General features: G+C 71.6%; 188 protein-coding genes and 6 pseudogenes (1 of these 194 cut by a window edge). 89 read left to right on the plus strand and 105 right to left on the minus strand.

Translation table 11 applies throughout. The features are described from left to right. The 6 genes and pseudogenes from IF28_RS0114245 to IF28_RS0114270 form a co-directional block, all read right to left on the minus strand. Window positions 1-190 (minus strand): annotated as a pseudogene (locus IF28_RS0114245) (ABC transporter permease); the annotation flags it as partial. Window positions 191-288: 98 nt separating this feature from the next. Further along, window positions 289-1161 carry a glycosyltransferase family 2 protein gene (locus IF28_RS0114250; protein ID WP_030219012.1) on the minus strand — a complete coding sequence of 291 codons (873 nt, stop codon included), beginning with the start codon at window positions 1159-1161 and terminating at the stop codon, window positions 289-291. Window positions 1162-1169: 8 nt separating this feature from the next. Continuing rightward, on the minus strand, window positions 1170-1949 hold the full coding sequence (locus IF28_RS0114255; RefSeq protein ID WP_078621149.1) for a CDP-alcohol phosphatidyltransferase family protein: 780 nt from the start codon (window positions 1947-1949) through the stop codon (window positions 1170-1172). Further along, entirely contained in the window at window positions 1927-2988 is a 1062-nt protein-coding gene (locus IF28_RS0114260) for an iron-containing alcohol dehydrogenase family protein (RefSeq protein ID WP_030219014.1), read from the minus strand. Before IF28_RS0114260 ends, IF28_RS0114255 begins: the two co-directional genes overlap by 23 nt. Beyond that, window positions 2976-3499: pseudogene (locus IF28_RS36355) on the minus strand (sugar phosphate nucleotidyltransferase). The gene IF28_RS0114260 and the pseudogene IF28_RS36355 overlap by 13 nt, the downstream one beginning before the upstream one ends. Then, complete coding sequence (locus IF28_RS0114270; protein ID WP_030219015.1) at window positions 3496-5307, minus strand: DUF5941 domain-containing protein; 1812 nt, start codon at window positions 5305-5307, stop codon at window positions 3496-3498. The pseudogene IF28_RS36355 and the gene IF28_RS0114270 overlap by 4 nt, the downstream one beginning before the upstream one ends. A gap of 287 nt (window positions 5308-5594) precedes the next feature. Between IF28_RS0114270 and galE the strand changes: the two genes are divergently transcribed. From galE to idi, 3 genes are all read left to right on the plus strand, one after another. After that, entirely contained in the window at window positions 5595-6584 is a 990-nt protein-coding gene (galE, locus tag IF28_RS0114275; protein WP_030219016.1) for a UDP-glucose 4-epimerase GalE, read from the plus strand. Between the two features lie 120 nt (window positions 6585-6704). Continuing rightward, the gene (locus IF28_RS0114280) at window positions 6705-7643 is read left to right on the plus strand and encodes a cation diffusion facilitator family transporter (RefSeq protein WP_030219017.1); all 939 of its coding nucleotides are present in this window, start codon (window positions 6705-6707) and stop codon (window positions 7641-7643) included. A gap of 172 nt (window positions 7644-7815) precedes the next feature. Continuing rightward, window positions 7816-8409, plus strand: coding sequence for an isopentenyl-diphosphate Delta-isomerase (gene idi, locus IF28_RS0114285; RefSeq protein WP_030219018.1), 594 nt, complete (start codon window positions 7816-7818; stop codon window positions 8407-8409). Window positions 8410-8412: 3 nt separating this feature from the next. On the opposite strand, the gene IF28_RS0114290 is transcribed toward idi, so the two are convergent. Further along, window positions 8413-8874 carry an ATP-binding protein gene (locus tag IF28_RS0114290; protein WP_037893254.1) on the minus strand — a complete coding sequence of 154 codons (462 nt, stop codon included), beginning with the start codon at window positions 8872-8874 and terminating at the stop codon, window positions 8413-8415. Between the two features lie 138 nt (window positions 8875-9012). Next, window positions 9013-9660 carry an HdeD family acid-resistance protein gene (locus IF28_RS0114295; protein WP_030219020.1) on the minus strand — a complete coding sequence of 216 codons (648 nt, stop codon included), beginning with the start codon at window positions 9658-9660 and terminating at the stop codon, window positions 9013-9015. 131 nt (window positions 9661-9791) lie between these two features. Here IF28_RS0114295 and IF28_RS0114300 point away from each other — a divergent pair, with 131 nt between their 5' ends. Then, complete coding sequence (locus tag IF28_RS0114300; RefSeq protein ID WP_030219021.1) at window positions 9792-10541, plus strand: enoyl-CoA hydratase/isomerase family protein; 750 nt, start codon at window positions 9792-9794, stop codon at window positions 10539-10541. Here IF28_RS0114300 and IF28_RS0114305 read toward each other — a convergent pair. Then, complete coding sequence (locus tag IF28_RS0114305; RefSeq protein ID WP_030219022.1) at window positions 10519-11163, minus strand: DJ-1/PfpI family protein; 645 nt, start codon at window positions 11161-11163, stop codon at window positions 10519-10521. The genes IF28_RS0114300 and IF28_RS0114305 overlap by 23 nt on opposite strands. Before the next feature lie 10 nt (window positions 11164-11173). Further along, a complete protein-coding gene (locus IF28_RS0114310; protein ID WP_030219023.1) occupies window positions 11174-12142 on the minus strand; it encodes a GlxA family transcriptional regulator in 969 nt (322 codons plus the stop codon). Window positions 12143-12292: 150 nt separating this feature from the next. Here IF28_RS0114310 and IF28_RS40185 point away from each other — a divergent pair, with 150 nt between their 5' ends. Together IF28_RS40185 and IF28_RS0114320 are read left to right on the plus strand one after the other, a co-directional pair. Beyond that, entirely contained in the window at window positions 12293-12424 is a 132-nt protein-coding gene (locus IF28_RS40185; protein ID WP_267883060.1) for an LPFR motif small protein, read from the plus strand. 105 nt (window positions 12425-12529) lie between these two features. Then, window positions 12530-14881, plus strand: coding sequence for a Tex family protein (locus IF28_RS0114320; RefSeq protein ID WP_030219024.1), 2352 nt, complete (start codon window positions 12530-12532; stop codon window positions 14879-14881). Window positions 14882-14995: 114 nt separating this feature from the next. Here IF28_RS0114320 and IF28_RS0114325 read toward each other — a convergent pair whose 3' ends face one another. The 3 genes from IF28_RS0114325 to IF28_RS0114335 all read right to left on the minus strand — a co-directional run bounded on the left by IF28_RS0114325 (window position 14996) and on the right by IF28_RS0114335 (window position 19206). Then, the gene (locus IF28_RS0114325) at window positions 14996-16642 is read right to left on the minus strand and encodes an ABC-F family ATP-binding cassette domain-containing protein (RefSeq protein WP_030219025.1); all 1647 of its coding nucleotides are present in this window, start codon (window positions 16640-16642) and stop codon (window positions 14996-14998) included. Between the two features lie 212 nt (window positions 16643-16854). After that, a complete protein-coding gene (locus IF28_RS0114330; RefSeq protein ID WP_030219027.1) occupies window positions 16855-18576 on the minus strand; it encodes a BCCT family transporter in 1722 nt (573 codons plus the stop codon). Window positions 18577-18726: 150 nt separating this feature from the next. Beyond that, window positions 18727-19206, minus strand: a complete 480-nt coding sequence (locus IF28_RS0114335) for a macro domain-containing protein (RefSeq protein ID WP_030219029.1) — start codon at window positions 19204-19206, stop codon at window positions 18727-18729. A gap of 157 nt (window positions 19207-19363) precedes the next feature. On the opposite strand from IF28_RS0114335, the gene IF28_RS0114340 reads away from it, so the two are divergent. Further along, window positions 19364-20059 carry a MerR family transcriptional regulator gene (locus tag IF28_RS0114340; protein WP_030219031.1) on the plus strand — a complete coding sequence of 232 codons (696 nt, stop codon included), beginning with the start codon at window positions 19364-19366 and terminating at the stop codon, window positions 20057-20059. A gap of 37 nt (window positions 20060-20096) precedes the next feature. Here the strand turns inward: IF28_RS0114340 and IF28_RS0114345 are convergent, their stop codons facing one another. The 4 genes from IF28_RS0114345 to IF28_RS0114360 all read right to left on the minus strand — a co-directional run bounded on the left by IF28_RS0114345 (window position 20097) and on the right by IF28_RS0114360 (window position 25112). Then, window positions 20097-22274, minus strand: coding sequence for a 3-hydroxyacyl-CoA dehydrogenase NAD-binding domain-containing protein (locus tag IF28_RS0114345; RefSeq protein ID WP_030219034.1), 2178 nt, complete (start codon window positions 22272-22274; stop codon window positions 20097-20099). A 38-nt stretch (window positions 22275-22312) separates the two neighbouring features. Next, the gene (locus tag IF28_RS0114350) at window positions 22313-23527 is read right to left on the minus strand and encodes an acetyl-CoA C-acetyltransferase (RefSeq protein WP_030219037.1); all 1215 of its coding nucleotides are present in this window, start codon (window positions 23525-23527) and stop codon (window positions 22313-22315) included. 11 nt (window positions 23528-23538) lie between these two features. Continuing rightward, window positions 23539-24684 (minus strand): CaiB/BaiF CoA transferase family protein, encoded by a 1146-nt coding sequence (locus IF28_RS0114355; RefSeq protein WP_030219039.1) that lies wholly within the window; start codon window positions 24682-24684, stop codon window positions 23539-23541. A 98-nt stretch (window positions 24685-24782) separates the two neighbouring features. Continuing rightward, window positions 24783-25112, minus strand: coding sequence for an MmcQ/YjbR family DNA-binding protein (locus IF28_RS0114360; protein WP_234325168.1), 330 nt, complete (start codon window positions 25110-25112; stop codon window positions 24783-24785). 91 nt (window positions 25113-25203) lie between these two features. Here IF28_RS0114360 and IF28_RS0114365 point away from each other — a divergent pair, with 91 nt between their 5' ends. Then, entirely contained in the window at window positions 25204-26418 is a 1215-nt protein-coding gene (locus IF28_RS0114365) for a saccharopine dehydrogenase family protein (RefSeq protein ID WP_051713750.1), read from the plus strand. Here IF28_RS0114365 and mmpA read toward each other — a convergent pair. The 4 genes from mmpA to IF28_RS0114385 all read right to left on the minus strand — a co-directional run bounded on the left by mmpA (window position 26391) and on the right by IF28_RS0114385 (window position 28462). Then, on the minus strand, window positions 26391-26537 hold the full coding sequence (gene mmpA / locus IF28_RS39430; protein WP_199808992.1) for a morphogenic membrane protein MmpA: 147 nt from the start codon (window positions 26535-26537) through the stop codon (window positions 26391-26393). The genes IF28_RS0114365 and mmpA overlap by 28 nt on opposite strands. Before the next feature lie 74 nt (window positions 26538-26611). Then, on the minus strand, window positions 26612-27337 hold the full coding sequence (locus tag IF28_RS0114375) for a DsbA family protein (RefSeq protein WP_234325171.1): 726 nt from the start codon (window positions 27335-27337) through the stop codon (window positions 26612-26614). A 48-nt stretch (window positions 27338-27385) separates the two neighbouring features. Further along, the gene (locus tag IF28_RS0114380) at window positions 27386-28078 is read right to left on the minus strand and encodes an endonuclease V (protein WP_030219054.1); all 693 of its coding nucleotides are present in this window, start codon (window positions 28076-28078) and stop codon (window positions 27386-27388) included. 60 nt (window positions 28079-28138) lie between these two features. Further along, window positions 28139-28462: a hypothetical protein gene (locus IF28_RS0114385; protein WP_030219057.1), complete on the minus strand. Its 324-nt coding sequence runs from the start codon at window positions 28460-28462 to the stop codon at window positions 28139-28141. Between the two features lie 263 nt (window positions 28463-28725). Between IF28_RS0114385 and IF28_RS0114390 the strand changes: the two genes are divergently transcribed. Continuing rightward, on the plus strand, window positions 28726-29139 hold the full coding sequence (locus tag IF28_RS0114390; protein WP_030219062.1) for an SsgA family sporulation/cell division regulator: 414 nt from the start codon (window positions 28726-28728) through the stop codon (window positions 29137-29139). 210 nt (window positions 29140-29349) lie between these two features. Here the strand turns inward: IF28_RS0114390 and IF28_RS0114395 are convergent, their stop codons facing one another. Further along, window positions 29350-29961: a GOLPH3/VPS74 family protein gene (locus tag IF28_RS0114395; RefSeq protein ID WP_030219065.1), complete on the minus strand. Its 612-nt coding sequence runs from the start codon at window positions 29959-29961 to the stop codon at window positions 29350-29352. A 320-nt stretch (window positions 29962-30281) separates the two neighbouring features. Between IF28_RS0114395 and IF28_RS0114405 the strand changes: the two genes are divergently transcribed. The 3 genes from IF28_RS0114405 to IF28_RS0114415 all read left to right on the plus strand — a co-directional run bounded on the left by IF28_RS0114405 (window position 30282) and on the right by IF28_RS0114415 (window position 34004). After that, window positions 30282-31898: an ABC-F family ATP-binding cassette domain-containing protein gene (locus IF28_RS0114405; protein ID WP_030219072.1), complete on the plus strand. Its 1617-nt coding sequence runs from the start codon at window positions 30282-30284 to the stop codon at window positions 31896-31898. Between the two features lie 150 nt (window positions 31899-32048). Beyond that, window positions 32049-32825: a dimethylargininase gene (ddaH, locus tag IF28_RS0114410; protein ID WP_030219075.1), complete on the plus strand. Its 777-nt coding sequence runs from the start codon at window positions 32049-32051 to the stop codon at window positions 32823-32825. A gap of 201 nt (window positions 32826-33026) precedes the next feature. After that, on the plus strand, window positions 33027-34004 hold the full coding sequence (locus IF28_RS0114415; RefSeq protein ID WP_030219094.1) for an acyl-ACP desaturase: 978 nt from the start codon (window positions 33027-33029) through the stop codon (window positions 34002-34004). On the opposite strand, the gene IF28_RS0114420 is transcribed toward IF28_RS0114415, so the two are convergent. From IF28_RS0114420 to IF28_RS0114435, 4 genes are all read right to left on the minus strand, one after another. Next, window positions 34005-34250, minus strand: a complete 246-nt coding sequence (locus IF28_RS0114420; protein ID WP_030219100.1) for a WhiB family transcriptional regulator — start codon at window positions 34248-34250, stop codon at window positions 34005-34007. Window positions 34251-34371: 121 nt separating this feature from the next. Next, complete coding sequence (locus IF28_RS0114425; protein WP_030219102.1) at window positions 34372-35166, minus strand: VOC family protein; 795 nt, start codon at window positions 35164-35166, stop codon at window positions 34372-34374. 155 nt (window positions 35167-35321) lie between these two features. Continuing rightward, the gene (locus IF28_RS0114430) at window positions 35322-36329 is read right to left on the minus strand and encodes a LacI family DNA-binding transcriptional regulator (RefSeq protein ID WP_030219105.1); all 1008 of its coding nucleotides are present in this window, start codon (window positions 36327-36329) and stop codon (window positions 35322-35324) included. Between the two features lie 86 nt (window positions 36330-36415). Beyond that, window positions 36416-37402: a multicopper oxidase domain-containing protein gene (locus IF28_RS0114435; protein WP_030219108.1), complete on the minus strand. Its 987-nt coding sequence runs from the start codon at window positions 37400-37402 to the stop codon at window positions 36416-36418. 282 nt (window positions 37403-37684) lie between these two features. Here IF28_RS0114435 and IF28_RS0114440 point away from each other — a divergent pair, with 282 nt between their 5' ends. Both IF28_RS0114440 and IF28_RS0114445 read left to right on the plus strand, forming a co-directional pair. Continuing rightward, window positions 37685-40114, plus strand: a complete 2430-nt coding sequence (locus IF28_RS0114440) for a ThuA domain-containing protein (protein WP_030219111.1) — start codon at window positions 37685-37687, stop codon at window positions 40112-40114. A 23-nt stretch (window positions 40115-40137) separates the two neighbouring features. Beyond that, the gene (locus IF28_RS0114445) at window positions 40138-42330 is read left to right on the plus strand and encodes an OmpL47-type beta-barrel domain-containing protein (RefSeq protein ID WP_030219114.1); all 2193 of its coding nucleotides are present in this window, start codon (window positions 40138-40140) and stop codon (window positions 42328-42330) included. A 14-nt stretch (window positions 42331-42344) separates the two neighbouring features. On the opposite strand, the gene ligD is transcribed toward IF28_RS0114445, so the two are convergent. Next, window positions 42345-43370, minus strand: coding sequence for a non-homologous end-joining DNA ligase (gene ligD / locus IF28_RS0114450; RefSeq protein WP_030219116.1), 1026 nt, complete (start codon window positions 43368-43370; stop codon window positions 42345-42347). A gap of 74 nt (window positions 43371-43444) precedes the next feature. Here ligD and IF28_RS0114455 point away from each other — a divergent pair, with 74 nt between their 5' ends. Next, window positions 43445-44512, plus strand: coding sequence for an ATP-dependent DNA ligase (locus IF28_RS0114455; RefSeq protein WP_030219119.1), 1068 nt, complete (start codon window positions 43445-43447; stop codon window positions 44510-44512). Window position 44513: 1 nt separating this feature from the next. Here the strand turns inward: IF28_RS0114455 and IF28_RS0114460 are convergent, their stop codons facing one another. Then, window positions 44514-45704, minus strand: coding sequence for a zinc-dependent alcohol dehydrogenase (locus IF28_RS0114460; protein WP_030219122.1), 1191 nt, complete (start codon window positions 45702-45704; stop codon window positions 44514-44516). 199 nt (window positions 45705-45903) lie between these two features. On the opposite strand from IF28_RS0114460, the gene IF28_RS0114465 reads away from it, so the two are divergent. Next, entirely contained in the window at window positions 45904-46923 is a 1020-nt protein-coding gene (locus tag IF28_RS0114465; RefSeq protein ID WP_030219125.1) for a DUF3048 domain-containing protein, read from the plus strand. 10 nt (window positions 46924-46933) lie between these two features. Here IF28_RS0114465 and IF28_RS0114470 read toward each other — a convergent pair whose 3' ends face one another. Beyond that, window positions 46934-47398, minus strand: a complete 465-nt coding sequence (locus IF28_RS0114470; protein WP_030219129.1) for a MarR family winged helix-turn-helix transcriptional regulator — start codon at window positions 47396-47398, stop codon at window positions 46934-46936. Window positions 47399-47532: 134 nt separating this feature from the next. On the opposite strand from IF28_RS0114470, the gene IF28_RS0114475 reads away from it, so the two are divergent. Genes IF28_RS0114475 through pcaD form a run of 6 tightly spaced genes read left to right on the plus strand, consistent with a single transcriptional unit; the run spans window position 47533 to window position 52752 of the window. Next, window positions 47533-48288 carry a CoA transferase subunit A gene (locus IF28_RS0114475; protein ID WP_030219132.1) on the plus strand — a complete coding sequence of 252 codons (756 nt, stop codon included), beginning with the start codon at window positions 47533-47535 and terminating at the stop codon, window positions 48286-48288. Then, entirely contained in the window at window positions 48288-48932 is a 645-nt protein-coding gene (locus tag IF28_RS0114480) for a CoA transferase subunit B (RefSeq protein ID WP_030219135.1), read from the plus strand. The genes IF28_RS0114475 and IF28_RS0114480 overlap by 1 nt, the downstream gene beginning before the upstream one ends. Next, window positions 48929-49708: a protocatechuate 3,4-dioxygenase subunit beta gene (gene pcaH, locus IF28_RS0114485; RefSeq protein WP_030219138.1), complete on the plus strand. Its 780-nt coding sequence runs from the start codon at window positions 48929-48931 to the stop codon at window positions 49706-49708. Before IF28_RS0114480 ends, pcaH begins: the two co-directional genes overlap by 4 nt. Window positions 49709-49712: 4 nt before the next feature. Further along, a complete protein-coding gene (pcaG, locus tag IF28_RS0114490) occupies window positions 49713-50309 on the plus strand; it encodes a protocatechuate 3,4-dioxygenase subunit alpha (RefSeq protein WP_030219142.1) in 597 nt (198 codons plus the stop codon). Beyond that, a complete protein-coding gene (gene pcaB / locus IF28_RS0114495; protein ID WP_030219146.1) occupies window positions 50306-51637 on the plus strand; it encodes a 3-carboxy-cis,cis-muconate cycloisomerase in 1332 nt (443 codons plus the stop codon). The genes pcaG and pcaB overlap by 4 nt, the downstream gene beginning before the upstream one ends. After that, window positions 51634-52752, plus strand: coding sequence for a 3-oxoadipate enol-lactonase (gene pcaD / locus IF28_RS0114500; protein WP_030219150.1), 1119 nt, complete (start codon window positions 51634-51636; stop codon window positions 52750-52752). The genes pcaB and pcaD overlap by 4 nt, the downstream gene beginning before the upstream one ends. An 11-nt stretch (window positions 52753-52763) precedes the next feature. Here pcaD and IF28_RS36360 read toward each other — a convergent pair. Next, window positions 52764-55450, minus strand: a pseudogene (locus tag IF28_RS36360) (ATP-binding protein). Window positions 55451-55713: 263 nt separating this feature from the next. On the opposite strand from IF28_RS36360, the gene IF28_RS0114510 reads away from it, so the two are divergent. Beyond that, a complete protein-coding gene (locus IF28_RS0114510; protein WP_030219152.1) occupies window positions 55714-56703 on the plus strand; it encodes a DUF2510 domain-containing protein in 990 nt (329 codons plus the stop codon). A gap of 141 nt (window positions 56704-56844) precedes the next feature. Here IF28_RS0114510 and IF28_RS0114515 read toward each other — a convergent pair whose 3' ends face one another. Beyond that, complete coding sequence (locus IF28_RS0114515) at window positions 56845-57459, minus strand: TetR/AcrR family transcriptional regulator (RefSeq protein WP_030219154.1); 615 nt, start codon at window positions 57457-57459, stop codon at window positions 56845-56847. A gap of 135 nt (window positions 57460-57594) precedes the next feature. Between IF28_RS0114515 and IF28_RS0114520 the strand changes: the two genes are divergently transcribed. Together IF28_RS0114520 and IF28_RS0114525 are read left to right on the plus strand one after the other, a co-directional pair. Beyond that, window positions 57595-58395 (plus strand): phosphatase PAP2 family protein, encoded by an 801-nt coding sequence (locus tag IF28_RS0114520; RefSeq protein ID WP_030219159.1) that lies wholly within the window; start codon window positions 57595-57597, stop codon window positions 58393-58395. Then, the gene (locus IF28_RS0114525) at window positions 58392-59423 is read left to right on the plus strand and encodes a DMT family transporter (protein ID WP_078621151.1); all 1032 of its coding nucleotides are present in this window, start codon (window positions 58392-58394) and stop codon (window positions 59421-59423) included. The genes IF28_RS0114520 and IF28_RS0114525 overlap by 4 nt, the downstream gene beginning before the upstream one ends. Here the strand turns inward: IF28_RS0114525 and IF28_RS0114530 are convergent. From IF28_RS0114530 to IF28_RS0114555, 8 genes are all read right to left on the minus strand, one after another. Further along, window positions 59348-61402: a phosphocholine-specific phospholipase C gene (locus IF28_RS0114530; RefSeq protein ID WP_030219164.1), complete on the minus strand. Its 2055-nt coding sequence runs from the start codon at window positions 61400-61402 to the stop codon at window positions 59348-59350. The two genes, IF28_RS0114525 and IF28_RS0114530, sit on opposite strands and share 76 nt — an antisense overlap. Window positions 61403-61554: 152 nt before the next feature. After that, complete coding sequence (locus IF28_RS0114535) at window positions 61555-62460, minus strand: UTP--glucose-1-phosphate uridylyltransferase (protein WP_030219167.1); 906 nt, start codon at window positions 62458-62460, stop codon at window positions 61555-61557. A gap of 228 nt (window positions 62461-62688) precedes the next feature. Then, window positions 62689-63246: an NADPH-dependent FMN reductase gene (ssuE, locus tag IF28_RS0114540; RefSeq protein ID WP_030219169.1), complete on the minus strand. Its 558-nt coding sequence runs from the start codon at window positions 63244-63246 to the stop codon at window positions 62689-62691. A 200-nt stretch (window positions 63247-63446) separates the two neighbouring features. Continuing rightward, the gene (locus IF28_RS40370; RefSeq protein WP_369016194.1) at window positions 63447-63527 is read right to left on the minus strand and encodes a putative leader peptide; all 81 of its coding nucleotides are present in this window, start codon (window positions 63525-63527) and stop codon (window positions 63447-63449) included. A gap of 174 nt (window positions 63528-63701) precedes the next feature. Beyond that, on the minus strand, window positions 63702-64565 hold the full coding sequence (locus IF28_RS0114545) for a glutathione S-transferase C-terminal domain-containing protein (RefSeq protein WP_030219171.1): 864 nt from the start codon (window positions 64563-64565) through the stop codon (window positions 63702-63704). Between the two features lie 143 nt (window positions 64566-64708). Then, on the minus strand, window positions 64709-64819 hold the full coding sequence (locus IF28_RS40265; protein WP_311645175.1) for a putative leader peptide: 111 nt from the start codon (window positions 64817-64819) through the stop codon (window positions 64709-64711). A gap of 120 nt (window positions 64820-64939) precedes the next feature. Then, window positions 64940-65545 carry a dihydrofolate reductase family protein gene (locus IF28_RS0114550; protein ID WP_030219173.1) on the minus strand — a complete coding sequence of 202 codons (606 nt, stop codon included), beginning with the start codon at window positions 65543-65545 and terminating at the stop codon, window positions 64940-64942. 249 nt (window positions 65546-65794) lie between these two features. Beyond that, the gene (locus IF28_RS0114555; protein WP_030219175.1) at window positions 65795-67207 is read right to left on the minus strand and encodes a DEAD/DEAH box helicase; all 1413 of its coding nucleotides are present in this window, start codon (window positions 67205-67207) and stop codon (window positions 65795-65797) included. Window positions 67208-67488: 281 nt separating this feature from the next. On the opposite strand from IF28_RS0114555, the gene IF28_RS0114560 reads away from it, so the two are divergent. From IF28_RS0114560 to IF28_RS0114570, 3 genes are read left to right on the plus strand one after another with little or no spacing between them, the layout of a single operon-like run. Further along, entirely contained in the window at window positions 67489-68559 is a 1071-nt protein-coding gene (locus IF28_RS0114560) for an aromatic ring-hydroxylating dioxygenase subunit alpha (protein ID WP_030219178.1), read from the plus strand. Then, complete coding sequence (locus IF28_RS38630; protein ID WP_106982049.1) at window positions 68556-68726, plus strand: hypothetical protein; 171 nt, start codon at window positions 68556-68558, stop codon at window positions 68724-68726. The genes IF28_RS0114560 and IF28_RS38630 overlap by 4 nt, the downstream gene beginning before the upstream one ends. Next, window positions 68723-69661: a PDR/VanB family oxidoreductase gene (locus IF28_RS0114570; protein ID WP_030219181.1), complete on the plus strand. Its 939-nt coding sequence runs from the start codon at window positions 68723-68725 to the stop codon at window positions 69659-69661. Before IF28_RS38630 ends, IF28_RS0114570 begins: the two co-directional genes overlap by 4 nt. On the opposite strand, the gene IF28_RS0114575 is transcribed toward IF28_RS0114570, so the two are convergent. Beyond that, entirely contained in the window at window positions 69612-70427 is an 816-nt protein-coding gene (locus tag IF28_RS0114575) for an IclR family transcriptional regulator domain-containing protein (protein WP_030219185.1), read from the minus strand. The two genes, IF28_RS0114570 and IF28_RS0114575, sit on opposite strands and share 50 nt — an antisense overlap. Window positions 70428-70668: 241 nt before the next feature. Here IF28_RS0114575 and IF28_RS0114580 point away from each other — a divergent pair, with 241 nt between their 5' ends. The 4 genes from IF28_RS0114580 to IF28_RS0114595 are packed head-to-tail and all read left to right on the plus strand — an operon-like array spanning window position 70669 to window position 74007. After that, on the plus strand, window positions 70669-71637 hold the full coding sequence (locus IF28_RS0114580; protein ID WP_030219188.1) for an ABC transporter substrate-binding protein: 969 nt from the start codon (window positions 70669-70671) through the stop codon (window positions 71635-71637). Further along, window positions 71634-72407 (plus strand): ABC transporter permease, encoded by a 774-nt coding sequence (locus IF28_RS0114585; RefSeq protein WP_030219192.1) that lies wholly within the window; start codon window positions 71634-71636, stop codon window positions 72405-72407. The genes IF28_RS0114580 and IF28_RS0114585 overlap by 4 nt, the downstream gene beginning before the upstream one ends. Then, the gene (locus IF28_RS0114590) at window positions 72404-73183 is read left to right on the plus strand and encodes an ABC transporter permease (protein WP_030219195.1); all 780 of its coding nucleotides are present in this window, start codon (window positions 72404-72406) and stop codon (window positions 73181-73183) included. The genes IF28_RS0114585 and IF28_RS0114590 overlap by 4 nt, the downstream gene beginning before the upstream one ends. A gap of 20 nt (window positions 73184-73203) precedes the next feature. Then, window positions 73204-74007 carry an ABC transporter ATP-binding protein gene (locus IF28_RS0114595; protein ID WP_030219197.1) on the plus strand — a complete coding sequence of 268 codons (804 nt, stop codon included), beginning with the start codon at window positions 73204-73206 and terminating at the stop codon, window positions 74005-74007. Here IF28_RS0114595 and IF28_RS0114600 read toward each other — a convergent pair. The 13 genes and pseudogenes from IF28_RS0114600 to IF28_RS0114660 form a co-directional block, all read right to left on the minus strand. Further along, a complete protein-coding gene (locus IF28_RS0114600; protein WP_030219199.1) occupies window positions 73973-76138 on the minus strand; it encodes a discoidin domain-containing protein in 2166 nt (721 codons plus the stop codon). The two genes, IF28_RS0114595 and IF28_RS0114600, sit on opposite strands and share 35 nt — an antisense overlap. A gap of 50 nt (window positions 76139-76188) precedes the next feature. Beyond that, window positions 76189-77766, minus strand: coding sequence for a glycoside hydrolase family 13 protein (locus tag IF28_RS0114605; RefSeq protein ID WP_030219202.1), 1578 nt, complete (start codon window positions 77764-77766; stop codon window positions 76189-76191). A 37-nt stretch (window positions 77767-77803) separates the two neighbouring features. Continuing rightward, a complete protein-coding gene (locus IF28_RS0114610; RefSeq protein ID WP_030219206.1) occupies window positions 77804-78667 on the minus strand; it encodes a carbohydrate ABC transporter permease in 864 nt (287 codons plus the stop codon). After that, the gene (locus IF28_RS0114615; RefSeq protein ID WP_030219209.1) at window positions 78664-79620 is read right to left on the minus strand and encodes a carbohydrate ABC transporter permease; all 957 of its coding nucleotides are present in this window, start codon (window positions 79618-79620) and stop codon (window positions 78664-78666) included. The genes IF28_RS0114610 and IF28_RS0114615 overlap by 4 nt, the downstream gene beginning before the upstream one ends. A gap of 3 nt (window positions 79621-79623) precedes the next feature. Further along, window positions 79624-80967, minus strand: coding sequence for an ABC transporter substrate-binding protein (locus IF28_RS0114620; protein ID WP_030219211.1), 1344 nt, complete (start codon window positions 80965-80967; stop codon window positions 79624-79626). Between the two features lie 135 nt (window positions 80968-81102). Further along, the gene (locus IF28_RS0114625) at window positions 81103-82101 is read right to left on the minus strand and encodes a LacI family DNA-binding transcriptional regulator (RefSeq protein ID WP_030219213.1); all 999 of its coding nucleotides are present in this window, start codon (window positions 82099-82101) and stop codon (window positions 81103-81105) included. Between the two features lie 57 nt (window positions 82102-82158). After that, complete coding sequence (locus IF28_RS0114630) at window positions 82159-82818, minus strand: GntR family transcriptional regulator (RefSeq protein WP_030219215.1); 660 nt, start codon at window positions 82816-82818, stop codon at window positions 82159-82161. Beyond that, window positions 82815-83816 carry a proline racemase family protein gene (locus IF28_RS0114635; protein ID WP_030219218.1) on the minus strand — a complete coding sequence of 334 codons (1002 nt, stop codon included), beginning with the start codon at window positions 83814-83816 and terminating at the stop codon, window positions 82815-82817. Before IF28_RS0114635 ends, IF28_RS0114630 begins: the two co-directional genes overlap by 4 nt. A 15-nt stretch (window positions 83817-83831) precedes the next feature. Further along, on the minus strand, window positions 83832-84722 hold the full coding sequence (locus IF28_RS0114640) for a dihydrodipicolinate synthase family protein (protein WP_030219220.1): 891 nt from the start codon (window positions 84720-84722) through the stop codon (window positions 83832-83834). 260 nt (window positions 84723-84982) lie between these two features. Beyond that, a pseudogene (locus IF28_RS39835) lies at window positions 84983-86341 on the minus strand (FAD-dependent oxidoreductase); the annotation flags it as partial. Next, window positions 86331-86630, minus strand: coding sequence for a (2Fe-2S)-binding protein (locus IF28_RS0114650; protein ID WP_030219226.1), 300 nt, complete (start codon window positions 86628-86630; stop codon window positions 86331-86333). The gene IF28_RS0114650 and the pseudogene IF28_RS39835, both read right to left, overlap by 11 nt. After that, complete coding sequence (locus IF28_RS0114655; RefSeq protein WP_030219228.1) at window positions 86627-87790, minus strand: NAD(P)/FAD-dependent oxidoreductase; 1164 nt, start codon at window positions 87788-87790, stop codon at window positions 86627-86629. The genes IF28_RS0114650 and IF28_RS0114655 overlap by 4 nt, the downstream gene beginning before the upstream one ends. Window positions 87791-87855: 65 nt before the next feature. Further along, window positions 87856-88515 (minus strand): hypothetical protein, encoded by a 660-nt coding sequence (locus IF28_RS0114660; protein WP_030219231.1) that lies wholly within the window; start codon window positions 88513-88515, stop codon window positions 87856-87858. Between the two features lie 223 nt (window positions 88516-88738). On the opposite strand from IF28_RS0114660, the gene IF28_RS0114665 reads away from it, so the two are divergent. Together IF28_RS0114665 and IF28_RS0114670 are read left to right on the plus strand one after the other, a co-directional pair. Next, window positions 88739-89395, plus strand: coding sequence for a helix-turn-helix domain-containing protein (locus IF28_RS0114665; protein WP_030219234.1), 657 nt, complete (start codon window positions 88739-88741; stop codon window positions 89393-89395). A 102-nt stretch (window positions 89396-89497) separates the two neighbouring features. Further along, window positions 89498-89734, plus strand: a complete 237-nt coding sequence (locus IF28_RS0114670; protein ID WP_030219239.1) for a hypothetical protein — start codon at window positions 89498-89500, stop codon at window positions 89732-89734. A 29-nt stretch (window positions 89735-89763) separates the two neighbouring features. Here IF28_RS0114670 and IF28_RS0114675 read toward each other — a convergent pair whose 3' ends face one another. After that, entirely contained in the window at window positions 89764-90441 is a 678-nt protein-coding gene (locus tag IF28_RS0114675; protein WP_030219242.1) for a 4'-phosphopantetheinyl transferase family protein, read from the minus strand. Next, on the minus strand, window positions 90438-91295 hold the full coding sequence (locus tag IF28_RS0114680) for a metallophosphoesterase family protein (protein ID WP_030219244.1): 858 nt from the start codon (window positions 91293-91295) through the stop codon (window positions 90438-90440). The genes IF28_RS0114675 and IF28_RS0114680 overlap by 4 nt, the downstream gene beginning before the upstream one ends. A gap of 233 nt (window positions 91296-91528) precedes the next feature. On the opposite strand from IF28_RS0114680, the gene IF28_RS0114685 reads away from it, so the two are divergent. Then, window positions 91529-92665: an ATP-grasp domain-containing protein gene (locus IF28_RS0114685; protein ID WP_030219247.1), complete on the plus strand. Its 1137-nt coding sequence runs from the start codon at window positions 91529-91531 to the stop codon at window positions 92663-92665. A gap of 166 nt (window positions 92666-92831) precedes the next feature. Here the strand turns inward: IF28_RS0114685 and IF28_RS0114690 are convergent, their stop codons facing one another. Next, window positions 92832-94169, minus strand: coding sequence for a 6-phospho-beta-glucosidase (locus tag IF28_RS0114690; protein ID WP_030219250.1), 1338 nt, complete (start codon window positions 94167-94169; stop codon window positions 92832-92834). Between the two features lie 102 nt (window positions 94170-94271). Here IF28_RS0114690 and IF28_RS0114695 point away from each other — a divergent pair, with 102 nt between their 5' ends. The 5 genes from IF28_RS0114695 (at window position 94272) to IF28_RS0114715 (ending at window position 100950) form a co-directional block, all read left to right on the plus strand. After that, on the plus strand, window positions 94272-95063 hold the full coding sequence (locus tag IF28_RS0114695; protein WP_030219253.1) for an IclR family transcriptional regulator: 792 nt from the start codon (window positions 94272-94274) through the stop codon (window positions 95061-95063). Between the two features lie 33 nt (window positions 95064-95096). Then, a complete protein-coding gene (locus IF28_RS0114700; protein ID WP_030219256.1) occupies window positions 95097-96302 on the plus strand; it encodes a sensor histidine kinase in 1206 nt (401 codons plus the stop codon). Next, window positions 96299-96970: a response regulator gene (locus IF28_RS0114705; protein ID WP_030219261.1), complete on the plus strand. Its 672-nt coding sequence runs from the start codon at window positions 96299-96301 to the stop codon at window positions 96968-96970. The genes IF28_RS0114700 and IF28_RS0114705 overlap by 4 nt, the downstream gene beginning before the upstream one ends. 130 nt (window positions 96971-97100) lie before the next feature. Beyond that, a complete protein-coding gene (locus tag IF28_RS0114710; protein WP_030219264.1) occupies window positions 97101-99209 on the plus strand; it encodes an MMPL family transporter in 2109 nt (702 codons plus the stop codon). 334 nt (window positions 99210-99543) lie between these two features. After that, a complete protein-coding gene (locus tag IF28_RS0114715; protein ID WP_030219267.1) occupies window positions 99544-100950 on the plus strand; it encodes a glycoside hydrolase family 16 protein in 1407 nt (468 codons plus the stop codon). A 76-nt stretch (window positions 100951-101026) separates the two neighbouring features. Here the strand turns inward: IF28_RS0114715 and IF28_RS0114720 are convergent, their stop codons facing one another. Then, on the minus strand, window positions 101027-101938 hold the full coding sequence (locus tag IF28_RS0114720) for a helix-turn-helix domain-containing protein (protein ID WP_030219270.1): 912 nt from the start codon (window positions 101936-101938) through the stop codon (window positions 101027-101029). Between the two features lie 211 nt (window positions 101939-102149). On the opposite strand from IF28_RS0114720, the gene tal reads away from it, so the two are divergent. The 6 genes and pseudogenes from tal to IF28_RS0114750 all read left to right on the plus strand — a co-directional run bounded on the left by tal (window position 102150) and on the right by IF28_RS0114750 (window position 108829). Next, window positions 102150-103298, plus strand: coding sequence for a transaldolase (tal, locus tag IF28_RS0114725; protein WP_030219272.1), 1149 nt, complete (start codon window positions 102150-102152; stop codon window positions 103296-103298). Next, window positions 103295-104780 (plus strand): annotated as a pseudogene (gene zwf / locus IF28_RS36365) (glucose-6-phosphate dehydrogenase). The gene tal and the pseudogene zwf overlap by 4 nt, the downstream one beginning before the upstream one ends. Next, the gene (gene opcA / locus IF28_RS0114735) at window positions 104777-105712 is read left to right on the plus strand and encodes a glucose-6-phosphate dehydrogenase assembly protein OpcA (protein ID WP_030219273.1); all 936 of its coding nucleotides are present in this window, start codon (window positions 104777-104779) and stop codon (window positions 105710-105712) included. Before zwf ends, opcA begins: the two are co-directional and overlap by 4 nt. After that, window positions 105705-107348, plus strand: coding sequence for a glucose-6-phosphate isomerase (gene pgi / locus IF28_RS0114740; RefSeq protein WP_030219274.1), 1644 nt, complete (start codon window positions 105705-105707; stop codon window positions 107346-107348). The genes opcA and pgi overlap by 8 nt, the downstream gene beginning before the upstream one ends. 6 nt (window positions 107349-107354) lie before the next feature. Further along, window positions 107355-108239: a phosphogluconate dehydrogenase (NAD(+)-dependent, decarboxylating) gene (gene gnd, locus IF28_RS0114745; protein WP_030219275.1), complete on the plus strand. Its 885-nt coding sequence runs from the start codon at window positions 107355-107357 to the stop codon at window positions 108237-108239. 5 nt (window positions 108240-108244) lie between these two features. After that, the gene (locus IF28_RS0114750; RefSeq protein ID WP_030219278.1) at window positions 108245-108829 is read left to right on the plus strand and encodes a histidine phosphatase family protein; all 585 of its coding nucleotides are present in this window, start codon (window positions 108245-108247) and stop codon (window positions 108827-108829) included. Here the strand turns inward: IF28_RS0114750 and IF28_RS0114755 are convergent. Then, window positions 108801-110600, minus strand: coding sequence for a sugar phosphate isomerase/epimerase and 4-hydroxyphenylpyruvate domain-containing protein (locus IF28_RS0114755; RefSeq protein ID WP_030219280.1), 1800 nt, complete (start codon window positions 110598-110600; stop codon window positions 108801-108803). The two genes, IF28_RS0114750 and IF28_RS0114755, sit on opposite strands and share 29 nt — an antisense overlap. 29 nt (window positions 110601-110629) lie before the next feature. Beyond that, complete coding sequence (locus IF28_RS0114760; protein WP_030219281.1) at window positions 110630-111517, minus strand: shikimate dehydrogenase; 888 nt, start codon at window positions 111515-111517, stop codon at window positions 110630-110632. 144 nt (window positions 111518-111661) lie between these two features. On the opposite strand from IF28_RS0114760, the gene IF28_RS0114765 reads away from it, so the two are divergent. From IF28_RS0114765 to IF28_RS0114775, 3 genes are all read left to right on the plus strand, one after another. Beyond that, the gene (locus IF28_RS0114765) at window positions 111662-112327 is read left to right on the plus strand and encodes a TetR/AcrR family transcriptional regulator (protein ID WP_030219283.1); all 666 of its coding nucleotides are present in this window, start codon (window positions 111662-111664) and stop codon (window positions 112325-112327) included. Between the two features lie 170 nt (window positions 112328-112497). Then, window positions 112498-113856 carry an MFS transporter gene (locus IF28_RS0114770; protein WP_030219285.1) on the plus strand — a complete coding sequence of 453 codons (1359 nt, stop codon included), beginning with the start codon at window positions 112498-112500 and terminating at the stop codon, window positions 113854-113856. 131 nt (window positions 113857-113987) lie between these two features. Continuing rightward, entirely contained in the window at window positions 113988-116381 is a 2394-nt protein-coding gene (locus tag IF28_RS0114775) for an ATP-binding cassette domain-containing protein (protein ID WP_030219286.1), read from the plus strand. A gap of 31 nt (window positions 116382-116412) precedes the next feature. Here IF28_RS0114775 and IF28_RS0114780 read toward each other — a convergent pair whose 3' ends face one another. Beyond that, complete coding sequence (locus IF28_RS0114780) at window positions 116413-116859, minus strand: PPOX class F420-dependent oxidoreductase (RefSeq protein WP_030219287.1); 447 nt, start codon at window positions 116857-116859, stop codon at window positions 116413-116415. 47 nt (window positions 116860-116906) lie between these two features. Between IF28_RS0114780 and IF28_RS0114785 the strand changes: the two genes are divergently transcribed. After that, window positions 116907-118136 (plus strand): serine hydrolase domain-containing protein, encoded by a 1230-nt coding sequence (locus tag IF28_RS0114785; protein ID WP_030219289.1) that lies wholly within the window; start codon window positions 116907-116909, stop codon window positions 118134-118136. 1 nt (window position 118137) lies between these two features. Here IF28_RS0114785 and ribA read toward each other — a convergent pair whose 3' ends face one another. After that, complete coding sequence (gene ribA / locus IF28_RS0114790; protein WP_030219291.1) at window positions 118138-118797, minus strand: GTP cyclohydrolase II; 660 nt, start codon at window positions 118795-118797, stop codon at window positions 118138-118140. Window positions 118798-118838: 41 nt separating this feature from the next. On the opposite strand from ribA, the gene IF28_RS37770 reads away from it, so the two are divergent. Beyond that, window positions 118839-119621 (plus strand): creatininase family protein, encoded by a 783-nt coding sequence (locus IF28_RS37770; protein WP_078621153.1) that lies wholly within the window; start codon window positions 118839-118841, stop codon window positions 119619-119621. 245 nt (window positions 119622-119866) lie between these two features. On the opposite strand, the pseudogene IF28_RS0114800 reads toward IF28_RS37770, so the two are convergent. The 5 genes and pseudogenes from IF28_RS0114800 to IF28_RS0114820 form a co-directional block, all read right to left on the minus strand. Beyond that, window positions 119867-120730 (minus strand): annotated as a pseudogene (locus IF28_RS0114800) (lysylphosphatidylglycerol synthase transmembrane domain-containing protein); the annotation flags it as partial. Beyond that, window positions 120727-121704 (minus strand): class I SAM-dependent methyltransferase, encoded by a 978-nt coding sequence (locus tag IF28_RS0114805; RefSeq protein ID WP_030219296.1) that lies wholly within the window; start codon window positions 121702-121704, stop codon window positions 120727-120729. The pseudogene IF28_RS0114800 and the gene IF28_RS0114805, both read right to left, overlap by 4 nt. Next, complete coding sequence (locus IF28_RS0114810; protein WP_324616050.1) at window positions 121701-122804, minus strand: glycosyltransferase family 4 protein; 1104 nt, start codon at window positions 122802-122804, stop codon at window positions 121701-121703. Before IF28_RS0114810 ends, IF28_RS0114805 begins: the two co-directional genes overlap by 4 nt. 110 nt (window positions 122805-122914) lie before the next feature. Then, entirely contained in the window at window positions 122915-123313 is a 399-nt protein-coding gene (locus tag IF28_RS0114815; RefSeq protein WP_030219300.1) for a 6-pyruvoyl trahydropterin synthase family protein, read from the minus strand. A gap of 132 nt (window positions 123314-123445) precedes the next feature. Beyond that, window positions 123446-124423, minus strand: coding sequence for a zinc-dependent alcohol dehydrogenase (locus IF28_RS0114820; protein ID WP_030219303.1), 978 nt, complete (start codon window positions 124421-124423; stop codon window positions 123446-123448). Window positions 124424-124531: 108 nt separating this feature from the next. Here IF28_RS0114820 and IF28_RS0114825 point away from each other — a divergent pair, with 108 nt between their 5' ends. After that, window positions 124532-125293, plus strand: a complete 762-nt coding sequence (locus tag IF28_RS0114825) for a CDP-alcohol phosphatidyltransferase family protein (protein ID WP_030219307.1) — start codon at window positions 124532-124534, stop codon at window positions 125291-125293. A gap of 103 nt (window positions 125294-125396) precedes the next feature. Here the strand turns inward: IF28_RS0114825 and IF28_RS0114830 are convergent, their stop codons facing one another. Next, window positions 125397-125936, minus strand: coding sequence for a hypothetical protein (locus IF28_RS0114830; RefSeq protein ID WP_030219309.1), 540 nt, complete (start codon window positions 125934-125936; stop codon window positions 125397-125399). Window positions 125937-126271: 335 nt separating this feature from the next. Here IF28_RS0114830 and IF28_RS0114835 point away from each other — a divergent pair, with 335 nt between their 5' ends. The 5 genes from IF28_RS0114835 (at window position 126272) to IF28_RS0114855 (ending at window position 133632) form a co-directional block, all read left to right on the plus strand. Next, window positions 126272-129118: an ABC transporter substrate-binding protein gene (locus IF28_RS0114835; RefSeq protein ID WP_030219311.1), complete on the plus strand. Its 2847-nt coding sequence runs from the start codon at window positions 126272-126274 to the stop codon at window positions 129116-129118. Next, window positions 129115-129702, plus strand: coding sequence for an HD domain-containing protein (locus tag IF28_RS0114840; protein ID WP_030219312.1), 588 nt, complete (start codon window positions 129115-129117; stop codon window positions 129700-129702). The genes IF28_RS0114835 and IF28_RS0114840 overlap by 4 nt, the downstream gene beginning before the upstream one ends. 326 nt (window positions 129703-130028) lie before the next feature. After that, window positions 130029-130943, plus strand: a complete 915-nt coding sequence (locus IF28_RS0114845) for a YceI family protein (RefSeq protein ID WP_030219314.1) — start codon at window positions 130029-130031, stop codon at window positions 130941-130943. A gap of 105 nt (window positions 130944-131048) precedes the next feature. Beyond that, complete coding sequence (locus IF28_RS0114850; RefSeq protein ID WP_030219316.1) at window positions 131049-131879, plus strand: SAM-dependent methyltransferase; 831 nt, start codon at window positions 131049-131051, stop codon at window positions 131877-131879. Between the two features lie 211 nt (window positions 131880-132090). Continuing rightward, window positions 132091-133632: a hypothetical protein gene (locus IF28_RS0114855; RefSeq protein ID WP_030219323.1), complete on the plus strand. Its 1542-nt coding sequence runs from the start codon at window positions 132091-132093 to the stop codon at window positions 133630-133632. A gap of 8 nt (window positions 133633-133640) precedes the next feature. Here IF28_RS0114855 and IF28_RS0114860 read toward each other — a convergent pair whose 3' ends face one another. The 4 genes from IF28_RS0114860 to IF28_RS0114875 are packed head-to-tail and all read right to left on the minus strand — an operon-like array spanning window position 133641 to window position 139171. Then, entirely contained in the window at window positions 133641-134597 is a 957-nt protein-coding gene (locus IF28_RS0114860) for a serine/threonine-protein kinase (RefSeq protein ID WP_078621155.1), read from the minus strand. 56 nt (window positions 134598-134653) lie between these two features. Further along, on the minus strand, window positions 134654-136756 hold the full coding sequence (locus IF28_RS0114865) for an Hsp70 family protein (protein ID WP_030219325.1): 2103 nt from the start codon (window positions 136754-136756) through the stop codon (window positions 134654-134656). Then, on the minus strand, window positions 136753-137415 hold the full coding sequence (locus tag IF28_RS39840) for a hypothetical protein (RefSeq protein ID WP_234325174.1): 663 nt from the start codon (window positions 137413-137415) through the stop codon (window positions 136753-136755). The genes IF28_RS0114865 and IF28_RS39840 overlap by 4 nt, the downstream gene beginning before the upstream one ends. A gap of 49 nt (window positions 137416-137464) precedes the next feature. Then, a complete protein-coding gene (locus IF28_RS0114875) occupies window positions 137465-139171 on the minus strand; it encodes a hypothetical protein (protein ID WP_030219328.1) in 1707 nt (568 codons plus the stop codon). 200 nt (window positions 139172-139371) lie between these two features. Between IF28_RS0114875 and IF28_RS0114880 the strand changes: the two genes are divergently transcribed. The 4 genes from IF28_RS0114880 (at window position 139372) to IF28_RS0114895 (ending at window position 148146) form a co-directional block, all read left to right on the plus strand. Continuing rightward, window positions 139372-141537: an N-6 DNA methylase gene (locus IF28_RS0114880; protein ID WP_199808993.1), complete on the plus strand. Its 2166-nt coding sequence runs from the start codon at window positions 139372-139374 to the stop codon at window positions 141535-141537. 104 nt (window positions 141538-141641) lie between these two features. Beyond that, the gene (locus tag IF28_RS0114885; protein WP_030219339.1) at window positions 141642-143633 is read left to right on the plus strand and encodes a type I restriction-modification system subunit M; all 1992 of its coding nucleotides are present in this window, start codon (window positions 141642-141644) and stop codon (window positions 143631-143633) included. Further along, window positions 143630-144967, plus strand: coding sequence for a restriction endonuclease subunit S (locus IF28_RS36370; protein WP_078621157.1), 1338 nt, complete (start codon window positions 143630-143632; stop codon window positions 144965-144967). The genes IF28_RS0114885 and IF28_RS36370 overlap by 4 nt, the downstream gene beginning before the upstream one ends. Further along, window positions 144964-148146, plus strand: coding sequence for a type I restriction endonuclease subunit R (locus IF28_RS0114895; protein ID WP_030219344.1), 3183 nt, complete (start codon window positions 144964-144966; stop codon window positions 148144-148146). The genes IF28_RS36370 and IF28_RS0114895 overlap by 4 nt, the downstream gene beginning before the upstream one ends. A gap of 45 nt (window positions 148147-148191) precedes the next feature. Here IF28_RS0114895 and IF28_RS0114900 read toward each other — a convergent pair whose 3' ends face one another. Next, the gene (locus IF28_RS0114900; protein WP_030219347.1) at window positions 148192-148398 is read right to left on the minus strand and encodes a DUF397 domain-containing protein; all 207 of its coding nucleotides are present in this window, start codon (window positions 148396-148398) and stop codon (window positions 148192-148194) included. After that, a complete protein-coding gene (locus IF28_RS0114905) occupies window positions 148395-149255 on the minus strand; it encodes a helix-turn-helix domain-containing protein (protein WP_030219349.1) in 861 nt (286 codons plus the stop codon). Before IF28_RS0114905 ends, IF28_RS0114900 begins: the two co-directional genes overlap by 4 nt. A gap of 121 nt (window positions 149256-149376) precedes the next feature. Here IF28_RS0114905 and IF28_RS0114910 point away from each other — a divergent pair, with 121 nt between their 5' ends. The 4 genes from IF28_RS0114910 (at window position 149377) to IF28_RS0114925 (ending at window position 154036) form a co-directional block, all read left to right on the plus strand. After that, window positions 149377-149820 (plus strand): ATP-binding protein, encoded by a 444-nt coding sequence (locus tag IF28_RS0114910; RefSeq protein ID WP_030219352.1) that lies wholly within the window; start codon window positions 149377-149379, stop codon window positions 149818-149820. A gap of 184 nt (window positions 149821-150004) precedes the next feature. Then, complete coding sequence (locus IF28_RS0114915; protein WP_234325192.1) at window positions 150005-151546, plus strand: serine/threonine-protein kinase; 1542 nt, start codon at window positions 150005-150007, stop codon at window positions 151544-151546. A gap of 48 nt (window positions 151547-151594) precedes the next feature. Continuing rightward, window positions 151595-153754, plus strand: coding sequence for a DEAD/DEAH box helicase (locus tag IF28_RS0114920; protein ID WP_030219359.1), 2160 nt, complete (start codon window positions 151595-151597; stop codon window positions 153752-153754). Between the two features lie 21 nt (window positions 153755-153775). Beyond that, window positions 153776-154036 (plus strand): hypothetical protein, encoded by a 261-nt coding sequence (locus tag IF28_RS0114925; protein ID WP_030219362.1) that lies wholly within the window; start codon window positions 153776-153778, stop codon window positions 154034-154036. Between the two features lie 61 nt (window positions 154037-154097). Here IF28_RS0114925 and IF28_RS0114930 read toward each other — a convergent pair whose 3' ends face one another. From IF28_RS0114930 to IF28_RS0114945, 4 genes are all read right to left on the minus strand, one after another. Next, entirely contained in the window at window positions 154098-154970 is an 873-nt protein-coding gene (locus IF28_RS0114930; protein WP_030219365.1) for an NlpC/P60 family protein, read from the minus strand. A gap of 156 nt (window positions 154971-155126) precedes the next feature. Then, the gene (locus tag IF28_RS0114935; protein WP_030219368.1) at window positions 155127-159050 is read right to left on the minus strand and encodes a helix-turn-helix domain-containing protein; all 3924 of its coding nucleotides are present in this window, start codon (window positions 159048-159050) and stop codon (window positions 155127-155129) included. Window positions 159051-159206: 156 nt separating this feature from the next. Beyond that, window positions 159207-159653 (minus strand): peptidase inhibitor family I36 protein, encoded by a 447-nt coding sequence (locus IF28_RS0114940; RefSeq protein WP_030219371.1) that lies wholly within the window; start codon window positions 159651-159653, stop codon window positions 159207-159209. 119 nt (window positions 159654-159772) lie between these two features. Next, the gene (locus IF28_RS0114945; RefSeq protein WP_030219372.1) at window positions 159773-160693 is read right to left on the minus strand and encodes a hypothetical protein; all 921 of its coding nucleotides are present in this window, start codon (window positions 160691-160693) and stop codon (window positions 159773-159775) included. A gap of 234 nt (window positions 160694-160927) precedes the next feature. On the opposite strand from IF28_RS0114945, the gene IF28_RS0114950 reads away from it, so the two are divergent. After that, entirely contained in the window at window positions 160928-163711 is a 2784-nt protein-coding gene (locus IF28_RS0114950) for a glycosyl hydrolase (protein WP_030219374.1), read from the plus strand. 65 nt (window positions 163712-163776) lie between these two features. On the opposite strand, the gene IF28_RS0114955 is transcribed toward IF28_RS0114950, so the two are convergent. Then, window positions 163777-165048, minus strand: a complete 1272-nt coding sequence (locus IF28_RS0114955; RefSeq protein WP_234325176.1) for a PQQ-binding-like beta-propeller repeat protein — start codon at window positions 165046-165048, stop codon at window positions 163777-163779. A 144-nt stretch (window positions 165049-165192) separates the two neighbouring features. Beyond that, window positions 165193-166203, minus strand: a complete 1011-nt coding sequence (locus IF28_RS0114960) for a helix-turn-helix domain-containing protein (protein WP_030219377.1) — start codon at window positions 166201-166203, stop codon at window positions 165193-165195. A 237-nt stretch (window positions 166204-166440) separates the two neighbouring features. Between IF28_RS0114960 and IF28_RS37070 the strand changes: the two genes are divergently transcribed. From IF28_RS37070 to IF28_RS37080, 3 genes are all read left to right on the plus strand, one after another. Then, window positions 166441-166932: a hypothetical protein gene (locus IF28_RS37070; RefSeq protein WP_158713680.1), complete on the plus strand. Its 492-nt coding sequence runs from the start codon at window positions 166441-166443 to the stop codon at window positions 166930-166932. Window positions 166933-167295: 363 nt separating this feature from the next. Then, on the plus strand, window positions 167296-169554 hold the full coding sequence (locus tag IF28_RS37075) for a competence protein CoiA family protein (RefSeq protein ID WP_106982050.1): 2259 nt from the start codon (window positions 167296-167298) through the stop codon (window positions 169552-169554). 36 nt (window positions 169555-169590) lie between these two features. Beyond that, entirely contained in the window at window positions 169591-171432 is a 1842-nt protein-coding gene (locus IF28_RS37080) for a serine/threonine-protein kinase (protein ID WP_051713753.1), read from the plus strand. A gap of 62 nt (window positions 171433-171494) precedes the next feature. On the opposite strand, the gene IF28_RS0114985 is transcribed toward IF28_RS37080, so the two are convergent. From IF28_RS0114985 to IF28_RS0114995, 3 genes are all read right to left on the minus strand, one after another. After that, entirely contained in the window at window positions 171495-172403 is a 909-nt protein-coding gene (locus IF28_RS0114985) for an NAD-dependent epimerase/dehydratase family protein (protein ID WP_030219390.1), read from the minus strand. Window positions 172404-172437: 34 nt separating this feature from the next. After that, window positions 172438-172932, minus strand: a complete 495-nt coding sequence (locus IF28_RS0114990; RefSeq protein WP_158713681.1) for a hypothetical protein — start codon at window positions 172930-172932, stop codon at window positions 172438-172440. Between the two features lie 205 nt (window positions 172933-173137). Then, window positions 173138-173887, minus strand: a complete 750-nt coding sequence (locus IF28_RS0114995; RefSeq protein WP_030219396.1) for an SDR family NAD(P)-dependent oxidoreductase — start codon at window positions 173885-173887, stop codon at window positions 173138-173140. A gap of 130 nt (window positions 173888-174017) precedes the next feature. Between IF28_RS0114995 and IF28_RS0115000 the strand changes: the two genes are divergently transcribed. Then, window positions 174018-174452 (plus strand): Rrf2 family transcriptional regulator, encoded by a 435-nt coding sequence (locus tag IF28_RS0115000; protein WP_030219399.1) that lies wholly within the window; start codon window positions 174018-174020, stop codon window positions 174450-174452. 481 nt (window positions 174453-174933) lie between these two features. Here the strand turns inward: IF28_RS0115000 and IF28_RS0115005 are convergent, their stop codons facing one another. Beyond that, on the minus strand, window positions 174934-175923 hold the full coding sequence (locus tag IF28_RS0115005; RefSeq protein ID WP_030219401.1) for a S66 peptidase family protein: 990 nt from the start codon (window positions 175921-175923) through the stop codon (window positions 174934-174936). A 142-nt stretch (window positions 175924-176065) separates the two neighbouring features. On the opposite strand from IF28_RS0115005, the gene IF28_RS39180 reads away from it, so the two are divergent. The 4 genes from IF28_RS39180 (at window position 176066) to IF28_RS39185 (ending at window position 181206) form a co-directional block, all read left to right on the plus strand. After that, window positions 176066-176209 carry a hypothetical protein gene (locus tag IF28_RS39180; protein ID WP_199808997.1) on the plus strand — a complete coding sequence of 48 codons (144 nt, stop codon included), beginning with the start codon at window positions 176066-176068 and terminating at the stop codon, window positions 176207-176209. A gap of 1 nt (window position 176210) precedes the next feature. Then, window positions 176211-176402, plus strand: a complete 192-nt coding sequence (locus tag IF28_RS0115015; RefSeq protein WP_030219404.1) for a hypothetical protein — start codon at window positions 176211-176213, stop codon at window positions 176400-176402. A 633-nt stretch (window positions 176403-177035) separates the two neighbouring features. Beyond that, window positions 177036-179483: a GTPase gene (locus IF28_RS0115020; protein ID WP_158713683.1), complete on the plus strand. Its 2448-nt coding sequence runs from the start codon at window positions 177036-177038 to the stop codon at window positions 179481-179483. After that, complete coding sequence (locus tag IF28_RS39185) at window positions 179476-181206, plus strand: GTPase (RefSeq protein WP_158713684.1); 1731 nt, start codon at window positions 179476-179478, stop codon at window positions 181204-181206. Before IF28_RS0115020 ends, IF28_RS39185 begins: the two co-directional genes overlap by 8 nt. Window positions 181207-181270: 64 nt before the next feature. Here IF28_RS39185 and IF28_RS0115030 read toward each other — a convergent pair whose 3' ends face one another. Together IF28_RS0115030 and IF28_RS0115035 are read right to left on the minus strand one after the other, a co-directional pair. Continuing rightward, window positions 181271-181831: an RICIN domain-containing protein gene (locus IF28_RS0115030; RefSeq protein WP_158713685.1), complete on the minus strand. Its 561-nt coding sequence runs from the start codon at window positions 181829-181831 to the stop codon at window positions 181271-181273. Between the two features lie 108 nt (window positions 181832-181939). Beyond that, window positions 181940-182899 (minus strand): helix-turn-helix domain-containing protein, encoded by a 960-nt coding sequence (locus tag IF28_RS0115035; RefSeq protein ID WP_030219421.1) that lies wholly within the window; start codon window positions 182897-182899, stop codon window positions 181940-181942. Window positions 182900-183346: 447 nt separating this feature from the next. Between IF28_RS0115035 and IF28_RS0115040 the strand changes: the two genes are divergently transcribed. After that, on the plus strand, window positions 183347-184414 hold the full coding sequence (locus IF28_RS0115040) for a hypothetical protein (RefSeq protein WP_030219423.1): 1068 nt from the start codon (window positions 183347-183349) through the stop codon (window positions 184412-184414). 37 nt (window positions 184415-184451) lie between these two features. Here IF28_RS0115040 and IF28_RS0115045 read toward each other — a convergent pair whose 3' ends face one another. Next, window positions 184452-184862: a hypothetical protein gene (locus IF28_RS0115045; RefSeq protein WP_030219425.1), complete on the minus strand. Its 411-nt coding sequence runs from the start codon at window positions 184860-184862 to the stop codon at window positions 184452-184454. Window positions 184863-185093: 231 nt separating this feature from the next. Between IF28_RS0115045 and IF28_RS0115050 the strand changes: the two genes are divergently transcribed. Continuing rightward, entirely contained in the window at window positions 185094-186149 is a 1056-nt protein-coding gene (locus tag IF28_RS0115050) for a hypothetical protein (protein ID WP_030219426.1), read from the plus strand. Between the two features lie 10 nt (window positions 186150-186159). On the opposite strand, the gene IF28_RS0115055 is transcribed toward IF28_RS0115050, so the two are convergent. From IF28_RS0115055 to IF28_RS0115070, 4 genes are all read right to left on the minus strand, one after another. After that, the gene (locus tag IF28_RS0115055; protein ID WP_030219427.1) at window positions 186160-186558 is read right to left on the minus strand and encodes a hypothetical protein; all 399 of its coding nucleotides are present in this window, start codon (window positions 186556-186558) and stop codon (window positions 186160-186162) included. A gap of 110 nt (window positions 186559-186668) precedes the next feature. Continuing rightward, window positions 186669-188327, minus strand: coding sequence for an N-6 DNA methylase (locus tag IF28_RS0115060; protein ID WP_030219430.1), 1659 nt, complete (start codon window positions 188325-188327; stop codon window positions 186669-186671). 67 nt (window positions 188328-188394) lie between these two features. Continuing rightward, on the minus strand, window positions 188395-192801 hold the full coding sequence (locus tag IF28_RS0115065) for a caspase, EACC1-associated type (protein ID WP_030219433.1): 4407 nt from the start codon (window positions 192799-192801) through the stop codon (window positions 188395-188397). Further along, window positions 192798-193187 carry an effector-associated constant component EACC1 gene (locus IF28_RS0115070; RefSeq protein ID WP_030219435.1) on the minus strand — a complete coding sequence of 130 codons (390 nt, stop codon included), beginning with the start codon at window positions 193185-193187 and terminating at the stop codon, window positions 192798-192800. The genes IF28_RS0115065 and IF28_RS0115070 overlap by 4 nt, the downstream gene beginning before the upstream one ends. 194 nt (window positions 193188-193381) lie before the next feature. Between IF28_RS0115070 and IF28_RS0115075 the strand changes: the two genes are divergently transcribed. The 5 genes from IF28_RS0115075 to IF28_RS0115095 are packed head-to-tail and all read left to right on the plus strand — an operon-like array spanning window position 193382 to window position 200776. Continuing rightward, entirely contained in the window at window positions 193382-193906 is a 525-nt protein-coding gene (locus IF28_RS0115075; RefSeq protein ID WP_051713754.1) for a hypothetical protein, read from the plus strand. Continuing rightward, window positions 193876-195288, plus strand: coding sequence for a hypothetical protein (locus tag IF28_RS0115080; RefSeq protein WP_234325177.1), 1413 nt, complete (start codon window positions 193876-193878; stop codon window positions 195286-195288). Before IF28_RS0115075 ends, IF28_RS0115080 begins: the two co-directional genes overlap by 31 nt. Next, complete coding sequence (locus tag IF28_RS0115085) at window positions 195285-196715, plus strand: vWA domain-containing protein (protein WP_030219441.1); 1431 nt, start codon at window positions 195285-195287, stop codon at window positions 196713-196715. The genes IF28_RS0115080 and IF28_RS0115085 overlap by 4 nt, the downstream gene beginning before the upstream one ends. A 51-nt stretch (window positions 196716-196766) precedes the next feature. Beyond that, complete coding sequence (locus IF28_RS0115090; RefSeq protein WP_030219444.1) at window positions 196767-197891, plus strand: ATP-binding protein; 1125 nt, start codon at window positions 196767-196769, stop codon at window positions 197889-197891. Further along, window positions 197888-200776: a DUF5682 family protein gene (locus tag IF28_RS0115095; RefSeq protein ID WP_030219448.1), complete on the plus strand. Its 2889-nt coding sequence runs from the start codon at window positions 197888-197890 to the stop codon at window positions 200774-200776. The genes IF28_RS0115090 and IF28_RS0115095 overlap by 4 nt, the downstream gene beginning before the upstream one ends. A gap of 56 nt (window positions 200777-200832) precedes the next feature. Here the strand turns inward: IF28_RS0115095 and IF28_RS0115100 are convergent, their stop codons facing one another. Further along, window positions 200833-201342 (minus strand): hypothetical protein, encoded by a 510-nt coding sequence (locus tag IF28_RS0115100; RefSeq protein ID WP_030219452.1) that lies wholly within the window; start codon window positions 201340-201342, stop codon window positions 200833-200835. A 319-nt stretch (window positions 201343-201661) separates the two neighbouring features. On the opposite strand from IF28_RS0115100, the gene IF28_RS0115105 reads away from it, so the two are divergent. The 4 genes from IF28_RS0115105 to IF28_RS0115120 are packed head-to-tail and all read left to right on the plus strand — an operon-like array spanning window position 201662 to window position 205270. Beyond that, on the plus strand, window positions 201662-204079 hold the full coding sequence (locus IF28_RS0115105; protein WP_030219459.1) for a type IV secretory system conjugative DNA transfer family protein: 2418 nt from the start codon (window positions 201662-201664) through the stop codon (window positions 204077-204079). Next, window positions 204076-204399, plus strand: a complete 324-nt coding sequence (locus tag IF28_RS0115110) for a hypothetical protein (protein ID WP_030219465.1) — start codon at window positions 204076-204078, stop codon at window positions 204397-204399. The genes IF28_RS0115105 and IF28_RS0115110 overlap by 4 nt, the downstream gene beginning before the upstream one ends. Further along, window positions 204396-204728 (plus strand): AbrB/MazE/SpoVT family DNA-binding domain-containing protein, encoded by a 333-nt coding sequence (locus tag IF28_RS0115115; protein WP_030219468.1) that lies wholly within the window; start codon window positions 204396-204398, stop codon window positions 204726-204728. The genes IF28_RS0115110 and IF28_RS0115115 overlap by 4 nt, the downstream gene beginning before the upstream one ends. Then, window positions 204728-205270: a hypothetical protein gene (locus tag IF28_RS0115120; protein ID WP_030219471.1), complete on the plus strand. Its 543-nt coding sequence runs from the start codon at window positions 204728-204730 to the stop codon at window positions 205268-205270. Before IF28_RS0115115 ends, IF28_RS0115120 begins: the two co-directional genes overlap by 1 nt. A gap of 297 nt (window positions 205271-205567) precedes the next feature. Here IF28_RS0115120 and IF28_RS39190 read toward each other — a convergent pair whose 3' ends face one another. From IF28_RS39190 to IF28_RS0115145, 4 genes are all read right to left on the minus strand, one after another. Next, window positions 205568-205732 carry a hypothetical protein gene (locus IF28_RS39190; protein WP_158713686.1) on the minus strand — a complete coding sequence of 55 codons (165 nt, stop codon included), beginning with the start codon at window positions 205730-205732 and terminating at the stop codon, window positions 205568-205570. 52 nt (window positions 205733-205784) lie between these two features. Further along, entirely contained in the window at window positions 205785-207044 is a 1260-nt protein-coding gene (locus tag IF28_RS0115135; RefSeq protein ID WP_234325178.1) for a PQQ-binding-like beta-propeller repeat protein, read from the minus strand. A gap of 197 nt (window positions 207045-207241) precedes the next feature. Continuing rightward, the gene (locus IF28_RS0115140; RefSeq protein WP_030219482.1) at window positions 207242-208237 is read right to left on the minus strand and encodes an alpha/beta hydrolase; all 996 of its coding nucleotides are present in this window, start codon (window positions 208235-208237) and stop codon (window positions 207242-207244) included. A 93-nt stretch (window positions 208238-208330) separates the two neighbouring features. Next, complete coding sequence (locus IF28_RS0115145; RefSeq protein ID WP_030219486.1) at window positions 208331-209143, minus strand: SAM-dependent methyltransferase; 813 nt, start codon at window positions 209141-209143, stop codon at window positions 208331-208333. Window positions 209144-209365: 222 nt separating this feature from the next. Here IF28_RS0115145 and IF28_RS0115150 point away from each other — a divergent pair, with 222 nt between their 5' ends. Beyond that, the gene (locus IF28_RS0115150; RefSeq protein WP_030219488.1) at window positions 209366-210175 is read left to right on the plus strand and encodes an SAM-dependent methyltransferase; all 810 of its coding nucleotides are present in this window, start codon (window positions 209366-209368) and stop codon (window positions 210173-210175) included. An 11-nt stretch (window positions 210176-210186) separates the two neighbouring features. On the opposite strand, the gene IF28_RS0115155 is transcribed toward IF28_RS0115150, so the two are convergent. From IF28_RS0115155 to IF28_RS0115175, 5 genes are all read right to left on the minus strand, one after another. After that, complete coding sequence (locus IF28_RS0115155) at window positions 210187-212064, minus strand: discoidin domain-containing protein (RefSeq protein ID WP_030219491.1); 1878 nt, start codon at window positions 212062-212064, stop codon at window positions 210187-210189. Window positions 212065-212212: 148 nt separating this feature from the next. Continuing rightward, on the minus strand, window positions 212213-213574 hold the full coding sequence (locus IF28_RS0115160) for a GH1 family beta-glucosidase (protein ID WP_030219494.1): 1362 nt from the start codon (window positions 213572-213574) through the stop codon (window positions 212213-212215). 47 nt (window positions 213575-213621) lie between these two features. Beyond that, window positions 213622-214461: a carbohydrate ABC transporter permease gene (locus tag IF28_RS0115165; RefSeq protein ID WP_030219497.1), complete on the minus strand. Its 840-nt coding sequence runs from the start codon at window positions 214459-214461 to the stop codon at window positions 213622-213624. A gap of 49 nt (window positions 214462-214510) precedes the next feature. Then, on the minus strand, window positions 214511-215515 hold the full coding sequence (locus tag IF28_RS0115170; protein ID WP_030219500.1) for a carbohydrate ABC transporter permease: 1005 nt from the start codon (window positions 215513-215515) through the stop codon (window positions 214511-214513). A gap of 37 nt (window positions 215516-215552) precedes the next feature. Next, window positions 215553-216869, minus strand: coding sequence for an ABC transporter substrate-binding protein (locus IF28_RS0115175; RefSeq protein ID WP_030219503.1), 1317 nt, complete (start codon window positions 216867-216869; stop codon window positions 215553-215555). A 183-nt stretch (window positions 216870-217052) separates the two neighbouring features. Between IF28_RS0115175 and IF28_RS0115180 the strand changes: the two genes are divergently transcribed. Further along, window positions 217053-218363, plus strand: a complete 1311-nt coding sequence (locus IF28_RS0115180; RefSeq protein WP_037893270.1) for an ROK family protein — start codon at window positions 217053-217055, stop codon at window positions 218361-218363. 372 nt (window positions 218364-218735) lie between these two features. On the opposite strand, the gene IF28_RS0115185 is transcribed toward IF28_RS0115180, so the two are convergent. The 4 genes from IF28_RS0115185 to IF28_RS0115200 all read right to left on the minus strand — a co-directional run bounded on the left by IF28_RS0115185 (window position 218736) and on the right by IF28_RS0115200 (window position 225440). Then, entirely contained in the window at window positions 218736-219776 is a 1041-nt protein-coding gene (locus IF28_RS0115185; protein WP_030219507.1) for a LacI family DNA-binding transcriptional regulator, read from the minus strand. Window positions 219777-220038: 262 nt separating this feature from the next. Beyond that, complete coding sequence (locus IF28_RS0115190) at window positions 220039-222474, minus strand: glycoside hydrolase family 3 C-terminal domain-containing protein (protein WP_030219509.1); 2436 nt, start codon at window positions 222472-222474, stop codon at window positions 220039-220041. 32 nt (window positions 222475-222506) lie between these two features. Continuing rightward, window positions 222507-224252 (minus strand): discoidin domain-containing protein, encoded by a 1746-nt coding sequence (locus tag IF28_RS0115195; RefSeq protein WP_030219513.1) that lies wholly within the window; start codon window positions 224250-224252, stop codon window positions 222507-222509. Window positions 224253-224369: 117 nt separating this feature from the next. Beyond that, the gene (locus IF28_RS0115200; RefSeq protein WP_030219514.1) at window positions 224370-225440 is read right to left on the minus strand and encodes a DUF1996 domain-containing protein; all 1071 of its coding nucleotides are present in this window, start codon (window positions 225438-225440) and stop codon (window positions 224370-224372) included. 280 nt (window positions 225441-225720) lie between these two features. Between IF28_RS0115200 and IF28_RS0115205 the strand changes: the two genes are divergently transcribed. After that, complete coding sequence (locus tag IF28_RS0115205; protein WP_030219517.1) at window positions 225721-227523, plus strand: hypothetical protein; 1803 nt, start codon at window positions 225721-225723, stop codon at window positions 227521-227523. A 111-nt stretch (window positions 227524-227634) separates the two neighbouring features. Here IF28_RS0115205 and fusA read toward each other — a convergent pair whose 3' ends face one another. Then, complete coding sequence (fusA, locus tag IF28_RS0115210; RefSeq protein ID WP_030219520.1) at window positions 227635-229671, minus strand: elongation factor G; 2037 nt, start codon at window positions 229669-229671, stop codon at window positions 227635-227637. 475 nt (window positions 229672-230146) lie between these two features. Here fusA and IF28_RS0115215 point away from each other — a divergent pair, with 475 nt between their 5' ends. After that, on the plus strand, window positions 230147-230686 hold the 5' portion of the coding sequence (locus tag IF28_RS0115215) for a helix-turn-helix transcriptional regulator (RefSeq protein WP_106982059.1). 456 nt of this gene lie beyond the right edge of the window; 540 of the gene's 996 nt are visible here — the first part of the coding sequence; its start codon is at window positions 230147-230149; its stop codon lies beyond the right edge, outside the window.

Here is a 230686-nt window from a genome sequence, read left to right on the forward strand (position 1 = left end):
GCTTCGCCCGGGAGAAGGCGAGGATGAAGTGCCGCCGGTCCCAGAGCTGACGGACGTACTCCCGGAGGGTGGGCCGGGCGCCGCTGACCGTGAGGCCGTACTTGGCGGCGAGCCGCTCCGCCGTCAGGCCCTCGTCGGGCGGCACGGGCGCGCCGACCGCGACCGTGCCGTCGTGCGTGGTCTCACTCACTGGTGGAAAACTTTCGTCCTCGAGATGCCGGGCCCGGGGCGGGCCCGGCATGCGCCGGGGAGCCTGGGTAGGGCCCCGATGTTCCGGACACGAGCTTGTCAGATGACGGGAGGCCGGCCCAGTCGGGTCAGCCGCCACACCGTACGCCACTTCATGGGCCGGCGGGGACCGCAGGGGGTGGCCCAGCCCTCCCTGAATCCGCCGAACCACGCCTTCAGCGCGGGGCGCGAGGGCCGGCGCAGCAGGGTGAGGAGCAGCCAGACGCCCAGATAGACGGGGACGAGGAGCGCGGGGAGATTGCGGCGGGCCAGCCAGACCCGGTTACGGGCGACCATGCGGTGGTAGACCGCGTGCCGTGAGGGGGCCGTGGTCGGGTGGAACAGCACCATGTCGGACCGGTAGTCGATCATCCAGCCGGCGTCGAGGGCCCGCCAGGCCAGATCGGTCTCCTCGTGGGCGTAGAAGAACTCGTCGGGCAGCCCGCCGACCTCGGCGATGACCTTGGTGCGTACGGCGTTGGCGCCGCCGAGGAACGTCGTGACGCGGGAGGAGCGCATCGGGTCGGAGGCGCGCAGCCGGGGGACGTGGCGGCGCTGGGTGACCCCGGTCTCCGGGTCGGCGATACGGAAGCTGATGATGCCGAGCGCCGGGTCCGCCGTGAAGGCCTCGCGGCACAGCTCGGCGGTGTCGTGGCCGGCGAGCAGTCCGTCGTCGTCGAGGAAGAGCAGGACGTCGACGTCGGTGCCGCCGGGGCCGAAGGCCTCGATGCCGACGTTGCGGCCGCCGGGGATGCCGAGGTTCTCCGGCAGTTCGACGGTGCGCACGCCCTCGGGGACCTCGGGGACGGGCGAGCCGTTGCCGACGACGACCACCTGGACCGGGTCGCCGTCCTGCTTGGCGACCGAGTCCAGCAGGGCGCGCAGCTCCTCGGGGCGGTTGCCCATGGTGATGATCACCGCGCCGACCTTCATGCCGGTGCTCACTTCAGCCTGCTGGAGGCGAGGACGGACACCAGGTGCAGCAGGGTCTGCAGCAGGGCGATGCCTGCCAGGACGGCGGTGCCCAGGCGGGTGAAGAAGAGGTCGTCCCGGACCGCGTCCACGATCGCGAGGGCCAGGATCAGCAGGGACGCCTCGATGCCGAGGATGAGGCGGTGGAACTTGAACGCGGCGGCGGCCCGGCGGGCCAGCGCCATGCCGGAGGAGCGCATCTCGGCGGCGGCCTCCTTCACCGGCGGCAGCCCGTTCTGGTGCCGGGCGACGCCGACGAGGTCGGTCTCCGCCTTGATCAGGATGGCGCCGAGGGCGGCCAGCGTGCCGAGGAAGGCCCAGAGCCAGTCGATCCGTCCGCTGCCGAACGGGTCGGCGGCGCGCAGGCCGAGGCCGACCAGGACGGCGGCGTCGGTGAGGTAGGCACCGACCCGGTCCAGGTAGACCCCGCCGAGCGAGTACTGCTTGCGCCAGCGCGCTATCTCGCCGTCGACGCAGTCCAGCAGCAGGTACAGCTGCACGGCGACGACGCCGAGGACGGCCCCCGTGATCCCCGGCACCAGCAGTGCCGGGGCCGCGAGGACTCCGCAGACGGTCATCAGGTACGTGAGCTGGTTGGGCGTGACCCTGGTGTTCACCAGGTAGCGGTCCACCCGCAGGGACACCTCACGCATGTAGAGGCGCCCCATCCAGTGCTCACCGCTGCGCCGGTCCTTGACCCCCGGGGGGTGGACGACCGGACGGAGTTCAGCTACCGATGGCCTTGACATAGTCGGCGTAGACGTCCTTGATCTGCTCGGTCTTCAGGTCGAGATGTTCGAGAATGGTGAAGCGGCCGGGGCGGGTCTCCGGGGCGAACTCGACGACCCGGACGAACTCGTCCACGGTGAATCCGATCTCCTCCGGCAGCACCGGAAGTCCGTGCCTGCGCAGCACCTCGGCCATGGCGGCCGATTCGTCGTGGGCACCGCGCAGATACATCGCGAAGGCCGCGCCCAGTCCGCACTGCTCACCGTGGGCGGCGGCCCGCTGGGGGTGGAGCAGGTCGAAGGCGTGGTTGATCTCGTGGCAGGCGCCGGATCCGGGACGGGAGTCGCCGGAGACGGACATGGCGATCCCGGTGAGCACCAGCGACTCGGCCAGTACCTGGAGGAAGCCGTCGTCGCCGACGCCGCCCGGGTGCCGCAGCACCGCCTCGCCGGCCTGCCGGGCCATGGCGGCGGCCAGGCCGTCGACCTTCTCGCCGTTGACCCGGTGGGACAGCTCCCAGTCGGCGACGGCGGAGATGTTGGACACGGCGTCCCCGATGCCGGACCGGACGAAACGGACCGGGGCCTCGCGGATGACGTTGAGGTCGATGACGACCGCGATCGGGTTCGGCACGCCGTACGAGCCGCGGCCCGCGTCGTTGTCGAGGGTGGCGACCGGGGAGCAGAGGCCGTCGTGCGCGAGGTTGGTGGCGACGGCGACCAGGGGCAGGCCGACGCGCGCCGCCGCGAACTTGGCGCAGTCGATGATCTTCCCGCCGCCGAGACCGACGACCGCGTCGTAGCGGCCGGCCTTCATGGCGCCCGCCAGCCGGACCGCGTCGTCGATGGTGCCGCCGCCGACCTCGAACCAGTCGGCGCCGGGCAGCGAGGGCGCGACCCGCTCGCGCAGCCGGGCGCCCGAACCGCCGCTGACGGCGATGGCGAGCCGGCCCGACTGCGAGATGCGCTCGTCGGCGAGGACACAGGCCAGGTCGTCGAGGGCGCCCGGGCGGATGTCGACGACGACCGGCGAGGGGATGAGCCGGGTCAGTACTGGCACGCGATCTCCCGTCCACGGGCGAGGTCGTCGTGGTTGTCGATCTCGACCCACTGGACGTCGCCGATCGGCGCCACGTCGATCCGGAAGCCGCGGTTCACCAGTTCCTGGTAGCCGTGCTCGTAGAACTGCTGCGGGTCCGTCTCCCAGACGGTCTTCAGCGCGTCGGCGAGCCCGGCGGCGGCGGCGCCCTCGATGAGGGTGACGCCGATGTACTCGCCCGTCGCCTCGGCGGGGTCCATCAGCTTGGTGATCCTCGTCATCCCCTTCTCGGCTTGACGCCGTACTTGGCCTCGAGGGCGGCCTTGCGCTCGTAGACGGCCTCCTTGCGGTAGCCGACGATGACGCCGACCTCGGTCAGGCCGATCTCGGCGAAGTTGCCGAGGGTGAGGTCCAGGACCGTCGGTTCGCCCTCCGCACCCGCGGGCCCGACCGGCACCAGCGCCTTGGGGAGGCTGTCGGTGTAGGGGCGCAGACGCCGTCCGGCGCCTGCCGCCAGCACGAGGCCGATCATGCGGGTTCTCCTTCGTCGTGTACGGCGGGCGCCCCGGAGGAGGCCCAGAAGCGGATGCTCTCGACGAGCACCAGCAGCGCCACGGCCACGGCGAGGACCGTGAGCGCGACGGTGAACTGTGCAGCGGTGAGCACCGCCGCCAGGACGGCGACCGCGAGCGTGCGGCCCTCGTGTCCCCCGATCGCCCGCACCAGCCAGCGCGGGGAAGCGCCCGCGTTGCCGCGGATGCGGTAGACCGTGTCGTAGTGATGGTAGGCGACCGCGGCCACCAGTCCGTAGGCCGCCGGAAGGGCTCCGTTCACGTTCGCGTCGGCCGCGAGTGCGAGGACGGTGCCGTACTCGGCGGCACGGAGGAACGGCGGGACCAGCCAGTCGAGGGCGCCCTTGAGGGGGCGGGTGACGGCGAGGGCGGAGGTCAGGACGTAGCCGCAGGCGGCGATGACCGTCCAGGGGCCGCCGAAGCCGGTGAGTACGGCGGTGGCGGTGACGGCCAGGCCGCCGGTCAGGGCGAGCGCCGGGACGGCGAAGCCGGGCAGCCGACGGGCGGTCCGGTCCAGCCGGCCGGCGAGGGCCTGGGCGAGCGGCCCGGAGTCGGCGAGGTCCGCCAGTGCCCGCGCCGCCCGGTCGGTGCGCTTCGCCTTGCGGGTCACCGAGCGCAGGACCCGGCCCGCCGTGGTGTACGTCGCGGCGAAGGCGCAGCCGATGAGCAGGGCGTAGAAGGTGATCCGGGGGGTGGTGACGGCCGTGAGGACGGCGATCATCGCCCAGCGTTCGCCGATCGGCAGGACGATCATGCGGCGCAGCCAGACCGTCCAGCCGACGCTGTCGAGCTTGTCGGAGAGGGCGGCGGTGGGGCTCGTGTTGGCGGAGGCGTCGTGGTTGGCCTCGTTGAAGGAGAAGTCCACGACGTGCCGGCAGGTCTGCAGGATCATCGCGCCGAGTGCGAGGGCCCATACATCGTCATGGCCGCCGCCCCGGGCGGCGCCGAGGGCGAGGCCGGCGTAGTAGGCGTACTCCTTGGCGCGGTCGAAGGTGGCGTCGAGCCAGGCGCCGAGGGTGGAGTACTGCAGGGAGTAGCGGGCGAGCTGGCCGTCGGTGCAGTCCAGCACGAACGAGGCGATGAGCAGCGCGCCGGCGGCGACGAAACCGCCGCGGGTACCGGTGGCGGCGCAGGCGGCGGCTATCAGCGCGGTGAGCAGCGAGGCGGTGGTGACCTGGTTCGGGGTCAGTCCGCGGCGGGCGCACCAGCGGGCGATGTAGCGGGAGTACGGGCTGATGAAGTGGGTGGTGAAGAAGCCGTCGCGGGCCTTGACGGCCGACTTCAGGCGTACGGCCTCGTCGTCGACGGCGGCGACGGCCTGCCGGGCCTCGTTACGGGTCTGGGGGTCGCCGGGGACCGTGGCGACGAGGCTGCCCAGCTCGGGGCGGTGCACGTCGGCGCCGTCGGTCTCGAGGGCGCCGGCGATCCGGTCGGCGAGGCTGTCGACGAGGGTGGTGCCGCCGGCCGCGGCGTTCTCGCGGGCCAGCGCGCGGGTCAGGGCCTGCCGGCCGGCGGGCTGGGCGGTGACAGCGCCGGCGATCGCGGAGAGCGGGAAGCGGGGGTCGGTGAGACCGAGGCGCAGGGCGTGCGCATGGCCCACGAAGCGGGCGTCGACGACGGCGACCCGCTGTCCGGCGGGTACCGCCGTGAGCAGCGTCTCGGCCTCGGCGATGCCGGTCGCGATCCGTACGTCGAAGCCGAGGGAGCGCAGGTCGCCCTCGAGTGACGAGCCGGGGACCGGCGGACCGGTGAGGATGGCGGTCGACAACCGAATCTCACTCCCTGGGTGCCGACGCGTCGACGCCGGTCATGTACACGATGAGCTGCCCGTGCGGGTCCCCCGGGCGGCATGTCGGCAGAGGTTATCGGATGCCCACCAGGCCGTGTTCACCGCCCGTTCGACGAGTGGATCGGTGTGGTTCGCCCGCGCGCCGCTGCCGCGATCATCATCGGTGATGCGGGGCCCGGCCCACAAACCGCCGTAGCGGAACGGGCATTTGGCAGCAAGGGCCGCATAGCCGGCCGCCGGGCCCGCTCGGCATAGGGTGGGCGACCATGACATGGCTGATCACCGGCGGAGCCGGTTATATCGGGGCACATGTGGCGCGAGCCATGACCGGTGCCGGGGAACGGGTCGTCGCTCTGGACGATCTCTCGGCCGGGGTGCCGGCACGACTGCCCGCCGAGGTCCCGCTGGTCAGGGGCTCGTCGCTGGACGGCGAGCTGCTGGAGCGGGTGTGCGCGGAGCACGGGGTGACGGGGGTGGTGCATCTCGCCGCGCGCAAGCAGGCCGGAGAGTCCGTGGCGCAGCCGACCCGGTACTACCGGGAGAACCTGGGCGGCCTCATGACACTCCTGGACGCCGTCGCCGGGGCCGGGATCAGACGTTTCGTCTTCTCCTCCTCGGCGGCCGTGTACGGCGACCCCGGTGTGGATCTCATCACGGAGGACGCGCCCTGCGCTCCGGTGAACCCGTACGGCGAGACCAAGCTCGCCGGTGAGTGGCTGGTCCGGGCGGCGGGCCGGGCGCACGGCATCGACACGGTGTGCCTGCGCTACTTCAACGTGGCGGGGGCGGCGGCACCGGAACTGGCCGACACCGGGGTCTTCAACATCGTGCCGATGGTGTTCGACCGGCTCACGCGTGACGAGGCACCGCGCATCTTCGGGGACGACTATCCGACGCCGGACGGCACGTGCGTCCGCGACTACATCCACGTGGCCGATCTGGCGGACGCGCATCTGACGGCGGCCCGGCGGCTGTCCGCGGGGGACGTCGCGGGGGATCTGACGGTGAACATCGGCCGCGGCGAGGGCGTCTCGGTGCGTGAGCTGATCACGGCCATCGGCAAGGTCACCGGGGACACCCGGGCCCCGGTGGTGGAGGACCGCCGGCCCGGCGACGCGCCCCGCGCGGTGGCGTCGGCCGCCCGCGCGGAGGAACGGCTGGGCTGGACCGCGCGTCGCTCGGTGCCCGAGATGATCGAGTCGGCCTGGCGGGGCTGGCAGCTGCACCATGGCGGCCGACCATCGACGGGCTTCTGACCTGCACATCGTTTCCGCAGGTCAGAGCACATGACAACGGTGTTCAGTGCCGCGTTGCGGATACCCCCTCCCCGTAGTTGACTGTGGTCCGGACGGGGGTCACGGGAAGGGGTCGCGGGCATGGGGGCAGGGCACGATCACGGGCATGCGCACGGCGCGCCCGCCGGCGGTACCGCGAGCGCCGCGTACCGCGGCAGGCTGCGGGTGGCGCTGGCGATCACGCTCGCCGTCATGGTTGTGGAGATCGTCGGCGGGATCATGGCCGACTCGCTGGCGCTGGTGGCGGACGCCGCCCACATGGCGACGGACGCGCTGGGGCTCGGCATGGCGCTGGTCGCCATCCACGTCGCCAACCGCCCGCCCAGCGAGCGCCGCACCTTCGGGCTGGCCCGCGCGGAGATCCTGGCCGCGCTGGCCAACTGTCTGCTGCTGCTCGGTGTCGGCGGCTACGTGCTGTACGAGGCGGTCGAGCGGTTCGTCACCCCGGCCGGCACCGAGGGCGGTCTGACGATGGTGTTCGGCGCCATCGGCCTGGTCGCCAACATGGTGTCGCTGACGCTGCTGATGCGCGGGCAGAAGGAGAGCCTGAACGTGCGCGGCGCCTTCCTGGAGGTGGCGGCGGACGCGCTCGGCTCCCTCGCGGTCATCCTCGCCGCGCTGGTGATCGTGACGACCGGCTGGACGGCCGCGGACCCGGTCGCCTCCCTGGTGATCGCGGTGATGATCGTGCCGCGGACGTGGAAGCTGCTGCGCGAGACCCTGGACGTCCTGCTCGAGGCCGCGCCCAAGGGTGTCGACATGGGGCAGGTGCGGGCGCACATCCTGGCGACGGAGGGCGTGGAGGACGTGCACGACCTGCACGCGTGGACGATCACCTCGGGGATGCCGGTGCTCTCCGCGCACGTGGTGGTCAGCTCCGACGTCCTGAACGCCATCGGGCACGAGAAGATGCTGCACGAGCTGCAGAACTGTCTGGGCGCCCACTTCGACGTGGAGCACTGCACCTTCCAGCTGGAGCCCGGCGGACACGCGGAGCACGAGGCACGCCTCTGTCACTAGGTCCTGTCGTCACGACAGGACCTGGGCGCCCCCCACGCGCGCCCGCGCGCCGGGGAACGCGGCCTTCCGCCCCCGCGCGGGGCGGTCCGGGACATGCGGGGGTGTCGGGGAGTGCCGGGAGTGCCGGATTCGTGCGGCAGACTGGGGCGCGAAGACCGAGTGAAGGATGGGTATGCCGATCACACCTGCCACCGCGACGAACAGCCCGTCGAACGGCGCCGCCGAGCCGATTTTGCTGGAACTGGTCGACGAGGACGGCGTGACGATCGGTACGGAGGAGAAGCTCGCCGCCCATCAGCCACCGGGACGGCTGCACCGGGCGTTCTCGGTGTTCCTGTTCGACGAGCGGGGGCGGCTGCTGCTGCAGCAGCGGGCGCTGGGGAAGTACCACTCCCCCGGTGTGTGGTCGAACACCTGCTGCGGCCATCCCTATCCCGGTGAGGCGCCGTTCGCGGCGGCGGCCCGGCGGACCTTCGAGGAGCTGGGTGTGTCCCCGTCGCTGCTCGCCGAGGCGGGCACGGTCCGCTACAACCACCCGGACCCTGCCTCGGGCCTGGTGGAGCAGGAGTACAACCATCTCTTCGTCGGGATGGTGCAGGCGACGGTGCGGCCGGATCCGCAGGAGGTGGGGACCACGGCGTTCGTGACCCCGGCGGAGCTGGCGGAGCGGCACGCGCGGGACACCTTCTCGGCCTGGTTCCCGACGGTCCTGGACGCGGCCCGTCCGGCGGTCCGCGAACTGACGGGAGCGTCGGCGGGCTGGTGAGAGTCAGGGCAGGGCGGGGGGCTTGAGCGGCAGGGCGGCCCAGATCACCTTGCCGCCGGTCGTGGTGTGCTCGACGTCGCACGCGCCGCCCGCCTCGCGGGTGATCTCCCGCACCAGGAGCAGCCCGCGTCCGCCGGTGCGGCCGTGGTCGGTCTCCAGGGCGGTGGGCCGGTAGGGGTGGTTGTCCTCGACTGCCACCCGCACCCACTCGGCGCCGACGGCGACCTCCACGGCGAGCATCGGGGACAGCAGCGCCGCGTGCCGTACGGCGTTGGTGACCAGCTCGGAGACGATCAGCAGCAGTCCCTGTACGACGTCGTCCGCGACCGGCACCCCCTGGCGCAGCAGCAGGTCCCGCACGGCGTGGCGCGCCTGCGGGACCGAGGCGTCGACGGCCGGGGCGGTGAACCGCCAGACACCTTCGTACGGAAGCTGATCGCCGCTCTCACGCTCGATTGTCACCACACGTCGAGTGTTGGTACCGATCGCCTCCGCACCTCCTCGCTGAACAGAAGTCAGCGGATATCGAGCGTTTCCGACCGATCGGTTGTGCCACGGACCCGTGCGGGACCGTTCGGGTCCGTTCCGTGCCGGGTCGGCACACTATTCGGGTTGTACGGGTTTGGCGGCCCGGTGTTCGCCCGTCTCCGGTGTCCCCGGGGCCGTCTCCTCGTCGGCCAGCCGCTCGGCGACCATGCCGACGATCCTGCGGCCGCCGTAACCGGTGGCGATCAGGCCGAGCCCGTCGAAGAGCAGGGAGAGGGAGAAGAACGTCCCGATGACGTACTGGCTGCTGCTCGGCCAGGTGCCCAGCACCAGGATGCCGAGGAGCAGTCCGAAGGCGCCCTGCACCAGGGTCCAGCCGAACTGCGGCCCGCGCACCACCAGGCTGCCGACCAGGCGGAACAGCCCGCCGGTGAGGAACAGCAGGGCGGCGAACATGGTGAGCGCCTCGGCCGCGGCCTCGGGTGTCTTCAGGACGACCACGCCGGCCGCGATGTTGAGCGCGGCGACGACCACGCCGAGCCAGAAGAAGTTGGTGGCCCGCGCCTGGACGGCGTGCAGCAGTCCGACCACACCGCCGATCAGCAGCAGCCAGCCGAACAGCACCATCGAGGTCAGGGTGGCGACGCCGGTGTAGACGAGGCCGACCAGGCCCGCGAGGACCAGGATCACGCCGAGTACGGCGAGCCAGCTGAAGCCGCGGCTCAGTTTCGCGGTCTCGTCCCGGGGTGCGGCGGACTTCGCCATGACTGCCTCCTCGCTCCCGCTTCCCCTCTCCCAGTCTCCGCCGTCCGGACCTCCCCCGCTGTCCGTCCGTCCCCCGCCGGGCGGGCTCCCTGCCGCCCGGCGCCGTGACCGGGGCGGATAGCATCCGGCGCATGGAGCCCCAGCTGCTGCACGACGTCACCGGGCAGGTCGCCACGGTCGTCATACGCAATCCCGCGAAGCGCAACGCCATGACGGCCGCGATGTGGGGTTCCCTGCCACCGCTGCTGGAAACCCTGGCGGCCGATCCGGACGTACGGGTGCTGGTGCTCACCGGCGAGGGCGGCACGTTCTGCGCCGGGGCCGACATCTCCGCCCTGAGGGGGTCGCCGCTCGAGGCGCAACGGCTGGCGGTGGCGGCGGAGGAGGCGCTCGCCGCCTTCCCCAAGCCGGTCCTGGCGGCGGTCCGCGGGCACTGTGTGGGCGGCGGGGCGCAGCTGGCGGCGGCCTGCGATCTGCGGTTCGCCGAGGAGGGGGCCCGGTTCGGGGTGACGCCGGCGAAGCTCGGCATCGTCTACCCGGCCTCCGCGACCCGGCGGCTGGTCTCCCTGGTCGGCCCGGCGACCGCCAAGTATCTGCTGTTCTCGGGCGAGTTGATCGATGCCGGGCGGGCGCTGCGCACGGGTCTGGTGGACGAGGTACTGCCGGAGGGCGAACTGGACGGGCGGGTCGCGGAGTTCGCGCGGATCCTGGCGTCCCGGTCACAGCTGACGCAGGCGGCGGCGAAGGAGTTCGCGAACGGCCGCACCGACCGGGACGCGTACTGGGGCGAGCGGGCCGCGGAGAGCGGCGACACCGCGGAGGGCGTCACCGCGTTCCTGGAGCGCCGCCCGCCCCGCTTCACCTGGTCCGCGTCAGGTTGAACCGGCTCTTCGAGCGGAACTCCTCGACGAGGTGCGCGGGCGCCTTTTGCGGTGAGCCGGCGTCGTAGGGCGGCTGCGGGTCGTACTCGGTGAGCAGCTGGACGGCCTGGGCGTGTTCGTCGCCGGCGATCCGGCCGAGCAGGGTGAGCCCCATGTCGATGCCGGAGGAGACCCCGGCCGCGGTGACGTACTTGCCGTCGGTGACCACCCGCTCCCCGGTCGGCTCGGCGCCGTACCGCCGCAGATGGTCCAGCGCCAGCCAGTGGGAGGTGGCCCGGCGGCCGCGGAGGAGTCCGGCCGCGGCCAGCAGCAGGGATCCGGTGCACACGGACGTCGTCCAGGTGCTGGTGGCGTCGGCGGTGCGCAGCCAGTCCAGCAGCGTGCCGTTCTCCATCTGGGGTGTCTGGCCGGGGCCGCCGGGGACGACGACGATGTCCGGGGACGGCACTTCGTCCAGGGTCCTGTCGGCGGTGATGGCGAGGGCGCCGGTGTCGGTGCGTACGGGCCCGGTCCGTTCGGCGACGAACACGGTCCGCGCGTCCGGGAGCCGGCCGAGGGTCTCGTAGGGGCCCACCGCGTCCAGGGCGGTGAAGCGGTCGAAGAGGACGATGGCGATCTGCATCGGCTTCCTTTCAGGCGTGGGTGGGTGCGGGGGCGGGCCGGAAGCGGCGGCGGTACTCCGCCGGTGACGTGCCGAGGGTCCGGACGAAGGCGCGGCGCATCGCCTCGGGGGTGCCGTAGCCGCTCGCGCGGGAGATCTCCTCGACGCCGTCGGTGGTGTCCTCCAGGAGGCGACGGGCGTTTTCGAGGCGTACGCGGTCGACGTAGCGGCCCGGTGTCATGCCGGTCTCGGTGTGGAAGGCCCGGGCGAAGTGCCGCGGGGAGAGGGCCGCGCGGGCGGCGAGGGCCTCGACGGTGAGATCGGCGCCGGGATGCTCGGTGATCCACTGCTGGACCTCGCGCAGTGGCTCGCGTTGTGCGGTCTGGGCGGCGAGCTGGGCGCTGAACTGTGCCTGGTTGCCGGGCCGGCGCAGGAACACCACCAGGTGCCGGGCGATGGTGAGGGCGGTCTCCCGGCCGAGGTCCTCCTCGACGAGGGCGAGCGCGAGGTCGATGCCCGAGGTGACTCCGGCGGAGGTGGCGACCCGGCCGTCCCGGACATAGATGGGGTCCGGGTCCACCTCGACCGCCGGATGGTTCCTGGCCAGGGTGTCGCAGTAGGCCCAGTGCGTGGTGGCGCGCCGGCCGTCCAGCAGCCCGGCCCCGGCGAGCAGGGCCGCTCCCGTGCAGACGGAGACCAGCCGCTCGGCACGCGGCCCGTGCTGCCGCAGCCACTGCGTCAGCCGGGCGTCGGGTGTGCGGGTGCCCTGCCCGCCGGGCACGAGCAGCGTGTGCGGACGGGGCGCGCCGGCCAGCGCCCCGTCCGGTACGACGGTCAGCCCGCTGGTCGTGCGCACCGGAGCGCCGTCCAGGGACGCGGTGCACAGCCGGTACGTCCCCGGGGTGTGCTGCTCGGCGCCCGCGAAGACCTCTACGGGGCCGGTGACATCGAGACTCTGCACGCCGTCGAAGAGGACGACGAGAACGGTTCGCTGCGCCATGCCGTCGATTCTTCGCGGCAGCCCGCCGTGGCCGCAACGACGAGTTCCCCACTATTTCTGCCATGCCCCGCACGCATGTTGAAGCGTTGACGAGGTACACGGTCCTCCGTCCGGACGAACGACGGCCGGGCGGATGGAGAGGAGTTCGACATGTTTCGTGCCATCGCGGATGTCCTGCGTCAGATCGGCGGGGCGATCGCCACTGTGGTGACCCTGCCGTTCCGGGCGCTCGCCAGGCTGTTCGGCGGAGCCTCGTCCTCGGCGCGGGGCCGCCGCGCCTGACGCCGCCCGTGCGCTCCCCCGGCGAGTCGCCGCCCTGATCCCCGAATGTCGGCGCCACCTGCCACAATTGCCGCGCAACCTCAGTGGAGAAGGCGGTACGGGAACGTGACGACACCCCTGACAGGGTCCATCGAAGGCAGGATCGCCGAGGAGCTCGGCGTACGGGAGCGGCAGGTCAAGGCCGCGGTGGAGCTGCTCGACGGCGGTTCGACCGTGCCGTTCATCGCCCGCTACCGCAAGGAAGCGACCGAGATGCTCGACGACGCGCAGCTGCGCACGCTCGAGGAGCGGCTGCGTTATCTGCGGGAGCTGGAGGAGCGCCGGGCGGCGATCCTGGACTCGGTGCGCGAGCAGGGCAAGCTCACCGGGGAGCTGGAGGCGCGGATCCGGGGCGCGGAGACCAAGGCGCGCCTGGAGGACATCTATCTGCCGTACAAGCCCAAGCGGCGTACCAAGGCGCAGATCGCGCGCGAGGCGGGTCTCGAGCCGCTGGCGGAGGGGCTGCTCGGCGATCCGGGCGTCGAGCCCCTCGCCGCGGCCGCCGCGTTCGTCGACGCCGGCAAGGGCGTCGCCGACCCGCAGGCCGCGCTGGACGGCGCGCGGGCGATCCTCACCGAGCGGTTCTCGGAGGACGCGGACCTGATCGGCGAGCTGCGTGAGCGCATGTGGGTGCGCGGGCGGCTGGCCGCGAAGGTACGCGACGGCAAGGAGGAGGCGGGCGCGAAGTTCTCCGACTACTTCGACTTCGCCGAGCCGTTCACCGAACTGCCCTCGCACCGGATCCTGGCGATGCTGCGGGGCGAGAAGGAGGAGGTCCTCGACCTCGTCCTGGAGCCCGAGGAGGCGGTGGACGGCCCGTCGTCGTACGAGGGGATCGTCGCGAGCCGCTTCGGGATCTCCCAGCAGGGGCGTCCGGGCGACAAGTGGCTGGGCGACACGGTCCGCTGGGCCTGGCGTACGCGCATCCTGGTGCACCTCGGCATCGACCTGCGGCTGCGGCTGCGTACGGCGGCCGAGGACGAGGCGGTACGGGTCTTCGCGGCGAACCTGCGCGATCTGCTGCTCGCCGCCCCCGCCGGTACGCGCGCGACGCTGGGACTCGACCCCGGTTTCCGTACGGGTGTGAAGGTCGCCGTGGTGGACGCGACCGGCAAGGTCGTCGCCACGGACGTGATCCACCCGCATGTTCCGGCCAACCGGTGGGACGAGGCGATCGCGAAGCTGGCGCGGCTGGCGAAGGAGCACGCGGTCGAGCTGATCGCGATCGGCAACGGTACGGCGTCCCGCGAGACCGACAAGCTCGCCGGTGAACTCATCACCAAGCACCCCGAGTTGAATCTGACGAAGGTGATGGTGTCCGAGGCGGGCGCCTCCGTGTACTCGGCGTCCGCGTTCGCCTCGCAGGAGCTGCCCGACATGGACGTGTCGCTGCGCGGCGCGGTGTCGATCGCGCGCCGGCTCCAGGATCCGCTGGCGGAGCTGGTGAAGATCGACCCGAAGTCGATCGGCGTCGGCCAGTACCAGCACGACCTGTCCGAGGTGAAGCTGTCGCGTTCGCTGGACGCGGTGGTGGAGGACTGTGTGAACGGCGTGGGTGTCGACGTCAACACCGCGTCCGCTCCGCTGCTCGCCCGGGTCTCCGGCATCACGTCCGGGCTCGCCGAGAACATCGTGGCGCACCGGGACGGCAACGGTCCGTTCCGGTCACGGAGCGAGCTGAAGAAGGTGTCCCGGCTCGGTCCGAAGGCGTTCGAGCAGTGTGCGGGCTTCCTGCGGATCCGGGGCGGTGCCGATCCGCTGGACTCGTCGAGCGTCCACCCGGAGGCGTATCCGGTGGTGCGGCGGATGGTGAAGTCCTCCGGGGCGGACGTCGCCGCGCTGATCGGGAACACGGCGGTGCTGCGGTCCCTGCGGGCGGGGGACTTCGTCGACGAGACGTTCGGTCTGCCGACGGTGGGCGACATCCTGAAGGAGCTGGAGAAGCCGGGGCGGGACCCGCGTCCGGCGTTCAAGACGGCCGTGTTCAAGGAGGGGGTCGAGAAGATCTCCGATCTGGTCTCCGGGATGGTGCTGGAGGGGGTCGTCACGAACGTCGCCGCGTTCGGGGCGTTCGTGGACGTCGGGGTGCATCAGGACGGGCTGGTGCACGTGTCGGCGATGTCCAGGACGTTCGTGAAGGATCCGCGGGATGTGGTGAAGCCGGGGGACATCGTCAAGGTGAAGGTGCTCGAGGTCGACATTCCGCGGAAGCGGATCTCGCTGACGCTGCGGCTGGACGACGAGGCCGCGCCGCAGGGGGAACAGCGGGGGCAGCGGGGCCGGCGCGGGGAGCGGCAGGGGGGCCGGCCGCCGAAGCAGCGGCAGCAGGGCCGTTCGGGAGGCAAGGGGCAGTCCGCCGCGCCTTCTTCCGCGAACGGGGCGATGGCCGACGCGTTGCGGCGGGCCGGGCTGGCGTAGGCGCGGGCCTGCCGGGGGTGGGGTGCGGGCCCGGCGCCTGCCGGGTGCCGCCCGCGCCCGTGCCGCCCTGGCGGCACGATGGCCCGCGGAGGGGGCGGGGTGACGGCCCGCCCGTCAGGCGGGGGTCTCCGTCACCTTGCCGTCCGTGACCTCCAGGCGCCTTGTCACGTGCACCGCGTCGAGCATGCGGCGGTCGTGGGTGATGAGGAGGAGGGTGCCTTCGTAGGTGTTGAGGGCTGATTCGAGTTGTTCGATGGCCGGCAGGTCCAGGTGGTTGGTCGGCTCGTCGAGGATCAGCAGGTTGACGCCCCTGCCCTGGAGGAGGGCCAGCGCGGCTCGCGTGCGTTCCCCCGGGGAGAGGGTGGCCGCGGGGCGCACGACGTGGTCCGCCTTCAGGCCGAACTTGGCCAGGAGCGTGCGGATGTCGGCCGGATCCAGGTCGGGGACCGCCGGACGGAACGCGTCGAGCAGGGGCTCCGGGCCGTGGAACAGCGCACGGGCCTGGTCGACCTCGCCGGTCAGGACACCCGAGCCCAGAAAGGCGTGCCCGGCGTCGAGGGGGACGCGGCCCAGGAGGGCGCCGAGCAGGGTCGATTTGCCGGCGCCGTTCGCGCCCGTCACCGCGACCCGGTCCGCCCAGTCGATCTGCAGGGACACCGGACCGAGCGTGAAGTCGCCGCGCCGGACCTCTGCGTCGCGGAGGGTGGCGACGACCGCGCCCGAGCGGGGGGCCGACGCGATCTCCATGCGCAGTTCCCACTCCTTGCGCGGCTCCTCGACCACCTCCAGGCGCTCGATCATGCGCTGCGTCTGACGGGCCTTCGCGGCCTGCTTCTCGCTGGCCTCGCTGCGGAACTTGCGGCCGATCTTGTCGTTGTCGTTGCCCGCCTTGCGGCGCGCGTTCTTCACGCCCTTGTCCATCCAGGAGCGCTGTGTCTGCGCCCGGTCCTGGAGCGCGGACCGCTTGTCCGCGTACTCCTCGTAGTCGTCGCGGGCGTGCCGGCGGGCGACCTCACGCTCCTCCAGATAGGCCTCGTAGCCACCGCCGTAGAGGTTGATCTGCCGCTGGGCCAGATCGAGTTCGAGGACCTTGGTGACCGTGCGGGTGAGGAACTCGCGGTCGTGGCTGACGACGACCGTGCCGGCGCGCAATCCGGCCACGAAGCGTTCGAGGCGTTCCAGGCCGTCCAGGTCGAGGTCGTTGGTGGGCTCGTCGAGGAGGAAGACGTCGTAGCGGGAGAGGAGGAGGGAGGCGAGGCCCGCGCGGGCCGCCTGGCCACCGGAGAGTGAGGTCATCGGCTGGTCCAGGCCGACGGTCAGCCCGAGGGAGCCGGCGACCTCCTCGGCGCGCTCGTCGAGGTCGGCGCCGCCGAGCGACAGCCAGCGCTCCAGGCTGGTGGCGTACGCGTCGTCCGCGCCGGGCGCGCCGTCGACCAGGGCCTGGGTCGCCTCGTCCATGGTCCGCTGGGCCTCGGCGACACCGGTACGGCGGGCCAGGAACTCCCGGACGCTCTCGCCGGGCCGGCGCTCCGGCTCCTGCGGGAGGTGCCCGACGGTCGCGGTGGGCGGGGACAGGCGCAGCTCGCCCTGTTCCGGTGCGGTGAGCCCGGCGAGCAGGCGCAGCAGCGTGGACTTGCCCGCGCCGTTGGCGCCGACGAGACCGATCACGTCGCCGGGTGCGACGACGAGGTCGAGACCGGTGAACAGGGAGCGGTCGCCGTGCCCGGCGGCGAGATTCTTGGCGACGAGTGTGGCAGTCATCAGACAGCCGATCCTAACGGCCGGGTGCGGACGGGCGCCGCCGGGTTCGCACCGCCGCACCCGCGTCACCAGGGCGCTCCGACGTCGTCCGCCACCGTCCCCGCCCGGAAACGGAACCGGGCCGCGCCGTGCCGGTGACCGGCGGCGGGGCCGTCGGTCCGACGACGGCGATGGTCCTCGCCGAGCGGGGAGTCTCCCGGGCAGTCGGGGGGTCAGTGTTTGCCGATGGGGTCGCCTTCGACGTCCGGGCCCCGGCCCGGGCCCACCCGGAGTTCGAACTCCCCGTCGTACTTCGTGTGGCCCTCGATGACCGCCAGTTCCACCGCCTCGGAGCCCATTTCGCCGCGCACGATGAGCGGGTCGTGGCGCAGGTCGCGCATGAGGGCCACGCACATGAAGATCATCACGATGACGAACGGGGCCGCCGCGAGGATCGTCAGGTTCTGCAGACCGGTCAGGGCGTCGCCCTGGCCGCTGCCGACCAGCAGCATGATCGCGGCCACGCCGCCGGTGACCACGCCCCAGAAGATCACCACCCAGCGGCTGGGTTCGAGCGAGCCCTTCTGCGAGAGGGTGCCCATGACGACGGAGGCCGCGTCGGCGCCCGAGACGAAGAAGATGCCGACGAGGATCATCACCAGCAGGCTGGTGGCGGTGGCGACGGGGTACTCCTGCAGCACGGCGAAGAGCCGGCCCTCGGGGGTCGCCTCGTCGCCGAGCCGGTTCTGCTCCTGGAGCCGCATCGCGGTGCCGCCGAAGATGGCGAACCAGATCAGGCTGACGGTGCTGGGGACGAGGATGACCCCGCCGATGAACTGGCGGATGGTGCGGCCCCGGCTGATGCGGGCGATGAACATGCCGACGAAGGGCGTCCAGGAGATCCACCAGGCCCAGTAGAAGACGGTCCAGCTGCCCAGCCAGTCGGCGACGCCCTCTCCCCCGCTGGCCTCGGTGCGGCCGGCCAGCGCGGGCAGGTCGCCGAGGTAGGCGAAGACCGAGGTCGGCACCAGGTCGAGGATGAGGATGGTCGGTCCCGCGACGAACACGAACACGGCGAGGATCAGGGCCAGCACCATGTTGGTGTTGGACAGCCACTGGATGCCCTTCTCCACACCGGAGACCGCGGAGGCCACGAACGCCACCGTCAGGACGGCGATGATGCCGACGAGCAGCCCGGTGCTGACCTTGTCCATCCAGTCGAGCTTCTCCACCCCGGAGCCGATCTGCAGGGCGCCGAGGCCGAGCGAGGCCGCGGAGCCGAAGACCGTCGCGATGATGGCGAGCACGTCGATGACCCGGCCGCCGACGCCGTTGGCGTGGTGCTCGCCGATGAGCGGGGTGAAGACGGCGCTGACGGTCTGACGGCGGCGCCTGCGGAAGGTGCTGTAGGCGATGGCGAGGCCGACGACGGCGTAGATCGCCCACGGGTGGAGCGTCCAGTGGAACAGCGTGGTGGCCATGGCCGTCTCCATGCGTTCGCCGGAGTCGGCCGGGCTGGTGCCGGGCGGGGGTGTCGTGTAGTGCGCGAGCGGTTCGCTCACGCCCCAGAACATCAGGCCGATGCCCATGCCGGCGCTGAACATCATGGCGATCCACGACACCGTGCGGAACTCCGGCTCCTCACCCTCGGCTCCGAGGTGGATCCGGCCGTAGCGGCTGGCGGCGAGCCAGAGGGCGAAGACGACGAAGCCGGAGGCGGCCAGCATGAACCCCCAGCCGCCGTTGTGGATCAGGCCGCCGAGCAGGGTGCTGGACGCGTCCTCGAGCGAGTCCGTCCAGACGGCGCCCCACACCACGAAGGCGAGGGTGAGGACGGCCGTGACGCCGAACACCACCCGGTCGGTCCGTGGGTGCCCCCGGCCCGGCAGGTCCGCCTCGGATCCCGGCAACGGGCCCGTCGTGTCGTCCTTGTCGCTGTGCTCGTTCTGCGTCACAGGCGGCACCTTTCATCAAGAGCCATCGGGCGGAGAGCACTCCTCCCGATACGCCCCTACCACCTTTGGCGCAAAACTCACCCCGTCGGGAGAAAGTACCGGCCTCCTCCACCGGGTGATGCGCCGCGCGGGTGCGTGGGAGACGTCCGCTCAGTCACCGTGGTCGTACACGGTCACGGGTATCCCGCGCCGTACCAGCCGCTCCGTGATCAGGGGCTCGACGCGGGACCACTTGCCGCCCGCGAGGCCGCAGCCGATGCGGGGCATGTGGACCGAGGCTCCGAGCTCGGCCGCGTGGCCGGCGAGGCGGCCGAGAGCGGTGTCGATCGCCTCGTAGCGGACGGGGACGCCCTTGCTGCCCGTCCGGGTGCCGCGCTGGCCGATCATGTTGGCCACCCAGACGTAGCGGTCCACCCGCACCATCTGGACCGCGCCCAGGCCGAAATCGGTCGAGGCGCGGTCCCGGTGCCAGGCACGGTAGGCGGCCTCCGGTTCGGGCCAGCGGCGGGAGAGTGCGAGGACGAAGCCCTTGCCCCAGCCGCCGAGGTCGTTGCAGACATGGGCGATGACCTTGACGCCCTTCACCGACGGAACGGTGGCGTCACCCCGGACGTATGTGATCCCCGACATGACCCCACCCTAGGCGCCCTCACTGACAGCGGCTGTGAGCTGCCGCTTCGTCGGCGGCGAGAGTTCCGGGGCACCACCGTGCCGGTGGGCGACGTCCTCACGGCGAGGGTGACAGGAGAGGTGTCACAGCAGTGGTGGGACAGCGATACTGCTGCACATGACGACCGAGACCGAGCAGCCGCTGACGATCGACGAACTGGCGGCGCGGGCGGGTGTCACCGTGCGCACGGTCCGGTTCTACGGCACCAAGGGGCTGCTGCCGCCGCCGGTGATCGGTCCCCGGCGGGTCGGCCAGTACGGGCGGGAGCATCTGGCCCGGCTGGAGCTGATCGAGGAGCTGCAGCACCGGGGCATGACCCTGGCCGCGATCGAGCGGTATCTGGCGCGGCTGCCCCCGGATCTGACGGTGCGGGACCTGGCGGTGCAGCGGGCGGTGGTGGCCTCCTGGGCGCCGGAGGCGGTGGAGACGGTGTCGCGCGCGGAGCTGGAGCGCCGGGCGGGACGGGCGCTGAGCGAGGAGGACGTGGAGCGGCTGGCCGCGATGAGCGTCGTCGAGCGGGACGGCGAGGCGTTCCGGGTCGACCCGGGACTGCTGCGGCTGGGCGTGGAGCTGCTGGACGTGCCGCTGTCCCACGAGACGCTCCTCGCCGCCCGGACGGCGCTCATCGAGCACTCCCGCGCGGCCGCGCGGGAGCTGTCGCGGCTGCTGCGCGACGCGGTCGCGGAGCGGGACGCGCGGGATGTGCGGTCGCTGTCCGCGCGGATGCATCCGCTGGTGGTGCAGGCGCTGCTGACCACCTTCCAGCGGTCGCTGCGGGAGGAGCTGCGGGAGTGGCTGGACGAGGAGGGGTGACGGGCCGCCGGACCCGTCGCCCCCGCCCCGCCGGGATTCAGCGCGCGTCCGTGAAGACCTCGCCGTTCTCCGCCTTCGTCACCAGCAGCGCCGGCGGGGTGAAGCGCTCGCCGTAGCGTTCGGCGAGTTCCCGCGCGCGGGCGACGAAGCCGGGCAGGCCGCCGTCGTAGCCGTTGATGTACTGCAGCACTCCGCCGGTCCAGCCGGGGAAGCCGATGCCGAGGATGGAGCCGATGTTGGCGTCGGCGACGGAGGTCAGCACGCCCTCCTCGAGGAGCCGGACGGTGTCCAGCGCCTCGGCGAACAGCATGCGTTCCCGCATGTCGGCGAACGGGATCTCGTGTCCGGCCTTGGTGAAGTGCTCACGCAGTCCCGGCCACAGCCGTACCCGCTTGCCGTCGTCGCCGTACTCGTAGAACCCGGCGCCGCCGCTGCGGCCGGGGCGCTCGAACTCGTCGACCATGCGGTCGACGACCGTCTCGGCGGGGTGCGCGGTCCAGGTGCCGCCGGCCTCCTCGACGGCCCGCCGCGACTCGTTGCGGATCTTGCGCGGGAGGGTGAGCGTCAGCTCGTCCATCAGGGAGAGGACCTTGGCCGGGTAGCCCGCCTGGGCGGCCGCCTGCTCGACGGAGGCGGGTTCGATGCCCTCGCCCACCATGGCGACGCCCTCGTTGATGAAGTGCCCGATCACACGTGAGGTGAAGAAGCCGCGCGAGTCGTTGACGACGATCGGGGTCTTGTTGATCTGCCGGACCAGGTCGAAGGCGCGGGCCAGGGCCTCGTCGCCGGTGCGCTCGCCCTTGATGATCTCGACCAGCGGCATCCTGTCGACGGGTGAGAAGAAGTGCAGGCCGATGAAGTCGTCCTGGCGCTCGACGCCCTCGGCGAGGGCGGTGATGGGCAGGGTGGAGGTGTTGGAGCAGAGCAGCGCGTCGGGGGCGACGACGTCCTGGATCTCCTGGAACACCTTGTGCTTGAGGGAGGTGTCCTCGAAGACGGCCTCGATGACCGCGTCGCAGCCGGCGAGGTCGGCGGCCTCGGCGGAGGGCGTGATCCGCGCGAGCAGCGCGTCGGCCTTCTCCTGGCTGGTGCGGCCCTTGGCGACGGCCTTGGCGCACAGTCTCCGGGAGTAGTCCTTGCCCTTGACGGCGGCTTCCAGGGAAACGTCCTTGAGGACGACGTCGATGCCCGCGCGGGCGCACGAGTAGGCGATGCCGGCGCCCATCATCCCGGCGCCGAGGACGGCGACCTTGGTGACCTTGCGCGGTGCGACGCCCCCGGGGCGGTTGGCGCCGGAGTTGACGGCCTGGAGGTCGAAGAAGAACGCCTGGATCATGTTCTTGGAGGTCTGTCCGGCGGCCAGCTCGACGAAGTAGCGGGCCTCGATGACCTGGGCGGTCTCGAAGTCGACCTGGGAGCCCTCGACGGCGGCGGCCATGATGTTGCGCGGGGCCGGGTAGGGGGCGCCGTTCGTCTGCTTGCGCAGGTTGGCCGGGAAGGCGGGCAGGTTGGCGGCGAACTTCGGGTGGGCGGGGGTGCCGCCGGGAATGCGGTAGCCGGGCCTGTCCCAGGGCTGGGCGGACTCGGGGTGGGCGTCGATGTAGGCGCGGGCCTTGGCGAGCATGTCCTCGCGCGTGTCGGCGATCTCGTCGACGAGGCCGTTGTCCAGGGCGCGGCGCGGGTTGTACTGGGTGCCCTGGAGGAGCACCTTCAGCAGGGCGTCGGTGATGCCGAGCATGCGGACGGTGCGGACGACGCCGCCGCCTCCGGGGAGCAGGCCGAGGGTGACCTCGGGGCAGCCGATCTTGGAGCCGGGGGCGTCGAGGGCGATGCGGTGGTGGCAGGCGAGGGCGAGTTCGTAGCCGCCGCCGAGGGCCGCGCCGTTGATGGCGGCGACGACGGGCTTGCCGAGGGTCTCGATGCGGCGCAGGTGCCGCTTGATGGCCATGCCGCCGTCGAACAGGTCCTGGGCCGTGTCGGGGGTGACGCGGATCAGGTCGCGCAGGTCGCCGCCGGCGAAGAAGGTCTTCTTGGCGGAGGTGACGATGATGCCGCGGATGGTGTCGCGCTCCGCCTCGAGGCGGTCGGTGACCTTGGCGAGGGAGTCGCGGAACGCCTGGTTCATGGTGTTCGCGGACTGGTTCGGGTCGTCGAGGACGAGGGTGACGACGCCGGAGCGGTCCTGTTCCCAGCGGATGGTGGTGCTCTCGGTCATGAGGGAGTCTCCGTGAGTGAGGTGGCGGTCGCTGGGGCTCAGAGGCGTTCGACGACGGTGGCGATGCCCATGCCGCCGCCCACGCACAGGGTGGCGAGGCCGTAGCGCTTGTCCTGGCGCTCCAGTTCGTCGACGAGCGTGCCGAGGATCATCGCGCCGGTGGCGCCGAGGGGGTGGCCGAGCGCGATGGCGCCGCCGTTGACGTTGACCTTGTCCAGGGACAGGCCCATGTCCCGCGCGAAGCGCAGGACGACCGCGGCGAAGGCCTCGTTGATCTCGACGAGGTCGATGTCGTCGATGGTGAGGCCGGCCTTGGCGAGGGCCTTGCGGGTGGCGGGGGCGGGGCCGGTGAGCATGATGGTGGGCTCGGAGCCGGACACGGCGGCGGAGACGATCCGGGCGCGCGGGGTGAGTCCGTAGCGGTCGCCGACCTCCTTGGAACCGATGGCGACGAGGGCGGCGCCGTCGACGATGCCGGAGGAGTTGCCCGCGTGGTGCACGTGGTCGATCGACTCGACCCAGTGGTACTTCTGCAGTGCCACGGCGTCGAAACCGCCCAGTTCGCCGATGTCGGCGAAGGACGGCTTCAGCCGGGCCAGGGAGTCGGCGGTGGTGCCCGGACGCAGGTGCTCGTCGTGGTCGAGGACGGTGAGGCCGCTGCGGTCCCTGACCGGGACGACGGACCGCTCGAAGCGGTTCTCCTTCCAGGCGGTGGCGGCGCGCTCCTGCGAGAGGGCTGCGTACTCGTCGACGTCGCGCCGGGAGAAGCCCTCGACGGTGGCGATCAGGTCGGCGCCGATGCCCTGCGGGACGAAGTCGACGGCGAGGTTGGTCATCGGGTCGTTGAACCAGGCGCCGCCGTCGGAGGCCATCGGCACCCGGGACATCGACTCGACGCCGCCCGCGAGAACGAGGTCCTCCCAGCCGGAGCGGACCTTGGCGGCGGCCATGTTGACGGCTTCCAGTCCGGAGGCGCAGAAGCGGTTCTCCTGGACGCCGGCCACCGTGTCGGGCAGTCCCGCCGCGATGGCGGCGATACGGGCGATGTCGGAGCCCTGGTCGCCGACGGGGCCGACGACGCCGAGCACGATGTCGTCGACGGCGGCCGGGTCGAGGCCGGGGAAGCGGTCGCGGATCTCGTGGATCAGGCCGACGACCAGGTCGATGGGCTTGGTGCCGTGCAGGGCGCCGCCTGCCTTGCCGCGCCCGCGCGGGGTGCGGATCGCGTCGTAGACATACGCTTCGGTGCTCACGGGAGGGCCTTTCACTGAGGGTTCACGGGCGGGGGCAGCAGTCGGGGTACGTCCCAGTCGCGGGCCACGTCGTCGGTGTCGGCGCCCGGCCGGGCGGGGCCGGTGCGGACGGTGGTGGGGGTCGCGGAGAACCGCGGGGCCGGTGCGGGCTGGGTGATGCCGCCGTGACCGGTGAAAGTCGAGCGGGCGGCGAGGTGCGGGTGGTGCGGGGCCTCACGCAGGGACAGCACCGGCGCCACGCAGGCGTCGGAGCCGTCGAAGACGGCCGTCCAGGCGTCGCGGGTGCGGGACGCGAAGCGGGCGGTGACCTGCGCGCGCAGTGCGGGCCAGCGGGTGATGTCGGCGTGGGCGCCGGCCTGGTCCTCGATGCCGAGGAGGCGCAGGAACTCGGCGTAGAACCGCGGTTCCAGCGCCCCGACCGCCATGTGGCCGCCGTCGGCTGTCTCGTAGGTGCCGTAGTAGGGGCAGCCGCCGTCGAGGAGGTTGGCACCGCGCCGGTCCTGCCAGACGCCCGCGGCGAGCATGCCGTGGATCATCGAGGAGAGGTGGGCGGTGCCGTCCACGATGGCGGCGTCGACGACCTGTCCGGTGCCGGTCGCCCGCGCGTGGTGCAGGGCGGCGAGGACGCCGACGACGAGGTAGAGGGAGCCGCCCGCGTAGTCGCCGAGCAGGTTGGCCGGGACGGCCGGGGGCGTCGCCGGGTCGCCGATCATGCCGAGGGTGCCGGTGAGGGCGATGTAGGCGATGTCGTGGCCCGCGCGGTCGGCGAGGGGGCCCTGCTGGCCCCAGCCGGTCATCCGCCCGTAGACCAGGCGCGGGTTGCGGGCGTGGCAGTCCCCGGGGCCGACGCCGAGCCGTTCGGCGACGCCGGGGCGGTAGCCCTCGATGAGCACGTCCGCGCGTTCGGCGAGGTCCAGGACGCGGGCCGGGCCGTCGGGGGCCTTGAGGTCGACGATCACGGAGCGCTTGTTGCGGTTGGTGATGTCGAGGGCGGGGTCGATGCCGAGTCCGGGGCCGCCCGGACGGTCCACACGGACGACGTCGGCCCCGAGGTCGGCGAGGAGCATGGCGGCGAACGGGCCGGGCCCGATCCCGGCCAACTCCACCACGCGTACGCCACCGAGCGGACCGGGTCCGTGCGGCTTCGCCTCGGTCATCGCACCCCCATCGACTGTGACACTACTGGTGTAACACCTGAGATGTTAGGAATGCCTTCCGTCCGGCACAAGAGCGGGCGAGCAAGCGCTTGGCCACTTTACGGCGCGGCCCGCCGCCCCGTCCCTCGGCCGGCGCCCGGCCCCTCGGGTTCGAGCGGGACGCGCGCCCAGCCCGCCGTTCCTGGTCCGTACCCGGCGGGCGCGGCACCCGGGCGGGTCATCGCGTGGGCGTGCACCGTCCCGTCCGTGAGCTTCACCGTCACCCCCAGAGGGTGACCGCCGTCGACGACGCCGAGGCGGACGACCACCTTCTTGTCGACCTCGGCGACCGTCTCGCCCCAGGGGTGATCCTCGGCGGCCTCCGGCAGCCCGGGGGCGCGGTCGCGCACTTTTTCCCACTTCTTCAGGGCGTTCGGGGGCACGGCCATCGGCTTTCCTCCGGGCTCGTCGTCGGGCTCCGCATCCCTCACGCTAGCCTCGGCCACCGACAGCGGCGCGGCTGCACGACCAAGGGGTGTCATGAGCAGGCTGAACAGGGCGGACCGTCCGTACGACATCGTGCTCTTCGGGGCGACCGGCTTCGTCGGGACACTCACCGCGGAGTACCTCGCGGCCCATGCCCCGGCCGGGCTGCGCTGGGCGATCGCCGGCCGTGACACGGAGCGGCTGGAACGGCTGCGGGAGCGGCTGCCCGGCGGTGCGGAGATCGGGCTGCTGCGGGCGGACGTGTCGGACCCGGCCTCGCTGCGGGCCCTGGCCGAGCGGGCGCGCGTGGTCGCCACGACCGTGGGCCCCTATGTGGAGTACGGCGAGGAACTCGTCGCCGCCTGCGCGGACACCGGGGCGGACTATGTCGACCTCACGGGTGAGCCCGAGTTCGTGGACCTGATGTACGTACGGCACGACGCACGCGCGCGGGAGACCGGGGCGCGGCTGGTGCACGCGTGCGGCTTCGACTCGGTGCCGCACGACCTGGGCGCGTACTTCACCGTGCGGCAGCTGCCCGAGGGGGTGCCGCTGACCGTGGACGGCTTCGTGACCGTCGACGCGGCCTTCTCGGGCGGGACCTTCGCCTCCGCGCTGAACCAGTTCGCCCGGCATCGCGGGCTGCGCGCGGCGGCCCTGGACCGGCGGCGCCACGAACCGCGGCTCGTGGGCCGCCGGGTGTCGGCCCCGGCGGGCGCGCCACGCTACGCGCCGGAGGTCGGCGCCTGGGCCCTGCCCCTGCCGACGATCGACGGGCAGGTCGTGCGCCGCTCGGCGAGGACGCTGGACCGGTACGGTCCCGACTTCCGCTACCGGCACTACGCGGCCGTCCGGCGGCTGCCCATGGCGGTGGGCGGGGTGGCGGCGGTGGGCGCGCTGGCCACGGCCGCGCAGCTGCCGTGGCTGCGCCGCCGGCTCTCGGACCGGCTCGCGCCCGGCGCCGGGCCCGGCCCCGGGAAGCGCGCGCGGAGCTGGTTCTCCGTCCGCTTCGTCGGCGAGGGCGGCGGGCGCCGGGTGTACACGGAGGTCGCGGGCGGCGACCCCGGCTACGACGAGACGGCGAAGATGCTGGCCGAGGGAGCCCTCTGCCTGGCCTTCGACGACCTGCCGCCGACGGCCGGGCAGGTCACGACGGCGGCGGCGATGGGCGACGCCCTCACCGAACGCCTCCGCGCGGCGGGCATCCGCTTCCGCGTGGCCGCGACCCGGCAGGACGAGGGCTACAGCGGCCACTCGACCAGTGTGTAGATCATCCCGACGACCCGGCCCAGCCCCGCCAGTACGGCGAGGCCGAGCCCGATGGTGACGGCCCGCTCGACGGGCCGTCCGTCGGCGGTGACGGGCTCGGGTGCGCGGTGCGTTGTCATGTACGGCAGCCTGTCGGGGCGGAGGCGGCCGGACATCCGTACGGCACTCGGTCCGGGACCGAGTGCCGTACGGATCAGAACCGGAAGTCCTCCCAGCCCTGCGGGTCCGCGTCGATCTCGCTCAGCAGCCGGCCGAACGGCTCGCCCTCGTAGAGGACGCCGCTGTACTCCAGCGGAATCCGCTTGTCGTTGACGACCGCGGTCGGGGTGCCGGGGCCCTCGGGTTCCTCCGCTCCGCCGGCCCGCTCGTACGCCTTCTCCGAGGCGGTGACGAAGGAGCGGTACTTCATGGTCGTGACGGCCTTGTCGAACGCGGGGCCGCGCAGCCCTTCGACCTCGCCCGCCAGTTCCAGCAGGCGGTCGTCGGTGTAGCCGTCGACCGACTCCTCGGGCTGGTTGGCGTAGAGCACCTCGTGGTACTCCACGAACTTGCCCTCGGCCAGCGCGGCGCGCAGCGCGTTGACGGCCTTCTTGGAGCCGCTGCCGCCGACGCGGTCGTCCAGGAAGGAGGCGAGGGTGTACTGCGCCCTCACCTCCCGGCCGAGCAGCGCCTCGCCGAGTACGGGGCCGCCGCCGTCGACCTCGAAGTCACGGCAGTACGGGCACCGCGGGTCCTCGTACAGATGCACGACCGTCCTGGCATCCGGATCGCCCACGTGGACGGTCGTGCCGTCCGCACCCAGTTTCTCCGGCAGGTCCCCCATGCCGTCGTACTCGGTCTGTCCCGCACGCTGACCGCAGCCCACCAGGACCAGTACCGCCACGGCGCACAGCACGGCCGCTCTTCCCCCACGCGTCACGTCATCCCCTCCCCGGAAACAGCGTGACTCTAGATCATCGACGAGGGCTCACAGCACGGCGGCCTCGCGCAGTGCGCGGCGGCAGAGGGCGTCCGCGCGGCGGGTGGTCTCCGGGAGGCGGTAGGCGGGGGTCAGGGCGAGGGTGTGGGCGCAGGCGTTGTCCAGGCTCACACGGTGGCCGACCGAGACGAAGACCGGCTTGACGGCGTCCCTGGTGCGCAGGGCGCGCCCCACCTCCTCGTCGCCGGCGAGCAGGGGTGACGTGCTGCCGCGCGGGGTGCCGGGGTCGTCGTGGGTGAAGGTGAAGGGGTTCTTGGCGACGCCGATCGTCGGCAGTCCGGTGAGGACGCCGAGGTGGCTGGCCAGGCCGAAGCGGCGGGGGTGGGCGAGGCCGTAGCCGTCGCAGACCACGAGGCCGGGCGGGCACGGCAGGGCGCCGAGGGCCGCCAGCACGGTGGGAATCTCACGGAAGGCGAGCAGGCCGGGGACGTACGGGAAGGAGACACGTCCGACGGCCGTGGACTCGGCGACGACGTCGAGGGTCGCCGCGTCCAGGACGACGGCCGCCGCGGCGACGACGTCGCGTTCGTCGTCGTACGCCACGTCGACGCCGGTGACGTGGCCCGTGCCGGTCGGCGGGCCCGGTTCGTCGAGCACCACGCGTGTGCGCAACCCGTCCTGGACGGCGCGGGCGGCTTCCTCGGTCACGGGCCAGCCGGCCGGTGTGCTTACGGTCGTCATGGTGCCGCCGAGCCTACGCGGCGGACGCGCCTCGCGCGGAGGGTGCCCGGCGGAGGGGGCTCACTTGCCGAGCGCCCGCCGGAGCTGGCTCTTGTTCATGTTCGAACGGCCCTCCACGCCGCGCTTCCTGGCCTCCTCGTACAGCTGGTCGCGGGTGGGGCCCTGGGAGCCCTTCCCGGACCGCAGGCCGCCCCGCCTGCCGGACGACATGTCCTCGGTGGAGGTACGGCTGGCCGTCTTCGACTCGCCGGCCCTGGCGCGCTCCTTGTTCACGGTCCGGGCCGCGATCTCCTCGGCCCGTCCGGTGCTCTCCCCCCGGTCCTCGGCGCTCTCCTTGATGTGCTCGTACTGACGCTCCCGCCTGGCGCTCGACCCGCGTGGCATGTCCGCTCCCATCCTGTCGTGTACGGCCGGCGTACGGCGGACGGGTACCCGCGTGGGCGGGGCCATGCCGCGGGCCGGCGCCCCGCGAGGCACGCGAGGCACGCGAGGCACGCGAGGAGAGTCGTGTCACGCGGGTGCATGAAGGCGGTGACAGAGGTCACTCGCCTTTCGTGTGCACGGAATGGCTGATTCCGTCGTCTCTACAAGTAGCCGATCCGTTCCGCCCCGGAAAGCCCGTCCAGCCGTCACGAGGGAGCAAGGCGTTGTCCATCGTCATCGAGCAGACCGTCGAGGCCCGTCTCGTCGCCGCAGCGCCGCGGATGCCGAGCATTCCCGCCACTCTGCTGTACGACCGCGACGACCCGTTCGCCGTCCACATGACCTTCCCCGCGCCCGCCACCCTCGAGGGTGTCGAGGTCTGCTGGACCTTCGCGCGCGAGCTGCTCGCCGCGGGGATGGAGGAACCCGAGGGCGACGGCGACGTGCGCGTGCGGCCGTACGGCTACGACCGCACCGTGCTGGAGTTCCACGCCCCGGAGGGGACCGCCGTCGTGCACGTCCGCTCGGGTGAGCTGCGCCGCTTCCTGGAGGCCACCGGCGAGTTGGTGCCGGCGGGCCTGGAGCACCTCCGCCTCGACCTCGACCACGAACTGGCGGAACTGATGCGCGACGCGTGAACGGTCGCCTCGCGGCGGCGGCCCGCTCCACGGTCCCGGGTGGACGGCCCCGGGACCGGCACTCCCGCGCGGGCGCGGCGACGGGTCGCGCGGGTGCTTTCTCGCCCCCGCCGCCCCTTCCCGTCCCGAACCTGGGGCTCCGCCCCAGACCCCGCTCCTCAAACGCCGGAGGGGCCGGAAAGACCCGGAGGGGCTGGAACGCGCTGTTCCTCAGACGCCGGAGAGGGTGGTAGCCGTCAGGGCTGCGCGGAGTTCTTGGAGGATCGCCTCGTAGGCGGGTGACACCGTCGTGGCACGGTGGGCCAGGGCCTCGGCGCGGGAGGGCGACGGGGGTGGCAGCAGGCCTGCCGCCAGGGCCAGGGTGAGGGTGGTCGCCGTCGGTTCGGGGACCGTCTCGGGCGGGCCGGCGAGGACGTCCCCCGCTTCCCGGCGCAGGGAGCGGAACCGGCGGGCGTCGGACAGCACGTGTTCCACCGACGGGAACAGTCCGAGGACCCGGTGTTTCTCCGCGCGGAGCAGGCCTTCGGCGACCAGCTGCTCCCGGACCGCGTCCAGGGTGTACCGCGCGTGCAGGGTCACCCAGACGCGCCAGCGGTGCGGGCGGGACTCGGTGACCAGTTCGAGAAGCCCGTCGAGGACCGCGTCCCCGGTGCGGGAGTCGAGGTCCAGCGGTGTGGCGATGCCGTCGTCGTCGGCCAGCAGTCCCCGACGGGCCAGTGCGGCGAGGGCCCCGGCCCGCACCACGGGGGCCTGCCGGGACGGGTCGGCGTCCCAGGCCAGCAGACACAGGCGGGCCGGCAGCGAGAGCGGACCGTCGGGCACGGGGCCTCCTCGGGACGATGACGATGACGTGGTGCTCCGAAACTCCGTTGACAGCCCTTCGGGGCACTCCTACCGTGTTCAGCGGTCCTGTTGCCGTCGAATGGAGAAGGACGTTGCTCGTCTGAGGTTCTGAGACACCGCGTCACACCACAGGTGTGTGTACGTCGCGTGCGACCTCGGCGTTCGAGCCGTCCTTGCGGTCCTTGCGGAACAGGGCTCCTTCCATGCCCAGGCCTTCCCTCCCGGCTGCCGGTCCTCGTGCCCGCGGTGTCTCGATACGCGTTTGCCCCTGATCGCCCCGAGCAACCGCGGAGGCCCGCATGTCACCATCCATCACCTGTACGTCCCTCGCCTTCACCTGGCCCGACGGCACCACCGTCTTCGAGGGCCTCGACGCCGCCTTCGGCCCCGGCCGTACCGGGCTCGTCGGCGTCAACGGGTCCGGCAAGTCGACCCTGCTCAAGTTGATCGCCGGCGAGCTGCGCCCGGCCGACGGCGCCGTCCGGGTCGCCGGCGAGGTCGGTTACCTGCCGCAGAACGTGACGCTCGACACCGCCCTGCGGGTCGACGAGGCGCTCGGCATCGCCGCACACCGGGCGGCGCTGCACGCCATCGAGGCCGGCGACGTGGCCGAGCAGCACTTCGAGACCGTCGGCGACGACTGGGACGTGGAAGAACGCGCCCTGGCCACGCTCGGCGAACTCGGACTCGGCCACATCGGCCTCGATCGCACCGTGGGCGAGGTGTCCGGCGGCGAGTCGGTGCTGCTGCGGCTGGCCGCGCTGCTGCTGCGCCGCCCGGACGTGCTGCTGCTCGACGAGCCCACGAACAACCTCGACGTGTACGCGCGCAAGCGGCTCTACACGGCCGTCGCGGGCTGGCCCGGCGTCATGGTCGTGGTCAGTCACGACCGTCAACTGCTGGAACTCGTCGACCAGATCGCGGACCTGCGCTCCGGGGAGGTGACCTGGTACGGCGGCGCCTTCTCGGCGTACCAGGAGGCGCTCGCGGTCGAACAGGAGGCCGCCGAGCGCATGGTGCGCGTCGCCGAGGCGGACTTCCGCAAGCAGAAGCGCGAACTGGTCGACGCCCAGGTCAAACTGGCCCGCCGCAAGCGGTACGGACAGAAGATGTTCGAGCAGAAGCGCGAGCCGAAGATCGTCATGGGGGCGCGCAAGCGCGCGGCACAGGAGTCCGCGGGCAAGCACCGCATCATGCACGAGGAGAAGCTCGCCGAGGCCAGGGAACGGCTCGACGACGCGGTGGACGCCGTACGGGACGACGACGAGATCCGCGTCGACCTGCCGTACACGGCCGTACCGCCGGGCCGGAGCGTCCTCACGCTCATGGACCTGGAGCCGGCGTACGGCGCCCGGGTGAAGGGCGGTCTCGATCTGCGCGGCCCGGAGCGGGTGGCGCTGATCGGGCGCAACGGCGCGGGCAAGACGACGTTGCTGCGCACGGTCGCCGGGGAGCTGGAGCCCGTCTCCGGCGAGGTGCGCGCCCATGTGCCCCTGCGGTTCCTGCCGCAGCGGCTGGACGTCCTCGACCCGGAGCTGAGCGTCGCCGAGAACGTGGCCCGGTTCGCGCCGGCCGCCACCAACAACCGGGTGCGGGCCCGGCTCGCCCGCTTCCTGTTCCGGGGCGCCCGCGCCGACCAGAAGGCGGCGACGCTCTCCGGCGGCGAACGCTTCCGGGCGGCCCTGGCCGCGCTGATGCTGGCGGAGCCCGCGCCGCAGCTGCTGATGCTGGACGAGCCGACCAACAACCTCGACATGGCGAGCGTCCGGCAGCTGACCTCGGCGCTGGAGTCGTACGAGGGAGCCCTGGTCGTGGCCAGTCACGATCTGCCGTTCCTGGAGTCCATCGGGATCACCCGATGGCTGCTGATGGAGGAGGGGGAGCTGAAGGAGATCGATCCGGAGGACGTCGAGTAGGCGGCCGGGACGGTTACCAGCGGTACGGGTTCTCGCCGCCCGGGGTGGTCCGGCCCGCACCGGCCCTGCATGATGGCTGGGCCGGCACCCGGGGGCCTCCCCCGGCCCGGCCGCGCCCCCACACGTCCCGTCCGATGCGGAGTCCCCCTCGTGCCCAGCAAGAAGGCCCTCGTCCGCCGCCCCTCCCCCCGTCTGGCCGAGGGGCTGGTGACGCACATCGAACGGGAAGGCGTCGACGTGGACCGGGCGGTGGAGCAGTGGGAGGCGTACACGGAGACACTGCGCGCCCACGGCTGGGAGACGATCGAGGTCGACCCGGCCGACGACTGCCCGGACTCCGTGTTCGTCGAGGACACGGTGGTGATGTACCGGAACGTGGCGCTGATCGCCCGCTCCGGCGCCGAGTCCCGCCGCGCGGAGACCCTCGGCGTCGAGGAGGCCGTGGCGTCGCTCGGCTGCTCGGTGAACTGGGTCTGGGAGCCGGGCACGCTGGACGGCGGCGATGTGCTGAGGACCGGCGACACGGTCTACGTCGGCCGGGGCGGGCGGACCAACGCGGCCGGGGTGCGGCAGGTGCGGGCCGCGTTCGAGCCGCTGGGGGCGCGGGTGGTCGCCGTACCGGTCACCAAGGTGCCGCATCTGAAGTCGGCCGTCACGACGCTGCCCGGCGGGACGGCCATCGGGCATGTGCCGAACATGGACGCGCCGGCGCTCTTCCCCCGCTTCCTTCCGGTGCCGGAGCCGTCCGGGGCGCATGTGGTGCTGCTCGGCGGGGACAGGCTGCTGATGGCGGCGAGCGCGCCGAAGACGGCGGAGTTGCTCGCGGACCTCGGCTACGAGCCGGTCCTGGTGGACATCGGGGAGTTCGAGAAACTCGAGGGCTGTGTCACGTGCCTCTCGGTCCGGCTGCGGGAGCTGTACGCCTGACAGCCCGCACCTTCACCCGTACGGCGCAGCCACCTGCGGCTCCGCACCCCCGGGCGGCGCTTCGGGGACCCCGCTGATCAGGGGTCTTTACGGCACTCTTAACCTACGGCTACGTAACCTACGGACTCGTAGCCTACGATGCCGTAGGTTCCCGGTCCGCTCGCCGGTACTTCCGTATTCTCCCGTCCCCTGGAGTCACCCGTGTCGCTCACTTCTCCCCACCTGGGCAGCCCTTCGGTCTGGACCGACGCCCGGCTGTTGTACGCGCTGGAGGAAGTGGTCGAGAAGGAGCTCAACCGGCATCTGAAGGTCACCAAGGACTGGATGCCGCACGAGTACGTGCCGTGGAGCGACGGACGCAACTTCCCGGGCTTCTTCGAGGACGGCGAGGCCTGGGACAAGGAGCAGTCGAAGGTCACCGAGGTCGGCAAGATCGCCCTGGTGGTCAACCTGCTGACCGAGGACAACCTCCCCAGCTACCACCACGAGATCGCCACGCTGTTCGGCCGGGAGGGCGCCTGGGGCACCTGGGTGCACCGCTGGACGGCCGAGGAGGGCCGGCACGGCATCGTGATGCGGGACTACCTGCTCGCCTCGCGGGCGGTGGATCCGGACAAGCTGGAGCAGTTCCGCATGTCGCACATGAGCGAGGGCTTCGAGTCGGACAACCGGCACTCGATGCTGCACTCGATCGCCTACGTCGCCTTCCAGGAGCTGGCCACCCGCATCTCGCACCGCAACACCGGCCACCAGTCCGGTGACCCGGTCTGCGACCGCATGCTGGCACGCATCGCGACCGACGAGAACCTGCACATGGTCTTCTACCGCAACCTGCTGAAGGCGGCGTTCGAACTCGCCCCGGACCTCACGATGCAGGCGGTGCGCGATGTCGTGGTGAACTTCCGGATGCCCGGACACGGGATTCCCGGGTTCGAGCGGGCGGCCGCGCAGATGGCCATCGGCGAGGTGTACAACATGCGCATCCACCACGACGACGTGCTCCAGCCGGTGCTGCGCTTCCTGAAGATCATGGAGATCGACGGGCTGGGCCCCGAGGGGCTCAAGGCGCAGGAGGAGCTGGGCCTCTTCATGGGCGGCCTGGACGCGGAGGCGTCGAAGTTCGACGAGAAGCTGGCGGCCCGCAAGGCCCGAATGGCGGCCCGCGCGCAGCACGCCTAGTCAGCGGCCGGTTCGCCGCAGTTCCAGGCGTTCCTTCTCGGACATGCCGCCCCAGACGCCGAACCGCATGTCGTGCGAGAGGGCGTACTCGAGGCACGTCGCGCGGATCGGGCACAGGCCGCAGATCCGCTTGGCGTCACGGACCGAGCTGCCCGGCTCGGGGAAGAAGAAGTCTCCCCCGGTCTGCGCGCACAGCGCCTCCTCCTGCCAGGCGAGGTCGGGCGACGGGAACGTTTCGGTGTGCATGTCCAAAAGCGTGCCGGGCGGCGAAAAACGTTCGCTCAACGCGGGATCAACGCGGGGGTTCGCGTGACCGCTTGATGATGTCGGCGGGGCACCCGGCGCGCACGGCGGCGCGCCGGGTCGTTCACGTCTGGCGCGGGTCGCCCTTGATGACGGCGAACCGTGCGCCGTACGGGTCCTCCAGGCGGGCCAGCCTGCCGACGCCTGCGAGGGACGTGGCGGGCAGGCGCACCCGGCCGCCCAGTTCCACGGCCCTGGCGACGACGGCGTCCGTGTCGTCCACCCCGAAGTACGGCAGCCAGTGGGGCTCGCCGGACTCCGGCCCGGTGAGGTCGTCGGCCGGCGGGACCAGTCCGCCGAACATGCCGTCCTCGCCCGTCCCGGCGGGGTTGACGGAGGTGTAGACGCCGCCGGGGAAGGTCACCGCCGAGGTCTCCCAGCCGAGGACGGAACGGTAGAACGCGGCGGCGCGGGCGATGTCCGGGGTGTAGAGCTCGACCCAGCAGAGCGAGCCGGCCTCGCCGGCCGCTTCGAGGCCCTCGCGCTGCGCGGGCTGCCAGATGCCGAAGGGGACGCCGGTCTGGTCGGCGAGGATCGCCATGCGGCCCTGTCGCATGACGTCCACGGGTGGGACGGGGGCGCTGCCGTGGGCCTGTCGGGCGGCCTCGGCGGTGGCGTCGGCGTCGGGGGTCCGGAAGTAGACGGTCCAGGCGGGTGGGCCCTGTTCGGGGGTGGTCCGCATGCCGCCGGCGACGATGCGGTCGGCGAGCCGGAAGAAGCCGTAGCCTCCGGCGTCGGGGCCGGCGGAGGCGAACTCCCAGCCGAAGAGGGTGCCGTAGAAGTGGGCGGCGCCTTCCATGTCGGCGGTGCCGACGTCGATCCAGTTGGGGGCGCCGTCGGTGAAGTGGGTGGTGAGCATGGTGCCTCCTCCCTGCCGAGTCTTCCACGTGTGGGGTTTGCTCGCCCCCGCCGACCCTTCCCGTCCCCCGGGGGCGCTGCCCCCGGACCCCCGCTCCTCAAACGCCGGAGGGGCTGATGCAGCCCCTCCGGCGTTTGCGGAGCGGGGGGTCCAGGTCACGCCGACGCCCGTCGCACCAGCATCGTCGGGAGGATCAGACCGTCCGGCTCGGCGCCGTCGTCCAGCAGGCGCCGGGCCATCAGCCGGCCCATCTCCTCTATGTCCTGACGGACCGTCGTCAACGGCGGATCCGTCTGTTCCGCGACCGGCAGCATATCGTCGAAGCCCACGACCGCCACGTCGTCCGGCACCCGCCGCCCATGCTCACGCAGCACCCGCAGCGCCCCCGCCGCCATCAGATCGTTCGCCGCGAACACCGCGTCCAGCGACGGGCACCGCTCAAGAAGCAGCCGCATCGCCCGCTCACCCCCGCCCGGCGTGAAGTCCCCCTCCGCGACCAGCAGGGGATCCGCGTCCCCCATGACGTCCCGGAACCCGTCCAGCCGGTCCACCGCCGCCGTCTGATCCAGCGCGCCGGTGATGTGCGCGAGGCGCTCGCGGCCGAGGCCGAGCAGATGCCGTACGGCGTCACGCGCGCCGCCCCGGTTGTCGCTGTCGACGTAGGCCACGCCGCCCTGGCCGCCGTTCCAGTCGGGGCGGCCGCCGTACACGGTGGGCAGACCGGCCCGCTGGATCAGCTGGGGCAGCGGGTCGTCGATGTGCAGGGAGAACACCAGAGCGCCGTCGACATGCCCGCCCGCGAGGTAGCGGCCGACGCGCGCGTGGTCGTCGCGGTCCTCGGTGAGCAGCAGGACCAGCTGGTTGTCGTGGGCCGTCAGTTCCTTGCTGATGCCGCGCAGCTGCCGGGCGAAGAAGGGGTCGGCGAAGACCCTGGTCTCCGGTTCGGCCACGATGACCGCGATGGCGTCGTGCCGCTTGGTCACCAGGCTGCGGGCCGCCTGGTTCGGCACGTACCCGAGTTCGTCCACCGCCCGCCTCACCCGCTCGGCCAGGGGTTCGCGCACCCCGTCCGAGCCGTTGACCACGCGGGAGACCGTGGCCCGGGAGACCCCGGCCCGCGCGGCCACGGCCTCCAGGGTGGGGCGCGGCACTGTGTCGGTCACTGTCGGGGCTCCTCACCTGCGGCTGCGGGCAAGGATAGCCCCGCCCCGCCACGGGCGAGAGCGCTCTCGGATCAACGTCCGGTGCGTCAGTGCCCGTGCTCGTGGGTCTCCTCGGCGGCCGCCCCGTGCGCGTGTTCGTGGGGGTCGTAGCCCGGGATCGTACCGTCCGGCTTCTTCACCAGGAACAGACCGACCATGCCCATGTCGGAGTGACTCTGGACATGGCAGTGGTACATCCAGGCGCCCGCTCCGACACCCTCCCCGGCGATGATCTGGAAGCCGAAGGAGTCGGCGGGGCCGCAGATCTTGGTGTCGATGACCTGGCTGGGGTCGTCGGGCCCGGTGAGCATGCCGGTGCGGTTGTCGGCCCAGCGGTGACCGTGCATATGGAAGGTGTGGTAGAACTCGCCGTGCGTGATCATGACGATCTCGACGCGATCCCCCACCGTGGCCTCGAAGTCCGGCCCGGTGTGCGCCGGCTTGTTGTTGATCGACATGTCGTTGAAGACGATGGTGTGGGTCGCGTCCGGCAGCACATCGCCCTTGCGGCGCACGATCACCGGCCCGTACAGCCCGTTGCGGATGCCGCCGGTGCCGTGCACCGTGCCGACCACGTGGTCGTGGTAGTGCCAGTAGCCCGCGCTGCCCGACCGCCAGGTGCCGTCGGAGCGGCGGCCGGGCTTGTGGGTGCGCCAGGTGTAGGTGCGGGTGCCGCCGGGCGGGACGTCGCTCTTGTTCTGCTGGGTGCCGTCGCTGGAGATCTCGTAGTCCAGCCCGTGGACGTGCAGGCTCACGGGCACGTCCATGGTGTTCTCGAACTCGACGTGCAGGGTGTCGCCTTCGTTGAGCTCGATCAGCGGGCCGGGGATGGACGCCTTGCCCTTCTCGAGGCCGTAGCCCATCTGTCCGCCGGCGAGCCGCTCGGCGTACAGCTTGATGCGCCGCACCTCGCCCCCGGCGGGCGCGGTCTTCGCCGGTGTGGCCGCGCTCACGGCCTCGGGCGCGATGGACAACGATGTCGCGACGGCAGCGCCGCCCAGCAGTACGCGCCGGTTGAAACCGCGTCTGTCCATGCCGAACTCCCCACGTGGCTGTCATGAACCTGTGAAACCGTAGCGGCCGGCCCCTCGTTTATCCACACTCAGGACAAAGTTCGTGTCATCTCTGCGATAGGTATTGGCGTGTGGCGCAAAGGGGTCTAGCTTCCTTGACGCTGTTGCTGCGACCGAGGAGGGGTGGGTGGCCACGTGCGGTCCACATCGCATCAAGAACCCATGCGCTCAAGAGGGTTGAGCACGAGAAGCACCACGAGCGCACGAAGGACGAGAACGAGACGACGCGCCTGGGCGGCCACCGTGACCGCCGGTGTCGTCGCCGCCGGACTGCTGTCGGGTCCCGCCGCCAGCGCGCGTACGGCCCCGGAACCGTCCCTGACAACGATGTCCATCAAGTCGCCCCCGGGCGGCGCGAACGTACGTGTGCTGCTGTTCTACGGCTCCGCGGCCGCCGGCGACGAGTCACCGCTCGTGAACGCCGGGATCGCGGCGATCGAGAGGATCGGGCTGTCCGGTCCGGAGAACCAGCGGTTCAAGGTCACCGCCACGGACGACGCCTCGGTCTTCACCAACGAGACCAAGCTGGGCCGGTTCAACTCCATCGTGTTCCTGACCGGCGGCGGGGACGTCCTCGACCCGGACCAGGAGGCGGGCCTCGAGGCGTACATGGAGGCCGGCGGCGGTTTCGTCGGTCTGCACGACGCCGCCCGCGCGGAGCCGTACTCGGACTGGTTCACCGGTCTGATCGGCGCCCGCCCGGCCGCCTCCAGCCCCGGCACGGTGCAGCGGGCGACCGTCGAGGTCGGCGACCGGACGCATCCGGCGGCCAAGAGCCTGCCGCAGCAGTGGAAGCGGCCCGACAAGTGGCTCAACTGGGTGAAGAACCCGTCCGGCGACGTGCACACGGTCGCCAGGGTCCGCGAGTCGACGTACGAGCCCGGTGCGAGCGCCAACGGCTGGGACCACCCGGTCAGCTGGTGCCGTGACTACGACGGCGGCCGGTCCTTCTACACCGGGATGGGCGGCACGGTGTCGTCGTACGACGAGACCGACTTCCGCGACCATCTGCGCGGCGCGCTGCTGTGGACCACCCGGCTGGTGCGGGCCGACTGCAAGGCGGCCATCACCGGCAACTACAAGGCGGAGCGGCTGACCCAGCCCAACCAGCCGGGCCGGAACGACCAGATCGGCGAGCCGCACGGCCTGGTGGCGGCGCCCGACGGCCGGGTGCTGTACATCGGCCGGGGCGGCGCCGACGCCTCGCAGCCCGTGGTGACCGACTGGAACGACCCGGACATCGGCAAGGGCAGGGGCGAGGTCCACGTCTACGACCCGAAGACGAAGAAGGTGACCCTCGCCGGGGCGCTCACCGTCTTCGGCAACAAGGGCGGCGGCGACGAGCTGCGCAAGGTCGAGGAGGGCCTGCTCGGCATCGAACTCGACCCGGCGTTCGAGCGGAACGGGTGGGTGTATCTGCACTACACCCCGCACTCGGAGATCAACCGGGACACGCACATGGCCGAGCGGCGAGTCTCCCGCTTCACGCTCGACCCGGCCACCAACAAGCTGGACCTGGCCGGCGAGAAGGTGCTGCTGAAGTGGCCGGTGCAGATCCACAGCTGCTGCCACGCGGGCGGCGGGCTGGCCTGGGACTCCAAGGGCAACCTGTACATCGCCACCGGTGACAACAACTCCAGTGGCTTCAGCGACGGTTACTCGGGCAACAACCCGCAGCCCAACTTCAAGGGCGTGTCCTTCGCGGACGCGCGCCGCACCGCCGGCAACACCAACAACCTCAACGGCAAGATCCTGCGCATCCACCCCGAGCCGGACGGCACGTACACCCTCCCCGAGGGAAACCTGTTCACCGGTGAGGAGACCGCCGAGGGCGGCGGCAAGACGCGCGGCGAGATCTATGTGATGGGCGTGCGCAACCCCGCGCGCATCTCCGTCGACCAGCAGACCGACACCCTGTACGCGGGCTGGGTCGGCCCGGACGCCGGCGCCCCGTCGACGACCTGGGGTCCGGCGAAGTACGACACGTTCGCCGTGATCACCAAGGCGTCCAACCGCGGCTGGCCGTACTGCATGGGCAACAAGCAGCCCTACCGGGACCGCAATCTGCCCGACCCGTCGAAGCCGCTGGGCTGGTACGACTGCGACCACCCGAAGAACGAGTCGCCGAACAACGACGGTCTGGTCAATCTGCCGCCGGTGACCGGCAACAACATCTGGTACTCGCCGCAGGGCGGCGGCCCGGACTACCCGCGCGACGCGAACGGCGTCCCGTCGTACGTCCAGGGTGAGGCCACGTACAAGCTGCCCTGGCTGAAGGGCGGCGGGCAGGCCGCGATGAACGGCCCGGTCTACCGCTACGACGCCGACAGCGCCAGTGAGGTCACGTGGCCGGCGTACTGGGACGGCAAGTGGTTCGTCGGTGACTTCTACGACGCCGACCAGCCGCGCAACGCGGTGCTGATGGACCCGAAGACGCAGGGAGACGGCGGTCTTCCGGTGCACTCGGAGTCCCTGAAGAAGATCGTGCCGGTCGGCAACGACGGCATCAAGAACCTGATGGGCTGGAAGTTCGGCCCGGACGGCTCGCTGTACGTCCTCGACTACGGCCGGGGCTTCTTCACCTCCGACTCCAAGTCCGCGCTGTGGCGGGTCACCTACACGGGCGGCGGCCCGACCCCGGCCGCCGGTCAGCTGGCGAGGAAGGCCGAGTGAAACCAGTGATACGGCAACGAAGAATGTGGGCCGGTCTGCTGGCCGCCCTGCTGATGATGCTCGGCCTGCAGACGACGTCCGCGGCCGGTGACCCCCGGTCCGCGTCCGGCGCGGCGGCCGAGCAGGTCCTCACCTGGACCGCCGGTGACAGCATCACCGACTATGTGTCCGCCCCGGTGACCGCGGTGGCCGGTGCGGCGACGATCGTCTTCGAGAACAGCGCGGCGACGGGCAACACCACCGGTATGCCGCACACGTTGACGTTCGCGACCTCCGACCCGGAGTTCAACAACGACGTCCAGCTGAACATCCTGGCCAATCCGGCCGACGCCCAGGGCGGGAAGCACACCGCCGAGGTGACGCTCACCCCGGGCCGCTACTTCTACCACTGCACCATCCCGGGGCACGGGGAGATGCAGGGCATCCTCACGGTGACCGAGGGCGGCGGCGGTGAGGACACCACCGCGCCCGAGGCCACGGCGAAGGTGACCGGTTCGCAGAACGCGGACGGCGAGTACGTCGGTTCGGCGAGCGTCGCGCTCGCCGCCACCGACGAGGGTTCGGGCGTGGAGCGGATCGAGTACGCGATCGGCGCCGACGGTGCCTGGCAGCCGTACACCGCCCCGGTCGTCGTCGACCAGGTCGGCACGCACACGGTGCGCTACCGCGCGCTGGACAAGGCGGGCAACGTATCGGCCGAGCAGAGCGTCGAGTTCACCGTGGCCGCGCCGCAGTCGGACGACACCACCGCGCCGGAGACCTCGGCGACGGTGGCCGGTGAGAAGAACGACGCCGGTGACTACATCGACATGGCGACGGTCACCGTCACCGCGTCGGACACCGGTACCGGCGTCAACACCATCGAGTACGCGATCGGCGCCGACGGCGCCTGGCAGCCGTACACCGGGCCGGTGATGGTGCATCAGGTGGGCACGCACACCGTGCGCTACCGGGCCACCGACAGGGCGGGCAACGCGGCGGCGGCGAAGAGCGTGCAGTTCACGGTCGTCGCCGCTCCCCCGCAGGACACCACCCCGCCGGCGACCGGTGTGACCGTGGAGGGCACCAAGAACTCCGACGGCGCCTACGTCGGTGACGCCAAGGTGACCGTCACCGCCGACGACGGGCACGGAGGTTCCGGTGTCGCCGGTGTCGAGTACTCGCTCGACGGCGGCCCCTACCTGGCGTACACCGCGCCCGTGGTGGTCGACCGGGCGGGCCGGCACACGGTCGCCTACCGGGCGACCGACCGGGCCGGCAACACCTCCGAGCCGCTCACCGTGAGCTTCACGGTGGTCGCGGACGGCGGGGTGCCCGCGCCCAACTGCCCGGAGTACGACGAGCGGTTGACGGTCATCGTCGGCACGGTCGACTCGGGTGTGCCGAACCGGGTCACCAACAGCCGGTGCCGGATCGGTGAGCTGATCGAGGACGAGAAGGAGTGGACCTCCCAGGCGCTGTTCCTCAAGCATGTGAAGACCGTCCTGGACAGGCTCAAGAAGGAAGGGGTCGTCGACCAGCGGGAGTACCGGGCCATCAACAAGGCGGCCCGTCAGTCCGGCATCGGCAAGCCCGGCCAGACCGACGGCTACCGCAAGATCCTGGACGGCAGCCAGGAGTCGTTCGGCAAGTGGGAGCACGTGGGCGGCGGTTCGTTCGCGCTGAACCCGGACGGCTCGATCACCTCCGGCACCTCGCGGGGCGGCCTCGGCATGCTGTGGTTCCCCGAGCGCAAGTACGGCGACTTCTCGCTGAAGCTGCAGTGGCGTGACGACGGTCCGGGCACCGTCAACGCCAACTCCGGTGTGTTCGTGCGGTTCCCGCAGGTCCACGACCACCCGGAGGAGCCGAACCCGGAGTGGGTCGCCATCAAGTACGGGCACGAGGTGCAGGTGTTCGACTCGCCCACCGGCGACATGTACAAGACGGGCTCGGTCTACGGCTTCGACCGGGTCGGTCTGGCCGGCGCGGGCGTGACGCAGAAGGGCACCTGGAACGACTACGAGATCCGGGTGGTGGACCAGCACTACTCGGTCTACCGCAACGGTGTGCTGATCAACGAGTTCGACAACATCGGCGGCCAGGACTTCACCCCGCCGCGCTCGGACGACCCGGGCACGGACGGGCGGCGGTTCGCCTCCGGTTACGTCGGACTGCAGGTGCACAGCACGACGGACGTCGTCTCCTTCCGGGACGTCCGGATCAAGGAGCTGTAGGCGCGTCCCCCGGGTCAGGAGGCCGGAGATTCCGGTTTCCTGGCCCGGCTGGGCTGTACCCGCAGGGGCTCCCCCGGCATCTTCGGATACTCGGGCGGGTACGGCAGATCGCCCAGGCCGTGGTCGTGTTCGTCGCGGCGGGCGAGTTCGAGCAGGGGCTCCAGTGAGAAGGCGTGATCGTCCATGTCCGCGTGCACATCGCCGAGTTCGGCGAAGCGCGCGGGCATGGTCGTGATGTCGAAGTCCCGCGGACGCGCGACGCCGACCTCCTCCCAGCGCAGCGGCGCGGAGACGGGAGCGTGCGGGCGGGGGCGTACGGAGTAGGCGGAGGCGATGGTGCGGTCGCGGGCGGTCTGGTTGTAGTCGACGAAGATGCGTGCGCCGCGCTCCTCCTTCCACCACTTGGTGGTGACCTGCTCGGGCATCCGCCGTTCCAGTTCCCGTCCGGCGGCGATGGCTGCCCGCCGTACCTGGGTGAAGGTCCAGCGCGGCTCGATGGGTACGAAGACATGCAGTCCCCGGCCGCCGGAGGTCTTGGGCCAGCCCCGCAGTCCGCCGAACTCGTCCAGTACGGCGCGCAGTTCACCCGCGGCGCGGACGGCGTCGTCGTAGTCGGTGCCGGGCTGGGGGTCGAGGTCGAGGCGGAGTTCGTCGGGGTGGTCGACGTCGTCGCGGCGCACCGGCCAGGGGTGGAAGGTGAGGGTGCCGTACTGGGCGGCCCACACCACGGCGGCCTCTTCGGTGGGGCACATCTCGTCGGCGCTGCGTCCGCTGGGGAAGGTGATGTGCGCGGTGGGGATCCAGTCGGGCATGCCCTTCGGGGCGCGCTTCTGGTAGAACCACTCGCCGGTGACGCCGTCCGGGTAGCGCTGCAGGGTGGTGGGCCTCTCGCGCAGGGCGCGCAGGATGCCGGGGGCGACGGCCTGGTAGTAGCGGGCCACGTCGAGCTTGGTGTATCCGGGCTCCGGGAAGAAGATCTTCCCCGGACTGGACAGCCGTACGGTCCGGCCCGCCACCTCGAGTTCCACCGCGTCGCCCATGCGAGCCACCGTAGGCGTAACGCGCATAGCGCGCACACCGGGCGGTACCGGGCGCGTGCGCGCAGAATCGGGGCATGGATCTGCCCGTGATGCCGCCCGTCAAGCCGATGCTCGCCACGTCCGTGTCGAAGATCCCGCCGGGGATGCAGTACGAGGCGAAGTGGGACGGGTTCCGGGCGATCGTGTTCCGTGACGGGGACGAGGTCGAGCTGGGCAGCCGTACGGGCAAGTCGCTGACCAGGTACTTTCCCGAGCTGGTGGTGGCGGTGCGGGAGCGGTTGCCCACGCGGTGTGTGATGGACGGGGAGATCGTGATCGCGCGGGAGGGACATCTCGACTTCGACGCGCTGACCGAGCGCATCCATCCGGCGGACTCGCGGGTGCGGACGCTCGCCGAGCGGACGCCGGCCTCCTTCGTCGCCTTCGATCTGCTGGCGCTGGGGGACGAGTCGCTGCTGCAGACCGCGCAGACGGACCGCCGGGAACGCCTGGCCGGGGCGCTGGTGGGGGTACGTCCGCCGGTGCACGTGGCGCCGGCGACGACGGACATCGAGGTGGCGCGGGGCTGGTTCGAGCAGTACGAGGGGGCGGGCCTGGACGGGGTGATCGCCAAGCCGCTGGAGCTGCGCTACCGGCAGGACGAGCGGGCCATGTACAAGATCAAGCACGAGCGCACGGCCGATGTGGTGGTCGCGGGGTACCGGTTGCACAAGAGCGGCCCGGTGGTGGGCTCGCTGCTGCTCGGGCTCCACGACGACCAGGGGCGGCTGCAGCATGTCGGTGTGTCGGCGGCGTTCCCGATGAAGCGGCGGGCGGAGCTGATCGAGGAGCTGGAGCCGCTGCGGATGGCCGACGCGTCGGGGCATCCGTGGGCGGCCTGGGCGGACGAGGCCGCGCACGAGTCGGCACGGCTGCCCGGCGCGCCGAGCCGCTGGTCGGGGCGGAAGGACCTCTCCTGGGTGCCGCTGCGGCCGGAGCGGGTGGCCGAGGTGGCGTACGACCACATGGAGAACGGGCGGCGCTTCCGGCACACCGCCCGCTTCCGCCGCTGGCGCCCGGACCGCACCCCGGAGAGCTGCACGTACGGGCAGCTGGAGGAGCCGGTCCGCTACGACCTCGCCGAGATCCTCGGCGGCGTCTGAGTCAGGGCCGCATCAGCACCTTGACCGCGCCGTCGCGCTTCTCCTGGAACATCGCGTAGGCCTCCGGGCCCTCCTCGAGGGTGACGTGGTGGGTGGCGAAGTCGTCGACGCCGAGCCGGTCCTCGTCGGTGAGGTGGGGGATGATGTCGTCGCTCCAGCGGCGTACGTTCGCCTGTCCCATGCGCAGCTGGATCTGCTTGTCGAACAGGGTGAGCATGGGCATCGGGTCGGCCATGCCGCCGTAGACGCCGACGACCGAGATCGTGCCGCCGCGCCGCACCAGTTCGATGGCGGTGTGGAGGGCGGCGAGCCGGTCGACGCTGAAGCGTTCGGCCATCGGGCCGCTGAGTTTGCGGGGCAGCAGTGCCGAGACGTTCTGCACCATGCGGGCGGCGGCGCCGCCGTGCGCCTCGGTGCCGACGGCGTCGATCACGGCGTCGGGGCCACGGCCGTCGGTCCGGTCGCGGATCGCGGTGACGAGTTCCTTCTCGTCGTCGAAGGACCGCAGGTCGAAGGTCTCCACGCCCCGTTCCTTGGCCCGTTCGAGCCGTTCCGGGACCAGGTCGACGCCGAACACCGTCCCGGCGCCCTGCACCTGGGCCACCCGGCAGGCCATGTCGCCGATGGGCCCGAGCCCGAGCACGGCGACGCTGCCGCCCCGCGGGACACCGGCGTACTCGACCGCCTGCCAGGCGGTGGGCAGGACGTCGGAGAGATAGACGAACCGGTCGTCGGACGGCCCCTCGGGGACCTTGATCGGGCCGTACTGCGCCTGCGGGACCCGCAGGTACTCGGCCTGGGCGCCCGGCACGGCGCCGTACAGCCGGGTGTAGCCGAACAGTGCCGCGCCCATGCCCTCGGCGCTGACCTGGGTGGTCTCGCACTGGGTGGGCAGTCCGGTGAGACACATCCAGCAGTTGCCGCAGGCGATCTGGAACGGCACCACGACCCGGTCGCCGGCCTGGAGGTCGGGCACCGCCGCCCCGACCTCCTCGACGATGCCCATCGGCTCGTGGCCGAGGATGTCGCCCGGTGTCATGAACGGGGTGAGGACCTCGTACAGATGCAGATCGGATCCGCACAGTCCGGTGGACGTGATGCGGATGATCGCGTCCGTCGGCTCCTCGATCCGGGGATCGGGCATGGTCTCCACCCTCACGTCCCGCTTTCCCTGCCAGGTCAGTGCCCTCATCGCCGCCCGCTCCCTTCCGTTGTGGCCGGTGTGCCGCTCGTGCGGTGGGCGTCCGGGTACCCGAGCGGCCGTACACCGAACCGCGGACCGCTGGGCCGATCGGCGGACGTCACCGCGCGGGAACGCCTCTGATCGGCTATGGCCAGTGACTATCGGAAAAGCGCACAATCAAGACAACGGATGATATGAGGCGGGCGCGGTGGCGACGGTGGGCACGGAACAAGGGGCGCGCCGACGGCGCGGCACGGGGGCGAGAGTGCTGGTGGCCGCGTTGCTGGCGGCCGGACTGGCGGCGGGGTGCACGGTGTCGCGGGCGCCGGGCGACGACGGGCGCGGATCGCCCCGGCAGTCGTCCGCCACGCCACGGGAAACGACGCCGAGCGACCCGGAGAGTGAGCCGGAGACCTCTCCGGTGCTGGCTGTGAAGATCGACAACGCGTTCCCGGCCCGGCCGCAGACGGGTCTGGACGCCGCCGACGTGGTCTATGCCGAGCAGGTGGAGGGCGGGCTGAGCCGGCTGCTGGCGGTGTACGCCACCCGGCTCCCGGAGTCCGTGGGGCCGGTGCGCAGCGCCCGTGAGTCGGATCTTGAGCTGCTGCGCCAGTTCGACCGTCCGGTGCTGGCCTTCTCCGGGGCGCAGGGCAAGCTGCTGCCGCTGATCGACCGGGCTCCGCTGGAGGCGGTGACCCCTGAGTCGGAGCCGGACGCCTTCGTCCGGCGCCCGGAACGGTTCGCCCCGCACAATCTGTATCTGCGACCGGACCGGCTCATGAAGGAGCCGCCCGGCGCGGCTTCGCTGACCACCGGATTCCATCAGGGTCCGGCGCCGGCGGGCGGCAGGACGGACGACGAGGTGACGGTCCGCTTCCCGGCGGCCCGCTTCACCTTCACCTGGTCCGGCGCCCGCGACGGCTGGCTGGTCTCCATGGACGGGACTCCGGCGCTCACCCCGGAGGGCGAGCGGCTGGCGCCGCCGACGGTCGTCGTGCAGTACGTGGGCGTGCGCCGTTCCCGGTTCGGGGACTTCCTCGGCAACAACACCCCGTACACCGAGACCGTGGGCTCGGGGAAGGCCACGGTGCTGCGCGGCGGGCAGGCGTACGAGGCGCGGTGGAGCCGTCCGACGGCCGCGGACGGCACGTCGTTCACCACCGGCGACGGCGAGGAGGTGAACGTCGCGCCCGGTCAGGTGTGGGTGGTGTACGCGAAGACGCCCTGAGCGGTACCGGTCAGCGCGGCGCGGCCAGGGAGGGGGCGGGGTCGCGCAGCCCTTCGGCCGCGTCGGCCACCCTGCCGATCAGGTCGATGAACACCGCCTGTTCCTCGGGAGCGAGGGGGGCCAGCAGTACCTGGTTCATCCGGGCGGTGCGCACGGTCAGCCTGCGGTGGGTGCGTACGCCGTCGTCGGTGAGACGCAGCAGGAAGCGGCGGCCGTCCTGCGGGTCGCGGACCTTGTCCAGCAGTCCCCGCCGCAGCAGCCGGGCGATCACCTCGGCGATGGTGGACCGGTCGAGGCCGACCCTCTCCCCCACGGTGCGCTGGTCCAGGCCCGGTTCGGCGACGAGCGCGTTGAGGACCGCGAACTGCGGCGAGGTGGTCTCCTCGGAGACCATCGTGTTCCACAGCAGGTGGTGCGCCTGCTGGAGCCGGCGGGCGAGGTGCCCGGGATGGGTGGTGAGGTCCACGGCGGCCATGCGCTCCCCCGGTTCTTTCGTCGGTGCACTGATCTCTTGCGGGCATCCGAAGAGTACTGGACAGCGGAGCCGTTCCACGTAAATACTCAGTGCGCTGACTAAATGGGTCGTCTCGCTGGGATGGGGTTCCTCGGATGGACAAGGTGGTCGCCTCCGCTGCGGAGGCGGTGGCTGACGTACCGGACGGCGCGTCGCTGGCGGTGGGCGGCTTCGGCCTCAGCGGTGTGCCGAACGTGCTGATCCAGGCGCTGTACGAGCGCGGGACCGGCTCCCTGTCGGTCGTCTCCAACAACTGCGGGGCCATGGAGTCCGGGCTCGCGGTGCTGCTCGCGGCGGGCCGGATCGCCCGGGTGACCGGCTCCTACATCGGCGCGAACAAGGAGTTCGCCCGGCAGTATCTGGCCGGTGAGCTGGAGGTGGAGCTGATCCCGCAGGGCACGCTCGCCGAAAGGCTGCGCGCCGGGGGCGCCGGCATCCCCGCGTTCTACACCCCGGCCGGGGTGGGCACGCAGGTCGCCGAGGGCGGTCTGCCGTGGCGCTACGACGGCTCCGGCGGGGTCGCCCTCGCCTCGCCGGCGAAGGAGGTGCGGGACTTCGACGGCACTCAGTACGTGCTGGAGCGCGGTATCCGCACCGACTACGCGCTGGTGCGGGCGGCGAAGGGCGACCGGCACGGAAACCTCGTGTTCGGCAAGTCGGCCCGCAACTTCAACCCCCTCGCCGCGATGGCGGGCCGGGTGACGGTCGCGGAGGTGGAGGAGCTGGTCGAGCCCGGCGCGATCGATCCGGACGCGGTGCACCTGCCGGGCGTCTTCGTACGGCGGGTCGTCGCGCTCACGCCCGAACAGGCGGCGGACAAGCGGATCGAGCGGCGGACGGTGAGCGGCTGATGGCCTGGACCAGGGAGGAGATGGCCGCGCGGGCGGCCCGGGAGCTGAGCGACGGCCAGTACGTCAACCTCGGCATCGGTCTGCCCACGCTCATCCCCAATCACCTTCCGCCGGGTGTCGAGGTGGTGCTGGAGAGCGAGAACGGCATCCTCGGCACGGGCCCGTATCCCACCGAGGCGGAGGTCGACCCGGACCTGATCAACGCCGGGAAGGAGACCGTCACCGTCCTTCCGGGCGCGTCCTTCTTCGACTCGGCGCTGTCGTTCTCGATGATCCGCGGCGGGCACATCGATGTCGCCGTCCTCGGCGCGATGCAGGTGTCCGGGCGCGGTGACCTGGCCAACTGGGCGATACCCGGCAAGCTCGTCACCGGGATCGGCGGCGCGATGGACCTGGTCCACGGCGCCCGCACGGTGATCGTGGTGATGACGCACACCGCGAAGGACGGCTCACCGAAGATCGTGACCGACTGCGCGCTGCCGCTGACCGGCAAGGAGTGCGTGGACCGGATCATCACCGACCTCGGCGTCCTCGACGTCACCGGGGGCGGACTCGTCCTCGTGGAGACCGCTCCCGGCGTGTCCGTCGACGAGATCACCGCCAAGACCGGAGCCGAACTCACCCTCGGGGAGGGCCTGTCGTGACCGACGTACTCACTCAAGCCGACATCGACCGGGAGATCGCGGCCGAGCACGCCGCGTACGGGAAACGGGTCGCGGACGGGGCCCCCGTCGAGCACCACCCGCGCCGCGACTACGCCCCGTACCGCTCCTCGGTGCTGCGTCATCCGCGGCGGCCGCCGGTCGCCATCGACACAGCCAAGGACCCGGAGCTGGTGGAGCTGTCCTCCCCCGCGTTCGGGGAACGGGACATCACCGCGGTCGACAACGACCTCACCCGGCAGCACCCCGGTGAGCCCATCGGTGAGCGCGTCACCGTCTCCGGGCGGCTGCTCGACCGCGACGGCCGGCCCGTGCGCGGTCAGCTGGTGGAGGTGTGGCAGGCCAACTCGGCCGGCCGGTACGCCCATCGGCGCGAGCAGCACGAGGCGCCGCTGGACCCGAACTTCACCGGCGTGGGCCGCACGCTCTCCGACGAGGACGGCTTCTACCGCTTCACCACGGTCCAGCCGGGCCCGTATCCCTGGCGCAACCACGTGAACGCCTGGCGTCCGGCGCACATCCACTTCTCGGTCTTCGGCTCGGCGTTCACCCAGCGGCTGGTGACGCAGATGTACTTCCCCAACGACCCGCTGTTCCCGTACGACCCGATCCTGCAGTCCGTCACCGACGACGCGGCGCGGCAGCGGCTGGTCGCGACGTACGACCACAGCCTGTCGGTGCCGGAGTTCTCGCTCGGCTACCACTGGGACATCGTGCTGGACGGGCCGCGGGCCACCTGGATGGAAGAGGGACGCTGACACCATGACGCGCATCGACACCGACAACGCGCTGCCCACCCCCTCGCACACCGTCGGCCCCTTCTACGGCTACGCGCTGCCGTTCCCCGGCGGCGAGGACATCGCACCGCTCGGGCATCCGGACACCGTCACCGTGCACGGCCATGTGTACGACGGCGAGGGCCGGCCGATTCCCGACGCGCTCCTGGAGATCTGGGGGCCGGACCCCGCAGGGAACGTGCCGACGGCGGACGGCTCGATGCGGCGGGACCCGGCGAGCGGCGGCTTCCTCGGCCGCAACGGCGTGGAGTTCACCGGGTTCGGGCGGATCCAGACCGACGCGGACGGCCACTGGTACGTCCGTACGCTGCGCCCCGGAGCGCGCGGCCGGAGTGCGCCGTATCTGAGTGTGTGCGTGTTCGCGCGTGGTCTGCTGGTGCATCTGTTCACCCGGATCTACCTGCCGGGCGACGAGGCGGCGCTGGCGGCGGACCCGCTGCTGTCCCGGCTCGACACCGGGCGCCGCGACACGCTGGTCGCGGGCGCGGAGGGCGCCGGCACGTACCGTTTCGACATCCGCCTTCAGGGCGAAGGCGAGACGGTCTTCCTGGAGTTCCAGTGACATCAGCCGATGACACCACCGGTCTGCTCGCCCCCGGGTGGGCCGGCTCCCCCGCCGCCGCCGAGACCGCGGACACGGCGGTCCTGCGGGCGCTGCTCGACGCGGAGGCGGCGCTGACCCGTGCCCAGGCCGCGCTGGGGCTCGCCCCGGAAAGGGCGGCGACGGCGGTGACGGAGGCCGCCGACCCGGCCGGGTTCGCCATCGCGTCCCTCGCCGCGCGGGCGCGGGGCGGCGGCAATCCGGTGATCCCGCTGGTCGCGGAGCTGACCCGGGCGGCCGGCGAGGAGCACGGCCCGTATGTGCACCGGGGGGCGACCAGCCAGGACATCATGGACACGGCGATGATGCTGGTCGCCCGTCGCGCCCTGCGCCCGGTCCTCGCCGACCTGGACCGCTGCGAGCGGGCCCTGGCCCTGCTGGCCGCCGGGCACCGGGACACGCCGATGCCGGGCCGGACGCTCACCCAGCACGCCGTACCGACGACGTTCGGGCTGAAGGCGGCCGGGTGGCGGTCGCTGGTGCTGGACGCGCGGGACCGGGTGACGGCGGTACGCGGCTCGCTGCCCGCCCAGCTCGGCGGCGCGGCGGGGACACTGGCCGCCTTCTCCGCGTACGGTGCCGAGGAGCCGACCGCGCTGCCGGACGCGTACGCCCGTGAACTCGGCCTCGCGAGACCGCTGTTGCCCTGGCACACCCTGCGCACACCGGTCGCCGACCTGGCAGGGTGTCTCGCCTTCGCGGCCGGCGCCCTGGGCAAGCTCGCGGCGGACGTCCTCACCCTGTCCCGTACCGAGATCGCGGAGGTCGCCGAGGGCAGCGGCGGCGGCTCGTCGGCCATGCCGCACAAGGCGAACCCGGTCCGCTCGACGCTGATCGCGGCCGCGGCCCGGCGGGCACCGCAGCTCGCGGCCACGCTGTACGGGTCCCTGGCCGCCGAGGACGAGCGGCCGGCCGGGGCATGGCACGCCGAGTGGGAGCCGCTGCGGGACCTGCTCCGCCTGGTGGGCGGGGCCGCCCGGGACGCGGCCGAGCTGACCGAAGGGCTGCGCGTGTACCCGGAGGTCATGCGCGAGCACCTCGGCCTCACCCACGGGCTGATCGTCTCCGAGCGGCTCTCCGCCGGACTCACTCCGGTCCTCGGCCGCTCCCGCGCGAAGGAGCTGCTGACGGAAGCGGCCCGGCGGGCGTACGAGGAAGGCCGCGAGCTCGGTGAACTACTCGACGAGGAAGAGGAGTTGAAGGGGGTCGACCTCGCCCCTCTGATCGATCCCGCCCGTTACACGGGCTCCGCCGGGCCCCTCACCGACCGTGCTCTGGAGCGACGTTGACCGACCGACTTCTCAACCACCTTGCAGAGGGCCCCGCTTCGGCTCCCCCGCTCCTGCTCGGGCCCTCGCTCGGCACGTCGTACGCCCTGTGGGACAGGGTGGCGCCCGAGCTGTCGGCCGGGCACCGGGTGGTCCGCTGGGATCTGCCGGGACACGGGGGCTCGGCGGCGGGGCTGATCGGTGCCGGTGCGACCGTCGGCGACCTCGCCTCCCTGGTACTCACGCTCGCCGACGCCCTCGGCATCGGGCGGTTCGCGTACGCGGGTGTGTCGCTGGGCGGCGCGGTCGGGCTGCATCTGGCCGTGCACCATCCCGACCGGTTGTCGTCGCTGGCCGTGATCTGTTCCTCGGCGCATTTCAACGGCGCCGGGCCCTGGCGCGAGCGGGCGGCGCGGGTGCGGCGCGAAGGGCTCGGCGGCCTCGCGGACGGCGCGGACGCCCGCTGGTTCACGGCCGGGTTCACCGTGCCGCGGCTGGTCCGGGACCACCGGGAGGCCGACCCGGAGGCGTACGCCGCCTGCTGTGACGCGCTCGCCGCGTTCGATCTGCGGGACCGGCTGGCCGAGGTCTGTCTGCCGACGCTGCTGATCGCGGGGCGGGAGGACCCGGCGACACCCCCCGAGCATCTGCGGGAGATCGCGGACGCGGTACCGGACGCCACGCTGGTGGAGCTCCCCGGGGCCTCGCACCTGGCGCCCGCGCAGCGGCCCGGGGCGGTACTGACGGCGCTGCGGGCGCACTTCGACGGGACCGCCCGGCGTGGCATGGAGGTGCGCCGGGAGGTGCTGGGCGACGCGCACGTGGACCGGGCGCAGGCGCGGCAGACGCCGTTCACGGCCCGCTTCCAGGACTTCATCTCCCGCTACGCCTGGGGGGAGATCTGGACCGACCCGACCCTCACCCGCCGCGAACGCAGCATGATCACGCTCACGGCGCTGGTCGCGCACGGCCACTACGACGAACTCGGCATGCACGTCCGCGCGGCGCGCCGCAACGGGCTCACGCCCGAGGAGATCGGCGCGGTGCTGCTCCAGACGGCCGTGTACTGCGGGGTCCCGGCGGCCAACTCGGCGTTCGCGACGGCCCAGCGGGTCCTGGCGGAAGAGGACGAGTAACCACTGCGGCCCTAGCGTGGACCCACGCCCGTCCCGAGTTCCTGTGCGGCCTGCTTCGCCAGGGCGTCCGCGCCGCAGGAGCGGGCCAGGGCCAGTCCGCGTTCCAGGTCGGGAACGGAACGGGCGAGGATGCCGTACTCGACGCGGGCCGCGGCGTGTTCGTACTGGCAGGGCGAGGACTCCAGGTAGGTGACCGCCTGGGCGGCGAGACGGACCGCGCGCTGGCCGGTCTCCAGAGCGGCGGCGACCCGCAGGGCCTCGCCTATCGCGGTGTCCGTGCCGAGGCGTTCGGCCCGCCGGCGGAGATCGACCGCCAGCCGGGCGGCGCGCACCGGGTCCTCCGTGACGAGGGCGCGGGCGAGATCCGCGGCGCAGGACACATGCACCGGGTGGTGGTGGCCGCGCGCGGCGGCCGCCTTCTCCGCCGCCTCCAGTTCGTTGACCCCGTCCTTGGTGCGGCCGACGGCCAGCAGCAGCCGGCCGCGTACCGAACGCGGGTCGGGCAGCACGACGGTGGACGGGTAGGGCGGGGCGAATCCGTGCCGCTCGGCGACCTCCCACGCCTCGTCGACATGGCCGCGGGCGAGCAGGGTGTCGACGAGGTTGCAGGTGGCCGTCCAGTACAGGGGCAGTCCGCGGCCCACGCGTTCGGCCAGGCGCAGGGACTCGCGCAGTGAGGTCTCCGCCGCCTCCAGCCGGCCCCGTCTGCGGTGCCCGAGGCCCACATAGGCGTGCGCGAGAGCCAGGTGGCCGCCGCCCCAGCCCGCCGTGTCGTAGGCGAGCAGGGCCTCGTTGTAGAGGCTCTCGGCGCGGTCGAGGCGGTCGGTGTAGGCGTAGGAGCTCGCCAGCATCAGCAGGAGTTCGACGCCCCACTCGGAGTCGGTCCAGCCGAGGCCCGGCGCCAGGCGCCCGTTGACGAGGGCGCGGTCGCAGACCTCGACGATCTCCTCGGCGTTCTCACCGCGCATCATGGCGTCGAAGCCGCGCAGGATCAGCAGCACGCGTTCGGAGTTGTCACGGCCGGTGCAGGTGGCGGCGAGTTCGGCCAGCCGCTCGGAGCGGCCGGGTGAGCCGGCCTCCCCGGCGAGCAGGCCCTCCCACATGAACTGCACCGCCCGCAGCCGCAGTTGGCCGGGGCCGGGCTCCAGACGGGCGGCCTCCGCCTCGACGGTGCGGACGGCCTCGTCCATCTGGTTGTTGTGGAGCAGCGCCTGGGAGAGCCGGACCACGGCGTCCACCCGGCGGTCGCCGTCGAGGCCGGGCATGCCGAGGGCGGCCCGCAGATGGCCGATGGTGCGGGCGGGCGCGGTGAGGAAGGTGGCGCAGCCCAGTTCGTAGAGGACATGGGCGTGGATCTCGGGGCGGGGCGGTTCCTCCAGGGCGCGTTCCAGGCAGCGGCGGGCCGCGTCGGGGGCGCCGACGGCGACATGTTCGCGGGCGGCCTCGCGCAGTTGCCAGACCAGTTCCTCGTCGTCGTCCGGGTGGACCTCGAGGAGATGGCGGGCGGCCGCCGCCGCGCCGCGTCCGGAGTCGGTGACGATCCGGGCGGCGATGCCGTGCATGGCGCGGCGCAGGGCGTCGGGGATGGAGTTGTAGACGGCGGTGGCGATCAGGGGGTGGACGAACTCGAGGTCGCCGGGTGTGCCGCGGCCCGCGCCGGACGGGTCGGGGGTGGTCAGGATGCGGGCGCTGCGCAGGAGTTCGGCGCAGCGGGCGGCCGAGTCGGCTTTCAGCGTGGCGAGTTCGGCGACCAGGTCGACGGTGATGTCGTTGCCGAGGATGGCGGCGGCCCAGGCGAACCGGGTGGCGTCTATGCCGAGTTGTTCGAGGCGGGCGACGAGTCCGCCGCCGCGGGCCGAGCGGTTGAGGTCGCGCAGTTCACCGGCGTGGGCCTCGACGGGTTCGAGTTCGCTGTCCTGGACCTTGGCGAGGAGTTCGACGGTCTCGTAGGGGTTGCCGCCGGTGACGGCCCAGACCTCGCGGCAGAACGCGGCGTCGGCATGAGTGCCCAGGGCGGCGCGGGTGAGTCCGGCGGCGGCCTCCGGGTGAGGGCGCTGAGGACGGTGACGGGGCGGTGGGCCGCGGCGGCGACGGCGTCGAGGTGGCCGGCGCTCACTCCGGAGATCTCGCCAGGACGGCGGGCGACCACGACGAGGACGGACAGGTCGGCGAGGCGCTCGGCGAAGACGGCCAGCCAGTGCAGGGTCTCCTGGTCGGCCCAGTGGGCGTCGTCGATCAGCAGGACCAGCGGCCAGTCCCGGTGGGCCAGCCGGCCCACCGCGGCGACCAGTCCCTCGCACACGCCCTGCGGGTCGGCGTGGCCCTCGCCGGGGTCGGTGATGCCGAGGGCGGGGCCGGCGATGCCGTACCAGTCGCCGAGGTAATCGCGTGCCTCCTCCGGCAGCATCGACACCAGGGCGGGCTGCAGCAGCCTGCGGACGACGTTGAAGGGGACGGAGCGCAGGGTCTCGCCGCCACGGGCCGACCACACGGTGCAGCCTCGCTGTTCGGCGATGCGGCGGGTCTCGGCGAGCAGCGCGGTCTTGCCGAATCCGGCCTCGCCGCGGAGCACCAGCAGACTGCCCGGCGAGGAGCGGTCCGCGCACAGCGTGTCGATGGCCTCCGCGATGGCGGCGAGTTCCTCGTCGCGCTCCCACAGACCCGCCGTGGGGGCGCCCGGGGGCCGTACCTCCGTCATCCCGCTACCTCCCCGAGTCGCCCGAATGACGTACAGAGGTCGAGCGTAGTCCCCCGGCCGTCCGAGCGGTGCCTGCTCGTGGCACGTGTTGCCGTGAAGGGTGACATGCACGCCGGAAGTCGACGCATACCGCTCCCCACCAGGGCTCCCTTCGGTCAACAGCTGTCAAGGGCAGGGGAGATGGGGATTTCCGGGGTGGGCCGGGCGGTGGTGTGACGGGGCTCTCTCATCCGGCTTTCACCGACGCCTCATACGGTGGGGGCATGACGCAGGTGACTCCTCCCGGGTGGTACCCCGACCCCGGGCAGACGAATGAGGGGCCGGCCACCGAGCGCTGGTGGGACGGCAGGGCCTGGACGGAGCAGGTCCGTCCGGTGGGGCAGGCCGCCGCCCCTTGGGGTCCTCCGGCGCCCGGCGGGCCGGCGTATCCGGCCTATCCGGCGTATCCCGCCGCGCCCCCGCCCGGACGGAGCCGGCGGGTGCGCAACGGGATAGCCGTGGCGGTGGCCGTCGCCGTGCTGGCGAGTATCGGTGTGGGTGTGTACGCGCTGACGGACGACGGCGGGGGCGGCGGGAACGCGGCCTCACAGGGGCCGGACGGCCGGGACGGCGGGCCCTTCGGCGACTCGGGCGGCGGGTCCGGCGGCGACCGGGGCGGCTCCGGCGGTTCCGGTGGTTCCGAGGGGGACGAGCCGGGCCCCGAGGGGTCCGAGGCGCCGCGGATCGAGAGCGGGTCGGTGACCGACGGGCTGAGCGGGATCAGTCTGCCCATCCCGGACGGCTGGTACGGCCAGGAGCTGGAGGTCGGCGCCTCGGTGACGTCGGAGAACGCGTACGACTGTCCCGGCGACACCTCGAAGACCTGCACCAAGGGCGGGGCCTACTCGGCGCCGGCCCTGGCGTTCGGACTCAAGGGCACCACCGCCGAGGAGGTCGCCAAGGAGGACATCACCGCCAACGCGGAGCAGAGCTACGGCGGCGACTCGTACGGGAGGATCACCTCGCACGACGTTCTCGCGTCCGAGGCCGTGACCGTGGCCGGACAGAAGGGCTATCTGGTGCGCTGGAAGGCGGTCACCAGCAAGGGCTCCGACGGGTATGTGCAGTCGCTGGCCTTCCCGTCCCCCGCGCAGCCTCGGCAGATCGTCGTGGTGCGCTTCGGGGTGGACACCGACCAGAAGGAGTCCGTCCTCGACGAGATCACGAAGGGCATCGAGGTGTCGTCGGGCGGCGGCAGCGGCCAGGACGTCTGACGCCCCACGTACGACGGCCGGGTGGGACACCCTCCGCTCAGAGGTGTCCCACCCGGCCGGCGTGAGCGCCGCCCCCGTCCCCACGGTGCGGCGCGGCCAGGCCTCCGCCGTACGGTCATGCCGTCGGCGGCGGCCTGCGTCTCATTCGAGGCCGAGCGCCGGCAGTACGGCGGCCTCGACGAAGCGGATCAGATAGTCCGGGTCCGCGTTCCGCCCGTCCAGGATGGGGCGGACCCGGAGCACGCCGAAGAGCTGTGCCGGGATGTACTCCAGCGCCGCGTTCTCCGCGGCGACCTCCCCGCGGTCGACGCCGCGCCGCAGGATCTCCTCCAGCGCGGTGATCTCCGGGTCGACCAGCGCCTCGCGCAGCGCCTGCGCCAGCTCTTGGTCCTGGATGACCGCGTGCCCCAGCGCCTGGAGCAGCGTGGTGTCCTTCGGCGACCACTCCCCCGCGCACCGCGCCGCCTCGCGCAGATCACCGGCGAGGCTGCCGGTGTCGATCCCGGCGAACCGGGCCCGCCGGCTGGAGCGCAGGGCCGCGGCGACGAACTGCGGCTTGGTCCGCCACTGCCGGTACAGGGTGGACTTGCTGCACCGCGTACTGGCGGCGACGCCCTCCATGGTGACGGCGTCGTAGCCGCACTCGCGGATCTGGTCCAGCACGGCGTCGAAGAACTCCCGCTCACGCTCCGGCGTGATCTTGGAGCGGCGCGAGGTTCCGACCGGCCCGGGTCGGTCCGCGTCCTGCGACGTCATCGGCTCGGCTCCTTGCCTCTCGGGTGAGACCCACTTCATCGATACGCCAGTGTACCGGTACACGCCCGTATCGGTACACTGGCGTATCGGTACGGACTCGTATCGATAAGATTCGGTCAGTGAAAGGGCCGGGGGATGAATGCCCGCAAGGAGCCTGAGGCGGTAGGGCGCGCCGCGTCGGCGCGCCCGCCGCTCGTCCGTGAACTCCTCCTGGTGACGGCGCTCTTCCTCGTCTACAAGCTCGGGCGGCGACTGGCGTCCGGCCACACCGGCGCGGCATTCCGCAACGGCCACGAGGTGTGGGACCTGGAGCGGGCCCTGCGCCTGCCGGGCGAGGGTGCGGTGCAGTCCCTGCTGCTGCACGGCGACGGGCTCGCGCACGCGGCGAACGTCTACTACGCGGCCGTCCACTTCCCCGCCACCGTGGCCTTCCTGGTCTGGCTCTATCTGCGCCGCCCCGTCCACTACGTGTGGGCGCGGCGGGTGCTGGCGACGGTCACCGCCGCCGCGCTGATGCTGCATCTGGCGTTCCCGCTCGCCCCGCCCCGGATGCTCGCCGTGACGGGGCTCGTGGACACCGCGCGGGTGTACGGGCCGTCGGTGTACGGCCCGCCGGCGACGGACGGGCTGTCGAACCAGTTCGCGGCGATGCCGTCGCTGCACTTCGGGTGGGCGCTGATGGTCGCGGTCGGGCTGATCGTCACCACGCGCGCGCGGTGGCGCCCGCTGTGGCTGGCGCATCCGCTGCTGACGCTGCTGGTGATCGTGGGGACGGCGAACCACTTCTGGCTGGACGCGGTCGTGGCGGCGGCGCTGCTGGGGGCGGCGCTCGTGCTGCTACGGGTGCCGCGGGGTCCTTTTGGGGGAGCCGGGCGGATCGTCCGGGCCCGTCATGTGCCGGCGGGGCGGCGGGCGCTCGTGGGGGCGGGACGGTGAGCGCCGTTCTCGTGGCCGTGCTGCTGTCGCTGGTGTCCGCCGTCGCGTACGCCGCCGCGGCGGTGGCGCAGGAACGGCTGGCCTCCCGGTCCGGCGGCACGCTGCGGGTGCTCGGCGACGGTGCGTGGTGGTGGGCGGTCGCGCTGAACGCCTCGGCGGCGCTGCTGCACGTGGTGGCGCTCGGATACGGCCCGCTCACCGTGGTCCAGCCGCTGGGCGCGCTGACCCTGGTCGCGGCCGTGCCGATGGGGGCGCGGCTCGCGGGGCGGCGGGTGCGGGCGGTGGAGTGGCGGGGTACGGCGCTGACGCTGGCCGGGCTGGCGGCGGTGCTGGTGACGGCGTCCGGGCCTGCGCCGGACCATGCGCTGAGCGCGCGGGAGGCGCTGGTCGTCGCGGGCGGTACGGCGGCCCTGATCGGCCTGCTGTCCTGGCCGGGCACCCGGCCCGGCCTGCGGCACGCGACGGCGTCGGGGATCGCGTCAGGGGTGGCGTCGGCGCTCACTCAGACGGTGATGGTCGGGTCCGGTCCGCTGCCGGAGGTGGTCGTGGTGGCGGTTCTGGTGGCCGCCTTCGCGGTGAGTGGCCTGCTCCTGTCCCAGACGGCCTACCGCGACGGCCTGGGCGCGCCGCTGGCGGTGGTCACCCTGACCAACCCGTTGGCGGCGGCGGTTCTGGGGGCCACCCTCCTCGGCGAACGCCTGAACGGCGGGCCGGCGGGGGTGCTGCTGGCGGCTGCCGGCGCGGCGGTCGCCGCCCGGGGGGTACTCCTGCTGACCCGGACGACGGGTGCGCCCGGTGCGCGGGCGCGCGCGGTTGTGTCGCGCCGGCGCACCGGCGTGCGCCCACCCCCCAACTCCCCCGCTCCCGCAGGCAACCGTCCCGCCACCCCGACCCCTCCCTCACCGCCCGTTCCCGCGGGCAATCGTGCCGCTGGGGCGGGAGGCTGGGGCGGTCAGGCTGGGGACAGGGCCGGGTCGCTGGTGCTCGGGCGGCCTGTTTCCACGTGGCCCGCGAAGCGGCGCAGGTAGGTCGCATCGCCCGTGGACGTGATCGTCAGGTCGTACCAGTGGTGGCTCGCGTGGAGCCGGACCGTGCGGTGGCTCCTCCCGCCGGGACGCAGCGCCACCACGGAGTGAACGGCGCCGTACGCGTCGGATACCCGCAGCCGTACCGCCTCGGCCCCCTCGTTGACGAACGTCAGCCGGATGTCCTCCCCGGTGTGGCGAGCCGTCACCTCGCACCCCGCCACCCCGTTCGCCCCCCGGAACTCGCGGAGGAACCCGTTCGGACCGTGCACGGTCAGGTCGTACGCACCCCCCGAGTACGCGGAGTTCCATGTGTCCGCGATCTCCGTGCCCGCCTCCGTCGTATACGTCCACGGCCCGTCCGTACGATTCCCGGACGTGACGAGGAACGCCGCCCCCGTCCGCGCCCCGGACGCGAAGGTGAGCGTGAACCGACCGGTCGCCGCGTCCACCGCACCGTCCACCGCCGGCGCGTACCGAAGCGGCCGTGCCGGCCGCACCCCCCGCTCCTGCCGGGGCATCCCCGCGTCCACCGGCGGCGTCGGCCGGTAGTCGGGGTGCCGGTCCCGGTCCGGCGGCTCGTACCCGTCGGTGTCCGGCAGCCGGGCCGGCCTGCCGTCCCTGCGGGAGAAGTCGAAGGCTGAGGTCAGATCACCGCAGATCGCCCGCCGCCACGGCGAGATCTGCGGCTCGCGCACCCCGAAGCGGCGCTCCATGAAGCGGATCACCGAGGTGTGGTCGAACGTCTCGGAGCAGACGTAACCGCCCTTGCTCCAGGGCGAGACGACCAGCATCGGCACACGCGGGCCGAGCCCGTAGAACCCCTCGCGGTGGGTGGCGCTGCCCTCGAAGACGTCCAGCGACACGTCGACGGTGGAGCGGCCCCGCGCCGCGGACTTCGGCGGCAGCGGCGGCACCACGTGGTCGAAGAACCCGTCGTTCTCGTCGTACGTGATGAACAGTGCGGTCTTCGCCCACACCTTCGGATCGGAGGTGAGCGCGTCCAGGACCTGGGATATGTACCAGGCGCCGTAGTTGGACGGCCAGTTGGAGTGCTCGGAGAAGGCCTCGGGCGCGGCGATCCACGAAACCTGCGGCAGCCGCCCGGCCTTGACGTCCGCGCGGAGCCGGTCGAAGTATCCGTCGCCGTTCTTGACGTCGGTGCCGGTGCGCGCCTTGTCGTACAGCGGGTCGCCGGGCTCGGCGTCACGGTACCTGTTGAAGTACAGCAGCGAGTTGTCGCCGTAGTTGCCACGGTAGGCGTCGGAGATCCAGCCCCAACTGCCCGCCGCGTCCAGTCCGTCGCCGATGTCCTGGTAGATCTTCCAGGAGATCCCGGCCTCTTCGAGCCGTTCGGGGTACGTCGTCCAGTCGTAGCCGAGTTCCTCGTTCCCGAGGACCGGTCCGCCGCCCCTGCCGTCGTTGCCGGTGTGGCCCGACCACAGGTAGTAGCGGTTGGGGTCGGTGGAGCCGATGAAGGAGCAGTGGTAGGCGTCGCAGACGGTGAAGGTGTCGGCGAGCGCGTAGTGGAAGGGGATGTCCTCACGGGTCAGGTACGCCATCGTGGTGGTGCCCTTGGCGGGCAGCCAGCGGTCGTACCTGCCGTCGTGGTAGGCCTCCTGGCCGTCGGGCCAGCTGTGCGGCAGCCCCTCCAGGAACTGCATGCCGAGGTCGTCGGCCGCCGGGCGGAACGGCAGGACCTCGGTGCCGTCGCTCTTGGTCTGGTGCCACACCGGCCTGCCGCCGTCCAGGCGCACCGGGTGCGGGTCGCCGAAGCCGCGGACGCCGCGGAGACTGCCGAAGTAGTGGTCGAAGGAGCGGTTCTCCTGCATCAGGACGACGATGTGCTCGACGTCCTCGATCGACCCGGAGCGATGGTTCGCGGGAAGCGCGGCGGCCCGCTCGATGCTCGCGGACAGGGCGCTGAACGCCGTGGTGGCGCCCGCGAGCTGGAGGAATCGGCGCCGGTTGACTTCGGGCATGGGTGAGGCCTCTCGGACGGTGCCGGACAGTGTCGGGGTGCGCGCGAGAGGAGTGTTTCAGGGGTGGCGAACGTCAGGGAAGGGTGCCATGGCGCGGGTGTGAAGGTCGCCGGTACGTGAGGTGCGCCGCGGTGTCGCGGGCGTCCCCGGGGTCAGGTGTCCTGCTCCGCGTCGAGCCGGGCGACCAGGCCGCGCAGGACCGGGCCGTACTCCGGGTGCGCGAGGGCGGACGCCATCTGGGCGACGAGGTAGTCGGCCGGGTTGCCGGTGTCGTACCAGCGGCCCTTGATGACCTGTCCGTACACGGCGCGGGTGGTGGCGTAGGCGTTGATGGCGTCGGTCAGATAGACCTCGCCCGTGCGGTGCTCGTACCAGCGGCGGGTCTGCTCGCGCAGTTCGTCGATGATGCCGGGCGTGACGACGTAGCCGCCGATGGCCGCGTACGAGGAGGGCGCGGCGGCGGGCTCCGGTTTCTCCATCAGGCCGGTGATCCTCAGCTGGCCGTCCCCGAGGTCCTCCTTGACGACGGGGACGCCGTAGCGCTGGGACTCGGCGGGGTCCATCGGCATGAGGGCCAGCACGGGGCAGCCCGTCTGCTCGTAGGCGCGGATCAGCTGCTGGGCGCGGGGGACCTCGGCGACGAAGACGTCGTCGGGCCAGAGCACCAGGACCGGCTCGTCACCGAAGGTGCGGGCGGCGTTGAGCACCGGGGTGCCGTTGCCGTAGGGGCCGTACTGGTCCAGATAGGTGATGTGGCCCCGGCGGGCCAGCTCCGCGATCTCCTCCACCGCGTCCGCGTAGGCCGTCTTGCCGTCCTCGCGGAGCTGTGCGACGAGGGCGGGGCTGGGGCGGAAGTGGTCCTGGATGAGGCTCTTGCCGCCGGAGACGACGATGGTGATGTCGGTGATGCCGGAGTCCACCAGTTCGCGCACGGTGTGCTCGATGACCGGCTTGTCGCCGACGGGGAGCATCTCCTTCGGTGTCGCCTTCGTCAGGGGCAGCAGGCGGGAGCCGAGACCGGCGGCGGGGATCACCGCCCTGCGGATCGTCGGGGACATCGGCTTCCTCCCGGTCGGGCGGCACGGCACACCTCGACGCTATCAATGGCCGGGGCCGGTGCGTCGGACCATGACGAAGAGACGGGGCCTGGCACGCACACCCCACTGCCACTGCCAAGGGCTCGGGAGGTGACCCCCGCCGCGCACGAGTCCGGTGCCGGCCCACAGGTTGGGGCGGATGCTCGTCCCGCCCGGGGTCCGCCCCCGTGCCGGACGAGCATCCGCTGCTCACCCGGTCGCCGCCAGCAGGGTCGTGCGGCCGCCCAGTGCGGCCGAGAACTGGTCGGCGACCTGGGCCAGTGCCTCGGCCGAGCCCGGTGCGACGGTCAGTGTGCCGTCGTCGGCCACCGTGATGTCCTTGTCGAGCGTGAACCAGCCCGGGGTGATGTGGGCCGGGCCCATGGAGGCGAGCACCGGGCGCAGGGCGTAGTCGATGGCGAGGACGTGGGCGGTCGTGCCGCCGGTGGCCAGCGGGAGGACCGTCTTGCCCGTCAGGGCGTACTGCGGGAGCAGGTCGAGCAGCGACTTCAGCAGCCCTGAGTAGGCGGCCTTGTAGACGGGGGTGCCGATCACCACTCCGTCCGCCTGCTCGAACAGGGCACCGGCGCGGACGATCGCCGGGTGGCCGAAGTCGGCTCCGAGCAGCGCCTCGGCGGGAAGGGTGCGGACGTCCAGCGCGATCACCTCGTGTCCCTGGGCGGTGAGCCGCGCGTCCAGGTGGCGGAGCAGCCGGGCGGTGCGGGAGGTGGCGGAGGGGCTTGCGGAGACGGACAGGATCGTGGCCATGCGAGGACCTTTCGGTTCGTCGTTCCAGGTGCGGCACGCCACGCGGGCAGGGCGAAAGGGCTCCGCGGACATCGGACGTGCCGGGGTGGCGTTTCCGGGAAGGCCGTCGTCATGACGGAGGCGTCCGGACCGGAACGCACGGGGGAAGTCATGGAGGGAGCGAGTGGGAGGGGTCCCTCAGGGGTTGCCCTCGGGTGCGCTCAGACGCGACGGCGACAGAAGGCGCTGGAGACACGCGCGAGGTCGACATGGCGTCGCCGCGTGAGGTCCTGTCGCTTCATACCGTGGATCGAACCAGGGGAGAGTCGGGCCGGTCAAGAACGCCCCGGGGGGATTTCACATGCTGAGAGCCGGTACGGCGGTGTGTTCCCGGGCATCGGCCCGGTGCGCCGACGAACCGGGCGTCGAGTCGGTTCCGGGACGCGGGTCGGCGCCGCCTCCGTCCGGTGGAACGTCTAACGGGCCGCGTGTGCCGCCCAGTCCAGGATCCGGACCGCCGCTCCGGCGGCCTCCAGGCCCTGGCAGCGGGCGCGATGACGGCGTTCGATGCCGTCGAGGTCGAGGTGGGCGCCGAACGCCGGGTGGGCGGTGAGACGGCGGGCGTAGGTCCACAGGGCCGGGTGGCCGGCGATGCGCCGGACGGCCGAGGCGTCCAGGTGGTGGCGGTGCACGGTGTCGAGTTCGACCAGCGTGACCCACAACTCGACGTCGGCGGCGGTGACTTCGTCGCGGATCAGATACGTCCGCCCGACCAGCCGGCGCTCCAGCGCACCGAGCGCCTCCAGCAGCGTTCCGAGCGCCGCGTCACGCTCGGCCTGCTCGCCGCCCGCCGCACCGGCGCGCTGGGCGGCCTCCTCGATGCCCCGCGCGCACATCCGCTCGACGCCCTCGATCTCCGACTCCGCGCCGCACGGGTAGGGCGAGGGACGGTCGCTGTCGAACCTGCGGGCGAGGTCGCGCATGATGTCCGGGGCGTGGGTGCTGACGATCCTTCCGGACCAGGCGTCGCTGAGCACCAAAGCGGCGGCCGGTCCGGTGTACCGGTGGGCGCTCGCCTCGTACAGCGGGCGCAGAGCCGGGTGGACGCCCTCGGGGCAGTCGGGCACGGCGGGCAGGTAGGCCGCCGGACAGACGGTGTCCAGGCCGAGCAGGCTGTGGAGGACGGCGATGCGCAGGCCGTCGGGCCAGGCGGTCGCCAGATGGAGGCGGTAGCGGCCGGGGACGGCGTAGTGGCCGCTGCGCGCGTCCCTGCCGATGCGGCCGCGGAAGGCGGGTGCGGGCAGGTCGGACACGTGTGCGGCCGGTGGTGTGACGATCATGACTCTCCCCGAGAGCGGGCGCGGAGGTGCGCGCGGCGGAAGCGGCGTCGGGCCTGGGGGTGTGATCGGGAGATCCCCTCGTCCGCCCGGAGGGGGCGGACCGGCGTGCGCGTCGGGCGCCGTCGGGCGGGAGGGGCGCCGGGTCAGCCCTCGGGCCCGAGGGCGCTGCAGACGCGGAGCAGATCGATGTGCCGACGGGAGGTCAGAAGAGGCGAACGGCCGGCTCGTGCGGTGGCCGGATCAGCACGCCTCATGTTTCCCTACCCATTCACTAGGATTCCCCGGCGAGTGTCGATCGGGCCGCCGCCGTCGTCAAGAGGACCGTCCCGCATCGCGGACGGTCCGGGCCGGCCGGCGGCCGTTCGGGCATGGCGTCACGCGGGGGTGCCGAGCGGCGGGTGCTCGAGCACGCGGGGCCTGTACTCGACCAGCTGGATGCGGCCGTCGAAGGTGCGGTGCCCGGTCATCTCGAGGGCGACGTCCGGATAGCCGTCGTAGATGCGTTCCCGGCCCGTGGCCCCGGTGATCACCGGGAACATCACGACCCGGAAGCGGTCGACGAGTCCGGCCCGGAGCAGGGACCGGCTCAGGCTGAGGCTGCCGATCGTGCTGAGGAGCCCCGAACCGTCCGCTTTCATGGCGCGGACCGCCTCGACGGCGTCGTCGCGGACGAGCGTGGAGTTGGCCCACGTCAGCGGATCCTCGAGCGAGGAGGAGAACACCACCTTGGACGCCTGCGTGAGCTCGTCGACGGACGCCTCTTCCTCCGGCCTGAAATCGTCCTGGCCGGCCGGGACCTCGCCTGCGGCGAAGCCCGACATCAGGCGGTAGGTGTTCGCTCCCATCAGATAGGTGACCTCGGGCTGCTCCCCCAGCCACGCGAGGTACTCCGGGCCTTCGAGCCCCCAGAATCCGGGCCATCCCTCTCCCGACGCGTAGCCGTCGAGCGAGGTGATGAAGTCGACGAGAAGCTCCGACATGACAGTGTCCTTTCCACGGGGTGTCACGAGCTTGGACCGGCCGGGGGACGCAAACTCATCGGCCGCGCCGTGGAGCGACGCGAAAGTCCCTGACGCCACGGGGATCGCGCGTACGGCGACGGGGTCTCGGCGTTGCCGTACGGACCGCGCGCCGCGCGTTCCGCGGGCGCACCTGAACTCCGCCGGGACCGCCGCGGGAAACGCGGGTCCCACGGGACCGTGCCTGGAGCGCCGTCCGAGAAGCCGGGCTCAGCCGCCGCGCCGCACCCGGGCCGCCGCGCGGGCCTCCGCGAGCTTGCGGGCCTCGCCGCTCTTACGGGACGGCCTGCCACCGGAGCCGCCCCGCGCGTCCTTGGTGCTGCCCAGGCCGCGGAACGGGGCGTTGTGGTTCTTGGGCCCGGGTGCGGCCCGGCCGCCGTCGAGAGGCTGCCCGGAGGGTGCCCTGGCGCCGGTGATCCGGCTCAGCTCGGCCTCGCCCGACCGCACTTTGGTGACCTTGGGAACGACGCCGGCGTCCGCCATGACCTGGCTCGTCTCGCGGAGCTGTCCCGACAGGACGAGCGTCACGGCGGTGCCGGAGCGGCCGGCCCGGGCCGTTCGGCCCGCGCGGTGCAGGTAGTCCTTGGGGTCGGTGGCCGGGTCGACGTTGACCACGAGGTCGAGGTCGTCGACGTGCAGGCCGCGTGCGGCGACGTTCGTCGCGACCAGTGAGGTGACCTGCCCGCTCCTGAACTGGGCCAGGGTCCGGGTGCGCTGCGGCTGGGACTTCCCGCTGTGCAGGGCCGCGGCGGCCACGCCGCTGGCCCGCAGATGCCGCGTGAGCTGGTCGACGCCGTGTTTGGTGTCCCGGAACAACAGGACGCGGCCGTCGCGGGCGGCGATCTCCGTGGTCACGGCGTACCGGTCGGGACCGTGCACGACGAAGACGTGGTGCTCGATCGTGGAGACCGCGCTGGACGAGGGGTCCACGGAGTGGACGGCGGGGTCGCGGAGGTAGTCCCGCACCAACTGGTCGACATCGCGGTCCAGGGTGGCGGAGAACAGCATGCGCTGCCCGTCGGGACGCACCTGGTCCAGGATCTCGGTGACCTGCGGCAGGAACCCCATGTCACACATCTGGTCGGCCTCGTCCAGGACCGTGATGCGCACCCGTCCCAGCCGGCAGCCCTTGCGGTCGATCAGGTCGTGCAGCCGGCCGGGCGTGGCGACGACGATCTCGGCGCCGTCCCGCAGCACGGCGGCCTGCCGTCCGATGGACACACCGCCCACCACGGTCGCGAGCCGCAGCCGAAGCGCCTCGGCGTACGGCGTGAGCACCTCGCCGACCTGCTGCGCCAGCTCCCTGGTGGGCACCAGAACCAGCGCCAGCGGCTCCTTGGGCTGCGCGCGCCGCCCGGCCGTCCGGGCGAGCATCCCCAGACCGAAGGCGAGCGTCTTGCCGGATCCGGTGCGGCCCCGGCCCAGGACGTCCCGTCCCGCGAGCGCGTGGGGCAGTGCCGCCGCCTGGATGGGGAAGGGCACCGTCACATCGTGCTCGGCGAGCACGCGCAGGATCTCGGCCGGCAGCCCCAGCTCCGCGAAGGACGACGCCGGAGGCAGGGCCGCGGCGGCACCGGACACCTCGTCCTGCCGCTGGTCATCGGCACGTGCTGATTCGCTCATAGAAGGCCTTCCTCCACAGGGACCGTACCGAGGAAGGCGCGGCGGGGACGCGGTCACCGGCCAGGGGCCCCGCACCGGGCACCGACACAGCGACGCTGCAAACGCCACACGCTAGCACGGAGTGCACGGCCCATCCGTGGAAGCGGTTGTGCGGCGCATCCCGACCAGCGCCCTGAACAGGCGTTTCATGGAAATCCTTCCGCGAGACGGAAGAGGTGTTGCGGGCTCGTGCAGCCCTTGCGGACGATGTCGCCACGACAGAGCGACGGGAGTGAGCCCCCATGCCGCACATCACCGCCTTCGCCAGGAACCAGTGGTACGTCGCCGCCTACGGTCACGAGGTGGGCCGGGAGCTGCTCGGCCGGACGGTGCTCGGGGAGTCGCTCGTGCTCTACCGGACCGAGGGCGACGGAACTCCGGTCGTACTCAACGACCGGTGTGTGCACCGCCGTTACCCTCTCTCCGAGCCGCCGACGCGGCTCGACGGGGACCGTATCGTGTGCGGGTACCACGGGTTCACCTACGACACCACAGGTACGTGTGTCCACGTGCCCGGGCAGAAGCGTGTGCCGCGCACCGCGCGGGTCGCCTCCTATCCCGTCGTGGAGCGGGATTCGCTGGTGTGGGTGTGGATCGGTGACCCGGCGCTCGCGGACCCGGCGGCGATTCCGCGGGCCCGGCACCTGGACTCCCCCGGCTGGGTGACGGTGCGGGGCATCGAGCCCATCGACTGCGACCACGGACTGCTGGTCGACAACCTCCTCGACCTGTCCCACGAGACCTATCTGCACGGCGGCTACATCGGCACGCCGGAGGTCGCCGAGACGCCGATCACCACCGAGGTCGACGAGGGCGCCGGGATCGTACGGGTGAGCCGGCACATGGACGACGCGGCGTGTCCGCCGTTCTACGCCCGGTCGACCGGGATCGAGGGGCGGATCACCCGCTGGCAGGACATCGAGTACCACGCGCCGTGCCTGTATCTGCTGCACAGCAGGATCGCCCCGGTGGGGGTGCTGCCCGAGCCGGACGGCGGCGACCCGGGCGGCTTCCACACCGAGATCACGTACGCCATCACGCCCTCCGCCGACGGCAAGGTGTACGACTTCTGGGCGGTCTCGCGGGACTGGGCCACGGACGACGCCGAGGTGAGCGAGTTCCTGCGGAGCAACAACCACACGGTCGTCATGCAGGACGTGGACGCGCTCAATCTGCTGCAGCGCTCCCTGGGCACCGAACGCACCGGCTACCAGGAGCTGAGCATCAACATCGACACCGGCGGTCTGGCCGCCCGCCGTATCCTCGCCCGGCTGGTGGAGGAGGGCGCCAAGCCCGTGGAGCGGGTCCGATGAGCGGGCGTACCGGCGAGATCTACCGCGTGGACTGGCTGCCGGGCACCGATCTGCTGCACGGCACCTGTCACTGCGGGCGTGAGCACACCGCGCGGGACCCGGTCGAGATGTGGGAGTGGATGCTCGCGCATCCGCGGGGGCACGAACCACGGGGAGCCGGTGCATGACCTCGTACGACGGCATCGAACTCGTCGTGGAGCGGCGGGAGTCGGCGGCCGAGGGCGTGCTCGTCCTCACCCTGCGGCATCCGTCCGGCGGTCAACTGCCCTGCTGGGAGCCGGGTGCGCACATCGATCTGCTGCTCGGGCCGGGGCTGGAACGGCAGTTCTCGCTGTGCGGGGAGCCGGCCGACCGGACCGGCTGGCGGATCGCCGTGCTGCGGGAGCGGGACGGGCGCGGCGGTTCGGCGTATGTGCACGAGCGGCTGCGGCCGGGTGACAGGGTGCGGGCGCGCGGGCCGCGCAACCACTTCCGCCTGGAGCCGGCCGGGAGGTACCGCTTCGTCGCGGGCGGTATCGGCATCACCCCGGTCCTGCCGATGCTGGCCGCGGCCGAGGCGGCGGGCGCCGACTGGACACTGCTGTACGGCGGCCGCACCCGTGCCTCGATGGCGTTCACCGGGGAGCTGAGCCGGTACGGGGAGCGGGTCACGCTCGCCCCCGAGGACGAGACCGGGCTGCTGGACCTGGCGCCGGTGCTGGACGGTCTGACGGAGGGCGCCCTCGTCTACTGCTGCGGTCCCGGGCCGCTGCTCGACGCGGTCGGCGAGCGGTGCCCGGCCGGGGCGCTGCGCACCGAGCGGTTCCAGCCGGCTGAGCAACCCACGGACGTCGACGAGGAGTTCGAGGTCGTCCTGGCCCGCAGCGGCCGGACGCTCACCGTCCCCCCGGGCGTCTGTGTCCTGGACACGGTGCGCGGGGCCGGTGTCGAGGTGCTCCACTCCTGCACCGAGGGCACCTGCGGCACCTGTGAGACCGACGTCCTGGAGGGCGACCCCGACCACCGCGACTCGGTGCTCACCGACGCGGAACGGGCCGCCGGGGAGACCATGCTCATCTGTGTGTCCCGCTGTCGTGGGCGGCGGCTCGTGCTGGACCTGTGATCCGCAGGTCGGCGTCGATCCGGGCGACCGTCGCCAGCAGATGGGGCAGCAGGTCCCGGCGTACCGACTCGACCGAGTTGCGGCCGGCGTGCACCGCGATGTTCACGCCGGCCACCACCTCTCCGTCGCGGTCGCGCACCGGCGCGGCGACGGACCGCAGTCCGTCCTCCAGTTCCTGGTCGACGAGGGCGTACCCCTGGCGGCGCACCCGGCGCAGTTCGGCGCGCAGGGCGTCCGCCGAGACAAGGGTGCGGGCGGTGTGCGGGCGCAGATCGGCGCGGGCGAGCCGGGTGTCGATCTCGTCGTCCGGCAGCCCGGCGAGGATCACCCGGCCCACCGAGGTGAGATGGGCCGGGAAGCGGGTGCCGACCGTGATCGACGCGGTCATGATGCGGCTGGTGGGGACGCGGGCCACGTACACGACGTCGTCCCCGTCGAGCACGCACAGCGAGGACGACTCCCTTACCTGCGCGACGAGTTGCTCCAGGTACGGTTCGGCGATCTGCGGCAGGGTGAAACCGGCGAGGTAGGAGTAGCCGAGTTCCAGGACGCGCGGGGTGAGGCGGAACAGCCGCCCGTCGGTGTGGACATAGCCGAGGTCGGCCAGGGTGAGCAGGAAGCGGCGGGCCGCCGCGCGGGTCAGTTCGCAGGCGCGGGCGACCTCGCTCAGGGTCAGCGCCGGATGGTCGGCGTCGAAGGCCCGGATGACGGCAAGGCCCCGCTCGAAGGACCGGACGAAATGCGGTCCGCGGACGTCGACGGTCATCGTGGCCTCCGGGAAGACGTACGAACGTACGCGGTGCGCACGCTATGAGTGCGCCATGTGACTGTCAACGATGCGTCCGCGCAGGGGTGGTTGTCCACGATGCGATCGTTGACGATTGGACGGTGTACGGGGATTGACCGTGTCTCGTCACCGGCCCTACGTTCCCGCTCAGCACGTTCGTTCTCTCTGCGCACAGCCTGTCGGAGCAATTCGGTCCGGTCCCACCGCGGGAGTCACCGTCATGCGTCGTCTGCTCATCGCCCTCACGACCCTGTCCGTACTGACCGCCGCGACGGCCTGCGGCTCCTCCGGCTCCGACGGGTCGGACGGGGCCGGTTCGTCCGGCGGCACCACCAGCGTGACGGTGGGGCTGATCCCCATCGTCGATGTGGCGCCCCTGTATCTGGGCCAGAAGAAGGGGTTCTTCAGCGAGCGCGGGCTGAAGCTCGAGTTCTCCAGCGCGCAGGGCGGCGCGGCCATCGTGCCCGGCGTGGCCAGCGGACAGTTCGAGTTCGGGTTCTCGAACATGACGTCGCTGATGATCGCCCAGTCCAACAACGTGCCGGTGAAGGCGGTGGCGAACGGCATCGCCTCGACCGGTGAGGTCGGCAAGGACTTCGAGGCGCTCACCGTCAAGGGCGACAGCCCGATCAAGTCGGCCAGGGATCTGGAGGGCAAGAAGGTCGCCATCAACACCCTCAAGAACATCAACGAGACGGCGGTGCGTGCCTCGGTGCGCCGGGCGGGCGGCGACCCCGACAAGGTGGAACTGGTCGAGCTGGCCTTCGACCAGATGCCGGCCGCGCTCGACGGCGGGCGGATCGACGCGGCGATGGTGGTGGAACCGGCTCTGGCCACCATCAAGAGCCAGGGCGGCCGGGAGATCGCCTCCCCCATGATCGACGTCGCGCCGAAGCTCACCGTCGCCATGTACTTCACCTCGGTCACGTACGCGCGGGAGAACCCGGAGACGGTGAGGAGGTTCCAGGAGGCCACCGTCGAGTCCCTGGCCTACGCCGACTCCCATCCCGACGAGGTGCGCGAGATCGTCGCCACGTACACGAAGATCCCGGCGGACGTGCTGGCGAAGGTGACGCTGCCGAAGTGGCCGGCCGAACCGAACCGTGCCGCCATCGAGGAACTCGCGGAGCTGGGCGCGAAGGACGGGCTGTTCAAGCAGACTCCGGACCTGGACGAGCTGCTGCCGTGAGGGGCGGGAACGCCGCGCTCGGTGCGGCAGGGTTCGCGGCCTTCCTCCTGCTCGCGGAGGCGGTGCCGCGGCTCGGCCTGGTCGGGGAGGAGTACTTCCCGCCGGCCTCCCGGATCGCCGATGCCCTCGGCACGGAGCTCGCGGACGGCGCCTTCTGGACCGCCCTCGGCGACACCCTCACGGGCTGGGCGGCGGGCCTGGCGATCGCGGTCGTCGCCGGGATCGTGATCGGGGTGCTCCTGTCCGTGGTGCCGTATCTGCGCGAGGCGACGGCGTCCACGATCGAGTTCCTGCGCCCCATCCCGTCGGTCGCGCTGATCCCCCTCGCCGTGCTGCTCTACGGCACCGAGCTGGGATCGGTGCTGCTCCTCGTCGTGTACGCCTCCTTCTGGCAGGTGCTGATCCAGGTCCTGTACGGCGTCCAGGACGTCGACCCGGTCGCCGAGGAGACGGCACGGTCGTACGGGCTCGGCACCTGGGCCCGGGTCCGGCACGTCCTGTGGCCGACCGCGCTGCCGTATGTGATGACGGGGGTGCGGCTGGCGGCGGCGGTCGCGCTGATCCTCGCCATCACCGCCGAACTCGTCATCGGGGCCCCTGGGTTGGGAGCGCGGATCGCGGTGGCGCAGACCTCGCAGGCGGTGCCCGAGATGTACGCGCTGATCGTGGTCGCCGGTGTGCTCGGGCTGCTGATCAACGTCGGGGCCCGGTCGGTGGAGCGGCGGGCGCTGGCCTGGCACCAGTCGGTGCGCGGGGAGGTGGCGGTGTGAGGCCTCTGCTGCTGCGGCTGGTGTTCGCGCTCGCGCTGCCGGTGGTGCTGGTGGCGGTGTGGTGGGTGTCCTCGGCGGACAGCGAGGACGTGTACTGGCCGCCGCTGCGCACCATCCTGGAGACCTTCCCCGGCGTGTGGACCGGTGAGCGGTGGCGCGGTGATGTGCTGCCCAGCGTGCTGCGCCTGGCGGCGGGCTACGTCCTGGCGGCGGTCGCCGGTGTCGCGCTCGGCACGCTGATCGGCTCGTACCGGCGGGTGCGCGCGGTGTGCGAGCCGGTGCTGGAGTTCCTGCGAGCGGTGCCGCCGCCGGTGCTGGTTCCGGTGATCATGCTGTTCGCCGGCATCGGCGACACCATGAAGATCGTCGTCATCGCGAGCGGCTGTGTCTGGCCGGTGCTGCTCAACACGGTCGAGGGTGTGCGGGCGGTCGACGCGGTGATGACCGAGACGGCCCGCTCCTACGGCATCACGGGCGCGGCCCGTCTGAAGGACGTGGTGCTGCCGTCGGCGAGCCCGCAGATCTTCGCGGGGCTGCGGCAGGCGCTGTCGATCGGGATCATCCTGATGGTGATCAGCGAGATGTTCGCGGCCAGCAACGGTCTCGGCTTCACCATCGTGCAGTTCCAGCGCTCGTTCGCGATCCCCGACATGTGGACCGGCATCCTGCTGCTGGGGCTGCTCGGCTTCGTGCTCTCGGTTCTCTTCCAGCTGGTCGAGCGGCGGGCGCTCGGCTGGTACCACGGTCTGCGCGCGGCCGCCCGGCGGTCCCGGTGACTCTCGCGAAAGGGCGGTCGATGCTCGACGTACGCGGTCTGCGGAAGGTGTACGAGGGTGCGGGGCGGCATGTCGAGGCGGTGCGCGACCTGACCTTCACGGTGGAGGCCGGTGAACTGGTGTGTCTGGTCGGCCCGTCCGGCTGTGGCAAGACGACTCTGCTGAAGTGCGTGGGCGGGCTGCTCGAACCGACGGGCGGTGAGGTGTATCTGGCCGGGCGGAAGGTGGACGGTCCGCCGCCCGGGATGGCGTTCGTGTTCCAGGAGTACGGGCGCAGTCTGTTCCCGTGGATGCGGGTCGGGCAGAACGTCGGGCTGCCGCTGAAGCGGAAGGGCTTCGACAAGGGGCGACGCCGGGCGCTGGTGGCGGACGCCCTCGCCTCGGTGGGCCTCGCGGACGCGGCCGGGGCGTATCCGTGGCAGCTCTCGGGCGGTATGCAGCAGCGGGTGGCCATCGCGCGGGCGCTGGCGTACGAACCCGAGGTGCTGCTGATGGACGAGCCGTTCGCGGCGGTGGACGCGCAGACCCGCGCCGATCTGGAGGACCTGGTACGGCGGTTGTGGCGGGAGCGCGGAATCACGGTCCTGTTCGTCACCCACGACATCGACGAGGCCGTGTACCTGGGTGAGCGGGTGGTGGTGCTGTCGGCCTCCCCCACCGTCGTACGGGAGCAGCTGAAGGTCGATCTGCCCGCTGAGCGGGATCAGTTGAGCACGCGCGTGGCGCCGCGCTTCGCCGAGTTGCGGACCCATGTGTACGAGCAGATCCAGGCGGCGAAGCGCGGTGCCGTCACGGCTGGGACAGATAAGCCTCCACCTCACTGAACTGGGCCGCCGGCCAGCCGGTGTTGCCGGTGACGTGCAGCCGGAGGTAGCGGAGGTCGCCGCTGACCGGGATGGTCACGGTGTTGCCGGTGGCCGGGTCGAAGCGGTAGTCCTTCGAGGCGACGACCGTCGAGTACGCCGAGCCGTCGGCGCTGCCCTGCACGGAGAGGGTCTGGGTGCGGGCGCCCCAGGCCGTCTGCGGGGGCAGTTTCAGCACCAGCCGGCGTATCGGCTGCCGGGAGCCGAGGTCGACCGTGAGGGCCTGCGGGAAGGCGTGGTTGGCGGATTCCCAGTAGCTGTTGGGGTCTGCGTCGACGGCCTTGCCGGGGGTGTAGACGTCCTGGGAGCCGGTGGCGGTGGCCGGGCGGCCCTGGGCGAGGTTGCGGTCCGGGTCGGGGTCGGGGTTGCCCTGGCCCGGCTGGGGCCAGCTGGAGCAGTCCGACCAGGTGCTCTCCCAGCCAGAGTTGCCCCCGCCGTCGGTCACGGCGAAGGTCCCGGAGCCGGACGGGTAGGGACAGTTGTAGACGCCGGCCGAACCGACGCCGGACGCCGTCACGTTGCGGAAGGTGGCGGCGCCCTGCGTCTCGGCCTGGACGACGACCGTGCCCGCCCGGTTCACGGTGGCGCCGTCGACGGTGATGTTCTTCGCCGCGTGTCCGCGTCCGCTGCCGGAGACGAACTCGAAGGCGCTGTAGGGGCTGTCGGTGACGGTCGTGTTGGTGATCCGCACCTGCGCCTCGATGGCGCTGTCGTAGGAGTCGACGCGCAGGGCGCCCATCGGGTGGTTCCAGTTGGGGTTCATGGCGCCGGTGCGGACCAGGGTGTTGCCGTCGACCGTGATGGTGCCGGACAGCGGGTGGAAGGGGTCGAGGAACTTCTGGTTGGAGATCGCGATACCGCTGCCCAGGGCGTTGGTGTCGGAGATCAGGTTGTTCCGTACGGTGATGTCGGTACCGCCGTAGATGGCGATGCCGTTGGCGAGGTTCGGCTGCGAGATGGTGTTGTTCTCGAAGCTGCTGTTCACGTCGGGGCCGTTCAGCGACCACATGGCGAGCGCGTCGTCGCCCTGGTTGCGCAGGAAGTTGTTGCGGACCTTCACTCCGCGCGCGTTGCCGTTGAGGTTGAGGCCGTCGGCGGTCATGTCGAGGAAGCGGTTGTTCTCGACGACGAGGTTGTCGTTGGTGCCGGTCAGCCAGAGCCCCACCTTGAGGTGCTGGAGCCACATGCCGGAGACGGTGGAGTCGGGGCCGAGGGAGCCGTTGACGAAGTTGTCGGGGCTGGAGTCGACGCGCTCGGTGACCTCGCCGATGACGGCGAAGTCCTTGAGGTGGACGTTCCCGGCGGAGCCGGTCTGGTCGATGAAGCGCGAGCCGCGCACGATCGAGTGCCAGCTTCCCGCGCCCCGGATGGTGACGTTCTGGACGCCGTTGAGGGAGGAGGTGAGCCGGTACTCCCCCGGTGGGATCCATACCGTGCCGCCCTGGGCGGCGGCGATGGCGGACCGGAAGGCCTGCGTGGAGTCGCCCTGCCCGCCGGGGTCGGCCCCGTGGTCGGTGACGGAGACGGCACCGGAGGGCTTGGCGGCCGGGTCGGCGATCTGCTCGAAGTCGGCGACGTCCACCGTGACCTGCACACCGGTGGCCTCCAGGGCGACCTTGTCACCGGCCTGGACGTTCCGCCCGAGCAGCATGCGGGTGTTGTCGTAGAGGTGGTGCGTCTTGGCGCCGGCGATCCAGGGGGTGTCGACGTAGGAGTACTTGGAGGTGACGGGGAGGGTCCGGGCGAGCCGCTGGCCGTTCACGTAGACGGCGAGGCTGCCGGACTGGCCGTCGGGGACGCTGTAGGCGACGTTCACCGAGTTGGCCGCGCGGGGCACGGTGAACTCGACGCGCCGGCCCGCGTCGAGGCGTACCGCCTGGCGGCCGGAGGCCTCGGAGGCGAGGGTGCCCTGGGTGTGGTCGGGGCCGATCTTCGTGCCGGTGCCGGCGGCCGCCTCGGCCTCGACGGAGGTGAAGGGGAGGACGGCGCCCGCCGCGGCGTGGGCCGGTGCGGGGGCGAGGGCGACGAGCGTGCCGGCGGCCACCGCCACGACCGTACCGATTACTGACATGCTCCTGACACTGGTGCTCATGTGCTGGTCCCTTCGTGGTGGGGGTACGGGAACGAGCGGGTGCGGCCGGCTCAGGCGCGCAGCCAGACCGCGGTGTCCTTCGGCAGCCGTCCGTCGGGGTCCAGAGGGCCGCTCGCGAGGAGGAGTGAGGTGTGGGCGGGGAGGCCGGCGGGCGGGTCGGCGAGGTTGACCAGGCACAGGGCGTCGGCGCGGGTGAAGGCGAGGACGCCGTCGGGGGCGGGGAGCCAGGTGAGGGGGGCGTCGCCGAAGGCCGGGCGCAGCCGGATCGCCTCGCGGTACAGGGTGAGCATCGAGCCGGGGTCGGTCTCCTGCCGGTCGGCAGCGTACGAGGCCCAGCCGGCGGGCTGCGGCAGCCACGGTTCGCCGCCGAACCCGGCGTGCGGAGCGCCGGCCGTCCACGGCAGCGGCACCCTGCATCCGTCGCGGCCGGGGTCCACGCCGCCGGAGCGGGCGTGCATGGGGTCCTCGATGCGGTCGAGCGGGATGTCCGCCTCGGGCAGGCCGAGTTCCTCGCCCTGGTAGACGTAGACCGCGCCGGGCAGGGCGAGGGAGAGCAGGGCGGCGGCGCGCGCCCTGCGGGTGCCGAGGGTGAGGTCGGTGGGGGTGCCGAAGGCCTTGGTGGCGAAGTCGAAGCCGGTGTCGGCGCGGCCGTAGCGGGTGACGGTGCGGGTGACGTCGTGGTTGCAGAGCACCCAGGTGGCGGGGGCGCCGATCGGGGCGTGTTCGGCCAGGGTGTCCTCGATGGAGGTGCGCAGCCGGGCCGCGTGCCAGGGGCAGGTCATGAAGGAGAAGTTGAACGCGGTGTGCAGTTCGTCGGGGCGCAGATAGCGGGCGAAGCGTTCGGTGTCGGGGAGCCAGACCTCGCCGACGAAGACGCCGCCGTACTCGTCGGCGACGGCTCGCCAGCCCCGGTAGACGTCGTGGAGTTCGTCGCGGTCGACATAGGGGTGCGGGTCGCGGCCCGCGGTGAAGTCCGGCAGCCGGGGGTCCTTGGCCGGCAACGCGGCGGAGTCGATGCGGACGCCGGCCACGCCCCGCTCGAACCAGAAGCGGAGGATGTCCTCGTGCTCCTGACGCACGGCGGGGTGGGCCCAGTTGAGGTCGGGCTGTTCGGGCGCGAACAGATGGAGGTACCAGTCGCCGTCGGGCAGTCTGGTCCAGGCGGGGCCCCCGAACTCCGACCGCCAGTCGTTCGGCGGGAGTTCGCCGTGCTCGCCACGGCCGGGGCGGAAGTGGAACAGCTCCCGCTCGGGGCCGCCGGTGAGCGCCGCCCTGAACCAGGGGTGCTGGTCGGAGACATGGTTCGGCACGATGTCGACGATGGTGCGGATGCCCAGTTCCCGTGCCTCGGCGATGAGTTTCTCCGCCTCGGCGAGGGTGCCGAAGGCCGGGTCGATGGCCCGGTAGTCGGCTACGTCGTAGCCGCCGTCCTTCATGGGGGACAGATACCAGGGGTTGAACCAGAGTGCGTCCACGCCGAGTTCGGCGAGGTACGGCAGTCTGGCGCGGACGCCGGCGAGGTCTCCGGTGCCGTCGCCGTCGCCGTCGGCGAAGCTGCGGACGTACACCTGGTAGATGACGGCGGAGCGCCACCAGTCGTCGTTCAGGGCAGGGGTGGGCTGTCCCACGGTGCTGGCCTTTCTGTTCGGGTGGTCGGGTCGGTGTTCAGCCCTTGGTGCTGCCCGCGCTGATTCCGGCGATGATGTGCCGCTGGAAGACGAGGAACAGCGCGACCATGGGGATGCTGGCGATCACCATCGCGGCAATGAGCACGGTCAGCTGGATGTTCTGCGACAACTGCACGAGGGCCACGCTGATCGGCTGCTTGTCCGTGTCGGAGAAGACCATCAGCGGCCACAGGAAGTCCTGCCACACGGCGACCAGCGCGAAGATCGACACCACGCCGAGCACCGGCCTGGACATGGGCAGCACGATCGACCACAGGGTGCGCAGCTTCCCCGCGCCGTCCATCTCCGCGGCTTCGAGGACGTCCCTGGGCAGCTGGTCGAAGAACCGCTTGAGCAGATAGAGGTTGAAGGCGTTGGCGACGGCGGGCAGCCAGATCGCGAGCGGGTCGTTGAGCAGTCCGAGGTCGGCCACGGTCAGATACTTCGGTACGACCAGGGCCTGGGCCGGGACCATCAGGGTGGCGAGGATGCCGCCGAGGATCAGCTTGCCGAAGGCGGGCCGGAGCCTGGACAGGGCGTAGGCGGCGGCCGTGCAGAACACCAGCTGGAACAGCCAGGCCCCGGCCGCCTGCACCACCGTGTTCCACAGGTGGGTGGGCAGCTGCATGAGTTCCCAGGCGTCCGTGTAGCCGTCGGTGCTCCAGCTCTCCGGGACGAGGGTGGGCGGGGTGCGCGCCACCTCGTCCGGTGACTTCATCGCGCCGCTCGCCATCCAGTAGACGGGGAAGAGGAAGGCGAGCGCGAACAGCAGGACAACGCCGGTGAACACGGTCCAGTAGACGGCCCTGCCACGCGGGCGGGCCAGCACCGCCGGGGAGACGAGGGTGCGGGTGGCGCTCATGCGACGGCCTCCTCTCCGGAGCGGGTGAGCCTGAGGTAGACGGCGGAGAACGCGCCGAGCAGGGCGAGGAGCATGACGCTGAGGGCGCAGGCGCCGCCGAAGTCGTTGTAGAGGAAGGCGTACTTGTAGATGAGGTAGAGGACCGTGACGGTCGCGTTCTCGGGGCCGCCGCCGGTGATGACGAAGGGTTCGGTGAACACCTGCATGGTGGCGATGATCTGCAGCAGCATCAGCATGAGGATGACGAACCTGGTCTGCGGGATCGTCACATGGCGGACGCGCTGCAGGAGGCTCGCTCCGTCGAGTTCGGCGGCCTCGTACAGCTCGCCGGGGATGGACTGGAGTGCGGCGAGGTAGATGAGGACGGTGCCGCCCATGTTGGCCCAGGTGGCGACGACGACCAGGGAGACCAGGGCGGTGTCGGCGCCGTTGGACCAGTTCGAGGTGGGCAGGTGGAGGAAGCGCAGTGCCTCGTTGGCGAGGCCGGCGCCCGGGTCGTAGAACCACTTCCACAGCAGGGCGCTGACCACCGGCGGAATCATCACCGGCAGATAGACGACGACCCTGAAGAAGGCTTTGGCGTGCCTGAGTTCGTTCAGGACGAGGGCCAGCACGAAGGGGATCGCGAAGCCGATCAGCAGGGCGAGCAGGGTGAAGGTGAGCGTGTTGCGCCAGGCCGCGCCGAACTCGGGGTCGTCGAGAACCCGGGTGAAGTTGGCGGTGCCGACCCATTCGGGGTCGGAGCCGGGCGTGTACTTCTGGAAGGCGATCATGACGGCGCGGATCGCCGGGTACCAGGAGAACAGGGCGAAGCAGACGAGTCCGCCGGCGAGGAAGCCGTACGCGCGCAGATGGTCGGTGAGGCGGCGCCGCCTCCGGTCCCCCGCCGGGGGCGGCGCCTTCACCGGACGGACCCGCGCGGCGGGCGCCGGCCGTTCCACGGTCTTCGTCACCGGTCAGCCCCGGGCCAGGATGCCGTCGATCTTGCCGGAGGCGTCCCCGAGGAGCCGGTCGATGTCCGCGTCCTCCTTGGTGAGGACGGCGGAGACGACGCCGTCGAGGACGGAGTAGAGCTGCTGGGCGTGCGGCGGCTCGATCTTCATCTCCAGGTGCTGGTTGCCGTCGAGGAAGGCCTGGTAGTTCTCCACCGGGACGTTGGCGTTGGCCTTCTTGACCTGCTGGTCCCTGTCGTCGGCGGGGCCGGTGAACAGGCGTGGTTCGGGCAGGCCGACGGGGGCGTCGTTCTTCTTGGCGCGGGCGTAGTCGCCGAGGAAGCCGTCACCGGGGGTGAGGAACATGTGGTCGAGCCACTTGAGGCCGGCGCGGATCTGCTCGGGTGAGGCGTTCTTGTTGAACATGTAGCCGTCGCCGCCGATGAGGGTGCCTTCGCCGCCGGGCATGGGGGCGAGCGCCATGTCCTCGTACGCGGCGCCCTTCTCCTTGACGAGGATGGGGATGTTGTCGGGGGCGGCGAGGTACATGCCGAGCTTGCCGGATCCCATCAGCTGCTGGACGTCGTTGATGACGAGCAGCTGCTTGCTGCCCATCGACTCGTCCTTCCACCGCATGTCGTGGAGGGTCTGGAGGACGGCCTTGCCCTCGGGGGTGTCGATGGTGGCCTTCTTGCCGTCGGCGCTCACCACGTCGCCGCCCTGGGAGTAGAGCTCGGCGGTGAAGTGCCAGCCGCCCTGGTTCTGGGCGCTGTAGTCGGCGTAGCCGATGGTGCCGTCGCCGAGGGCGGCGATCTTCTCGGCGGCGTCGCGGACCTCGTCCCAGGTGGTGGGCGGGCGGTCGGGGTCGAGGCCGGCCTTCTCGAAGAGCGCCCGGTTGTAGATCAGGCCCATGGAGTAGCCGGTGCGCGGGATCCCGTAGATCTTGCCGTCGACGGTGTAGATGTCGCGCAGTTGCTGCTGGATGGTGGCGTAGCTCTTCAACTCCTTGACGTACGGGGTGAGATCGGCGGCCTGGTTGATGTCGACGACGTGCCGGGCGTCGGTGAAGTAGGTGTAGAAGACGTCCTCCATCTGTCCGCCGGCGAGTTTGGCGTCGAACGTCTTCGGGTCCTGGCACGGGAAGGCGTCGTGCGGGACGACGTCGATGTCGGGGTTCTTCTTCTCGAAGGCGGCGATGTCCTCCTCGAAGAACCGCCGGTCGACCTTGGCGCTCTTGGGCGGCATGCAGTTGACGGTGACGCGGGTCTTGCCGCCGGCGGCTTCGTCGTCGTCGGAGCCGCAGGCGGTGAGCGCGAGCGCGCCGACGCCCAGGGCGACGAGGGTACGACGGATCCCGGTGCTTCTCATCGGTGGACCCCTTAGGGACAGGAGTGAGTGAACCCCTCGGAACAGGAGCGGTGGGCGGGGCACACTCAAGCACCGACGACATCGGTCCGCAAGATGTCGCGCAGAATTTGAAATTATTCGACAGAGAGATGGATCTCAGGAACGGGGTGCCTGGGCGGTCGATCCGCGGACCACCAGCTCGGGCTCGAAGAGCAGTTCCTCGGGGGCGACGGTGCTGCCGCTGATCTGCGCGTTCAGCAGTTCCACGACCGCTCTGCCCATGGCCTCGATGGGCTGCCGGACGGTGGTGAGCGGGGGTTCGGTGCAGTTCATCAGCGCCGAGTCGTCGTAGCCGACGACCGATATCTGTCCGGGGACGTCAAGTCCCTTGCGGCGGGCGGCCCGTACGACTCCGAGGGCGAGGGGGTCGCTGGCGCAGATGAAGCCGGTGACGCCCCGCTCGATCAGCCGGGAGGCGGCGGCGTGGCCGCCCTCGATGGAGAACATGGCACGGGCGACGTGCTCTTCGGGCACCTCGCCGGCGACCGCGCGGGCGGCGGCCAGCTTGCGGGCCGAGGGCATGTGGTCGCCGGGGCCGAGCACCAGCCCGATGCGCTCGTGGCCGAGGGAGGCGAGGTGCCGCCACGCCTGCTCCACGGCTACGGCGTCGTCGCACGACACGGCGGGGAAACCGAGGTGCTCGATGGCCGCGTTGACGAGCACGACCGGGATGTTGCGTTCGGCGAGCCGGCGGTAGTGGTCGTGGGGCGCGTCGGCCTGGGCGTAGAGCCCGCCGGCGAACACGACGCCGGACACCTGCTGTTGCAGCAGCAGGTCGACGTAGTCGGCCTCGGAGACACCGCCGCGGGTCTGGGTGCACAGCACCGGGGTGAGCCCGAGCTGGGCCAGTGCGCCGCCGATGACCTCCGCGAAGGCGGGGAAGATCGGGTTCTGCAGTTCCGGCAGGACCAGGCCGACCAGCCGGGCGCGCTCACCGCGCAACTGGGTGGGCCGCTCGTAGCCGAGCACGTCCAGCGCGGAGAGCACCGCCTGCCGGGTGGCCTCGGAGACCCCCGGCTTGCCGTTGAGCACCCGGCTGACCGTGGCCTCGCTGACCCCGACCTTCTTCGCCACCACAGCAAGTCGTCGTGTCATGCACGCAAGAGTAGCGCAAGAAACGCAAGCGGCTTGCATGGGGACGCAAATTCTCGGTCAGTGTGCCGCCCAGAGCCCTCGGACATGTCCGAGGTGCCGGGTCATCACGGCCCGTACGGCCTCCGGGTCCCGGGTGAGGAGCGCGTCGAGGAGTTCCAGGTGTTCCTCGGCCGACGCGTCCAGCCGTCCCTGCTCGACGAGCGCGGTCAGGCCGTAGAGCCGGGCGCGCTGCCGCAGGTTGCGGACGACCTCGACGAGGTGTCCGTTGCCTGCGAGTGCGAGCAGGCCGAGGTGGAAGCGCTGGTCGGCCTCGATGTACGCGATGAGGTCACCGGCCGCGGCGGCGGTGACGATCTCCTCGGCGACCGGGCGCAGCGCCTCCAGGGCGACCGGGTCGGCGGTGACGGCGAGCCCGGCCGTGGTGGGGATCTCGATGAGCGCCCGGATGTGGGTGTACTCGTCGAGCTGCCGGTCGGAGACGGCGGTGACCCGGAAGCCCTTGTTGGGCACGGTGTCGACCAGGCCCTCCTTGGCGAGGTCGAGCATGGCCTCGCGCACGGGGGTGGCGGAGACGCCGAAGCGGGTGGCGAGGGCGGGCGCCGAGTACACCTCGCCGGGGCGGAGTTCCCCGGCGATCAGGGCGGCCCGCAGCGCGTCCGCGACCCGTTCGCGGTAGCTGGGTCTGCGGCCGCCCAGGTCGGAGAGTGCGCTGCTCACAGGACGAACCCCGCCGGGAAGGGGTCCGTGGGGTCCAGCAGGTACTGGGCGGTGCCGGTGATCCAGGCCCGGCCGGTGAAGCTGGGCAGGACGGCCGGGCGGCCGGCGACCTCGGTGGTGCCGAGCAGCCGGCCGGTGAACCGGGTGCCGATGAAGGACTCGTTCACGAACTCGGTGTGCAGCGGGAGTTCGCCGCGTGCGTGCAGCTGGGCCATGCGGGCGCTGGTGCCGGTGCCGCAGGGTGAGCGGTCGAACCAGCCGGGGTGGATCACCATGGCGTGCCGGGAGTGGCGGGCGGTGGCGTCGGGTGCGGTCACCTGGACATGGTGACAGCCGTGGATGGACGGGTCCTCGGGGTGGACCGGTTCCTCCTCGGCGTTGATCGCGTCCATGAGGGAGAGTCCGGCGGCGAGGATGTCGTCCTTGCGGGAACGGTCATAGGGCAGTCCGAGGCGGTCCAGGGGCAGGATGGCGTAGAAGTTGCCCCCGAAGGCGAGGTCGTACGTCACCGTCCGCCCGTCGGGGAGGGTGGCCTTCCGGTCGAGGGCGACGGAGAAGGACGGGACGTTGCGCAGGGTCACGGCCGTGGCGGCGCCGTCCTCCACCGCCACCTCGGCGACGACGACCCCGGCGGGGGTGTCCAGGCGGATGGTGGTGACGGGTTCGACGACCTCGACCATCCCCGTCTCGACGAGGACGGTCGCGACGCCGATCGTGCCGTGCCCGCACATCGGGAGATAGCCGGACACCTCGATGTAGACGACACCCCAGTCGCAGTCGGGCCGGGACGGCGGCTGGAGGACGGCGCCGCTCATCGCGGAGTGCCCGCGCGGCTCGTTCATCAGCAACCGCTTGATGTCGTCGCGGTGTTCACGGAAGTACAGGCGCCGTTCGTTCATGGTCGCGCCGGGGATGGTGCCGATGCCGCCGGTGATCACCCGGGTCGGCATGCCCTCGGTGTGCGAGTCGACGGCGTGCAGGACGAGTCTGCTGCGCATGACGGTGCCCCTCCCCTACGCGAGTCCGGCCGCGACGGCCTTCTCGGTGGCCGCGCGGACGGCCGCCTCCTGACCGGCGTCCAGCGGTACGCGGGGCGGGCGGCAGGGGCCGCCGTGCCGGCCCACGAGGTCCATGGACAGCTTGATCGACTGTACGAACTCGACCCGCGAGTCCCAGCGGAGCAGGGGGTGCAACTGGCGGTAGAGCGGGAGCGCGGTGTCGAGGTCGCCGGTCACGGCGGCACGGTAGAGGTCCACGCAGGCGCGGGGCAGTGCGTTGGGGTAGCCGGCCACCCAGCCCTTGGCGCCCGCGATGGCCAGCTCCAGGAGTACGTCGTCCGCGCCGATCAACAGGTCGAGTTCGGGGGCGAGTTCGGCGATGCGGTAGGCGCGGCGGACGTCGCCGGAGAACTCCTTGACGGCGTGGATGTGCCCCTCGCCGTGCAGCCGGGCGAGGAGTTCGGGGACCAGGTCGACCTTGGTGTCGACGGGGTTGTTGTAGGCGACGACCGGCAGTCCGGCGGCGGCTACCGCGGCGTAGTGGGCGAGGACGGCGCGCTCGTCGGCGCGGTAGGCGTTGGGCGGCAGCAGCATCACGGCCCGGCAGCCGGCCTCGCCGGCCTGCTCGGTCCAGCGGCGGGCCTCGGCGGAGCCGTAGGCGGCGACGCCGGGCATGACGCGCTCGCCGCCGATCGCGGCGACGGCCGTCTCGACGACCCGGGTGCGCTCCTCGGGGGTGAGCACCTGGTACTCGCCGAGCGAGCCGTTCGGTACGACGCCGTCACAGCCGTTGGCGACGAGCCAGGCGCAGTGCTCGGCGTAGCGGTCGTAGTCGACGGAGAGGTCGTCGGTCAGCGGGAGCGCGGTGGCGACGAGGACGCCGCGCCAGGGGCGGAGGTCGGTCATGAGGAGCCTCTCTCGGTGTGATGGCCGTGCGGGTCGGGACCGTCGTGCGGGGCGGGCCCGGCGTCCGGGTCGGGGCCGCCGCCTGGGGCAGGGCTGCCGCCCGGGTCGGGCGCGGCGCCCAGGTCGGGACCAGCGTCCGGGGCAGGCCCGGCGTCCGGGGCAGGGCTGCCGCCCAGGTCGGACGCGACGCCCAGGTCGGGACCAGCGCCCGAGTCAGGCCCAGCGTCCAGGTCAGGCCCGCTGCCCGGGGCGGGGTCGGTGTTCTCTTCGTGCTGCCGGGCCAGGACGCCCAGGGGTACGGGGCGGGCGAACGGTCGTCGGGGCGGGGTGGGGTCGCGGTGCGTGAGGCCCGCCACCGCCGGGCCGCACATGCGGCCCTGGCACCAGCCCATCCCGGCCCGGGTGAGCAGCTTGACCGTGCGGGCGTCCCCGGCGCCGAGTGCGAGGCCCGCGCGGACGGCGCCCGCGGTGACCTCCTCGCAGCGGCAGACGACGGTGTCGTCGGTGACCCGCTCCGCCCAGCCGGCGGGCGGCGCGAACACGGCGTCGAGCGCGCCGGCGCTCGCGCGCAGCCGGGCGCGGGCCCGGGCGGCCGGGGCCCACTGCCCCGGATCGGGGACGGCGCCGCGCAGCCGGGCGGCGATCGAGCGGCCGGCGACATGGCCTTCGGCGAGGGCGAGCCCCGACCCGCCGACGCCGGTGGCCTCGCCCGCCGCCCACACTCCCGGCACGTCGGTGCGCTGTTCGGCGTCGACGGCCACGGTGAGTCCGTCGAGACGGCAGCCGAGGCTCTCGGCGAGGTCGGTGTGCGGGAGCATGCCGTGGCTCACCGCGAGGGTGTCGCAGGGCAGCCGGCGTTCGGTGCCGGGCCGTACCCGGCCCCGGGCGTCGAGCGCGGCGACGGTCACGCCGGTCAACCGCCCCTCGCCGTGGGCGCGCAGGACGGTGTGGCGGACGAGGACGGGAACGCGGTGGCGCAGCAGCCGGGCCGCGTACCCGGCTCCCTCCGGCAGCTTGCCGGCCAGTGGTCCGGCGTGCCGCAGCGTCCGTCCGGGGTCGGCGGACTCCACCAGCGCGCCGACCCGTACGCCCGCCGCCGCGAGTCCGGTCGCCACCGGCAGCAGCAGTGGCCCGGTACCGGCGACGACGGCGGTCCGGCCGGGTACGACGAGCCCGCCCTTGAGCATCGCCTGGGCGCCGCCCGCGGTGACGACGCCGGGGAGGGTCCAGCCGGGGAAGGGCAGCACGGTCTCGTAGGCGCCGGTGGCCAGGAGTACGGCGCGGGCGCGCACCTCGGCCGGTTCCTCCTGCTCCGGTCCGAGCAGCGCGTGCACGATCAGCTCCTCGGGCGTCCGTTCCACGCTCCACACATGGTGCTCGGTCAGCAGCCGTACGCGGCTCGTCGCGAGCCGGTCCCGCAGCCGCGTCCAGGTGCGCCACTGGTGGTGCAGGGCCTGAGGGCGTTCCGCGCGGAGTGCGGGGGCGGGCTGCCGGTAGAACTGGCCGCCCGGTTCCGGTGCCGCGTCGACGAGGGCGACCCGCAGGCCGCGCCGCTCGGCCGCGAGAGCGGCGGCGAGTCCCGCCGGTCCCGCTCCGATCACCGCGAGGTCAGTGCGCATGGCCCGTCCCCTCCTGGGTGCGGATCACGTCGCCGGGCCGGGCCGGGACGAGACAGGCCCGCTGGTTGGGGCGGTCGTTCACGGTGACCAGGCAGTCGAAGCACACCCCGATCCCGCAGAACACCCCGCGCGGGCGTCCGCCGTCACGGGTGGTGCGCCACGAGGTGATGCCGGCGGCCCACAGGGCCGCGGCGATCGTACGGCCGGGCAGCGCCTCGACGGTCCGGCCGTCGAAGGTGACCTCGAAGGCGGGTTGGGGCCGCGCCCCGGCGAGCTCCATCGGGTTCACTGCTCGGCCTCCTGCGCCGTAGGGGGGAAGCGGTCGGGGCGGAAGGGGGTGAGGTCGAGTCCGGGTGGGTGTCCGGTCAGTGCCTGGGCGATCAGCAGGCCGGTACCGGGGGCCAGTCCGATGCCCGCGCCCTCGTGGCCGCACGCGTGGAACAGTCCCGGCATCCGGGGGTCGGGGCCGATCGCGGGGAGGTGGTCGGGGAGATACGGCCGGAATCCGGCGTACGTGCGCACGGCCCGTACGCCCGACAGGAACGGGAACAGGCGGGTCGCCCCCGCCGCCAGGGCGCGCACGGCCGGGAGCGACAGGGAGCGGTCGAAGCCGACCCGCTCCCGGCTGGCGCCGATGAGGACCGGTCCGGCGGCCGTTCCCTCCACCACCGGGGAGGTCTGCAGGGCCGCGGAGTCGCTGGCGACGTCGGCCACGTAGTCGGCGGCGTACACCTTGTGCCGGATACGGGGCGGCAGTGGCTCGGTGACCAGGACGAAGCCGCGCCGGGGCAGGACGGGCAGGGACACCCCGGCGCGGGCGGCCAGTTCGCCGCCCCAGGTGCCGGCCGCGTTGACGACGGCGGGGGCGTGCAGGTCGCCCCGGTCCGTGCGGACGCCGCGTACCGTCCCTTCCGGGGTGTGCAGGACCCGGGTGACCTCGCGGCCGGCGAGCAGCCGGGCGCCGGAGGCGCGCAGCAGGTGGGCGGCCGCGAGGGCGGGCATCACCTGGGCGTCCTGCGGATAGTGGACGCCGCCCGCGAGGCCGGGCGCCAGCAGGGGTTCCAGGTCGTGGAGCCGGCCGGCGGGGACGGGGTCGGCCGTCACCCCGGCCGCCCGCTGTGCGTCCGCGAACGTCCCCAGCGCGTCGAGCGTTTCGGGGTTCGCGGCGACGACGAGTCCGCCCTTCGCCTCGTACTCGACCTCCCGGCCCAGCTCTTGGGCCAGGTCCGCCCACAAGCGCAGGGACAGCAGGGCGAGCCGGAGTTCGGGGCCGGGCTCCTTGTCGGAGACGAGGAGGTTGCCCTCGCCCGCGCCGGTCGTCCCGCCGGCCACCGGACCCCGGTCCACCACGGTCACGTCGAGGCCCGCACGGGCCGCGTACAGGGCACAGGCGGCGCCCGTCATTCCGGCGCCCACCACGACGACATCGCAGGTCAGCGGCTCGCTCACCTCAGTACTATGTCACACAGCACTGATGCCGGGAAGAGGACGGACGGCGCCGGCGCGGGGCCGGGTCAGTCGGCGGCGTGGACCACGCGCAGGTGTGATGCGGCGCGCCGGGACCTGCGGTGCCCGGACGGAGCGCGGTGGGTCTCCCGCAGTACGAGCGTCAGCCGGGCGCAGTCCAGCTCGGCGAGGGTCGGTGTCGTCTCCACGACGAGGCGGCAGTCCGTGGCGCCCCAGCGCGGGTCGGGATGCAGCAACGGCCGTACGGATCCGTCGTGTTCGGCGGCACGCTCGCCCACGGCCCGCAGCCAGTGCGGCAGTCCGTGCCGGTAGGCGGCCTCCATGATGGGGTCCTGGCCGATGTCGCGGCGGATGGCCTGCAGCCCGCGGTCGTGGCCGTACCGCTCGACGGTCTTGGCGAAGTGGGCCAGCATCGGCAGGCACCAGCCGGCCTCGTGGTCGCCGAGGACCGTGGCCGCGTCGGGGTGGAAGAGGACGAAGCGCAGGAAGTTGTCCCAGGGCAGCGCCGTGGGGTGCGGTTCGACGTCCCGGAAAAGTGTCCGGAACGCGGTGTTGGTGAGCAGCACGCCCCAGCGGTGGTCGACGACCAGGGAGGGGAAGGGGCATGCCTCCAGGAGCGCGGCGTAGTCCCGCAGATAGGCCTGGACGTCGGGAGTCCCGGGGGCGGGCCGCGGTACCGGCCGCTGCCCTCCTGCCTGATGTGCCATCGGGAGGTCACCCCTCTTGCCTGTGCGGCCCTGACGCGGCGCCCCGATCCTGCTGCCCACAGGGGAAGCGTGTCAACTATCGTGGCATTTCGTGCCTGTTGACGGCCGAAATTGGCCACAGTTGTGGCGAGACCTGGATGTGAGTTCGAGACAACGGCTAGTCTCCGTGACGTTCACGGCGATCGCTTGTGAGAAGCCTGTGAGAGACCTAGGAGATCTTTCGGTGACGGGTGGCCTCGAGGTTCCGGGCAGTGTGCCGACGACCGCGTTGCCGGCCGTCGTCGCCCGGGTCACCGCACTCGCCGACCGGCTCGGCGTGGCGCACACCGAGGTCTTCGACACCGGCCGGCTGTCCGCCGCCTCCGGCGTACCGGAGTCCGTGGTGAAGGCGCTGCTGGGCAGCCGCCTCGCGGGTGAACCCGATGTGCAGGCGCGGTTCGTGCAGCGGCTGGACCTGCTGCGCCGGACCCGGCTGAAGCCGAACGGCCGCAGGTACACCCAGCAGGAGATCGCCGACGGCGCGGGCATGTCCCGTCAGCAGGCCGGTGCGCTGATCAACGGCGACCGGCGGCCCACCATGGAGCACTGCGACGCCATCCAGCGGTTCTTCCGGGTGCACGCCGGTTTCCTCACCGCCGAGGACCCGGAGGCGCTCGCGGGCGCGCTCCAGCACACCGAGCAGGAACTGCTGCAGAAGCTCGCGGACCGGGAGCGGGCGGCCGCCGCGCCGGCCGACGACCCGCTGGAGCGGCTGCTGCAGGACCACGGGGTGCGCGGCATCGCCTGGCGGGCCGCCCAACTCCCCACCGACCAGCACCGGGACAAGGTCGCGGAGTGGCTGGACATGCTGCTGGAGAGCGTGCAGCGGCCCAGGTCCTGAGCCGAACAGGCCCTGACGGCCTGCGGTGATGCCCGATTGTCAGTGGTGGGCGGCAAGCTGGAGTCGACCTGTCACCGAACGCGACACGGGGAGATCCGAGCGATGACGACCGCCGTACCGACCGACCGCGAGCGCACCGCCGTCCAGGCCTATCTGCGGCTGCTGCACACGGTGCGCGCCGCCCTCGACACCCGGCCGGACCCGCCGGGTGTCCCCGGCCCTCCGATGGTGCCGCCCTCCGTACTCGCCGAGGCGGAGACGGCCCTGGCGCGGGCGGGGCTGGCGGGGAACGAGGAGGCGTTCTTCCGGATGGTGCGCGACTGGCATCCGGAGCCGTAGGGCGTACGCGGCGGCGGTCGCCGCGCCGTTCAGCCGTGGGGTACGGCGACCGCCGTCGCGACCAGGTCGCCCTGGACGGTCCAGCGGCCGCTGAAGTGGTCGACGACGCGGGCGCCCACCCGCGGGCCCGGGACGAGGAGGGTGGCGCGGAAGCCGCCGCGCGTCCGCTCGCCGGGGTCGGCGTGGAGGTCGAGGTCGGCCTCCATGAAGTCCAGCCACTTCCCGGTGAGGGGGAACCACGCCTTGTAGACGGACTCCTTGGCGCTGAACAGCAACCGGTCCCAGTGCACGTCGGGCAGCTCCTCGGCCAGCCCGGCGAGCCGCGTCGCCTCCGCCAAAAGCGCCACGGAGGGCAGCACGCCCCCGGGCAGCGGCCCGTGCGGCTCGGCGTCGATGCCGAGGGAGGCCAGGTCGGCCGCGCGCACCAGGGCGGCGGCGCAGTAGCCCTGGCAGTGGGTCATGCTGCCGGTCAGCCCGTCCGGCCAGCCGGGGGCGCCCCGCTCACCGGGCAGCACGGGCCGCTCCGGCAAGCCGAGCTTGCGCATGGCGGCGCGGGCGCAGGACCGTACGGCGGTGAACTCGCGGCGGCGCTTGGCGACGGCGCGCCGCAGCAGCGCCTCCTCCTCGGGGTACAGCGGGGCGTCCACGCCCTCGTCGCCGTAGGCCTCGACGGCGACCACCGTCGGCGGCAGCAGTTCCTCGATCATCGCCCCTCGTCCTCCCGCGGCACGATCCGGCGCAGCCGCCCCGGCGGCTGGTCCCGTTTGCGCCATTCGCGCGGGTAACCCACCGACACCTCCTCGAAGGGGACGCCGTCCTGCCGGGTGGAGCGGGGGATGTGCAGATGGCCGTAGACCATGGTGTGGACGGGGAACCGGCGGTGCCAGTCGTCGGTGAGCGTGGTGCCGCACCACATGGCGAACTCGGGGTACCACAGGACGTCGGTCGGGTGGCGGTGCAGCGGCCAGTGGTTGACGAGGACGAGCGGCAGCCCGTCCGGCACCTCGGCCAGCCGGCGTTCGGTCTCGGCGACCCGGGCCCGGCACCAGGCCTCCCGGCTCGGGTAGGGGTCGGGGTGCAGCAGCCGCTCGTCGGTGCAGACCACCCCGGTGCCGTACGCGTACTGGAGCCCCTCGTCCTTGGTGGCGCAGCCGGACGGCAGGAACGAGTAGTCGTACAGGAGGAACAGCGGGGCGACGGCGACCGGGCCGCCGGGGCCGTCCCAGACGGGGTACGGGTCCTCGGGGGTGAGCACCCCGAGGTCGCGGCAGTGTGCGACCAGGTGCTCGTAGCGGGCGACGCCGCGCAGGGTGACGGGGTCCTTGGGGTGGGTCCACAGTTCGTGGTTGCCGGGTACCCAGACGACCTGGGCGAACCGGCCGGCCAGGGTCTTCAGCGCCCAGCCGATGTCCTCCACGGTCTCCGCCACGTCACCGGCGACGATCAGCCAGTCCTCGTCGGACCCGGGCCGCATGCCGTCGACCAGGGCACGGTTCTCGGCGTAGCCGATGTGCAGGTCGCTGATGGCCCACAGCTGTCCGCCGCCGTCTCTTCCCGACATCACCCGTCGCTCCTCCAGCCGTCACGAACGTCACCAAGAGACCACATCGCGTGCACGGGAACAAGCAGGACCGTCACCGGGTGTGGTACGGGAACGGTCCGGGAGGCCGTATAGTCTGCCCCGACACCACCGCCGGGAAACGCCCTTCGCGCAGGCGGTTCGGTGACCCTCCATATGTTTGCCCGGGCAACGGGCCGCTGAGCCCTGCCCGTGAACCGTGAAAGGCGGCCTGCATGGTCTCTCGCGTACGCGTCTGGCTCAACCGCACGTACGCGGAGAACGTGTTCTTCATGGATCAGCTGAGGCGAAATCCCAGCGACCGGGCCGTCGAGATCCATGCCACCCACGGCGACCCGGACTCCCCCGTGCTGGCCGCCGCCGACACCGCCGAACCGGAGCCCGAGGGGCTGTCACCGGCGGCGTACGTCGAATACGCGCTCGCCCAGTGCGAGCGGCGTGGCATCGATGTCTTCGTGCCCCGGCTGCACCAGTCGGCGATCGTCGCGCAACGCGCCGACTTCGAGGCGGTCGGTACGGCGCTGCTGGCGCCGCCGCCCGAGGCGGTGGCCGTGTTCCACGACAAGGTGATCGCCTATGAGGCGGTCCAGGCGATCGGGGTGCCCGTACCGCCCTGGTGGCGGGTCCGGAGCGCGGGCGAACTCGAGGCGGCCGTGGAGGAGTTGGAGGCGGGCGGCCACCTGGCCTGCTTCAAGCCGGCGTCCGGCGCGGGCGGGGTGGGCTTCCGGGTGATCACCCGAGCCCCCTACTCGCTGAGCCAGCTGAACGGTTTCCCGAGCCCGTACGTGCCGCTGCACCTGGTGCTGGAGGCGCTGCGGTCGGCTCAGGAGCCGGTGGACTGGCTGGTGATGCCCCGGCTGGAGCAGCCCGAGGTGTCGGTGGACTGCCTCACCGGCACGGACAACCGGGTGCGGATGGCGGTGGGGCGGACGAAGAACGGCCGGCGGCGCGGGTTCACGCTGCACGAGCAGTGGCTGGAGCCGGCCCGGCGGATCGCCGAGGGGTTCGGGCTGCACCATCTGTCCAACATCCAGTTCCGGATGCTGGGCGACCGGCCCGTGCTCATGGACGTCAACACGCGCCCCGCGGGCGGACTGCACCAGCTGTCGCTGTGCGGGGTGAACGCCCCGTGGGCGGCGGTACGGCTGGCGCTCGGCGACGATCCGGGCGAGATCACGCCGCCGTTCCTGGGCCAGGACTACTCGGTGGTGTCCGGGCCGCGCCCGCTGCTGCCGGTGTCGCTGCCGCACCAGCGGGCCGACGCGGGCGCGTTGGCCGCCGTACCGGCCCCGGCACCGCCCGTGGAGCCGCGGACGGCGACGGGCGCGCCGACCCAGAGGATCGGCCTCTAGAAATTCTCCAGAAAATCTCCGCCAGGGGTGTATCAGGGGCCGCGGTGCGGACTCTTGATGATGAAGGCGACTTGGGGAAGCCGCCGGGGGGAGCACGGGGGAACGGGGGGCTCGGGTCGGTCGGCCGCTGTCACGGGGGGCGACCGGCCGACCCGAGCCGGGCAGGTCAGCCGAGGTACGCGAGGCCCGGATGGGCGGCGGTGTAGCCGTCGACGAGCCGGCGGGCCACGTTCACGGAGTCGACGAGCGGATGCAGGGCGAACGCCTTGACGGCCGTCTCACGCGAACCGGACCGGGCGGCGGCCAGCACCTCGCGTTCGACGGCCTTGACGGCGCAGACCAGGCCGATGGCGTGACCGGGCAGCGGATCGACGGAGACGGGGTGCGCGCCACTCGCGTCCACCAGGCACGGAACCTCGATCACTGCCTCCGCGTCCAGCGGTGAGAGGGTGCCCCGGTTACGGACGTTGAGGATCAGGGTGGTGCGTTCGTCACGGGCGACGGCCCGCATCAGCGCGAGCGCCACGTCCTCGTAGCCGCCGGACAGATCCTCTTCCTCACGGTCGCCCGCACCGGCCGTCTCCCGGTTCTCGGCCATGTACGTGGCCTCGCGTTCGGCGCGTGTCCGGTCCCACAGGTCCAGTGCGGGCACGGCGGTGTCGGCCACCCCCGCGTAGAAGCGGGCCTGCTGGTCGCGCAGGAACGCGCCGCGTGTCCGCTTCGCCTCCTGGTAGGCGTGTACGGCCTCACGGTTGAAGTAGTAGTAGTGCAGGTACTCGTTGGGGATCGAGCCCAGCGAACGCAGCCATTCGGTGCCGAAGAGCCGGCCCTCCTCGAAGGAGCCGAGCAGAGACGGGTCCGCGAGCAGGCGCGGGAGTTCGTCCCGGCCGGCGACGCGCAGGCCGCGCACCCAGCCGAGGTGGTTGAGCCCGACGTAGTCGACCCACGCCTCGCGCGGCCGCGCGCCGAGCACCCGGGCGATACGGCGGCCGAGGCCGACCGGTGAGTCGCAGATGCCGATGACGCGGTCGCCGAGGTGGCGGGACATGGCCTCGGTGACGAGCCCCGCGGGGTTGGTGAAGTTGATGACCCAGGCGTCGGGGGCGAGGCGGGCCACCCGCCGGGCGATGTCCACGGCGACCGGGACGGTGCGCAGACCGTAGGCGATGCCGCCCGCGCCGACCGTCTCCTGGCCGAGCACGCCCTCGGCGAGGGCGACCCGCTCGTCGTGCGCCCTGCCTTCGAGGCCGCCGACGCGGATCGCGGAGAAGACGAAGTCCGCGCCGCGCAGGGCCTCGTCGAGGTCGGTGGTGGCGGTCACCTCGGGCGCGTCGGACACCCCGGCGGCCTGTTCGGCGAGCACGCGGGCGATCGCGCGCAGCCGTCCGGCGTCCACGTCGTGCAGGACGACATGGGTCACCCGCCCCTCGGCTCGGTCCCCCAGCAGCGCCCCGTACACCAGTGGGACGCGGAAGCCCCCGCCGCCCAGAATCGTCAGCTTCACATCCGCACCTTCCGACCACGACGAACCGGGTCGACCCTACTCGCGGCGCGGCCGCGGCGGCGGTACCCTCCGCCGACCCGACCCTGTGGAGGACAGCCGGTCATGACCAGCCGTTCCGCGTCCGACCGTCTGCTGTCCGTGCTCGCCGCGTTCGACCACGGGCATCCGGCGCTCACGTTGACGGACATCGGCCGCCGGGCCGGGCTCAGCCTGTCCACGGCGCACCGGCTGGTGGGTGAGCTGACCCGCTGGGGCGCGCTGGAGCGGGACGCGTCGGGGACGTATCACGTGGGGCTGCGGCTGTGGGAGCTGGCGGCGCTCGCCCCGCGCGGACCGGCGCTGCGGCAGGTGGCGCTGCCGTATCTGGAGGACCTGTACGAGGCGACGCACGAGAACGTGCAGCTGGCGGTGCGCGACGGGCGGGAGGTCGTCTACACCGAGTGGCTGTCGGGGCGGTCGGCGGTCGGCGTGCACATACGGGTCGGCGGACGCTGGCCGCTGCACGCCACCGGGGTGGGCCTCGCCCTGCTCGCGCACTGCGCCCCCGCCTTCCAGGACACGTACTGCGCGGGCCCGTTGGCCGCCTTCACCCCGTACACCATCACCGAACCCGCCCTGCTGCGCCGCACACTGGCGGAGGTCCGCCGTACCGGCGTCGCGGTCAGCGACCGCCAGATCACCCGGGACGCCCTGTCGGTGGCGGCCCCGGTGCGCGACCCCACCGGCACGGTCACCGCGGCGATCTCGGTCGTCGTCCCGGAGGCGGGCGCCCGGGTCCCGGCCCTGGTCCCGGCCGTACGCCTCGCCGGCCGCGGCATCTCACGCGCCCTGGGGTGGCATCCGGCGCCCGAAATCCCTCTCACCGGTGAGGACTCGGCCCTCGGGCGCTCGTGATACTGGGACGGCCCCCGCCTCGAGGAGCCGTTCATGTCCCTGCGGTCCGTTCGGTCCGTTTTCGTGCCGGTCGTCGCGCGCTGGCGTGCGGCGAGTCCGTACGCGCTCGATGTCGCGGTCGCCGCGATCGTGCTGTTCGCCGTGTCCTTGCAATGGATGTTCCCCGACGAGGGGGACGACCCGCTGAGCCTCGGGGGCTGGCTGCTCGGTGCCGCCACGGCCGTACCGCTGGTGTGGCGGCGGCGGGCGCCCTGGGCGTCCGGGTGGGCCGTGTCGGCGGCCACCCCGGCGCAGGCGCTGTACCACGCTCCCCCGCCGGACGTGATGTACGGCGGGATGGTCGTGCTGTACACCATGGCCGCCCTCGCCAGGCCCTGGCAGCGACGGCTCATGCTCACGGGGTGGATCGTCGGCGTCGTCTCCACCATGCAGCACCAGGCCGACAAGGAGCCCTTCGAGTACGCCTTCCATCTGATGGGCATCGTCTGCGCCTACGCCCTCGGGATGCTCGCCCGGGTCCAACGCGCCTACACCACCGAGCTGGAGGACCGGGCCCGCCGGCTGGAGGGACAGCGGACCGCGGACACCGCGCGGGCCCGCGCCGAGGAACGCGCCCGTATCGCCCGGGACATGCACGACATCCTGGCGCACGCGGTGAGCCTGATGGTCGTACAGGCGGAGGCCGGACCCGTGGTGGTGCGCAAGGATCCGGAGCGGGCGGAGGCCACCTTCGAAACGATCGCGGAGACCGGCCGGGACGCCATGGCTCAACTACGGCGTATCCTTGGGGTGTTGAAGGAGGAGCGGCCGGACGGCGGGGTGACCGGGCGGATGCCGCAGCCGAGCGTGGCGGCGCTTCCGCTGCTGGTGAGCCAGGTGGGGGACTCCACGGGGCTGCACACCGAACTGCGCACCACGGGCGAACCGTGCCCCTTGTCGTCGGACACGGAGATCGCCGCCTACCGTGTGGTCCAGGAAGCCCTCACCAACACCGTGAAGCACGCCCGTGCCTCGCGCGCCGTGGTGGAGCTGGACTGGACCGAGGACGGGGTGACCCTCACGATGACGGACGACGGACGCGGTCCGTCCGCCCCGGTCGGCGGGCACGGGCTGATCGGCATCCGGGAGCGGGCCGCCGCCTGCGGGGGCAGCGCCGAGACCGGCAGCGGCCCGGACGGCGGTTTCCGCGTGGTGGTACGGCTGCCGGTGGCCGCCGACCGGGAGGGGGCCCTCGGGTGAGCATCCGGGTGGTCGTCGCCGACGACCAGGAGCTGGTGCGGGCCGGTTTCGGCATGATCCTCGACGCGCAGGACGACATCGAGGTGGTCGGCGAGGCCGGGAACGGCGAGGAGGCCGTCGCCGCGGTCCACCGGCACGCCCCGGACGTGCTGCTGCTCGACATCCGCATGCCGGTGATGGACGGCCTGGAGGCGGCCCGCCTGGTGTGCGCGCAGTCGAGCTGCAAGGTGGTCATGCTGACCACGTTCGACCTGGACGAGTACGTGTACGAGGCGTTGTACGCCGGTGCGGGCGGCTTCCTGCTCAAGGACGTCCGCCGGGACGACCTCGTGCACGCGGTGCGCGTCGTCGCCGCCGGTGACTCGCTGCTCGCGCCCGCGGTGACCCGGCGGCTGGTCGAGGACATCGTGCGGCGCCGCCGGGAACGGGCCATCGCCGAGACGGCGACCCCGCAGCGGCTGGACGCGCTCACCGCCCGCGAGGTGGAGACGCTGCGGCTGCTGGCCCGGGGACTGTCCAACGCGGAGATCGCGACGACCCTGTTCGTCAGCGAGCACACCGTCAAGACCCATGTCAGCAACGTGCTGGGCAAGCTCGCTCTCAGGGACCGGGTGCAGGCGGTGATCTGCGCCTACGAGACGGGGCTGATCGTCCCCGGCTCCCCCTGAGGAGTGAGTCCCCGGGCCGTCTCCCCCGTACGGGCGAGGCCCGCAAACCGCTCCCTCTGGCGATCCGCCGCACCGCCCCGCGGGACGACTCTGTGAGTCGATGACGAACCACCATCCGCCGGGAGGGACCGTGCTTTCCGCACTCGCCCGGGCGGCCACCCGCCGCCCCTTGACCGTGATGCTCCTGTGGGGGCTCTTTCTGCTACTGGGCTTCGGCCTCGGGACGGGCGTGTTCGCCCGGCTCTCCGACAATGTGCCCGAAGTGCCCGGAACCGAGTCGGACTCGGCCGCCCAGTACCTGGACCGGACCGACCCGGCGGGCGAGTCGATCACCGGCGTGGTGGCCGGCACCGCCGTCTCGGACGCGACGCTGCGCGCCGAGGTCGAGCGGGCCGTCGCCGACGTCCGGAAGGTCGCCGGGGTCGCCGCCGTGCCCGACCCGTACACCACGCCCGGACTTCTCGCCGAGGACGGGAAGGCGCTGATCGTCCCCGTCACGCTCGAGGGTGGTCTGGACGACGACGCCGAGGAGCACACGCTCGAGGCGGCGGCCGACCGGCTCCGGGAGATCGACGCGCCCGACGTCCAGGTCAGCGGTGGCCCGCTGCTCGGGCAGCAGCTCAGTGAACAGGCCCAGGAGGACGTCAAGTTCGCGGAGATCGTCTCCCTGCCGGTGGTGCTGGCGCTGCTGCTCGTGGTGTTCGGCGGGCTGCGCTCGGCGCTGCTGCCACTGGTCGTCGCGGTCAGCGGGATCGCGGGCGCGTTCCTGGCGCTGTTCCTGTTCAGCGGGGTCACGGACATCTCCGTGTACGCGATCCAGGTGACGACGATGCTGGGGCTCGGGCTCGCCGTGGACTACGCCCTGCTGATGGTGATGCGGTTCCGGGAGGAGCGGCGGCACACCGAGGACGTCGTCGAGGCGGTGCACCGTACGGTCGCGGCGGCCGGGCGGACGGTGCTGTTCTCCGGGCTCACGGTGGCCGTCAGCCTGACCGGGCTGCTGGTCTTCCCGAGCGTGTTCCTGCGGAGCATGGGCCTCGCGGTCGCCGCGGTCGTCGTCATCGACATGCTGGCGGCGCTCACCCTGCTGCCGGCGCTGCTGGCCCGGTTCGGCGGGCGGATTCCGCCGGCGAAGGTCCCCGCGGACGGTGAGGAGGGTCGGGTCTTCGCGCGGCTCGCCCGTTTCGCGGCGCGGCGGCGTTTCGCCGTACTGGCCGTGGCCGTACCGGTGTTGCTGGTGCTGGCGGTGCCGGTGGCCGGGATGAAGATCGCCATCGGGGATGCGCGGCAGTTGCCCACGAGCAGTGAGGCGCGGCAGTTGCATGACACCGTGGGTGAGCATTTTCCGCCCGGTGCGGGGGTGACGCCGGTGACCGTGGTGGTGCGGCCAGGTGCCGATGCCGGGGTCGTCGAGGGGATCCGCGCGTTGTCTCCGGGGGCGGCTGTCCGTGAACTGCCGGGCGGAGCCTCGGTGCTGGAGATCCGGCCGCCCGGGGAGGCGGACGGCAAGGAGGCCACCGACCTGGTCGAGCGGGTGCGGGACGTACGCGGCGACGCGCCGGTCGAGGTCACCGGGCCCGCCGCCCGGCTGGTCGATTTCCGCGAGATGCTCGCGGACCGGGCGCCGTGGGCCGCGTTGACCGTACTGGTCGGAATCTTCGTGCTGTTGTTCGCGTTCACCGGGTCCGTGCTGCTGCCGCTGCGCACCATCGTGACGACGCTGCTGAGTCTGGGAGCGGCACTGGGCGCGGTGGTGTGGGTGTTCCAGGACGGGCATCTGGCGGGGCTGCTGGGCGCGGAGGGGCTGGGGGCGCTGAGTCTCACCGCGCCGCCGCTGATCGTCGCCATCGCGTTCGGGCTGGCCATGGACTACGAGCTGTTCATTCTGGCGCGGATGCGGGAGGCGCGGGAGCGGACGGGGGACGACGCCGGGGCCGTGGTGGACGGGTTGCGGCGGTCCGGGCGGGTGGTGACCTGTGCGGCGCTGTTGTTGGCGGTCGTCTTCGCCGCGTTCATGACGGGTGGGTTCTCGCCGATCCTGCAGATCGGGCTGGGGCTCACGCTGGCCGTGCTCATCGACGCGACCGTCGTGCAGATGCTGTTGGTTCCGGCGACGATGTCGCTGCTCGGACGTGTCGCGTGGTGGGCGCCGGCGCCGTTGCGGCGGGTGCACGACCGCTTCGGCCTGCGGGAGGAGCCGTCGGAGGAGCCGAAGCGGCGGGTACCCACGGGGGTGTAGGCCGGGGCTGTCTTCGCCCCCGCCGCCCCTTCCCGTCCCGTCCCTGGGGGCTCCGCCCCCAGACCCCCGTTCGCGCCCGCGCGGCAGAGCCGCTGTCGGCACAGCCCCGCGCCCCTTCAGGGGCGCGGGGAACTGCGCGACCAGCCCCCACCCGCCCGGCGGCAACCCCCCACGTTGCCCGCATTCGCATCCATTCGGAACCTGAACTCCCCCCGCCCTCAACCACTTTCTCCGTTACACCTCTTGACGCCGCCGGAAGCACGGAGCACATTGGCGTCACTGTGAGAGCGCTCTCAAAGACATCCGGCACTCGAACCCGAGAGGGCTACCCCACATGAGTGACTCCCCCGGCACACCCCGCAGATCCCGCAGATCCCGGCCCCTGCGGCGGGCCGTTCTCGCCGTCGTCAGCACGCTCGCCCTCGCGGCAGGCGCCGCGGCGACCGCGAGCCCCGCGAGCGCCTCCGCTCCGACTCCCCCCTCCGGCTGGACCCAGGTCTTCGTCGACGACTTCAACGGCTCCGCCGGCAGTGGCGTCAACACCGCCAACTGGCAGTACGCGACCGGCAAGGGCTACCCGGGCGGCCCCTCCAACTGGGGCACCGGTGAGATCGAGACGATGACGTCCAACGCGGACAACGTCTCGCTGGACGGCAACGGCAACCTCCGTATCACCCCGCGCCGCGACGGCTCCGGCAACTGGACGTCGGGCCGGGTCGAGACGAAACGCACCGACTTCCAGCCCCCGGCCGGCGGCAAGCTCCGTGTGGAGAGCCGTATCCAGGTGCCGAACGTCACGGGCGCCGCCGCCAAGGGCTACTGGCCGGCCTTCTGGATGCTGGGCGCCCCCTACCGCGGCAACTACTGGAACTGGCCCGCGGTCGGCGAGCTGGACATCATGGAGAACACACAGGGCAACAACACCGTGTTCGCCACGATGCACTGCGGCACATCCCCGGGCGGCCCGTGCAACGAGACCAGCGGTATCGGCAGTTCGACCACCTGCCAGGGCACGACCTGTCAGGCCGGCTTCCACACCTACCGCATGGAGTGGGACCGTTCGACGAGCGTGGAGGAGATCCGCTTCTACCTCGACGGCAACAACTTCCACACCGTGCGGGAGAACCAGGTCGACGCGACGACCTGGACGAACGCCACCAACCACGGCTACTTCATCATCCTGAACGTGGCGATGGGCGGCGGCTTCCCGGACGCCTTCGGCGGCGGCCCGGACTCGGGCACCCAGCCGGGGCACTCGATGCTCGTCGACTACGTACAGGTGCTGACCTCCGGCGGCGGGAACGGCGGCGACCCCGGTACGCCGGGCAGCCGTGACGCCTACGGCACCATCCAGGCCGAGTCGTACGACGGCCAGGGCGGCACGATGACCGAGAGCACCTCGGACTCCGGCGGCGGGCAGAACGTGGGCGCGCTCGCCAACGGTGACTGGCTGCAGTTCAAGGGGGTCACCTTCGGTTCGAACCCGGCCCGGCAGTTCTCCGCGCGGGTGGCGAGCGGTGCGGGCGCCAGTGTCAGCGGTCTGGTCGAGGTGCGGCTGGACAGCAGGAGCAACGCGCCCATCGGCAGCTTCGCGGTGGGCAACACGGGCGGCTGGCAGTCCTGGCGGACGATCCCGGCGAACATCAGCAACGTGACCGGCACCCACGACGTCTATCTGACCTTCACCAGCGGTCAGCCCTCGGACTTCGTGAACGTCAACTGGTTCACCTTCGGCCACTGATCCCACCCCCCACACCCGGCCCTCCTCGGCCGGGATCCGAAGAGGGCCCCACGCACCCGCGTGGGGCCCTCTTCCGTCAGCGCAGTTCCGCGCGGAACGCCGCCGGGGTCGTACCCGTGTGCTGGTGGAAGAACTTGGAGAAGTTCGCCGCGTCCGGGAAGCCGACCGCCGCCCCGACGCGGCCGATCGGCAGGCCGGTGTGGGCGAGGAGACGCTTGGCCTCCAGGACCACCCGCTTGTCGATGAACGCCTTGGGGGTCTGCCCGGTGGCGGCGCGCACCGCGCGCAGGAGGGTGCGGCGGGAGCAACCGAGTCCGTCGGCGTAGGCGCTGACGCTGTGGTGGGTGGCGAAGCCGTGCTCCACGGCGTCCCGGAACAGGGTGAAGGTGGTGCCGGTGACCCGCCGGTCCGCCTCCGCCTGCGCCGGGCCGGCGGCGACATGGGCGAGGCGCAGCAGGAACGCGGTCAGACAGTGGCGCAGTACGGCCGTGTGGAGGCCCAACGGCAGCGTGGCCGTGTCCTCGTACTCGCGGCGCAGCTGGCCGAGGGCCGCCCTGAGCGCGCCGAGCTGTGCCGGGTCGGGGCGGAGCAGGGGCTGTTGGTCGTAGCGGTAGAGGCCGGTCGCCTCGACGGTGGCGCGCGGCAGGAAGCCGGGCTGCATGGCGAGGGCGGTTCCGCGGTACCCGCCGCCGCGGGAGAAGCGGTGGACCTGCCCGGGGCGGATCCACAGCAGATCGCCGGCCGTGGCCTCGTACTCGGTGAAGTCGATCATGTGCCGGACCGGTCCGCCGTCGAGCAGCAGCACGATGTGGAAGTCGATGCGGTGCACCCGGTCCGGCGGTGCGTCGGCGCGCCAGCCGTGGCCGGGGTCCATGGGGGCGATCTGCATGCCGACCCCGAGGACGGTCCGGTCCACCGGGAAGGGGAAGGTCCTGATCCAGTCGCCGTCGCCCGATTCCGCGCGGTCCGCCCGCCCCGGCCGTCTCATGTCCGTTTCGCTCCGCCCTGCCCGTACGCCGCGCCCGGCCGTGTCCCAGTTTCACCAAAGGCTGGCACACGGAGACCCGCCATCGGAAAGGTCATACTTTTAAGCTTGAACGTAGGGCGGCATCGATGTTGCTTGAACCGAGGACTTCTTGAAGTGACGCACCGGGAATCACCGGCAGCCGCGCGCGGTTGACGCGACCGCGAGAAAGAAGATGATCACTGTGAGCGAAGCGACCGCGAGCGCGGGAGGACTGAAGAGACTGGCCGACGAGGGGGTCTCGGTCTGGCTGGACGACCTGTCGCGCGAGCGCCTGACCTCGGGGAGCCTTGCCGGGCTCGTGGGGGCGGGGACCGTCGTCGGTGTCACCACCAACCCCTCGATCTTCCGGGCGGCCATCGGGTCGGGCGCGGGCTACGAGGAGCAGCTCGCCGATCTGGCCGTGCGGGGCGTCACGGTGGACGAGGCCGTACGGATGATGACGACCGCCGACGTACGGGCCGCCGCCGACGTCCTGCGGCCGGTGTACGAGGCGACCGGCGGCCGGGACGGCCGGGTCTCCATCGAGGTCGACCCCCGGCTGGCGCACGACACGGCGGCCACCGTCGCGGAGGCGAGGCAGCTGGCCCGGCTGGTGGACCGGCCGAACGTCATGATCAAGATCCCGGCGACACGGGCCGGGCTGCCCGCGATCACCGAGGTGACCGGCGCCGGCATCAGCGTCAACGTGACGCTGGTCTTCTCCCTGGAGCGCTACCGCGAGGTGATGGACGCCTACCTCGCCGGTCTGGAGCGGGCCCGCGCGGCGGGACGGGACCTGGGCGCGATCCACTCCGTCGCCTCCTTCTTCGTCTCCCGTGTCGACGCCGAGATCGACAAGCGGCTGTCGGTGCTGGGCACCCCCGAGGCCCTCGCGCTGAAGGGCCGGGCGGCCCTGGCGAACGCGCGGCTCGCCTATGCGGCGTACGAGGAGGTCTTCGGCGGTGAGCGCTGGCTGGCGCTGGCCGGGGGCTCGCGGGCGCACAAGCAGCGTCCCCTGTGGGCGTCCACCGGGGTGAAGGACGCCGCGTACAAGGACACCCTGTACGTGGAGGAGCTGGTCGCACCCGGCACCGTCAGCACGATGCCCGAGGCCACGCTGCGGGCCACCGCCGACCACGGTGTGGTCCGGGGCGACACCGTCACCGGCGGTTACGCCCAGGCGCGGGCCGATCTGGCCGCCGTGGAGCGGCTCGGGATCTCGTACGACGAGGTGGTGCGGCAGCTGGAGCACGAGGGCGTCGCGAAGTTCGAGGACGCCTGGCAGGAACTGCTGGACGCGGTGACGAAAGCGCTCGACAGCAAGGGAGTTGACGCCACATGACCGACGAGACGACCGAACCGGCGGCTGACGCGCCCCGCCGGGAACCGGAGGAGGAGCTCCTCGGGGCGCTGCCCGCGCCCCCGGCGGACTGGGACAACCCGCTGCGCGACCCCCGGGACCGGCGGCTGCCCCGGGTGGCGGGCCCCTCGGGGCTGGTCATCTTCGGCGTGACGGGCGACCTGTCCCGCAAGAAGCTGATGCCGGCCGTGTACGACCTCGCCAACCGGGGTCTGCTGCCGCCCGGCTTCTCGCTGCTGGGTTTCGCCCGCCGGGACTGGGAGGACCAGGACTTCGCCGAGGTGGTGCACGACGCCGTCAAGGAGCACGCGCGGACCCCGTTCCGTGAGGAGGTCTGGCAGCAGCTCGCCGAGGGCATGCGGTTCGTGCCGGGCGACTTCGACGACGACCAGGCGTTCGAACAGCTGCGCAAGGCCGTCGACGAGCTGGACGCCTCCCGGGGCACCAGCGGGAACTACGCCTTCTATCTCTCCGTACCCCCGAAGTTCTTCCCGAAGGTCGTGCAGCAGCTGAAAAAGCACGGGCTGGCGGACGGTCCGCAGGGGTCCTGGCGGCGGGCGGTGATCGAGAAGCCGTTCGGGCACGATCTGAGGTCGGCCCAGGATCTCAACGAGATCGTGCACGGAGTGTTCGACCCGGAGCAGGTGTTCCGGATCGACCACTACCTCGGCAAGGAGACCGTGCAGAACATCCTCGCCCTGCGGTTCGCCAACCAGATGTTCGAACCGATCTGGAACCGGTCCTTCGTGGACCATGTGCAGATCACCATGGCCGAGGACATCGGCATCGGCGGGCGCGCGGGCTACTACGACGGCATCGGCGCCGCCCGTGACGTCATCCAGAACCACCTGCTGCAGCTGATGGCACTCACCGCGATGGAGGAACCGGCCTCCTTCGACGCGGCCTCGCTGCTCACCGAGAAGCTGAAGGTGTTCCGGGCCGTGCGGCTCCCGGACGACCTGGGCCTGCACACCGTGCGCGGACAGTACGAGGGTGCCTGGCAGGGCGGTGCGAAGGTGTGCGGCTATCTGGAGGAGGACGGCATCGACGCCTCCTCGAAGACCGACACCTACGCCGCGATCAAGCTCGGTGTCAACAACCGGCGCTGGGCGGGTGTCCCCTTCTATCTGCGCACCGGCAAGCGGCTGGGCCGCCGGGTCACCGAGATCGCGGTGGTCTTCCAGCGGGCGCCGCACTCCCCCGACGATGGACTTCGCGTACGGCGAGTCGTTCACCGAGTCCAGCCCTGAGGCGTACGAGCGGCTCATCCTGGATGTCCTGCTGGGCGACGCGAATCTGTTCCCCCGTCATCAGGAGGTGGAAGAGTCCTGGAAGATCCTCGATCCGATCGAGGAGTACTGGGCGTCGCACGGACGGCCGGCGCGGTACACCTCGGGCAGCTGGGGACCCGCGGAAGCCGACGAGATGCTCGCACGAGACGGACGGAGCTGGCGCAGGCCATGAAGATCGACCTGACCGACACCACGGCAAGCAAGGTCAACAAGGCGCTGGTGCGGGGCCGCCGCGCCATCGGCACCCCGGCCGTGGGCATGGTCCTGACGATGGTGATCGTCACGGACGAGGAGAACGCCTACGACTCGATCAAGGCGGCCGAGGAGGCCTCGCACGAGCATCCCGCGCGCACCCTGGTCGTGATCAAGAGGCACACCCGCAATCCGCGCGAGCGCACCCATCCCCGGCTGGACGCCGAGGTGCGGGTCGGCTCGGAGGCGGGCACCGGCGAGACGGTGGTGCTGCGGACGTACGGCGAGGTGTCCGACCACGCCGACTCGGTCGTGCTGCCGCTGCTGCTGCCGGACGCGCCGGTGGTGGTGTGGTGGCCGGCCCAGGCGCCCGAGAACCCGTCGCAGGACCCGCTGGGCGCGCTCGGCCAGCGCCGGATCACCGACCTGTACATGGTCGAGAACCCCATGGAGGTGCTGGAGGCCCGCCGGCGCACGTACGCGCCGGGTGACACCGACCTCGCCTGGACCAGGCTGACGCTGTGGCGTTCCATGCTGGCGGCGGCGCTGGACCAGGCGCGGGCGGCGGTCGTCTCGGCGACCGTGGAGGCGGAGGCCGACAACCCGGCCGCCGAGCTGCTGGCGCGCTGGCTGGAGGCGCGGCTGCGGGTGCGGGTCGAGCGGGTGGTGACCGAGGGGCCGGTGGTCACGGCGGTCCGGCTCGGTACGGCGGACGGCGAGGTCGTCATCGACCGTCCCGAGGGCCCGCTGGCCACGCTCACCCTGCCGGGCCAGCCGCCGCGCCGGCTGGCGCTGAAGGTCCGGCCCACCTCCGAACTCATCGCCGAGGAGCTCAGGCGCCTCGACGCGGACGAGATGTACGCCGTCGCCCTGCGCGGCGAGGTCACCGAGGAGAACCCCGCTCATGTCTGACGTCCCCGAACCGACCCGGCGCCCCCAGTGGACCGCCCTGGAGAATTACCGCAGGGACACGCTGCCCCGGCCCGACCTGCGCGAGCTGTTCGACACCGACCCGTCCCGCGCCGAGCGGTACGTGGTGCGGGTGGGCGATCTGCGCCTCGACTACTCCAAGCACCTGGTCGACGACGAGACGCTCGCCCTGCTGCGTGAACTCGCCGAGGCCACCGATGTGTTCGGCCTGCGGGACGCCATGTTCCGCGGGGAGCGGATCAACACCACCGAGGACCGGGCCGTCCTGCACACCGCGCTGCGCGCCCCGCGCGACGCGGTGATCGAGGTCGACGGGGAGAACGTGGTCCCGGCCGTGCACGCCGTGCTGGACCGGATGGCCGACTTCGCGGGGCGGGTCCGTTCCGGCGAGTGGACGGGGCACACCGGCAAGCGGATCCGCAACGTCGTCAACATCGGGATCGGCGGCTCCGACCTCGGCCCGGCGATGGCGTACGAGGCGCTGCGCGCGTACACCGACCGCTCGCTGACCCTCCGTTTCGTGTCGAACGTGGACGGCGCCGACCTGCACGAGGCGACCCGTGATCTGGATCCGGCCGAGACGCTGTTCATCGTCGCGTCGAAGACGTTCACCACGATCGAGACGATCACCAACGCGACCTCGGCCCGCTCCTGGCTGCTCGACGCGCTCGGCGACGAGAAGGCGGTCGCCCGGCACTTCGTCGCCCTGTCCACGAACGCCGGGAAGGTCACGGACTTCGGGATCGACACGGCGAACATGTTCGAGTTCTGGGACTGGGTCGGCGGACGCTATTCCTTCGACTCGGCGATCGGTCTCTCGCTGATGATCGCCATCGGCCCGGACCGGTTCCGGGAGATGCTCGACGGGTTCCGGATCGTCGACGAGCACTTCGTCAACGCGCCGGCCGAGGCCAACGCCCCGCTGCTGATGGGCCTGTTGGGCATCTGGTACAACAACTTCCTCGGCGCCCAGTCGCACGCGGTACTGCCGTACTCGCACTATCTGTCGAAGTTCACCGCCTATCTCCAGCAGCTCGACATGGAGTCCAATGGCAAGTCGGTGGACCGTCAGGGCCGTCCGGCCACCTGGCAGACGGGTCCTGTGGTGTGGGGCACCCCGGGCACCAACGGGCAGCACGCCTACTACCAGTTGATCCACCAGGGCACGAAGCTCATCCCGGCCGATCTGATCGGTTTCGCCCGGCCGGTCGCCGAGCTGAGCGGTGAACTCGCGGCCCAGCACGACCTGCTGATGGCCAACCTGTTCGCGCAGGGCCAGGCCCTCGCCTTCGGCAAGACCGCCGAGGAGGTACGGGCGGAGGGCGTGCCCGAGGAGCAGGTGCCGCACCGCACCTTCCGGGGCAACCACCCCACCACCACGATCCTGGCCACCGAGCTGACCCCCTCGGTGCTCGGCCAGCTGATCGCGCTGTACGAGCACAAGGTGTTCGTCCAGGGCGCGGTCTGGAACATCGACTCCTTCGACCAGTGGGGCGTCGAACTCGGCAAGGTCCTCGCCAAGCGCGTCGAACCCGCTCTCACGCAGGGGGCCGACGTCCCCGGCCTCGATCCGTCCACGGCCGCGCTGGTGGCCGCCTACCGCGAACGCAGGAAGTGAACTGACATGCAGATCGGTCTTGTTGGTCTGGGCAAGATGGGCGGCAACATGCGGGAGCGCCTCCGCAACGCCGGCCACACCGTCATCGGGTACGACACCAACCGCGAAGTCTCCGACGTCGACCATCTGTCCGACCTGGTCGACCGGCTCGACGGGCCGCGCGTGGTGTGGGTGATGGTGCCGGCCGGCGCCGCCACCCAGCTCGTGGTCGACCAGCTGGGGAGCCTGCTGCGCCACGGGGACGTCGTCGTGGACGGCGGCAACTCCCGCTGGACGGACGACGAGAAGCACGCCAAGGAGCTGCACGCCCGGGGCATCGGCTTCGTCGACGCGGGCGTCTCCGGCGGGGTGTGGGGCCTGAAGAACGGCTACGCGCTCATGGTCGGCGGCGACGAGGAGCACGTGGAGCTGCTGAAGCCGATCTTCGACGCGCTCAAGCCGGACGGGCCGTACGGCTTCGTCCACGCGGGCCGGGTGGGTGCCGGGCATTTCGCGAAGATGGTCCACAACGGGATCGAGTACGCCATGATGCAGGCGTACGCGGAGGGCTGGGAGCTGCTCGAGAAGGTCGACTCGGTGGACAACGTCCGGGAGGTGTTCCGCTCCTGGCAGGAGGGCACCGTGATCCGCTCCTGGCTGCTGGACCTCGCGGTGAACGCGCTCGACGACGACGAGCATCTGGAGCGGCTGCGCGGCTACGCGGAGGACTCGGGTGAGGGCCGCTGGACGGTGGAGGCGGCGATCGACAACTCCGTGCCGCTGCCCGCGATCACCGCGTCGCTGTTCTCGCGTTTCGCCTCGCGTCAGGAGGACTCGCCGCAGATGAAGATGGTGGCGGCGCTGCGCAACCAGTTCGGCGGGCATGCCGTCGAGTCGGCGGAGAAGGCGTAGCGCCGGTGGGAGATCTGCTGCTGGCGCGGCACGGCGAGACGGAGTGGAGCAGGGCGGGCCGGCACACCGGCGGGACCGACCTTCCGCTGACCCCGGCCGGTGAGGCCCAGGCCACGTCGCTCGCCCCGCTGCTGGGCGGGCGGACCTTCGGGCTGGTCCTCACCAGCCCGCTGGTCCGCGCCCGGCGCACCGCAGAGCTGGCGGGCCTGACCGGCGCGATACCGGAGGCGGACCTGCGGGAGTGGGACTACGGCGGCTACGAGGGCATCACCACGGCGGACATCCACCGCACCCGTCCCGGCTGGGACCTGTGGACCGACGGCGTACCGCCGGGCCGGGACTTCCCCGGCGAGTCCCCGCAGCAGGTGGGCGACCGCGCGGACCGGGTCCTGGCCCGTCTGGCCGAGGCCCTGGACGAGGGTGATGTGATGCTGGTCGCCCACGGCCACCTGCTCCGCGTCCTCACCGCCCGCCGCCTGGGCCTCCCCCCGTCCGCCGGCCGCCTGTTCCGCCTGGAGACGGGCACCCTGAGCCGGCTGTCCCTGGAGCACGGCAGCCCGGTCATCGCGGAGTGGAACACCCGCCCGTGACTCCGGCGCCGCCCTGTGCCGCGTGCTGGGCGGCCAGGCGGACGGGGGCGTTGCGGGCGCCGTAGCCGTGGTGGGCGCCGTCACGTTGGAGGAGTTCGAAGAAGACCTGGCCGACGGTGAGGGTGTAGCAGTGGCGCAGGGTGCCGTGCTCGTCCCGGTCGTAGAGGATGCCCAGGTCGCGGTAGGTCTCCAGCTCGCCGTCGGCGAACTCGTGGCGGGCGGCGAGGTCGTCGTAGTAGTTGGCGGGGATGGGCAGCAGCCGGCCGCCCGCGGCGCGGAAGCGGCGGGCGGCCGCGACCACGTCGTCGGTGGCGAACGCGATGTGCTGGGCGTGCACGGTGTCGTCCGTGGGCGCGGCGCCGACGCCGAGGGCGATACGGACGCTGCCGTCGGCGGTGCCGACCGCGCGGCTGCGCAGCAGGCCGTAGGGGTCGGGGACGTCCACGCTCTCCTCGGCGCGCAGTCCGAGGACGCCCCGGTGGAAGAGGGCCGCCTCGTCGAAGTGGTGCCAGGGCTGGGTGAGGGCGAGATGGTCGATGTGCCGGACGTGCGGGGCGGCGGGCGGGTGGTCCAGGCCGGTGAAGTCGGAGCGCCAGGCGCCGCAGAAGAACAGTTCCGTGCCGTCGGGTGCGGCGACCGCGTCGAGCGGCGCGTCCTCGGGGGCGCGGCGGCGCGGCAGTACCGGCGCGAGCAGGGCCTCGGCGCGGCGGGCGGCGCCCCGCGGGTCGGGTGACTCCAGTCCGACGGCGGCGAGCCGGGTGCCGTCGCGGCGTACGGCCGTCCCGGTGTTGACGAGGACGCGGGCCTCGCCCTGCTGCCAGAGGTCGACGGGTTTGCTGCGGTGCCGTGCGGTGCGGGCGAAACCGAGCGCGTCGAGGAGTCCGGCGAGGGGCTGTGCGTCGGGGGTGACGAGTTCGGCGAAGGCGACTCCGGTGGGGACGGCGGGGGCGGGCAGGGCGCCCGCGCCCGTCTCCTCCTGGAGCAGCAGCAGGGAGCGGCGGGCGTCCACGGCGGTCGGTCCGGCGTCGGCCTGCCGTACGACGTCGTTGAAGACCTCGAGGGACAGCGGCCCGGTGTAGCCGGTGCGCAGCACGTGCCGGACCAGTCCGGCGACGTCGAAGCCTCCCTGGCCGGGGAAGCAGCGGTGGTGGCGGCTCCACTGGAGCACGTCCATCGCGGGCAGCGGGGCGTCGGCGAGCTGGAGGAAGAAGATCTTCTCTCCGGGAATGTCCTCGATGCCGCCGGGGTCGCTGCCGCGCGAGAGGATGTGGAAGCTGTCCAGACAGGTCCCGAGCGCGGGATGTCCGGCCGCCTCGACGATGCGCCAGGCGTGGTCGTACGTGCTCACATGCCGCCCCCAGGCCAGTGCCTCGTACGCCACCCGGATGCCGAAGCCGGCTGCCAGGTCGGCGAGTTCGCTCAGCTGCCGGGCGGCGAGGGCGTCGTCGTCGAGCGCGGACGGGTCGACGCTGGAGCAGACGAGGACCGTGTCGGCGCCGAGCCTGCGCATCAGCTCGAACTTGTGCCGGGCGCGGCGCAGATTGCGGGCGAAGAGGTCGTCGGGCACGGCCTCGATGTCCCGCAGCGGCTGGTAGAGGTCGATGCCGAGGCCGAGGTCGGCGCAGCGGGCGCGGATGTCCTCGGGGGTGAGCGGTGCGGTGAGCAGGTCGTTCTCGAAGATCTCCACCCCGTCGAAGCCGGCCCGGGACGCGGCCGTGAGCTTCTCGGTGAGGGAGCCGCTGAGGGAGACGGTGGCGATGGACGTACGCACGTCGATACCTCTCGCTTTCCGGGGTCGGTCTACTGCGGCGCCCCGACGGCGCCGCCGGTCAGCTCGGTGAGGTCCGCGAGCATCCGGGTGCTGTCGGGTTCCCGGCCGGTGAACAGGCGGAACGCGTCGGCGGCCTGGAAGGCGGCCATACCGCCGCCGTCGAGGGTGGCGCAGCCTGCCGTGCGGGCGGTGCGCAGCAGCTCGGTCTCCAGCGGGCGGTAGACGACCTCGGCGACCCACAGTCCGGGGTGCAGCAGTCCGGCCGGCAGGGGCAGGCCGGGGTGGGCGGCCATGCCGGTGGGGGTGGCGTGCACGAGCCCGCCGTTGCCGTCGGCGGCGGCGAGCAGTTCGGGCAGCCGGTCCGGGGTCGCGGCGGCGGCGCGGCCCGCCCCGAAGCCCCGGTTCAGCGCGGCGGCGAGGTCGGCGGCCCGTTCGGGCAGGGCGTCGACGACCGTGACCCGTTCGGCGCCGAGGGTGAGCGTGGCGTGTGCGACGGCCGCGCCGGCGCCGCCCGCGCCGAGCTGGACGACCCGTTCCAGCGGGGCGTCGGGCAGTCCGCGGGCGAAGGCGGTGGCGAAGCCGGTGACGTCCGTGTTGTGGCCGACGGCCCGTCCGCCGTCGAAGACGACGGTGTTGACCGCCCCCAGCGCCTCCGCCCTCGGGTCGAGGGCGTCCAGGTGCTCGACGACGAGCCGCTTGCACGGGTGGGTGATGTTGAGCCCGTCGAAGCCGAGCAGCCGGGCGGCGCGCAGCAGCTCGCCCACCCGCTCGGGCGGGACGCCGATGGTGTCGAGGTCGAGGAGCCGGTACAGACAGCGCAGGCCCTGCCGGCCGGCCTCCCGCTCGTGCAGCGCGGGGCTGAGCGACGGGCCGATGCCAGAGCCGATCAGCCCGACGAGATACGAGTCCTTGGACACCGCGGACCTCCAGAGCGGCTCAGTAATGTACGAACCAGTACGTTAGCTATATCAGCCGTCCGGGGCCCTCGGGAAGACCCGTCCGGGCCGGGCGGAGGGCTGCTTCTAGAATCACCGGCACACACCTCGGCCCGGAGGGACCCGATGACCAGCGTCGAAGAACCGGCACGGCCCGGCGAGCGGATCCGCGACGCCGCCCGTACCAGGGCCGAGATCCTCGACGTGGCGACGGCGGAGTTCGCCCGGGCCGGGTACGACGGGGCCCGCGTGGACGAGATCGCCGCCCGCACCCGCACCACCAAGCGGATGATCTACTACTACTTCGGCGGCAAGGAACAGCTGTTCACGGCCGTGCTGGAGCGGGCGTACGGCGTGATCCGCGAGGCCGAGCAGCAGCTGGACGTCGATCATCTGGACCCGGTGGCGGCCATTCGGCGGCTGGCGGAGCTGACCTTCGACCACCACGAGCGGCACCCGGACTTCATCCGCCTGGTGAGCATCGAGAACATCCACGACGCGGAGCACATCGCGGCCTCGGAGGAGCTGGGCCGGATGGGCTCCCCCGCGCTGGACGTGATCCGCCGGATCCTCGCCGCCGGGCAGGAGTCGGGTCTGTTCACGGCCGACGTCGATGCCGTGGACCTGCACGCCATGATCAGCTCGTTCTGCTTCTTCCGGGTGTCCAACCGGCACACCTTCGGCGCCCTGTTCGGCCGCGACCTGGTGGCCCCGGGCCGGCGCGAGCACTACCGGGCGATGCTGGGCGACATGGTGATCGCCTATCTGACGGCGGAGCGCGCCGCGGACTGAACCGCGCGCCGGCATCACGTACGACGCGACCCCTTGACAGTGCGGGCGACCGGGCGCAGCATCCCTACCCAGCCGCGACTAACTATCCAGTGGGTTAATTAGCGCCTCGGCACATCCCCTCCGCTCTCCCCCTCCGCGTACCGTCGTGGAGTCCCCCGAAGGAGCCCGCCGTGACCGTCCCCGTACCGCCCCGCGACGCCTCCCCGCCCGGACAGCCGAGGAAGGCGGCGGCCGCCGCCTGGATCGGCAGCGCCCTCGAGTACTACGACTTCTTCATCTACGGCAGCGCGGCCGCGCTGATCTTCCCGGAAGTGTTCTTCGACGACTCCGACCCGGCCACCGCGACCCTGCTGTCGCTGGCCACGTTCGGTGTCGCGTACGCGGCCCGGCCGGTCGGCGCGCTGTTCCTCGGGCATGTCGGGGACCGGCTGGGCCGTAAGAAGATCATGGTCTTCACCCTGATCCTGATGGGCGTGTCGACCTTCCTCATCGGCTGTCTGCCCACCCGCGCCCAGGTCGGCACGCTCGCCCCCGTACTGCTGGTGCTGTGCCGGGTGCTCCAGGGCATCTCGGCGGCCGGCGAGCAGGCCAGCGCCAACTCGATGACGCTGGAGCACGCGCCGCCCCACCGGCGGGGCTTCTTCACCAGCTTCACCCTCAGCGGTACGCAGGGCGGCCAGCTGCTGGCCACGCTGGTGTTCATCCCGGTCGCCGCGCTGCCCGAGGAGCAGTTGCTGTCCTGGGGGTGGCGGGTGCCGTTCTGGCTGAGCATCGCGGTCGCCGTCGTCGGGTATGTGATCCGGCGCCGGCTGGACGAGACGCCGGCGTTCGAGCAGCAGACCGCCACGGAGGGGGTCGTGAAGCTGCCGCTGCTGGTGCTGCTGCGGGAGCACTGGGCGGACGTCCTGCGGGTGATCGCGTGCGCGCTGATCGCCTCGGTCAGCACGATCTTCACGGTGTGGGCGCTGGCGTACGCCACCAGTGACGCGGTGGACATGTCGCGTACCTCGATGCTGTGGGTGGGCGCGCTGGCGAACGTCGTCGCGCTGGCCGCGATCCCGCTGTGGGCCGCGCTCGCCGACCGGGTCGGACGGCGTCCCGTCTTCCTCGTCGGGGCCGTGGGCAGCGCGGTGACGATGTTCCTCTACCTGTGGGCGATCTCCACCGGCAACTATCCGCTCACCCTGGTCCTCGGGATCGTCACGTTCGGCGTGGTCTACAGCGCCGCGAACGGGGTGTGGCCGTCCTTCTACGGCGAGATGTTCCCGACCAGGGTCCGGCTCTCGGGTATGGCGATCGGCACGCAGATCGGGTTCGCGGTGGCCGGGTTCGCGGTCACGTTCGCCGCGCGGATCGCGGGCCCCGACGGCGACGACTGGACGGCGGTGGCCTTCTTCACGGCGGCCCTGTGCGTACCGCCGGTGATCGCGGCGATCACGGCCCGCGAGACGCATCGCGTCCCCACCGAGCGGCTGGGCGAACGGGCCGTCGAGGCGGGTGCACAGCGGCCGGCGAAGGTCACGGCCTGAGCGGACGTCGCGGGCGTTCCCCGGTCGGTCAGGAATCGAGAAGCACGGGTGGCCGTGGGTCGCCTAGCCTTGCCGGGTTGGGGAACGCCGGCGGGGGCCGTACGCGGTCGCCGCCCGACGGATGGAGAGCGATGAGCATGGCCACGAGGGCGGACGGACAGCCGTCCGAGCCGCACGCCGCCGACAGTCACGAGCTGATCCGCGTGCACGGGGCGCGTGAGAACAACCTCAAGGACGTCAGCATCGAGATCCCCAAGCGGCGGCTCACGGTGTTCACCGGTGTGTCCGGCTCGGGCAAGAGCTCCCTGGTGTTCGACACGATCGCCGCCGAGTCGCAGCGGCTGATCAACGAGACGTACAGCGCCTTCCTCCAGGGTTTCATGCCGAACCTGGCCCGCCCCGAGGTGGACGTGCTGGACGGTCTGACCACGGCCATCACCGTCGACCAGCAGCGGATGGGCTCCGACCCCCGCTCCACCGTCGGCACCGCCACCGACGCCAACGCGATGCTGCGCATCCTCTTCAGCAGGCTCGGCACCCCGCACATCGGCCCTCCGGCCGCGTACTCCTTCAACGTCGCCTCCGTCTCGGCGACCGGCGGCTTCACCGTCGACCGGGGCTCCGAGAAGACGAAGACCGAGAAGGTCAGTTTCACCCGCACCGGCGGCATGTGCACGCACTGCGAGGGCCGGGGCACGGTCTCCGACATCGATCTCGCGCAGCTCTTCGACGACTCCAAGTCGCTGTCCGAGGACCCGTTCACCATCCCCACCTACACCGGGGACGGCTGGGTGGTGCGGATCATCGCCGAGTCGGGGTTCTTCGACAAGGACAAGCCGATCCGCGAGTACACGAAGAGGGAGCGGCACGACTTCCTGTACCGGGAGCCGACCAAGGTCAAGGTCAACGGGGTCAACCTCACCTATGAGGGGCTGATCCCGAAGCTGCAGAAGTCGTTCCTGTCCAAGGACCGCGAGTCGATGCAGCCGCACATCCGGGCCTTCGTGGACCGGGCGGTCGCCTTCACCCGGTGCCCCGAGTGCGACGGCACCCGGCTCAGCGAGGCGGCCCGCTCCTCGAGGATCGGCAAGCTGAACATCGCCGACGCCTGCGCCATGGAGATCCGCGACCTGGCCGAGTGGGTGCGCGGGCTGGAGGAGCCTTCGGTGGCGCCGCTGCTGGCCAAACTCCGGCACGGCCTGGACTCGTTCGTGGAGATCGGCCTCGGCTATCTCTCGCTCGACCGGGCCTCCGGCACGCTCTCCGGCGGCGAGGCCCAGCGCACCAAGATGATCCGCCACCTCGGCTCCTCCCTCACCGATGTGACGTACGTCTTCGACGAGCCGTCCATCGGTCTGCACCCGCATGACATCCAGCGGATGAACAGTCTGCTGCTGCGGCTGCGCGACAAGGGCAACACGGTGCTGGTGGTCGAGCACAAGCCGGAGACGATCGCCATCGCCGACCATGTCGTGGACCTCGGCCCCGGCGCCGGTACGGCGGGCGGCACCGTCTGCTTCGAGGGCACCGTCGAGGAGCTGCGGGCGAGCGACACCGTCACCGGCCGCCATCTCGACGACCGGGCCAAGCTGAAGGACACCGTGCGCGAGGCGACGGGCGCTCTGGAGATCCGGGGCGCGAACGCGAACAACCTCCAGGACGTCGACGTCGACATCCCGCTCGGCGTGCTCTGTGTGATCACCGGTGTCGCCGGTTCCGGCAAGAGCTCCCTGGTCCACCGTTCCGTCCCGGCCCCCGAGGGTGTGGTCTCGGTCGACCAGACCCCCATCCGGGGTTCGCGGCGCAGCAACCCGGCCACCTACACGGGCCTGCTCGACCCGATCCGCAAGGCGTTCGCCAAGGCCAACAGCGTCAAGCCGGCCCTGTTCAGCGCCAACTCGGAGGGCGCCTGCCCCACCTGCAACGGCGCCGGCGTCATCTACACCGACCTGGCGATCATGCAGAGCGTCGCCACGACCTGCGAGGACTGCGGCGGCAAGCGGTTCGACGCGTCGGTGCTCGAGTACCACTTCGGCGGCCGGGACATCAGCGAGGTGCTCGCGATGTCGGTGGCCGAGGCCGAGGAGTTCTTCCGCGAGGGCGAGTCACGCATCCCGGCCGCGCACCGGATCGTGGAGCGGATGGCGGAGGTCGGGCTCGGCTATCTCACCCTCGGCCAGCCGCTGACCACGCTGTCCGGCGGTGAGCGGCAGCGGCTGAAGCTGGCGGTGCACATGGCCGACAAGGGCGGGGTGTATGTCCTCGACGAGCCGACGACCGGTCTGCACCTCGCCGATGTGGAGCAGCTGCTGGGCCTGCTGGACCGGCTGGTGGACTCGGGCAAGTCGGTGATCGTCATCGAGCACCACCAGGCGGTCATGGCGCACGCCGACTGGATCGTGGACCTCGGCCCCGGCGCCGGTCACGACGGCGGCCGGATCGTCTTCGAGGGCACCCCCGCGGATCTGGTCGCCGCCCGCTCCACCCTCACGGGCGAGCATCTGGCCCAGTACGTGGGCGCCTGAGGCGTACGCCGTGCGCGCCGGGGTGGTCGTCTCACGCCCCGGCGCGGCGCGGGATGCCGTACGCCCGCTCCACCCGCAGCCGCAGCACGAGGCGCCGGTCGCGGACCATGGCGGCGCGGTACTCGTCCCAGTCCGCGTGCTCGCCGCCGACGTCGCGGTACAGCCGGATCAGCTCCTCCACCGTCTCGTCGTACAGGTTTCCGGCGACGGGTGACAGGTCGGCGGTGCCCTCGGCGACCGTGTAGGCCCAGCGGTCGTCGCTGGTGACGTGGTAGGAGGCGCGGGGGTCGCGGCGCAGGTTGGCGGTTTTGGCCCGGTCGTCCGTGAGCGAGACGCGGATGACGCGCTCGTCGGGGTAGTAGGCGTGCATGACGTTCGACAGCTGGGGCCGTCCGTCACGTTTCAGTGTGACGAGCACTCCGCCGTGCCCCTCGGACAGCAGGGCGAGCAGTGCGTTCTGTTCGGCGTCGTGAGTCATGACTGGTTCAACGCCCCGAACGGGGCCGGCGTTCCCCGAGGAGACCGATGACAGTGCTGCGGCAAGAGGCCGATCCCGCCGAGGCCGGACTGGACGCGCGGGCGCTGGAGCGGCTGGACCGCCACTTCGCCGGCCTGGTGGACGAGGGGAGGCTGCCCGGTTTCCTGGTGGCCGTCGCCCGCGGCGGCCGGGTCGCGCATCTCTCGGTGCACGGGGCGCGGGACGTGGCGGCGGGGCTGCCGGTGGAGAGTGACACGCTGTGGCGGATCTACTCCATGACGAAGCCGGTGACGGCTGTCGCCGCGCTGCTGCTGGTGGAGGAGGGCCGTCTGTCCCTGGACGACCCGGTCGGCGACCACCTCCCGGCGTTCGCGCACCCGCGCGTGTACGAGTCCGGGTCGGGCACGGAGATACGCACCCGCCCGCCCGGGGGCCCGCTCCTCGTCCGTCACCTGATGACGCACACGGCGGGTCTGACGTTCGCCTTCTACGGCTCCCACCCCGTCGACCAGCTGTACCGGGAGGCGGGACTGGAGTCGTCGGTGGCGCCGGGCAGGGATCTGGCGGGTACGACGGAGGTGTACGCGAGCCTGCCCCTGCAGTTCGATCCGGGCACGCAGTGGAACTACTCGGTCGCCTCGAACGTGCTGGGCCGGATCATCGAGGTCGTGTCGGGCAGGCCACTGGACGTGTTCCTCTCCGAACGCGTCTTCCGGCCGCTCGGCATGACGGACGCCGGTTTCGAGGTGACCCAGGCGCAGGCAGAGCGGCTGGCGGAGCTGTACGGCGAGTCGGACGACGGCGGCATCGAGGCCATCCCCGGCCTGCCTCTGCGCGGCCGCCCCCGGTTCCTCTCCGGCAGCGGCGGCATGGTGGCCTCGGCCCACGACTACCACCGCTTCATGGAGTTGCTGCGCCGGCGCGGCGAGCTCGACGGCATACGCCTGCTCGCTCCCGCGACGGTGGACCTGATGACCCGCAACCACCTCCCCGGCGGAGCCGATGTGCGCGCCGTCGGCAGCCGCCCCGCGCACGACACCCCCGGCAACGACGGAGTCGGCTTCGGACTCGGTGTCTCCGTCGTCGTCGACCCGTCCCGGACGCAGGCGCCGTCCACTCTCGGCAGCTACGGCTGGAGCGGGGTGGCCACCACCACGTTCTGGGTCGACCCGGGCCGCGACCTGACCGTGCAGTTCCACACGCAGGTGCGGCCCAGGTCCTCCCACACCGTGTTCCGGGACCTCAAGCGGCTGGTGCACGAGGCGGTGACGGGCTGAGCTACGACAGGTGCGCCACCGCGTCGAGATGGGGCAGGTGGTGGTCGAGCCGCTCCCGCTTGGTGCGCAGGTAGGTGATGTTGTTCTCGCACGGCGGTATCAGCAGGGGCACCTGCTCGGCGACCTGGATGCCGTGCCGTATCAACGCCTCGCGCTTGCGCGGGTTGTTGGACATGAGGCGTACCGAGCGGACGCCCAGGTCCTGGAGGATGCCGGCGGCTGCGCCGTAGTCACGGGCGTCCACGGGGAATCCGAGGGCCACGTTCGCCTCGACGGTGTCCAGGCCCTCCGCCTGGAGGGCCATCGCCCGCAGCTTGCCGAGCAGGCCGATGCCGCGTCCCTCGTGGCCGCGCAGATAGACGACCACGCCCGCGCCTTCGGCGGCGACGGCGCGCAGCGCGGAGGCCAGCTGGTCGCCGCACTCGCAGTGCTGGGAGCCGAAGGCGTCCCCGGTGAGGCATTCCGAGTGCAGCCGGGTGAGGACACCGTCGGTGCCGATGTCGCCGTACACGAGGGCTACTTGTTCGTCACCGCGGTCGTGGTCCATGTAGCCGACCGCCTGGAACTTTCCGTACACGGTGGGCAGCGGCGCATTCACGACGCGTTCCACACCGGTCCGCCGCTGGGGCTTCTTGCCGAGGACGCCTACTTTTTCTGTCATGATTCTCGAGTTCCTAAGCAGAGACGAAAGGCCGTGACGATATGGGTGGTTCACAAAAGCGGTCGGCGGCATACGGCCCGGTGCACGGTCTGTTGCCGGCGGATACTACAGAGGATGTACGGACGCGGGGCGCCGACGTCTCACGGCAGATCGCGGTACTTCCGGTCGGGAGTTTCGAACAGCACGGTCCCTACCTGCCGTTGGCGACCGACACACTGGTCGCCTGCGCGATCGCGCGGGAGATCGCGGACGCCTATCCGGTGCATCTCCTCCCTCCGGTGACGATCTCCTGCTCGCACGAGCACGCGGCCTGGCCGGGAACGGTCTCCATCTCCTCCGTGACCCTTCACGCGGTGATACGGGACATCGCCGACTCGCTGCGCAGGTCGGGCGTGGACATCCTGGTGCTGGTCAACGGGCACGGCGGAAACTACGTACTGGGCAACGTCGTTCAGGAAGCCTCGGCGCGGGGCGAGCGAATGGCGCTGTACCCGGCCGCTGAGGACTGGGAAACGGCCCGCACGCGTTCCGGCGTGGTCACCTCCCTCCTCACCGACATGCACGCCGGCGAAATCGAAGCGTCCATCCTCCTGCACACCCATCCCGAATTGCTGCGCCCCGGCTATGAAACCTCGGACCACACGGCGGACGACCGCCGCCACCTCCTGACAACGGGCATGGCCCCCTACACGGATTCGGGCGTCATAGGCCGCCCCTCCCTGGCGTCGGCGGAAAAGGGCAGGGAACTCCTGGCGGCCCTGACGGATTCCTTCGCCCCGTATTTCTCACTGCTGACGTCGCTTTCCGGCCCGTCCGACCTCTGAGAACAGACCCGTTCCGGCCTGTCCGGCCTTTGCGGACGAGCCTCATCCAGCCCGTCCGGTGTTCGAGGGCGAGCCCCTTCCAGCCCGTCCGGCGTTTGAGGACGAGGCCGAAGGCCGACAGGGGGTCCGGGGGCGACGCCCCCGGGGACGGGACGGGAAGGGGCGGCGGGGGCGACACCACCAGGCACAGCCCCCCGAACTCCCGCGTACCACCGCACCACCAGCACCACCACACCCGGCAGGCTGGCCACAAGACTCAACACTCCGTAGATCACCGCGACGGTCAGCCCCCGCCCGGCCCCCAGCCCCGCCGCCCCGAACGCCCAGGCGGTGACCCCTTCCCGAGGCCCCCACCCCCCCACGTTCAGCGGCAGCCCCATGGCCAGCAACGCCAGCACGGCCAGCGGCACCAGCTCAGCCACCGACGCCCCCGCCCCCGCCACATCGGCGGCCAGCACGAACATCGCGACATACCCGCCCAGCACCACCACGGACGACAGAACCACCACAGGCGCGCTACGCCGGGAGAACAACCCCTCCCGAACCTCGGCGACCCAGGCCCGCCGCCCGGCAATCCCCCGCCCGGCCCCCCGATTCATCCGCAGAGCCACCACCACCGCGAGCGCGCCAACAGCCCCCAACCCCACCAGAGGCGCAACCTGTTGCACGGACTCCCGCACCGGCGACGGCATCATCACCAGCACCACCGCCCCCACCACGAACAGCGCGAGCTGCCCGGCGGTCCGCTCCCACACCACCGCCCGCACCCCCCGCCCCATGTCCCCGGCGCTCTGCCCGTGCCGCACGGCGCGATGAACGTCCCCCAGCACCCCGCCGGGCAGGGCCGCGTTGAGGAAGAGCGCACGGTAGTAGTCGGCGACGGCGGCACCGAAGGGCAGCCGGATCCCCACCCCCCGAGCCACGACGACCCACCGCCACGCACTGAACACGGTGGTCACGACGCCGATCCCCACCCCGGCGAGCAGCGTCCCCCCGTCGATCCGCCGCAGCCCCTCCCCCAGCGCCCGGGTGTCGACCCGCCACACCAGTACGGCGAGAATGAGAACCCCGCCCAGCGCCCCCAGCCGTGCGCGCGACCGCGCACTCATGCGTCCCCGTCCGCCGGCCGGCACAGGGCGAGCAGATCACTGTGATGGACGACGACCCGCAGCTTCCCCGCGGCACAGGCCTCCAGCCGGGAGGCCAGATACCCCTCCGCCCGCGAGGCGAGCCCGGGCCGCTCCTCCACGGCGGCCCCCACCCACCCCCGCAGCCACTGCTCGGTCAACGAGGCGTCCGCGGGCCCGAGCCGCCAGGGACTCGGGTTGATCCGCACGGTGGCCCCGTGCTCGGCGAACACCTCGGCGGCCACGTCGACCGCGTCCGGCCCGAGCATCCCGCCCCGCCGCTGATGGGCGTTGAACGCCTCCATGATCTCCCGGTCCAGCGGGTGGGGCTCGGTCAGCTCCACCCGCCCGGCCACGGAGAGCGTCAGCAGAGCCGTGCACCCGGCCCCCGCACAGGCGGCGGCGAGCGCCTCGATCTCCTCCCGGTCGAGGACGTCGAGCAACGCGGACGCGGTCACCAGCGAGGCCCCGGACAGCGCCTCCGGCGTCAGCCGGGCGACATCGCCCCGCCGGGTCTCCACGGTCACATGGCTCCCGTCGGCGGCGGACCGGGGCGAGGCGACGGCGGCGAAGTGCAGCAGATACGGATCCCGGTCGTGCAGCACCCAGTGCTGGGCACCGTCCAGCCGGGGCGCGAGCCACCGTCCCATGGACCCGGTCCCGCACCCGATGTCGTGGATGACGAACCCGTCCGCCCGGCGCGGCAGATTGGCGAGCCGGATCCGCAATGGATCGAGCAGGTCGTAGGAACGGGCGGCGGCATCCGCCGGCTCCCGCAGCTGCAGCCACTCGGGCGCGTAGCGGGCGGGTTCGTCCTCGCCGTCGTCCCGCAGCCGCAGCGTGGCCCGCTCGCCGGGGCGGAGCGCGGGTCCGGCGCCGGGGATGACGTCCCGGACGTCGGGCCGGCCGGACGCCGTGCCGTCGTGCTCGGTGGTGGTGGTCGCCTGGTTCGTCATGCGGCCCTCCGCGGTTCGGTGGGAAGCCGGCGCAGTACGGCCGCCAGGCTCTGTGCGGTGCCGGCCCAGCCGCCGAGGGCGGCCCGACGGCTGCGGGCGGCGGCCTTGAGCCGGCGCCGTACGTCCGCCTCTCCGAACCAGCCGCGCAGTTCGGCGGCGATGGCGGCGGGGTTCTCCGGCGGGACGAGGATGCCGGGCATACCGCCGTCGGGCGCGCGGCCGACGGCCTCCGGCACCCCGCCGACATCGGTGGCGAGCACCGGAATGCCGCGCGCCAGCGCCTCGGTGACGGCCATGCCGTACGTCTCGGCGTACGAGGTGAGCACCATCAGGTCCGCGGAGGCGTAGCTCGCGTCGAGTTCGGCGCCCGCCTGCGGGCCGGTCAGCTCCAGCCGGTCCTCGAGGCCATGCGTACGGATGAGTCCGCGCAGGTGGTCGACGTACTCGGGGTCGTGCCCCAGTCCGCCGACGAGCGCGCAGCTCCATGGCAGGTCGGCCACCGCCGCCAGCGCCTCGACCAGCCGGTGCTGGCCTTTGCGCGGGGTGACGGCGGCGACGCACAGCAGCCGGGAGACGCCGTCGGTGCCGGGCGCGACGGGGGCGATGTCGGCGCCTGGGGCGGCGACATGGACCCGTTCGGGGGCCAGGCCGTGGTGGGAGACGAGTCGGCGTACGGCCCAGTCGCTGGTGGCGATGACGGCGGGCACGGCCCGCAGGACAGCGCGTTCGCGGGCGTCCAGGTCGGCGGCGACGGCCGGGTCGAGCCCGGTCTCGTCGCCGAGGGGGAGGTGGACGAGGACGGCCATGCGCAGCCGTCCCTCCTCCGCCTCGGGGACGACGATCTCGGGCACCCCGCAGGCGACGATGCCGTCGAGCAGGACGACGGCGCCGTCGGGGAGTTCGCGCAGGGTGCGGGCGAGTTCCGCGCGGGCGGCGGCGTCCGGCCGGGGCCAGTCGCCGGGCACGACGTGCCGGTGCGCCTGCCAGCCGAAGCCGGGCAGGTCGAGGCAGACGCGCCGGTCGTAGGCGTTGCCGCCGCTGGGCGCGGCCGGGTCGTCGACGCCGCCCGGCATGACGAAGTGCACGGAGCGCAGGGACATGGGGATGATCCCGCCGTTCCTCGAGAAGGCCGTCTGCCGGGGAACGTAGTCGAGGCGGGCGGTGCCGGCCCGGTCGGCGGTCGTGGGGGTCACGTCCAGGGTCGTGTCGGTCACAGGTCACGCTCGTAACTCGCCCAGGCGATGTGCGACTCGTGCAGGGTGACGGCGACCTTCGCGATGCCCTTGGCTCCCTCGCCGAGCGCGCCCTTGTGGATGCGGTCGGCGAGCCGGTCGGCGATGACCTTGGCCAGGAACTCCGTGGAGGTGTTGACCCCCGCGAAGTCGGGCTCGTTGTCGAGGTTGCGGTAGTTCAGCTCGCCGACGACGGCGCCGAGTTCCTGTGTGGCGAGGCCGATGTCGACCACGATGTTGTCCTGGTCCAGCTGTTGGCGCCGGAAGGTGGCGTCCACGAGGAATGTGGCGCCGTGCAGGCGCTGGGCCGGTCCGAAGACCTCGCCGTGGAAACTGTGGGCGATCATGATGTGATCGCGGACGGTGATGCTGAACAACGGACGACCCTCCATGTGCGGCGCGTCTGCTCCCCGGCCGATGGCCGCCGGGGATGCCGTGTAGTACGGCTGACTGCCTTCCCGTGTTCAGCCCTCTCTACCTCTTTTCTCAGGTCAGGCGTGCCGGTGCCGCTACGCGGTGTCGTAGCGCAGGCGGTGGCACAGGGCGGGGATCTCGCCGGAGGCGAGGCGGGGCATGACGTCGGGCAGGTCCTCGAAGGCGGATTCGCCGGTGACGAGGGCGTCGAAGGCGGGGTCGGTGAGCAGGTCGAGGGCGAGGGCGAGCCGGTCGGCGTAGCCGAGGTGGGCGCGGGCCGGGGAGACGGTGCCGACCTGGCTGCCGCGCAGGGTGAGGCGGCGGGAGTGGAAGGCCTCGCCGAGCGGGAGGCCGACCCTGCGGTCGCCGTACCAGCTGAGTTCGACGACGGTGCCCTCGGGGCGGAGCAGTTCGAGGGCGCGGCCGAGGCCCTGTTCGGTGGCGCTGGCGTGGACGACGAGGTCGCAGTCGCCGAGGGCGTCGGCGGGCAGGGCGAATCCGACGCCGAGTGCCGCCGCGGTGTCGGCGCGGGCCGGGTCGGCGTCGACGAGCTGGACGCGTACGCCGGGGAAGCGGGCGAGCAGTGCGGCCACCGAGCTGCCGACCATGCCGCCGCCGACGACGGCGATACGGTCGCCGACCAGCGGTGCCGCGTCCCAGAGCGCGTTGACGGCGGTCTCGACGGTGCCGGCGAGGACGGCCCGTCCGGCGGGCACCCCGTCGGGTACGGGGGTGACGGCGCGCGCCGGGACGACGTACCGCGTCTGGTGCGGGTACAGGCTGAACACGGTCCGCCCGACGAGTGTTCCGGGTCCTTCCTCCACCACACCGACGTTGAGGTAGCCGTACTTCACGGGGGCCGGGAAGTCGCCCTCCTGGAACGGCGCGCGCATGGCGGTGTGCTGGTTCTCGGGCACTCCGCCGCGGAAGACGAGCGTCTCCGTGCCCCGGCTCACCCCGGAGTAGAGGGACCGCACCAGGACCTCGTCCGCGCCGGGCGCGGGCAGGGCGATCTCACGGATCACCCCTCGGCCGGGTGAGTCGAGCCAGAACGCACGGGCGGTGCGGTTCATCGGAATCCTCCTGAACGATCGGGAAGCTGCACGCGTACCGAGGGGTGCACAGGCCGCGCACAAGGTAGCGGCGTTGATCGACTCTGTCACACGGCCGGAGGATGTTCGGTGGCCCTGAACCACAGTTACGACGCGAGGCTCGTACAGCAGGAGACTGCTGTGGGGGCGGGCGTACAGATCCTGTTGCTCGCCCTCATCGGTACCGCGATCGGCATGGGCCCTGCGGGCTGGCTGACCGGCCTCGCGTTCGCGATCGCCACCTGGGCGGTGCTCTCCCGGGCCCTGCACCGGTCCCGGCTGCGCTCGTTCGGCGCGGCGAACCGGGTCACGCTCGGCCGTGCCACCCTCGTCGGCGGGGTCACCGCGCTGGTCGCCGACTCGTTCCAGGACTCACCCCCCGTCTCCCTGTTCGTCGGCCTGACCGCCGTGGCCCTGATCCTGGACGGTGTCGACGGCAAGGTCGCGCGCCGTACCGGTACGTCGACTCCGCTGGGCGCCCGCTTCGACATGGAGGTGGACGCGTTCCTGATCCTCGTGCTGAGCGTGTACGTGTCGATGGCGATGGGTCCGTGGGTGCTCCTCATCGGCGGTATGCGGTACGTGTTCGTGGCCGCCGCGCGGGTCTGGCCCTGGCTGACCGCTCCGCTCCCGCCGAGCACGGCCCGCAAGACGGTGGCCGCGCTCCAGGGTGTGCTGCTGCTGGTGGCGGGCGCGGCACTGCTCCCGCACGTCGTCAACGTCGGTGTGGTGGCGCTGGCGCTGGGCCTGCTGCTGTGGTCGTTCGGCCGGGACGTGCTGTGGCTGTGGCGGACCTCCCGCGTCGAGACGGTCCCGGTCCCGCACGAGGTACGGGAACTGGTCGCCGGCTGAGGTCACGCCGGAACCCCGGCGCCCGCCATGGTCCACGGCCCGCCCGGGGGCCGCGTCAGGAAGCCGTGCGGCAGCCGGGCACCGCGTCCTCACCTCGCCCCCGTCACTCGAGGCCGGCCGCGTCGAGCAGCCGGACCACGTCCCTGCGCCCGTAGCCGAGCAGCCGGGCCCGGTGGGCCGCCGTGAGCAGCGACTGCGTGACGATCACGCCCGCGTGGCCGTCCGGGCCGGACCCGTACCACTCCTCGGGTCTTCCGACGCCCAGGCCGGTCAGCACCAGACCGTGCTCCCGGCGCACCTCCGCGACGGTCCCGGCGACCGCGTCCATGAGCGTCCGCCCCGGCCGCTCGCACTTCAGGGCGAAGCACCCCCGGTCCACGGGCACGCACCCCCGCGGCGGACGCGCCCGCACCCCCGCGTACCGCTCGTCGTCCACCCCGGCGTCCCCGAACGCGTCGTGCACCAGCACGAACCGGTGGAACCCGGGTGGGGCCGGAGGTGGCGGCGGCGTGTACTCCCAGTCCGCGTCCTCGTACAACTGCCGTGTCACCTCCTCCTCTTCGGCGTGGGTCACGGTGAACCCCGTCGCCTCGTTGCGCCCGGTCGTCGTGCCGTCGGCGTTGCGGTGGAGGGTGAGACTCATGACGTACTCCGTTCATCACCGGGGCACTGCCCCGAGGGACTGATCCGACGGACCCGTCCCGTCCGGGCCCGTCACCGAATCGAACGGACCACCCGCCCGGCTCGTGCCCCTTTCGCACAGCATCACCCGATCGTGTGAACACGCCCGCCCGCCCCCGACATGGGTTCCGCCAACTCGGCAGCAACAGCCCCTTGTTGCACCGCAGCGGTTGTCGGAGTCGGGAGTTATCCTCACAAGGCGCTTGCGACACATGTGTCTTACGACAACGGGGGGTGTCGTCCATGCAGAGCCGTGACCAGAGTTTTCCGCAGAACTGTCCGGGTGGTCATCCGGGCATGTCGACGGAGGCGGGGATCGACGTCCAGCATCAGCTGGAGTCCCTGATCCAGGACTTCCGGACCAGCGATCCGCCGATGCCGGTGATCGTGCTGCACGCCGAGGACGCGGGGGACGACGACCGTGTCACGGAACTCGTCGACGAGCTGAGCGAGGGCCAGCAGCGGCACGGTACGCGGACGGCCGTCGCCCCGACCGAGCCGCAGCCCGGCGACCTCGACCCGACCGCCCGCGCCGCGCGCCTCCTGTGGGACCTGGGCGACTCCCGCAAGTGGGGCGACCGTTCCGCCGCGTACCGCCCCTACTCCTTTCCCCGCCTGGGTCTGGTGCGCGCCCTCCAGGAGGCGACCGACGATCCGGACATGCGCGAGCACTGGCCGACGGCGCCCGGCGGCACCCCGGACGGGAACGTCCAGCGGGAGCAGGCCCAGACGCAGCTCCTGCGCATCCTGGCCCGGCAGCGCTGGCGTCCCCGCAGGCCCTCGCGCCGAAACCGGCAGCTGCTGCTCAACGATGTGCAGCAGTTCCTCCCCATGGGCGTCCTGGGTGCCTTCACGGCGCTGCTGACCCGCCCCGAGTGGTACATCGCCGTCCTCGCGGGCATCGGCCTGATGGTGCTCCTCGCCGGGCTGAACCACGTGCCCGGACGTGCTCCCCTCTTCCTGTGGCTGCGCAGGGAGAGCCGCTGGTTCCTGACCACGACCTTTCTGCAGTCCGCCGCCCGCCGGCAGTCGACGAGCGTGCGGCTGCTGCGGCCGGTCCGTTCCTGGCGGGCGATCGCGGCGCGCGCCTACGACGTGTCCGAGGCGATGCGCGAGGGCGGCGAGTTCCCGCTCCAGCTGTACGTGCTGGCGCTGTTCGAGGATCTGCGCGACAACCACCGCCGCGCCAGCTGGGATCTGCGCGGCTTCAAGCGGACCCGCCCGCCGGTGCTGTTCCTGCGCCGGGCGGCCCGGGAGAACGGCGGGATAGAGCTGATCAGGGCGGTCAGTGACGTCCGCAGCCGGCGCAGTGAGCTCGACCCGCTGCTGATCGTGGCGGGCGTGGCCGCGGACGACGCCGCGCTGCTCGACCGGGGCCCGGCCGCGAACCCCCCGGCCAACCGCCCGGCACCGCCCTCACGCCTCCCGCAGCGGCTGCGGCACTGGTACGACGAATGGGCGGGGAATCTCCGTGCCGATCAGTCGCCGAGCCGGACGAACGCGCTGCCGTGGGTGCTGCGGATCCCGCTGCCGCACAGCGAGCTGGACCAGCTGCGCCAGTCGGACTGGCGGTGTGTCAGGGCCCGGCACCGGCCGCCGGTGGCGCGCGTGGTGTGGTCGGTGCACAGCGTCCTGCTGGTCCTGGCCCTGGTCGTCACGGCCGGCGTCGTCCACGCGCGGGAACTGGACCGGACGTACTGCTCGGCGGGTCTGCTGACCGCCGACCGGGACACGGAGAAACGTCCCGCGCCCGGCGGCGGCACGGAGTGCGTGGGCATAGCCACCGGGGACGTCCGCTTCGGCGCACATCTGACGGGCGGTACGGCGGGTGAGGGCAAGCGGCTGCGGGAGCTGGAGAGCCTGGTCCGCGCCGAGAACGGCAGGGTGGTGCGTGACCACCCCGACGCGTACGTCACGGTGGTGTACGCGGGCCCGCTGAGCTCCGCCTCGGCGGACCCGTCCCTGGTCAAGGGCGCCGAGGAGCTGACCGGCGTCTATCTGGCGCAGCGCGTGGTCAACGAGAACTACACGGTGAAGCTGCGGGTGCTGCTCGCCAACGGCGGCTCCGACATGGGCCACCAGAAGGTCACGGCCGACGCGATAGCCGCGTACGCCGACCGGGACCCGACCGTCGTCGGTGTCGTCGGCTTCGGCCGCGATCTGCAGAGCAGCCCCGATGTCACGCGCCGGCTGCTCGAGGCCGGACTGCCCATCGTCTCGGGCACCAATTCGGCGACGTACCTGCCGAAGGACTTCTCCAACTGGTTCAGTCTCGCGGCCCCCGACGAGCACCAGGCCAGGGCGCTCGGTCTCATCGCCCGCCAGCTCCGTACCCAGCGGGGCAAGGCCGCCCACGCTCTCGTACTGGCGCGGGACACCAAGGAGTCGCAGGACCGCTACACCAGCGAACAGGCGCTGTACGGCGGGGAGATGCTGGACCGTGAGGGCTTCGAGCCGCTGCCCGCCCAGCGCTACCGGGTGGCGAACGGCAAGCCGGAACTGCGGCAGCACGCGGAGAGCATCTGCCGGGGTGAGCACGTCCCGTCGGTGATCTACTTCGCCGGCCGGGTGGAGGACATCGGCCCCCTGATGACGCAGCTGAGCACCGAACCGGGCTGCGCGAACCGGCAGATCTCGATCCTCACCGGCGACGACCTGAGCAAGGCCCGCTTCTCCGGGACCGGCGGCCGGGACGGCGTGGCCCCGCGGATCACGCTGTACCACGCGGCGCTCGCCGAGCTGAAGGAGGCCGCGTCCAGGACCGCCTTCTACGAGGACGCCTCCCACTATCTGCCGTGGCTGAAGGACGACAGGGTGACGTACGACGCGGCCGGTTTCGCGAGCGGCCAGACGGCCCTCTCCCACGACTCCACGCGTGCCCTGTACTGGGCGGCCAGCCTCGGTGACGTCCCGCAGAGCCGGGCGGCGACCTGGGTGAACCTCCGGAACGTGAAAATCGACGGTATGGCGACCGGCACGATCGACTTCACCGGCGCGCCCCTGTACGCGGAGCGCCACGGCCACAGCATCGTCCTCAACCGGGTCCGCAGGACGGCGGAGGGCGTCTCGCGGGCGGAGGTCCTGTGCAGCAGACCGGCGGGCAGCACGAAGCCGCTCAGTGTGAAGGAGTGCTCGATCGCGTGAGAATCCCGGACCCCGACCAGATCCGCGCCCTGCACGAGAAACACGCGCCCACCGCCGAGGCGTTCGCCGGCGTCCACACGCACTGCGAGACCGTCTGGAGCATCGCCGAGCAGTTGCTCTCCTCGCCCCGCCTCGCCCACGTCGACGCCGGACTGGTCCGCGCGGGCTGTCTGCTGCACGACATCGGTGTCTACCGGCTCTACGGCGACGACGGCCGCCTGGACCACGCGAACTACGTCCGGCACGGTCTGCTCGGTCATGAACTCCTCGCCGCTGAGGGGTTCCCGGAGCCGTTGTGCCGGTTCTGCTCCCATCACACCGGTGTGGGCCTGACCCGCCACGACGTCGAGACGCAGCGTCTGCCGCTCCCTCCCGCCGACTATCTCCCGGTGACGGCGGAGGAGCGGCTGGTGATGTACGCGGACAAGTTCCACACCAAGTCCAGGCCGACACGGTTCCTCACCCCCGCCGGCTACGCGGCCTTCATCGGCCGCTACGGCGAGGAGAAGGTGACCGCGTTCGAGGCCCTGCGGGCGGAGTTCGGCGACCCGGACCTCGACCGTCTGACGCCCGTCCTGCCGTGAGCGCGTTGTGCGGACCGCGTGACGGGACGGCGAGCCGCCTGTGAATCTTCCGGCACCCCGGATGACCTTCACCACAGCAGCGGAGCAAAGAATCGCGATCACCGGGACCGGCACGACCCGCTGAACCGCCGGGATCACGGCCCTTCGGGTCCATCGGGCACATGGGCGGGCCCATTTGCGCGCCATGACTCCCGTGCCGCAGCACCCTTCCCCCTGCCCTAGGATCGTTCAAACGTCAACTTAGTCGCTTCTGCAACCCATCCCGGGCGGTTCTCGGCGACCGTGAACACGTCCGTCGACGGCCCGCGGAAGGAAAGGTGAACCGCATGGCCCTCGGACTGCTCCGGCGTTCGCGTTCCCGCAGTGCCTCCGGCGCCGCACGGGACCTCTCGCTGCCTCTGCCGGCCGGCGCCGGCGCCTACGGCTGCGAGGTCGTCGACCCCATGGGCCAGCCCCTGGGCGGCGCCGAGGTCACGGTGACCGCCATGGACAGTCACCGGGTCGCCGCCCAGGGCACCACCGATCCCTACGGCCTGTTCATGGCCGCGCTCCCGCCCGGCTCGTACAGCGTGATGGTCTCGGCGGAGGGGCTCACCCCGGCCCGCAGCGGTGTCGACATCACCGCCGGCGCCGTCCTTCCCCCGGCGCGCGTCGAGTTGCTGCCCGCCCGGCAGCTGGAACTGCCGGCGCCCGGCACCTGGCTGTTCGACCCGCCGCACACCGCGATCCGGTTCATCGCCAAGCATGTCGGCATGGCCCATGTCCACGGACGCTTCACCCGCTTCACGGGCGGCATCCGCGTCACACCGGACGTGACCGACTCCCAGGTCCAGGTGCGCATCGACGCGTCCAGCATCACCACGGGCAACCGGACCCGTGACAACCATCTGCGGTCCGCCGACTTCCTCGACGTCGAGCACTACCCGTACATCGACTTCACCAGCACCCGGTTCGTCTACCGGGGCGGCTCACGCTGGACGCTGAACGGCACGCTGACCATGCACGGCACCAGCCGCTCCGTGGGCCTGGACACGACGTATCTCGGAACGGTGAACGGCGGTTACGAGCAGGAGCTGCGCTGCGCGGCCCTGGCGAAGGCGGAGCTGCACCGCGAGGACTTCACCCTCAACTGGCGGTCGATGCTGGCCCGCGGCATCGCGGTCGTCGGCCCGACCGTGCAACTGGAGCTGGACGTCCAGGCGATGTACCGCACGGCGGAGACCCCGACGCCCCCGGAGTAGGCGGACGCGGCCCGGCTCCGGATCCGGAGTCGCCGGACCGGGTGCCGGGGATACGTCCCCCGGGGTTTCCGGAACGCCGGTGTGGGGGCGGTTTCGCGGGGGAGGATGGCGTTCATGACGGTTGAAGGCCCCTCCATCGACTCCACCCGGCCCAGCATCGCCCGCGTCTACGACTATCTGCTCGGCGGCAAGGACAACTACGCCGTGGACAGAGAGATCGGCGACGTGTTCTTCCGGGACCTTCCCGGCTCGGTGGCCATCGCCTTCGCCAACCGCGCGGCGCTGATACGGGCGATCGTGGAGATCGTGACGACCACGGAGATACGGCAGTTCATCGACCTGGGCAGTGGCCTGCCGACCGCCGACAACGTCCACCAGGTCGCGCAGCGGCACGCACCCGAGTCCAGGATCGTGTACGTCGACAACGACCCGCAGGTCCTGGTGCACGGCTGTGCGCTGCTGGAGCAGAACGAGCGCACGCGGGTCGTCCGGGCCGACGTCCGCGACCCCGAGACCGTCCGCACGCACCCCGACACCCGGGAACTGATCGACTTCGGCCGCCCGGTCGCCGTGATCTTCAGCGCGATCCTCCACCACGTCAACGACGAGGAGGACCCGGCCGGGATCGTCCGCCACTGGCGCGACCATGTCCCCTCCGGGAGCCACTTCTTCGTCAGCCACTTCCGTTCCGGCGACAACCCGGAGACGGAGGAGGCGGAACGGGTGCTGCAGAAGACGTTCGGGCGCGGCCGGTGGCGGTCCGACGCGGAGATCGCCGCCCTCCTCGACGGCCTGGAGATCCTCGACCCCGGGATCGTCCCCGCGCCGCTGTGGCGGCCCGACACGAACCCCAACCCGTGGAACGCCGACGGCGCGGAGCGTGAACTCAGCGTCTGGCAGCACCTGATCGTCGCCGGGCTGGCCCGGAAGCCGTAGCCGCGGTCCGCGTCCGGGTCACGGGTGTCGCACCGGAGTTCACCGGAACGGGCGACGATCAGGCCTAAAAGCTCTCACCTCATGCGATTTCATCATCCCCTTCGCGCTGTGCCGCATACCGTGGGTTCTCCGGCCGGACACCGCCCCGCGCGGCGGCGGATCAGGAAGGCACGCAGATGGGTCACGTCGCGGAGGACGGAGAAGGTACGGGATGACACAGGTCGCGGGGAGCGAGCTCGGTGAGCGGGTGCCGGGGCGCCGGTGGACGGTGCGGCTGGACCCCGTCGGACGGGGCAGCGCGGAGGTGCGCGTCTCGTGCAGCCGGCCGGCCTGCGCCGAGCAGCGGCTGCCGTCCACGGCGGAGGGCCGTACGGCCGCGGTCGCCCACCTGAAGGCCCACCTGCGCGCCATGCCCGCCCCCCGGGCCGACACGTACTGCGCGTGCCGGGCCGAGGGATGCCATCCCCATCTTCCCGACACCGGCGGGCGGGCCCGTACGGAACCCTGGCGGTGCGGCGGGCCGGTGGTGCTCGCCGTGGTCGCCGACCGGGCGGGGCGGTGGTGGCAGGCGCTGGAGTGCTGTTCGCGGTGCGCGGCCGCCACTCCGGGAGCGCGGACGGCGGTCACGTCCCGGCCGCCCGAGGCGGGCGCCCGCCCGGCCCCCGCGGTGGCGGGGACGCCGCAGTTCTCGGACGGGCAGGCCGCCGCCACCAGTTCGGCCGTTCCGGGGCCCCGTCCCACTCCCGCCGTCCCCCGCCCCGTACCGCCGCGGCGCCGCCGGGTGCCGGAGAAGCGGGTCTCCCAGCGGATCATCCCGCACGATCTGCGGCCCGAGTCGCTGCGGGACGAACTCGTCGAACTCGGGGACCTGTTCCGCGCCTACCAGCGTCGCGACGAACCCGATCTGGCGATGCTCGCCGACCTCCAGGAGCGCAAGGCTCGGGCCTTCCTCACCTGGTCCGACGTCAGCTGCGACGTCACCCTGCGGCTGGAGGCGACGCGCGCCGAGCAGGCAGCGGCGGTCATCCGGCGCCAGCACCAGCACCGTACCGGCGAGGCCGTGGCGGGCGAAGGCACGGGGGTGGCCCGCCTGTTGACCGTACCGACGCACTGGGAGTACGTACGCTCCGTGCTCGCGCACGTGGCGGCGCACGCCCCGTTGCCCGGGGCGGAGGCCCGCCTGCTGGTCCTGATGCTGACCCTGCGCACCGCGCACTCGGGAACCGGCAACCTGGTCGGGCAGGACCTGAACGGCCTGGGCCTGACCGACCCGTCGTCGCTGGTCACCCGGCTCACCACCACCGGCTGGCTGGACCTGCCCTGCACGGTGGAGGACCTCCTGACCTCCCGCCCGGAGAACGCGGTCCCGATCACGGTGCCGTCGCTGGTCCCCACCGAGGACGGAAGCGTCTTCCCCTTCGGCAGAAAGACCCGCCCCAAACTCTCGGGCTGGGCCCAGCGAGTCGTCTCGGACAAGAAGCTCCGCAAGAAGAAGGCCTCCGCCCCCACCCGCCTGCTCGCCCTGACCCTGGCCACACGAACCGACGCGGCAGGCCGTCTGGGCGCCGACGGCAAGGGCGTCCCGTTCGACGACCTCATCGCCCACGTCCCGGTGCCCGTCTCCGAACTGCTGCTTCTGATCGACCAGTTGACGTCTCTCGACTGGCTGGCGGACACCGCCGCCACGGATACCCACCTCACCGCGACCCTCACGGACCGCGTCCTCCCCCTCACCTGCCCCCTCCCGGAGTGAGCCGTTCCTCAGGGAACTGACCGGGGTGCGCCCGCCTGCCGCGGCATGACCGGTGCCTGCGGAAGCAGGAACGGCCGCCGGGGGTCCTCCGGCGGCATCCTGCGGGTGGCGAGGGCCGGTTCGGGGGCCGGGAGGTACGGGGCGAGGGCCGCGTACACCTCGGCCGCGCCGGCGGGCCGGTCCTCGGGGCGTTTGGCGAGCAGGGCGTCGGTCAGGTCCTGGAGCGCGGGCGGGGCGTCCAGGCGGGGCGGGGCCGCGGTGAGGTGCCGGGTCACCAGCTCGGCGGGGTTCCGGGCGTCGAAGGGCGGGCGGCCGGTGAGCAGGTGGTGCAGGAGGCACCCGACCGCGTAGAGGTCGCTGCGCCCGTCCAGCGGCCTGTCCCCCGAGAGGAGTTCGGGTGAGGCGTAGGCGACGTTGCCCAGTGCCTCGCCGATCACGGTGAGCTGCGGGGCGGCGTCCGAGAGGACCTTCACCAGACCGAAGTCGAGGATCTTCACCAGGCCGCTGGCGCGGACCATGACGTTCTGCGGCTTGAGGTCCCGGTGCACGAGGCCGGCGTCGTGCGCGGCGGACAGCCCGGAGCACAGCTGCGCGGCGACGGACACGGCGGCGGGCACGGTCAGCCGCCCGTCGTCGGCGCCGTCGACCACGTTGTCGAGGGTCGTCCCGTCGACGAGCTGCATCACCAGACAGCACACGTCCTCGGTGACGGCGGCGTCGTACACGGTGGTGATGTTGGCGTGGTCGAGCCGGGCGGCCGCCTTCGCCTCCCGCTCGAACCGCGCGAGGGCGGTACGGCGCAGATCCGGCACGGCGAGCAGGTCCGCGGCTACGGTCTTCACGGCGACGGGCCGCTCCAGGAAGACGTCCACCCCCTGCCACACATGCCCCATGGCCCCCCGCCCCAGCACCCGGTCCAGCCGGTACCGGCCCCGCACCACCTTGCCCGCGGCGAACTGCTCCACGCGCGCCTTCTCCTCCGGTCGAGTTCCAGCGGCACGTCCCGCACGTGCCGTCGGCGTCAGGAGCGCCGTGCTCCCGCCCCGGCGGCGTTGGGCCGGCGGGGGTTGAAGACCCAGACTCCCTGGGACTGGGTGGCGCCCAGCACCCTGCCGACGTCCAGGAGCCAGGGGTTCGCCCTCTGGAACGGTGCGAAGTTGTCGTTGGACACGATCACTCCGCCCACCTCCTCCGCGATGGAGATGACCAGGGCGTCCCCGCGGCCTTCGGTGCCCGCCGGGGGCTGCACCACGGTGCCGGCCGCGATGGCCTCCTCCACCAGGGGACGCTCGTGGGGAGCGACGTCGTGCCGGAGCGTCGCGTCGACGACGACGTGGATGTCCCGGTCGGAGTTCTTGAACCGCAGCGACTTGATGGCGGCCTGCAGCGCCTGGAAGCTGGGCAGTCCGCCTGCCGCGCGCGGCGGACGGCCGTTCCACGCGAGGTTGGAACCGTCGACGACCAGGGGCGCGCCAGGCTTCTCGGGGGCCTTGCGCGACCCGGCCATGGCAGCGGGCGTGGGGCGGGTGGCGGGGGTGCCGGCCGTCGTCACGGCGGCGGCCCGTCCCGGTTCCGGGGCTGCCGCGACCGACTGGGGGTGGGTGGGGCGGGGCGTCTCGCGGCCGGTCGTGCGCAGGGAGAGGAGGTCGTTGAGTTCCCTCTCGATCTCCGGCGGCACGGTGCTGTCGCCGAAGACCCTGACCTCACCGTCGAGGACGGTCAGTCCCGTCTTCTGCAGTGTGGCGCGCACCGTCAGCAGGCCTTCCTTGCTGTACGTGTACTCGAGGTCGAAGGCGCCGTCCTCGGCCGCTCCGGAACGTTCCGGGTAGGCGAGGGTGAGTTCGGTGAGCTTCACGTTGTCGGGGTGGTCCACGGGCCGGTCGGGATCGCCTTCCCACACCTCGACGGTCAGTCTGGACACTCCGTCCCTGGACGGCTGGTACGACTTCCTGCGCTGCTGGGGAAGGCGCTGGTTGCGGTCGATGAGCGCGCTGAACTCCCGCTTGCCGTGCCGGTCCTTGGTGATGGTGCCGAGGGCGTGGGTGTTGACGACACGGATGATGCTCTTGAGCTCGCCGTCCATGGCGGCGGCGCAGACCGCGGCTCCCTCGGCGACGGCGGTCAGCGGGTGGCAGAGTTCCGCGCCGACGAGTTCGCAGTCCAGCGCCTCGGCCACCGCGTCACGCACGGCGGGGATCTGGCTGCTCCCGCCGATCATCAGGACCGCTTTGAGTTCACCGGGGTCGATGCGGGCCTGTTCGAGGCACTCCTCGACCGGGTCGAGGGCGCGGGTGATGAGGTCCTGGATCTCGGCCGAGAACTCGTCCTGGCCGATCTCCACGGCGTTCCCGTCCGGCGTGACGATGCGCACGGACTCCTGGGACGACAGCAGGATCTTGTTGCGCTCGATCTCGAGGGCGAACTGCCGCCGCTCCGACTCGGACCACTTCCCGCGTGCGGGCGCCCGCTCGAGGACCATACGGCGCAGGCGCGCGTCGATCTCCAGTCCGCCGAGCTTGTTGACGCCCCGGCTGGCCTTCTCGTCGAAGAACCCGTCGTCGTGCAGCAGCAGGGTGGCGTCCATGGTTCCGCCGCCCCAGTCGAAGACGAGGAACTCCCCGTCCTCCTCCAGGGTGTGCGCGTAGGCGATGGCGGCGGCCGTGGGTTCGTTCAGCAGGGTCTTGACGGAGATGCCCGCCGCCCGCGCCGCTTCCCGGGTGCGGAACCGTGCCGCTCCGGTGGCGTTCGCCGGTACGGTGATCACCGCTTCGCCGATCTCCGTCGCGGCTTCCTCCTCCGCCGCGACGGCCATCGAGCGGAACACTCCGGCGGCCGCGGTCGTGGCGGCGAAGCGCCGCCCGCCGACGGTCACGAGCGGCTCCTCGCGCAGCATGCGCTTGCACGCCTCGACCGCCTGCTCGGAGCGCAGTTTGGCCTCCCAGCCGAACAGGGCTCCGGGGCGCAGCGAACTCGTGCCCACCACCGACGGGTAGAGCTTCTCGAACCCGGGCCGTTCCCAGTCGGCGTCGAGTCCCTGGCCGCCGAGTTCCAGGATCTCGACGTACTCGCCGTTCCACTGGGCGGCGACCGAGTTCGTGGTGCCGAAGTCGATACCCGTCGTCATGCTTCCTCCCCCGCTGCTCCGCCGTCGTCCGCGGGAATTCTCCGCAGGTGTCCGGCCAGTACGACCTTGCCGGTCAGTTCGTCCACGTACGCCGGCCGCAGCACTTCGAAGCCGTCGCCCTCGCCCTCGGTGACGACGAACCGGTCCGATTCCTCCGGCTCGGTCAGTCTGCTGAGGCGCAGTTGCCGCAGGTGGTCCTCGAGTGTGCCGGTGACGAGGTCACCGCCGTGGTCGGGCTGGGTCCACAGCAGCGCGTCGATCTCGGCGAGCCGTCCCGCGAACTGGGCGCGGGTGCGGAACTCGTCGAGTACGGCCTTGCGTACGACCACGTTGAGGCCGGTGGCCGGTGCGGTGTCACCGTCGGTCGTCACGGACTCCAGGGCGGCGGGGATCCGTTCGACCACCCCCTGGATGATCGTCTTGGCGTCGATGGGCTCAAGGGGTTCGGGTGCGTCCACGGGAGCGAGGGGTTGGGCCGCGTCCTGCCCGCGCTCCCGCTTGTCCCTGCGCCGTTGCAGTCCGCCAGGTTTGTGCGGCGCGTCCACGTGGCTGTGGCCCGGCTGTATCTGCCCGCAGTGCGGGCAGGGGCGGTGCGGGCGCTGGTTCTTGGGGATCTTCACCTTCCCACGGCTTGCCGTGGTCTTCTTCTTCTCGGCCATGGGCTGGTCGGGCCTCGCTCACCGTCGTGCGTCGGGTCGGGGAAAGCCGTCAGCGGGTGGAACCGTGACGGTCGAGATGCGGCGGGGTACTGCGGAAGTCGTCGAGGAGTTCGACGGACGCCAGGGCGCGGATGGACTCGAGGTCCGCGCCGCTCGTGAGGGCGGTCCTGCGTGCCATCGGCTCCAGCGGCGGGACGAGCCGTCCGGGTACGGCGTCGGGCTGCGCGGAGCGGGCCGGGTCGAGCGGCGCCCGGAAGAAGACGTCGAATCCCGCCTCGTGGCGGGCCGCCTCGTCGATGCGGTCCTGTGCCAGGTTGAGCCGTGCCTGGGCCGCCTGGTCGCCGTGCTCCTCGTAGTCGCGGAAGAGGGCGCGACAGTGCCGTTCCCAGCTTTCCGCGCCGTGGTCCAGGCCGATGTCCAGGAACGGGTTCGTCATCATGCCGCGCTTGTTCTTCGGCGTCGCCCGCCAGGCGCCGACGTGCCTGAGGTTGCGCTCGGCGACCGGCCCCCCGTCCTCGGCCGCCTTCTCCGCGTACGTCTTCGCGAGGTCCAGTTGTTCTCTCGCGGCCCAGTCGCTGCCCGCGTCGGCCGACGTGACGGCGGTGGCGTAGGCGGCGATCGTGTAGGCCTCGGCCAGGAGTTCGGCGGGCAGCGAGGGGCCGGGGGCGGTCTTCCGCTCCCGTACGAAGGATTCGGCCTGCCGGCGTGCCCCGTCCAGGTCGCCGGACTTCAGCAGGTCGTACGCCCGGCCGAGTGCGACCAGCGCGTAGAACTCGCCGCGCCGGGGGTCGACGGTCTCGGTCGGCCGCCACAGCGCGGCCATCAGTTTCCACAGTCCCCGGTCGCGGAGGGTGTCGCGGTCCCACTGGCCGACGAGGGCCCCGGATCTGAGGTCGCGCAGCTGGATCTGCTGAGCGCGCGGGAGTACGGCGTCCAGCGCGTCGAGGGACGACAACTGGACGTCTCTGGCGACGTCGTAGAGCAGGTCCCAGACGTCTTCCGGTTCCTGCCTCAGGAGTGTCTCGTCGGCGAGGAACGCCCTGCGGCGCAGCGCGTCCTGCCAGTCGAGCCGTTCCGCGTCCTGCGGGCCGACCGTGTGGGGGGCGAGACGGGCGCGCAGGTAGAGCGCTTCGTCCCCGGCCCGGGCCAGCCAGGGCTCGTCGTCCGTCAGGAGGCCTCCGTGGTCCACGAGGTCGTCGAGGACCGACAGCGGCGCCCAGGGGAGGACCTGGGTCAGAACGGCGTTCGGCAGGGGTATCGCGCCGCGGGTGGCGGCGGTGACGAAGAGGGAGAAGGCCGGGCCGCCGGAGACCGCGTGGGATCGCGTGCCGAGGAGTTCGACGCCGGGAGCGGTGGAACACAGGACGCGGCAGCGGTCCGATCCCCGCTCGCCGAGCCAGCGGACCCCCGCGGCCCACAGGCTCCGCAGGTGTCCGAGCACGGCCTCGGGCTCCAGGGTCGCGAGGCCCGCCCGCACCGCGGGGAGCAGTGTCTCGCGGTCCGGTGTCCCCGCGACGGCCCGGTCCAGGGTGTCCCGCTGGCCGTCCGTCAGCTCGGGAGCGGCCGCGAAGTCCCGGAGCATCACCAGTACGGCGTCGATGGCCTCGTCGCCGTTGACGCCGAGCCAGCGCCATTTGCGTCGGCCGAAGCCGGTCGCGGCGCTCTGCCCCTGGCTCGACCGGCGCTCTCGCGCTCGGGCCAGGCGTTCCTTCTCGGCGGCTATCGCCGCGCGGCGGGCGGCGACCGGGTCGGTCATGTCGTACACGCCGACACTGTAACCGCGCACGAAATCCTCACCTACCCCTCCCCTGAACTGCGATTCCCCAGGTCACCCCTCCCTGCCGGAAGCAACACCAGAGAAGCACAGCAATGAAAGCATCGTCAATCACTTTGACAGATGTGGCGAACGCTGTAGGTTGTTGACTGCTCACTCCAGAGAGGGTCAGGACTCCCGCCATGCCTCAGCAGCCATCCGCGCAGGTGACCGCAGCCGAGATCTCCCGTATCGCGGGGGTCACGCGTGCCACGGTCAGCAACTGGCGCCGTCGGCACGAGGACTTCCCCGCGCCGGCCGGCGGCACGGACAGCAGTCCGCTGTACGACCTGGAGTCCGTGCGCGCCTGGCTCGCCTCACGCGGTCACGCCTCGGCGGCGACGCCGTCGGAGGAGCTGCGTACGACGCTGCGCCTGCGCGTACAGAGCGGCGGCAGCGGTACGTCGGAGGGGCTGCTGCTTCTCGTCCTCGCGGCGGCCGGGCATACGGCGGCGGAGCTGACGGCCGCCATGGAGCTGCCGGACGCGGATCTCGTGGCGCACGCGCGGCGGGACACGGTGGCGGCGGCGGACGCCGTGCCGGCCGCCGATCCGGTGCGTTTCGAGGCGGGGGACGCGGCGGCGCTGCGCGCGCTGTACGCGTGTGTACGGGACGAGGGCGCCCAGGCCGCGCTGGGTGTGCTCGCGGAACGGGAGCTGGAGGACAGTGCCGCGTCCGGCGCGTATCAGACGCCCGCGCCGCTGGCCGATCTGATGGCCCGTCTGATCCCGGGTTCACCGTCCGTCGTCCTGGACCCGGCCTGCGGTGGCGGCACCCTGCTGGCGGCCGCCGCCCGGCGGGGGGCGCGTGAGCTGTACGGCCAGGACAGCCTGCCCGTGCAGGCCCGGCGCAGCGCCGTGAGCCTGATGCTGACGGCGCCGGAGGCCACGGTCACCGTGCGCGCCGCCGACAGTCTGCGCGCGGACGCGTTCGCGGGGCTGGTCGCGGACGCGGTGCTGTGCAATCCGCCGTACGGCGTCCGGGACTGGGGGCACGACGAGCTGGCCTACGACCCCCGCTGGGCGTACGGCGTACCGGCCCGCGCCGAGTCCGAACTGGCGTGGGCGCAGCACGCGCTCGCCCATCTCGCCCCCGGCGGCTACGCGGCACTGCTGCTGCCCCCGGCCACGGCCGGGCGCGCGTCGGGGCGGCGGGTGCGGCAGGAGCTGGTGCGCAGCGGGGCTCTGCGGGCGGTGATCGCGCTGCCGGTGGGCGCGTCGGTGCCACTGCACATCGGGCTTCAGGTGTGGGTGCTGCAGCGGCCCGAACCGGGCGGCGCCGAGCGCAAGTCGGTGCTCTTCGTGGACACGGCGTCGGCGGGGCCGTCGGCGGACCGTACGCGGGGGGCGAGCCGGTCCGCCTCCCTGGACTGGCCGGGTGTCACGGCTCGCGCCCTGGACGCGTGGCGGGCGTTCACGGAGGACGCGGAGACGTTCGAGGGCGAACCCGGTGTCGCGCGCGCGGTCGCCGTGGTGGATCTGCTGGACGACGTGGTGGATCTGACCCCGGCCCGGCTCGTACGGGCGTCACGTTCCGAGGCCGATCCCGCGGAGCTGTCGGCCGAGGTCGACGCCACCCGCCGGGACCTCGCCCGGGCCGCGAAGGCGCTCGCGCGGGCCGCCGGTCGCGAGGAGTGGAGCGCGGCGGGGGCGGCAGCGCGGGAGTGGCGGACGGCCACGGCGTCCGACCTCGCGCGCGGAGGGGCGCTCACCCTGCTGCGTACGGTGCCGGAGGGCACGCGCGGGCGGGCGGAGGACGACGGGAGCGGGGAGCGGGGGGAGGTCCGCGCGGTGCTCACCGGCTCGGACATCTCGCGCGGTTCGGGTCCCACGGGCGACCCGGCGGAGCTGCGGAGCGACATGGCTCCGGTGATCGCCGTGGGGGACGTTCTCGTACGGGCGGTCGTGGGCGGGGACGGCCCGATGGCCCGGGTGGCGGGCGAGGAGGACGCCGGCGCGCTGCTCGGACTCCACATCCACCTGTTCCGCCCGGACCCGAAGCGCCTGGACGCCTGGTTCCTCGCCGGGTTCCTGGGCGCGGACGAGAACATCGCGGGCGCGTCGACCGGCAGCACGGTGCTCAGCGTCAGTCCGGGGCGACTGCGGGTGCCGTTGCTGCCGCTGGAGGAGCAGCGGCGGTACGGCGATGCCTTCCGGCATGTGCACGCGCTCCGGGCGGAGGCCCGGCGGGCCATGCGGCTGGCGGAGGAAACGGCGCGGTTGCTGGCGGGCGGGCTCACGGGCGGGCAGCTGCTGCCGTCGCGGGAGGCGGCGGAGGCGCCCGGTCCGGGTGGCGATTCGCCCCATTAGGCACGCGCGCCTCCACATATAGACCACACTTGTCGGACCGCCCGGCCCACTGATCGGCTCGGGCGGCGGGGTCGGGACATTTCGGAAGGAATCCGGGGATCCAGTTGAACAGCAGTAAGCACACGGAGTTGGCGAACCACGCGTGGTCCGTCGCCGACCTCCTGCGGGGGGACTACAAGCAGTCCGACTACGGCAAGGTCATCCTGCCGTTCACGGTCCTGCGGCGACTGGAGTGCGTGCTCGAACCGACCCGCGAGAAGGTCGCGGAGATCTCGGAGCAGCACGAGGACAGCGGGATCGACCCGGACCGCTTCCTGCGGCGGGCCTCGGGGCACTCCTTCTACAACCGGTCGAGCCTGACCCTGAAGAAGATCGCCGCGGACCCGCAGAACGCGGCGCAGAACCTTCAGGTGTATGTGGGGGCGTTCTCCGACAACGCGCGGGGGGTGCTGGACCGGTTCGAGTTCGCTCAGCAGATCAAGCGGCTGGACAGTGCCGGGCTGCTGTATCAGGTCATCGGCAAGTTCACGGACCTGGACCTGCGTCCGGAGGTCGTACCCAACCACAACATGGGTTACATCTTCGAGGAGCTGATCCGCCGGTTCGCGGAGCAGTCGAACGAGACGGCCGGTGAGCACTTCACGCCCCGCGAGGTCATCCAGCTCATGGTGCGGCTGCTGGTCGCCCCGGACGGCGACGCGTTGCAGCTCCCGGGTGCGGTGCGCACGGTCCTCGACCCGGCCTGCGGTACGGGCGGGATGCTCTCCGCGATGGACGACCTCATCAAGGAGCTGAACCCGGACGCCACGGTGGAGGTGTTCGGACAGGAGCTCAACCCCGAGTCGTGGGCGATCTGCCGGTCCGACCTCATGATCAAGGGGCAGGACCCCGAGAACATCGCCTTCGGCAACTCGTTCTCGGATGACGGGCACGCCCGGAAGTCCTTCGACTACATGCTGGCCAACCCGCCGTTCGGCGTGGAGTGGAAGAAGGTCAAGGACGAGGTCGAGCACGAGCACAAGGCGCTGGGCGAGGCCGGCCGCTTCGGGGCGGGGCTGCCGCGCATCAACGACGGGTCGTTGCTGTTCCTCCAGCACATGATCTCGAAGATGAAGCCGGTGGATGTGAGCGGCGGGGGTGGTTCGCGGCTGGCGATCGTCTTCAATGGTTCTCCGTTGTTCACGGGTGCGGCGGGGTCGGGCGAGTCGGAGATCCGCCGCTGGATCCTGGAGAACGACTGGCTGGAGGGCATCGTCGCGCTGCCGGACCAGTTGTTCTACAACACCGGGATCTCCACGTACTTCTGGATCCTGACGAACCGGAAGAGCCCCGATCACAAGGGCAAGGTCGTGCTGCTGGACGCGCGCGACCAGTGGCAGAAGATGCGGAAGTCGCTGGGCGACAAGCGGAAGGCTCTGGGCAAGGAGCACATCGCCGACGTCGTCAAGCTGTACGGGGAGGCGCTGGCCGTCGCGGGGGATGCGGAGCATCCGCTGCACGGGAAGGTGAAGGTCTTCGCGAACGAGGACTTCGGGTACCAGCGGATCACCGTCGAACGCCCGCTGAAGCTGCGGTTCGAGGTGACGGAGGAGACGTTGGCGGCGCTGGAGGCGTCGAAGACAATCCAGAAGCTGCCGCAGGCGTCGGTACTGGCAGATGCGTTCAAGTCCCTGATGGGGGCGAGTTGGGGGGCGAAACAAGAGGCTTGGCTCGCGTTGAAGGACGCGGTGGTCCAGGCCGGCGGGACGTGGCCTACGGGGGCGCCGTTTAACAAGGCGCTGCGGGATGTGCTGGGAGTGCGGGATCCGGAGGGCGATGTGCAGCTCGTCAAGGGGCAGCCGGAGCCGGATGGGGAGCTTCGGGACTTCGAGAACGTGCCGTTGGGGGAGGACGTCGAGGAGTACTTGGCGCGAGAGGTTCATCCTCATGTGCCGGATGCGTGGATCGACCGCAGTAAGACGAAGGTGGGGTACGAGGTTCCGTTCACGCGGCACTTCTATGTGTATGAGCCGCCGAGGCCGCTGGCGGAGATCGACGCGGAGCTGAAGGCGTTGGAGGCTGAGATTCAAGGGCTGTTGGGGGAGGTTACGGAATGACCGAGTCTCGTCTGGCGCCGTGGCTCTCTGCGTCACATTGGCCGACAGCACCAATTCGGCTCGTGGCGCGCCTGGGGTCCGGACATACGCCGAGTCGCACCAAGCCCGAGTATTGGGAGAACTGCACGGTTCCCTGGGTCACCCTCGCCGACGTATGGCAATTGCGTGACGGGCGGACCACAGTCATCACGAAGACGAAGGAAAAGGTCAGCCCTCTCGGTTTGGCCAACTCCTCCGCCGTGAAGCACCCGGCGGGAACCGTGATCCTTTCGCGGACCGCTTCAGTGGGTTTCTCCGCGATCATGGGACGTGACATGGCTACGAGCCAGGACTTCGCGACCTGGACCTGTGGGCCAAGGCTGGACCCTCGCTACCTTCTGCACGCACTTCGCGGCATGGCGCCTGATCTCAAGCGGGTGGCCACGGGCTCCACGCACAAGACCATTTACATGCCGGACATCGAGCAGTTGCGGGTTCCATTGCCCCCGCTGGAAGAGCAGCGCCGCATCGCCAAATTTCTCGACGCCGAAACCGATCGCATCGACAGCCTCAGAGCCGCATTGCAGCGTGAACTCGATCTCCTGAGCGAGCGTCGCTCTGCCGGTGTAGTCGCCGCAGTGTCAGGCAGCACGCACAACGCCCGACAGGGCTCTACCCTCGCTTGGCTGCAGTCAATTCCGGCGCACTGGCAGGAAGTCCGTCTGGGACTGCTGGCTCAGATGGGAAGCGGCCACACCCCCAGCCGGTCCCATCCAGAATGGTGGGTGGACTGCCGCATCCCCTGGATCACAACGGGCGAAGTTAGGCAGGTGCGAGACGACCGCATCGAACAGCTCTACGAGACACGCGAGAAGATTAGCGCGTTGGGACTCAGTAACTCAGCAGCTGAATTGCATCCAAAAGGTACAGTCTTTCTGTGCCGTACGGCTTCAGCTGGCTACTCCGGCGTCATGGGCCTCGACATGGCAACAAGCCAGGATTTCGTTACCTGGACTTGCGGACCTCACTTGTCCCCTTACTTCCTCCTGTGGTGCCTTCGGGCCATGCGCCCTGACCTTCTAGGTCGCCTCGCCATGGGCTCGACACACAAGACAATCTATGTCCCGGATCTGCAGATGCTCCGTATTCCCTTGCCTTCCATGGAGGAGCAAGAGGAGATCGTACAGAGCATTCGGCGTCAAAATGCACGCATCGACACACTCACCGACCGGGTGCGCCGCCAGCAAGAATTGCTCCGAGAACGCCGTCAAGCCCTCATCACCGCTGCCGTAACTGGCCAGTTCGACATCTCCACCGCCAGCGGCCGCAACGTCACCGAAGGAGTATCCGTATGAGCCCTGCGCACGACGAGTCCTCCTTCGGGTCGGCCATCGTTGCCGCCCTCTGTGAGCGAGGTTGGCGGGAGGCGAATCCCGAGGACTACCGATCCGACCTCGGGCTCGACACCAATGAGTTGTTCACCTTCATCGGGGCGACCCAGCCTGACGAGTGGAGCGAACTGCTCACCGTCTACGGCGAGAACCCCAACGATGCCCAGCGCGGTTTCGCGCAGCGGCTCGACCGGGCCATCGCCGATGACGGGCTCCTTCACGTCCTCCGGAATGGTGTCAAGGACCGCGGAGTCCGCCTCCGCGTCGCCTACTTCAAGCCCAACCTCATCTCGGCCCCGTCCGTCCTCAACGGCTACAACGCCAACCGCCTCACCGTCGTCCGTGAACTCCCCTACGCCACCAAGCAGGCCGACTGGGGTCACCGCCTCGACCTCACCCTGTTCCTCAACGGCATCCCGATCGCCACGGCCGAGTTGAAGAACCCGCTCACCGGCCAGGGTGTCGAGCAGGCCAAGGAGCAGTACCGGACCGACCGGGACCCGACCGAGCTGATCTTCACCCGCCGGGTCATCGCTAACTTCGCCGTGGACCCGGACCTGGTCTTCGTCACCACGCAACTGCGCGGGAAGAACACCCAGTTCCTGCCGTTCAACACCGGCTCGAACGGCCCCGGCCAGCCCGGCGGATCCGGCAACCCCGACCCCACCGCTCACGGCACGTACGCCACGTCCTACCTCTGGGAACAGGTCTGGCAGCGGGACAACTGGCTCGACCTCCTCCAGCGCTTCGTTCACCAGCAGAAGGAGAAGACGCCCGGCGGAGGCACCACCAAAAAGACGATCTTCCCGCGCTTCCACCAGTGGGACGTCGTCAAGAAGCTCACCGCGCACGCGTCCGTCCACGGCGCCGGCCAGAACTACCTCGTCATGGCCTCCGCCGGCTCGGGCAAGTCGAACACCATCGGCTGGCTGGCCCACCGCCTCAGCGACCTCCACGCCCGGACCGACCCGGCGGTCCTCAGGCCCGACGCCCTCGCCGAGGGCCGTATCAAGCCGGGCGAGCCCGTCTTCGACAAGGTCATTGTCATCACGGACCGCCGTGCCCTGGATGCTCAGCTCTCGGCGACGGTCGGCAGCTTCAGCCAGACCGATGGCCTGGTAGTCAAGGTCGACGAGAAGCACGGCGCGAAGAGCGAGCAGCTCGCCCGCGCCCTCTCACGGGACACCGGGAAGATCGTCACCGTCACCCTGCACTCGTTCCCCGCGCTGCTCGACTACATCAAGCGCAACCCCACCGAGATCAAGGGCACCCGCTTCGCGATCATCGTGGACGAGGCGCACTCCTCGCAGTCAGGCGACGCCGCTACCGCCGTGAAGTCGGCCCTGCGGGACCTCGGTCTGGACGCCGACTCGGACGACGAGGGCGCGACCACGCTCACCGTGGACGACCAGCTCAAGGCGAAGGCGGTGGCACGCTCCCGCGCAGCCAACCTCTCCTACTTCGCCTTCACGGCTACCCCCAAGTCCAAGACCCTCGAACTCTTCGGCGCGGAAGGCGTGGAGAACGGCAAGACCGTCTATCGCCCCTTCCACACCTACTCCATGCGCCAGGCCATCGAGGAAGGCTTCATCCTCGACCCCCTGCGCAATTACGTCACCTACAACACCTACTGGAAGCTCGCGAACCTCAACCGCGACGAGAAGGAGGTGGACCCCTCCAAGGCGAACAGCCAGCTCGCCCGGTTCGCACTCATGCACGAGCACACCGTGTCCCAGCACGCGACGGTGATCGTCGAGCACTTCCTGGCCCACACCCGCGGCCGACTCGGGGGACGCGCCAAGGCCATGGTGGTCACGGCCTCCCGGCACTCTGCCGTCCAGATGGCCCGCGCCATCCGCAGTTACATCGCGGACCGTGAGTACGACACCAAGTACCCGGACCTCGGCGTGCTCGTCGCGATCTCCGGCACCCTCACCATCGACGATGAGGAGACCACCGAGGTCAAGGAGAACGGCGGCATCTCCGAGGCGGCGCTGCCGAAGGCCTTCGGCTACACCCGCGAGGACGACAAGGCCGCGAAGGCCGGCGGCAAGGGGCAGCAGGAGTACCGGATCCTGGTCGTCGCGGAGAAGTACCAGACCGGCTTCGACCAGCCGCTTCTCACCACGATGTACGTGAACAAGACGCTCACCGGCATCGCGGCCGTGCAGACTCTCTCGCGCCTCAACCGCACCGCCGAGCGCAAGTCGCAGGCCGACCTGGCCGTACTGGACTTCGTCAACGACGCCGAGGACATCAAGGAAGCCTTCCGCCCCTACTTCGAGGAGGCGCACACCCTGCCCTCCGACCCCAACCTCCTCTACACGGCCCAGAGTCGCGTCATGTCCGCGCCGATCATCTCGGAGCAGGACATGGACGAGTTCGTCGCCGCGTACCTGGAGGCGGAGAAGAAGGCGGCCGGCGTCCAGTCCAAGTGGGAGAAGCTGCACGCGGAGTTGTACCGGCTCCTCTCCCCCGCCGTGGCCCGCTTCAGCGCTCTGCTGGAGAGCGAGGAGGAGGACGACGTCGAGACGGCGGAGGAGTTCCGCGCCAACCTCAACGACTACGTCCGGAAGTACGGCTTCCTCGCGCAGATCGTCCCCTACCGCGACGCCGAGTTGGAGCGCCTGCACCTGTACGGGCGCCACCTGCTCAACCGACTCCCCCGCCTCGCTGACGGCGGAGTCGACATAGGAGAGGTCGACCTCAGCCACCTGCGGGTCGAGAAGACCGGCGAGCATGATGTGTCCCTCGCTCCCGAAGGTCCCGCCGAGCTCAAGGGCTTCGGTGATGGCGCCGGCGGCGCGAAGGACGCGGACAAGTCACTGCTGTCCGAGCTGATCGAGAAGTTCAACTCCAAGTTCGGTACGGAGTTCACCGAGGAGGACGTCCTCCCGGCCTTCAACGCGACGAAGAAGGACCCGAAGGTCCGGGCGGCCGCCGTCGTCAACGACGAGGAGAACTTCGGGATCGTCTTCGACAAGAAGTTCGAGGAGAACATGATGGATCACGTATCCACCATCGACACCCTCGGCAAGCGGTACTTCGGTACGGACCGGGACTTCAAGTCCAACCTCGACCGCAGCGCTCGCCGCGCGGCCTGGCGGATGATCCGCCGGGAGGAAGGGTTGGACGACTTCTGAAGTGCCGTGGGCTCGGTGCACGAGCGCCGAGCCCACGCACACGGTTCACCGCCCTGTGGCCATCCGCAGGAAGTCGCTCCAAGCGGCGAAGCCAACCGCCAGATTCGCCACCGCGGGCCGCTTCGAATCCCTGACGAGGACAGCTCCGGGGAGCGGGGCAACCTCCAGACACTCGCCTCCATTGCCAGTGCTGTAGCTGCTCTTGACCCAAGCGGCCTCGGGCACAGCCGCCTTGCTGTGCTGCACGCTCATGTCTCTCCCATCAGTTGCTTGATGAACGCCGCTGACTCGCTCGGTGTCAGGGCCTGTGATCGGAGGATGCCATAGCGAGCTTCCAGCGTCCGCACGTATGCGGTGTCGGTGAAGATGCGGCTGTGATCCTGTACTTCGGCGTACGCGATCCGCTGCCCCTTGTCGGTGTCGATCAGTGAGAAGGGCCCGCTCAACGCGGCGTTGTCTTCCCGCTCGATCGGCATAACCTGGACTTCCACGTTCCTGGACTGTCCCGTGGCGAGGATGTGCGCCAATGCCTCGCGCATCACCTCCACACCACCGATCGGCCTGCGCAGGACGGCCTCCTCGATCACGAAGCTCATCAAGGGGGCTGGACGACGCAGGAAGATCTCCTGACGCACCATGCGCGCCTCGAGTCGCTGCTCGATCACGTCGTCCTCCAGCAGCGGACGTTGCCTGTGGAAGACCGCCCGCGCGTAATTCTCGGTCTGCAACAGACCAGGCACGGCATACACGGCGTACAGGTTCAGCGCCGCGGCTCTGGCTTCAAGCCGCGCCATGTCCCGGAACATTGCCGGGTACTGGGCCTTCCCCACCTCATCCTTCAACGCCCGAAGTACACCGCCCGCCCCCAGTACCTCATCCGCCTTGTCGATGAATGAGGCCTGCGGAATCCGCCTCCCCTGCTCGATCGAGGCAACCGAGTCCGCCGAGTACCCCACCCGCCTCCCGAACTCCGCCCGCTCCATCCCCGCCCGCGTCCGCAGCAGCTTCAACTGCCGCCCGAACGCCGTCACCACGCCCGTCCCCGGCTCGTCCTCCGGCCGCCGCTGCTGCCGTACCGCCGCCGTCTCCTCGTCCCGTACCTCGGTCATCGCCCTGCCCGCCTCTCCCCACGTACCGTGCCGTACAGCGCCCGCGCCAACGCCGTACGAAAGCGCCGCGACGGCGCGTCACCACTGGTCACGCTATGCCACGACCGGCCACCGTAAGGGCATGAACGTCACACAATCACCCCCAACGGTGCACCAGTTCTCGATGCGCTTCAGTTCCACCCCGCGCGGCGCCCGTCTCGCCCGGCGCATGTGCGAGCACTGCCTGGACGCCTGGGGGGTGCCGTACGACAGCGACGCCCACGACGCGGTCACGCTCGTGGCGGCGGAACTGTCCGCCAACGCGGTACGGCACGGGCACGTTTCCGGCCGCGACTTCCACGTACGCCTGACCGCCGACCCGGCCGCCCGCACCGTACGGATCGAGGTCACCGACACCCGGGACGAACGCCTGCCCCAACTCCCCGCCACACCGCCCGAGGACGGCGAGAGCGGGCGCGGCCTGCTGCTGGTCGCGGCGCTCGCCGACCGCTGGGGCTGCTCGCCGCGCGCCGGGGGCGGGCCGGGCAAGACCGTGTGGGCGGAGTGCACGGCGTACTCCGGCTGACCTGATCACACCCGCACCACCCGCCCCGGTTGGACGCACGCGCCCCCGCCCGGAAGACTGATCCCCGACCACAGCGCAGCACTCTTCGGGCACTCCACGTGAGCGGGGGCGGGATCAGGTGCCGGACGACGTACGACGGATCGCGGGACGCTACGAACTCCTCGAGCAGTTCGACCACGGCGGCATGGGGGACGTCTGGCGCGGCTACGACGCCGTGCTGGACCGGCCGGTGGCGGTGAAGCTGATCCGGCCGCAGGCGGTGACGTCGCCGCATCTGGCGGAGGAGTTCGAGAAGCGCTTCCGGCGCGAGGCGCGCGTCACCGCGCGGATCCAGCACCCGGGTGTGCCGCAGGTGTACGACGCGGTCCTTGACGAGTCGTACGAGCAGCTGTTCCTGGTGATGGAGCTGGTCGACGGCGTGCCGCTGACCGCGTACGTGCGTCCCGAGCAGCGGCCGCCGCTCCCCGTCAGCTGGGCGGTGGCCGTGGCGGCGCAGGTGGCGACCGTGCTGTCGTACGCGCACGACGTGCCGGTCGTCCACCGTGACCTGAAGCCGGGCAACATCCTGGTCGCCCGCGACGGCACGGTTAAGGTGCTGGACTTCGGCATCGCGGCGATCCTGCGCACGGACGTCACCAAGCTGACGGCGACGGGCAGCCCGGTCGGGACGTACCAGTACATGGCGCCCGAGCAGGTGCGCGGGGCGCGGGTCACACCCCGCACCGACTTGTACGCGCTCGGCTGCGTGCTGCACGAACTGCTTTGCGGGCGGACGCTGTTCGGCGGTGACAGCGAGTGGCAGCTGATGATGCAGCACATCAACGCGGCGCCGACACCACTGCGGCAGCTGCGCGCCGACGTCCCTCAGGCGCTGGAGGAACTCGTCCTGCACCTGCTCCGCAAGGCGCCCGAGGCGCGTCCGGTGGACGTGCAGGAGGTGTACGAGCGGCTGCGGCCGTTCCTGCCCGCGCCCGGTGAGGAGTCCGCGCCGCAGGCGGGCCCTGCCGGGGCGCCCGACCCCACCGGTATCTTCCGCCACCCCTACGCGCCCCGTTCACGCGCCGGCGCCGCGGGCGTACGGCGGAACGCGCCGGACGCGGCCCCGGCACCCGTGCTGCCGCCCGCCCAGCGTGACGAGCTGCGGGAGCGGATCCGCGAGGTGTACGACCACTGCGACGCGCTGTGGGAAGAGGACCGCTTCTCACAGGCGGCCGAGGTGGTCGGCGAGATGATCGACGCGGCCGCCCGGGTCCTCGGCGCGGAGAGCAAGGCGGTCCTCGCGCTCCGCACCCGTCGGGCACTCAGCCGCCAGCTCGCCGGCGATCACCGGTCCGCGCTGCCGGAGTTCGAGGCCCTGGCCGACGCGTACGGCCGGGTCAGCGGTCCGCACAGCGAGGAATCGCTGGACTGCCGCGCCCAGGCCGCCCGCTGCCGTGGCGAACTCGGTCAGGTCACCGAGGCGCTGGCCGGACTGAACGGCGTACTCGACGCCGTCCGGGCCGTCGACGGCGACGCGAGCGAGAACGCGGTGGAACTGCGCCGCGACATCGGCATGCTGCTCCTGGCGCAGCAGCGCGCGGCGGAGGCGTACGACGTGCTGGAGCCCCTGCACACGGACCTGTGCATGGTGCTGGGCCCGGACCACGAACTGACGGCCGAGGTGGCGGAGACCCTGGCGGTGATCCGCCTGGACCTCGACGGCGGAGCCTCTGGATCTTCTCCCTGACCTGGCCTACGTCTCTGCCCCCGCCCGCACGGACACTAGGATCCACCCATGCCGCAGCTCGCCTTCGACATCGGTTTCTTCGCCGAACTGCCCAAGCTTCAGCCGCCGGTCAGGAAGGGCGTCCTGGACGCCTGGGAGAAGTTCGGCCGGCTCACCCTCGATCAGCTGTTCAAGGATCCGGGGCTGAAGCTGGAGAGCCTGACGAAGGCGAAGGACAAGCAGATCCGGACGATCCGCATCGACCAGTTCTGGCGCGGGGTGGTGCTGGCGCCGCCCACCGGGGACACCTTCGTCCTGCTGCGGGTGCTGCCGCACGACAAGGCCATCGACTGGGCGATGAAGCAGAAGTCCAGCATCAACGAGGTCACGCGGGCGGTCGAGATCCGGGACGCGGCGACCCTCGACGAGATCACGCCGGCGTACGAGCGGGTGGCGGAGTCCTCGTCGAAGCCCCGGCTGTTCGCGAAGTTCTCCGACGGGGACCTCGGCGCGCTCGGCATCGACGCCGAGACGCTGCGGCAGGCCCGTTCGCTGGTCGACCAGGAGCAGCTGGACGTCTTCGCGCCGCTGCTGCCGCAGGACCAGCGGGAGGTGCTGCAGTACCTCGCCGCCGGGTGCACGGTGGAGGAGGTCTGGCAGGACATCGTGGCGCCCGCCCTGCAGACGTCCACGGAGCCGGTGGACACGCGGGACTACGAGACGGCGATCCAGCACACGCGGGCGCGTATCGCGCTGGTGACGGCCCCCGAGGAGCTGCGGGACATCCTGGAGAAGCCCTTCGCGGCGTGGCGGGTCTTCCTGCACCCCTCCCAGCGGAAGACGGCGTACCGGGCGTCGTACTCCGGCCCCGCGCAGGTCACGGGCGGTCCGGGCACCGGCAAGACCGTCGTCGCGCTGCACCGGGTCAGGCATCTGCTCAGGCATCTGCGGGACGGTGACCGCATCCTGCTGACGACGTACACGAACGCGCTCGTCAACGCGCTGCGTTCCGGACTGGAATCGCTGGTCGACGACCCGGAACTGCGCGAGCGCGTGGACATCTCGACGGTCGACGGCTTCGCCGGCCGGATCGTCGCGGAGGCTCCCGGCGCGGTGGCGCTGCGGCCGCTGATGAGCAACGAGGAGGTCAGCCGCTGGGGCAAGGCCGCCAAGGCGACGGGCTTCACGGGCAGCGCGCAGTTCCTCGCGCAGGAGTACCGGCATGTGATTCTGGCCCAGGGCATCACCGGCCCGGCCGAGTACGGGGCGGCGGACCGGCGGGGGCGCGGCAGCCGGCTGACCGCGGCCGAACGGCCGCTGGTGTGGGAGACGGTGGAGCGGTTCACGGCCGGTCTGGCGGCGGACGGCTGCCGCACCTGGCTGCAGACGTGCGTGGAGGCGGCGCGGCTGCTGGAGGTCCAGGGACCGCCGTACCGGCATGTGGTGGTGGACGAGGCGCAGGATCTGCATCCGGCGCAGTGGCGGCTGCTGCGCGCGGCCGTTCCGGCCCGCCCGGACGACCTGTTCATCGCGGGCGACCCGCACCAGCGCATCTACGACTCGAAGGTGTCGCTGAAGTCGCTCGGCATCAAGGTGACGGGGCGGTCGGTGAAGCTGCGGAAGAACTACCGCAGCACGCAGGAGATCCTGCGCTGGTCCACGGCGCTGCTGGTCGGCCGGCCGGTCGACCGGCTCGAGGACGAGGGCCTGGGCGAGACACTGCTCGGATACCGCTCCGCCCTGCACGGTGACGGGCCGGATGTGCGGGGAGCGGCGAGCGAAGAGGCCGAACTGGACGCGCTCGTCGACCGGGTGCGGGCGTGGCTGGACGCGGGGGTCGGCGCCGGGGAGATCGGGGTGAGCGCCCGGTTCAACAAGACGTGCGCGAAGGCGGTGGCGCACCTGAAGGACGCCGGGATTCCCGCGGTGACGCTGCGCTCCGCCGACGCCGGCACCGGGGACCCGGCGGCCGTACGGGTCGGCACCATGCACTCGTTCAAGGGCCTGGAGTTCCGCTGCGTCGCGGTCATCGGCGTCGACGAGGAGACCCTGCCGTTCCCGAAGGCCGTCACGCCGCCCGAGATCGACCCCAAGCAGCACGAGACGGACCTGATGTCCGAACGCTGCCTGCTGTTCGTGGCCTGCACACGCGCCCGGGACAACCTCGCCGTGTCCTGGTGGGGCAAACCGAGCACCTTCCTGACCGAGGCAGGCGCCACCACCGTCTGACGCACCGGCTCCGGAGTCGAATTGCCTGACGGACATGTCCTCCCGGGGAGGTGCGCGACCTCGCTGCCGCGGATCAGGAATCCGAACGGACGTGACGCCGTCCTGAACCTGAGCGTCAGCTTCGCGGACGCGAACGGCTTCGTGCTGATGACAGCCGGCGGTCAGATATCGGTCCCCGCGAAGGACACATGGACCTATCGGGTGCCGGCCAAATCGCCGCACTTGGACAAGATCGCGCAATGCGATGTCGACCCGGTGGCGAAGGCCGCCTGGGCGACGTGACGGACGGCTGGACCTGGCAGCGGTCCAGCCGCTCGTCATACGGGTCGTGTTCAGGAGAGCGTCACCGCGCCTGCGGGTCCCCCGCCCCGCATTCGGGAACCCCCTCCAGCCAGGCCGCCCCCTGGATGTAGATGTTGGTCACCCAGGCCTTGTAGTCCGGGAGGTAGGACCACACGTCGTTGGTGTAGCCGTCGGAGGTGACCTCCTCCGCGTGCTTCTGGCACTGGACGCGGATGGTGGTGGAGTACGGGAAGGCGTAGACGCGGGCGGCGGACAGGGCGGGGGCCGCCTTCGTCCAGACGTCGGTGCCCCAGGTCCGGTGGATGTGGCCGGTGACCTGGCCCGTGTTGACGCGGACGGCGCCGAAGTAGTCGCCGTTCAGACGGACGTCGCTGACCATCAGACGGGTGCCGGACTCCTTGGCCTCGACCATCTTGCCCGCGCCCAGGTAGATGGCGATGTGGTGCAGGTCCCGCGAGGTGCCCCAGGCGAGCAGGTCGCCGGGGACCAGCGGGGCCAGGCCCTGGGCCGCGGTGAAGCGGGCGGCGGCGCGGTGTGTGTAGTACTGCTGGCTGGCGACGCCGTTGATGATGTCGGCGCCCGCCGCCTCCGCGTAGGCGTAGCGGACCAGGCCCGAGCAGTCGAAGCCGCGCCGTTCGGGGTCGTGTTCGCTGTCCGGGTCGGTCGGGTCGATCTGGCCGTACGTCGCCCCCGGCTGGGGCCCGTGCCCGCCGCCCCACGTGTACCAGGTGCCGGCGGCGACCTCGGCGCAGGCGGCGGCGATGGCGCGTTCGGCGGCCGCGGAGGCGCCGGGTGCGAGGGCGCCGCAGGTGGCGGCCTGTCGGGCGGGTGCCGCGGTGGCGGACACCGGCGTCCAGAGGAGGAAGGCGAACAGTGCGATGAGTGTGCTGATGAGACTGGTCCGGCGGACCATGCCAGGACCCCCGTTTCCTGTGGCTGGTGAGTGGTCGTTCGGTCGTTCACGAGCCTGCTGGTCACGCCGGCCGTCTGTCGAGGAGCCGGGTGTCGCCTCCCTGCGAAGGGCAACGGGAAACACCCGGGAAACCCCCGCCGAGCAGGCGTCCAGCCGTCATCCCCGGTCTTCGCAGAACGCCCCGTCGGCCGGCGGGACGTCGGGCAGGAGCTTGGCGCGCGCGTCCGCGTCGAGGCTCGAGCGCAGCCGGCAGATCCGGTCGAGGCGGGCGGCGGGGTCGAGGTCCCACAGCCGTACGGTGCCGTCCGTGCCGGCGCTCGCCACCGTGCCCCCGTCGGGGCTGAAGGTGACGCTCCAGACGGCGTCGGTGTGGCCCGTGAGCGTCGCCCACGGGCGCCGTCCGGCGACGTCCCACAGGCGTACCGTACGGTCGTTGCCGCTGCTGGCGAGCGTACGGCCGTCGGGGGTGAACGCTATGCCGCGCGTGGCGCCGGTGTGGCCGGTGAGGACGGCTTCCGGGCGGCGGGCGCGGACGTTCCACAGCCGTACGGTGCCGTCGTTGCCGCTGCTGGCCAGGGTCCGTCCGTCCCGGGTGAAGGTCACGCCGCGTACCGCGCCGGTGTGGCCCTTCAGCAGGCCTGCCTGACGGTGCGAGGCGACGTCCCACAGTCGTACGGTCAGATCGTCGGAGGCGCTCGCGAGGATCCGGCCGTCGGGGCTGAAGGCGACCGCGTTCGCGTAGTCCCGGTGTCCGGTGAGCTTCGCGAGCGGGGCGCGCTCGGCCACGTCCCACAGGCGTACCGTACGGTCGGCGCCGGCCGAGGCGAGGGTGCGGCCGTCGGGGGCGAAGTCGAGGGCGTAGACCTGCCCCTTGTGGCCGGTCAGGGTGGCGAGCGGTCCGCGCGCGGCCACGTCCCACAGCCGGATCCGGCCGTCGGAGTCCGCCGACGCCAGGATCCGCCCGTCGGGGGCGAACGCCACGGAGAAGACCGCCTCCTTGTGGCCCCGCAGCGTCGCCAGGAGCCGGCGCCCGCTCACCTCCCACAGCCGGACGGTGTGATCGGCGTCGGCGGTGGCCAGGAGTTTCCCGTCGGGGCTGTAACGGGCCTGCCAGACCGCGGTGAACGGATGGGCCGTCAGCACCGGGCCGCCGAGGTTCCACAGGACCACGGAACGGTCGAAGCCGGCCGTGGCGAGCAGGGTGCCGTCGGCGGTCACCGCCACCCCCATCACATAGTCGGTGTGGCCGGCGAGGACGGCGGTCTGTCGGCCGCTGCGGACGTCCCACAGCCTGGTCGTGCCGTCGCCGACCGCGCCGACGACCGTATCGCCGTCGTGCGTGTACGCCACGGCGTTGATGTCGTCGCTGCTGCCGGGCAGTGTCGCGGCGAGCCGTCCGGCGCGTACGTCCCACAGCCGTACGGTCCGGTCGACACCGCCGGAGGCGACCTCCCGGCCGTCCGGGGAGAACGCCACGCCCAGCACCTCGTCGGTGTGGCCCTCGAGCACGTCGCTCTGCCGGCCCCGGCCGGTGTCCCACAGGCGGACGGTCCGGTCGGCGCCGGCGGAGACCAGGGTCCGGCCGTCGGGGGCGTGGTCCAGGGCGTTGACCGCTCCCGCGTGCCCCTCCAGGGTGGCGGTGACGCGGGGCGTGTCCGCCGTGTCCCACACCTCGATCGGGCCGTCGACGGTGGCGACGGCGAGCCGGTGTCCGCGCGGGGCGAAGGAGAGCGCCCTGGCGGCCTCGGTGCCGGGGCCCAGGACGGCCTTGCGGCGGTGTCCGGAGACGTCCCAGAGGCTCACGGGGCCGTGCGCCGACGTCGCCGCGAGCGTACGGCCGTCGGGGCTGAAGGCGATCGCGCGGACCGGCCCGGACACGGTGAACGTGGCCGTCCTGCGGTGGTCCGACACCCGTCGCACCGTCACCGTCCCGTCCGTGCTGCCGGTCGCCAGCAGCCGGTCGCCGGGCGCGAACGCCACCGCGTTGACCGGTCCGCGGTGTCCGCTCAGCCGGGCCAGGAAGGGCTGGGACTGCGTGCTCAGCAGGGCGCCGCGCGCCTCGGCGGTGGCGTGCGCCCGGTAGGCCTCCCCGGCCAGCAGCATGGACGCCTCCGGGCGGCCCCCGGCGAGCGACGCCGACCGGACGGCGAGGGCCTGGGAGCGGGCGACGCGTTCCTGGTCGAGGGCGCTCTCGCGCTGCTGATAGGCGAGTCCCCCGGCGGTCAGGGCGAGCCCGAGCAGGACGACGAGGGTGGCGAGCATCGTCTGCCGCAGCCGCACCTGGCGTCCGGCCTGCCGCTCGTACCGCTTCTGTTCGGCGACGCTCGCGTCGAGGAACGCCTCCTCGCCGGGGCCGAGCCGGTGCCGGCCGTCCAGTTCGTCGGCCCACGCGCGTACGGTGCTCAGCCGGGTGCCCCGGTACAGCGCGGACGGGTCGCGTCCCTCGCGCTCCCATTCGACGGCGGCGTGCGTGAGCTGCTGGTGCAGGAGGAGTCCGGCCCGGTCGGCGTGGATCCAGTCCCGCAGGCGCGGCCAGGCCTGCAGCAGGGCCTCGTGGGTGATGACGACGGTGTCGCTGTCCATGGTGACGAGCCGGGCCCGTACGAAGGCGTCGAGCGCGGCGGACGCGCCGTCCGCGTCGGCGAACTGCTCCATCAGCGCGGCCCCGCTCATCCGGCGGCGGGTCGCGCCGCCGCCGTCGGCCACGTACACCAGACGGGAGAGCAGGCGGCGGATGGTCTTCTGTTCGGCGGGGTAGAGGCGGGCGAAGACGTTCTCCGCGGTGCGGGCGATCGCGCCCCGGATGCCGCCCGCCCGCTCGTATCCGGCGACGGTGAGCGCGGAGTCCTCGCGGTGCTGCCAGGTGGCGAGGAGGGCGTGGGAGACGAGCGGGAGGACGCCGGAGGGGGTGGCGTCGGCGCCGGCCCGCGAGGGCTCCCCGCCCCCGGTTCGCGGGGGCGGGAGCCGGAGCCGGTCTCCCGGCTCGTCGTGCGGTCCGGTGTCGCGCAGTCCCGCGTCGCGCAGCAGCAGGGGGACCAGGCCGGGCTGGAGCGTCAGTCCGGCCAGTTCGGCGGGACGGGTGATGGACTCCCGTAACTCCCCCACGGACATGGGCGGAAGCACGAACAGCCCGTCGGTGAGGACCGGGGCCAGCTCGGGCAGGTCCAGGCAGTCGCCGGTGAAGTCGGCGCGCACGCCGAGCACCACCACGGCGGGGCCGTGCACGCTCTCCTCCGGGCGGGGCGCGGCCAGCGCGCACAGCACCCGGACGAACGCGCGCCGCTCCGCGGCGTCCCGGCAGAGGGTGAACAGTTCCTCGAACTGGTCGACGATCAGCACCAGTCGGCAGGGCGGGGGCCTGCGTCCGCCGGACGGCACGGGCGGATCGCCGACGATCGCGCGTACGGCGTCCAGCACCGCGTCGGGACGCTCGCGCACCTGGGCGGCCGTCACGGCCAGGTCGCCGCCCGCCGTCTTCGCCGTGCGCTCCAGGAGTTCGTCCAGCGGGCGTGCGGTCGGCGTGAACGTCACCACCGGCCAGCAGTCGGCGCCCGGCATGGGGAAGTCCCCGCGCCGCAGGGCCGGTACCAGTCCGGCGTTGAGCAGGGACGACTTGCCCGCGCCCGAGGGGGCGACGAGCATCAGCGGGCCGCCGCCCACCCGTTCGAAGACCCGCTCCACCAGTGCGGCCGTCGCCCGCTCGCGGCCGAAGAACCAGTCCGCCTCCTGCGGGGTGAACGCCGACAGGCCGCGGTAAGGGCACACCTCACCGGGCCGGGGCTCGGCGGCGGCCGGCTCGGCCGGTTGCGGCCCGGCTCGTACGAGTGCGAGCAACTGCCCCTCGGCGCCGAGAACCCGGTCACAGATACGGGCGACGTCGGCGGTCGCCGGTTTCGTGCCGGTCTCGATCTTGCTGAGGTAGCCCTTGCTGTAGTGGGTCTGCCGTGCCAGGTCGGTCAGTGACAGGCCTCGCGCCTGTCTGAGTCGTCGTAATGCGGTGGGGAACGAGTGCGTGGTCCGCGCTTCCCGTTCCCGTCCGGTCCCGTGGTCCGGTTCATGCCCGTACTGCGGATCTCCCACGGAGTCCCCCATGCGGTGCGGCCGTGAGACGGTGGAAGCCCAGGTTACTGCGGGGGCGGTGAGGCCAGCCAAACCTTTCACCCGGTGTGGCGAAATCACGAACGTCCGGAACCCTGGGGAGGTTCCGGACGTTCGCGGTGTTCGTCGCCGGGCCGGTCAGGTCAGGTTGACCGAGCAGCCCCCGTTCACCCAGCGGTGCGACCTGATGTTGTCGTTCACGACGGGGCCGCTGCTGAAGAAGTTGTCGGAGAGGTTGTCGGCGTACAGCTCGCCCGGCTGGAGGCAGGCGTGGCCGCCCTGGTGGTCCGCCAGGAAGTAGAACGCGACGATCGACAGGTTGCCGGTGAAGCCGCGGTTCATGACGGACGAGGCACGGTCGTTGGCGGAGCCCCAGTTGCTGCTGCTGCCCGCCGTGGCGATCAGCTGGGTGCCGGAGCAGTCGAAGCCTTCCCAGGCGTAGACGTTGCCGTTGCGCGGGCCCCACTTGCTGTCGCAGCCGGGGCCGGCGACGGTGCTCTCGGCCGCCTGGGCGACGGTGGCGGGAGCGGCGAGGCCCAGGGCCGCGAGCCCGAGGACCGCTGCCGTGACGGTGAACTTGCGCATGCTGTTTCCCCTCGTTGATGTCACTGTCGGTGCTTGGTGCTTGGTGCTTGGTGTTCCGGTGGTGCGACGGTGCCGGTGTGCCGGCGCCGTGGAGCGGTGCGCTCCCGGGTGCGACGTGGTCAGTCGCGTTCCGGGACGATGCGCACCGCCCGGTCGTAGGCCTGGTGACCCAGGTCGCGGTAGGTGTCGATGTCCTCGCCGAACCGGTCGCGCAGGCGGTCCAGATAGTGCGTCTCCCGGGCCGTGGCCACGGCCCGCAGGGAGGTCTCACGGGCGCAGGCCGCGTCCGCGGCGGCGGTCCTCCGCTCGGCGGCGAACGCCTCGTCCGCGCGGGCCTCGCCCAGCCGGCTGGTGCGGACGCGCGCCGCGTCGCGGGCCGCCTGGGGGTCCTTGTAGTCCTGTCCGGCCCGCTTCATGCAGCTCGCCCACTTCCGGATCGCCGTCGTCAGCCGGCGGTCGTTCATGAGCTGCTCGCCGTAGAGGGCGTTGAGTCCCGTCACGGTCTTGCCCGTGCGGAACCAGAGCTCCGGGTCGCCGTAGAGGGTGCGTTCGGACTCCTCCGTGCAGCCGCCGAGGCGTTTGCGGACCTCGCCGTCGCCGACGGGCAGCGACGCCCGGAGCAACCTGGCGTCGTCGCCGCCGTCGAGCGCGGTGTCGAAGGCGGCGCGCCGGGTGGCGGAGAGGCCCTGCCGGTAGGTGCCGTTGGGGTTTCGTTCGTGGACCCGCAGGTTCTCGGCCTCGATGCGTCCCCCGTAGCCGTACGTACGGGCCCACTTCACGTCGTCCTGGACGAAGCGCACCGGGCGGCTCTCCTGGAGGGTGAGCCTGCGGTCCTCCCAGTAGGTGAAGCCGTGGCGCTCCATGCACTGCTTGATCAGGCGTTGTTGGGCGTCGGCGATGCGCAGTTCCTGCCGCCAGGTCAGGGCATCGGGACGCGCCTCCTGGTGTGCTGCCCGGCCGTCGTCGCCGTCCGAGCATCCCGTCGTGACGGCCGCCACGGCCGTCACGACCGCGCACATCGAGACGAGTGCTCGTCTCATCAACTCCACCCCCGTTGACTGCCGTTTGCGGACAAACCCAGATTTGCCCGGTTGCCGGCAGGGGTCGACGGGTTTCCTGTTGCCCGCCGGGGGGCCCTCGGGGAAACCGTGCGCGAGCTGGGGAAACGCGATGACGGAGGCAACACCATTGACACGTGCATTACATGGGCTTTACGTTCCGGCCATCTGAGAGCGCTCTCAGACTCTCCCCCCTGTCACAATTCGAGGTGGCACATGCCAACCCCCCGCACCAGACCGGCGGCCGTAGTGCTGCTGGCATCGGCCCTCGCCGCTTTCGGCCTGGGCCCCGCCGCCACACCGGCGGCCGCCGCCACCGTCCCGGTCGGCTCCGGGAGTTACTCCGACACCCGGCCCGCGGGTACGTCGGGCCCCACCACCAACACGGGAGCCCCGGTCACGCCCAAGGTGACCTCCGCCGCCCGCAACCGGCCGGTGCCCACCAACGACTGGTGGTCCTCCCTCGCCTTCCAGCGCTACGGCGACAACCCGTACTCCACCCCCATGTACGGGCACCCCCTCACCTACCAGGCCACGGCCGGCGGCCTCGACGTCGGCTATCCGACGACGCCCGCGATCGTCGGCGACGGCCGCCAGTACGAGTACGCCCACAAGCGCGACCTCACCATCGGGCTGTCCGGCCTCAACTCCCCCGACACCAAGGCCGACGACTGGTCCGACTGGACGGTCACCCCCTACTGGTCCGACGGCGCCCGCACCCTGCGGACGACCATCGGCCACGGCTCCCCGTTCGTGTACGCCAAGGGCTCCGGCGGCAACGCCCAGATCACCACCGCCGGTACGCCCGCCGTCTTCGCCGACCAGGGCAACGTCCTCGGCATCACCGTCGCCGGGCACCACTACGCCCTGTTCGCGCCGACCGGCAGCGACTGGAACGTCTCCGGTTCCACGGTCACCGCCGGGCTCGGTTCCAAGGACTACTTCTCCGTCGCCGTCCTGCCGTCCACCGGAGCGCTGGCGACGTTCAAGAAGTACGCCTACAGCTTCGTCACCGGGTCCAAGGTCACCTGGAACTACACCGGCGGCACCGTCGGCGCCACCTACACGCTCACCACCGAGGCGAAGGAGGGCACCGAGCGCGGCACGCTCCAGGCCCTGTACCGCCACCAGTGGCTGCACACCACCGACCCGCTCACCTCGTACACGTACGTCTCCCCGCGCGGCACCATGAAGGTCCGCGAGTCGGCCTCGTTCACCACCAGCCAGAAGGCGTCGGCGGTGCTGCCCGCGCTGCCCAGGTCGAACGGTGTGGACACCGCCCGGCTGCGCGGCTATCTCAACGAGGTCGTGAACGCCTCCGACCCGTTCTCCGGTGCCGCCGACACCTACTGGACCGGAAAGGCCCTCGGCCGCCTCGCCCAGCTCGTCCCCGTCGCCGACCAGATCGGCGAGACCGCCACCCGCGACCGGATGCTCGGCCTGCTCAAGGGCAGGCTCCAGGACTGGTTCACGGCCGGCGGCGCGAACGAGTTCAGCTACGACCAGGACTGGAAGACCCTCACCGGCTACCCCGCCTCCTACGGCAGTGACACCGAGCTGAACGACCACCACTTCCACTACGGCTACTACGTCTACGCGGCCGCGATCGTGGCCCAGTACGACCAGGGCTGGGCCGCCGACTCCGCCTGGGGCGGCATGGTCAAGACCCTCGTCCGGGACACCGCGAACCCGAGCCGCACCGACACCGCCTTCCCCTTCCTGCGGGGCTTCGACGTCTACGCGGGCCACAGCTGGGCCTCCGGCCACCAGGGCTTCGCCGCCGGCAACAACCAGGAGTCCTCCTCCGAGTCCACCAACCTCAGCGCCGCCCTGATCCTGTGGGGCTCCGCCACCGGCGACACCGCACTGCGTGACCTCGGCACCTTCCTGCTGACCACCGAGGCGGAGTCGATCGCCCAGTACTGGTTCGACGCCGACGAACAGGTCTTCCCGTCCTCCTTCGGCCATGACACGGCCGGCATGGTGTGGGGCAGCGGCGCCGCCTACTCCACCTGGTGGACCGCCAACCCCGAGGAGATCCACGGCATCAACGTCCTCCCGGTGACCGGCGGTTCGCTGCACCTCGGCGGCGAGAAGGCCGCGATCCGGCGCAACATCGCCGAGATGGAGCGGGAGAACGGCGGCCCCGCCGTCGAATGGCGCGACATCCTCTGGGAGTTCCAGTCCCTCGCCGACCCCGGCACGGCCAAGTCGAAGTGGGACGCGGGCAACGCCGGTTACACGCCCGAGCAGGGCGAGTCGAAGGCGCACACCTACCACTGGATCAACACCCTCGACTCCCTCGGCGCCCCGGACGCCGGCGTCACCGGTGACATCCCCTCGTCCGCCGTCTTCACCAAGGGCACGACCCGGACCTACGCGGCCCACAACTACGGTTCCACGGCCCGTACCGTGACCTTCTCCGACGGCAAGTCCCTCTCCGTACCGGCCCGTTCCACCGCGACCGGCACGGGTACCGGCTCGGAGGACCCCGACCCCGACCCGGATCCGGACCCGCCGACCGGCAACACCTTCCAGCTGCGCAGCGGCGGCACCCTGACCACGGCGTCGGGCGGCACGGACGGCAGCGACACCATCGCCTCCGCCGGCGGCACCAACCACGACGGCACCCCGTACCAGCCCCTCGTCTACGAGGTACGCGGCGTCAACGGCACCCTCACCCCCGGCGCGCAGACCGCGTTCCGGCTCCAGGTGGACGCGGGCACGTCGGTCGGGCTGGGCCAGCAGGCCCGGATCAGCTACGACCTCACCGGCGACGGCAGCTTCGACCGCACGGAGACGTACCACTACTTCGCGACCGACCCGGTCACCGGCTGGGAGGAGTACAGCCAGGCCCGCGGCCTGGCGGCGTCCACCGGCACCCCGGGCAACCTCAGCGGCGGCACCGTACGCCTCGAGGTGTGGAGCGCCATCGGCAACGGCACGTCGAAGCTGCGGACGGGGACGGACAAGTCCGTGCTGGTGATCCCGTACAGCTGAACCGGCGATGCCGACGCGGCGGGCACCGGTATGGCGCCGGTGCCCGCCGTACGTCACGCGGCGGTTCAGCCCGTCGTGAGCCGCAGGGACGTCGGGGGTTCGCCCTCGTAGTCGTCCTCGTCCTTCTGGAAGAGGCCGACGTAGGCGTTGACCAGGTCCGGGGCGTCGGGGAGCTGCCCGGTTCGGTCCTTGCCGGTGCGTGCGTCCAGCATCAGGGGGCCGTCCTCGGTCTCGGTGTAGACGATGCCGTGCCAGGCCGTGGAGATGTGAGGTGCGAAGCGGTCCTCCGTGGGGAGTTCCCAGAGCACCTTGCCGGAGGTCGCGTCCAGGGCGAACGAGGCGCGTTGGCCGTACTCCTGCTTGAAGCAGACGGCGGTGGACTCGCCGTCGTAGAGGCAGCGGTCCGGCACCGCGAAGTACTCGGGGGCGGCCACCTGCCGGCCGTCCGCCAGGTTCACGACCCTGCCGCCGTCGTCGTACGCCACGTCCACACCCTGCGTGACCAGGAGCCGGCGCGGTCCGATCGCGGTGACGTTCAGGTTCTGCTCGCGCTCGCCGAAGGTCCAGGCCCGCTTGCCGTCGCTCACGCGCAGGCCGTACAGGCGGTCTTCTCCCCAGGTGTCGCTCTCGGTGAGGGCGACGATTCCCTCGCCGACGGCGACGACGTCGTCCGCTGACGCGTCCGTCTTCCAGACTGTCTTGCGCGTACCGAGGTTGACCGCCTGGACGCCCGATCCGGCGTCGACGATCGCGATACCGTCGTCCGCGCCGATGACGGTCCCGTCGGCGGCCTTGGAGAATCCGGGTTCCACGTCGGCGATCTCGGAACTCCATAGCGTCTTGCGCGTACGGGCGTCCACCACGAGCATTTCGACCGCGTCCTGGTCGGTGAAGGTCCCGCTGCCGGGCGTGGAGACCGGCAGGAGCACCAGCGCGACCCGCCTGCCCTGTACGTCGGTGAGGACGGGGCGGCCGAAGAGCGGGGAGGTCTGGGGGTCCTGGCCCTTCGGGCGGACGACCGTGCTCTTCCCGGTGGTCAGGTCCACCGCGGTGAGGTCGTTGGACCCGGTGATCCACGCGGTGGTGCCGTCCAGTGCCGCCCGGCTCAGGTCTCCGGGGAAGTCGAACTCCTGCTCACCGAATTTCGTCACCGGGTCGTGCGCGCGCGGCCGGACCGTCGTGTCCGACGGCTTGGGCTGACTCGTAGGGCTGTTCCCGGCGCCCTTGTCGGCGCCCTCGTCCGCGCCCTTGTCGGCGGCTGCCGAACACCCCAGGAGCAGGGTGAGGCCCATGACCGCGCAGCCGACGATCCCGTTTCTCAGCGATGAGCGTCGCAATGTCTTTCCGATTCTCCGTGCGGGCAGCGGGCGGCACCCCGGAGCTTCGGTCCCCCCACTGGAAGTCACCGGGATGCCGCCGTCCCACTGTCCTCCGCGCCGTACCGGCCGGTCATCACCCGTCAGCGCAGAGAGCCTGCGCATTCAGCGCAGACCGGCCCGGACCTCGCTCGGCGAGACCCCGTACGCCCTGCGGAAGGCCCGGCTGAAGTCCGCGGGGCGCTCGAATCCCCAGCGCAGCGCGGTCTCGGCGATCGTGCGGTGACGCAGCCGGGGGTCGGTGAGATCGGCGTGACAGCGCTCCAGGCGGCGGCGCCGGATGGTGGCCGCGACCGACTCCGGCTCGCCCTGGAAGAGCTGGTGGAGGGTACGTACGGAGATGTGGTGACGGGCGGCGACGGCCGTCGGGTCCAGCGCCGGGTCGGGGAGGTGATGGTCGATGAAGACGTTGATCCGGGCGAGGAGCGCCGTTCTGCGGGTCTCGGCGGGCAGCGCGCCCGGGTCGCCGTACCGGGCCGCGAGCAGGGAGCCGGCCAGGTCCACGCCGATGGTGCCGAGCCGGGCGAGTTCGGCGGGGCCCGACGTGCGGGCGGCGGCCGGCAGGGAGGTCAGATACGGGCCCAGGAGTGCGCCGGAGCCGGAACTCCCGGGGAGCGGCTCGGCCAGCATGTGGTCGGCGCGACCGCCGGACAGGGGGAGGACGGTACGGGGAAGCCGCAGGAGGGTCAGCCGGTGCGGGCCGCCCCCGCCCAGGAAGTCGCAGGTCAGCGGGTACGAGGTGGAGAACAGCGCCATGCCGCCGGGGCCGAGGCAGGCGACGCCGCGCTGCTGCTCCAGCCGGACCGCGCCGTCCCGGACCAGCACCAGGAAGTGATCCTCGGGGTCCTGCCTGCGGATGTGGGACGGGGAGCGCCGGGCGGTCATGGGCGAGAAGTCGAAGGCGGCGACCTGGCCGTACGGGAGGCCGACCGACTCCACCCGGCCCCGGAAGCGGTGGGCGTGCGGGCTCCGGATGTCCACCGGCATGACGTCGTGGTCGACCATGTCGTGCCACCAGCCGAAGCGGTCCGGCACCCCGATGTCATCGGTGTCCACCGCCACCACCGGCCCCGCCGCGGCGGCGGCCGCTCCTGCCGTGCGTCCGAGACCTGACATACAACAAGTGTGCCCTGCACGCGAGTTGACCGGTATCGGGATGATACGGATCGGTGCCGCGCTCTTCCTGGCGGGTGCCGGTGGCCGCATGGTTGAGGCAGACCACCGCACCGGCGCGCACTCCACGTCCCGAAACGGAGCCGTCCCATGACCGAAGGCACACCCGAGAGACCGGACAGCACTCCCCCGCCGCTCCCGGCCGCGCCGCCCACATACACGGCTGTCCATCCCTACCCCATGGCCGTTCCGGCGGGCGGAAAGAGAGGGCGCACCCTGACGGTCGTAGTCGCCGTCGTCGTACTGCTCCTCGCCGCCGCCGGTGTCTCCTGGTGGGCGCTTGCCGGTGAAGAAGACCCCATCGACCATGTCGAGGTCTCCGGCGGCAAGCTCATCACCAGTGACGGTGACGCGTACGAGGACTGCGACGACACGGACGAGTACACGTACAACGACTGTGACGCCGACACCGACGAGACGTACGAGTTCGTCTACAAGATCACGAACAAGGGGGACGGGCCCGCCAACTACTCCGTCATCGTCAACGCCTTCGACGAGGACGGTGACTTCCTCGGCCAGACCTACATCGGGTCCGCCCACCTGGCCGCCGGCAAGACCGACGCGGACAAGAGCCAGTTCAGCGACTACAGCGAACTGGAGGACGAGCGCGAACTGTCCGACATCGCCTCCGTGAAGGTCGCCTACGTGGAGCGCGTGGCACTGGCCAACTGAGCGGGCGTGCCCGGGGCACGGTGGGTGTTCCTCGAACCCGGGCAGGTCCGTACGGACATGCTCGAGCTCGGGCAGGTCCGTACGGACAGCCCTGGCGGAGGGCACGCGCCCCGGCACCCCGACGGCCTGAAGGCCCCGGGTCACCGAGAGCACCATGCCGTCCGCGGCGAGGGCGAGCTCCGCCGCACCGAGGAGGCGCGGCCGGCCCGCCACCCGGTGCAGGTCCCGCGACTCCTGGTCGTGCTCCGCACCGGGGGTCCGGATGTCCGCGTCGCCGTCCCGGCTGCCGGGTTACGCCCCGTACTCCACGCGCATCGCAGAGAATGAGGTGTTTCACACAGAGCCCTGCCGCACGGAGACCCGATGCCTTCTCACGTGGACGACACCCGCAAGGTGCAGACGGCGGTCACCGGCCGCCCCGGGTCGGACTCGCCCGTCTTCCTTCCGTTCGACCACGACGACTTCGACCTGTTCATGCACGGGCGTACGCGTGAGGACTTCTACTGCGGCGTCCTCCTCGGCGGCTGCGGCAAGAAGCTCACGGCGAAGCGGTACCTCGACAAGAAGTGCCACTTCGCGCACCGTCCCCCCGTCCACTGCCGCCGTGCCCGGACCGGCGAGGACAGCGCGGACCACCTCTACATCGGTCAGGCGCTCCAGCGCTGGCTCCGTGCGCGGGGCCACCCGGACGCCGAGGTGACCTACCCGGACCTCGGGCCGGGTCCGGGTGGCGTGGTGGAGGTGCGGTTCGGGTCGGGGCGCCGGCTGATCCGCGTGCAGATGTCACGTCTGCCCCTCGCCGTGTGGCAGCGCACCCGCGCCGAGCTCTCCGACGGGAGCACCCGGGTCCACTGGGCCTACGGGCCGGACAGCGGGCTCGCGCACAACGAGGTGCGGGCCGAGGGCCACGCCCTGCGTTTCACCTGCCGGACCGAACGAGGCACCCGTCAGGTGTACGTCGGCACGCAGGACGCCGACCACAGCGTCGAGTCGACCACCCTCGAGCACTGTGCGCTGACGGACGACGGCATCGTCACGCCTCGACTCGCCGCCACGCTGCGAGCGGTCGCTCCGGAGCCCGCGCAGCCGTCACCCGCGTTCCCGCTCCTTCCCGGCAGCGTCGCCTTCACCGCGAGCGTCGCCCTGGAGGCGGACGCCGGCGACCCGGCGCACCGCCTCTACGAGGCGGATGTGCAGCCCACCGGATCGGGCATGCTCCGCATGCGGCTCGCTCTTCCCAGCGATGTCGAACCGCCCCTCCCCCACCGTCTCAACCTCGTCGAGGGTTCCGCGCGCCTCGGCGCCGCCGGGGACGGCTGGCTCATCCGTGCCCTCGGCTACTCGGCCCTCGCGAAGGGTACGGACCCGCGCTGGCCCGCCCTGCGCCCCTCCCCCGAACCACGAGAACCCGAAACCCTTCCCCCGCCGCGACCGGAAGCGCCGGCCCGGACGGCCTCCCTGCCCACCCTGACCTCCGAGGAACGCGCCCTGGTCGAGTCCTTCCGGAGCAGGCTCGCCAAAGTCGCGCGTTCACACGGCGTCATCAACTGGGAAACCCTCATCTCCTACGCCGGTCACGCACCCGCCGACTTCACCCCCGAGGACCGCGTGCGTCTGCTCGTGGCCGTGGGGCACACCCGGTCCAGTGGCGGGCCGGTACTCGCGTCGCTGGTCAAACTGGCCGGGCAGCGGCCCGGCTTGCCGCCGTTCTTCCGTGACGTGCTCACGGGCCTCGGTTGGGACCCCGGTCTCCCCGAGGCGAAGGTCGAGGACATCTGGTCCCAGCAGCAGAAAGCCGCGCATCGCGCCACCTGGCTCCCCACGGCGACGACCACGAAGGTCCCGCTGACGGTCGACGCGGAACTGGTCGGCCGGCTCCGTCAGCACCTTCAGCTCGTCGCCCGCGGACGCGGACTCATACGGTGGTCGAACCTGCTGAAGAAGGCGGGGGTGGCCGCCTCCACCGTGGCACCGCACGACGGTGTCCGTCTCCTGGTCGCCGTGGATTCCCCGTACGCATCCGACCGCCCCGTCCTCTCCTCGCTGATCCGAGCGGACAGCCAGCAAGGAGGGCCGGTGGCGCTCTTCGACAAGGTGCTCAGAGAGCTGGGCCGGCCCCCCTCCGCCGGCGTCCCCGGCGTCGCGGCGGCCTGGAAGGCGGAACGCGAGCGGGCCTACGCTCTCGTGTCACGGTCGGCACGGGGAGGCGGAACCCCGCAACGGCCGACCGAGGGCGGCGTCTTCTGGTCCAAGCGGGGTCTCGACCGCAAGGCCGTCATCGCCTCCGTACGCGCGGCACTGGTCTCCGCCGCCCGCCGTCGCGTCAAGGTCGGCTGGCACACCCTCGCGGCAGCGGCGGGACTCAGTCCGGACGAACTGTCCGACCGGACCCGGGCACTCATCCTCACGGAAGTCGACCGTCCGGCCGGCCCCGGCGGCGTACTGCTGTCGTCGCTGGTGATCTCCGCCGAGAACACCCCGGTGCCGTACTTCGCCGACATCCTCAAGGCCCTGGACCGGCCGCACACGGACCGCCCGATCGAACTCGGCCGCCTCCGGAAGCTGGAACAGGCCCGCGTCTTCGCGGCGTTCGAAACGTCGACGGAGGTCACGAACACCTGACGCGAGTCTCCGGACACGGCGATGCGGGGGGATCGGATGCAGCCGCAGGACATTCTCGAACAACGTTATGTGCTGACCGGGTTACTGGGGCAAGGCGGTTTCGGCAAGGTGTGGCGGGCCTTCGACACGCGGATCAGACGGGAGGTGGCGGTCAAGATCGGGCGTCCGCGGTCGGCCCAGGAGGCGCGACGCTTCGCCCTGGAAGCCGAACTGGTCGGCAACCTCAACCACCCCAGGATCGCGGCGCTCTACGACTACGGCGAGACCTGGTACAGGGGCGAACGGCTCATCTTCCTGGTGATGGAACTGGTCCCCGGCGACACCCTCGACCGTGTCATCCGCCGTGGCGTTCCACCGATCGCGTCGTCCCTGGCGTGGGCGCGGGACATCTGCGAGGCGCTGGGCGCCGCCCACGACCGGGGAGTGGTCCACCGGGACGTCAAACCGGCCAACGTGATCGTCACGGGCACGGGTACGGGACCGGCCAAAGTCCTCGACTTCGGCATCGCGAAGCACCAGGCACACGCCGGCATCACCGCAGAGGGGTACGTGATCGGCTCCTGGCCCTACATGGCACCGGAACGCTGGGGGAGCGGCACGCCGGTCGACGGACGCGCCGACCTGTACGCCCTGGGCTGTGTGCTGATGGAGCTGCTCACCGGACGACTCCCCTTCGAGGGACGGGAGTTGCACGAACTGCTCGCCCAGCATGCTGCGGGCACACCACCACGTCCCAGCTCACTGCGCCCCGGCCTGCCCAAGGCCGTCGACCGACTGATCCTGGATCTGCTCGCCAAGGAGCCCGCACGGCGACCGGCGAGCGCACGGCAGGTCGCCGACCGCCTGGCGGACATCATCGGGCAGGCCGGGAGCACCACCCGAACCCGTACGGCACCCGACCCCGGACCCCCGCACCCGCCCGTCGGCCACTCCCCCACCGTCCGCGAGGCCGACGCCGGCGCCGTGAACGGGCCGGCCCTCTCCGCGCGTGCCGCACTGGAGCACAGGCTCGCCCGGGTCCTGTCCCACCATGCCGCCGGTGACGGGGCGGAGTTCACCCGGCTGCTCCATCTGCTGATCGTCGACCTCACCGCCGAGTTGGGGGCGGATGATCCGCTGACCGTCGAGGCGGCCTACCAACGGGCGATGTACCTCTGGCAGACGGCTCACGACCAGGAGGGCCTGGAAAGCGTGCTGCCCCGGCTGATCCGGGTCCTGGGTCCCGGCCATCGCCGCACTATCGACGTCCGGGCGGTCCTGACCGGAAACGCGGCCGCACGCGGGCTCCTTGACGGCAGGGGCCGTATCCCGGAACTCCGGGAGATCATCGCGCAGGCCACGCGCATACTGGGCGCCACCGATCCCATCACACTGACTGCCCGGCTCGATCTCGTCGAGGCGCTGGACCGCGTCTACGACGCCCACGGCCGGCCGGTGCCCGGCAACGGACCCCGAGACGCCGTACGGGCGGAGCGCCGCCGCGCACTGCTGGAACCCCTTCTGCCCGATCTCGTGGAGGGCCTGGGCGCCGGCGACCCACGGGTCACCGGCACGCTGCTCCGCCTCGCCCTCGACACCTACCAGACCGAGGACTATGGCGCCGCCCTTCCCTTGTACGAACGCCTGCTGCCGACCAGCCCCGCGGCCTTGGGAAGAACCGACACACGCCTGCGCATCCAACACGCCCACTGCGTAGCCGAGTCGGGAGACCCGAAACGCGCCGTGTCCCTGCTGGACGCGCTGCTCACCACGCTCAGGAACAGACCCGGCCGCGACTACCAACAACAGGCGGCCACGGCCCTCAGCCTCCGCTCGACCCTCAAGAAGCGGCTCCGGCGAAGCGGACAGGGCAGCAGCCGCTCCCGATTCCGGTCGTGATCTCAGTGTGATGGATGTGATCAAGAAATCACACGAATCACACCACCGCCGCGCCGACCGCCTCACGGCAGGGGCATTTCCTGCTCGATCCACTTCGTGATCGACGGACGCGAGGGGCGCCAGCCAAGGTCGTGAGCCCGGGTGGCACGTACACGGCTGTTGGCGCCGAGGGCGTACCGGGAAAAGCCCTCCCCCCACGCGGCCGCGGCGGAACCCAGATCCCACGGCTCCACCGGCCCCAGACCCAGCCGACGGGCGATCGCCTCGCCGATATCGGCGAACGAGGCGTCCTCGCCGCCCTCCACGAAGTAGAAGCCCGTGGCCGCGGGGTCGGTGAGCGCCAGGTGATACAGGTCGGCCATGTCATCGAGGTGCACCGTCGACCAGCGGTTCAGGCCGCGTCCGACGACGCGGACGGTCCTGCCGGCCTGGGCCTGTGCGACCAGCGGCGGGATCAGCACGGTCTGCGGGCGCGGTCCCGTGCCGTTGCCGTAGATCAGTGAGTTGCACAGCACCACCGAACGCATCCCCGCCGCACCGGCATCGACGACGGAGCGGTCGATGGCGTACCGCTCCCGCCGGATCTCGTGGTCCCCCGGGCCGAAGGGCTTCGCGTCGTCGAAGACCACCTCGGATGCGTACCGGCCCTGGGCGTCGTCACCGATGACGCTGGTCCCGCTGGTGTGGATCAACACCTTGCCCGAACCCCGCATAGCGTCGACAAAGGCGGCCACAGCGCCGCGGTGGTCACTGTGGGCGGCATTGACGACCGCGTCGGCGCGGTCGGCCTCTCGCTCGAGCAGCGCCGTGTCGTCGAGGTCCCCGACGACCGGTTCGATGCCGGCGGCGGCGAGAGCATCGACCACGCCGGGCGTACGGGTCAAGCCGCGCACCGTGTGCCCCTCGCGGATCAGACGGCGGGCTACGGCTCCGCCGATATAGCCGCTGGCACCTGTGAGAAAGACGTCCATGACGACTCCTGGCGATATCGGGGTGGTTGGGATGTCAGCTGCGGAAGCGGCCTGCGGCACGCAGGGCTTCATCCAGCGGCAGGCGCTGCTGTCGGTCGCCGAACTCGCAGATGCGAGTGATGCGCCCCTCGTGGACCGTCACCTGGAGGCAACGTGAAATGCGCACCGGGGTGCCGTTCTCCAGTTCGCCCGAAGCGGTGGCGGCCAGAGCGAAGCCGTGGTGGTCGACGTGGAGGGACCAGATGCGGTCGGCGTGGTTTCTCATGAGGTCGGCGGTCGCACGGAGCATCCGCAGCATCGCACCCGCGAACTCCTTGCCGGGAAGTGACACGGTCTCGTGATCGAAGCTGTGCCAGACCTCCACGGTCTCGGCGAAGAGCAGACCGAACTCGGGGTCGACCTGCGTCAGGCCGTATGTTCCGGTGAACCGACTGGCGACTTGACGCACAGCGGCCAAGCGGGCGGACGACTCGGAGTCCTGCTCGTCGGGCCGGCCCGCAGCGGCTGCGGCCATGTCACTGCTGGTCATCGGTTGCCCTCTCGTACCTACCCCCATGCGGTCAGGGGCGCTCGAGAACCAGCGTCCGCGCCACCGTGCCAGTTCGCGAAGGCGCTTTGCTGCTATGGCAAAAATTGCCGCGCGCGGGGTGGAGCCGTCCACACGCGTGGGTCGTCGGCGGTGCGTACACCCCGAAGGCGCGATGTCCTTCGGGGCGCGTGGCAAGGGTTCGGGATCAGGCGTTGTAGCCCCCGTGGGCGTCCAGCACCGCGCCCGTGACGTACGACGCGGTGGGGCTCGCGAGGAAGGCGATCGCCGCGGCGATTTCGTCGGGGTGCCCCATGCGCTGCAGGGACAGCGAGCCGACAAGGACCTTGAGCGTCTCGGGGTCCGGCGGCTCCATGCCGCCCTCCATCAGTCCGGCCTCCACGACGTTGGCCGTGATGTTCCGGGGCCCGAGGTCGCGCGCGACGCCCATGGTGTACCTCTCGATCCCGGACTTGGTCGCCGCGTAGTCGGCGAGGCCGGGGGCGCCGACCCGGGAGCCCAGTCCGGAACTCACCGTGATGATGCGTCCGCCCGTCCGCAGCACTCGGGAGGCGGCCCGGATGACGGCGATCACGCCGAGGTAGTTGGTGGCGTGCATCCGGTCCAGTGCGGCGGTGTCGGCGTCCGGGTCGTCCACCGTGCCGGCCACGGAGATCGCCGCGTTGTTGACGAGAATGTCCAGGCCGCCGAAGTGCGCGACCACGTCGTCGATCAGCGCCGGCGCCCGGCTGGTGTCCGCCTGGTCGGACCGGAAGGCGAAGGCCTTGGCTCCCTTGCCGTGCACCTCGTCGACGACGGCCTGCGCCTGCTTCGCGGAGCTGACGTAGGTGAAGGCGACGTCGGCGCCCTGCTCGGCCAGCAGCCGTACGGTCGCGGCTCCCAGTCCGCGCGACCCCCCGGTGACCAGGGCGACCTTGCCCGTGAGTGGCTTGCTCATTCTTCTCACCTCGTTGATTGGCCCTTCCCCCGACAGTCGCAACGTTAGTTGTTACGACGGATGGTCGCAACCTTTTCTGTTACGACTACACCGTCGTAACATGAAGCGTTGCGGCCGAGAGGAGGGGTTCATGAGTGCCAACAGCAGGCTGACCATCGCCGCCCACGCGCTGGCCTGGATCGGTCTCTACCAGCGCCAGGGCCATGAGGTCGCCACCTCCGAGCAGATCGCGACCAGTGCGAACACCAACCCCGTGGTGATCAGACGACTGCTCGGCGAACTGCGCAGAGCCGGGCTCGTGGAGTCCCGGCGGGGCGCGGGCGCGGGCTGGTCGCTGGCACGCGAGCTGGAGTCGATGACCCTGCTCGACGTGTACGAGGCAGTGGAACCCGGCCCACTGTTCGCCATGCACCGCACCACTCCGGACCAGGGATGCGTGGTGGGTCACGGCATCCAGCCGGCGATGCAGAACATCTACGAGGGCATCGAGGAGACCCTGAGACACGAACTGGCCCGCGTCACGCTCGAGACCGTACTCCGGGACGTACTCGCGGCGCCTCGCTAGCTTCCCCGTCACGCCCCGACATCACCCGGATCACCGCCCGGCGCGCGGAGCCGGACGAAACCTAAGCCGCTCCGGAGGTCCCGGCGCACCGTCGGACCCGTCCGCGCCCGCGGGGACCGGTTCCTCTCCCCCGTCACGGTCTTCACCTCCGACGAGGACGACCTGCGCAAGCTGTGCGGGGACCGTGCGGTCGTCATGGGCCTGTGACCGGCCCGTCCGCCGCCCCACCCCGAAGGGGGGAAGCGGCGGACAGGGCACGGACCGGCCCAGTGGGCCTCTCCTCGTCCTCGATCCGGCAGGCGGCGTCGTCCACGACCGGCGGAAGCCGCCAACCGGGACAACGGCTCCACCAGTGCGGGCCCCAGTCTTCCAGGGCCGACAGGCCGCCGTGGGCGAACCGGCCGCGCCAGGCACGAACCGTGTCCAGGTGCAGGCCGATCTCGTCGCGGCTCTCCGGGCCCGCGCCAACAGCCAACAGAACTCAGCTTTCCGCGACCGCCGACTCGAGCAGGGACAGCGTTTGGTTGTCCGCGTCCACGTCTGCGCGGACGCCGAGAGGCAGCGGCAGGTTCGGAGAGGTATGGCCGAAGTCGACCTGGGCGAGAACGGGGATGTCACGCCGCGCCAGAACGTCGAGCACAACGTCGCGCAGACCCACCTGGTCTCCGCCGCCCTCGTAGGGCGTGACCTCTCTCGGGATGCCGACCACCATGCCCGCGATCCGGTCCAGCACCCCGGACAGCCGCAAGACATGCAGGTCGTTCCAGATCCGCGTGACCGGCCGCTGTAGCTCTTCCCAGAACAAGACGGCGCCGTCGAACCGTTCGGCGGGCAGAGCGAACGGTGTCGCCTGCAGCTGGACCAGGCGGTTCAGCAAGCCGCCGACCAGTGGTCCCTGCGCGCGGCCCGGCCGCCAGGTTTCCCAAGCCTCCCTTGCCGGCAGCGCGCCCGGCGCCTCGGCCTTGGTGAGCACACGGGCGTAGAGGTCGACGAGTTCGGACCGACGGGCCTCGTCGCCCAACGTGTACCAATCGCTGCCGAAACCGTGGGTGACGATGTCGGCGTGGAAGCCGACGAGGCCGGTCTTGGCGTACAACGCCATGTGCAGCACCGAGATGTCGCTATAGCCGAGGATCGGCTTCGGGTCGGCCCGGATCGCGTCCAGATCGATCAAATCGAGATAGCCGATGGTCGCCTGTCCACCGGTATGCGCGACGATGGCCCGTACCTCCGGGTCACGGAGTAGACCATTGAGCTCGGCGGCCTGCTCCGCCGGAGTGCCCGACGCCCACCAGCGATTCTGCGCCGGGTCGACCATTGGGCTGACTCGCACGCGGAAACCCATCCGCTCCAATATCGCCACACCGCGGTCGAGCAGTGGTTCCTCACCCGGCTCAAGCTGGCCCGAGGGCGCGGTAACGACCACGAGGTCGCCGGAACGTAGCGTGCGGGGCCGAAGGATCACTGACATGGGGCCTCCTTGTTGATCAACGCTGGCGAGCAACAAGGCCAGTGCCGCCGATATTCCGCCTCCCCGACGTGATCAAAACCCCGGAACCCGGCTGGGCCCACCGACCGCCTCCAGGCGGACACCTTCGACTGTGCGCCGCTCCGTGGACACCCGGGTTCTGCTCACGACGTACACCAACGCCCTGGCGGCGGCGCTGCGCGAGAATCTGTCGCTGGTCCTGGACGGCGACGAGGAGCTGCTGGAGCGGGTCGACGTGACCACGGTCAACGCCGGTCCGGGTGAATGAGGTGCTCGCAGCCCCGCCGCTCGCGGCAGCGGCGGGAGTCGGTCCGGACGAACTGTCCGACAGGACCCGCGCGCTGCTACGCCTCACCCTCGACACCTCGCAGGTCGGAGACTACGACGCCGCCCTCACCCTCCGCTCGACCCTCAGGGAACAGCTGCGACGCGACAAACGGGATGGAAACCGTACGCGTTGATGACGTCAACGGATGAACTGCTGAAAATCTGAGGACACATCGTCTACGCTCTTGTCTGCCGCCGCTGCCCCTACGCGAGGGGGTCTGCCCCTCACCCGGGCGGGGCGGGACGCGGGCACGCACGTGCGGGGGACGAAGGAGCAAGGGGCAATGCGGGTGGACGACAGGGCGAGCCTCAAAGCCGAAGCGTTGGCCTTCCTGCTCGAACCATTGGGTGTTGACGCCACCGTCGGCGCGGCCGCCCTCATGCGCCTCGCCAAGGGCGTCGACGCGGCCGCTCATGAGCGGGGCTGTGCCGCACTTCCCCCGACCGGGAGCACTCTTCCCTGGGTGTCCGGTGCCGTGGCGGCGTGCGTCGAGGAACATGAACTGGTCCGTCGGGCGGCGGACCGGGGCCGGACCCTTTCGCCGTCCGAGGCCGGAACCCTTCGCGGGTTGATGAGGACCGAAGGACTGCGGTCTCATCTCCAGGCGTTCGAGGGCGTGACGGTGGAAGCGCTTCGGGCCGATCCGGCAGTCGTGGCGCTCGCGGAACGGCTGCTCCCTGGCGTCCTCGAACCGTGTCGCCGTGCCCATCAGGAGTGGCCCGCGGAGATCTGGCGCTCGATCCGTGGAATCGACCTCGCTGGCGCGATGACCGACCTGCGTCGCCGGCGAGGCAGCCGACAGGCAGCCGGCGCACGCGAACTCGTGCTGCAGCACAGTGTCTCGGCGGCTCGGGATCTGCGGAACAGCGATCTGGTGACGCTGCTGGAGAGGGTGCGGGACTTCGTCGCCGCGGAGGAGTCGTACGAGGCGGCCCTGTCGGTGCGACCGGACTGGTGGCGCTGGCTCGGACCGGACACGGGATTCACGTTCAGATCGGATCGGCGTGAAGCCCTGCTCTGGGCGATCAGGGCGCGCGACACCGGCACCCTGTCTGGGAGCACTCTGGAGATGCTCGCGGACGACTGTGTGAGAGTCGTGATCGAGCAGCGGCTCGCGACGGCGCTGACGGACACCACCGATCTCCCGGCAGCACCCGCGACGAGCACGGCGGCGCGGCTCCTGACAGGTCTGTCCGCGGTCGCCTCCCGGACCCGTGTCGACGAACTGCGAGCGCTCGAGTCCTGGTACACGAAGAACGCCGAGTTCCTCGACCGTGTGGCAGCGGCCATGGACGCGCGGCGAAGCGCACCGGGTCTCGGCGAGGCTCTCGAGGCCCTGGCCGACGGACTTCGGCTGCCGTCGGGGACGCTGGATGCGAGTCGTACCGCCTACCGTGACATCCAGTCCGCCCTCCGGGCGGAGGTCGAGGCTCACCTTCGGCCGCCGTCGTATTCCGCGCACGCGATGGAGAGCGCGCACCTCGTCGGCGTCATCCGCCGCATCGGGGCACTTGAACGCGAACTGCGCGAGGCCGTGCGGGACATGCCTGAGACGAGAGGCAGGCTACGCGTGGCCATCGTCGGAAGAACCAAGTCCGGGAAGACCACGCTCAGGAAAGCACTGACCCGCGACGCAGACCGGACCGGGATCGGACGCGGGGCGCACCGCACCACACGGAAGACCTCCGCGTTCGAGCTCGGCTCCGTGATCTATCTCGACACACCCGGCGTCGCCGCGAAGGACGACGACCTCGACGCCCATCACGCCCGGGTCGCGTGCGACATCGCCGACGCGGTCATATGGAACTATGCCGACACGCTGCGCGGCGAGGAGTCCGCCGAACTCCAACGGCTCCTCCTCTCGGGGAAGCCCCTGCTCGCCGTCGTCAATGTGAAGGAACGAGTCGACACACCGGACCGCCTGCGGCTTTTCGCGGAGCGTCCGGAGAGAGCCTTCGCGTCGGCGCCGGGCCACATGGCCCGCATCGAGCAGGTCTCCGGCACGGTCGGCGTCACTCCGCCCACCGTCCTCGCAGTCCATTCCGGTGCGGCGCACGAAGCGTTGTCCACCGCCGACGGCGAGTTGAGGGACATGGCCTTCCGGGCGAGCAGGCTGTCCGAGATGGAGCGGTCCCTCGTCCGGCTCCTCGCCGAACGCGCGATACCCCTGCGTGCCGTACGGCTGGCCGACGGCGTACGAGCGCCGCTCGCCGCGTTCCACGACCGGGCGATGGCCGAACTCACGCACATCGACCTCGTACTCGGCGACCTCGAACAGTCGACGCCGAGCCGACAGGCCGCCCTCCTCGACGCCTTCCAGGAGGCAGGCCGGAACACGCGCGACCGTCTCGAAGCCGAACGTCACCTGGCCAGAGCACAGTTGGCGGACGTCGTGGCAGGACTGGGTGGTGTGGACCACGCGCAGCGGTGGAGCGACTTCATCACGGGCCTGGAGCTGACGGAACTCGTCTCGGGTCTGGAAGGCGAATTCGCCCAGGCGTTGGGGAAGCGGCGGGGGGTCCTGCGCGCGCGGTCGGACACCGCGAAGTCGCAGGACGACGAGGGCCTGCACATAGAACCGCGGCCTGACGCGAGTATCCCGGTCCTGAGCATGGCGGCCGTCAAGGGAGCTGCGACCGCGTTCCTGAACTCCCTTGCCGCCCAGGAGCACGGCAAGGGGCGCTCCCCAGGTACCGGGAAGGCCAACTCGACCGCGGAGAACATGAGTCATGTGCTGGCCATCCTGGCCGGAGCGGCGAAGGCGGTGCACGGTGAGGTGGAGCGAGCGCGGCTCGCGAAGGACAAGTGGACCAACGAGACCGCGGCCGAGGCCGAGGCCAAGCTGGACGAACTGTTCGACGGAGTCGAACGGCAGTTGACGCGCATCATCGACGTCACAGCGGCTCGGGCCATGGCCCGGTTCGACGAGGAGGCCGCCGACCTCAGCCGCACGAGGGAGCGGTTCGAGCAGCTCCGACGACTGCGGTCGACGGTACGGTCCGCCCTCGATTCCATCGATCTCGTACTGGTACGCCGGCTCCTCGCCCTTGTGGGCGGGGACCCGGCGGCGGTCCACCTGGCGCGCAGAACGCCGGGAATCGAACTTCGCGTCCGGACCGACGCGTCCCGCGCGACGGAAGTGCGGGCACTTCTACAGGACCACCTCGTGGATGTACTCACCGAGCGGATCGAGATCGGGAACACAGATGACTGACGGCAATCCGGTTGAAGCGCTGAAGGGATACGAAGGGCCGGCCGCCCGCGTGCACGCGCTTTGTGCACGGGCTGAGACTGTCCTGAACAGTCATGCCCGTACCCGGGACCTGACGGCGAGCCTGCCCCGCACGGACACGAGCCCGCTGCGCGTCGCGCTCCTTGGCCCGTACAGCGCGGGCAAGTCGATGCTCGTCGCGGCACTGCTCCGGCTCCCGCCGGCCGCCGTGGAGGAACTCGTCGACGCCGCGCCCAAGACCCACAAGCCGACGCCGTACGAGTGGAACGGCGTGACGCTGGTCGACCTTCCCGGGACGCTGTCGGGCAACGACGAGCATTCCGGCGCCGCGCGCCGTGGCGTGCGCGACGCGGACGCGCTGATGATCGTGACGACCAGCGAACTGCCGGGTGAAGCGGAGACCAGCGCGATTCTGCGGGCGCTCGATGACGACGGGTTCGCCGACCGCAGCGTGGTCGTCGTCAACAAGATGAACGCCGAGAACAGCGATCGTGACGTCATCCTCGATGAGGTTCGCAAACGCCTCGGTTCGTTCGCCGACCGGGTCCCGATCGTGCCGACCGACGCCCGCGACTACGTCGACGCCGCCAACGACCCCGGCCTCGCCGACGATCAGCGCGATCTGCTGGTCGGGGAGAGCGGCATCGACGCGCTCACAGCCGAGTTGCGCAGAATCGTCGAGCCCGGTGTCACCGGTGTCCGGCCGAAGGCCCAGGCCTACGAACTCCTCCGGGTTCTGACGGACGCCGAACTGAAGTGGGAACTGGGCGGCGAGGAGCTCGGGGCCGCTAAGACCGCGAAGAAGGTGGAGGGCTCGGTCTCCAGGGCCGAAGAGGCCGTGCTGAGCACGCTGGCAAGGGAGAGCGATGTCGTCGCGTTCAAGCTCGAGGCGGCGGGAAACAGGATCGCCGCCGACGTCTCGGAGGAGGCGGCCGAGTCCCCCGTCGACATCGCTCTCGAACTGATGCGTGTGAGCGCCGAATTCGACGCCAAGTTCTCCTCATCGATGAGTACGGCGTTCGAAGCGCTCGTCGCCGAGTACGGAACCGGTGTGCCTGAGCCCGAAGCATGGGTGAACGACCTCGACTCCCCCGAGACGACGATCGACGCGTCCTCGGACGACGAATCTCCGTTCTCCCGTGCGGTGAGGGAAGCCGCGAAGAAGGCGGCGAAGTCGGGCGCCGGAAAGCTGAACGAGTGGGCGGGGAAGGTCGCGGCCGGTGGTGGCGAGCAGGGAAGCGCGGCCTCCGACATAGCGAACTGGCTCAACAGGAGTCGAGTGGGCCAGAAGGTGCTCGACACCGGCGGAAAGTTCACCAACGGTGTGGGCAAGTACAAGCCGTGGGGTCAGGGGAAGGCTGCCAAGAAGATCGCCACCGCGGCCGACAAGGTGCAGTGGGCGACGGCGCTCATGGAGCCGTTGATGGACTTGACGAGCGTCGCGCAGGACCAGGGCAAGTGGATGGCGGTCAACAAGCACCGGAAGATGATCAGGGAACACTTCGCCCAAGAAGCACGCAGACAGCGGGCCGGGCTCACAGACGCCGGCGAGCGGCACCTCAGCGCATGGATCGCCGAAGTGGAACGGTCACTCAGCGGTCTCACTCAGCCGGGTGCGGAGATCAGAGCCGCACGTGACACAGCACTGGAGGAAATCCGAAGCCTCCGTGCCGAGGCCGAGGAGCTGGCCGGGCCGGCCGAATGAAGCAGCGGTGGACCAACCGTGCGACCGGCGCGACGCCCGGACGTACACCCTCGGCGACCGGAGATCAGTGACCGCCCTCCGGCACCACGAACGGCATGACCAGCAGCCACTGTTGATTGCCGCCGCCGTGCTGCTCCCAGAGCACGGGCATCGTCCTCGCTTCGGCCTCGTGAGGACAGTCCAGCGCGAACCCCGTCCCCGCGTTGATGATGCGATGCGTCCGGAGGCCGGGGGCGACGGAAACACGCCACCGCTGCCAGGCCGCGTCGTCGTCGCTGCGCCCCCGCATGCGGAGGTGGTCGCCGGATCCCGCCGCCCGACCGTCGAGCAGCAGGTTGTTGCTCGCCGAGATGATGTGTACCTCCCGTCCGTGCCCGGTCGCTTCCAGGTACCACAGCTGATGCAACTCGCCATGCGCCGCCCACAAGTGGGGCGTGCTGCCGTCCCCGGAGTGAAACGCGGTGTCGAGTGCCAGCCCGCTGCTCGCGGAGATGAGGAGGAACGGGCCGGTCGGCTCGCGGCGGCGGCTCGTGAAGAACGCACCGACGTCATTCGTGCCGATCTTCAGGAACGGAAGACTGATCTCTGCACTGACCTGGCGGCTCCTGGGCGACATGGCGGTCATCCTAATGAGTCGACGCATGGACGGCAGTGAGATGTCAAAAGACGACTTGCCCGCTTTACCCGGGCCTCCTTGCCCCAGCGGGGCGGGGACTTGAACCGGGATGGTCGGTCACTGCGACGTGTTCTGGTCGCGCCAGTCGCGCGGGGTGATTCCGTAGGTCTGTTTGAACGACTTGGTGAAGTGGGTGGCGTTCGCGAAGCCCCAGCTTCGGCCTATCGCCGCGATGGTGCGCAGGCGGGCGTCGGGGCCGGCCAGTTCGCGTCTGCATTCGGCCAGGCGGCGGGTGCGGATCCAGTCGCCGAGGCTGATGCCCGAGCGGGACAGTACGGCGTAGAGGTGGCGTACGGAGATGCCGTGGGCGGCGGCGATCCGTGGTGCGCAGAGGTCGGGGTCGGCCAGGTGCTCGCGGATGTACTGGGTGACGCGCAGGCTGAGGGTGGCCTCCAACGGGCCCTTGGACCGGGTGGAGTCGCCGTGCTGGGCCGTCAGAACGGCACGGAGGAGTTCGACGCTGGGCTGTACGACGTCTTCCGCGTGGGAGCCGTCGTGCAGGGCGTCGCTGACGGCCAGTTGGGAGAAGTAGCCGAAGGCGAGTCCCGCTACGGGATTGCCGGAGCCGAGGGTGACCGTGGCGGTGTCCCGTAACAGCCGGTCGGGGAGGGCGAGTGCCGCCCGGGGGAAGCGCAGGAAGTGATGGTCGACTCCCTCGTCGAAGAGGAGGGTGTACGGGGTGATCGATTCGTAGACCGCGAACTCACCCGGCCTCAGCACGCATTGGCGGCCGTTCTGCGCCACGAGGCTGGTGCCCGACACCTGTAGGCCGAGGAAGACGGCCGGTTCCTCGTCGGCCCGGGCCTGCCGTTCCGTCCGGTGGACGGTGACCGCGGTCGCCCGCGCCGAGCACATCTTGAGGGGCCCCACGGCGCCGAGCCCGATGCGGACGGAGACGTCCTCGGCCGGGAGGCGATGGTCGATGTCGACCGCCACCAGGGATTCCCACACCGCGTGCCGGACCACTTCCTCCCGGTCCCCCGGCGCTATGTACGCGGTGTCCAGGACCGGACTCATACGGCGGCCCCTCGTCCGCGCGGGTCGTGGCGCCGGCCCGACCTCACCTCGTCCCGTTCCCTCACAAGTCGCTCCCCGTGAAGCCGTGCCACTGTCCAGGTGTCCCGCGCGGATGACTCACTGCCGAGACCCTCGGTGATCTTAAGGTCCGTACACGGAAACGTCGTTGAGGCGGCGTGTCCGACCGGACCGGAGGGATCACACCGCGGTCCGGACCCCGTGAAGGCGACCCGAGTTGTCACCGGCGCGCGGAGTGACTCCAAGGGCCCCGGCGCTCTCCGAAAGCGTTTGCGAGCGGTGACATCGGCGGGTGATACTCCGTCTCCGCCGGCTGACTCAGCCGTGTCTCTCCCCGTATCTCCCCGTGAAGGACTCCTTGATGGCAGTACTCGTGTGTGCGCAGGACGCCCTGGCGGCGGCCGTGACCCGACGGGACGGTGTGTGAGCGTGGAGGTCGCTCGTGTCGTCGTTCTCGCGGTCGTCGTCGCGGTCGGTGTCGCCTACTACCGTCGGATCATGGGCGGGCCGTCCTCACCCCGGCGTTCGTCGCGGAGGGCCGAGGCGCTGGGTTTTCTGCCGCAGTCCGCGCAGAACACGCTGCAAGTTGCCGCCGACGCCGACCTGGAACGCGCCAAGGCCGCTGCGGCACAGGGGCGTTGGGAGCCGGCGGCGCAGTTGCTGGCGCGGACCAGGGAGCAGCGCGACTGGGCTCGGCGTTCGCTCTACTCCGACGCGCTCGGTTCGCACCGGGCGGCGCGTCGGGGCAGCTGGCTGGACGCGTGGGAGGCGGCGGTCGGGCCGGACGATCCCGACGCGGCGCTGGTGCGGGCCCGGGCGACGGTGTCCCTGGCCTGGCGGCTACGGGGTGGCGGCTGGGCGAAGGACACCAGCCGGGAACAGTTCGCCGGTTTCCACGACACGCTCGGGCGTGCGCCGCGACTGCACACGCGCGCGGCGGAACTGAACCCCGAGGACCCCTCGCCGTACGTCTCCGAGATCTGGACCGCGCTCGGTCTGGGGTACTCGCGGGAGCGGATGCGCGGGATCTGGAAGGAGATCACCGTCCGGGATCCGTATCACTACGGTGCGCACTGCGCGGCGCTTCAGTACTGGTGTGCGAAGTGGCGCGGCTCGGAGGATCTGGCCGTCTCCTTCGCCCGCGACGCCATGGCAGGGGCTCCCCGCGGCAGCCTGCTCAGCGCGCTGCCGTTGATCGCGTGGTACGAGCACCGCGACGACCACGCGAAGGACGCCGACTTCCGGGCGCCGTACCTGGTCGCCATGGTGGACGCGGTCCTCGCGGACGTGGCCGAGGCGCCGCAGGGCCACCCGGACACGGCGTCCGTGCGGCATCTGCTGGCGTACTTCCTGACCCGGCAGGGCCGGCACGAGGCGGCGTTGCTGCAGTTCCGGCTGGTCGACGGGTACGTGGACGCCCTTCCGTGGCGGTACTGGGACGACCCGGCGGCCGTGTACTGCCTGTGGCGGGATCGGGCGGTCAAGGGCGCGCGGTGAGGCCGGACGCCACCGCTGCCGCACCGCACCGGTCGATCTAACGGAGGAGCGACGTGGGCCTGCGCAGGGCGTGCCACAGTCCCGTCCCGAGCGGTACGACCGTCATGGCGAAGAAGACCCAGAACAGGAACTCGGCACCGGGTGCGAGGTCGTAGACCGTGCCGTCCTCCCACCGGCAGTAGGCGCGCGGCGGAAACGGGGTGGAGATCCCGGAGACCTCACCGTCCCCGAGGATGCCTTCGCGCATCGGCACCCTCGGGCAGGGGGCGGTCTCCGGGAACAGGGACGCGTCGTCAGCCGTCATGATCACGACCCAGGTGAGGGCGCAGACCGGCACCGTCCAGAACACCGAGGTCCGCACCCACACCGGCAGCAGCGGATGCACCAGCAGCCCGCGCAGCGCCACCCAGCCGACCACGAGCCCAACGAAGACCGCGAGCAGCGTCATGACACCCCCGAGTCCGTCAGCACGCCCGTCACTCCCCCTGAGTCCGGTGCCGGGACGACCCTAGCCCCACCGGGCATCCCCGACGTACACGAGCCCGTCGGTGCGGGACCGGACGTTGAGAAGTCCCGCCGCTCATCCACTCGTTGACAGCGCCAACACGTGTGCTTCATGCTCTGGTCAACAACTAGATCGTTTCCTGGTGGAAGCGCCCACGGACCGGAGTTCAGCGCCATGTCCCGTCCCCGACGCCTCGCCCCCGTGGCGTTGCTGCTCGTGTCGGCCCTCACGCTCGTCGGATGCGGTTCCGACGAGGAACCGGCGGCCGGGCCGTCCTCCGAAGCCGCCGCCGAGGCGGAGGTCGGGCAGAGCCCGCCCGAACCGGACACCGACGCGCCTGTCGAGGACGACACCTCGCTCGTCGACCTTCTCCGGTCGGCCGGGGTCGACGACGACCTCGTGAACCGACTGGGCGAGGTGGGGGACGCCAACGGCTACGGCCTTGGTGAGGGCGTGGAGACGAGTCTGGAGGAACGGCAGGGGCTGGCGGCCCTCCAGGTCGACACATGCCGTGACGTGGCCGTCGGACACCGTACGTGGGAGGGGATCCAGGCTTCGGACGTCAGCTCGGGCGGGACCGAGGAGCAGGCCGCGGCCATGGCGGACTTCCTGCGGAAGGAGTTCTGCCCGCACGTCGCGCCCTACAAGGAGGCGCCGTTGCCGAAGCAGACCCTCGACGGACCGGAGGAGGACGCCAGGGAGGGGCGCGGGCTGGGCTCACCGATCTCCTGGTGGGACTCCCGGTACCGGCGTGTCTCGTGGTCGAGGGAATGCGCGGCCCAGACGGGTCAGTCCATCGGGGACCCCGTCGCCTACCGGCTGTCGGACGACGCCGTCGTCTGCGCCACCGTGCCGCCGGCGGAGCAGCTGAAGGACCATCTCATCAGCGTGGACGTCGTGTTCGCGGAGCCGGCCGGTGAGAAGCGGGCGCTGGAGGCCGCGCTGTCCCTGCTCCCGCTCGACGCGGTGGCGGAGGACAGGACGGAGGGCGTCAATCCCGACTGGTCGTATCTCGAGGGCGGTTGCCTCAACGTCAACATTCAGAGCCAGCGCCTCAAGGATGTCGTCGAGGGCCTCGAGAAGGACGCCGAACCGTGGGCGTACGCCCTGTACTACTCCGACGGATCCACCGGCGACGGTGCGGTCGGCCCGTACACCGGGAAGATCAAGCAGGTCTCCCTGTCCACGGGGAGGAACGACCCCACGGACAGCGGAGATCTGACCTGCTGAACGTGGTCCGCTACAGCCCCGCTCGCGCGAGCAGCACCGGAAGTGCCTCGGGCTTCACCTTCTGCACCGACCGCACCTGGCCCAGGCCCAGTTCGTCCCGGCTCACCGGGTCGCGGTAGAGCGACTTCGTCGCCTCGGTCAGCAGGGTGACGGGTACCACGAAGGGGATGTCGGGGTCCTCGTCGTCGGAGCGGGGTTCCTCGTCGACCTCGGCCACGGCGGCGACCGCCGCCTCGGGTCTGCTGAAGAAGAACCAGAGGCGGTCGCCGGGTCCCATACGGTTGCGGCGGCCGAGCCAGAGCTCCAACGCGGGTTCCTCTTGCGCCAGTTGGAGCATCGTCTCCTTGTCGGACGGTTCACCGTCCAGTGTGTCCCTGCGCGGATCGAGGATGTAGATCCAGTCCGCCATGCAAATCCCCTTCGTTCAGGACGCTCGGCCCGCGTGAAGACACTTCGATGCAGCGTCTCATCGTGCCAGACACCTGGAGGATTCGCGTACACGTTTTCGACACGAAGGTGTCAGGTGCCGGGTTTCAGCGCCCCGTTGCTCAGCCCGTCGCGGGCCAGTGCCGCGATCTGGCGGCTGAGTTCCGTCACCCGGCGCGACCGCTCCTCGAACTCGCGCAGCGCGTGGAAGGCGGCGCCGTACTCGCGTTGGGCGGTGATGTCCATCTGCGGGATGCGGGCGCCCTTGCTGTCGAGGCGGAAGGTACCGCTGGCGGTGGTGGAGCGGCGGCTGTTGGCGGCGCTGTGCAGGAAACCCTGGAGGAAGTCGGTGTCGAGCTGGTCGCTGACGGAGACCGGTTCGGGGTCGGCGTACTCGACCAGCCCGGCCCTGGTCAGGTCGGCGACGCTGACACTGGGGCCCTCCAGGGCGCCGGTGCCTTCGCCGGCGACGAGGACGGGCAGGAGTTCGGTCAGGCGCCGCACGTGTTCGGTGAGCTCCTGGCGCAGGGTGTCGTACTCCGTCACGTAGTCGCGGTGGAACTCCTCGACGTGGCGGCTCGGGGTGAGGTCGACCGTGTCGTCGAGCAGGTCGATCTGGGGGACCTCGGTGATCTGCCGGGGCCGCGGCTCCAGGGGATCGTCCGGGCCGCCCGAGGTGAGGTCGACCATGCGTACGGTGCCGGCCGTGTCGTCCGGTGTGCGCGGCCGGCGCAGATGCCACAGGTGGACGGGGAGGGAGTGTGCGGCGGCCGTGCCGGGTGCCAGGGCGGTGACCTGGGTGAGGATGCCCCGGCGGACGAGTTCGGCGCGGATGCGGCGGCCGGCCTTGCGGTACGCCACGGAGGCGGGCATGACCATCACGACCCGGCCACCGGGTGCGGTGTGCGCGTACGCGTGCTGGAGCCAGGCGAGTTCACCCTCGGCGCGGGAGGGGGTGCCGAGTTCCCAGCGGGGGTCGAGGAGGAGTTCCTCCCTGCCCCAGTCGGTGTCGCTGACCGGCGGGTCGCAGACGACGAGGTCGGCCTTGAGGCCGGGCCACCGGTCCGCGCGCAGCGAGTCGCCCTGTGCGATCTCGGTGCGGGTGAGTCCGGCGAGGCCGGCCCGTGACTGCGCGAGCCGGGCGCTGCGGGTGTCGGCCTCCTGGCCGTACCGCCGCGCGTCCGGTCCGGTGCCGAGGGCGAGCAGGAGCGTGCCGATGCCGCAGGCGGGGTCGAGCAGCACCGCGTCGGCCGCCACGTCGCCGGCGAAGTGCCGGACGGCCCGGACGACGCGGGGCGAGGTCACCTGCTCCGAACCGGCCCGCCGTACGGACTCGGTGAAGCGCTCGGCGAGGCCGTTGACCACGTCGGCGGCGGAACCGCCGGCCGCCATCTGCCGGGCCAGCCGGACCGCCTGCTCGGGCAGCGCGTCCGGCGCCTTCTTCCGGGGGGCGGCGAGGGTGTGCGCGATGTCCGCGAGCCCGCCGAGGATGTCGTCGCCGTAGGCCCCGCGCAGCACCTGCCAGAGCTGGACCTCGTCGGTGACGTCCTGGCCCTTGCTCTGCTTGTCCAGCCAGGCCTGGACCTCGGCGAGGTCGAACAGGGGGCTGTTGGCGCCGCCGCCGACCGGGGCGGGGAAGTCGTCGTACCGCCGCCGCCAGTTCGACACGGCGGCGCGGGTGACACCCGCGATACGGGCGATCTCGGAACCGGTGACCGACGGGTTCGCAGGCGTGGCCGGGGTCTCTGGCATACCCCCTAAGGTACACAGCGCCGGGACCACGTTTCAATGAATGACGGCCGTTGACGGCGTCAACCGGTCACTTGTCGGAGTTGTCCGGGCACGTCTTCACGAAATCTTCTTCCGGCACCCGCTTCTCCCACTCCTCCCGGGTGAAGCCGCCGCCCGTGGCCCGGCACGCGATGCCGACGGCGTCGGCGGCCAACTCGGGGTAGGCGCCGAGGTCGGTGACGTAGGCGACGTCGGCACTCGTCGTGATCATGGTACGTCCGGCCAGGACCACCTCGTCGACGCGTTCACTGTGACCGCTGAACGTGTAGGCCAGGTAGGGCTGTTCGGGGTCGGCGACACTCCAGAGGCGCACGGCGCCGTCCTCCCCCGCGCCGGCCAGGAGGCGTCCGTCGGGGTCGAAGGCCAGGTGGGTGAAGTACGCCTGGCCCATGTCGATGGGCTCGGTCCTGCCGAGCGTCTCTCCCCCGCCGTCCGCGGCGGCGTTCCAGAGGTCCACGCCGACCTGGGAATTGTCGGACGGCACCGTGGAGACGGCCGCCACCACGTCGCCGTGCGGGGAGAACGCCGCCCTCACACCACCGTAGAGGTCGGTGTCCTCCGACAGGGGCGTGGTCGTGTCGGAGGACATGTCCCAGAGGTCCAGCCTCTTCTTCACCAGCAGGAGTCGGCGGCCGTCCGGGGCGAAGACGACATCCTGCAGGAGCCCGGGGACGGTGGAGGCGGTCAGTGCGGGCAGCGCGGGATCGGAGACGTCCCAGACACCCACGCCCTCCAGGTCGTTGACGGCGAGGAGGGGCCGGTCGGGGGCGAAGTCCAGTGTGGGGTTCAGCGCGCCCTCGTGGGCGCCGCTCAACGTGCCGGCGACACGGGGGCGGGCGGGATCGGACACGTCCCAGAGGGTGACCTCGCGATCGTGGTTCATGGCCGCGAGGAGACGGCCGTCGGAGCTGAAATCGAGGTCGGCGAGGACGTCGCCGGTGCCGATGACGGTGCCGCCGCCGACGGCCTCGTAGCGGTCCTCCACGGGGTTGTCGACCCTGGCCAGCCGCCGTGGCTCGGACGGATCGGAGAGGTCCCACAGGGCGATCCGGGAGCCCCGGGCGACGGCCAGGGTGGTGCCGTCCGCCGCCAGCGCCAGTTCGTCGCCGTCCGGCAGTACGTCGAGGACGTGCGGTAGGGGGACGTCCGACAGGTCACGGTGGATGACCTCGCCGTAGCTCACCGACACCACCGACCCGCCGTCCGCGTCGTACCTCGCCGCGTCGACGAAACCCGCATGCCCGTACAGGCGGGCCTCTTGAGTGATCTCCCCGGTGTCCGTCACGTCCCACAGCGCGACGCTCCGGTCCCAGCCGCCGCTGACCAGCTTGCGCCCGCCCGGGGAGAAGTCGAGGGAGCTGACGAGGTTGCTGTGGGCCGTGCGTTCGCCGAGGACCTTCGGGGCACCGGGGTCACGGACGTCGACCAGGGCGATCACGCGTTCGCGGCTCACCGCCAGCAGTTCACCGTCCGGACGGAACGCCAGCGCCCCGCCGCCGCCCTTCACCGTGCCCCGGGGGCGGGGGCCGCGCGGGTCCGATACGTCCCACAGCCGTACGTCGCCGTAGGTGTCGGCGGTGGCCAGCAGGCGGCCGTCCGGGCTGAACGCCACGCGGTCGTCCTGCGCCGAGCCGTCGGGCGGCGAGGCGGCCTTCATGAAGGGGAGCTGTCGCGGGGCGCGCGGATCGCTCACGTCCCACAGGACGATCGCGCCCCGGCCGACGGACCGCGACAGGCCGATGGCCGCCAGGGTTTTTCCGTCCGTGCTCAGGGCGAGCGCGGTCGGCCCGTCGGTGGCGTCCTCGACCCCCCGCGCGCGGAGCGTGGCGAGGGGTCGGGCGCCGCCGTCCTTCGAGGCGAGATTCCACAGGCGCACCTCGCCGTCCCCGCACACGGCTGCGAGCATGCGGCCACCGGGGCCGCCGAACGTCACGGAGTCCTCCGTGTCGTACCGCGGCGCGGGGCAGGCGGGCCGTGCCGACGGAGTGCGGGGAACGGGATCGCGGCCGGTGTCCCAGACCGTCAGCCCGTCCTCGTCCTCGTCCCTCGCGGCCAGCATGCGTCCGCCGGGCGCGAGTACGGGATCGATCCTCGCGGGCACCTCGGACACTCCGCGGAAGGCACTGCCCGCCAGGGTGTCGAAGAGCGAGCGGCGGGCCTCGGAGCTCGGGCGCAGGGCGTGCGCGGCGAGCCCCAGCCGCAGCGCGGCACGGGGGTCGGAGGTGCCGATGCCGTTGGCCTCGGCCAGCAACGCCCGCGCGACGGCGGTGCGTTGCTGCCGCTGCGCGGTGCGCTGCTGCTGGACCGCGACGACGGCGGCGACGAGGGCGAGGCACAGCGCGACGGCCACCCCGGTCAGCGCCCGCTTCAGCAGCGTCGTGCGGCGCCGTTCCCGGCGCAGCTCGTCCGTGGCCGCCGCCTGTCCGGCCTTGAGGAACTCCTGCTCCAGTGCGGGGAGTTCGTCGAGTGCGGCCACCGTCTGGAGCCGGCTCTCCCGGTAGAGGAAGGCGGCGTCACGGTCCGCGGCATGCCACTCCCGTGCGGCGGAGCCCAGTTGCTGCCGCAGCAACAGGACGGCGGCGTCCTCCCTGATCCACTCACGCAGCAGCGGCCAGGCCCGCAGCAGCGCCTCGTGCGCGATCTGCGCGGTGTCCTGATCGACCGTCAGCAGGCGTTCCCTGGCGAGTTGGTCGCGGATGGGGTCCGATCCGGGCGGCAGTGCGTCGAGCGGGACTCGGTGGCGCAGGACGGGGGCGCCGCCGTCCGGTGGGAGGTGGACCAGGGACAGCAGCAGGCGGCGCATCGTCGTCCGGCCGTCGTCGTCCAGGGACTCGTAGACGCGCCGGGTGGCGGTGGCGACCGACTGCCAGATGCCGCGCGTCGCCTGGTAGCCGGCGAGGGTGAGCATGGCACCGCTGCGGCCGCGCCAGGTCTCCCGCAGGGCGTGCGCCAGGAACGGCAGTGCCGTGGCGGCGTCGTTCGCGGAGCGGCCCGCGTGGAGGTCGTGCAGCAGCCGGTCGGTCAGGCCCGGCTCGACGGTCATCCCGACGGCGGCCGCCGGGCGCTCCACGACGGCGCGCAACTCCCGTTCACGCAAGGGCGGTACGGAAAGCTGGGCCCGTGCGAGCGCGCGTTCGAGGCCCGGATGTTCCAGGCAGCTTCCGTAGTGGTCGGCCCTCAGTCCGAGGACGATGCGGGGTCCCGGCCCGGGTCCCCCGCCGGTGAGCAGGGCGATGAACGCGGCGCGCTCGTCGGGGAGTTCGCACCGGGTGAAGAGTTCCTCGAACTGGTCCACCACCAGCAGCCGGCAGGCCGGCAGGCCGTGCGACGGCGGGGGGAAACGGCCGCCTTCCAGCTCCTCCCGGACCTCCTCCGGATCCCGTTCGGTCGCCGCCGCCCACGCCTCGGCCAGGGCGCGGAAGGGGCGCGGTCCTGGGGCGGGCAGCAGCAGCGCGGGCCCGGTCGATGCCGTGCGGGCCAGCAGTCCGGCGCGCAGCAGGGACGACTTGCCGGCTCCGGAGGCGCCCACCAGCACGGCCTGGCCGCCGTCCGGCAGGTCCTCGACCAGTTGGATCAGCCGGTCGGTGAGTTCCTCACGGCCGAAGAAGTGCGCGCTGTCCTGCGCCCGGTACGGCTCCAGCCCCGGGTAGGGACACGGGAGTTCGGCGGGCCGCTCGGCCGCGGCGGGTGGCGGCCGGTAGGCGCGGTTGCGGGCCAGGACCAGCGAGCCCAGGGTGCCTTCGCTGCGCCGGGCCGGGTTGACGCGTGCGTCGTCGGCGAAGGACGCGTCGAGCGCGGCGTGCAGGCGGTCGGCGGTCAGCCACGGCGGCCCGGCCGGGTCCCCCTGGTTGAGCAGGCCGAGCAGCCGGCCGCTGAACAGGGTGTACCGCTCCCCCTCGGGGGCGAAGGACAGGGCGTAGTGCGAGGCGGAGGAGAGCAGGAAGCTGCCGCGGGGGCCGGCGGTGGCGAAGGCGCGGCGCACTCCGCCCTCGGCCGGCGGGGTGTCGCCTCGGCCGGAGAAGCAGCAGTCGAGGACGACGAGGCTGCCGTCGCCCCTGACGCCCAGCAGGTCGCGGACGGTCCGGTAGGAGACGGAACGCGCGACGTGCCGGGCGGAGCGGCTGTCCCGCGTGGCGAGGTACAGATCGTCGCGCGGGCCGAGGAGTCCGTGCCCGACGTAGTAGAAGAGCACGGGTCCGTCGGCGGCCGTCGTGGCCTCCTCGACGGCGTCGACCACTTCGGCCGCCCCGGCGTGGGCCGGTACGCGCACGACCTGTGCGGGGTCCATGCCGCACACGTCGGTCAGGGTGCGCCGCAGTTCGTCGAGCGTCGTGTCGACCGAGGGAAGACCGGGAAGTTCCGACCCGTCGGCGTGGCTCCCGGTGCCGTACAGCACCGCGCGGGCGCCGGGAGCGGCGAGGCCGCCCGCCGTCATGTCGTACGGGAGCCCGTCTCGTCGCCGTCCTGTGGTGGGCGGGCCAGGCGCTCGGCGAGGTCGGCCGCCTCCTGCGGGCTCAGGGTGCGGGCCTGTCGGGACGTGAGGGTGATCCGCGTACCGTCGGGCCGGGTCACGCTGATCGTGTGGCTGCTGCGGCGGGTCTGCAGCCAGGCCACCAGCGCTCCCGCGAAGACGGCGGCGACACCGCCGGGCTCCAGGACCGCCACCAGCGCGTCGACGGCCGGGCCCATCGTCCCCTCCCGAGGGGCACCGTCGCGTGCGACCCGTCCTCTGAGCTCGGGTACGTCGGTCAGCCACGCCCTGAGTTCCGCGGCTTCGTCGGTACCGTCCTCGTCGCCGCGCACCGTCACGACCAGCTGCATGCTTCCCCCGGGGTCCGGCGTTTCCGTCTCGCAGGAAGGTGAGGATTCCCCCTCGGGCGCCTCTCCCAACCCTTCCGACAGCATGCCGCACCGGAGTCCCGTACGACGCCTGTTCCCCGCTGTTCCGCGCGTTGTCAGTGGCTGCCGATAGCTTGATCCCGTTGCGCCGTTCTGGCGTTGACGTCCCCTTTCGCATGCATGGGAGATGGTGCGCGTTGTCGGTCTGGGAGAAGTCGAGCACGGCCCGGGTGGTGCCGTCCGCGCGGCCGCGGAAGCTCGCGAAGGTGCCGTTCGTGGAGCTGGCCGACGGGCGGTTGCAGGGGGTGGTGTCCAGCGGGTCGGACATCGGGCGGGTGTACGTGTCCTCCGTCGAGGCGGGGTCGTTCGCGTTCGCGTGCAGCACCAACAACAACCGGCCCTGCGGCGGGGCGCGCGGCTGGTTCTGCAATCACATACGCGCGCTGATCGGTGAGGCCGTGCTGCAGTACGGCGTCGACCGGGTGGCCCGGTATCTGAGGGCCGAGGTCGCCGGGGAGGCGCCGGACGCCGACTCGGTCACCCACGCGATGACCGCCACGCGGCCCGCGCAGGGCGACAGTTCGGCGGCGGCGCAGGTGTTCAGCCGGTTCCTGCGGCAGCTGGCCTATCTCGAACTGGCGCCCACTACCGCTCCGTTGCCGGAGATGCAGTGGTTCCCGACGACGAGGGCGGTGGCGTGATGCGTGCCGATCTGCTGTACGACGGCATCGACGGGCTCGACGAGGCGCTCGCGGCCGTGGACGGTTTCGACGAGGTGCTGGTCTCCGGTCTGCTGCGTCCGGGGCCCGCGCAGGCGGCGGGGCTCGCCGGTGTCGCCGAGGCCGTCGCCGGGTCGCCGCTGGCGGCGCGGGTCGCGGAGGCCGCCGAGAAGGCGGCCGCGGGGACGGCCGGCGAGGATCACCTCGTGGCCCTCGCGGGCGCTCGCACGGCGTTGCTCGGTTCCGCGCACGACGCGCTCCTCGCGCGGGTGGAGGAGGCGATCGGGCGGACGCGCGCCGAGGAGGACGGCACCGCGCCGGCCGACGCGGCGGAGCCTTCGGCCAATCTTCTCGCGGCGGCCCGCAGTTGGCTGTGCGATCTCGCGCGGGCCGGCTGGCACGGGATCGACCACGAACTGATCGCCGGTGCCGCGCCCGTCGTGTCCGCGATGCTGCCCGACCCGGCACTGCGCCGCCAGGCCACGCTGCTCGACGGTTTCGCCGCCGAACTGGCCGCGTCCTGCCTCGGCGCGTCCCTGGAGCGCGTTCCGGTACGGCGATGGGCCGACCTGTGGTCGCGGGCCATGCTGCTGACCCTGCCGGGCGCGGCGTCCGCCCCCGCCGTCGGCGAGGCGACCGGGCGGCTGCTCCCGCTCGGCGTCGACGTACAGGAGCACGCCACCGCCGTACAGGCGCAGGTGCACGCGGTGTTCGAGCCGGCCGACGGCGGTACGCCGAGGCTGGTGCGGGCCTCGGTGTCCGCGCCGAAGCCCGACACGGTCGTCGGGGCCGGGCTGTGGCAGTTGCTGCGGCCGCACATGTCGCTGCTCGCCGCCGTGAGCGAGGGGCGGGCGATGGACCTGGACGCGATGCCCGTCTCCGGTGAGGGCGATCTGATCTGGGACGACGCGCGGGCCCGTACGGGCGAGCCCGCCGAGGTGTTCGCCACGGCGCGGGTGGCGCTGCCGACCGCGGCCGCGTTCGCGACCGCGCCGCTCGACCGGCATCCGGCCAGGATCGCCGTGCCCGTCCTGCTGGAGGGGTACGCCGTGGAGGAGGACGCGTTCCAGGTGGCCGGCGTGCGTCTCGCCGTGGACAGCGACCGGGTTCCGGCCGCCGGACCGCTCACCCCCGAGGCCGTCGCCTCGTCCGGCGCGTGTGTCGGGCTGCTGCGGTGGGACGCCGGGGAGTTCCTGGTGCAGCCGCTCGCCGTGGAGCGGATGGTGCGGAAGAAGGCCGTCGCCGTGCACGCGGGCGCGTGGGCCGGGGGTACGGCCGACAAGGCCGGTATACGTGCCGAGAAGGCCGCCACCGATGCCGTGAAGGTGCTGCGCGAGCGCGCGGGAAAGCTGCTGCGGAAATGAGCGGGCAGACCATCGAGGGCACCGCAGGGCCCGATCCGGACGAGAACCGGCGACAGGTGCTGTACTGGCGGCTGCTGGCCCGCCTCTTCGACAGCGAGGAGCAGGCGTCCCTGGAGTCGGCGAGTCTGGCCGTGGTCGAGGACATCGGCCTGCCGCCCGCGCTGCTGGACCCGGGTGCGTCCATCGACTCCGTCGTACAGCGGCACCCGGAGCTGGCCGCCGAGTTCGACGGGCTGATGACGCCCGAGCCGGACGAGGACGGTGGGCGGGACCGGGCCGCCGAGGTGCGGCGCGCGGCGCTCGCGTCGAAGGTGCTGCTGAACGTGTTCGCACGCGACTCGGGCACGGTCACCGCCGAGCAGCTGGCGCGCTGGCAGTCCGACGCGGGCTGGCTGGAGCGGGCGCTGGGCTGCCGGCCGGGCGAGCTGCGCGGCGGGCGTGCCGGAGGCGGCACCGCACCGGCGGGCGGCGGGCAGGGGGTCAGCCCCACCGGCACCGGCTTCGGCGGCCCCACGCCCGACCTCAGCCGCCTGATCCCCGAGATCGGGCCGGAGCTGGGCTCCATCGAGGCCGGTCTCGTCAAGCGCATGCGGCTGCGCGAGGTCCTCGCCGACCCCGCGCTGGCCTCCCGGCTGACGCCGAGCATGTCGCTGATCGAGCAGCTGCTGCGCGACAAGGACAACCTCTCCGGTGTCGCCCTCGCCAACGCCAAGTCCCTGATCCGGCGTTACGTCGACGAGGTCACCGAAGTGCTGCGCACCCAGGTGGAGAAGTCCACGGTCGGCGAGCTCGACCGGTCCGTCCCGCCCAAGCGGGTCTACCGCAACCTCGACATCGACCGCACCATCTGGAAGAACCTCGTCAACTGGGACCCGGAGGAGGAGCGGCTCTACGTCGACCGGCTCTACTACCGGCACACCAGCCGCAAGACGACACCCCAGCGGCTCATCGTCGTCGTGGACCAGTCCGGGTCGATGGTGGACTCGATGGTCAACTGCACCATCCTGGCGTCCATCTTCGCCGGACTGCCGAAGGTCGACGTGCACCTGATCGCGTACGACACGCAGGCGCTGGACCTCACGCCCTGGGCGCACGACCCGTTCGAGACGCTGCTGCGGACCCAGCTCGGCGGCGGCACCGACGGCACGGTCGCCATGGCGCTCGCCCAGCCGAAGATCGCGGAGCCGCGCAACACCGTCGTGGTGTGGATCTCCGACTTCTACGAATGGCGCACCGACGAGCTGTTCGAGAGCATGGCCGCCATCCACCGCTCGGGGGCGAAGTTCATCCCGGTGGGTTCGGTGACCAGCTCGGGGCGCGGCAGCGTCAACCCGTGGTTCCGGGAGAAGTTCAAGGACCTCGGTACGCCGGTGATCTCCGGCCACATCAAGAAGCTCGTGCACGAACTCAAGACGTTTCTCACCTGATCACCGTTCGCCCACATCACCGTGATCACCGTACGGAAAGGCTTTTCCCTCATGTCCGACCTGCTGCGCGCCCCTGCCGAGATCAAGTACGCCGAGGAGCTCGACTGGCTTGAGTCGATCGACGACGGCCCCAAGCCGTTCTCGTGGCGGCTGTCCCCGAAGATGGTCCGTCTGTTCATCCTGGGCTCCGAGCGGGCCGACGGGCTGGACCGGGAGGTGTCGCAGAAGTGGTTCGGCGACCGCAGCTTCGTGGAGCGGTCGATCGTCACCCTCGCCTCCGACCGCGGTCTGCTGCTCATCGGTGACCCCGGCACGGGCAAGAGCTGGCTGGCGGAGCTGCTGTCGGCGGCGATCTCCCGCAACTCCACGCTGGTGGTGCAGGGTACGGCCGGCACGACCGAGGACCACATCAAGTACTCGTGGAACGTGTCGATGGTCATCGCCAAGGGCCAGTCGCGGGAGTCGATGATCCCCTCGCCGATCATGACGGCGATGGAGGCCGGCTCGATCGGCCGTTTCGAGGAGCTGACCCGGTCGACGAGCGACGTGCAGGACGCGCTGATCTCGATCCTCTCCGAGAAGTACATCTCGGTGCCCGAGCTGGAGAGCGGCGGCGGTGACGACAACATCGTCTTCGCCAAGCCGGGCTTCTCCGTCATCGCCACCGCCAACAGCCGCGACCGGGGCGTCAACGACCTGTCCTCCGCGCTGAAGCGGCGCTTCAACTTCGTCCGCATCCCGGTGGTGACGAACAAGAAGAGCGAGGCGGAGATCGTCCGCTTCCGCACCGAGGAACTGCTGCGCCGGCACCGGATCGAGCTGGACGTGCCGCCGACCCTGCTGGACGTGCTGCTGCAGAGCTTCGCCGATCTGCGGGCGTCCGCCGCGGCGGCCGGCAGCGACGACGAGAAGCTGGAGTCCGCCCTGTCGACGGCCGAGCAGATCGGTGTGCTGGAGGACGCCGTCCTGCACAGCAACTTCTTCGGCGAGCGCGCCCTGACCGCCCGCACCCTCGCCTCCTCGCTGGTGGGCTCCCTCACCCGGCGCGAGCCCGAGGACCTGGCGATCTTCAACAAGTATCTGCACGGTGTCGTCGAGCCGCGCAGCAAGGAAGAGGGCGGCTCCTGGCCCGAGTTCCTCGAGGGCGGCCGCGACGCGATCGCCACCCTGTCATGAGCGGGACCCACGAGAGCACGTCGTTCGCCGCCCTGCGCGGGCAACTGCAGGAAGCCGCAACCGAGTTCGCGGACGGTCCGGACGCCCTGGAGGGCATCCTGCTCGGCATGGTCGACGACGTCGACCGGGCGGTGCGGGAGCCGCTGGAGATCTTCCCCGTCTGCCACCACTCCCCCGCCTCCGCGCTCGCCATGGCCCGGCGGCTGCGGGAGAAGCAGCCCAAGGTGGTGTACCTGGAGCTGTGCGAGGACATGGCCCCGCTGCTGACCGAGCTGCGCAACTGCCGGCTGCCGGTGGCGGTGCAGGCGTTCGCCGGTGACGTCGAGGGCTTCCCCGCCGAATGGGCGCCGCTGTCGGTGGTGGCGCCGGTCACGGAGGCGTCCGCCGAGTACCAGGCGATCGCGTACGCCCTGGACACCCCGGGCGTGGAACTGGTCCTGGTCGACCGGTCCACGGACCATGTCTTCCAGTGGGACCGCGGGGACTCGACCGACGTCCCCCAGGAGGCGGAGGCCGCGCTGCACGGTGAGGCCGTCGGCGTGGAGATCGGTGATCTGCGGCCGCGCTTCGCCGAGTTGGAGGAGCACCTGCTGCGCCACGGCAAGGTGCGGCACTGGTCGGAGTGGTGGCACCAGTACGTCGAGGTCCCGCTCGGGGACAGCGACCACGCCGCCTACCGCCAGGTGATGTTCCTCATCGGCAGCCTGTTCCGGCGGCTCACCCCCGGCGACGGGGCCCGGCTGCGGGTGGACGAGGACCGGGAGCGGTACATGTGGACCCGGATGCGGGAGCATCTGGCGGCGACCGGCACGGACCCGGAGGACTGTCTCTACGTGTGCGGCGCGTTCCACGCGGCCAGCCGGGTGGAGGAGTTCGGCGTGGAGGGACGCTCGGACACGTTCACGATCTCCCCGCGCACCGCCACCACCTGGCAGTACGGGCTGATCCCGTCCAGTCACGCGGCGATCGAGGCACAGTTCGGCCTCGCCGCCGGCTCGGTGTCGATCGCGGCGACGGAATGGGCGAAGGGGCTGAAGCGCACGCGCGTGAAGCCGTACGTACTGGAAGGGCAGGCCGGGAAGAAGAAGTCCACGGCGAAGAAGGCCGCCGCGGTCCCGGCACCGGCCCCCGAGGTGCCCGCCACGGACAGACTGTCCGGCTTCCTGCGGCGGCCGCCCGTGCTCGACGGACTGGACGAGGCCGAACTCCTCGGCTGGTCGGTGGAGATCGTCCGCGCGGCCCGGCGCAACGGCTATCTCGCCTCGACCGCCGACGCCATCGCCGTCTTCGAGACGTCGATCCTGCTCGCCGGCATGCGCGACCGCGCCAAGCCGACGCCGTACGACTTCCAGGACGCGGCGGTCACCTGCATCGAGAAGGACAGCGTCCCCGGGCGACGGGACGTACGGCGGCTCGTCGAGATCATGATGGGCGGCGACCGGATCGGCCAGGTCGGCTACGAGTCACTGCCGCCGCTCGCCCGCGACGTGTACGACCGGCTCGCGCCGCTGGAACTGAAGCTGGAGCAGCGCGGGGTGCGCCGGGCGCTGCTGGACATGGCCTCGCGGCCCGAACTGCGCGCCTGTTCCGATGTGTTGTGGATGCTGCGGCGCCTGATGCCGCAGGGTGCGGCACGGCCCATCATGGGTGAGCGGCGGCTCGGCGAACGCTCGATACAGGAGTCGTGGGACCTCGCCATCGGCACGCACCAGCGGGCCCTGATCGAGCTCGGTTACGAGGGCGTCAGCCTGGAACAGGTGCTGGAACAGCGGCTGCGGCGCGAGGCGTACGGTCCGCAGGCGACCACGGCGAGCGTGCTCGCGGCGGTCGAGGACGCGCTCCTGTATCTGCGCGGCCACCGCCTCGCCGACGAACTCGGCACCCAGGCCCTGAAGTTGCTCGCCGCCGAACGCAGCGTGGACGGGGCGCCGGAGGTGCTGCGCCGGGTGCGGACGCTCCTGGCCCACTACCGCACCAGCGAGCCGGCGCTGCCGGGGTGGATCGAGTCGTTCGTCAAGACCGGTTACGCCCACTACTGCACGCTGCTGCCGACGGCGTTCCGGGACGAGGACGCGACGGTCGGGCAGGTCGCGGCGATGCTCGGCTTCCTGTTCTCCATGGAGAGCCTCGCCCTGTCCCTCGGCTGCGACCGGCACCAGCTGGAGCTCGCCGTCGCCCAGTCCCACCCCGACGACCCGGCCAAGACGGCCCTGCTGTGGGCGGCCCAGGTGCAGCTCGGCACCCTGTCCCGCGCGGAGTTGCGGGACCGGTGCGACGAACTGCTGGACAACCCGCTGGTGGTGTCCTCCTACCCGCGCTACCTGAGCGGCTTCGTGCACGCGCTGGAGCCGGTGCCGGGGCTGGCGGACGTGGTGGTCGAGGCGGTCTCGAACGCGTTCGGCCGCCTGCCGGACACGGTCCTGCTCCCCTGGCTCCCGCTCCTGATCACCACCCTGCGCTCCGGCGCGGCGGACCTGGCCCCGCTGATGGTCCGCGAGGCGGGCCGCGTCTTCCCGGGCCGGCTGCCGGAACTGGACGCGTGGACACCGCCGTGGCGGACGCCGGAGCCGGATCCGTTCGCCGCGAAACCGACATCCCCCGCCCGCCGCGGCACGCACCTGCTCGGAGCACACCCGACGACGTGCGACGCGGTGGCGGAGCTCCTCGGCTGCGACGAGGGCTGGGCGTCGTCCGAGCTCTCGGCTCCGTCCGGCGCTTCGCTGATAAGCGCGCACCCGGCGTCGTGCGACGCGGTGGCGGAACTACTGGGGTGCGACGGGGGATGGGTGACGACGGTTCCGGCTGCGGCCGGTGCGGGCGCCGCTCTGACGGCACGGCACCCGGCGACGGCCGGTGCCCTGGAGCCGCTGCTCGCCGCCCTGTGACAGCTGTGGCCGGGTCCCCGTCCGGGACCCGGCCACAGGCCACCGGTCTGTCCGCGTCATCGGGTAAGCCTGCGCTCGGTCCACTCCTTCGCTGCGGTGAGCCGGGTGCGGAGCTCGGCGGCGATGTCGCACCGCTTCAGCGTGAGGCCGACCTTCTTGCTGACCTTCCACGGCCACAGGCGGCGTTGGCGCTCATCCGACAGGGCTGCGATGTACTTCTCGATCAGCCCGTCGACGCCATCGAGGGCCTCGGGCCAGCGTCGGGCATCGTCCTGGAGCTGGCTGCGTAGCGTGTCGAGTGTGGCGAAGTGGCTTCTGGTCACTGTCCCCTTCGCCTCAAGCGTCTCCATCTCCTCCTCGACCGCGCGGAGACGGTCGTGGAAGGGCTGGAGCTGGGTCGCCATCTTGTCGAAGGCCCGCTTGCGCCAGCCCACGCGGGCGATCACCGAGGAGACGATGACCGCGGCAACCGCGATCACAGCGGTCCAGGTCCACCCGCCGAGAAAAGTGTCCCCGCCTTGCGCCGTGTGACCTTCCCGCGCCACTTCCACGCAGGTCTGGATCACCCTTCGGCCCGTCGAAGAAACAGAACAAGACATGTGGCGTCGTCCTCATGGAGATGGGGCCCGCGCCGATGGGGAGGCGCGCCGAATGACCGTTGTGTGTCCGCAGCCTCCCCGGAAGGGAAAGGCGTCCGCAAATGCACGCGTTGAGCCATTCCCGATGCCTCATTGAGGAGCGGACGCCACCGATACTGTCCGCACGCTGGGCCGTCAACCCCGCCCGGAGGCCGTTTCGTTGACGCCCAGTCATGCCTCTTTGAGATCCTTTGACGGGCCGGTGAGGACGCTCCTACGCTACGGCGGGAATGAGGAGGTGTGTGGGGTGCCCGCTTATCTGCACTGGGGCAAGGTGCTCGGAATCTACGACGACGAGGCGCCCGCGACGCTGCCGAGTCAGCTCGATCTTCTGCGCGCTCTGCAGGATCTCGACACGCCGGGTGTGGCGCTGGTCTATCGGCTCAGGACTTCACCGGAAGGCGGTCCGAACGCGGAGCCGAGTGCCCTTTTCGATCTACGGTGCCTGTCGAAAGACGGCGAAACCATTTCACCGGCCGAGGCACGCACACTCGATGATCTCAGCGCGGTGGCTCTGCTGCCCGCGTACAACATATCTGCGGCTTCCGAAGTCCGCGTGGGCTACAAGTACCGGACGCGCATCATTCCGGCCGCCCGGCGGGGAGACGAACTTCCCATCAAACGGGACTGGGCCGAACTCGTGGATCTTTTCCGTCGCCGGGAGGACGACGTCGCCCTGGACATCACCTGCACACTGACGGGCGCACGCGTCGGAAACCACCGGCCCTCGATGAGGACCGGCCACATCACCAGCATCGACCGGGCCACCGCGTTCTTCGAGGCGGCCGCGGCGGAGTGTCGGTTCCATCAAGAGGACCAGCGCCATCTGATCGTGACGGTGGCGCTCCAGTCGACAGCGCCCATCGACGAGGTCTTCGCGAAGGCCACCGGCCGCATGCTGTTCGGAACACCGGTGAGACTACGGCCGGTCAATCGGTACCGGCCGATCACCAGCAGCGCCGAACTGGGCGTGGTCGGCTGCCCGGAACAGCTGATCCGGGTCTGGCACGCCCCGTACGGGAACATGCAGGGCCGGGGTCTCAGTTCATGGCGGGACACGCGGATCGCCCTGCGCCGGAAGCCGCCCAAGGTCGAGGCGGGCGTCGTTCTGGGCAAGGCGCGGTGGCACGGAGCACGGTTCACCACCAACGAAGTGGTGGAGGTCAGCGACGAGGACCGCACCAAACACACTTATGTCATCGGGAAGACCGGTTCGGGGAAGACCAACGTCCTGAAGTCGCTGGTCCGGCAGGACATCCTCAACGGAAACGGATGCGCCGTCATCGACCCGCACGGTGATCTCGTCGACTACGCCCTGGAGCACTCCGGCGACCGTCTGGAGGACATCGTCCATCTGGACTTCGGCGACCCGGATTTTCTGCCGGTGGTCAATCCATTCCTGATGGACGTGGAGGGCGAGAGCGACTACCAGATGGCGGTCGAAGAAATCCTCGAGATCATCATCCGGCGTTCGTTCAGCCAGTTCACCGGGCCCGTCTTCGACGACACGACCCGGCTGATGCTCAAGACGATCTGGCACCAGGAGATCCGGGGCGACCGGCTGCCCAGCATCCCACTCGCCCTGGAGGTCCTGCGCACACCGGCCATGCGCAAGTGGGCCACAAGCGTCATGGAAGGTGTCGACTCCGAACTCGCGGACCAGTGGCGGGCGTTCGAGGGAATGCTGGCCAGCTCGGTGGCTGAGACGGTCCGCTGGGCGGCGGCGAAGTTCGCTGACTTCACCAGCGGCAACCCGCTCCAGTTGCTCACCGCCGGATCCTCACCGCTGTCCATCCGGGATATCTACGACAAGCGGAAGATCCTGCTGGTCAGGTTGCCCGAGACCATGATGGGGCCGATGTCCGGCCAGTTCCTGGGTTCCCTGCTGTTCAACCGTATCTACCGGGCTGCCCGGGCGAGCGGCTCCACCACGTCGGCGCCGTTCTTCATCCACGTCGACGAGTTCCAGCGCTTCGTCAGTCACGAGGTGGAGGAACTCGTCGCCGAGGCCCGCAAGTTCAATGTGGGGCTGACCTTCGCCCACCAGAACCTGCGGCAGCTGGAGGCTTTCTCACGGTACGAGGGATCGGCCAACGCACGGCTCGCCGAGGCGATCTTCTCGAACGTGGGCACCATGATCGTCATGAAGACCTCGGGCCGGGACGTGAAGGCCTTCGCGGACGAGTTCTCGGTGAACGAGACGCAGGTGCGAAACATCGCCCAGTACGAGGCTATGGCACGCACGGTCATCGGCAATGTGGAACAGCCGGTGTTCAGTCTCGTCATCGACCACGAAGTCTCGGGCCGCGGCGATTCCACGGTGGCCGCCCGGGTGCGGGAACGCATGATCGCTCAGGGGATCATGCGGCCGCGCGACGAACTGCGCACCATCCAGAAGGAGCTGGAGACATTCCGGGCCCACGGCAGGCCCAGCCGGCCTCGGGCACCGGGCCGCCCCTCGCCCGTTCTCGTGACGCCGCCGGACGACGAGCCGTTCGATCTCGCCCCCGCCGGTTCGGACGATGAGTCCGGCTCCCCGTCGACCAGCGCGTTCCTCGACGAATGGCTGGCCAAGCGCAAGTCACGGAAAGAGCGGGACACCCGGGCGGACGCGAAGCCCGCCGGCACCCCATCCGAATCCCCTAGTCTGCGGAGTTCACCATGAGCGCCCCCGATTTCGAGAACCGTGCCGAACGGATCGACCCTGTGCTGCAGACCGCCTGGGAGCACCTGGACACCGATATCGACGTCCGGATCGACGCGATCGCGGAGGAGCTGAACATCGAGCGCGACAAGGTCATCGCCCTGAGCGTGCTGTTCTTCTCCAGCCAGCTGCAGTTGCGGCGGGAGGACAAGATGGTCATCGTGTGCGGTCGGCCGGCCAAGGCGTACCCTGACCCGCTGGCCGCGCTCTTCGACCAGGACGACTCGGGCAAGTACACCGCGATCTATCAGCAGTTGGTCGGTACGTGGGAGGCGTCATGACCGAGGGCGATCAGGACATCGACGACTTCAACGAGAGCGCCGAACGCGCGGGGGAATCGAGCGGGATCCCTCCGGCGCCTTCCCGGGACAGACTGGAACCCGGATCGGGGTTCCGGACCTACCGGGTGTCGAAGGCCGGGCAGCTGACGCTGCCCGGCTCGGCGCGCAAGGAGTGGGAGCTGAAGGAGGGGGGACCGGTCCATGTCGCGCACATCGGGGACTTCGTGGTGATCGTGCGCTCCGGGGCATGGTCCCACCGGCTCCAACAGTGGCGGCTGGAGACGGATCTGGCCGAACAACTCCAGGAAGAGATCGATCGTGAGGCGTGATGGCGACCCGAGTACTCATCGACCGCTGGGGGTTCGCCCTTCTGCTGAAAGGCCACCGCCCGCGGGCGGTCGAAGGTGAACGGTTCGACGAATATCTGATCGGCGAGCGGGAGTACCTTCGCTTCCTGACGATCACGCAGCAGGCCGAGCCGCGTACCGGCATCCTCCTGCTCCTCGAATCGATACAGCGCACCCAAGGGAAGTCGCCGTCGATCACCAGTGCGCTGTCCGCCCTGCTCAACCCGGAACAGGTGCAGGAGCTGTACGGGATACCCGTCGCCCTCTCCCGGCTCCCTGAGCCCACCCTCGGGCTGCTTCCGGCCACCTGTCACCGGTTCGGCCTGCAGGAGAGCGAGGCGGAGAGCGTCCTGCTCGCACTTCAGGAGGAGGTCGCGTTCCTAACCTGCTACCGGTCGCTGGTCATGCGCCGCTGGATGAGGGTGGCCCTGTCCAAACACAAGATCCACGCACTCGACCTCGACCACGGCTGCCCTCGGCTGAGGAAGGCCGGTCCACCGCCGCACGGCAGTGGACCGGGGTGAGGTCCGCGCGCTCGGTCGTCCCTTCCGCTCCACCCGCACACAGCCCACCTCCGCCAGGACTCCCCCGGCCGCGCCGCGGGCCACGGTGGACTGCGGGAGACCTCTGCGTGCTCAGGCCGGTACGGACAGGGCGTTGGCGGAGGCCGTCTCGATCCTCGGCGTGGATGTGGCGCCCCCGGCGGGGGTGGGCATTCGACAGTGACTGGACGACGTGGCCGGCATCGTCTCCCGCCACACGCGGGTGGTCGGTGGCAGCCGCTCGGCTGCACTCGGAGGGGCCGGCGTACGCAGCAACCCTCAGCCGTAGCAGGCCGGGAGGGGTTCCATGCCTTCCGGGGTTCCGTACTTGATGACCGCCGTGTACGCCTCCGCGATGTCGCAGCCCCTGTCGAACCAGGGGTAGGCGAAGAAGCTCCAGATCACGAAGGCGATGACGAGCGTCCGGCGGGTGACCTTCGACATGGCTGGGTTGTTCCACCTCGCGCGGCGGAATATGCGCTACCGCGTCAGCCCGTCACACCGGCAGGGCGTGCAGTTTCTTGCCGTGGAGGGCGAAGACGCGCTTGCCGTCGGTGGCGACCAGCCAGGCGTGGAAGTCGCCGGTGCCGTCGTTGAACGTCCAGCGCACATCCCCGGTCTTCGCGTCCAGGGCGATGATGCCGCCCTTGTCGTCCAGGTCGGTGGCGCCGTAGAGGGTGCCGCCCGCCTTGACGTACTGGCGTGGCACGTGGAGTCCCTCCTTCGCGAGGGCCTCGGACTGCCAGAGCAGCTTGCCGGTGCGCGGGTCGACCGCTCGCAGGGTCCTGTCGCTGTCGGCGATGTAGAGCACGTCCTCCAGGACGGCGGGCTCCTTGAAGGCGGCGAATCCCGAGGTCTTCAGGGACCACTTCTCCTTGCCGTCGGACAGGTTGAAGGCCTGGAGGGTCTGGCCCTGCGGGACGATCACCAACTCCTGGTGGACGGCGAAGAAGCCGTAGTTGGTCTTGGTCGTCTTGTGTGTCCACACCTGGCTGCCGGTGGCGGTGTCGCGGACGGTGAGGTTCTTCTTGAAGTCGGTGTAGACGAGGTGACGGCCGCGGACCGCGGCGTGGATGCCGTTCTGCTCGGTGCCGGTGTCGCGCTGTTCCTTCCAGGCGATCCTGCCGGTGGCGCTGTCGAGTGCGGCGATGACGTTGGTCTTCGACGAGCCGTCGTCCTCGAGGATCTCGGCGATGACGTACACCTGCCGCTCGTCCACGGCGATCGGCCGCGGCTGGCGGTAGGCCTTGCTCAGGTGGCTGCGCCAGGTCTCCTTGCCGGTGGCGGGGTCGTAGCCGATGACGGAGCCGTCGTACTCGCTGCTCGCCAGGTACAGCGTGCCGTTGCCGAGCAGCAGGGGGGCGCCGGGTATGGCGCCGCCCGGCAGGGACCACTTCTTCCCGCCGGTCGCGGTGTCGAGGGCGGCCAGCGGACTGCCGCTCGCGATCACGACGCCGGCCGCCGTCACCAGCTCGTCGTTGTCGCCGTAGGTCTGGGCCGGGGTCGACTCGGTCCACAGCGGGTCGGGGGCCTGACCGTCCTTGCCGGAGCCGGAACCGGTGCCGCTGCCCGTCTCCTTCGGCTTGCCGGCGCCGGAACCGCCCGTGCCGCCGGCGTCCTCGACGTCCACCGCGTCCTCGTCGCAGCCGACCGCGCCCACGGCCAGGGCGGCCAGGGCGAGCCCGCCGCCGGCCAGCCGCAGCATCCGCCGGCGCGAAGACGTCCCGGGCCTCGTGGTCGCTCTGTCGTTCCCCATGCCGTCGCGCGTGGCCATTCGCCGTACCCCCGTGATGTGTCGGATTTCCGTGCGGGAGCCCTCGACGTGTCGCACGTGCGGACGCAGGCCCCTGTGACCAGGCACGTTAACCGGACTTGCGTGGTGCGAACGCGGCAAGATCCCAACCGGGACAGCACCGTGAACCAATCGAGACAACACGGCACCGGAGGCCGTGATCAGCGGCCGTCGGTGCCGAGCGCGCGCAGCAGCATCGGCAGTGACGCGTGGAGCTCGCGTTCCCAGTAGGCCCAGCCGTGGGTCCCCGGGCCGTAGAAGTGGGTCGTCACATGCCGTGCGCCGACACGCTTCAGTTCGGCCGCGAGTGCGTGGTTCTGGCGGTTGAAGTCGGCCTCCAGGGCGCTGGTGGCGCCCGGTGGGTCGAGGGGACCGGTGGTGCCGTCGCCGCAGGAGAGGTAGACCGGGAGTGCTTTCAGGCGCTCGGCGAGGTGGACGGGGTCGTGCGCCCGCCAGATCCGGCGCTGGGCGACCGGGTCGCCCCAGACGCGGAGCGGGTCGGTGTTCTGGCCGGCGAAGAAGCCCATGATGCGGTCGACGGACTCGGAGTCGAGGAGGGGGTGGGCGGAACCGGAGTACGCCGCCGTCGCCTTGAACATTCCGGGGTGCCGGGCGGCGTACAGCAGGGCGCCCTGGCCGCCCATGGACAGTCCGGCGACCACGCGGTCGCGGCCCGCGCCCCAGTCGCGTTCCAGGAGGTGGCGCAGTTCCTTCGTGTGGAACGTCTCCCATGCGGGGTCGCCGCCCCGACCGTGGTTCCACCAGTCGCTGTACCAGCCGTTCCAGCCGGCCTCGGGCATCACGACGAGGACGTCGCGCAGGCTGTCGGTCTCCGCCACGTCGGTCATGCTCGTCCACGACGTGTAGTCGCCGCAGCAGCCGTGCAGCAGCCAGAGCGTGGGCCAGTGCCGGTGCCGCTCACCGGGGTTCCAGCCGTCGGGTGTGAGGAGGCGGACCTTGACCGTACGGCCGCCCAGCGCCGTCGACCGGACCGACAGGTCCACCTGCCGGGGCGCGACCTGGGTGACGGCCACGACCTCCGCGCCGGGGCGGTGTGCCGTGTCGGCGGCCAGCGCGCGGGGCGCGGCCGGCGTGAGGACCGCGGCCAGCAACACGGCCGCGGTGAGCAGGAATCTGGCGCGCACGTTCGTGAACACGGCGGCTCCCGGTAGGGGTTGCCGGTCGCGCTGCCGCTGGGACCACGGACACCGACCGACCCATGCTGCGCACAAGTATCGGCCGGTTCCGGCTTACGTCAAGACGGCCCCGTGCTCCGCTCGGGGGACGCGCGCGACGCCCACGTAGAAGCCGCTGCGTTCCCGCGCCGGTGCCGGTTCCTCCTGGTACCACTCGGTGGCGAACACCAGGCCGGGTGCGACGAGCTCGAGGCCCTCGAAGAAGGGCTCGACCTCGTCGCGGGTGCGCATCCGCAGCGGGATCGCACCCTTCTTGTACGCGGTCTCGGTCTCCTGCTTCAGCTCCGGGTGCTGGTCGGCTGTTCCGTGCGAGAGGATCAGGTGGCTGCCGGAGGGGAGTTCTCCGACGAGGGTGCGCACGAGGTGGTACGGGTCCTCGTCGTCGGGCAGGAAGTGGAGCAGGGCGATCAGGGAGAGGGCGATCGGTCGGTCGAAGTCCAGGACCTCGCGGGCACGTTCGAGGATGGCCGCGGGCTCTCGTACGTCGGCGAGGAGGAAGTCGGTGGCGCCCTCCGGGGTGCTGCTCAGCAGTGCTTCGGCGTGGCGCAGGACGATGGGGTCGTTGTCCGCGTAGACGATCCGGGCGTCCGGTCTGATCGCCTGCACGATCTGGTGCAGGTTGGGTTCGGTGGGGATTCCGGTGCCGATGTCCAGGAACTGGCGGACGCCCGCCTTCGCCAGCCAGGCCGCGGCGCGGTGCATGAACGCCCTGTTCCGGGCCGCGTTGCCCCGCGCCTCCTTCGGGAGGGTCTCGCCGACCCGCTGGTCGACGGGGTAGTTGTCCTTGCCGCCCAGCAGCCAGTCGTAGACGCGGGCGGGGTGCGGCTTGCTCGTGTCTATGTGGGGTCTGGGTGTACCGGTGGTCACAGGACACTCCTCCGTGCTGCGGGACGGCATCGTCGGGTCGTCAGCCTATCCGGGCACGCCTACGCGCCCAGGTCGGGCGAACACCCGTGCATCAAAAGGTTGTTGAGCCGCGTGGGGGAACAGCGACCAAGGAGCGTCGGGCTGCCTCCTCGTGCCAGGATGATGTTCCGTCAGGCACCCGCGCGGGTGCCGGCCCGCGAGTTGAGAACGGAGCCAGGTCGCATGACCTCCCTGAGCAGCGGCGAGAACGCCGACCGGATCGACACGAGCAAGCCCCACCCCGCCCGGATGTACGACTACTTCCTCGGCGGGAAGGACAACTACGAGGTCGACCAGCTGGCCGCCGAGCAGTTCATGAAGGCGGCGCCCGAGGTGCGCGAGGGAGTTCTGGCCAACCGGCACTTCATGCACCGCGCGGTGCGGCACGTGGTGGCCGAGGGCGGGATCCGCCAGATACTCGACATCGGCACGGGCCTGCCCACCGAACCCAACGTGCACCAGATCGCGCGGTCGATCGCCCCGGAGACCCGGGTCGCCTACGTCGACAACGACCCCATCGTCGCGACGCACTCGAGGGCCCTGTCGGACGACCCGGACACCACCGTCGTCCTGGCCGACCTGCGCGATCCGGTCGCGATTCTCGACCATCCCGAGGTGCGCGCGGTCATCGACTTCGGCCGGCCGGTGGCACTGCTGCTGGTGGCCGTCGTGCACTTCGTCGCCGACGCGGAGGACCCGGCGGGCATCGTCGCCACCCTGCGCGACGCGCTGCCGGCCGGTTCCTACCTCGTCCTGTCGCACGCGACGGGTGACGTCCACGAGGACCGGCGCGAGGACGCTGCGGCCGTCTACAAGAATGCCACCGCGTCCCTCAACCTGCGTTCGCACACCACGGTGCTCGACCTGTTCGGCGACTTCGCGATGGTCGAGCCGGGGCTGGTCCGGGTCACCGACTGGCGCCCCGAGGAGGTACGGCGCCCCGACGCCCCGCCGATCGGCATCTACGGCGGAGTGGCGCGCAAGGGCGCCTGACGACGGCGGCCCTAGCCCTTCTGCTCCACCCGAACCCAGTCCACCTCCGCCCGCACTCCCCCGGCCGCGATCCGGTCCACGCTGGACTGCGGCAGGCCCCAGTACGGGGTGGTGACCTTGTTCCAGCCGGCCGGGTAGGCGCCGCCGAGGGCCAGGTTGAGGATCACGTACTGGTTGTGGTCGAAGACCCAGGCGCCGCGCGTGGATTCGAGCTTGTTGCGGGTCGTCTCATGGACGAGGCGGTCGTCGACGGAGAATTTCATGCCGGTCGGGGTCCACTCCACCGCGTAGGTGTGCCACTGGTCGGCGCGGCCGCCGTTCGGGTAGGTCTGGCGTGCACCGATGTTGCCGTCGGCCGAGTAGCCGGGGCCGTGCAGGGCGGTGCTGGTCCAGTCGCCGTAGCCGATGTTCTCCATGATGTCGGTCTCGCCGGAGGCCGGCCAGGACACCGTGGGATCGTCGACGTTGCTGCCGAGGAGCCAGAAGGCGGGCCAGAACCCGTCACCGACCGGGAGCTTCATACGGGCGCTGACCCGGCCGTAGGTGAAGTCGAACCGGGTGTTGGTGTCGATGCGGCCGGAGGTGAAGTCGTAGGTGCCGCCGCCGGCCTTGGTGCAGCCCTTGCAGTGCTTGGCCTCGAGAACCAGACTGCCGTTCTCCTGGCGGATGTTGTCCGTGGAGTCGACGTACGCCTGGGACTCGCCGTTGACCGAGCCCATCTCCGTGCCGGTGCGGACCACGCGCCACTTGGCGCGGTCGAGGGAGGCGGTGGTGAAGTCGTCGAAGAACGTGGTGCGGTACGAGCCCGGCTGTTCCGCCGGGAGCGCCGGGTAGGCCGCCGCCGCGCTGCCGCCGGTGCCCCAGACCTCGAACTCGTAGAGGGAGTAGCCGAACTGGGCGGTCGCGGGAGCCGGGTTGTAGAAGGAGCGCCGCTCTTTGCCGAGCATGCGGACGTAGCGGCCGGTGGCCGGCTGCGGGAGCCGGACCGAGTCGTGCAGGCCCGCCGCCTCGCCCGGGGACTTCACATTGGCGCGGCGGGACGCCACTTCGGAGGCCGAGGGGCGGTAGACCGTGCGCCAGGTGCGGTTGTCGTCGGAGATCTGGAGTTCGTAGTCGACGGCGTAGGCGGCCTCCCAGTAGAGGTCGACCGTGTCGACGGTGGAGCGTGCGCCGAGGTCGACGGAGACCCAGCGGTCGGCGTTCCAGTCGCTCGACCAGCGGGACTGGTCCGCCTTGAGGTCGGCCGGCCGCCCGCCGTCGGTGACGAACGCCGGTGAGTTGCCCGCGTGTTGGTAGTAGTTCGCGTAGGCGGGGTGGTTGAGGGCGAGGTTGGTGCGGGTCGTCGACGCGGGGGCGGGTTCACCGCCGTAGACCTTGAAGGAGTAGAGGGAGTAGCCCCACGGGGTGGCGCGTTCCACGCCGCGCATCCGGACATAGCGGCCGGTGACGTCCTGGGGGTAGGTGTGGGCCGTGACCGAGCCGCCGGTGCCGTCGGTCTCCGTGTAGAAGGGGGTCCAGTCGGTGCCGTTCCTGGAGACCTCGAGGACGTAGCGCTTGCCGTAGGCGGCCTCCCAGTCGAGGACGACGCGGTCGACGCGGATCGTGGTGCCGAGGTCCAGGCGGATCCAGGCGTTGTCGGCGAAGTCGCTGGACCAACGGGTGGCGCCGTTGCCGTCGAAGGCGAGGCCGGGGGCGACGCCCGCGTTCTCGCTGCCGGAGGCGGTGGCCCCGGCCGGGTTCGCCGCGTACGCGGCGGCCGCGCGGTCGGTGTCCCAGGCGGCGGCCGCGGCGTGCGGCCCGGCGGTGGGGGCGGCGACGGCGGGGCCCGCGGTCAGTACGGCCGCCGTGGTGAGGGCGGTGAGGAGGAGGCGTGGGGTACGGGATGACATGCGGCTCTCCTTGGGAGGGAGGGTGGGGCGCCGGTTCCCCGCGGGATCTCACTGAGTGACGCGTTCATGACATGCACGGACGGACATGCACGGACGAAGGCGGCCCCGGTGGGCGCGGACGACCGTCCGTCCGCGCCCACCGGTCACATCAGGCCGCTCGCCGTGCGCGGTCCGCGTGGCCGCGGATGATGTCCGCGTACCGGTGACCGGAGCCCTTGATGGTGCGGGCCTGGGTCTCGTAGTCGACGTGGACGAGGCCGAAGCGCTTGTCGTAGCCGTACGCCCACTCGAAGTTGTCCAGCAGCGACCAGGCGAAGTACCCGGCCAGCGGGGCGCCCTTGCGGGCGGCCGAGGCGCAGGCCGCGAGATGGGCGGCGAGGTAGTCCTGGCGCTCCGGGTCGTCGATCGTGCCGTCGGGGCGGACGACGTCGGGGAAGGACGAGCCGTTCTCGGTGATGTACAGCCTGCGCGCGCCGTAGTCGTCGGTCAGGCGCAGCAGCAGGTCCTCGATGCCGCTCGCGTCGATCTCCCAGTCCATGCCGGTGCGCGGGACGCCGTCGCGGCGGACGGTGCGGACGCGGGGGGCCGGGCCGGTGGGGTCGTCGGCGACGGTCTGCGGGAAGTAGTAGTTCAGGCCGAGCCAGTCCAGGTCGGCGCCGATCAGCTTCATGTCGCCCTCCTGTTCGGGGAGTTCGACGCCGTACACCTCGCGCATGTCCTCGGGGAAGCCGCGGCCGTGGACCGGGTCCAGCCACCAGCGGTTGGTGTGGCCGTCCATGCGGCGGGCCGCCGCCAGGTCCTCCTCGCGGTCACTGGCCGCGTGGATGGTGGAGAGGTTGTTGACGATGCCGACCTGGGCGTCCGGGGCGGCCGAGCGGATCGCCTGCATCGCCAGGCCGTGGCCGAGGAGCAGGTGGTAGGAGGCGCGCACCGCCGCCGTCAGGTCGGTCAGGCCGGGGGCCATGACGCCTTCGAGGTGGCCGATCCAGGCCGAGCAGAGGGGCTCGTTGAGGGTGGCCCAGTGGCCGACGCGGTCGCCGAGGCGTTCGGCGACGACGGAGGCGTACGAAGCGAAGTGCTCGGCGGTGGAGCGCTCCTGCCAGCCGCGGACCCGGTCCTGGAGCGCCTGCGGGAGGTCCCAGTGGTAGAGGGTGACGGACGGGGTGATGCCCGCCTCGAGCAGGCCGTCGATCAACTCGTCGTAGAAGGCGAGGCCCTTGGCGTTGACCGGTCCGTCGCCGCCCGGCACCACGCGCGGCCAGGCGATGGACAGACGGTAGGCGTTGGTGCCGAGCCGGCGCATCAGGTCGATGTCCTCGCGCCAGCGGTGGTAGTGGTCGCAGGCGACGTCGCCGTGGTCGTCGTTGTCGATCTTTCCCGGGGTGTGGGAGAAGGTGTCCCAGATCGACGGTGAACGGCCGTCCGCCGCCACGGCTCCCTCGATCTGGTACGCCGATGTGGCCGTGCCCCACAGGAAGTCGTGCGGGAGTGCGGCGAAGTCGATGCTCACGTAGGTCCTTTCGTTCTGTTCGGGGAGGATCTGTTCGGGACGGACGGTCACTTGACCGCGCCCGCGGTCAGTCCGGCCACCAGATAGCGCTGGAGCAGCAGGAAGCCGGCCACCACGGGGATGCTCACCACCAGCGACGCGGCCATGATCTGGTTCCAGTACACGTCGTTCTGGGTGGAGTAGCCCTGGAGGCCGACGGCGAGGGTGCGGGTGGCGTCGTTGGTCATGACGGAGGCGAAGAGGACCTCGCCCCAGGCGGTCATGAAGGCGTAGACGGCGACCGCGACGATGCCGGGAATGGCCGCCGGGACCACGACCTTGATCAGCGCCTTGAGCGGGCCGCAGCCGTCGACGAGGGCCGCCTCGTCCAAGTCCCTCGGCACCGAGTCGAAGTAGCCGATCAGCATCCAGATGGAGAAGGGGAGGGAGAAGGTCAGATAGGTGAGGATCAGTCCGCCGCGGGAGCCGAACAGGGCGATTCCGGTGGCGTTTCCGATGTTCACGTAGATGAGGAAGAGGGGCAGCAGGAAGAGGATGCCCGGGAACATCTGCGTGGACAGGACGGTCACCGAGAAGATCCGCTTGCCCCGGAACTCGTAGCGGCTGACCGCGTACGCGGCGAACACCGCGATCACGACCGAGCAGACGGTCGCCACGCCCGCCACGATCAGGGAGTTCACGAAGTACTTCGCCAGCGGGACCGTCGACCAGATGTCGATGTACGGGCGGATCGTCAGACCGGTGGGCAGCCAGCGGAACGCGCCGGTGACGTCCTCCAGCGGTTTGAGCGAGCTGGAGACCATGACGTACACCGGCAGCAGCACGAAGCCGGTGAGCAGGGTCAGGAAGACACGGCGCGTCCACAGGAAGGACGCCGGTACGGCCATCGGGGACCGGGGTGCGGCCGTACGGGACCGGGGTGCGGCCGTCTTGGTGCTAGACACGGGCGGACCTCCGCCGTTCGCGCGACGTCAGGAACAGGTACACGCCCGTCACGACGAGCAGGAAGAGCAGCAGCAGGACCGACATGGCGGAGCCGGTGCCGAAGTTCCAGGTGACGAACGACGACTGGTAGATGTGGATGGAGATCAGGTCGGCGGCCTCGGGGGCGGCCTTGCCGAACAGCACGTACGGCGTGTTGAAGTCGTTGAAGGTCCACAGGAACAGCACCAGGACCAGTACCTGGTTGACCGGGCGCAGCGACGGCAGGGTGATGCGGCGGATCTGCTGCCAGACGCCGGCGCCGTCCAGCGAGGCGGCCTCGTACAGCTCCTTGGGGATGTTCTGCAGGCCGGCCATGACGATGAGGAACGCGAACGGCCAGCCCTTCCACACCGATACGACGAGCAGCGCGATGAAGCTGTTGTCGCCGATCAGCCAGAAGGAGGGCTTGTCGGTGAGGCCGAGCTGGTCGTGCAGGACGTGGTTCACCAGGCCGTTGTCGTGCTGGAACATGAACGCCCAGGTGATGACGGCCGCGTAGACCGGCAGGGCGTACGGCACCAGGAAGACGGCCCGGAGCAGGCCCCGGCCGCGGAAGGTGTCCTGCATGCAGATCGCCGCGACCGTGCCGATGAACCAGCACAGGCCGACGGACAGCAGCGTGAACGCGCAGGTGACGAGGAAGGAGTGGAGCAGCGCCTCACCGACCGGGGCGCTGAAGTCCACCGACATCCGGTAGTTGTCGAGGGCGGTCCAGGGCGCCGTGGTCCAGTCCCGGATGTAGAACTGGGTGAGCTCCTTGAAGCTCATCACGATGCCGATGACCATCGGCACCAGGTGGACGAGGAGTTCGAGCAGCAGGGCCGGCAGGAGGAGCAGGTAGGGCAGTCCGATGCGGCGGATCCGCCCGGTGCGGCGGCGGGGTCCGCGCGCCGCACCGGGGGAGTTCTTGCCGACCGTCCGCCCGTCCGGCCCCGCCGGGGCGGTCGTGGTGGTCATGGAGAGGTCCGTGTCCGTGTCGGAGTCGGGTGGGCGGTCACTTGGCCGGCATCTGCTGCTGCGCCTTGGCGAGCTTGGCCTTCACCGACTCGGTGGTCACCTCGCGGCCGGCGGCGGCGTCGGCGAACAGTTCCTTCACGGCCGTACCGACCGCCGTCTCGAACTGCGACTCGTCCGGCACCTGCGGCAGCGCGGCGGCGCTGGTGGCGAGCGTCTCCCGCAGTACGCCGGTGGCCTGGGTGTTGAACGCCGCGTCGGACTGGGCGGCCTTGACCGGCGGGATGGAGCCGTAGGCCTTGTTGAGGATCTTCTGCTCGGCGTCGCTGGTCATGAACTTCACGAACTTCGTGGCGCCGTCGACGTTGTCGGTGTTCTTGAACACGGCCATGTTGATGCCGGCGACCATGGAGTTGGTGCTCTCGCCGGTGCCGGGGGTGCCGGAAGCGACCGGGGCGGGGGCGACGCCCCACTGGTCGTCCTTCATGCCCATGGTCTTGAAGGTGGCCGAGGCGGTCTGCCAGAGCACCATCGCCGTCTTGCCCTTGGCGAAGTCGCTGAGGGACTGGTTCTGCGCGTATTCGGCGTTGCCCGGGGCGATGACCTTGTCCTTGGCCATCAGGTCGACGTACTGCTTGACGGCGGCGACGGCGCCGTCGGAGGTGAAGTCGGGCTTGCCGTCGGCGGTGAAGAAGTCGGCGCCGTGCTGTTTGCCGAGGACGAAGATCTGGTGGATGTTGTTCGACAGGTTGGAACCCTCGGCACCGAGGCCCCACTTGCCGTCCTTGGAGATCTTCTTGCCGGTCTCGACCAGCTCGTCCCAGGTGGCCGGCGGCTTGGTGACGCCCGCGTCGGCGAACATCTGCTTGTTGTAGTAGAGCGCGTAGGCCATCGAGTACAGCGGCACCGCGGCCGGGTCCTGGCCCTCGACGCCGGTCGAGCCGAGCGCGGAGTCGACGAAGCGGTCCTTGCCGCCGATCTTGTCGAAGTTCTTGGCGTCCCAGGGCAGCAGCGCGCCGGTGGCCTGCAGGGAGGCGCTCCAGGTGTTGCCGATGTTCAGGACGTCGGGGCCCTGGCCGGAGGTGGTGGCGGTGAGGATCCGGTTGAGCAGGTCGGACCAGGGCACGACCTCCAGCTTCACCTTGATCCCGGTCTCCTTCTCGAACTTGTCGAGCTCCGGCTGGAGGACCTTCTTGTCGATCTCGACGCTGGCGCCCTGGTTGGAGGCCCAGTAGGTGAGTTCCTTCGGCGAGTCGTTGGACCCGCCGCCCGTCGACGAGCCCCCGCCGCAGGCCGAGGCGGCGAGTGCGAGAGACATGGTGACGGCGCCTATGGCTGCGGCTCGGATGCTGCGCATGGCTTCTGGGTCCCTTTCCGGGAGGCGAGAAGTCAGAGGCCGGCTTCCGGAAACGACACCCCGTTCGCGCCCCGAAGCCCCTCATGGCTTAATTTAGGACGTGAGTTAAACCTCAAGAGAAGGACACGTCAAGGTGTCGCGCACGGTCGGACGCCGGCTGTGGGCCCACGGAGGAGGGGCGCAATGGCCAGAGAGACCGGACGCACCGTCCGTGACCTGCGGCGGGACAACCGCACCGCCGTTCTGCAACGGTTGTATTTCGACGGGCCGATGAGCAGGCTCGCGCTGGGTTCCGCCGCCGGGATGAGTTCGGGTTCCGTCAGCAACGTCGTCGCCGAACTCCTCGCCGAGGGGCTGGTGGAGGAGGCGGGCAGCCTCGGCGCGGACGGCGGCCGGCCGCGCACACTGGTCCGCGTCGTGGCGGACCGGGGGCGGCTGATCGGGGTCGATGTGGGTGAAACCCGGGTGCGCGTCGAGCTGTTCGATCTCTCGATGCGCGAACTGGCGCGTGCGGAGCGGCTGTTGCCCGGTCATGGGAAGCGGTCGTACGACGTCGGCGTGGTCGCCGGTCATATCCTCGACGGTGTCGTGGAGGTGCTGGGCGCGGCGGGGGCGGGGGGCGGTGAGCTGCTGGGCGTGGGCATCGGGGTGCCCGGGATCGTCGAGCAGACCTCGGACGGTCCCCTGGTGCACGGGCAGACCGTCGGCTGGGACGCCGTGCCACTGGAGCGGCTGCTGCGGGCGCCGGGGCGGCTGCCCTCCGGTCTGCCGGTGTTCATCGACAACGGGGCGAGGACGCTGGGGCAGGCCGAGATGTGGTTCGGCGGGGGGCGCGGGGCGCGCGACGCGGTGGTGGTGCTGTTCGGTTCGGGGGTCGGGGCGTGTGTCGTCGCCGACGAGCTGGCGGGGGGCCGGGCTGTGGAGTGGGGGCATCTGACGGTACGGGTGCGGGGGCGCCGGTGCCGTTGTGGTGCGCGGGGGTGTCTGGAGGCGTACGCGGGCGCGGAGGCGCTCGTCGCGCGGTGGCGGGAGGCGGGGGGCCGGCCGCCGGACGGGGTGGACGAGGAGGGGGCGCTGACGGCGTTGCTGGCGGAGGGGGCGGCGGGCGATGGGGTGGCGGTGGGGGTGCTGGAGGAGACGGCGGAGTATCTGGGGGCGGGGCTGGCCGACCTGATCAATCTCTTCCAGCCCGAGCGGATCCTGGTCGGCGGGTGGGCGGGGCTGCAGCTGGGGGCACGGTTCCTGGAGAGTGTGCGGCGGCATGCGCTGGCGTACGCGCTGCGGCGGCCCGCCGCACGGGTCGACATCGTGCTCGGCCGGCTGGGGCCGGACGCGGTGACGGTGGGCGCGGCGATTCTTCCGCTCGCGGACTTCTTCGCCCGCGGGGGCCGGCGGGCGCCCATGCCTCCGGCGCCGGCACCGGCGTGGCGGGCGGCACTCGGGGAGCGACTGGCGTCGCCGGCTGTGGTGAGCGGGGGCGGCGCGGTGGAGTGAGGGCGGGCTGTCGAGCACCGCGCGTTCACGGTGCCCCGGGGCGCGCGGGAGTGAGGGCCCGCTGGGGGGGGTGCCCCACGCCACGGGACCCGGGCCGCGCGAGTGTGAGGGCCCGCTGGGAGGTGCCGCTGCGCCCACCCGTGCCGCCCCAGCGGCACGACTGCCCGCAGTTGAGCGGCCGGGCGCCTCTCACACACCGCACCGACAGCACCCCAGGGGCGCGGGGAACTGCGCGACCGGCCACCCACCACCCGCAGTCGAGCGACAGGGCCACCTCACGCACACCGCAGGGAACTGCGCGGCCGGCCACCAAGCATCCGCTGCCGGGGTGAGAGGCGGGGCCGCCCCGGCGCCGGGGCCCGCTGCCGAGCGTTACGCGGAGTCGCGTACCACCAGTTCCGGGTCGAAGATCACTGATGTGGCGTCCGTGCGGCGGCCGGCGATGTGATCGTCGAGGAGACTGGCCATCGTCGACGCCATCTCCTCCACCGGCTGCCGCACCGTCGTCAGCCGGGGCCGGCACGTGACCGCGACACTCGAATCGTCGAAGCCGACGACCGCCACGTCCCGCGGCACCCGGCGCCCCTGGTCGCGCAGGACCTGGATCGCCCCCTGGGCCATCAGGTCGTTCGCCGTGAACACCCCGTCGACGTCGGGGTGTTGGGCGAGCAGCGACGCCATCGCCGACATCCCGCTGTCGACCGTGAACCCGCCCTCGGCGACCGGCACGTACGGGTCCCCGTGCCGGGCCAGGGTGTCCCGGAACCCGGCGAGGCGTTCCTGGCTCGCGGCGACCGCGAGCGGACCGGTGACGGTCGCGATCCGGCGGCAGCCGCGCGCCAGCAGATGCTCGGCGGCGAGCCGGCCGCCCTCACGATGGGCGAGGTCGACGTAGCTGAGCGGCACCGGACGCCCGGGCCGGGCGAACAGCACCGCTGGCAGCCGGGCGTCGGCGAGCAGCGCGGGCAGCGGGTCGTCGTGGTGGGTGGAGACCACGAGGGCGCCGTCCGCGCCGCCCTGGCGGAGGTAGGACACGACCTCCTGACGGCTCTCGGGCGTCTCGGCGAACATCAGCACCGGGTGCATTCCGCGCGGCCGCAGCCGTCCGACCACACCGCCGACGACGCGGCCGAAGAAGGGGTCGGCGAACACCCGCGTGGCGAAGGCGTTCTGCTCCGTGTCGGAGGAGTCCCCCGCGCCGGAGACGACCAGCGCCACGGTCGTGGTGCGCCGGGTCACCAGCTGCCGGGCCGCCTGGTTGGGGGTGTAGCCGGTGCGTTCGATGGCCCGGCGGACCAGGTCCTGGATGCCGGGGTCCACGTTGCGGACGCCGTTGACCACCCGGGACACGGTGGCCCGGGAGACGCCGGCCTCCCGGGCCACGTCCTCCAGGGTCGGGGCCTGTCTGCTCATGACGGCACTTTAACCGCCGGGCCCGCACGCCCGGTAGAGCGCTCTCCCGCACCCCGCCCTTGCCGGAGGGCGCCGCCCCGGCCCACGGACGTGGGCCTCCCCCGCAGGCTCCGGCCCGGCGGGACGCGCTCCGGAGCCCTCCTGGCCGCCGGGCCCGCCCCGGTATACGCACCACCGACCCCGCCCGCCCCGCAGGGCCGCGCTCCCCGGCCCGCCCCGGTGCACCTGCCTACGCCGGGCCCCGCCCGCCCCGTCCACCGCGTCACGCCGACGCGCGGACCTCCGCCGCCAGCGGCAGCTCCCCCGCCGAGCGGCCCGCCATTACCCGGCACGGGCCCGGTTCGACCTGCCAGGTGTGGTGCTCCACCGACCAGTGCCGCAGTGCCCGCGCCGGGAGCCGTACCCGTGCCGTCACCGTCTCCCCCGGACCGGCGTGCACGGCCGCGTACCCGGCGAGCCACCGTTCGGGGCGGTCGACCGGGCCGGGCGGCCGGGCGAGATAGACCTGGACGACCTCCCGGCCCGCCCGCTCACCGGTGTTGCGTACCCGCACCGTCACCGTCAGGTCCTCCCCCGTCCGCCAGACAGGCGGCACACGCAACTCCTCGTACGACCATGTCGTATAGCCGAGGCCGTGCCCGAACCAGTAGGCGGGCGCCCGGTGCTGACGCAGCCAGCCCCGGTAGCCGACGTGCAGGCCCTCGTCGTACGGGAGCCGGCCGTCGGCCGGGCGGGTGCGGGTGACGGGGGCGTCGGCGAGGACGGCCGGCCAGGTGGTGGGCAGCCGGCCGCCCGGCTCGGCGCGTCCGAAGAGCACGTCGGCCACCCCTGCGCCGCCCTCCTGCCCGGGGAACCAGGCCAGCAGGACCGCGCCCGCCGCCTCCCGCCACGGCATCTCGACGGGCCCGCCGCTGTTGACCACGGCGACCGTGCGCGGATTGGCGGCGGCGACGGCGTGGACGAGCGCGTCCTGGCCGGCGCCGAGAGCGAGGCCGGTCCGGTCGTAGCCCTCGGACTCACCGTGTTCGGTCGTGCCGACGACCACGATCGCCGCGTCCGCCTCCCGCGCCGCACGGGCCGCCCCGGCCAGCGACGCGGCGGTGTCCGGGGCCGGCGGGGCGGCGCTGACGACGGTCGCGCGGCCGGTGCCCGGCGCCAGTTCACGGCGGGCCACCAGCAGCACGTCCCGGCCGGCCACCAACTCGGCGGCGGCATACCGGGCGGGCGGGTTCACGTGGACGACCGCCGGATCGTCGGTCGCGGGCGGGTACCGCCCGTCCAGGAGCACCCGCCCGTCCAGGGCCAGGCTCATCCGCCCGAAGCCCGCGACGCCGAGCGTCCAGCGGCCCCCGGTGCGGGGACGCAGCCGGGCACTGATCTCGACGGTGCGCGCGCCCGGCACCGGGCGCGGCTCCAGCAGCCGTCCGCCGCCCCGCCGTTCGGCGTACAGTTCGGCGCCGTCGGCGTCGAGTACGCGCAGCAGCACTCCGGGCAGGCCGGAGCGCGGGTCGGCGCACATCGAGGCGTCCAGGGCGGGCGCGGGGCCGTCCGGACGGGGGCCGGGGACGTGGACGACGCGGGCGCGGCCGCGCAGTGCGGCCCGGACGCCGTCCAGGACGGACACCTCGTCCTGCGGGAAGACGCCCGCGCTGCCGCCGCCCTGGGAGCGGGTCCGTGCGGCGTGCTCCCCGATCACGGCGACCGTCCCGAGGCGGCCGGGGTCCAGGGGCAGGACGCCCCGGTTGCTCAGCAGCACCGCCCCGGCGGCGACGGCCCGCCGGGCCAGGGCCCGTACGTCCCGGGTGCGCATCGGGGCGCGGGCGGGGGGCCGTTCGTCACCGAGGGCGCCGCAGCGGGCGGCGAGCCGCAGCAGGCGCCGTACCTTGTCGTCGACGGCCGCCTCGGGCACGCCGCCGTCGGCCACCGCGCGGGCCAGGGCCTCGCCCCAGGGGCCGTCCGGCCCGGGCATGGCGAGGTCCAGCGCGGCACGCGCGGTGGGTACGGTGTCGCGCACCGCTCCCCAGTCGGAGACGACGACACCGTCGAAGCCCCATTCGCTCTTCAGCGGGTCGGCGAGCAGCCCGCTGGCGGTCATCGTGGTGCCGTCGACCGCGTTGTAGCCGGCCATCACCAGGCGTACCCCGGCGCCCACCGCGGCTTCGAAGGGCGCCAGATACACCTCCCGCAGGGCGCGTTCGCCGACGCGTACGTCGACGGTGAGCCGGTCGGTCTCGGAGTCGTTGGCCACGTAGTGCTTGGCCGTCGCGGCCACCCCGCCCGCCTGGATGCCGCGGACGAGGGCGGCGCCGATCCGGCCGGTCAGCTCCGGGTCCTCGGAGAAGCACTCGAAGTGCCGGCCGCCCAGCGGGCTGCGGTGCAGGTTGAGGTTGGGGGCGAGCAGGACGTGCACGCCCTTGCGCCGTGCCTCGGCGGCGAGGAGGCCGCCGAGGCGTTCCACGAGTGTCTCGTCCCAGGTGGCGGCGAGCGCGGTCGCGGACGGCAGCAGCACGGAGGTACTGCGCTCGTCCCACGACTGCCCGCGTACGCCCGCCGGCCCGTCCGACATCACCAACTCACGCAGTGCCACGGCCGGTTCGGCGCGGGTGCGCCAGGTCGTGGCGCCGCTGAGCAGCAGCGCGCGGGCGCGCGGGGTCAGTTTGCCCAGCAGTCGCTCGATGTCGTCCTCGCTCGTCCCCACCCGGGTCCCCGCCCTCTCTTCCCGATGCCGTGTCAGTTGTAGACGCCGAACTCGTACAGCGAGTAGCCGTAACCGGTGCCACGTGCGGTGCCGTTGACCCGGACGTAGCGGCCGGTGCCGGTGACGTCGAGGGTGTCGACACCGCCGTTGCCGTCGGTGACGGTGCGTACGGTCTGCCAGTTCTGTCCGTCGTCGGAGGTCTGGATGGTGTACGCCCGGGCGTAGGAGGTCTCCCAGTACAGCTGCACATGCCGGAAGGCGGTGCGGCTGCCGAGGTCCACGCGCAGCCACTGGGGGTCGCTCCAGTCACTGGCCCAGCGCGTGTTCGCGTCGCCGTCCACGGCGTTGGCGGCGGGGCAGGGGCAGTCGCCGTAACCCGGCTGGAACGACGAGGCGGTGGCCGGTTTGCCGAGCGCCACGTCGGTGCCGTCCACGGCGGGCGGCACGACCCGCGCGGAGAGGGTCTCCACGCCGACGTTGCCCTTGCCGTCGGTGGCCTTGACGTACAGCTTCCACACACCGGGACGCTCGGGCGCGGTGACCTTCAGCCGGCCGCCGCCCAGGTCGGTGAACGGCAGGGTGGTCAACTGCTTGCCCTGGTCGATGTAGTTGCTGTTGGCCTGTACCTCGTACGCGATCCGGTCGCCGTCCGGGTCGGTCGCCCGGGTGGTGAGCACCAGGTCCTTGCCCGCCTGCACCCGGCCCGCGTCGCCCTCGACGCCGAAGCCGGAGACCACCGGCGGTGTGTTGTCGCGCGAGGTGTCGGCGCCGTACGCCCGTTTCACCGCGTAGTACGACAGCCGCTTCTCGCCGGCCGGGAGGAGGTTGAACCAGATGCCGCCGAAGTCGTACTCGGTGCCGTAGTGGAACAGGGTCGCGCCGAGGGCGACGCCGCGGTGCCCGGTGACGCAGTTCCAGGCCTTGGTGTACCCCTCGGCCTTCGCCCGGTCGGTGGGTTCCCTCGGTACGCCGTTGGCGTCGTCCGGCACCTCCCACTCGCCGGCCGGACCGGACTCGGTGACGATGTACGGCTTCGTGTAGCCGCCCTGTTCCCAGGCGGCCCGGACGTCACAGACGGCGTCGTAGGAGTTGACGGCGTACAGGTCCAGGTCGGGGGCGTTCCTCTTGTAGTACGGCCAGGCGCCGACCCAGGCATCGGTGGAGGTCACCGGGTGGTCGGGGTCGGCGGCGTGGATCCGCTTCGTCACGTCGTTGACGAAGGTGGTGTAGGCGTCGCGCTGCCGCTCGAGTTCGTCGCCGCTGTAGCAGTTCTGCAGGCCGAGCACGGACTCGTTTCCGACGTTCCACATGAGGACGCCCGGGTGGTCCTTGTACTCCCGCACCCAGCGCGGGAACTCGGCGAGCATCTGCTCCTTGTACGCGGTGTCCGTCAGGTAGTTCACGCAGCCGCCGCTGCCCGGTCCGCCGCCGGGCTGCAGCCAGAACCCGGCGATGACCTTGACGCCGTGCGCGGCGGCGGAGTCGAGCAGGGGCCTGCTGCTCGCGTCCGTGCCCCAGGTGCGGATGGTGTTGACGCCCATGGACTTCAGGTCGGGCAGGTAGCGGTCGGCGTCGGCGACGGAGGGACCCCAGGTCAGGCCCTTGATCTGGTACGGGCTGCCGTCGACGGTCAGCTGCCAGTTGCCCTGGCCGCCGGTGACCTTCACCGTGCTGCCCGCGGCGACGGCCTGCGGGCCGGGCAGGGCGGTGAGGGCGCCGGCGGTGAGCAGGGCGGCGGTCAGGGGTGCGGTGAGTCTGCGGGCGTGTGGTCGGCTCATGTGGGGTCTCCGGGTACGGGGTGGGGGGCGGCCCGGCCGTGACAGGGCGTGGACGGCCGGACCGGCCCGTTCGGTGCGGCCGGCCCGCCCTTGCGGGGAGCCGGCCGGGGGGCGGGTTCAGGGCAGTTCGTAGCGCTCGTTCAGGGCCGCGCCGGCCTCCGGGTGGTTCTGGTCGTAGCCGCGCGCGTCGCACTGCAGACCGCCGACGACGCAGTGGTCGACCATGGCCTTCAGGGTGCGTTCGTCCCACGCGTTGAAGAAGTCGTAGTGGAACGAGTAGCTCGCGCCACTGGCCAGCCGCACCCGTGAGAGGTCGCCGTTGACCGGGAACGCCATCTTGAACTCGATCATCGGCAGGGCCACCGGGTGGGAGGCCGGGCAGATGTTGTTGTTGGTACCGGGGTTCACCACCGGATAGGCCATGTGGGCCTGGTGGTTCGGGGTGTCCAGGTTGCGGCCGTCCCAGCAGCTGGGCGCCTGGAACCGGATGTTGACCTGGACGTCACGGCGGTCGGGGCAGTCGGCCGGGAAGTCGACGTTGAAGAAGCTGTCACCGCACTCCCAGCCCTCGACGAAGCCCCGGTGGCCGCGGAACTCCTGGGCGCTCTGCATGGGGCTGCCGACGACATAGCGCAGTCCCTTGGGGAAGGGCCGCACGCTGGTGTAGTCGGTGACGCCGGCCTTGTAGTAGATGACCTGCGGACCCACCGGCAGGACCGGCCGGTCGCCGTCGTACATGGTGGGCATCCAGTACGCCGACCGGTCGCCGGGGGCGAGGCAGGTGGTGGAACCCGCGGCGAGCGAGGCCGTCGTGCTGTTCGCGTCGGTCGTCGTGTTGCCCATGAACGTGTGGTCGTGGGACTTGCCGGGCTGCTGCGGGTAGACGATCGGGTCGTCGGGCGCGGTGTGGGTGACCGAGCAGTTGGCCTGGAACTCGTGGAAGTAGCGGTGCGGCGGCTCCTTCGTGGACGGGGCGACACCGGTGACCGGCGGGTTCGCGGGGATGTAGCCGTCGCCGTCGGGGTCCTCGGGCGAGGCGGCGGTCGAGACCGCCATGGTGTGCCCGGCGGGGTGCACGGCCGGAGCGTCGGCGTCGGCACCGGCCGCGACCGTGCCGACCCCGATCGAGGTCAGCAGTAACGCGGTCGCGATCAGGGTGCCGGACAGAACTCTTGATCTCCGTGGCATGGAGACCTCCTGAGAGGGGTCGGGGAAAATCTCGGAGAGCGCTCTCCCACGGACGGAGTGTTGAGCTCCCGGCGGGAAGGTGTCAAGGGATCCGGCACAAGGATCAACAGGTCACGCGCTCACCTCACCAACGGGCGGCGTATCCACACTTGTTGAACACGGCGAAGGTTGAACGGTCATAACTCTTGACGTGTCTCGCACACGGATGAAACATGCAGACCCAGAGAGCGCTCCCCCACCCCCACATCGTTCACTTTCCGAACAAGGAGAGAGACGCCCCATGCCCGCTTCCCCCACGAACTCCCCCACACCCGAACCCTCCGGGGTACGGCGCCGGGCCCTGCTGGGCGCCGCCGCGGCCGCTCCCGTACTGGCCGCGGGCCTGTCCACGACGGCCTCCGCCGCGACCCCGGCGGGGCGCAAGAAGCCGCGCCGGCTGCGGGCCGGCGGCGATCTCGGCCCCAACGTGATCGTCTTCGACCCGTCCACGCCGGGCATCCAGGGCCGCCTTGACGAGATCTTCCGGCAGCAGGAGAGCGCCCAGTTCGGCACCGGCCGCTATCAACTCCTGTTCAAGCCGGGCACGTACAACGGGCTCAACGCCCAAATAGGCTTCTACACCTCCATCTCCGGACTGGGTCTCTCCCCCGACGACACCACCATCAACGGTGATGTGACGGTCGACGCCGGCTGGTTCGACGGCAACGCCACGCAGAACTTCTGGCGTTCGGCGGAGAACCTCGCCGTCGTCCCGGTCAACGGCACCAACCGGTGGGCGGTCGCGCAGGCGGCCCCGTTCCGGCGGATGCACGTTCGCGGCGGGCTCAACCTCGCTCCGGACGGCTACGGCTGGGCCAGCGGCGGCTACATCGCGGACAGCCGGGTCGACGGCACGGTCGGGCCGTACTCGCAGCAGCAGTGGTACACCCGCGACAGCTCGGTCGGCGGCTGGACCAACGCCGTCTGGAACATGGTGTTCTCGGGTGTCGAGGGCGCTCCCGCACAGGGCTTCCCGGAGCCGCCGTACACCACGCTCGACCGGACCCCGGTCTCCCGCGAGAAGCCGTTCCTGTACCTCGAAGGCGACCAGTACCGCGTCTTCCTGCCCGCGCTGCGCACCGACGCGCGCGGTGTCACCTGGGGCAACGGCACCCCGCGCGGCACCTCGCTGCCACTGGACCGCTTCTACGTCGCGAAGCCGGGCGACTCGGCGGCCACCCTCAACCAGGCGCTCGGCCAGGGCCTCAACCTGCTGCTCACGCCGGGGATCTACCACGTCGACCAGCCGGTCCGGGTGGACCGCGCCGGCACGGTCGTCCTGGGCCTCGGCTACGCCACCCTGATCCCCGGCAACGGTGTCACCGCCCTCAAGGTCGCCGACGTCGACGGCGTACGCCTCGCGGGCTTCCTCATCGACGCCGGGCCCGTCAACTCGCCCGTCCTGCTGGAGGTCGGCCCGGACGGCGCCTCCCGGAACCACTCCGCCGACCCCGTCACCGTGCAGGACGTCTTCCTCCGCGTCGGCGGGGCCGGCCCCGGCAGGGCGACCACCGCGATGGTGGTCAACGCCCGGCACACCATCGTCGACCACACCTGGGTCTGGCGCGCCGACCACGGCGACGGCGTCGGCTGGGAGACCAACCGCTGCGACTACGGCGTCGTCGTCAACGGCCACGACGTCCTCGCCACCGGCCTGTTCGTCGAGCACTTCAACAAGTACGACGTGCAGTGGAACGGCGAACGCGGCCGCACGGTCTTCTTCCAGAACGAGAAGGCCTACGACGCCCCCGACCAGGCCGCCGTGCAGAACGGCTCGATCAAGGGCTACGCGGCCTACAAGGTCGGCGACCACGTCACCACCCACGAGGGCTGGGGCATGGGCAGTTACTGCTACTACAACGTGAACCCGGGCATCGTCCAGCACCACGGCTTCGCCGCGCCGAACCGGCCGGACGTGCGCTTCCACGGACTGCTGGTGGTGTCGCTGAGCGGCAACGGGCAGTACGAGTGCGTCATCAACGACACCGGTTCCCCGACGTCCGGCACCGACACGGTGCCCTCCAAGGTGGTGTCGTACCCCTGATCCCGCCGCCGGGGGGCATGCCCCGACCGAACGCCGGCGGTCGGGTGTGCTCGTACGGCGACGGTGGCGGCCCCTCCCGGCTGAGTTGCGGGAGGGGCCGCCGTCCACGCGTTACCGCGTGGGCGCGGGCGCGTAGCCGGTGGGCCGGGTGGTGAAGGTGCCTCGGCCCTGGGTGCGGCTGCGCAACCGGGTCGCGTAGCCGAACAGTTCGGCCAGCGGCACGGTCGCGGTGACGACCGTGGCACCCGCCCGGGTGACCGAGCCGGTCACCCGGCCGCGGCGCGCGGCAAGATCACCGAGCACCCCGCCGACCGAGTCCTCGGGCACGGTGACGGTGACCTCGACGACGGGTTCCAGCAGGACCATCGCGCAGGCCCGCAGGGCGTCCCGGAGTCCCAGCCGTCCGGCCGTGCGGAACGCCGTGTCCGACGAGTCCTTCACATGGGTCGAACCGTCGGTGAGCGTGACGCGGAGCCCGGTCACCGGATGGCCGCCCAGGGGCCCTTCGGCCAGGGCGTCCCGGCAGCCGGCCTCGACCGCGCGGACGTACTCCTGCGGGACCCGGCCGCCGACGACCGCCGAACGGAACCCGAACCCGGACTCCGGGGAGTCCAGCGGCTCGACGTCCAGCACGACATGGGCGAACTGCCCCGCCCCGCCGTCCTGTTTGACGTGCCGGTACACGAACCCGGACACTCCCCGGCCCACCGTCTCCCGGTGACTCACCCGGGGGCGGCCGACGTTCACACCCAGCCCGTGCTCACGCCGGACCTTCTCCGCCGCGACCTCCAGGTGAAGTTCGCCCATGCCGGACAGCACCGTCTGCCCGGTCTCCGGGTCGGTGCGCACGACCAGCGAGGGGTCCTCCTCGGCGAGCCGCGCGAGCGCCGACGCCAGACGCCCGGTGTCGGTGCCCTTCAGTGCCTCGACGGCCACGGAGACGACCGGTTCGGCGACCCCCGGGGGTTCCAGGACCAGCGGGTTCTCCGGTGCGCACAGGGTGGCGCCGGGGCGGGCGGACTTCAGCCCGATCACGGCGACGATGTCCCCGGCGACGGCCCGGTCCAGCCGGTCGTGCCGGTCGGCCTGGACGCGCAGGATGCGGGCGACGCGCTCGGAGCGGCGTGCGGTGGCGTCCCATACCGTGTCTCCCTTCTCGATCGTTCCCGAGTACACCCGCAGATAGGTCAGCCGCCCGGTGGCGGTCGCGTTCACCTTGAACGCGAGGGCCGCGAGCGGTGCCGCCGGGTCGGCGGCCCGCCGCTGTTCGCCGCCGTCGCGGTCCGTGCCGTGCACCGGCGGCACGTCGAGCGGCGACGGCAGGTAGGCGAGTACGGCGTCCAGCAGCGGTTCGACACCGCGGTTGCGGTAGGCGGAGCCGCACAGGACGACGACGGCGTCACCGCGGTGGGTGAGGTCCCGCAGCGCGGCGGCGAGCGTGGCGTCGCCGAGCGTGCCGGTGTCGCAGAACTCCTCCAGCGCGCCCGGATGCCGTTCGGCGACGGTCTCCTCCAGCAGCCGGCGCCGTGTGCGCGCCTCCTCGCGCAGTTCGTCCGGCACGGGTGCCGCGTCGTCGGCCTTGCCCTCGTCGGTCCAGGTCAGGGCACGCATGCGCAGCAGGTCGACGACGCCGGTGAAGGTGTCCTCCGCGCCCATGGGCAGCTGCACCGCCAGGGGTACGGGGTGCAGCCGCTCCCGGATGGAGGCGACGGCGGCGTCCAGGTCGGCGCCGGCCCGGTCCATCTTGTTGACGAACGCGATCCGCGGCACACCGTGCCGGTCCGCCTGCCGCCACACCGACTCGCTCTGCGGCTCCACACCGGCGACCGCGTCGAACACGGCCACCGCGCCGTCGAGGACGCGCAGGGAACGCTCCACCTCGTCGGCGAAGTCGACATGGCCCGGGGTGTCGATGAGGTTGATCCGGTGACCGTCCCAGGCGCAGCTGACGGCGGCGGCGAAGATGGTGATGCCCCGGTCGCGTTCCTGCGGGTCGAAGTCGGTGACGGTGGTGCCGTCATGGACCTCGCCGCGCTTGTAGGTGGTGCCGGTGGCGAACAGGATCCGCTCGGTGACGGTGGTCTTGCCGGCGTCGACGTGGGCGAGGATGCCCAGGTTGCGGACGGTGGCGAGGGGGTTGGTGCGCATGGCCCGTGGCCTTTCGGATGTTTCCGGAAAAGGGCTGCGCGATTCCCGGCGCACGCGTCGTACGCCCCTCGATCGGTCGGGGCGTCGAAGGTCAGACGTGCGTCACGGGCATCCGGTGCCGGCCGCGCGGCGGGCGCCGGACGGCGGGAGACACCAGGATCACCACGGACCGGCGGGACCGGGAACGGGGAGCGGCGGCGGTGGCGTGGTCGCGCACGGCTGTACCCCCCTCAACGGTCGTGGAAGCGCGCCCCGTTGGCGGGCGGCGCCTGTGCGGTGAGTGTAGGGAACGCCGTGGTGGCCGGGCCACGCCTTTTCCCCCGGGCCCCAGCCGCGGCTGCCCCGTCGCGGACGCCTGATCGCATCAACGATCAACAAACCCTGGAGTCCTGGGTTCCAGAACGTCAAGATGTCCTTACACTGCGGCAGAGGCATGGGTGGTCGTTCTCCCATGACAGGACCAGGAGTGGTGCTCGTGGAAGCGCGTGAAATGGGGGTCCTCGGGCTGTCCGCCGCCGAGGAGCACGTCTACCGGCACCTGCTGCGGAACCCCGGTGCCCCCTTGGACGACGCGCACATCCTGTTGAGACACAGCGCGGAGGCCGTACGGGGCGCCGTGGAGCGGCTGCGCGCGCTGCACATCGTCCGCGAGGACGACGGGACGGTCTGGGCCGCCGAGCCGCAGCTCGTCGTGGCCCGGCTCGCGGAGCAGCGTCTGGAGGACCTCTACGGGGAGATACGCGTCCTCACCCATCTCGGCCCGATCATCGACGCGTTGACGCGTGACATGCCCGCCACGGCGACCGCGGAGACCGTGCCCACCGTCGAGCGGATCACCGATGTGAAGGAGATCCGCACCCGTCTCGACGAGCTCTCCTTCTTCGCCCGCACCGAGGTGCTCTCCGCCGAGCCCTACGATGCGCTGAGCGTCGAGAACATCGAGCACGCGCGTCCGCTGGACATGCGCTGTCTGCGACGCGGCGTCGTCATCCGCAACCTGGTGCGTCCCGAGGCG

Source organism: Streptomyces sp. NRRL WC-3626 (genome assembly GCF_000718785.1).
Taxonomy (GTDB): Bacteria; Actinomycetota; Actinomycetes; order Streptomycetales; family Streptomycetaceae; genus Streptomyces; species Streptomyces edwardsiae.

Bases quoted from the DNA above. Each gene is read 5' to 3' on its own strand.
- IF28_RS0114250 (WP_030219012.1), bottom strand. From the start codon at position 1,161: ATGAAGGTCGGCGCGGTGATCATCACCATGGGCAACCGCCCCGAGGAG.
- IF28_RS0114255 (WP_078621149.1), bottom strand. From the start codon at position 1,949: ATGTCAAGGCCATCGGTAGCTGAACTCCGTCCGGTCGTCCACCCCCCG.
- galE (WP_030219016.1), top strand. From the start codon at position 5,595: ATGACATGGCTGATCACCGGCGGAGCCGGTTATATCGGGGCACATGTG.
- IF28_RS0114280 (WP_030219017.1), top strand. From the start codon at position 6,705: ATGGGGGCAGGGCACGATCACGGGCATGCGCACGGCGCGCCCGCCGGC.
- idi (WP_030219018.1), top strand. From the start codon at position 7,816: ATGCCGATCACACCTGCCACCGCGACGAACAGCCCGTCGAACGGCGCC.
- IF28_RS0114295 (WP_030219020.1), bottom strand. From the start codon at position 9,660: ATGGCGAAGTCCGCCGCACCCCGGGACGAGACCGCGAAACTGAGCCGC.
- IF28_RS0114300 (WP_030219021.1), top strand. From the start codon at position 9,792: ATGGAGCCCCAGCTGCTGCACGACGTCACCGGGCAGGTCGCCACGGTC.
- IF28_RS0114305 (WP_030219022.1), bottom strand. From the start codon at position 11,163: ATGCAGATCGCCATCGTCCTCTTCGACCGCTTCACCGCCCTGGACGCG.
- IF28_RS0114310 (WP_030219023.1), bottom strand. From the start codon at position 12,142: ATGGCGCAGCGAACCGTTCTCGTCGTCCTCTTCGACGGCGTGCAGAGT.
- IF28_RS40185 (WP_267883060.1), top strand. From the start codon at position 12,293: ATGTTTCGTGCCATCGCGGATGTCCTGCGTCAGATCGGCGGGGCGATC.
- IF28_RS0114325 (WP_030219025.1), bottom strand. From the start codon at position 16,642: ATGACTGCCACACTCGTCGCCAAGAATCTCGCCGCCGGGCACGGCGAC.
- IF28_RS0114335 (WP_030219029.1), bottom strand. From the start codon at position 19,206: ATGTCGGGGATCACATACGTCCGGGGTGACGCCACCGTTCCGTCGGTG.
- IF28_RS0114340 (WP_030219031.1), top strand. From the start codon at position 19,364: ATGACGACCGAGACCGAGCAGCCGCTGACGATCGACGAACTGGCGGCG.
- IF28_RS0114345 (WP_030219034.1), bottom strand. From the start codon at position 22,274: ATGACCGAGAGCACCACCATCCGCTGGGAACAGGACCGCTCCGGCGTC.
- IF28_RS0114355 (WP_030219039.1), bottom strand. From the start codon at position 24,684: ATGACCGAGGCGAAGCCGCACGGACCCGGTCCGCTCGGTGGCGTACGC.
- IF28_RS0114360 (WP_234325168.1), bottom strand. From the start codon at position 25,112: ATGGCCGTGCCCCCGAACGCCCTGAAGAAGTGGGAAAAAGTGCGCGAC.
- IF28_RS0114365 (WP_051713750.1), top strand. From the start codon at position 25,204: ATGAGCAGGCTGAACAGGGCGGACCGTCCGTACGACATCGTGCTCTTC.
- mmpA (WP_199808992.1), bottom strand. From the start codon at position 26,537: ATGACAACGCACCGCGCACCCGAGCCCGTCACCGCCGACGGACGGCCC.
- IF28_RS0114380 (WP_030219054.1), bottom strand. From the start codon at position 28,078: ATGACGACCGTAAGCACACCGGCCGGCTGGCCCGTGACCGAGGAAGCC.
- IF28_RS0114385 (WP_030219057.1), bottom strand. From the start codon at position 28,462: ATGCCACGCGGGTCGAGCGCCAGGCGGGAGCGTCAGTACGAGCACATC.
- IF28_RS0114405 (WP_030219072.1), top strand. From the start codon at position 30,282: ATGTCACCATCCATCACCTGTACGTCCCTCGCCTTCACCTGGCCCGAC.
- IF28_RS0114420 (WP_030219100.1), bottom strand. From the start codon at position 34,250: ATGCACACCGAAACGTTCCCGTCGCCCGACCTCGCCTGGCAGGAGGAG.
- IF28_RS0114425 (WP_030219102.1), bottom strand. From the start codon at position 35,166: ATGCTCACCACCCACTTCACCGACGGCGCCCCCAACTGGATCGACGTC.
- IF28_RS0114435 (WP_030219108.1), bottom strand. From the start codon at position 37,402: ATGGACAGACGCGGTTTCAACCGGCGCGTACTGCTGGGCGGCGCTGCC.
- IF28_RS0114445 (WP_030219114.1), top strand. From the start codon at position 40,138: ATGTGGGCCGGTCTGCTGGCCGCCCTGCTGATGATGCTCGGCCTGCAG.
- ligD (WP_030219116.1), bottom strand. From the start codon at position 43,370: ATGGGCGACGCGGTGGAACTCGAGGTGGCGGGCCGGACCGTACGGCTG.
- IF28_RS0114455 (WP_030219119.1), top strand. From the start codon at position 43,445: ATGGATCTGCCCGTGATGCCGCCCGTCAAGCCGATGCTCGCCACGTCC.
- IF28_RS0114460 (WP_030219122.1), bottom strand. From the start codon at position 45,704: ATGAGGGCACTGACCTGGCAGGGAAAGCGGGACGTGAGGGTGGAGACC.
- IF28_RS0114470 (WP_030219129.1), bottom strand. From the start codon at position 47,398: ATGGCCGCCGTGGACCTCACCACCCATCCCGGGCACCTCGCCCGCCGG.
- IF28_RS0114475 (WP_030219132.1), top strand. From the start codon at position 47,533: ATGGACAAGGTGGTCGCCTCCGCTGCGGAGGCGGTGGCTGACGTACCG.
- IF28_RS0114480 (WP_030219135.1), top strand. From the start codon at position 48,288: ATGGCCTGGACCAGGGAGGAGATGGCCGCGCGGGCGGCCCGGGAGCTG.
- pcaG (WP_030219142.1), top strand. From the start codon at position 49,713: ATGACGCGCATCGACACCGACAACGCGCTGCCCACCCCCTCGCACACC.
- IF28_RS0114510 (WP_030219152.1), top strand. From the start codon at position 55,714: ATGACGCAGGTGACTCCTCCCGGGTGGTACCCCGACCCCGGGCAGACG.
- IF28_RS0114515 (WP_030219154.1), bottom strand. From the start codon at position 57,459: ATGACGTCGCAGGACGCGGACCGACCCGGGCCGGTCGGAACCTCGCGC.
- IF28_RS0114520 (WP_030219159.1), top strand. From the start codon at position 57,595: ATGAATGCCCGCAAGGAGCCTGAGGCGGTAGGGCGCGCCGCGTCGGCG.
- IF28_RS0114530 (WP_030219164.1), bottom strand. From the start codon at position 61,402: ATGCCCGAAGTCAACCGGCGCCGATTCCTCCAGCTCGCGGGCGCCACC.
- IF28_RS0114535 (WP_030219167.1), bottom strand. From the start codon at position 62,460: ATGTCCCCGACGATCCGCAGGGCGGTGATCCCCGCCGCCGGTCTCGGC.
- ssuE (WP_030219169.1), bottom strand. From the start codon at position 63,246: ATGGCCACGATCCTGTCCGTCTCCGCAAGCCCCTCCGCCACCTCCCGC.
- IF28_RS40370 (WP_369016194.1), bottom strand. From the start codon at position 63,527: ATGAAGCGACAGGACCTCACGCGGCGACGCCATGTCGACCTCGCGCGT.
- IF28_RS0114545 (WP_030219171.1), bottom strand. From the start codon at position 64,565: ATGATCGTCACACCACCGGCCGCACACGTGTCCGACCTGCCCGCACCC.
- IF28_RS40265 (WP_311645175.1), bottom strand. From the start codon at position 64,819: ATGAGGCGTGCTGATCCGGCCACCGCACGAGCCGGCCGTTCGCCTCTT.
- IF28_RS0114550 (WP_030219173.1), bottom strand. From the start codon at position 65,545: ATGTCGGAGCTTCTCGTCGACTTCATCACCTCGCTCGACGGCTACGCG.
- IF28_RS0114555 (WP_030219175.1), bottom strand. From the start codon at position 67,207: ATGAGCGAATCAGCACGTGCCGATGACCAGCGGCAGGACGAGGTGTCC.
- IF28_RS0114560 (WP_030219178.1), top strand. From the start codon at position 67,489: ATGCCGCACATCACCGCCTTCGCCAGGAACCAGTGGTACGTCGCCGCC.
- IF28_RS38630 (WP_106982049.1), top strand. From the start codon at position 68,556: ATGAGCGGGCGTACCGGCGAGATCTACCGCGTGGACTGGCTGCCGGGC.
- IF28_RS0114570 (WP_030219181.1), top strand. From the start codon at position 68,723: ATGACCTCGTACGACGGCATCGAACTCGTCGTGGAGCGGCGGGAGTCG.
- IF28_RS0114575 (WP_030219185.1), bottom strand. From the start codon at position 70,427: ATGACCGTCGACGTCCGCGGACCGCATTTCGTCCGGTCCTTCGAGCGG.
- IF28_RS0114580 (WP_030219188.1), top strand. From the start codon at position 70,669: ATGCGTCGTCTGCTCATCGCCCTCACGACCCTGTCCGTACTGACCGCC.
- IF28_RS0114595 (WP_030219197.1), top strand. From the start codon at position 73,204: ATGCTCGACGTACGCGGTCTGCGGAAGGTGTACGAGGGTGCGGGGCGG.
- IF28_RS0114600 (WP_030219199.1), bottom strand. From the start codon at position 76,138: ATGAGCACCAGTGTCAGGAGCATGTCAGTAATCGGTACGGTCGTGGCG.
- IF28_RS0114610 (WP_030219206.1), bottom strand. From the start codon at position 78,667: ATGAGCGCCACCCGCACCCTCGTCTCCCCGGCGGTGCTGGCCCGCCCG.
- IF28_RS0114620 (WP_030219211.1), bottom strand. From the start codon at position 80,967: ATGAGAAGCACCGGGATCCGTCGTACCCTCGTCGCCCTGGGCGTCGGC.
- IF28_RS0114625 (WP_030219213.1), bottom strand. From the start codon at position 82,101: ATGACACGACGACTTGCTGTGGTGGCGAAGAAGGTCGGGGTCAGCGAG.
- IF28_RS0114635 (WP_030219218.1), bottom strand. From the start codon at position 83,816: ATGCGCAGCAGACTCGTCCTGCACGCCGTCGACTCGCACACCGAGGGC.
- IF28_RS0114640 (WP_030219220.1), bottom strand. From the start codon at position 84,722: ATGACCGACCTCCGCCCCTGGCGCGGCGTCCTCGTCGCCACCGCGCTC.
- IF28_RS0114660 (WP_030219231.1), bottom strand. From the start codon at position 88,515: ATGGCACATCAGGCAGGAGGGCAGCGGCCGGTACCGCGGCCCGCCCCC.
- IF28_RS0114670 (WP_030219239.1), top strand. From the start codon at position 89,498: ATGACGACCGCCGTACCGACCGACCGCGAGCGCACCGCCGTCCAGGCC.
- IF28_RS0114675 (WP_030219242.1), bottom strand. From the start codon at position 90,441: ATGATCGAGGAACTGCTGCCGCCGACGGTGGTCGCCGTCGAGGCCTAC.
- IF28_RS0114680 (WP_030219244.1), bottom strand. From the start codon at position 91,295: ATGTCGGGAAGAGACGGCGGCGGACAGCTGTGGGCCATCAGCGACCTG.
- IF28_RS0114685 (WP_030219247.1), top strand. From the start codon at position 91,529: ATGGTCTCTCGCGTACGCGTCTGGCTCAACCGCACGTACGCGGAGAAC.
- IF28_RS0114695 (WP_030219253.1), top strand. From the start codon at position 94,272: ATGACCAGCCGTTCCGCGTCCGACCGTCTGCTGTCCGTGCTCGCCGCG.
- IF28_RS0114700 (WP_030219256.1), top strand. From the start codon at position 95,097: ATGTCCCTGCGGTCCGTTCGGTCCGTTTTCGTGCCGGTCGTCGCGCGC.
- IF28_RS0114715 (WP_030219267.1), top strand. From the start codon at position 99,544: ATGAGTGACTCCCCCGGCACACCCCGCAGATCCCGCAGATCCCGGCCC.
- IF28_RS0114720 (WP_030219270.1), bottom strand. From the start codon at position 101,938: ATGAGACGGCCGGGGCGGGCGGACCGCGCGGAATCGGGCGACGGCGAC.
- tal (WP_030219272.1), top strand. From the start codon at position 102,150: ATGATCACTGTGAGCGAAGCGACCGCGAGCGCGGGAGGACTGAAGAGA.
- opcA (WP_030219273.1), top strand. From the start codon at position 104,777: ATGAAGATCGACCTGACCGACACCACGGCAAGCAAGGTCAACAAGGCG.
- pgi (WP_030219274.1), top strand. From the start codon at position 105,705: ATGTCTGACGTCCCCGAACCGACCCGGCGCCCCCAGTGGACCGCCCTG.
- gnd (WP_030219275.1), top strand. From the start codon at position 107,355: ATGCAGATCGGTCTTGTTGGTCTGGGCAAGATGGGCGGCAACATGCGG.
- IF28_RS0114765 (WP_030219283.1), top strand. From the start codon at position 111,662: ATGACCAGCGTCGAAGAACCGGCACGGCCCGGCGAGCGGATCCGCGAC.
- IF28_RS0114775 (WP_030219286.1), top strand. From the start codon at position 113,988: ATGAGCATGGCCACGAGGGCGGACGGACAGCCGTCCGAGCCGCACGCC.
- IF28_RS0114780 (WP_030219287.1), bottom strand. From the start codon at position 116,859: ATGACTCACGACGCCGAACAGAACGCACTGCTCGCCCTGCTGTCCGAG.
- IF28_RS0114785 (WP_030219289.1), top strand. From the start codon at position 116,907: ATGACAGTGCTGCGGCAAGAGGCCGATCCCGCCGAGGCCGGACTGGAC.
- ribA (WP_030219291.1), bottom strand. From the start codon at position 118,797: ATGACAGAAAAAGTAGGCGTCCTCGGCAAGAAGCCCCAGCGGCGGACC.
- IF28_RS37770 (WP_078621153.1), top strand. From the start codon at position 118,839: ATGGGTGGTTCACAAAAGCGGTCGGCGGCATACGGCCCGGTGCACGGT.
- IF28_RS0114805 (WP_030219296.1), bottom strand. From the start codon at position 121,704: ATGACGAACCAGGCGACCACCACCACCGAGCACGACGGCACGGCGTCC.
- IF28_RS0114810 (WP_324616050.1), bottom strand. From the start codon at position 122,804: ATGTCCCTGCGCTCCGTGCACTTCGTCATGCCGGGCGGCGTCGACGAC.
- IF28_RS0114820 (WP_030219303.1), bottom strand. From the start codon at position 124,423: ATGAACCGCACCGCCCGTGCGTTCTGGCTCGACTCACCCGGCCGAGGG.
- IF28_RS0114830 (WP_030219309.1), bottom strand. From the start codon at position 125,936: ATGAGTCTCACCCTCCACCGCAACGCCGACGGCACGACGACCGGGCGC.
- IF28_RS0114835 (WP_030219311.1), top strand. From the start codon at position 126,272: ATGTCGACGGAGGCGGGGATCGACGTCCAGCATCAGCTGGAGTCCCTG.
- IF28_RS0114845 (WP_030219314.1), top strand. From the start codon at position 130,029: ATGGCCCTCGGACTGCTCCGGCGTTCGCGTTCCCGCAGTGCCTCCGGC.
- IF28_RS0114850 (WP_030219316.1), top strand. From the start codon at position 131,049: ATGGCGTTCATGACGGTTGAAGGCCCCTCCATCGACTCCACCCGGCCC.
- IF28_RS0114855 (WP_030219323.1), top strand. From the start codon at position 132,091: ATGACACAGGTCGCGGGGAGCGAGCTCGGTGAGCGGGTGCCGGGGCGC.
- IF28_RS0114865 (WP_030219325.1), bottom strand. From the start codon at position 136,756: ATGACGACGGGTATCGACTTCGGCACCACGAACTCGGTCGCCGCCCAG.
- IF28_RS39840 (WP_234325174.1), bottom strand. From the start codon at position 137,415: ATGGCCGAGAAGAAGAAGACCACGGCAAGCCGTGGGAAGGTGAAGATC.
- IF28_RS0114875 (WP_030219328.1), bottom strand. From the start codon at position 139,171: ATGACCGACCCGGTCGCCGCCCGCCGCGCGGCGATAGCCGCCGAGAAG.
- IF28_RS0114880 (WP_199808993.1), top strand. From the start codon at position 139,372: ATGCCTCAGCAGCCATCCGCGCAGGTGACCGCAGCCGAGATCTCCCGT.
- IF28_RS36370 (WP_078621157.1), top strand. From the start codon at position 143,630: ATGACCGAGTCTCGTCTGGCGCCGTGGCTCTCTGCGTCACATTGGCCG.
- IF28_RS0114895 (WP_030219344.1), top strand. From the start codon at position 144,964: ATGAGCCCTGCGCACGACGAGTCCTCCTTCGGGTCGGCCATCGTTGCC.
- IF28_RS0114900 (WP_030219347.1), bottom strand. From the start codon at position 148,398: ATGAGCGTGCAGCACAGCAAGGCGGCTGTGCCCGAGGCCGCTTGGGTC.
- IF28_RS0114905 (WP_030219349.1), bottom strand. From the start codon at position 149,255: ATGACCGAGGTACGGGACGAGGAGACGGCGGCGGTACGGCAGCAGCGG.
- IF28_RS0114910 (WP_030219352.1), top strand. From the start codon at position 149,377: ATGAACGTCACACAATCACCCCCAACGGTGCACCAGTTCTCGATGCGC.
- IF28_RS0114915 (WP_234325192.1), top strand. From the start codon at position 150,005: ATGGGGGACGTCTGGCGCGGCTACGACGCCGTGCTGGACCGGCCGGTG.
- IF28_RS0114920 (WP_030219359.1), top strand. From the start codon at position 151,595: ATGCCGCAGCTCGCCTTCGACATCGGTTTCTTCGCCGAACTGCCCAAG.
- IF28_RS0114930 (WP_030219365.1), bottom strand. From the start codon at position 154,970: ATGGTCCGCCGGACCAGTCTCATCAGCACACTCATCGCACTGTTCGCC.
- IF28_RS0114940 (WP_030219371.1), bottom strand. From the start codon at position 159,653: ATGCGCAAGTTCACCGTCACGGCAGCGGTCCTCGGGCTCGCGGCCCTG.
- IF28_RS0114945 (WP_030219372.1), bottom strand. From the start codon at position 160,693: ATGAGACGAGCACTCGTCTCGATGTGCGCGGTCGTGACGGCCGTGGCG.
- IF28_RS0114950 (WP_030219374.1), top strand. From the start codon at position 160,928: ATGCCAACCCCCCGCACCAGACCGGCGGCCGTAGTGCTGCTGGCATCG.
- IF28_RS0114960 (WP_030219377.1), bottom strand. From the start codon at position 166,203: ATGTCAGGTCTCGGACGCACGGCAGGAGCGGCCGCCGCCGCGGCGGGG.
- IF28_RS37070 (WP_158713680.1), top strand. From the start codon at position 166,441: ATGGCCGTTCCGGCGGGCGGAAAGAGAGGGCGCACCCTGACGGTCGTA.
- IF28_RS37075 (WP_106982050.1), top strand. From the start codon at position 167,296: ATGCCTTCTCACGTGGACGACACCCGCAAGGTGCAGACGGCGGTCACC.
- IF28_RS37080 (WP_051713753.1), top strand. From the start codon at position 169,591: ATGCAGCCGCAGGACATTCTCGAACAACGTTATGTGCTGACCGGGTTA.
- IF28_RS0114985 (WP_030219390.1), bottom strand. From the start codon at position 172,403: ATGGACGTCTTTCTCACAGGTGCCAGCGGCTATATCGGCGGAGCCGTA.
- IF28_RS0114990 (WP_158713681.1), bottom strand. From the start codon at position 172,932: ATGACCAGCAGTGACATGGCCGCAGCCGCTGCGGGCCGGCCCGACGAG.
- IF28_RS0114995 (WP_030219396.1), bottom strand. From the start codon at position 173,887: ATGAGCAAGCCACTCACGGGCAAGGTCGCCCTGGTCACCGGGGGGTCG.
- IF28_RS0115000 (WP_030219399.1), top strand. From the start codon at position 174,018: ATGAGTGCCAACAGCAGGCTGACCATCGCCGCCCACGCGCTGGCCTGG.
- IF28_RS0115005 (WP_030219401.1), bottom strand. From the start codon at position 175,923: ATGTCAGTGATCCTTCGGCCCCGCACGCTACGTTCCGGCGACCTCGTG.
- IF28_RS0115020 (WP_158713683.1), top strand. From the start codon at position 177,036: ATGACCGACCTGCGTCGCCGGCGAGGCAGCCGACAGGCAGCCGGCGCA.
- IF28_RS39185 (WP_158713684.1), top strand. From the start codon at position 179,476: ATGACTGACGGCAATCCGGTTGAAGCGCTGAAGGGATACGAAGGGCCG.
- IF28_RS0115030 (WP_158713685.1), bottom strand. From the start codon at position 181,831: ATGACCGCCATGTCGCCCAGGAGCCGCCAGGTCAGTGCAGAGATCAGT.
- IF28_RS0115035 (WP_030219421.1), bottom strand. From the start codon at position 182,899: ATGAGTCCGGTCCTGGACACCGCGTACATAGCGCCGGGGGACCGGGAG.
- IF28_RS0115045 (WP_030219425.1), bottom strand. From the start codon at position 184,862: ATGACGCTGCTCGCGGTCTTCGTTGGGCTCGTGGTCGGCTGGGTGGCG.
- IF28_RS0115050 (WP_030219426.1), top strand. From the start codon at position 185,094: ATGTCCCGTCCCCGACGCCTCGCCCCCGTGGCGTTGCTGCTCGTGTCG.
- IF28_RS0115055 (WP_030219427.1), bottom strand. From the start codon at position 186,558: ATGGCGGACTGGATCTACATCCTCGATCCGCGCAGGGACACACTGGAC.
- IF28_RS0115060 (WP_030219430.1), bottom strand. From the start codon at position 188,327: ATGCCAGAGACCCCGGCCACGCCTGCGAACCCGTCGGTCACCGGTTCC.
- IF28_RS0115065 (WP_030219433.1), bottom strand. From the start codon at position 192,801: ATGACGGCGGGCGGCCTCGCCGCTCCCGGCGCCCGCGCGGTGCTGTAC.
- IF28_RS0115070 (WP_030219435.1), bottom strand. From the start codon at position 193,187: ATGCAGCTGGTCGTGACGGTGCGCGGCGACGAGGACGGTACCGACGAA.
- IF28_RS0115075 (WP_051713754.1), top strand. From the start codon at position 193,382: ATGCATGGGAGATGGTGCGCGTTGTCGGTCTGGGAGAAGTCGAGCACG.
- IF28_RS0115085 (WP_030219441.1), top strand. From the start codon at position 195,285: ATGAGCGGGCAGACCATCGAGGGCACCGCAGGGCCCGATCCGGACGAG.
- IF28_RS0115090 (WP_030219444.1), top strand. From the start codon at position 196,767: ATGTCCGACCTGCTGCGCGCCCCTGCCGAGATCAAGTACGCCGAGGAG.
- IF28_RS0115095 (WP_030219448.1), top strand. From the start codon at position 197,888: ATGAGCGGGACCCACGAGAGCACGTCGTTCGCCGCCCTGCGCGGGCAA.
- IF28_RS0115110 (WP_030219465.1), top strand. From the start codon at position 204,076: ATGAGCGCCCCCGATTTCGAGAACCGTGCCGAACGGATCGACCCTGTG.
- IF28_RS0115115 (WP_030219468.1), top strand. From the start codon at position 204,396: ATGACCGAGGGCGATCAGGACATCGACGACTTCAACGAGAGCGCCGAA.
- IF28_RS0115120 (WP_030219471.1), top strand. From the start codon at position 204,728: ATGGCGACCCGAGTACTCATCGACCGCTGGGGGTTCGCCCTTCTGCTG.
- IF28_RS39190 (WP_158713686.1), bottom strand. From the start codon at position 205,732: ATGTCGAAGGTCACCCGCCGGACGCTCGTCATCGCCTTCGTGATCTGG.
- IF28_RS0115135 (WP_234325178.1), bottom strand. From the start codon at position 207,044: ATGGGGAACGACAGAGCGACCACGAGGCCCGGGACGTCTTCGCGCCGG.
- IF28_RS0115150 (WP_030219488.1), top strand. From the start codon at position 209,366: ATGACCTCCCTGAGCAGCGGCGAGAACGCCGACCGGATCGACACGAGC.
- IF28_RS0115155 (WP_030219491.1), bottom strand. From the start codon at position 212,064: ATGTCATCCCGTACCCCACGCCTCCTCCTCACCGCCCTCACCACGGCG.
- IF28_RS0115165 (WP_030219497.1), bottom strand. From the start codon at position 214,461: ATGGCCGTACCGGCGTCCTTCCTGTGGACGCGCCGTGTCTTCCTGACC.
- IF28_RS0115170 (WP_030219500.1), bottom strand. From the start codon at position 215,515: ATGACCACCACGACCGCCCCGGCGGGGCCGGACGGGCGGACGGTCGGC.
- IF28_RS0115175 (WP_030219503.1), bottom strand. From the start codon at position 216,869: ATGCGCAGCATCCGAGCCGCAGCCATAGGCGCCGTCACCATGTCTCTC.
- IF28_RS0115180 (WP_037893270.1), top strand. From the start codon at position 217,053: ATGGCCAGAGAGACCGGACGCACCGTCCGTGACCTGCGGCGGGACAAC.
- IF28_RS0115185 (WP_030219507.1), bottom strand. From the start codon at position 219,776: ATGAGCAGACAGGCCCCGACCCTGGAGGACGTGGCCCGGGAGGCCGGC.
- IF28_RS0115195 (WP_030219513.1), bottom strand. From the start codon at position 224,252: ATGAGCCGACCACACGCCCGCAGACTCACCGCACCCCTGACCGCCGCC.
- IF28_RS0115200 (WP_030219514.1), bottom strand. From the start codon at position 225,440: ATGCCACGGAGATCAAGAGTTCTGTCCGGCACCCTGATCGCGACCGCG.
- IF28_RS0115205 (WP_030219517.1), top strand. From the start codon at position 225,721: ATGCCCGCTTCCCCCACGAACTCCCCCACACCCGAACCCTCCGGGGTA.
- fusA (WP_030219520.1), bottom strand. From the start codon at position 229,671: ATGCGCACCAACCCCCTCGCCACCGTCCGCAACCTGGGCATCCTCGCC.